This is a genomic window from Allorhizobium ampelinum S4, assembly GCF_000016285.1.
Classification (GTDB): Bacteria; Pseudomonadota; Alphaproteobacteria; order Rhizobiales; family Rhizobiaceae; genus Allorhizobium; species Allorhizobium ampelinum.
On sequence record NC_011989.1, the window covers coordinates 405,405 to 635,528 of the forward strand.

The 230,124-nt window shown below is 56.7% G+C and carries 208 protein-coding genes, 5 tRNA genes, 7 pseudogenes and 1 riboswitch (2 of these 221 running past the window's edge); of the genes and pseudogenes, 117 read left to right on the plus strand and 103 right to left on the minus strand.

Annotation, left to right across the window (positions count from 1 at the left end):
* Positions 1–426, plus strand: partial view of a glycerate kinase type-2 family protein gene (locus tag AVI_RS01945; RefSeq protein ID WP_417883313.1) — the end only. 855 nt of this gene lie to the left of the window's left edge; only the last 426 of its 1,281 coding nucleotides appear in the window; its start codon lies beyond the left edge, outside the window; the stop codon is at positions 424–426.
* Between the two features lie 11 nt (positions 427–437).
* On the opposite strand, the gene AVI_RS01950 is transcribed toward AVI_RS01945, so the two are convergent.
* The 3 genes from AVI_RS01950 to AVI_RS01960 form a co-directional block, all read right to left on the minus strand.
* Complete coding sequence (locus AVI_RS01950; protein WP_041696131.1) at positions 438–1,427, minus strand: Hsp33 family molecular chaperone; 990 nt, start codon at positions 1,425–1,427, stop codon at positions 438–440.
* A gap of 291 nt (positions 1,428–1,718) precedes the next feature.
* Entirely contained in the window at positions 1,719–2,636 is a 918-nt protein-coding gene (gene argF / locus AVI_RS01955) for an ornithine carbamoyltransferase (RefSeq protein ID WP_015914764.1), read from the minus strand.
* 15 nt (positions 2,637–2,651) lie between these two features.
* A complete protein-coding gene (locus AVI_RS01960) occupies positions 2,652–3,860 on the minus strand; it encodes an aspartate aminotransferase family protein (RefSeq protein ID WP_015914765.1) in 1,209 nt (402 codons plus the stop codon).
* A 429-nt stretch (positions 3,861–4,289) separates the two neighbouring features.
* On the opposite strand from AVI_RS01960, the gene AVI_RS01965 reads away from it, so the two are divergent.
* Positions 4,290–4,841, plus strand: a complete 552-nt coding sequence (locus tag AVI_RS01965) for a GcrA family cell cycle regulator (protein ID WP_015914767.1) — start codon at positions 4,290–4,292, stop codon at positions 4,839–4,841.
* Positions 4,842–4,945: 104 nt separating this feature from the next.
* On the opposite strand, the gene phoB is transcribed toward AVI_RS01965, so the two are convergent.
* From phoB to phoR, 7 genes are all read right to left on the minus strand, one after another.
* A complete protein-coding gene (gene phoB, locus AVI_RS01970) occupies positions 4,946–5,629 on the minus strand; it encodes a phosphate regulon transcriptional regulator PhoB (RefSeq protein WP_015914768.1) in 684 nt (227 codons plus the stop codon).
* Between the two features lie 360 nt (positions 5,630–5,989).
* Positions 5,990–6,697, minus strand: a complete 708-nt coding sequence (gene phoU, locus AVI_RS01975) for a phosphate signaling complex protein PhoU (RefSeq protein ID WP_015914769.1) — start codon at positions 6,695–6,697, stop codon at positions 5,990–5,992.
* 43 nt (positions 6,698–6,740) lie between these two features.
* Complete coding sequence (gene pstB, locus AVI_RS01980; RefSeq protein WP_015914770.1) at positions 6,741–7,556, minus strand: phosphate ABC transporter ATP-binding protein PstB; 816 nt, start codon at positions 7,554–7,556, stop codon at positions 6,741–6,743.
* Positions 7,557–7,654: 98 nt separating this feature from the next.
* Positions 7,655–8,992, minus strand: a complete 1,338-nt coding sequence (pstA, locus tag AVI_RS01985; protein ID WP_015914771.1) for a phosphate ABC transporter permease PstA — start codon at positions 8,990–8,992, stop codon at positions 7,655–7,657.
* Positions 8,989–10,476: a phosphate ABC transporter permease subunit PstC gene (gene pstC, locus AVI_RS01990; RefSeq protein WP_015914772.1), complete on the minus strand. Its 1,488-nt coding sequence runs from the start codon at positions 10,474–10,476 to the stop codon at positions 8,989–8,991. Before pstC ends, pstA begins: the two co-directional genes overlap by 4 nt.
* Positions 10,477–10,603: 127 nt before the next feature.
* Positions 10,604–11,629 (minus strand): substrate-binding domain-containing protein, encoded by a 1,026-nt coding sequence (locus AVI_RS01995; RefSeq protein WP_015914773.1) that lies wholly within the window; start codon positions 11,627–11,629, stop codon positions 10,604–10,606.
* Positions 11,630–11,822: 193 nt separating this feature from the next.
* Positions 11,823–13,040: a phosphate regulon sensor histidine kinase PhoR gene (gene phoR, locus AVI_RS02000; RefSeq protein WP_041697424.1), complete on the minus strand. Its 1,218-nt coding sequence runs from the start codon at positions 13,038–13,040 to the stop codon at positions 11,823–11,825.
* A 252-nt stretch (positions 13,041–13,292) separates the two neighbouring features.
* On the opposite strand from phoR, the gene ppk2 reads away from it, so the two are divergent.
* Positions 13,293–14,177, plus strand: coding sequence for a polyphosphate kinase 2 (gene ppk2, locus AVI_RS02005; protein ID WP_015914775.1), 885 nt, complete (start codon positions 13,293–13,295; stop codon positions 14,175–14,177).
* A gap of 106 nt (positions 14,178–14,283) precedes the next feature.
* Here the strand turns inward: ppk2 and AVI_RS02010 are convergent, their stop codons facing one another.
* Positions 14,284–15,552, minus strand: coding sequence for a hypothetical protein (locus AVI_RS02010; RefSeq protein WP_041697427.1), 1,269 nt, complete (start codon positions 15,550–15,552; stop codon positions 14,284–14,286).
* Between the two features lie 312 nt (positions 15,553–15,864).
* Here AVI_RS02010 and AVI_RS02015 point away from each other — a divergent pair, with 312 nt between their 5' ends.
* The 9 genes from AVI_RS02015 (at position 15,865) to AVI_RS02055 (ending at position 23,854) form a co-directional block, all read left to right on the plus strand.
* A complete protein-coding gene (locus tag AVI_RS02015) occupies positions 15,865–16,830 on the plus strand; it encodes an NAD(P)H-dependent flavin oxidoreductase (protein WP_015914777.1) in 966 nt (321 codons plus the stop codon).
* Positions 16,831–16,913: 83 nt separating this feature from the next.
* Positions 16,914–16,989 (plus strand) — tRNA-Thr (locus AVI_RS02020).
* A gap of 385 nt (positions 16,990–17,374) precedes the next feature.
* Complete coding sequence (locus AVI_RS02025; protein WP_015914778.1) at positions 17,375–18,487, plus strand: ABC transporter ATP-binding protein; 1,113 nt, start codon at positions 17,375–17,377, stop codon at positions 18,485–18,487.
* Positions 18,484–19,134 (plus strand): ABC transporter permease, encoded by a 651-nt coding sequence (locus AVI_RS02030; protein WP_015914779.1) that lies wholly within the window; start codon positions 18,484–18,486, stop codon positions 19,132–19,134. The genes AVI_RS02025 and AVI_RS02030 overlap by 4 nt, the downstream gene beginning before the upstream one ends.
* A complete protein-coding gene (locus AVI_RS02035) occupies positions 19,131–19,808 on the plus strand; it encodes an ABC transporter permease (RefSeq protein WP_015914780.1) in 678 nt (225 codons plus the stop codon). Before AVI_RS02030 ends, AVI_RS02035 begins: the two co-directional genes overlap by 4 nt.
* 63 nt (positions 19,809–19,871) lie before the next feature.
* Positions 19,872–20,786, plus strand: coding sequence for an ABC transporter substrate-binding protein (locus AVI_RS02040; protein ID WP_015914781.1), 915 nt, complete (start codon positions 19,872–19,874; stop codon positions 20,784–20,786).
* Positions 20,786–21,691 carry a histidine utilization repressor gene (gene hutC / locus AVI_RS02045; protein WP_015914782.1) on the plus strand — a complete coding sequence of 302 codons (906 nt, stop codon included), beginning with the start codon at positions 20,786–20,788 and terminating at the stop codon, positions 21,689–21,691. The genes AVI_RS02040 and hutC overlap by 1 nt, the downstream gene beginning before the upstream one ends.
* 128 nt (positions 21,692–21,819) lie before the next feature.
* Positions 21,820–23,307 carry an HAL/PAL/TAL family ammonia-lyase gene (locus AVI_RS02050; protein WP_015914783.1) on the plus strand — a complete coding sequence of 496 codons (1,488 nt, stop codon included), beginning with the start codon at positions 21,820–21,822 and terminating at the stop codon, positions 23,305–23,307.
* A gap of 229 nt (positions 23,308–23,536) precedes the next feature.
* Positions 23,537–23,854 carry a hypothetical protein gene (locus AVI_RS02055; RefSeq protein ID WP_015914784.1) on the plus strand — a complete coding sequence of 106 codons (318 nt, stop codon included), beginning with the start codon at positions 23,537–23,539 and terminating at the stop codon, positions 23,852–23,854.
* Positions 23,855–23,966: 112 nt separating this feature from the next.
* Here AVI_RS02055 and AVI_RS02060 read toward each other — a convergent pair whose 3' ends face one another.
* Genes AVI_RS02060 through AVI_RS02075 form a run of 4 tightly spaced genes read right to left on the minus strand, consistent with a single transcriptional unit; the run spans position 23,967 to position 28,009 of the window.
* Complete coding sequence (locus AVI_RS02060; RefSeq protein ID WP_015914785.1) at positions 23,967–25,199, minus strand: aspartate aminotransferase family protein; 1,233 nt, start codon at positions 25,197–25,199, stop codon at positions 23,967–23,969.
* Positions 25,200–25,201: 2 nt separating this feature from the next.
* The gene (locus AVI_RS02065) at positions 25,202–26,488 is read right to left on the minus strand and encodes a TRAP transporter large permease (RefSeq protein ID WP_015914786.1); all 1,287 of its coding nucleotides are present in this window, start codon (positions 26,486–26,488) and stop codon (positions 25,202–25,204) included.
* The gene (locus AVI_RS02070; protein ID WP_015914787.1) at positions 26,485–27,003 is read right to left on the minus strand and encodes a TRAP transporter small permease; all 519 of its coding nucleotides are present in this window, start codon (positions 27,001–27,003) and stop codon (positions 26,485–26,487) included. Before AVI_RS02070 ends, AVI_RS02065 begins: the two co-directional genes overlap by 4 nt.
* 10 nt (positions 27,004–27,013) lie before the next feature.
* Positions 27,014–28,009 (minus strand): TRAP transporter substrate-binding protein, encoded by a 996-nt coding sequence (locus tag AVI_RS02075; RefSeq protein ID WP_015914788.1) that lies wholly within the window; start codon positions 28,007–28,009, stop codon positions 27,014–27,016.
* 181 nt (positions 28,010–28,190) lie between these two features.
* Between AVI_RS02075 and AVI_RS02080 the strand changes: the two genes are divergently transcribed.
* The 15 genes from AVI_RS02080 (at position 28,191) to AVI_RS02150 (ending at position 45,759) form a co-directional block, all read left to right on the plus strand.
* Complete coding sequence (locus tag AVI_RS02080; RefSeq protein WP_015914789.1) at positions 28,191–29,054, plus strand: LysR family transcriptional regulator; 864 nt, start codon at positions 28,191–28,193, stop codon at positions 29,052–29,054.
* Positions 29,055–29,087: 33 nt separating this feature from the next.
* A complete protein-coding gene (locus AVI_RS02085) occupies positions 29,088–30,380 on the plus strand; it encodes an MFS transporter (protein ID WP_015914790.1) in 1,293 nt (430 codons plus the stop codon).
* Between the two features lie 137 nt (positions 30,381–30,517).
* Positions 30,518–30,988, plus strand: coding sequence for a hypothetical protein (locus AVI_RS02090; protein ID WP_015914791.1), 471 nt, complete (start codon positions 30,518–30,520; stop codon positions 30,986–30,988).
* Positions 30,989–31,370: 382 nt separating this feature from the next.
* Complete coding sequence (locus AVI_RS02095) at positions 31,371–32,861, plus strand: acetyl-CoA hydrolase/transferase family protein (protein ID WP_015914792.1); 1,491 nt, start codon at positions 31,371–31,373, stop codon at positions 32,859–32,861.
* A 215-nt stretch (positions 32,862–33,076) separates the two neighbouring features.
* Positions 33,077–34,330, plus strand: coding sequence for an alpha/beta hydrolase (locus AVI_RS02100; RefSeq protein ID WP_139192454.1), 1,254 nt, complete (start codon positions 33,077–33,079; stop codon positions 34,328–34,330).
* Between the two features lie 107 nt (positions 34,331–34,437).
* A complete protein-coding gene (locus AVI_RS02105) occupies positions 34,438–35,481 on the plus strand; it encodes a proline racemase family protein (protein WP_015914794.1) in 1,044 nt (347 codons plus the stop codon).
* A 336-nt stretch (positions 35,482–35,817) separates the two neighbouring features.
* Entirely contained in the window at positions 35,818–36,558 is a 741-nt protein-coding gene (locus AVI_RS02110; RefSeq protein ID WP_015914795.1) for a Crp/Fnr family transcriptional regulator, read from the plus strand.
* 324 nt (positions 36,559–36,882) lie between these two features.
* Entirely contained in the window at positions 36,883–37,284 is a 402-nt protein-coding gene (locus AVI_RS02115; RefSeq protein ID WP_015914796.1) for a response regulator, read from the plus strand.
* The gene (locus AVI_RS02120; protein ID WP_015914797.1) at positions 37,281–37,775 is read left to right on the plus strand and encodes a putative pterin-binding protein; all 495 of its coding nucleotides are present in this window, start codon (positions 37,281–37,283) and stop codon (positions 37,773–37,775) included. Before AVI_RS02115 ends, AVI_RS02120 begins: the two co-directional genes overlap by 4 nt.
* Positions 37,775–40,030, plus strand: a complete 2,256-nt coding sequence (locus AVI_RS02125; protein ID WP_015914798.1) for an ATP-binding protein — start codon at positions 37,775–37,777, stop codon at positions 40,028–40,030. The genes AVI_RS02120 and AVI_RS02125 overlap by 1 nt, the downstream gene beginning before the upstream one ends.
* A gap of 108 nt (positions 40,031–40,138) precedes the next feature.
* Positions 40,139–41,227 carry a response regulator gene (locus AVI_RS02130; protein WP_041696137.1) on the plus strand — a complete coding sequence of 363 codons (1,089 nt, stop codon included), beginning with the start codon at positions 40,139–40,141 and terminating at the stop codon, positions 41,225–41,227.
* 108 nt (positions 41,228–41,335) lie between these two features.
* Positions 41,336–42,388, plus strand: a complete 1,053-nt coding sequence (gene pyrC / locus AVI_RS02135) for a dihydroorotase (RefSeq protein ID WP_015914800.1) — start codon at positions 41,336–41,338, stop codon at positions 42,386–42,388.
* Positions 42,389–42,603: 215 nt separating this feature from the next.
* Positions 42,604–43,776, plus strand: a complete 1,173-nt coding sequence (locus tag AVI_RS02140) for a GGDEF domain-containing protein (protein WP_187152368.1) — start codon at positions 42,604–42,606, stop codon at positions 43,774–43,776.
* Positions 43,777–44,041: 265 nt separating this feature from the next.
* Positions 44,042–44,734 carry an orotate phosphoribosyltransferase gene (locus tag AVI_RS02145; protein ID WP_015914802.1) on the plus strand — a complete coding sequence of 231 codons (693 nt, stop codon included), beginning with the start codon at positions 44,042–44,044 and terminating at the stop codon, positions 44,732–44,734.
* Positions 44,735–44,832: 98 nt separating this feature from the next.
* Complete coding sequence (locus AVI_RS02150) at positions 44,833–45,759, plus strand: carbohydrate kinase family protein (RefSeq protein ID WP_015914803.1); 927 nt, start codon at positions 44,833–44,835, stop codon at positions 45,757–45,759.
* A 52-nt stretch (positions 45,760–45,811) separates the two neighbouring features.
* Here AVI_RS02150 and AVI_RS02155 read toward each other — a convergent pair whose 3' ends face one another.
* The 3 genes from AVI_RS02155 to AVI_RS02165 form a co-directional block, all read right to left on the minus strand.
* Positions 45,812–46,204, minus strand: a complete 393-nt coding sequence (locus AVI_RS02155) for a VOC family protein (RefSeq protein ID WP_015914804.1) — start codon at positions 46,202–46,204, stop codon at positions 45,812–45,814.
* Positions 46,205–46,206: 2 nt separating this feature from the next.
* The gene (pgi, locus tag AVI_RS02160; protein WP_015914805.1) at positions 46,207–47,832 is read right to left on the minus strand and encodes a glucose-6-phosphate isomerase; all 1,626 of its coding nucleotides are present in this window, start codon (positions 47,830–47,832) and stop codon (positions 46,207–46,209) included.
* A 179-nt stretch (positions 47,833–48,011) separates the two neighbouring features.
* On the minus strand, positions 48,012–49,712 hold the full coding sequence (locus AVI_RS02165; protein ID WP_015914806.1) for a long-chain-fatty-acid--CoA ligase: 1,701 nt from the start codon (positions 49,710–49,712) through the stop codon (positions 48,012–48,014).
* Positions 49,713–49,935: 223 nt separating this feature from the next.
* Between AVI_RS02165 and AVI_RS02170 the strand changes: the two genes are divergently transcribed.
* Entirely contained in the window at positions 49,936–50,301 is a 366-nt protein-coding gene (locus AVI_RS02170) for a BON domain-containing protein (protein ID WP_234617800.1), read from the plus strand.
* 100 nt (positions 50,302–50,401) lie between these two features.
* Here the strand turns inward: AVI_RS02170 and glgX are convergent, their stop codons facing one another.
* Positions 50,402–52,489, minus strand: coding sequence for a glycogen debranching protein GlgX (glgX, locus tag AVI_RS02175; protein ID WP_015914808.1), 2,088 nt, complete (start codon positions 52,487–52,489; stop codon positions 50,402–50,404).
* 193 nt (positions 52,490–52,682) lie between these two features.
* Between glgX and AVI_RS02180 the strand changes: the two genes are divergently transcribed.
* Together AVI_RS02180 and AVI_RS28930 are read left to right on the plus strand one after the other, a co-directional pair.
* Positions 52,683–53,480 carry an SDR family oxidoreductase gene (locus AVI_RS02180; protein ID WP_015914809.1) on the plus strand — a complete coding sequence of 266 codons (798 nt, stop codon included), beginning with the start codon at positions 52,683–52,685 and terminating at the stop codon, positions 53,478–53,480.
* 179 nt (positions 53,481–53,659) lie between these two features.
* Complete coding sequence (locus tag AVI_RS28930) at positions 53,660–54,043, plus strand: response regulator (RefSeq protein WP_015914810.1); 384 nt, start codon at positions 53,660–53,662, stop codon at positions 54,041–54,043.
* A 27-nt stretch (positions 54,044–54,070) separates the two neighbouring features.
* Here the strand turns inward: AVI_RS28930 and truA are convergent, their stop codons facing one another.
* The 5 genes from truA to AVI_RS02210 form a co-directional block, all read right to left on the minus strand.
* Positions 54,071–54,850 carry a tRNA pseudouridine(38-40) synthase TruA gene (truA, locus tag AVI_RS02190; RefSeq protein WP_015914811.1) on the minus strand — a complete coding sequence of 260 codons (780 nt, stop codon included), beginning with the start codon at positions 54,848–54,850 and terminating at the stop codon, positions 54,071–54,073.
* A complete protein-coding gene (gene fmt / locus AVI_RS02195; RefSeq protein ID WP_015914812.1) occupies positions 54,850–55,812 on the minus strand; it encodes a methionyl-tRNA formyltransferase in 963 nt (320 codons plus the stop codon). The genes truA and fmt overlap by 1 nt, the downstream gene beginning before the upstream one ends.
* 118 nt (positions 55,813–55,930) lie before the next feature.
* Positions 55,931–56,449, minus strand: a complete 519-nt coding sequence (gene def / locus AVI_RS02200) for a peptide deformylase (RefSeq protein WP_041696140.1) — start codon at positions 56,447–56,449, stop codon at positions 55,931–55,933.
* An 85-nt stretch (positions 56,450–56,534) separates the two neighbouring features.
* The gene (apaG, locus tag AVI_RS02205; RefSeq protein WP_015914814.1) at positions 56,535–56,927 is read right to left on the minus strand and encodes a Co2+/Mg2+ efflux protein ApaG; all 393 of its coding nucleotides are present in this window, start codon (positions 56,925–56,927) and stop codon (positions 56,535–56,537) included.
* Positions 56,928–57,330: 403 nt separating this feature from the next.
* Positions 57,331–58,515: an O-succinylhomoserine sulfhydrylase gene (locus AVI_RS02210; protein WP_015914815.1), complete on the minus strand. Its 1,185-nt coding sequence runs from the start codon at positions 58,513–58,515 to the stop codon at positions 57,331–57,333.
* A 50-nt stretch (positions 58,516–58,565) separates the two neighbouring features.
* Positions 58,566–58,644, minus strand: a riboswitch (SAM riboswitch).
* Between the two features lie 130 nt (positions 58,645–58,774).
* Between AVI_RS02210 and AVI_RS02215 the strand changes: the two genes are divergently transcribed.
* Both AVI_RS02215 and AVI_RS02220 read left to right on the plus strand, forming a co-directional pair.
* Positions 58,775–59,872 carry a 2'-deoxycytidine 5'-triphosphate deaminase gene (locus AVI_RS02215; RefSeq protein ID WP_041696142.1) on the plus strand — a complete coding sequence of 366 codons (1,098 nt, stop codon included), beginning with the start codon at positions 58,775–58,777 and terminating at the stop codon, positions 59,870–59,872.
* Between the two features lie 55 nt (positions 59,873–59,927).
* Positions 59,928–60,001, plus strand: a tRNA-Gly gene (locus AVI_RS02220).
* 142 nt (positions 60,002–60,143) lie between these two features.
* Here AVI_RS02220 and AVI_RS02225 read toward each other — a convergent pair.
* On the minus strand, positions 60,144–60,860 hold the full coding sequence (locus AVI_RS02225; protein ID WP_015914817.1) for an IS6 family transposase: 717 nt from the start codon (positions 60,858–60,860) through the stop codon (positions 60,144–60,146).
* Between the two features lie 96 nt (positions 60,861–60,956).
* Between AVI_RS02225 and AVI_RS02230 the strand changes: the two genes are divergently transcribed.
* On the plus strand, positions 60,957–61,307 hold the full coding sequence (locus AVI_RS02230; RefSeq protein ID WP_015914818.1) for an ArsR/SmtB family transcription factor: 351 nt from the start codon (positions 60,957–60,959) through the stop codon (positions 61,305–61,307).
* 180 nt (positions 61,308–61,487) lie between these two features.
* Here the strand turns inward: AVI_RS02230 and AVI_RS29435 are convergent.
* Positions 61,488–62,248 (minus strand): IS5 family transposase gene (locus AVI_RS29435; RefSeq protein WP_085946583.1). Its coding sequence is split into 2 segments (ribosomal slippage): positions 61,488–61,921 and positions 61,921–62,248, totalling 762 coding nucleotides; the frame shifts between segments, so codons are not numbered across the junction.
* 149 nt (positions 62,249–62,397) lie between these two features.
* Positions 62,398–63,099 carry a DsbA family oxidoreductase gene (locus tag AVI_RS02245; protein WP_015914821.1) on the minus strand — a complete coding sequence of 234 codons (702 nt, stop codon included), beginning with the start codon at positions 63,097–63,099 and terminating at the stop codon, positions 62,398–62,400.
* A gap of 117 nt (positions 63,100–63,216) precedes the next feature.
* On the opposite strand from AVI_RS02245, the gene AVI_RS02250 reads away from it, so the two are divergent.
* Positions 63,217–63,897 (plus strand): alpha/beta hydrolase, encoded by a 681-nt coding sequence (locus tag AVI_RS02250; RefSeq protein ID WP_015914822.1) that lies wholly within the window; start codon positions 63,217–63,219, stop codon positions 63,895–63,897.
* Positions 63,898–63,994: 97 nt separating this feature from the next.
* Here AVI_RS02250 and AVI_RS02255 read toward each other — a convergent pair whose 3' ends face one another.
* Together AVI_RS02255 and AVI_RS02260 are read right to left on the minus strand one after the other, a co-directional pair.
* On the minus strand, positions 63,995–64,888 hold the full coding sequence (locus AVI_RS02255) for a hypothetical protein (RefSeq protein ID WP_015914823.1): 894 nt from the start codon (positions 64,886–64,888) through the stop codon (positions 63,995–63,997).
* A 139-nt stretch (positions 64,889–65,027) separates the two neighbouring features.
* Positions 65,028–66,389, minus strand: coding sequence for a hypothetical protein (locus AVI_RS02260; protein ID WP_015914824.1), 1,362 nt, complete (start codon positions 66,387–66,389; stop codon positions 65,028–65,030).
* A gap of 363 nt (positions 66,390–66,752) precedes the next feature.
* Here AVI_RS02260 and AVI_RS02265 point away from each other — a divergent pair, with 363 nt between their 5' ends.
* The gene (locus tag AVI_RS02265) at positions 66,753–67,628 is read left to right on the plus strand and encodes a LysR family transcriptional regulator (protein ID WP_015914825.1); all 876 of its coding nucleotides are present in this window, start codon (positions 66,753–66,755) and stop codon (positions 67,626–67,628) included.
* Between the two features lie 240 nt (positions 67,629–67,868).
* On the opposite strand, the gene AVI_RS02270 is transcribed toward AVI_RS02265, so the two are convergent.
* Positions 67,869–68,750 (minus strand): LysR family transcriptional regulator, encoded by an 882-nt coding sequence (locus AVI_RS02270; protein WP_197436509.1) that lies wholly within the window; start codon positions 68,748–68,750, stop codon positions 67,869–67,871.
* A gap of 72 nt (positions 68,751–68,822) precedes the next feature.
* On the opposite strand from AVI_RS02270, the gene AVI_RS02275 reads away from it, so the two are divergent.
* Complete coding sequence (locus AVI_RS02275; protein ID WP_041696147.1) at positions 68,823–69,494, plus strand: glutathione binding-like protein; 672 nt, start codon at positions 68,823–68,825, stop codon at positions 69,492–69,494.
* 177 nt (positions 69,495–69,671) lie between these two features.
* Here AVI_RS02275 and AVI_RS29440 read toward each other — a convergent pair.
* A pseudogene (locus AVI_RS29440) lies at positions 69,672–69,800 on the minus strand (transposase); the annotation flags it as partial.
* 68 nt (positions 69,801–69,868) lie between these two features.
* On the opposite strand from AVI_RS29440, the gene AVI_RS31365 reads away from it, so the two are divergent.
* The 5 genes and pseudogenes from AVI_RS31365 (at position 69,869) to AVI_RS02295 (ending at position 72,783) form a co-directional block, all read left to right on the plus strand.
* Positions 69,869–70,081, plus strand: a complete 213-nt coding sequence (locus AVI_RS31365; RefSeq protein ID WP_234617801.1) for a hypothetical protein — start codon at positions 69,869–69,871, stop codon at positions 70,079–70,081.
* Positions 70,072–70,818: an IS5 family transposase gene (locus AVI_RS31370; RefSeq protein ID WP_234617802.1), complete on the plus strand. Its 747-nt coding sequence runs from the start codon at positions 70,072–70,074 to the stop codon at positions 70,816–70,818. The genes AVI_RS31365 and AVI_RS31370 overlap by 10 nt, the downstream gene beginning before the upstream one ends.
* On the plus strand, positions 70,728–71,429 hold the full coding sequence (locus tag AVI_RS02285) for an IS6 family transposase (protein WP_015914828.1): 702 nt from the start codon (positions 70,728–70,730) through the stop codon (positions 71,427–71,429). Before AVI_RS31370 ends, AVI_RS02285 begins: the two co-directional genes overlap by 91 nt.
* Before the next feature lie 405 nt (positions 71,430–71,834).
* Positions 71,835–72,038 (plus strand): annotated as a pseudogene (locus AVI_RS02290) (type II toxin-antitoxin system RelE/ParE family toxin); the annotation flags it as partial.
* A gap of 28 nt (positions 72,039–72,066) precedes the next feature.
* Entirely contained in the window at positions 72,067–72,783 is a 717-nt protein-coding gene (locus tag AVI_RS02295; protein WP_015914829.1) for an IS6 family transposase, read from the plus strand.
* Positions 72,784–73,065: 282 nt separating this feature from the next.
* On the opposite strand, the gene AVI_RS02300 is transcribed toward AVI_RS02295, so the two are convergent.
* The 10 genes and pseudogenes from AVI_RS02300 to AVI_RS02330 form a co-directional block, all read right to left on the minus strand.
* On the minus strand, positions 73,066–74,067 hold the full coding sequence (locus AVI_RS02300) for a pepsin/retropepsin-like aspartic protease family protein (RefSeq protein ID WP_015914830.1): 1,002 nt from the start codon (positions 74,065–74,067) through the stop codon (positions 73,066–73,068).
* Between the two features lie 26 nt (positions 74,068–74,093).
* Entirely contained in the window at positions 74,094–75,569 is a 1,476-nt protein-coding gene (locus AVI_RS02305) for an HlyD family type I secretion periplasmic adaptor subunit (protein WP_015914831.1), read from the minus strand.
* Entirely contained in the window at positions 75,566–77,719 is a 2,154-nt protein-coding gene (locus AVI_RS02310; RefSeq protein WP_015914832.1) for a type I secretion system permease/ATPase, read from the minus strand. Before AVI_RS02310 ends, AVI_RS02305 begins: the two co-directional genes overlap by 4 nt.
* Positions 77,720–77,812: 93 nt before the next feature.
* Entirely contained in the window at positions 77,813–84,838 is a 7,026-nt protein-coding gene (locus tag AVI_RS02315) for a hypothetical protein (protein WP_139192443.1), read from the minus strand.
* Positions 84,826–85,167, minus strand: a complete 342-nt coding sequence (locus tag AVI_RS30935; protein ID WP_187152369.1) for a hypothetical protein — start codon at positions 85,165–85,167, stop codon at positions 84,826–84,828. Before AVI_RS30935 ends, AVI_RS02315 begins: the two co-directional genes overlap by 13 nt.
* Before the next feature lie 378 nt (positions 85,168–85,545).
* Positions 85,546–85,668 (minus strand): hypothetical protein, encoded by a 123-nt coding sequence (locus AVI_RS31685; RefSeq protein ID WP_267972240.1) that lies wholly within the window; start codon positions 85,666–85,668, stop codon positions 85,546–85,548.
* 805 nt (positions 85,669–86,473) lie between these two features.
* Complete coding sequence (locus AVI_RS02325; RefSeq protein ID WP_015914834.1) at positions 86,474–87,520, minus strand: sulfotransferase domain-containing protein; 1,047 nt, start codon at positions 87,518–87,520, stop codon at positions 86,474–86,476.
* 1,052 nt (positions 87,521–88,572) lie between these two features.
* On the minus strand, positions 88,573–88,746 hold the full coding sequence (locus AVI_RS30940; protein WP_156553924.1) for a hypothetical protein: 174 nt from the start codon (positions 88,744–88,746) through the stop codon (positions 88,573–88,575).
* Positions 88,747–88,873: 127 nt separating this feature from the next.
* Positions 88,874–89,144 (minus strand): annotated as a pseudogene (locus tag AVI_RS31375) (IS481 family transposase); the annotation flags it as partial.
* Between the two features lie 56 nt (positions 89,145–89,200).
* On the minus strand, positions 89,201–89,440 hold the full coding sequence (locus tag AVI_RS02330) for a hypothetical protein (RefSeq protein ID WP_015914836.1): 240 nt from the start codon (positions 89,438–89,440) through the stop codon (positions 89,201–89,203).
* A gap of 432 nt (positions 89,441–89,872) precedes the next feature.
* On the opposite strand from AVI_RS02330, the gene AVI_RS02335 reads away from it, so the two are divergent.
* Positions 89,873–91,003 carry a heme-binding protein gene (locus AVI_RS02335; RefSeq protein ID WP_015914837.1) on the plus strand — a complete coding sequence of 377 codons (1,131 nt, stop codon included), beginning with the start codon at positions 89,873–89,875 and terminating at the stop codon, positions 91,001–91,003.
* Between the two features lie 238 nt (positions 91,004–91,241).
* Here AVI_RS02335 and AVI_RS02340 read toward each other — a convergent pair whose 3' ends face one another.
* Positions 91,242–93,071 (minus strand): glycosyltransferase family 2 protein, encoded by a 1,830-nt coding sequence (locus tag AVI_RS02340; protein ID WP_234617995.1) that lies wholly within the window; start codon positions 93,069–93,071, stop codon positions 91,242–91,244.
* Positions 93,072–93,259: 188 nt separating this feature from the next.
* Here AVI_RS02340 and AVI_RS02345 point away from each other — a divergent pair, with 188 nt between their 5' ends.
* On the plus strand, positions 93,260–94,174 hold the full coding sequence (locus AVI_RS02345) for a transporter substrate-binding domain-containing protein (protein ID WP_041696156.1): 915 nt from the start codon (positions 93,260–93,262) through the stop codon (positions 94,172–94,174).
* 19 nt (positions 94,175–94,193) lie between these two features.
* On the opposite strand, the gene AVI_RS02350 is transcribed toward AVI_RS02345, so the two are convergent.
* The gene (locus AVI_RS02350) at positions 94,194–94,607 is read right to left on the minus strand and encodes a tellurite resistance TerB family protein (RefSeq protein WP_015914840.1); all 414 of its coding nucleotides are present in this window, start codon (positions 94,605–94,607) and stop codon (positions 94,194–94,196) included.
* Here AVI_RS02350 and AVI_RS30945 point away from each other — a divergent pair.
* On the plus strand, positions 94,606–94,767 hold the full coding sequence (locus tag AVI_RS30945) for a hypothetical protein (RefSeq protein ID WP_156582660.1): 162 nt from the start codon (positions 94,606–94,608) through the stop codon (positions 94,765–94,767). The genes AVI_RS02350 and AVI_RS30945 overlap by 2 nt on opposite strands.
* A 14-nt stretch (positions 94,768–94,781) precedes the next feature.
* Here the strand turns inward: AVI_RS30945 and AVI_RS02355 are convergent, their stop codons facing one another.
* Together AVI_RS02355 and AVI_RS02360 are read right to left on the minus strand one after the other, a co-directional pair.
* On the minus strand, positions 94,782–95,456 hold the full coding sequence (locus AVI_RS02355) for a S24 family peptidase (protein WP_015914841.1): 675 nt from the start codon (positions 95,454–95,456) through the stop codon (positions 94,782–94,784).
* A 224-nt stretch (positions 95,457–95,680) separates the two neighbouring features.
* Positions 95,681–96,328, minus strand: coding sequence for a response regulator transcription factor (locus tag AVI_RS02360; protein ID WP_015914842.1), 648 nt, complete (start codon positions 96,326–96,328; stop codon positions 95,681–95,683).
* 447 nt (positions 96,329–96,775) lie between these two features.
* Here AVI_RS02360 and AVI_RS02365 point away from each other — a divergent pair, with 447 nt between their 5' ends.
* Complete coding sequence (locus AVI_RS02365) at positions 96,776–97,123, plus strand: DUF952 domain-containing protein (protein ID WP_085946605.1); 348 nt, start codon at positions 96,776–96,778, stop codon at positions 97,121–97,123.
* Positions 97,120–98,211 (plus strand): quinone-dependent dihydroorotate dehydrogenase, encoded by a 1,092-nt coding sequence (locus AVI_RS02370; RefSeq protein WP_015914844.1) that lies wholly within the window; start codon positions 97,120–97,122, stop codon positions 98,209–98,211. Before AVI_RS02365 ends, AVI_RS02370 begins: the two co-directional genes overlap by 4 nt.
* Here the strand turns inward: AVI_RS02370 and AVI_RS02375 are convergent.
* The 3 genes from AVI_RS02375 to AVI_RS02385 are packed head-to-tail and all read right to left on the minus strand — an operon-like array spanning position 98,187 to position 100,432.
* Entirely contained in the window at positions 98,187–99,530 is a 1,344-nt protein-coding gene (locus AVI_RS02375; protein WP_015914845.1) for an MATE family efflux transporter, read from the minus strand. The two genes, AVI_RS02370 and AVI_RS02375, sit on opposite strands and share 25 nt — an antisense overlap.
* Before the next feature lie 43 nt (positions 99,531–99,573).
* Entirely contained in the window at positions 99,574–100,164 is a 591-nt protein-coding gene (locus tag AVI_RS02380) for a CAP domain-containing protein (RefSeq protein ID WP_234617985.1), read from the minus strand.
* Between the two features lies 1 nt (position 100,165).
* Positions 100,166–100,432 (minus strand): DUF6460 domain-containing protein, encoded by a 267-nt coding sequence (locus tag AVI_RS02385; RefSeq protein WP_015914847.1) that lies wholly within the window; start codon positions 100,430–100,432, stop codon positions 100,166–100,168.
* A gap of 169 nt (positions 100,433–100,601) precedes the next feature.
* On the opposite strand from AVI_RS02385, the gene AVI_RS02390 reads away from it, so the two are divergent.
* The 4 genes from AVI_RS02390 to AVI_RS02405 all read left to right on the plus strand — a co-directional run bounded on the left by AVI_RS02390 (position 100,602) and on the right by AVI_RS02405 (position 104,427).
* Positions 100,602–101,582 carry a class I SAM-dependent DNA methyltransferase gene (locus AVI_RS02390; protein WP_015914848.1) on the plus strand — a complete coding sequence of 327 codons (981 nt, stop codon included), beginning with the start codon at positions 100,602–100,604 and terminating at the stop codon, positions 101,580–101,582.
* A 128-nt stretch (positions 101,583–101,710) separates the two neighbouring features.
* Positions 101,711–102,349: a DUF6198 family protein gene (locus AVI_RS02395; RefSeq protein ID WP_041697465.1), complete on the plus strand. Its 639-nt coding sequence runs from the start codon at positions 101,711–101,713 to the stop codon at positions 102,347–102,349.
* Between the two features lie 99 nt (positions 102,350–102,448).
* Positions 102,449–103,411, plus strand: coding sequence for an alpha/beta hydrolase family protein (locus AVI_RS02400; protein WP_015914850.1), 963 nt, complete (start codon positions 102,449–102,451; stop codon positions 103,409–103,411).
* Positions 103,412–103,875: 464 nt separating this feature from the next.
* A complete protein-coding gene (locus AVI_RS02405; RefSeq protein WP_015914851.1) occupies positions 103,876–104,427 on the plus strand; it encodes a YagU family protein in 552 nt (183 codons plus the stop codon).
* 62 nt (positions 104,428–104,489) lie between these two features.
* Here AVI_RS02405 and AVI_RS02410 read toward each other — a convergent pair whose 3' ends face one another.
* From AVI_RS02410 to AVI_RS02420, 3 genes are all read right to left on the minus strand, one after another.
* Positions 104,490–106,703, minus strand: coding sequence for an FAD-dependent oxidoreductase (locus AVI_RS02410; protein ID WP_015914852.1), 2,214 nt, complete (start codon positions 106,701–106,703; stop codon positions 104,490–104,492).
* Between the two features lie 15 nt (positions 106,704–106,718).
* A complete protein-coding gene (locus tag AVI_RS02415; protein ID WP_015914853.1) occupies positions 106,719–107,927 on the minus strand; it encodes an acetyl-CoA C-acetyltransferase in 1,209 nt (402 codons plus the stop codon).
* Positions 107,928–108,002: 75 nt separating this feature from the next.
* Complete coding sequence (locus AVI_RS02420; RefSeq protein WP_015914854.1) at positions 108,003–109,796, minus strand: acyl-CoA dehydrogenase C-terminal domain-containing protein; 1,794 nt, start codon at positions 109,794–109,796, stop codon at positions 108,003–108,005.
* 453 nt (positions 109,797–110,249) lie between these two features.
* On the opposite strand from AVI_RS02420, the gene AVI_RS02425 reads away from it, so the two are divergent.
* From AVI_RS02425 to AVI_RS02460, 8 genes are all read left to right on the plus strand, one after another.
* Positions 110,250–114,029 carry a peptidoglycan-binding protein gene (locus tag AVI_RS02425; protein WP_049777123.1) on the plus strand — a complete coding sequence of 1,260 codons (3,780 nt, stop codon included), beginning with the start codon at positions 110,250–110,252 and terminating at the stop codon, positions 114,027–114,029.
* Between the two features lie 388 nt (positions 114,030–114,417).
* The gene (locus tag AVI_RS02430) at positions 114,418–115,341 is read left to right on the plus strand and encodes a sulfite exporter TauE/SafE family protein (protein ID WP_015914856.1); all 924 of its coding nucleotides are present in this window, start codon (positions 114,418–114,420) and stop codon (positions 115,339–115,341) included.
* Complete coding sequence (locus AVI_RS02435; protein WP_041696158.1) at positions 115,338–116,156, plus strand: TIGR02186 family protein; 819 nt, start codon at positions 115,338–115,340, stop codon at positions 116,154–116,156. The genes AVI_RS02430 and AVI_RS02435 overlap by 4 nt, the downstream gene beginning before the upstream one ends.
* A gap of 105 nt (positions 116,157–116,261) precedes the next feature.
* Positions 116,262–118,016 (plus strand): alkaline phosphatase, encoded by a 1,755-nt coding sequence (locus tag AVI_RS02440; RefSeq protein ID WP_015914858.1) that lies wholly within the window; start codon positions 116,262–116,264, stop codon positions 118,014–118,016.
* Between the two features lie 155 nt (positions 118,017–118,171).
* Positions 118,172–118,639: a hypothetical protein gene (locus tag AVI_RS02445; protein ID WP_015914859.1), complete on the plus strand. Its 468-nt coding sequence runs from the start codon at positions 118,172–118,174 to the stop codon at positions 118,637–118,639.
* A 6-nt stretch (positions 118,640–118,645) separates the two neighbouring features.
* On the plus strand, positions 118,646–119,359 hold the full coding sequence (locus AVI_RS02450; protein WP_015914860.1) for an ABC transporter ATP-binding protein: 714 nt from the start codon (positions 118,646–118,648) through the stop codon (positions 119,357–119,359).
* Positions 119,356–120,633, plus strand: a complete 1,278-nt coding sequence (locus tag AVI_RS02455; protein ID WP_015914861.1) for an ABC transporter permease — start codon at positions 119,356–119,358, stop codon at positions 120,631–120,633. Before AVI_RS02450 ends, AVI_RS02455 begins: the two co-directional genes overlap by 4 nt.
* A 120-nt stretch (positions 120,634–120,753) precedes the next feature.
* A complete protein-coding gene (locus AVI_RS02460; RefSeq protein ID WP_015914862.1) occupies positions 120,754–122,139 on the plus strand; it encodes a histidine-type phosphatase in 1,386 nt (461 codons plus the stop codon).
* Positions 122,140–122,247: 108 nt separating this feature from the next.
* Here AVI_RS02460 and AVI_RS02465 read toward each other — a convergent pair whose 3' ends face one another.
* Positions 122,248–124,197, minus strand: a complete 1,950-nt coding sequence (locus AVI_RS02465; RefSeq protein WP_015914863.1) for a diguanylate cyclase — start codon at positions 124,195–124,197, stop codon at positions 122,248–122,250.
* 262 nt (positions 124,198–124,459) lie between these two features.
* Here AVI_RS02465 and AVI_RS02470 point away from each other — a divergent pair, with 262 nt between their 5' ends.
* The 4 genes from AVI_RS02470 to pdeM all read left to right on the plus strand — a co-directional run bounded on the left by AVI_RS02470 (position 124,460) and on the right by pdeM (position 129,315).
* Positions 124,460–125,107, plus strand: coding sequence for a YitT family protein (locus tag AVI_RS02470; protein ID WP_015914864.1), 648 nt, complete (start codon positions 124,460–124,462; stop codon positions 125,105–125,107).
* Positions 125,108–125,206: 99 nt separating this feature from the next.
* Positions 125,207–125,977 (plus strand): transporter substrate-binding domain-containing protein, encoded by a 771-nt coding sequence (locus AVI_RS02475; protein ID WP_015914865.1) that lies wholly within the window; start codon positions 125,207–125,209, stop codon positions 125,975–125,977.
* A 70-nt stretch (positions 125,978–126,047) separates the two neighbouring features.
* Positions 126,048–128,555 (plus strand): ligase-associated DNA damage response DEXH box helicase, encoded by a 2,508-nt coding sequence (locus tag AVI_RS02480; RefSeq protein WP_015914866.1) that lies wholly within the window; start codon positions 126,048–126,050, stop codon positions 128,553–128,555.
* Positions 128,556–128,613: 58 nt separating this feature from the next.
* Entirely contained in the window at positions 128,614–129,315 is a 702-nt protein-coding gene (pdeM, locus tag AVI_RS02485) for a ligase-associated DNA damage response endonuclease PdeM (protein WP_049777265.1), read from the plus strand.
* 21 nt (positions 129,316–129,336) lie between these two features.
* Here pdeM and AVI_RS02490 read toward each other — a convergent pair whose 3' ends face one another.
* The 4 genes from AVI_RS02490 to AVI_RS02505 form a co-directional block, all read right to left on the minus strand.
* Entirely contained in the window at positions 129,337–130,746 is a 1,410-nt protein-coding gene (locus tag AVI_RS02490; RefSeq protein WP_015914868.1) for a bifunctional serine/threonine-protein kinase/universal stress protein, read from the minus strand.
* Between the two features lies 1 nt (position 130,747).
* Positions 130,748–131,518 (minus strand): metallophosphoesterase family protein, encoded by a 771-nt coding sequence (locus AVI_RS02495; RefSeq protein WP_015914869.1) that lies wholly within the window; start codon positions 131,516–131,518, stop codon positions 130,748–130,750.
* A 290-nt stretch (positions 131,519–131,808) separates the two neighbouring features.
* Entirely contained in the window at positions 131,809–132,246 is a 438-nt protein-coding gene (locus tag AVI_RS02500) for an FKBP-type peptidyl-prolyl cis-trans isomerase (RefSeq protein WP_041696160.1), read from the minus strand.
* Between the two features lie 364 nt (positions 132,247–132,610).
* Positions 132,611–136,120: a PAS domain-containing hybrid sensor histidine kinase/response regulator gene (locus AVI_RS02505; protein ID WP_015914871.1), complete on the minus strand. Its 3,510-nt coding sequence runs from the start codon at positions 136,118–136,120 to the stop codon at positions 132,611–132,613.
* Positions 136,121–136,368: 248 nt separating this feature from the next.
* On the opposite strand from AVI_RS02505, the gene mscL reads away from it, so the two are divergent.
* From mscL to AVI_RS02540, 7 genes are all read left to right on the plus strand, one after another.
* The gene (gene mscL, locus AVI_RS02510; protein ID WP_085946607.1) at positions 136,369–136,845 is read left to right on the plus strand and encodes a large conductance mechanosensitive channel protein MscL; all 477 of its coding nucleotides are present in this window, start codon (positions 136,369–136,371) and stop codon (positions 136,843–136,845) included.
* Between the two features lie 222 nt (positions 136,846–137,067).
* Positions 137,068–138,255, plus strand: coding sequence for a pyridoxal phosphate-dependent aminotransferase (locus AVI_RS02515; protein WP_015914873.1), 1,188 nt, complete (start codon positions 137,068–137,070; stop codon positions 138,253–138,255).
* 644 nt (positions 138,256–138,899) lie between these two features.
* Positions 138,900–139,670: a glucose-1-phosphate cytidylyltransferase gene (gene rfbF, locus AVI_RS02520; RefSeq protein ID WP_015914874.1), complete on the plus strand. Its 771-nt coding sequence runs from the start codon at positions 138,900–138,902 to the stop codon at positions 139,668–139,670.
* A complete protein-coding gene (gene rfbG / locus AVI_RS02525; RefSeq protein ID WP_197522876.1) occupies positions 139,670–140,755 on the plus strand; it encodes a CDP-glucose 4,6-dehydratase in 1,086 nt (361 codons plus the stop codon). Before rfbF ends, rfbG begins: the two co-directional genes overlap by 1 nt.
* On the plus strand, positions 140,752–141,315 hold the full coding sequence (locus AVI_RS02530; RefSeq protein ID WP_015914876.1) for a dTDP-4-dehydrorhamnose 3,5-epimerase family protein: 564 nt from the start codon (positions 140,752–140,754) through the stop codon (positions 141,313–141,315). Before rfbG ends, AVI_RS02530 begins: the two co-directional genes overlap by 4 nt.
* Positions 141,312–142,541, plus strand: coding sequence for a class I SAM-dependent methyltransferase (locus tag AVI_RS02535; protein ID WP_015914877.1), 1,230 nt, complete (start codon positions 141,312–141,314; stop codon positions 142,539–142,541). The genes AVI_RS02530 and AVI_RS02535 overlap by 4 nt, the downstream gene beginning before the upstream one ends.
* Positions 142,542–142,665: 124 nt before the next feature.
* Positions 142,666–144,006, plus strand: a complete 1,341-nt coding sequence (locus AVI_RS02540; RefSeq protein ID WP_015914878.1) for a glycosyltransferase family 2 protein — start codon at positions 142,666–142,668, stop codon at positions 144,004–144,006.
* Between the two features lie 222 nt (positions 144,007–144,228).
* On the opposite strand, the gene AVI_RS02545 is transcribed toward AVI_RS02540, so the two are convergent.
* Positions 144,229–145,041 (minus strand): cephalosporin hydroxylase family protein, encoded by an 813-nt coding sequence (locus AVI_RS02545; RefSeq protein ID WP_015914879.1) that lies wholly within the window; start codon positions 145,039–145,041, stop codon positions 144,229–144,231.
* 223 nt (positions 145,042–145,264) lie between these two features.
* On the opposite strand from AVI_RS02545, the gene AVI_RS02550 reads away from it, so the two are divergent.
* Complete coding sequence (locus AVI_RS02550; RefSeq protein ID WP_015914880.1) at positions 145,265–146,137, plus strand: NAD-dependent epimerase/dehydratase family protein; 873 nt, start codon at positions 145,265–145,267, stop codon at positions 146,135–146,137.
* Positions 146,138–146,296: 159 nt separating this feature from the next.
* Here AVI_RS02550 and AVI_RS02555 read toward each other — a convergent pair whose 3' ends face one another.
* The 11 genes from AVI_RS02555 to AVI_RS02605 form a co-directional block, all read right to left on the minus strand.
* A complete protein-coding gene (locus AVI_RS02555; protein ID WP_139192446.1) occupies positions 146,297–147,424 on the minus strand; it encodes a hypothetical protein in 1,128 nt (375 codons plus the stop codon).
* Between the two features lie 151 nt (positions 147,425–147,575).
* A tRNA-Phe gene (locus AVI_RS02560) sits at positions 147,576–147,651 on the minus strand.
* A gap of 193 nt (positions 147,652–147,844) precedes the next feature.
* Positions 147,845–148,054 (minus strand): DNA gyrase inhibitor YacG, encoded by a 210-nt coding sequence (gene yacG / locus AVI_RS02565; protein WP_015914881.1) that lies wholly within the window; start codon positions 148,052–148,054, stop codon positions 147,845–147,847.
* A 56-nt stretch (positions 148,055–148,110) separates the two neighbouring features.
* Positions 148,111–148,731 carry a Maf-like protein gene (locus AVI_RS02570; protein WP_015914882.1) on the minus strand — a complete coding sequence of 207 codons (621 nt, stop codon included), beginning with the start codon at positions 148,729–148,731 and terminating at the stop codon, positions 148,111–148,113.
* 16 nt (positions 148,732–148,747) lie between these two features.
* A complete protein-coding gene (gene infA / locus AVI_RS02575; protein ID WP_004435948.1) occupies positions 148,748–148,966 on the minus strand; it encodes a translation initiation factor IF-1 in 219 nt (72 codons plus the stop codon).
* Positions 148,967–149,087: 121 nt separating this feature from the next.
* The gene (locus AVI_RS02580; protein WP_015914883.1) at positions 149,088–149,591 is read right to left on the minus strand and encodes an arsenate-mycothiol transferase ArsC; all 504 of its coding nucleotides are present in this window, start codon (positions 149,589–149,591) and stop codon (positions 149,088–149,090) included.
* 10 nt (positions 149,592–149,601) lie between these two features.
* Complete coding sequence (locus tag AVI_RS02585) at positions 149,602–150,075, minus strand: UPF0262 family protein (protein WP_015914884.1); 474 nt, start codon at positions 150,073–150,075, stop codon at positions 149,602–149,604.
* Positions 150,076–150,078: 3 nt separating this feature from the next.
* Positions 150,079–151,377: a histidinol dehydrogenase gene (hisD, locus tag AVI_RS02590; protein WP_015914885.1), complete on the minus strand. Its 1,299-nt coding sequence runs from the start codon at positions 151,375–151,377 to the stop codon at positions 150,079–150,081.
* Positions 151,378–151,411: 34 nt separating this feature from the next.
* Positions 151,412–151,867 carry a DUF2948 family protein gene (locus AVI_RS02595; RefSeq protein ID WP_015914886.1) on the minus strand — a complete coding sequence of 152 codons (456 nt, stop codon included), beginning with the start codon at positions 151,865–151,867 and terminating at the stop codon, positions 151,412–151,414.
* A gap of 99 nt (positions 151,868–151,966) precedes the next feature.
* Entirely contained in the window at positions 151,967–153,259 is a 1,293-nt protein-coding gene (gene murA / locus AVI_RS02600; protein ID WP_015914887.1) for a UDP-N-acetylglucosamine 1-carboxyvinyltransferase, read from the minus strand.
* A gap of 134 nt (positions 153,260–153,393) precedes the next feature.
* Positions 153,394–153,642 carry a hypothetical protein gene (locus AVI_RS02605; protein WP_015914888.1) on the minus strand — a complete coding sequence of 83 codons (249 nt, stop codon included), beginning with the start codon at positions 153,640–153,642 and terminating at the stop codon, positions 153,394–153,396.
* A gap of 150 nt (positions 153,643–153,792) precedes the next feature.
* On the opposite strand from AVI_RS02605, the gene AVI_RS02610 reads away from it, so the two are divergent.
* A tRNA-Thr gene (locus tag AVI_RS02610) sits at positions 153,793–153,867 on the plus strand.
* Here the strand turns inward: AVI_RS02610 and AVI_RS29450 are convergent.
* Positions 153,846–154,136 carry a hypothetical protein gene (locus AVI_RS29450; protein ID WP_080516948.1) on the minus strand — a complete coding sequence of 97 codons (291 nt, stop codon included), beginning with the start codon at positions 154,134–154,136 and terminating at the stop codon, positions 153,846–153,848. The two genes, AVI_RS02610 and AVI_RS29450, sit on opposite strands and share 22 nt — an antisense overlap.
* A 70-nt stretch (positions 154,137–154,206) precedes the next feature.
* Here AVI_RS29450 and AVI_RS28935 point away from each other — a divergent pair, with 70 nt between their 5' ends.
* Positions 154,207–154,959 carry a helix-turn-helix domain-containing protein gene (locus tag AVI_RS28935; RefSeq protein WP_139192447.1) on the plus strand — a complete coding sequence of 251 codons (753 nt, stop codon included), beginning with the start codon at positions 154,207–154,209 and terminating at the stop codon, positions 154,957–154,959.
* A gap of 60 nt (positions 154,960–155,019) precedes the next feature.
* Here the strand turns inward: AVI_RS28935 and AVI_RS02620 are convergent, their stop codons facing one another.
* A complete protein-coding gene (locus AVI_RS02620) occupies positions 155,020–156,117 on the minus strand; it encodes an IS630 family transposase (RefSeq protein WP_015914890.1) in 1,098 nt (365 codons plus the stop codon).
* Between the two features lie 158 nt (positions 156,118–156,275).
* Positions 156,276–156,620, minus strand: a complete 345-nt coding sequence (locus AVI_RS29455; protein ID WP_015917605.1) for an HNH endonuclease — start codon at positions 156,618–156,620, stop codon at positions 156,276–156,278.
* Positions 156,621–157,377: 757 nt separating this feature from the next.
* Between AVI_RS29455 and AVI_RS02625 the strand changes: the two genes are divergently transcribed.
* From AVI_RS02625 to AVI_RS02635, 3 genes are read left to right on the plus strand one after another with little or no spacing between them, the layout of a single operon-like run.
* Positions 157,378–158,580, plus strand: a complete 1,203-nt coding sequence (locus tag AVI_RS02625) for an SIR2 family NAD-dependent protein deacylase (protein ID WP_015914891.1) — start codon at positions 157,378–157,380, stop codon at positions 158,578–158,580.
* On the plus strand, positions 158,567–160,696 hold the full coding sequence (locus AVI_RS02630; RefSeq protein ID WP_015914892.1) for a helicase HerA domain-containing protein: 2,130 nt from the start codon (positions 158,567–158,569) through the stop codon (positions 160,694–160,696). The genes AVI_RS02625 and AVI_RS02630 overlap by 14 nt, the downstream gene beginning before the upstream one ends.
* A 1-nt stretch (position 160,697) precedes the next feature.
* On the plus strand, positions 160,698–161,735 hold the full coding sequence (locus tag AVI_RS02635) for a hypothetical protein (protein ID WP_041696167.1): 1,038 nt from the start codon (positions 160,698–160,700) through the stop codon (positions 161,733–161,735).
* A gap of 220 nt (positions 161,736–161,955) precedes the next feature.
* Here the strand turns inward: AVI_RS02635 and AVI_RS02640 are convergent, their stop codons facing one another.
* A complete protein-coding gene (locus AVI_RS02640; protein ID WP_015914893.1) occupies positions 161,956–162,546 on the minus strand; it encodes a TetR/AcrR family transcriptional regulator in 591 nt (196 codons plus the stop codon).
* Between the two features lie 120 nt (positions 162,547–162,666).
* Between AVI_RS02640 and AVI_RS02645 the strand changes: the two genes are divergently transcribed.
* From AVI_RS02645 to AVI_RS02670, 6 genes and pseudogenes are all read left to right on the plus strand, one after another.
* Positions 162,667–163,092: a tautomerase family protein gene (locus AVI_RS02645; RefSeq protein WP_015914894.1), complete on the plus strand. Its 426-nt coding sequence runs from the start codon at positions 162,667–162,669 to the stop codon at positions 163,090–163,092.
* 78 nt (positions 163,093–163,170) lie between these two features.
* A complete protein-coding gene (locus AVI_RS02650) occupies positions 163,171–163,566 on the plus strand; it encodes a VOC family protein (protein WP_015914895.1) in 396 nt (131 codons plus the stop codon).
* Positions 163,567–163,863: 297 nt separating this feature from the next.
* A complete protein-coding gene (locus AVI_RS02655) occupies positions 163,864–164,496 on the plus strand; it encodes a tyrosine-type recombinase/integrase (protein ID WP_015914896.1) in 633 nt (210 codons plus the stop codon).
* A gap of 416 nt (positions 164,497–164,912) precedes the next feature.
* Entirely contained in the window at positions 164,913–165,503 is a 591-nt protein-coding gene (locus AVI_RS02660; protein WP_015914897.1) for a TetR/AcrR family transcriptional regulator, read from the plus strand.
* A gap of 19 nt (positions 165,504–165,522) precedes the next feature.
* The gene (locus AVI_RS02665; protein ID WP_015914898.1) at positions 165,523–165,807 is read left to right on the plus strand and encodes a YciI family protein; all 285 of its coding nucleotides are present in this window, start codon (positions 165,523–165,525) and stop codon (positions 165,805–165,807) included.
* A gap of 3 nt (positions 165,808–165,810) precedes the next feature.
* Positions 165,811–166,418, plus strand: a pseudogene (locus tag AVI_RS02670) (DNA-3-methyladenine glycosylase I).
* Between the two features lie 216 nt (positions 166,419–166,634).
* On the opposite strand, the gene AVI_RS30950 reads toward AVI_RS02670, so the two are convergent.
* From AVI_RS30950 to AVI_RS02690, 4 genes are read right to left on the minus strand one after another with little or no spacing between them, the layout of a single operon-like run.
* Positions 166,635–166,982, minus strand: coding sequence for a hypothetical protein (locus tag AVI_RS30950; protein WP_187152370.1), 348 nt, complete (start codon positions 166,980–166,982; stop codon positions 166,635–166,637).
* A gap of 4 nt (positions 166,983–166,986) precedes the next feature.
* A complete protein-coding gene (locus tag AVI_RS02680; protein ID WP_041696171.1) occupies positions 166,987–167,826 on the minus strand; it encodes an MBL fold metallo-hydrolase in 840 nt (279 codons plus the stop codon).
* 21 nt (positions 167,827–167,847) lie between these two features.
* Complete coding sequence (locus tag AVI_RS02685) at positions 167,848–168,174, minus strand: hypothetical protein (RefSeq protein ID WP_015914901.1); 327 nt, start codon at positions 168,172–168,174, stop codon at positions 167,848–167,850.
* Between the two features lie 5 nt (positions 168,175–168,179).
* Positions 168,180–168,725: a hypothetical protein gene (locus tag AVI_RS02690; protein ID WP_015914902.1), complete on the minus strand. Its 546-nt coding sequence runs from the start codon at positions 168,723–168,725 to the stop codon at positions 168,180–168,182.
* Positions 168,726–168,893: 168 nt separating this feature from the next.
* On the opposite strand from AVI_RS02690, the gene AVI_RS02695 reads away from it, so the two are divergent.
* A complete protein-coding gene (locus tag AVI_RS02695; RefSeq protein ID WP_015914903.1) occupies positions 168,894–169,793 on the plus strand; it encodes a LysR substrate-binding domain-containing protein in 900 nt (299 codons plus the stop codon).
* Positions 169,794–170,782: 989 nt separating this feature from the next.
* On the opposite strand, the gene AVI_RS02705 is transcribed toward AVI_RS02695, so the two are convergent.
* Complete coding sequence (locus tag AVI_RS02705; RefSeq protein WP_041696175.1) at positions 170,783–171,415, minus strand: hypothetical protein; 633 nt, start codon at positions 171,413–171,415, stop codon at positions 170,783–170,785.
* A 73-nt stretch (positions 171,416–171,488) separates the two neighbouring features.
* On the opposite strand from AVI_RS02705, the gene AVI_RS02710 reads away from it, so the two are divergent.
* The 3 genes from AVI_RS02710 (at position 171,489) to AVI_RS02720 (ending at position 174,768) form a co-directional block, all read left to right on the plus strand.
* Entirely contained in the window at positions 171,489–172,391 is a 903-nt protein-coding gene (locus AVI_RS02710; RefSeq protein ID WP_015914905.1) for an AbiU2 domain-containing protein, read from the plus strand.
* Between the two features lie 42 nt (positions 172,392–172,433).
* The gene (locus tag AVI_RS02715) at positions 172,434–173,093 is read left to right on the plus strand and encodes a hypothetical protein (protein WP_015914906.1); all 660 of its coding nucleotides are present in this window, start codon (positions 172,434–172,436) and stop codon (positions 173,091–173,093) included.
* A gap of 328 nt (positions 173,094–173,421) precedes the next feature.
* On the plus strand, positions 173,422–174,768 hold the full coding sequence (locus AVI_RS02720) for an ATP-binding protein (protein ID WP_234895207.1): 1,347 nt from the start codon (positions 173,422–173,424) through the stop codon (positions 174,766–174,768).
* Between the two features lie 324 nt (positions 174,769–175,092).
* On the opposite strand, the gene AVI_RS02725 is transcribed toward AVI_RS02720, so the two are convergent.
* Positions 175,093–175,779 carry a hypothetical protein gene (locus tag AVI_RS02725; RefSeq protein ID WP_015914908.1) on the minus strand — a complete coding sequence of 229 codons (687 nt, stop codon included), beginning with the start codon at positions 175,777–175,779 and terminating at the stop codon, positions 175,093–175,095.
* Positions 175,780–175,913: 134 nt separating this feature from the next.
* On the opposite strand from AVI_RS02725, the gene AVI_RS02730 reads away from it, so the two are divergent.
* Positions 175,914–176,162 (plus strand): helix-turn-helix domain-containing protein, encoded by a 249-nt coding sequence (locus tag AVI_RS02730; RefSeq protein ID WP_041696179.1) that lies wholly within the window; start codon positions 175,914–175,916, stop codon positions 176,160–176,162.
* A gap of 85 nt (positions 176,163–176,247) precedes the next feature.
* Here the strand turns inward: AVI_RS02730 and AVI_RS02735 are convergent, their stop codons facing one another.
* Genes AVI_RS02735 through AVI_RS02745 form a run of 3 tightly spaced genes read right to left on the minus strand, consistent with a single transcriptional unit; the run spans position 176,248 to position 178,585 of the window.
* Positions 176,248–176,595 carry a hypothetical protein gene (locus AVI_RS02735; protein WP_015914909.1) on the minus strand — a complete coding sequence of 116 codons (348 nt, stop codon included), beginning with the start codon at positions 176,593–176,595 and terminating at the stop codon, positions 176,248–176,250.
* A complete protein-coding gene (locus AVI_RS02740) occupies positions 176,592–178,256 on the minus strand; it encodes a type IV secretory system conjugative DNA transfer family protein (protein ID WP_015914910.1) in 1,665 nt (554 codons plus the stop codon). Before AVI_RS02740 ends, AVI_RS02735 begins: the two co-directional genes overlap by 4 nt.
* Positions 178,253–178,585, minus strand: coding sequence for a hypothetical protein (locus tag AVI_RS02745; RefSeq protein WP_041696181.1), 333 nt, complete (start codon positions 178,583–178,585; stop codon positions 178,253–178,255). Before AVI_RS02745 ends, AVI_RS02740 begins: the two co-directional genes overlap by 4 nt.
* A 253-nt stretch (positions 178,586–178,838) precedes the next feature.
* Between AVI_RS02745 and traA the strand changes: the two genes are divergently transcribed.
* The 3 genes from traA (at position 178,839) to istB (ending at position 184,741) form a co-directional block, all read left to right on the plus strand.
* On the plus strand, positions 178,839–182,156 hold the full coding sequence (gene traA, locus AVI_RS02750; RefSeq protein ID WP_015914911.1) for a Ti-type conjugative transfer relaxase TraA: 3,318 nt from the start codon (positions 178,839–178,841) through the stop codon (positions 182,154–182,156).
* Between the two features lie 283 nt (positions 182,157–182,439).
* Positions 182,440–183,957: an IS21 family transposase gene (istA, locus tag AVI_RS02755; protein WP_015914912.1), complete on the plus strand. Its 1,518-nt coding sequence runs from the start codon at positions 182,440–182,442 to the stop codon at positions 183,955–183,957.
* Complete coding sequence (istB, locus tag AVI_RS02760; protein WP_015914913.1) at positions 183,947–184,741, plus strand: IS21-like element helper ATPase IstB; 795 nt, start codon at positions 183,947–183,949, stop codon at positions 184,739–184,741. The genes istA and istB overlap by 11 nt, the downstream gene beginning before the upstream one ends.
* A gap of 75 nt (positions 184,742–184,816) precedes the next feature.
* On the opposite strand, the pseudogene AVI_RS29465 reads toward istB, so the two are convergent.
* Positions 184,817–184,999, minus strand: a pseudogene (locus AVI_RS29465) (DUF6429 family protein); the annotation flags it as partial.
* A 61-nt stretch (positions 185,000–185,060) separates the two neighbouring features.
* On the opposite strand from AVI_RS29465, the pseudogene AVI_RS02765 reads away from it, so the two are divergent.
* The 4 genes and pseudogenes from AVI_RS02765 to tnpC (AVI_RS02780) form a co-directional block, all read left to right on the plus strand.
* A pseudogene (locus AVI_RS02765) lies at positions 185,061–185,186 on the plus strand (ATP-binding protein); the annotation flags it as partial.
* Positions 185,187–185,469: 283 nt separating this feature from the next.
* On the plus strand, positions 185,470–185,922 hold the full coding sequence (gene tnpA, locus AVI_RS02770; RefSeq protein WP_015914914.1) for an IS66-like element accessory protein TnpA: 453 nt from the start codon (positions 185,470–185,472) through the stop codon (positions 185,920–185,922).
* A complete protein-coding gene (gene tnpB, locus AVI_RS02775; RefSeq protein WP_012650519.1) occupies positions 185,919–186,272 on the plus strand; it encodes an IS66 family insertion sequence element accessory protein TnpB in 354 nt (117 codons plus the stop codon). Before tnpA ends, tnpB (AVI_RS02775) begins: the two co-directional genes overlap by 4 nt.
* Positions 186,273–186,317: 45 nt before the next feature.
* Positions 186,318–187,976: an IS66 family transposase gene (tnpC, locus tag AVI_RS02780; protein WP_015914915.1), complete on the plus strand. Its 1,659-nt coding sequence runs from the start codon at positions 186,318–186,320 to the stop codon at positions 187,974–187,976.
* On the opposite strand, the gene AVI_RS30955 is transcribed toward tnpC (AVI_RS02780), so the two are convergent.
* Complete coding sequence (locus tag AVI_RS30955) at positions 187,957–188,190, minus strand: DUF6429 family protein (RefSeq protein WP_012650518.1); 234 nt, start codon at positions 188,188–188,190, stop codon at positions 187,957–187,959. The genes tnpC (AVI_RS02780) and AVI_RS30955 overlap by 20 nt on opposite strands.
* A gap of 96 nt (positions 188,191–188,286) precedes the next feature.
* Here AVI_RS30955 and AVI_RS30960 point away from each other — a divergent pair, with 96 nt between their 5' ends.
* The 4 genes from AVI_RS30960 to AVI_RS02805 all read left to right on the plus strand — a co-directional run bounded on the left by AVI_RS30960 (position 188,287) and on the right by AVI_RS02805 (position 190,891).
* Complete coding sequence (locus tag AVI_RS30960; protein ID WP_156753168.1) at positions 188,287–188,529, plus strand: IS66 family insertion sequence element accessory protein TnpB; 243 nt, start codon at positions 188,287–188,289, stop codon at positions 188,527–188,529.
* Positions 188,526–188,879 carry an IS66 family insertion sequence element accessory protein TnpB gene (gene tnpB, locus AVI_RS30435; RefSeq protein ID WP_015914916.1) on the plus strand — a complete coding sequence of 118 codons (354 nt, stop codon included), beginning with the start codon at positions 188,526–188,528 and terminating at the stop codon, positions 188,877–188,879. The genes AVI_RS30960 and tnpB (AVI_RS30435) overlap by 4 nt, the downstream gene beginning before the upstream one ends.
* Positions 188,880–188,948: 69 nt before the next feature.
* Positions 188,949–190,562 (plus strand): IS66 family transposase, encoded by a 1,614-nt coding sequence (tnpC, locus tag AVI_RS02800; protein WP_015914917.1) that lies wholly within the window; start codon positions 188,949–188,951, stop codon positions 190,560–190,562.
* A 56-nt stretch (positions 190,563–190,618) separates the two neighbouring features.
* A complete protein-coding gene (locus AVI_RS02805; protein ID WP_041696190.1) occupies positions 190,619–190,891 on the plus strand; it encodes a hypothetical protein in 273 nt (90 codons plus the stop codon).
* A gap of 497 nt (positions 190,892–191,388) precedes the next feature.
* On the opposite strand, the gene AVI_RS02810 is transcribed toward AVI_RS02805, so the two are convergent.
* Positions 191,389–193,470 (minus strand): S8 family serine peptidase, encoded by a 2,082-nt coding sequence (locus AVI_RS02810; protein WP_015914920.1) that lies wholly within the window; start codon positions 193,468–193,470, stop codon positions 191,389–191,391.
* On the minus strand, positions 193,458–194,246 hold the full coding sequence (locus AVI_RS31790; protein WP_015917606.1) for a trypsin-like serine protease: 789 nt from the start codon (positions 194,244–194,246) through the stop codon (positions 193,458–193,460). The genes AVI_RS02810 and AVI_RS31790 overlap by 13 nt, the downstream gene beginning before the upstream one ends.
* Positions 194,247–194,550: 304 nt before the next feature.
* Between AVI_RS31790 and AVI_RS30440 the strand changes: the two genes are divergently transcribed.
* Entirely contained in the window at positions 194,551–194,832 is a 282-nt protein-coding gene (locus AVI_RS30440) for a hypothetical protein (protein WP_139192414.1), read from the plus strand.
* 127 nt (positions 194,833–194,959) lie between these two features.
* On the opposite strand, the gene AVI_RS02815 is transcribed toward AVI_RS30440, so the two are convergent.
* On the minus strand, positions 194,960–195,166 hold the full coding sequence (locus AVI_RS02815) for a hypothetical protein (protein WP_015914921.1): 207 nt from the start codon (positions 195,164–195,166) through the stop codon (positions 194,960–194,962).
* 94 nt (positions 195,167–195,260) lie between these two features.
* Here AVI_RS02815 and AVI_RS31795 point away from each other — a divergent pair, with 94 nt between their 5' ends.
* Entirely contained in the window at positions 195,261–195,677 is a 417-nt protein-coding gene (locus tag AVI_RS31795; protein ID WP_080516950.1) for a TetR-like C-terminal domain-containing protein, read from the plus strand.
* A 786-nt stretch (positions 195,678–196,463) separates the two neighbouring features.
* On the opposite strand, the pseudogene AVI_RS31380 reads toward AVI_RS31795, so the two are convergent.
* The 5 genes and pseudogenes from AVI_RS31380 to AVI_RS02840 form a co-directional block, all read right to left on the minus strand.
* Positions 196,464–196,541: pseudogene (locus AVI_RS31380) on the minus strand (exodeoxyribonuclease III); the annotation flags it as partial.
* A gap of 277 nt (positions 196,542–196,818) precedes the next feature.
* The gene (locus AVI_RS02825; protein WP_015914923.1) at positions 196,819–197,202 is read right to left on the minus strand and encodes a type II toxin-antitoxin system VapC family toxin; all 384 of its coding nucleotides are present in this window, start codon (positions 197,200–197,202) and stop codon (positions 196,819–196,821) included.
* Positions 197,199–197,399 carry a type II toxin-antitoxin system VapB family antitoxin gene (locus AVI_RS02830; protein WP_015914924.1) on the minus strand — a complete coding sequence of 67 codons (201 nt, stop codon included), beginning with the start codon at positions 197,397–197,399 and terminating at the stop codon, positions 197,199–197,201. The genes AVI_RS02825 and AVI_RS02830 overlap by 4 nt, the downstream gene beginning before the upstream one ends.
* Before the next feature lie 254 nt (positions 197,400–197,653).
* Positions 197,654–198,322, minus strand: a complete 669-nt coding sequence (locus AVI_RS02835; protein ID WP_139192415.1) for a hypothetical protein — start codon at positions 198,320–198,322, stop codon at positions 197,654–197,656.
* A 484-nt stretch (positions 198,323–198,806) separates the two neighbouring features.
* Entirely contained in the window at positions 198,807–202,022 is a 3,216-nt protein-coding gene (locus AVI_RS02840; protein ID WP_015914925.1) for a metallophosphoesterase, read from the minus strand.
* A gap of 428 nt (positions 202,023–202,450) precedes the next feature.
* On the opposite strand from AVI_RS02840, the gene AVI_RS02845 reads away from it, so the two are divergent.
* The 6 genes from AVI_RS02845 to AVI_RS30450 all read left to right on the plus strand — a co-directional run bounded on the left by AVI_RS02845 (position 202,451) and on the right by AVI_RS30450 (position 206,453).
* On the plus strand, positions 202,451–203,125 hold the full coding sequence (locus AVI_RS02845; RefSeq protein ID WP_015914926.1) for a ParA family protein: 675 nt from the start codon (positions 202,451–202,453) through the stop codon (positions 203,123–203,125).
* On the plus strand, positions 203,122–203,412 hold the full coding sequence (locus AVI_RS02850) for a hypothetical protein (protein ID WP_041696197.1): 291 nt from the start codon (positions 203,122–203,124) through the stop codon (positions 203,410–203,412). Before AVI_RS02845 ends, AVI_RS02850 begins: the two co-directional genes overlap by 4 nt.
* Before the next feature lie 486 nt (positions 203,413–203,898).
* A protein-coding gene (locus AVI_RS29485) for an IS5 family transposase (protein ID WP_085946585.1) occupies positions 203,899–204,662 on the plus strand; the annotation gives its coding sequence in 2 pieces (ribosomal slippage) (positions 203,899–204,226 and positions 204,226–204,662; 765 coding nt in all).
* 299 nt (positions 204,663–204,961) lie between these two features.
* Positions 204,962–205,192, plus strand: coding sequence for a hypothetical protein (locus AVI_RS02870; protein WP_139192416.1), 231 nt, complete (start codon positions 204,962–204,964; stop codon positions 205,190–205,192).
* A gap of 163 nt (positions 205,193–205,355) precedes the next feature.
* The gene (locus tag AVI_RS02875; protein WP_015914927.1) at positions 205,356–206,387 is read left to right on the plus strand and encodes a tyrosine-type recombinase/integrase; all 1,032 of its coding nucleotides are present in this window, start codon (positions 205,356–205,358) and stop codon (positions 206,385–206,387) included.
* A tRNA-Leu gene (locus AVI_RS30450) sits at positions 206,384–206,453 on the plus strand. The genes AVI_RS02875 and AVI_RS30450 overlap by 4 nt, the downstream gene beginning before the upstream one ends.
* Positions 206,454–206,688: 235 nt before the next feature.
* Here AVI_RS30450 and AVI_RS02885 read toward each other — a convergent pair.
* The 5 genes from AVI_RS02885 to AVI_RS02905 all read right to left on the minus strand — a co-directional run bounded on the left by AVI_RS02885 (position 206,689) and on the right by AVI_RS02905 (position 212,103).
* Positions 206,689–207,969, minus strand: a complete 1,281-nt coding sequence (locus AVI_RS02885) for a KpsE/RkpR family capsule polysaccharide export protein (protein ID WP_041696206.1) — start codon at positions 207,967–207,969, stop codon at positions 206,689–206,691.
* A 24-nt stretch (positions 207,970–207,993) separates the two neighbouring features.
* The gene (locus AVI_RS02890) at positions 207,994–208,647 is read right to left on the minus strand and encodes an ABC transporter ATP-binding protein (protein ID WP_015914929.1); all 654 of its coding nucleotides are present in this window, start codon (positions 208,645–208,647) and stop codon (positions 207,994–207,996) included.
* 2 nt (positions 208,648–208,649) lie between these two features.
* On the minus strand, positions 208,650–209,861 hold the full coding sequence (locus tag AVI_RS02895; RefSeq protein WP_139191280.1) for a KpsE/RkpR family capsule polysaccharide export protein: 1,212 nt from the start codon (positions 209,859–209,861) through the stop codon (positions 208,650–208,652).
* 215 nt (positions 209,862–210,076) lie between these two features.
* Positions 210,077–211,048 (minus strand): glycosyltransferase family 2 protein, encoded by a 972-nt coding sequence (locus tag AVI_RS02900; protein ID WP_041696208.1) that lies wholly within the window; start codon positions 211,046–211,048, stop codon positions 210,077–210,079.
* A complete protein-coding gene (locus AVI_RS02905; protein ID WP_187152373.1) occupies positions 211,045–212,103 on the minus strand; it encodes a glycosyltransferase family 4 protein in 1,059 nt (352 codons plus the stop codon). The genes AVI_RS02900 and AVI_RS02905 overlap by 4 nt, the downstream gene beginning before the upstream one ends.
* A gap of 479 nt (positions 212,104–212,582) precedes the next feature.
* Between AVI_RS02905 and AVI_RS02910 the strand changes: the two genes are divergently transcribed.
* The gene (locus AVI_RS02910) at positions 212,583–214,208 is read left to right on the plus strand and encodes an ABC-F family ATP-binding cassette domain-containing protein (RefSeq protein WP_015914931.1); all 1,626 of its coding nucleotides are present in this window, start codon (positions 212,583–212,585) and stop codon (positions 214,206–214,208) included.
* Between the two features lie 8 nt (positions 214,209–214,216).
* Here AVI_RS02910 and AVI_RS02915 read toward each other — a convergent pair whose 3' ends face one another.
* The gene (locus AVI_RS02915; RefSeq protein WP_015914932.1) at positions 214,217–215,113 is read right to left on the minus strand and encodes a MurR/RpiR family transcriptional regulator; all 897 of its coding nucleotides are present in this window, start codon (positions 215,111–215,113) and stop codon (positions 214,217–214,219) included.
* Positions 215,114–215,379: 266 nt separating this feature from the next.
* Between AVI_RS02915 and AVI_RS02920 the strand changes: the two genes are divergently transcribed.
* Together AVI_RS02920 and AVI_RS02925 are read left to right on the plus strand one after the other, a co-directional pair.
* A complete protein-coding gene (locus AVI_RS02920; RefSeq protein WP_015914933.1) occupies positions 215,380–217,554 on the plus strand; it encodes a TonB-dependent siderophore receptor in 2,175 nt (724 codons plus the stop codon).
* A 130-nt stretch (positions 217,555–217,684) separates the two neighbouring features.
* Entirely contained in the window at positions 217,685–218,563 is an 879-nt protein-coding gene (locus tag AVI_RS02925; protein ID WP_015914934.1) for a DUF6030 family protein, read from the plus strand.
* Between the two features lie 208 nt (positions 218,564–218,771).
* Here the strand turns inward: AVI_RS02925 and AVI_RS02930 are convergent, their stop codons facing one another.
* From AVI_RS02930 to motA, 6 genes are all read right to left on the minus strand, one after another.
* Positions 218,772–219,215, minus strand: coding sequence for a hypothetical protein (locus AVI_RS02930; RefSeq protein WP_015914935.1), 444 nt, complete (start codon positions 219,213–219,215; stop codon positions 218,772–218,774).
* Positions 219,216–219,220: 5 nt separating this feature from the next.
* Positions 219,221–220,306: a flagellar biosynthesis protein FlhB gene (gene flhB, locus AVI_RS02935; protein ID WP_015914936.1), complete on the minus strand. Its 1,086-nt coding sequence runs from the start codon at positions 220,304–220,306 to the stop codon at positions 219,221–219,223.
* 271 nt (positions 220,307–220,577) lie between these two features.
* Positions 220,578–221,621, minus strand: a complete 1,044-nt coding sequence (gene fliG / locus AVI_RS02940) for a flagellar motor switch protein FliG (protein WP_015914937.1) — start codon at positions 221,619–221,621, stop codon at positions 220,578–220,580.
* Between the two features lie 29 nt (positions 221,622–221,650).
* The gene (fliN, locus tag AVI_RS02945; RefSeq protein ID WP_015914938.1) at positions 221,651–222,313 is read right to left on the minus strand and encodes a flagellar motor switch protein FliN; all 663 of its coding nucleotides are present in this window, start codon (positions 222,311–222,313) and stop codon (positions 221,651–221,653) included.
* A gap of 63 nt (positions 222,314–222,376) precedes the next feature.
* A complete protein-coding gene (locus tag AVI_RS02950; RefSeq protein WP_015914939.1) occupies positions 222,377–223,336 on the minus strand; it encodes a FliM/FliN family flagellar motor switch protein in 960 nt (319 codons plus the stop codon).
* Positions 223,333–224,208 carry a flagellar motor stator protein MotA gene (motA, locus tag AVI_RS02955; protein WP_015914940.1) on the minus strand — a complete coding sequence of 292 codons (876 nt, stop codon included), beginning with the start codon at positions 224,206–224,208 and terminating at the stop codon, positions 223,333–223,335. Before motA ends, AVI_RS02950 begins: the two co-directional genes overlap by 4 nt.
* Before the next feature lie 325 nt (positions 224,209–224,533).
* On the opposite strand from motA, the gene flgF reads away from it, so the two are divergent.
* From flgF to AVI_RS03000, 9 genes are all read left to right on the plus strand, one after another.
* Positions 224,534–225,268: a flagellar basal-body rod protein FlgF gene (flgF, locus tag AVI_RS02960; protein ID WP_015914941.1), complete on the plus strand. Its 735-nt coding sequence runs from the start codon at positions 224,534–224,536 to the stop codon at positions 225,266–225,268.
* A 73-nt stretch (positions 225,269–225,341) separates the two neighbouring features.
* Positions 225,342–226,685 carry a flagellar protein export ATPase FliI gene (gene fliI, locus AVI_RS02965; RefSeq protein WP_233741248.1) on the plus strand — a complete coding sequence of 448 codons (1,344 nt, stop codon included), beginning with the start codon at positions 225,342–225,344 and terminating at the stop codon, positions 226,683–226,685.
* Complete coding sequence (locus AVI_RS02970) at positions 226,666–227,238, plus strand: flagellar protein (RefSeq protein ID WP_080516953.1); 573 nt, start codon at positions 226,666–226,668, stop codon at positions 227,236–227,238. The genes fliI and AVI_RS02970 overlap by 20 nt, the downstream gene beginning before the upstream one ends.
* Before the next feature lie 289 nt (positions 227,239–227,527).
* Positions 227,528–227,920: a flagellar basal body rod protein FlgB gene (flgB, locus tag AVI_RS02975; protein ID WP_015914944.1), complete on the plus strand. Its 393-nt coding sequence runs from the start codon at positions 227,528–227,530 to the stop codon at positions 227,918–227,920.
* Positions 227,921–227,923: 3 nt separating this feature from the next.
* Complete coding sequence (flgC, locus tag AVI_RS02980; RefSeq protein WP_015914945.1) at positions 227,924–228,361, plus strand: flagellar basal body rod protein FlgC; 438 nt, start codon at positions 227,924–227,926, stop codon at positions 228,359–228,361.
* Positions 228,358–228,732: a flagellar hook-basal body complex protein FliE gene (fliE, locus tag AVI_RS02985; RefSeq protein ID WP_015914946.1), complete on the plus strand. Its 375-nt coding sequence runs from the start codon at positions 228,358–228,360 to the stop codon at positions 228,730–228,732. Before flgC ends, fliE begins: the two co-directional genes overlap by 4 nt.
* Before the next feature lie 18 nt (positions 228,733–228,750).
* The gene (gene flgG / locus AVI_RS02990) at positions 228,751–229,542 is read left to right on the plus strand and encodes a flagellar basal-body rod protein FlgG (RefSeq protein WP_015914947.1); all 792 of its coding nucleotides are present in this window, start codon (positions 228,751–228,753) and stop codon (positions 229,540–229,542) included.
* A 17-nt stretch (positions 229,543–229,559) separates the two neighbouring features.
* A complete protein-coding gene (flgA, locus tag AVI_RS02995) occupies positions 229,560–230,039 on the plus strand; it encodes a flagellar basal body P-ring formation chaperone FlgA (RefSeq protein ID WP_015914948.1) in 480 nt (159 codons plus the stop codon).
* A protein-coding gene (locus AVI_RS03000) for a flagellar basal body P-ring protein FlgI (protein ID WP_015914949.1) crosses the window boundary here: on the plus strand, positions 230,036–230,124 show its beginning. 1,027 nt of this gene lie beyond the right edge of the window; 89 of the gene's 1,116 nt are visible here — the first part of the coding sequence; the start codon lies at positions 230,036–230,038; its stop codon lies beyond the right edge, outside the window. The genes flgA and AVI_RS03000 overlap by 4 nt, the downstream gene beginning before the upstream one ends.

Here is a 230,124-nt window from a genome sequence, read left to right on the forward strand (position 1 = left end):
CGTGATGTGGCTGGCGTTCATGCCGCGCTGGCCCGTGAAATCGCGGCTAAGGATCGGCCATTTCCCAAGCCGGTCGTCTTGCTGTCCGGCGGCGAAACCACGGTCACCATCAAAAACCAAGGAACGCAGGCCACAGGACGCGGTGGGCGCAACAGCGCTTTCGCGCTGGCCATGGCGCTGGGCATTGCTGGTCACGATATCGAGGTGCTTGCCGCCGATACCGATGGCATTGATGGCACGGAAAACAATGCCGGTGCCTTTGCCGATGGCACCAGCATTGTCAGGTTAAAACAACAGGGTCTGGATGGCGCGGCCCTGCTTGATGCCCATGACAGCTATAGCGCCTTTGAAGCGCTGGGCGACCTGTTTGAAACCGGCCCGACTGGCACCAATGTCAATGATTTCAGGGCAATCCTGATCCGTTGAGCGCTGGCAAATTATGCGGGCGTCACTTCATCGGCCTCGTATTTATACGTGGTCGAGCAGAATTCGCAGGTCACGGAAATCTCGCCCTCTTCTTCGCTGGCAGCGATTTCCTCGGCGGTAAAACCCTTCAGCACGCCCTTGATCTTGTCGCGGGAACAGCTGCACCGATCATGGACTGCTTGTGGTTCGTAAACGCGGACGCCGCGCTCGTGGAAAAGCCGGAACAGTAGCCGTTCGGTGCCGATCTGCGGATCGGTCAACTCGTCCCCATCGATGGTTTCCACCAGCATCCGGGCTTCCGCCCAATTGTCATCATCGGGACCGTCATACGCATTGTCGTCACCATCGCCGCCCGGCAGGTCGCCCTGATGCATACGCTCAGGGGCCTCCGGCAGGAATTGTGCGATCAACCCGCCAGCGCGCCAGCTGTGGCGCGGCTTGCCGGAACTGTCTCGATCAAACAGCTCGGCCACGGCCAGACGCACCCGCGTCGGGATCTGCTCCGACTGGCGAAAATAAAAACCGGCAATGTCTTCCAGCGAGGAACCATCCAGCGGCACGATGCCCTGATAGGGCTGCATGTAATTGCCCTGATCGATGGTGAAGGCCAGGATGCCCGCGCCAAGCAGGTCGGTCGGTGTCGATTTGCCGTCCGCCAGCGCCTGCGCCAACCGCTCTTCGTCAAAGCGGGCATAGGCACGGACATTTTCCGGCGTGGCGAAGTCGCAGACCAGCAAATCCACAGGACCATCGCTTTTGGTCTGGACGATGAACTTGCCCTCGAATTTCAGCGAGGTGCCGATAAGCACCGTCAGTGCAATCGCTTCGGCCAGCAGGCGGGCAACAGCCGGGGGATAGTCATGCCGATCCAGGATCGTGTTGAGCAAAGGCCCGAGTTGGACCGCACGGCCACGCACATCCAGACCATCGACCTGGAAGGGTACGACCCGGTCGTCACCGGCAAAGCCGAACTCGCCCAACGCGCTCAATTTGTCTGTCATGGCACAACTCCTGGCACGAATGCATCCCTGGATGAATGCAGGGCAACGCCATGCATCTACCGCACGGCGCTGCAATCTAAAATGACTGCATGACGATTATTTGGTCAAGGTAGGTTCACAGCGACCTGTCCGAACCGAGGAAAAGCCCATGCCTCGAAACAAGACGGACAAATGGTATCTTCCCGCCTCAAGATCAAGCGGTAAAATTGCGCATCAGCCATGCTCTCGCAATCTCAAAGCGCAGCACACCCTGTAACCCCGCTCTGCAAGGCTTTCAGTAGACTGAAACCATCATACTGCGCCAAGGCACCAGGCGAGAATGGACTTCTGGGCATGTAGCCGGTTTTCCGCCTCGTCGAACACAACTGATTGCGGCCCGTCGATCACTTCATCGGTCACTTCCTCACCGCGATGAGCGGGCAAGCAGTGCATGAACAGCGCATCGGGTTTTGCCTGTTTCATCAGGGCGGGATTGACCTGGAAAGGCTGGAATACGTTATGGCCGCGTGCCTTGTGCTCCAGGTTCATCGACACCCAGGTATCGGTGATGACGGCATCGGCACCGGTCACGGCGCGGTCGGCATCATGGCACAGCATGATCTCGCCGCCATTGTTGCGCGCCCAGTTGAGGATCTGGTCTTCCGGCTCAGAGCCCATTGGCACAGCCATGTTCATCCGGTAGCCGAAGCGGGCCGCCCCTTCGACCAGCGAATGCAGCACATTGTTGCCGTCGCCCGTCCAGGCCAGCGTCTTGCCCCGGATCGGACCGCGATGTTCCTCGATGGTCATGATATCAGCCATGATCTGGCAGGGATGGGTCAGGTCGGTCAACGCATTGATCACCGGAACGGTGGCGTGTTCGGCCAGTTCCAGCAGGCGGTTGTGATCAGTGGTGCGGATCATGATCGCATCGACATAGCGCGACAGAACCTTGGCCGTATCGCCAATCGTCTCGGCGCGGCCAAGCTGCATTTCCGTGCCGGACAAAAACAGCGTCTCGCCGCCCAGTTGACGCATGCCGACATCGAAGGAAACACGGGTGCGGGTCGATGGCTTTTCGAAGATCATCGCCAGCATCTTGCCGGCCAGCGGCTTGTCCGCTGTTCCGGCCCGGGTTCTGGTCTTGCGCTGATGGGCGTCGGACAGAATAGAGTGAAGGTCCTCGGACGTCATGGCCGAGAGATCGAGGAAGTGTTTCGGGGATGCCATGGTGTTACCTGTCGTTCATGCCTGAGCGATTTTGAGGGCGGCCTGCGCGGACAAAGCCTCGGCGGCCTGTTCGATGCGCTTGAGGCCTTCTCGGGCCTGTTCGGCAGTCAGCGTCAGAGGCGGAAGCAGGCGGATGACGTTATCGCCTGCCGGAACGCCCAGAATATGCTCGTGGCGCATCGCATGCAGCAGTTCGGAGGATGGCACTGCGGCCTTGATGCCGAGCATCAGGCCTTCGCCGCGCACGTCTTCGATCACGCCTGGAAAACGGTCTTTCAGACCAGCCAGACCCTGCCGGAAGATCAGCGCCACATCCCGGACATTTTGCAGGAAGTCATCGGCGAGAACCAGATCGAGAACGGCATTGCCGACCGCCATGGCCAGCGGGTTGCCGCCATAGGTCGTACCATGCACGCCAGCCGTCATGCCGGACGCAGCCTCTTCTGTGGCAAGGCAGGCACCGAACGGGAAGCCGCCGCCAATACCCTTGGCCACCGCCATGATGTCGGGGGTGAGGCCAGCCCATTCATGGGCAAAGAACTTGCCCGTCCGGCCCACGCCCGACTGTACTTCGTCGAGAATGAGCAGCAGGCCCTTCTCGTCGCAGATTGCCCGCAATTCGCGCAGGAACTCGCTCCCCACGACGCGAATACCGCCTTCGCCCTGGATAGGTTCGATCAGCAACGCAGCCGTGCTGTCGGTGATCGCCGCCTTCAATGCGTCGAGATCGCCGAACGGCACCTGGTCGAAGCCGGGCGCCTTGGGGCCGAAGCCTTCAAGATATTTCTCCTGGCCGCCAGCAGCGATGGTGGCGATGGTGCGGCCATGAAAGGCACCCTCGAAAGTGATGATGTGGAACTTCTCCGGATGGCCCTTGCTATAGTGATAGCGGCGAGCCGTCTTGATGGCGCATTCGAGCGCTTCGGCTCCGGAATTGGTGAAGAACACCTTGTCGGCAAATGTTGCCTCGACCAGCCTTGCGGCCAGGCGTTCCTGGCCGGGAACTTCATAGAGGTTCGAAAGATGCCAGACTTTTTCCGCCTGGCTTTTCAATGCCTCGACGAGATGCGGATGCGAGTGGCCGCAGGACGTCACGGCGACGCCGCCGGCAAAGTCGAGATATTGCTCACCTGTTTCAGTGTAAAGCCACGGGCCCTCGCCTCGCTCGAAACGCAGCGGCGCACGTGAAAACGTGTTGAACAGCGGCGTTGATGTCTGAGCCATGGCGGAAAATCCTTTCGAGCGGCTTTTTGAAGTCTCAATGAGTTTATAGGCTAACCACCGAAAAACCGGTGGAAAAAATCAAAAATGCCGCCTTTCGGCGGCATTTGCACTATTCCGGCTTCCGCCAGCGTTGTCAACAAAACATCGGGGCAAAGGCATTGCTCCGACATGTCCTTGCAAGCGCTGTTGAACAAACCGCCTCGATAAAAAATCGGTGGATAGCAAGTTGGGGAAAAGCCTGAAATTCGATTCACGATGATTCGGCGACTCTTGTCACGGAGTCAGGCTCACACTAGGTTAATAACGAATTACTACACTGCATGCGGCGGAAAAGTCACCAACAACACGAGGAAAGTTGGGTTCCGGAACCTTCCGGGACATGGATGATGGATTCCGCGTCAAGCGCGTGCACCAGGCGGAGATTGCGGCATGAACTGGACGGACGAGCGAGTTGAAAGACTCACGAAATTATGGGCCGAAGGCCTGAGCGCAAGTCAGATTGCGACGCAGCTTGGCGGCGTCAGCCGGAATGCCGTGATTGGCAAGGTGCATCGGTTGTGCCTTCCCGGACGCGCCAAGGCAGGCGGTCCCGCCGCGACACCAGCGCGCACACCCAAGCGGCCAGCGCCGTCCACGCCTCGTGCACCGAGTTTTGCCGCACGCACGCCTTCAAGCGCGCCGCGTCCTGCCGCGCGCACTGCTGCGGCGACCGCGCTGAACGAAGATCTCGACATGGATGTCACCGAGAACATGGCTGCTTTGCCGGTTCTCAACACCACCATTCTGCCAGCCTCGCGCCGTCTGTCGCTGACGGACCTGACCGAGCGGACCTGCAAATGGCCGGTTGGCGACCCGATGACCGACGAGTTTCACTTCTGTGGCTGCGACAGCCAGGACAATTCTCCCTATTGCAAATATCACGCGAAGCTCGCCTACCAGCCGGTAAACGAGCGGCGCCGGGCTGCTGCGAACGCGCGCTGATCTCTGCCCGTGATCTCCGATCGCATGTCATAAAAAAAGCGAGCCGCCCGGCTCGCTTTTTTCGTTCCACTGGGGTTTCGGTCCATAAAAACAGAGCAGCGATCTTATGCTTCCATCGAATAGCCGGCGCCGCGCACCGTGCGGATCACGTCCTGCATATTGGAAAAGTTGAGCGCCTTGCGCAGCCGTCCGACATGGACATCGACTGTGCGCTCGTCCACATAAATGTCATGGCCCCAGACGCCGTCCAGCAGTTGAGAGCGGGAAAACACCCGGCCGGGTGAGGTCATCAGGAACTCCAGCAGCCGGAATTCGGTGGGCCCGAGGCGCACTTCGCGGCTCTTGCGATGGACACGATGGGTTTCGCGATCAAGCTCGATATCGCCGCAACGCAGCAGGCTGGACAGAACTTCCGGCTTGGCGCGGCGCAGCATCGCCTTGACGCGGGCCATCAGTTCCGGCGTCGAGAACGGTTTGACGACATAATCGTCGGCACCGGTGGCAAGTCCGCGCACCCGTTCGCTCTCTTCGCCACGCGCGGTCAGCATGATGATCGGCAGGCGCTCGGTATCGGGCCGCATCCGCAGGCGACGACATAGCTCAATGCCGGAAACACCCGGCAACATCCAATCGAGGATCAGCAGATCCGGCACCCGCTCCTGCAGGCGAAGCTCGGCTTCGTCTCCCCGCAGAATGGTTTCGACCTCATAGCCTTCCGATTCCAGATTATAACGCAAAAGGACGCTCAGGGCTTCTTCGTCTTCAACGACGGCAATTTTCGGCAGCATTCGATCCCATACCTTCAATGAGAGAGTCTTCCCGCAAGCCTTTCCTTGTCCGCTCTGGCGAAAAAGAACACGGCAATACGAGAATTTCGATGTTTACAGCATGTTTGCGCTTCATGATGGCGCTCTACTGTGACTGGAAGGCTGGCCTGTCGCCACAGGTCGAACCTTCGGGTGAAGCCCCCACCCCATTTGGCGTCAGACGCTGAGCTGTCCGATGCCAATCTCCGTCATGGTTTCATACCGGCAGCCACAGATCATGGCTCTTGGTATGCTTTTCTTTGATATCTCAAGGTCTTGATGCCTTGAGATATCAACACGTCATGCAATGCGGGGATGGGTCAACATCCTCGCATTGTCATCTCAATCGGCGACCCCGAAAGCGGTCGTCGTGTCGTCCTTCGGGCGCTCACCCTCGGGCTGTGCGCCAGTGGCCATGTAATAGATGGTCTCGGCGATATTGGTGGCATGGTCGCCGATGCGCTCGATATTCTTGGCGCAGAACAGAAGGTGCGTGCAGGTGGTGATGTTGCGCGGATCTTCCATCATATAGGTCAGCAATTCGCGAAACAGCGAGGTGTAGATTGCATCGATCTCCTCATCGCGGTCGCGGATCGACTTGGCCTTTTCCGCCGAGCGGGTGGTGTAGACATCCAGCACTTCCTTGAGCTGGGTCATCGCCAGTTCCGAAAGATGCTCGATGCCGCGGGCCAGCTTGCGCGGCACGCCGGTGCCTTGCACGGCCATGACCCGCTTGGCATTGTTCTTACCGAGATCGCCGACGCGCTCCAGATCCGAGGCAATCCTGAGCGCACCGATGATTTCGCGCAGATCGGCGGCCATGGGCTGACGTTTTGCGATGGTGACGATCGCTTTGTCACCCACTTCGCGCTCGGCATTGTCCATGATCACGTCGTCGGAGATCACCTTCTGGGCGAGGGCGGCATCGGAATTGACCAGCGCGCGAACGGATTCACCCACCATCTGCTCGGCCAGACCGCCCATTTCCGAAATGCGGCGCATTAGATATTTCAGTTCCTCGTCAAAGGCGGTGTAGATATGCGCTGTCATGTTCTGATCCTTTAAAAAGATGCATTTTCAATCAACCGTCGGATCAGCCGAACCGGCCCATGATATAGTCCTGGGTCCGCTGGTCGTCCGGGTTGGTGAACATCTTGTCGGTATCGTTTTCCTCGACCAACTGGCCGAGATGGAACATTGCCGTGCGCTGGGACACACGAGCGGCCTGCTGCATCGAATGCGTGACGATGACGATGGTGAAATTGGCCCGCAATTCGTGGATCAGTTCTTCCACCTTGGCCGTCGCAATCGGGTCCAGGGCCGAGCAGGGCTCGTCCATCAGGATGACTTCCGGGCTGACGGCAATGGCGCGGGCAATGCACAGACGCTGCTGCTGTCCGCCGGAAAGGCCCGTTCCCGGCTCCTGTAGGCGATCCTTTGCTTCGTTCCAAAGACCGGCGCGCTGAAGGCTCTTTTCGACGATCTGGTCCATGTCTGCCTTGTTGCGGGCGAGACCATGGATGCGCGGGCCGTAGGCAATGTTTTCGTAGATCGACTTGGGGAACGGGTTCGGCTTCTGGAATACCATGCCGACGCGGGCGCGAAGCTCGACAACGTCGATAGATGGATCGTAGATATCCATGCCGTCGAGGGTGATAAGGCCGGTGACCCGGCAATGATCGATGGTGTCGTTCATGCGGTTCAGCGTCCGCAAGAACGTAGACTTGCCGCAACCCGAAGGACCGATCAGCGCCGTGACGGTATTTTCGCGGACATTCAGGTTCACGTCGAACAGGGCGCGCTTTTCACCGTAGTAAACGGACACATCCTTGCCGACCATCTTGGTGTTCACTTCGGTCATCTTCTGATCCAAGGCCTTTTCAACTGCTGATTCAGACATCATGTTCATATTCTTACTCCTCCGGCCTTTCTTTTCGCAATTGCTTGGCGAAAGCCGCGACGAACTTTCCTGGACGTTATCGCCCAGGACCGTGGTTCAGCTGGTTTCTACCACCGCCGCTCAAACCGCCTGCGCAGCAGGATGGCACCAACATTCATGATCAGCAGGAAAATCAGCAGAATGATGATGGCACCGGACGTCCGCTCCACGAAAGCGCGCTCGGCTTCATTGGCCCACATATAGATCTGTACCGGCAGGGCTGTCGACGGATCGAGCGGCGTACCCGGATAATCCGCCACGAAAGCCACCATGCCAATCAGCAACAGCGGTGCGGTCTCGCCCAGTGCATGGGCAAGTCCGATAATCGTGCCGGTCAACACGCCGGGCATGGCGAGCGGCAGGACGTGATGGAACACGGTCTGCATCTTGGACGCACCAAGACCCAGTGCCGCAGCGCGGATCGACGGCGGCACGGCCTTCAAGGCTGCGCGGGTGGCAATGATGATCGTCGGCAGGGTCATCAGGGTGAGCACCAGTCCGCCGACCAGCGAGGCCGAGCGCGGCAGACCGGCGAAGTTGATGAACACCGCCAGGCCCAGCAGGCCGAAGACGATAGAGGGAACGGCTGCGAGATTGTTGATATTGACCTCGATCAGGTCGGTCCAACGGTTCTTCGGGGCAAATTCCTCAAGATAGATCGAGGTTGCCACGCCGATGGGCAGAGCCAGGATCAACACGGTCAGCATCATATAGGCAGTACCGATCAAGGCCACGCCAACGCCTGCGGCTTCCGGGCGGCTGGATGCGCCGTTGACGAAAATACCGGTATTGAAGGACTTGGCCAGCGCGCCGCTTTCAGCCAGCGTATTCATCCAGCCGATCTGCTGGTCGGAAATTTTCCGGCTGCTCTCATCGACCGTCAGGTCGAATTGCCCCTTGAAGGCCGTATCGATTGTGGCACTGGCCAGGACCGAGACCGGAACCGTCTTGCCGACAAGCAACGGATCGGCAACGACCATATTGCGCAATTGGACGCGGACATTGTCGGACACCATCTCGGTCAATTGCTTCATTGCCGGACGATTGGATGTATCGATCTTCAGTTTTGCCGCCAGCGCATTGCGCACCAGAACCGGATAATTGGCCGCAACCAAAACATCGGGATTGGTGGCGCGCTGGTTGCTGGGATCGATCAGCTTCTCGCTAAACTCAACCGGAACGGTGATCGTTGTCTGCAAGAAGGCTGTGTAGCCTTTGGAAACCACCGACGTGAGCAGCAGCAGCAGGAACAACAAACCGAAGCTGATGGCGACAATGCCATAGGCCCGGAAACGGCGCTCAGCGGCGTAGCGACGCTTGATGCCGATATCCCGGCGAGGACGCGATACAGGGGCAAGGGCGCCAGCGCCGTGGCCTGCCGCAGCGGGGGAGAGGGTCTCGCTCATTCGTACTGCTCCCGGTATTTGCGCACGATGTAAAGCGCATAGATATTAAGGCAAAGCGTGATGGCAAAAAGGGTAATACCCAGTGCGAAGGCCACCAGCGTTTGCGGAGAGGTAAATTCAAGGTCGCCGGTCAGCTGGTTGACGATCTTAACGGTGACTGTTGTCATCGGCTCGAAAGGATTGAGCTGAATACGTGCCGCAACGCCTGCGGCCAGCACCACGATCATGGTTTCGCCGATAGCACGCGATGCCGTCATCAGCAGCGCGCCGACAATACCCGGAAGTGCTGCCGGCAGGATCACCCGCTTGACGGTTTCAGACCGTGTGGCACCCAGGCCAAGCGAACCATCCCGAAGCGAGCGCGGCACGGCAGTGATGATGTCGTCCGACAGGGAGGAGACATAGGGGATCAGCATGATCCCCATCACGAAGCCTGCCGTCAGCACGCTCTGTGCCTGGATGAAGCTGACGAAATCGCCGGTGGCGATGCCGTTGATCTTGGCGGAGATATCCCGCAGGAACGGACCGACCGAGGTCAGCGCGAAGAAGCCGTAGACGATGGTCGGAATACCGGCCAGCACTTCCAGCAGTGGCTTGGTGATCGAGCGCAGCCGTGGCGAGGCATATTCGGCCATGTAGATGGCAGCAAACAGACCGACGGGCACGGCAAACAGCATGGCGACCACGCCGATATAGAGTGTGCCGAGCAGAAGCGGGATCAATCCGAACTGGCCGCCGGTATCGGTGGCGCCAGCAGCGGCAAAGCGAGGATCCCAGACCGTGCCGAAGAAGAACCGCCAGGCCGGAACCTCCCGGAAGAAGTGGGTGGCTTCCGTCAGCATCGACATGATGATGCCGACTGTCGTCAAGATGGCGATGGAAGAGCAGATGACCAAGGCTGCCTGAATGGCTTGCTCCACCCGATTGCGGGCGCGAAAGCGTGGCGCGATCAACCGAAGCCCGAACAGGGCGCCTGCGAGCGAGGTGGCGATTACCACGATGGTCAGCGCCAGATCGTTGATGGCGCGCATGCCGTTCAAGGCCTCCGCCGCCACGATCATGTAGGGCTCAGGCTCGCCGGCCAGCGGTACGCCTTGTTCGGCCAGCATTGTGCGGGCAGTCGTGGCATCTGCGCTTTTCAACTTGGCCAATTGGTCGTCGTCAAGGCTTTTCAAGCCACGAGCGATTGCACCGATGGTGCCGTAATTGAGGTTCTGGGTGGCTCCTGCCTGCGCCTTGACCGCATCGGGCATCGCATCGCGTACACGCGTTTCGATCAGCGATGGCGCAATCGCCATCCAGAGGCCCAGCACCAGGAAGGCGGGTACAACTGCCAGAATAGAAACAAAACTGCCATGATAGCCATAGCGGGAATGCAGGGCAGACGCGCGGCCTTGCGCGAGCGACTGTGCCCGTGACGAGCCCAGCAGATAGCCGATGATCCCGATAGCTATGACGATAAAAATTAGGATTGACGTACTCATTCTACCATCCCCGGCCTCTCCACGCCCTGCCGCCAAGGGCTGGGCCGCATGTTACGTCATCAATAAACATCAACCGCAACATCATGATGAGGCTGGCGCGGACAGTGTTCGCGCCAGCCTCAAAGTCTTACTTGCCAGCGGTGAACTTGGCGCGGAACTCTTCGCGCTCCTTGTCGGGAGCCGGAACCAGGCCGTAATTGGCCAGCGGGCCGTCAGTGCCGATCATCTGCTCGGACAGGAAGAAGTCGACATATTCCTTCATGCCAGGGATAACGCCGAGATGGGCCTTCTTGACGTAGAAGAACAACGGACGCGAAACCGGGTATTTGCCAGTGGCAACGGTCTCAACCGAAGGCTTGACGCCGGAAACGGTGGCAACCTTCAGCTTGTCTGCATTGTTTTCATAGAAGGACAGGCCAAATACGCCAATGGCGGTCTTGTTGGCAGCGATGCGGGCCAGCGTTTCGCTGTAATCGCCGTCGATATCGACAGCCTTGCCATCCTTACGCACGGCGATGCACTTCTTAGGCGCATCCTTTTCGCCAACGGCAGCCTTGATGACGTCAAGAGCACCGGCGTCCTTGCAGCCCTGCTGGAGGACGTTGACTTCGAACACTTCGCGCGTGCCGTGCTTTTCGCCCGGAATGAACGCCATGATATCGGTGTCCGGCAGGCTCTTGTTGACTTCCGACCACTTCTTGTAGGGGTTGGCAACAAGCTTGCCGTCAACCACGACTTCAGCAGCCAGACCCTTGTAAAGGTCGGTCGGCACCAGGGCGAGGTCCTTGTTGGAGCTGTCGACGGCGAAAACGATGCCGTCATAGCCGAACTTGACTTCCTGGATGTCGGTCACGCCAGCAGCCTTACAGGCTTCGGCTTCGGACTTGTTGATCGGACGCGATGCATTGGCGATATCGATGGTTTCCGGACCAACGCCCTTGCAGAATTCCTTCAGGCCAGCGCCGGTGCCGCCGGATTCGACGACCGGGGTCTTGAACTTGGTAAAGGTCTCGCCAAAGGTTTCAGCAACGATCTTGGCATAGGGAAGAACGGTGGAGGAACCAGCGATCTGGACCTGATCACGCGCAGCGGCGGCGCCAGCAAAGGCGACTGAGGCGACCAGAGCCGCTACGGACAGTTTCAGCATATTCATTTATCTCTCCCGAGAATGAGCTTTCGTGTGGGATGCAAGCGTCTGTCGCTTACAATCGCCGTGCTCCGGCGGCTTGTTCTTAAGCCCCGACAGGCTTTGCTTTTATGTCAGTTAGGTGAAACATTTGTGACAGTTCAACCATTTGATATATCTATATAAATATTCCAAGAGTTAAAAAGAGACACGAAATCTGTCAAAATCGGACGGTAAAGTCGGTCCCCTGGCCAAGTTCCGAGCGGATGATCAGCCGCGCGCGGTGGCGGGTCAGGATATGCTTGACGATGGCAAGCCCCAGGCCGGTTCCTTTCTTGGAGCGGCTATCGGCAACACTGACACGGTAAAAGCGTTCCGTCAGGCGCGGCACATCCTCGGCAGGCACGCCCGGCCCCTTGTCCACCACGCTGACTTCCACGCCGCTTGTTTTCTGGCGTAGAAAGACGTCCACCTGCTTGCCTTCCTGGCCATATTTACAGGCATTTTCGATCAGGTTTTCGAAAACCTGGATCAGTTCGTCGCGGTCGCCCGTGACCTCGATGCTATCCTGTGGCAGATGCAGGCGCAGATCCACATCCAGCTCTGCGGCGAGTGGGGTCAGGCTGTCCCGCACATGGCTTAGAACGGGCTGGAGCGACACTTTCTGGTCAGGCGCCAGATGGGCTTTCAACTCCAGCCGCGATAGGGACAGCAGATCGTCCACCAGCCGGCTCATCCGGTTGGCCTGATCCAGCATGATGCCCAGAAAGCGCTCTTGCGCCTTCAGGTCGTTGCGGGCGGGGCCGAGCAGGGTCTCGATGAAACCGCGCAAGGAGGCAAGCGGCGTGCGCAGTTCGTGGCTGGCATTGGCGACGAAATCCGAACGCATTCTGTCGATCCGGCGCAGTTCCGAAATATCGCGAAACGTCATGACGAAAAGGGCAGAATCCCGCTTCAGTTGCGGTAGGGACAAGGGCGCGACCCGCACCGCGAAGACCCGCTCGGAGGGCAGCACCTCGGAATGTTCGATCTGGTTGGGCAAGCCATTGCCGACGGTCTCGCGCACCATATCGAGAATGCCGGGTGACCGCCAACGGGCGGAAATATGCATGCCGGTTTCCAGCTTGCCAAACGCCTTTTCGGCGGCGCCGTTCTGGAAGACCACGCCTCCATCCGAGCCGAAGACCACGCAGGGCAGGTCGATGGCCGTGATTGTCGCCTGCACAAGCCCCTCAACTTCCTCGCCGTGCGGCAAGACAGGCGAGGCTGCCACAGGGAAATGCACCGGCGGATCTTTGTCTTCTGCGCCCTTATAGAGCAGGATGACCATCAGCGAAAAGAGCAGCAAGACGACGCCGAACTCGCTATCGGCACCGGCCAACACCGACGAGCCGGAGACCAGGATCGCCAGGAGGATAAAATCCCAGCGGTCGCGCAATCGCTCGCCAAAGCGCCGCCAGGATGGAAATAACTGCTTCAATGAAAACCTCCGGCGGCGGTATGGGTGGGCTGGAGAGATACCCTATTCCTGTTGCATGACAGGTTTTTACCGCCTACGCACGAATGAATGTCAACGCACGGACGGGAACGAAGCGTCGCACTCCCACGTTTCAAACAGGTTGTTGAAGATTTTGACAGTTTCATGGTCAATATACTCAAATCAGACGGTCTTGGTGACAGGGAGAATGGAATGGATGACGAGCAGCAGGCAGGCAGTCGCGGCGTAACTTTGCGGATCAGGGGTGAATTGCGCGCCTTTGATATCGACGATCCGGTTCTGCCGGACTGGGTTGAAAAGGAAGCGCTGAGCTCTGGCGGTCATCCCTATGACAAGAAGTTGAAAAGAGAGGTCTATGAGGAGGAGTTGAAAAAACTCCAGATCGAACTGGTTAAGGTGCAGTATTGGCTGCAATCGACCCGCAAACGTGTGATGGCCCTGTTCGAGGGGCGAGATGCGGCTGGCAAAGGCGGCACGATCCACTCCATTCTCGAATATATGAATCCTCGATCGGTCCACAATGTCGCCTTGACCAAGCCATCAGAAACGGAACTCGGTCAATGGTATTTTCAGCGCTATATCACCCATTTTCCGGGCGGCGGCGACATGTCGTTGTTCGACCGTTCATGGTACAATCGAGCAGTTGTGGAGCCGGTCATGGGTTTTTGCACGCCCGACCAATACGAGCATTTCCTGGAACAGGCGCCACGGTTTGAAAAGCTGATCGGGCAGGAGGGCATTTACTTCTTCAAATTCTGGCTCGATATCGGCCAGGAAATGCAGATCAAGCGATTTCATGACCGCCGTCACGATCCGCTGAAGGTCTGGAAACTATCGCCCATGGACATTGCCGCCCTGGATAAATGGGGCGATTATACCGAAAAACGCGACCGGATGCTGAAGGAAACCCATACCAAGCACGCCCCATGGATTGTAGCCAAGGCCAATGACAAGCGCCGGGCTCACCTCAATGTCATAAGGCATATGCTGCTTTCCCTTGACTATGAAGGGCGCGACATAAAGGCGATCGGCGAGATTGACAAAAAGATCGTCGCAGAGGCGCCGGATATTCTCTGACGGCGGACGTTGTCCGCAGGGTGTTTTTCAAGTGGACATTCAGCAGTTTTGGCGTGCGGCAGTATCTTTTCGGGTTTCGTTCGAGATAACGATACTGCCACCGCCATCACTTGCCGGGAAGAACACGCACCGCGTAAAGATTGATGCCATTGCCCTGACCGCTGATATCGGCGTTGATCAGAAGCTGCCCAGGCGCGTTGGGAGCGATGCCGTTCGGCAGGGTCACTCGAAACAACAGGTCGGCTTTTTCCGGATTGGCTGTGAATCTGTGACGGGCGCAGTCGCCCAGACGATCGAATGCGCAACTCAGCGAGAACTGAACCGGTTTTTCACCAAAAGACTGTACAGTCAGGGCAATGGTCGAGGTTCCTCCAGCCATTTGCCGCAACAGGTCAGGCGCGATTTCGATGGCGGCCGTCCCATCCATGTCGGTGCTGCGTGAAACGATATGAACAGCCTGGCCATCGCTGGCGCCGACTACATCCGCCGTGGCATTTGGCCTTGCCTTGATTTTCGAGGCGTCGCCGGGCTGGAAGGCCTCTATCCAATCATTGGAAAAACCGCGTTGCGGATCGATTGTCTTTGGCTCGTTTGCCGCTTCGCCGCCGGATTGATCGGTGGGCTGGTCGCCATTGAAGTCTTCCGACGACACAGTCGGCGTCGGTGAGGGCGCGCCCGTCTGCCGCTGGTCAGGAGACAGCAACAGGCCGGTGGAATAGACCCACCAGGCCGCAATGCCGATGGAAGACAGAAGGGTGACGGAAATCAGCAAGCGCGACAGGACGCCCCGGCGACGGCGTGGCTTTGCAACGGGCTCCGCCCGCATGCCACGGACAGGCTCCTCGTCATACTCGTCTTCCGCGCTCTCTGGCTCTGCACTCTTTGGCCGGGCCGAAAACGAAGCAAAACTCGACATGCCTGCCGGATCCGCCCGGTCATGCCGTTCGGCCCGGACATCATCAAGGTCGAGGCTTGGTTCGGCAGGCCGCCCGTGATCCCGATCGACGCCGAAGGACAGCGAGGCTGAATCGTCGCCGGGAGCGTTCGCATCGGCTGAGACCGATGGCGCGGGACCTCTTGGCGGCGTTGATGTCGAGAGAGGTGGCGACGTGGGCGGCGGAACCGGAGCGCGTGACACAGGCTCAACGGCGGCTTCAGCTTTCAGCCGTGCCCGCTCCTGCTGCTCGATCGCATGAATGGTCGCTTCCAGCCGATGGCGCTGCTCGGCCACGGTCTCCGGATCATTGACATTCTGCTTCTTGAGGCCTGCTTCCAGAGCCTGGCGCGCAGACTGGTAAATTCTGGCCCGAACTTCAGCCCGCGATCGCTCCGACCGGTCGAGGGCGCTTCTGATGGCCGTTTCCAATCCGCTCACGCGAGACCTTTCCACATTCATGGCCCGCGACGAAATGTATCGGGCATTCTTCTTCCCTTGAATCGGTAATCGGAGACTAGGCAAACCGCAAGCCCGCAGCCCATCCCCCGACAGATCGATAGTGGAAAAACATCATTATAAAGCCTGGCGAGCGGCTTGCGATGGTTCTGGAGCCAGTGCGGCTGCCGCTGTTAGCCGGATCAACATCTAGGTCTTCTCAGCTTGGGGGACAAACTGCTCTGCTCTTTTCAACCGGCGACAGGTCTGCTAATCTTTTGACGTTTACGCGAACGTCAATTTTTCGAGGCCCAAATGGCTCTTCCAGATATCTTGTCTCGTCACCTCAGACTTCCGGTGATTGCATCGCCTTTGTTCATTATTTCGCATCCGCGTCTGACATTGGCGCAGTGCAAGGCGGGTGTGGTTGGCGCCTTTCCGGCGTTGAACGCCCGGCCGGAAGCGCAGTTGGACGAGTGGCTGGATGAGATTACCCAGGAGCTTGCCGCCCATGACCGCGCCCATCCCGAGCGTCCGGCTGCGCCGTTCGCCGTCAACCAGATCGTCCACGGCTCCAACAAACGGCTGGAGCACGACCTGGGCATGTGCGTCAAATACAAAGTGCCGATCGTCATCTCTTCGCTGGGCGCCGTGCCGGAGGTGAATGCTGCTATCCATTCTTACGGCGGTATCGTGTTGCATGACGTGATCAACAACCGCCATGCCCATTCGGCGATCCGCAAGGGCGCCGATGGCCTGATCGCGGTTGCCGCAGGGGCTGGTGGCCATGCGGGAACGCTGTCACCCTTTGCGCTCCTGCAGGAAATCCGGGAATGGTTCGATGGGCCGCTGCTGCTTGCCGGTTCGATCTCGACCGGCGGCGCCATTCTTGCCGCTCAAGCAGCCGGTGCCGACATGGCCTATATCGGTTCGCCCTTCATTGCCACGCAAGAGGCGCGGGCGCCGGATGCCTACAAGCAGGCTCTCGTTGAGGCCAGCGCCACCGATATCGTCTACTCTAACTATTTTACCGGTATTCACGGCAATTACCTGCGCTCATCCATTGTTGCCTCGGGCCTGGACCCGGACAAATTGCCGGAAGCCGATCCCAGCAAGATGGATTTCGGCAGCGCCGTCACCGGCGCCAAAGCGTGGAAAGACATCTGGGGCTGCGGGCAAGGCATCGGTGCCATCAAGGCCGTGGAACCCGTTGCCGCGCTGGTCGATCGATTGGACACGGAATATCGCGCCGCCCGAGACAGGATCTGCGGAAAAGTGTAACGGATACCAAAAGGCATCTTGAAATCTGCAATGTTTGCCTGTATCCACCCGCACACATCGCAGGCTGGTCTTCGGCCTCGCGTGCCGCTTTAGCTCAGGTGGTAGAGCACATCATTCGTAATGATGGGGTCGCAGGTTCGAGTCCTGCAAGCGGCACCACTTAAATCCCTTAAGTTTGCAGTCGAAAACGATAGATCATAAAGGTCTCCCAGAGTTTATGTCTGCTTGAATGTCTCTCGATTTCAATTGATTGAGGAGATTTCGACAGGCGGCGTTACCTCGGCAGTGTCTGCACCGAACCTGGGCGTCGGCACCATGACTCCAGGCGTGCTGGTCTACGCTACGCTCAGAAAAAGATTGCCGGGTGGAGGCGATTGGAGCTCAAGATCCTCTGATCTATGTCAGCAATCGCTACCTTAACGGTGTCCTAATAATATATTTTAGCCATCTTGTGAAAGTGATTTCCCCATGATTGTATAGACAACTTCATGACTGACCGCTTACGTCAGATGTGAATGCGCAGCCACTGACCGCAGGGGATTGCATGATAACATTCGATCAAGTCAGCAAGCATTACGGCGACGCAACAGCTGCCGTTAACAGTCTTTCGCTGGTGGCTCCCACTGGCAAGCTGACCATCCTGGTTGGCCCTTCCGGCTGCGGCAAGACAACGTCTTTGCGGATGATCAACAGGCTGATTACGCCGTCGTCCGGATCTATTCTGCTGGATGGCGAACAAACCGGTCGGATGGATGTTGCTTTGTTGCGGCGCCGAATTGGTTATGTCATCCAGCATGCCGGTCTCTTCCCCCATCGCACCGTTGTACAGAACATCGCGACCACCGCGCGTCTGAACGGTGCGCCGAAACAGCAGGCGCTTCGGACTGCACATGAGCTGTTGGAGCGCGTTGGCTTGACCAGCGCTTTTGCAGATCGCTATCCCTGGCAGCTTTCGGGCGGACAGCAGCAGCGTGTCGGCGTGGCTCGGGCGCTGGCCTCCGATCCCAAGTTCATGTTGATGGACGAACCGTTCAGCGCCGTCGATCCGGTCGTGCGCGGCCAGTTGCAGGATGAGTTTCTCCGTCTTCAGCGTGACATCGGCAAAACGATTATCATGGTCACCCATGACATCGACGAGGCCCTGAAGCTCGGGGATCAAGTGGCGGTGCTGCGCTCCGGGGGGACGCTTGCGCAGATCGCAACACCGCAGGAACTTCTGGCGCGACCGGCGGATGCCTTCGTGGCAGACTTCATTGGTCGGGACCGAGGCTACCGCTTCCTGAGTTTCGCCGAATTCGGCAGCACGGTCCCTCTTGGGGTTGAACCGACGGCCACATTTGGTGCGACGCCGGAAGCCCTTCGCCATGCTGCCACGGACCGTTGGGTTCTTGTGACCGATGCCGCGAACCGACCCATCGGCTGGGCCGATGCGCCGGGGCTTCAACAGCCTTTGCGCGAGGGTGATCTCAATCTCAGCGGGACGCTGGCACCCGAAGGCAGCAGTCTTCGCCATTTGCTCGATGCTGCGCTCAGTTCGCCTTCAGGCCGCGGCGTTGTTGTGAGTGCATCGGGCGAACTCGTCGGTACGGTCACGCTGTCTAATGTGGTTGCGGCCATTGAGGGGGCGCGTGCCGGCCAGTTTGGAATGCAGCCATGAGGTTCGATTGGCTCTATAATGAGTCCGGGCGGATCGCCGAGCTGTTCATCTGGCATCTCTCGCTTTCCGTCATCCCGGTTTTGATCGGCCTGCTTCTGGCTCTGCCGCTCGGCTGGTTTGCCCAGCGTGCCGGTGTGTTTCGCTCCACTCTGCTGGGTGCCGCCGGACTTCTCTATACAATTCCGTCGCTGGCGCTGTTCGTTCTGTTGCCGCTCGTGCTTGGCACGCGGATCCTCGATCCCCTGAATGTCGTCGTTGCGTTGACGGTGTATGCCTTGGCGCTTCTGGTGCGTACGGTCAGCGACGGCCTGGATTCAATTTCTCCTGATGTCCTTCAGGCCGCCAATGCCATGGGCTACCGCCGCGCGGCACGCCTTCTGACGGTGGAATTGCCGCTGGCCGTTCCTGTCATCGCGGCCGGATTGCGGGTTGCCGTGGTGTCGAATGTCAGCATCGTTTCCGTCGCCGCTCTGGTCGGCACGCCACAGCTGGGCCTTCTCTTTACGCAAGGCCTCCAGCTGCAATTCCTAACCCCGATTATCGCGGGCATCGTGCTTTGCGTGCTTTTGGCAGTGCTTCTGGATGGGCTTGTGCTGTTCATCGCGCATCGCCTGACGCCATGGCAGCCGGGGAGGATGCCGCGATGATCGACTGGTTTTCAAATCCCGCCCATTGGACCGGAGACGGTGGCGTTATTGCTCTGGTCATCCAGCATCTGGCCTATAGCGGCGCCGCACTTTTGCTGGCCTGCCTGATCGGCTTGCCCGTCGGGCTTTATGTCGGACATACCGGGCGCGGCGTGGTGTTCATCGCCGGTCTCGCCAATGCGTTGCGATCCCTTCCGAGCCTTGGCCTTATTGTTCTCCTGGTGATCCTGTTCGGCCCCGTCTTCTCGTCCGACATGGCGTTTATCGTGCCGAGCCTCATCGTGCTGGTGCTTCTGGCTGTACCGCCGATCATGACCGGCAGCTATGCCGGTATCGCGGCGGTGGACCCGGCGGCGGTCGATGCGGCGCGCGGCATGGGTAAGTGCCCGCTTGATATCCTGTTTGATGTCGAACTGCCTTGCGCGCTGCCGTTGATTTTTTCCGGCCTGCGCAGTGCAACGCTTCAGATCATCTCAACTGCAACGATTGCCGCTTATGTCTCCCTTGGCGGCTTGGGGCGTCTTATTATCGATGGCCGGGCGCAACACGATTATTACCAGATGGCGGCAGGCGCTGTTCTTGTCGGTGCGCTTGCGCTGACGGTCGATCTTTTGATCGGCGTCATATCGAGGTTCACGGTCTCGCCCGGACTGACGCGCCGCCTGAAACGGTAGCGCTGACGATGCAATAACGACTTTTCACCCTATGTCTCGATAAGCAACACAGGAGAAGCTCGCATGGCATTCAGGATCATCACCGCCGTCAGCGCTTTCGCGCTCATGACCCTTTCAGCCGCATCAGCGCTTGCTGCAGGCGATCCGCTGGCGGCTCCGCCTACTGAGAGATCCGATACCAAGACGATTATCATCGGTTCTGCGGATTTCCCCGAGAGCCAGCTTCTGGCGACACTCTACGCCAAGGCCTTGACCGCTAAGGGAGTTGCGGTTGAAACAAAATTGAATATCGGAAGCCGCGAGGTCTATATGCCAGCCTTGCTCGACGGATCAATCGATCTCCTGCCGGAATATGCGGGCGCGGCATTGAGCTATCTCGACAAGAAAGCCACAGCCCATACGCCAGACGATGTGGCGGCGGCCCTCAAGGCGGCCTTGCCGAAGGGCGTGTCGATGCTGACACCGTCAGCGGCGCAGGATTCGGACGGCGTTGCGGTGACACGCGCGACGGCCGAGAAATACAAACTGAAGACGATTGCCGATCTCGCCCCGGTTGCTTCCGAATTCGTGCTTGGCGGTCCCCCGGAATGGAAGACGCGCAAGGAAGGCATTATCGGCCTGAAGGAGGTCTATGGGCTGGAGTTCAAGTCGTTGAAGGCGCTTGATGTCGGTGGCCCGCTGACGTTGTCGGCACTCGTCAATGGTCAGATACAGGCCGCAAACCTGTTTTCGACCGATCCTGCCATCGCGACGAACGATCTGGTCATGCTGGAAGATGTCAAAAACCTCTTTCCTGCCCAGAATGTGGTTCCTGTGATCGCCACTGCGAAAGTCAGTGAGACCGTGGCAAAGACGCTCGATGCAGTATCAGCCGCCCTGACCACAAAGGATCTCGTTGTTATGAACGGCCGTCTGGGCAATCATGACAGTTTCGATGTGGTCGCCGGCGACTGGCTTGCGCAACACAAGCTGAACTGATGTGGGGTTGGCAGGCGAGCTGCATCCGCTGTTCGCCTGCCAACGCCCGGGGCCTACCAGCGACCGGGCGCCTGATATCCAGATATGTATGCCTATCGACGACTTCATGGTTATGGATCGTGACACAGAATTTTTCCGGGAACGTGATGCCTCTGGTCCAGAAAGATGCGGAGATCGGGCAGGAGGGCCACCCTCCTGCCACGTTGCTCTCCGCCACGCCGCTTTATGTCAAATTGAAAGACTATGTTCGCAGCCGTGTCGAAACCGGTGAGTGGAAGATCGGCCAGCGCGTTCCATCGGAAAACGAGTTGGTCGGCATTCTCGGGGTGAGCCGGATGACGGCCAATCGCGCCCTGCGGGAACTGGCGGACGAAGGGCTTGTGGTGCGTCTGCGCGGCAAAGGTTCCTTTGTGGCGACCAGGAAACGAACTTCGCAGTTTCAGAGCGTGCCCAACATTGCTGATGAGATCCGTCGCAACGGTGGCATTCATAGCGCAAGGGTGATCCTGCTTCAGATGGAAGCCTGTGGCGAGGAACTTGCCGAAGCTCTGGGCGTATCACCCGCAGACCCGGTGGCGCATTCGATTATCATGCATGCCGAAGATGGACTTCCGATGCAGATCGAGGATCGTTTCGTCAATCCCGGCTGCGCGCCTGATTATCTGTATCAGGATTTCAATGCCGTCACGCCAAATGGCTACCTGACGGAGGTCGCGCCGATCGTCAAGGCGGAGCAGCATATCGAATCGGTCAATGCGCAGGCCTGGGAATGCAAGCTTTTGGCGATCCCGAAATCCGAACCATGCCTGCTTGTGCGCCGCCGTACATGGTCGGTTGATGGCATCGTCTCTTCTGTCCGCTTGCTCTATCCCGGCAGCCGCTATCGTCTTTACAGCAGCACGTGAGGCCCTGCCTAAATGCTGAGCTCTGACTGATTTCAAGGCATCTTGGTTTCAAGGCCAGACGGTTCCAAGAATGGAGAAACGCCTTTGTCCATCGTTGCATCACGGCCCATGCCCTTCAGGAGAATTTCATGAGCGTTTTTCTTGATGACGGGCTGGATTGGCGCGCTGTTGCGCGTGTCGGCGAGGGGGAGGTACTTTCCCTCTCCGACAATGCCTATCGACGCATCGATCGGGCAAGCCAGATCCTGGATCGTATCGTGGAGAGCGGTGTCCGCGCCTATGGCATCACGACCGGTATCGGCGCCCTTTCGGATACGGTTGTCGATCGCGCAACGCAGGGCCGGCTGTCACGCGGGATTGTCCTCAGCCATGCCTGCGGCATCGGTCCGTTGCTGGATGCGCGTGAGGTGCGGGCTATCATGGCGGCTCAGATCGCCAATTTCGCCCACGGCCATTCCGGTGTCCGGCGCGATATCGTCTCGCATCTGTTGACGTTTTTAGAGCGGGATTGCATTCCCGATGTTCCGTCGCGGGGGTCTGCCGGTTATCTGACCCACAACGCCCATACCGGGCTTGTGCTGATCGGTGAGGGGCAAGCGCGCGTCGGTGGTCATCCTTTCAACGGGCGGGAGGCGTTGGCTCAGATCGGTCTTCAACCGCTGGTGCTGGGCGCCAAGGAAGGGTTGAGCCTCGTCAACGGCACAGCATGTGCAACCGGCCTGTCGAGTGTGGCGCTGGCCCGCGCCGCGCACCTGCTCGACTGGGCGGATGCTATCGCGGCGCTGACGCTTGAAGCGGCTGGGTGCCAGATGGATGCCTTCAATGAAGCCGTTCTCGCCCTGCGTCCTTCAAAGGGTATTGCGGCTGTCGGGGCAGCGCTTCGGGCCAGGCTCCAGGGCAGCGGACTGATTGCTGCCGCGCTCGGCAGGCGGACCCAGGATGCCCTAAGCTTGCGGGCCGTGCCACATGCCCACGGTGCCGCGCGTGACGTCTTCGATGCTTGCGCGGGGATCGTTGATCGTGAACTTGCCTCTGCCACGGATAATCCGGCGATCCTTGGCACGCCAGAACAGCCCATCGTTTCATCACAGGCCCATGCTGTCGCCTCGGCGCAGGGTCAGGCAGCCGATAGTCTGGCGATTGCCATTGCGCAGATCGCAGCCATGAGTGAACGTCGGATCGACCGGCTCGTCAATCCGTTGGTGAGTGGCTTACCGCCCTTCCTCGCCACCGATGCCGGAAGCCATTCCGGCTTGATGATCGCTCAATATACGGCGGCGGCTCTTGTCGGCGACAATCGCCGCCTTGCGGCCCCAGCTTCTACCGATGGCGGTTTGACCTCCGGTCTGCAGGAGGATTTCCTGGCCCATCCCACGGCAGCCGCCAACAAGCTGCTCGCGGTCCTCGACAATGCCGAGTATATTCTGGCGATTGAATGGATGGCGGGAGCGCAGGCCCATGATTTCCTCGCAGGTGCCGGGCAGCGAGCAGCGGGAACCAATGCGCTTTACAGTATGGTTCGCGAGCACCTCCCGCCCTATTCAGACGACCGGCCACTTTCGGGAGACATTGAAAAGGTTCGCGCCCTCTTGAGAGAGCAGGCTCCACCACATTGAGGCAAATGGCTTTTGCATTGCCGGATTTGTCCTGTGCTTGAAATCGGCAGTGAGTTTGAAAGACATAGCCATCCTTCCTCTGTTGCCACTCGGCCCGCCTGGTCTGCGACCAGTCCGCTCCAATCGCTCCGACGGGGATTTTGGCTGTTTGCGCTCATGTCGACATCATTTCGGAACTTTACGACCTCCAGCGCGGTTATTTTTTCAAATCAGCAAAAGGAGATGTTTCATGCCCCGTGGTGACAAATCCGCTTACACCGACAAGCAAAAACGCAAGGCCGAACATATCGAAGAAAGTTACGAAAATCGTGGCGTACCCGAAAAGGAAGCGCAAAGCCGCGCTTGGGCGACGGTGAACAAAGAAAGCGGTGGCGGCAACAAGTCAGGTTCAGGTCGGGGCCACCCCGAAAGCCATGCATCCTCGGAAAAGGGTGGACGTAAAGGCGGCAAGGCTTCTGCTGCAAGAAGCAAGGAGGAACGATCTGCCTCCGCAAAGAAGGCCGCAGCGACCCGTAAACATAATGAGCAGCATGCCCATTCTCATTGACCGTTACAGCGCCATGCGTTTCATGAGACGAACGGCGCTGCTACCATTTATATGTGTTGTCTAATTTATCCTTGAATCGAGTCTGATTTAAGGAGTTCTGCAACAGGGCCCGTCAGGCTGCGACCGATCTGGCGGCTTTTTCAAAAGCCTCGGCCCAGAGACCAAGTGCTTCCTCCTCATGCCGGGCGGAAAGATAATACCGTCCGAACTGGTTATACATCGACATCACGCCGTTGCGCCGCAGTTCGGTATGAAGTTTGGCGGTAAAATCCTTGTCAGCGAGCTGTGCCGCTTCCTGGTAGGTCGAGGGCGGTTTTTTGCCACGCCACAGTGTGAAGACAGTGCCATAGCCGCTCGCACAGATGTCGATGCCTGCTTTGCTGAAGACATGGATCGCATGCGTCTGCAGGTCGGTTCCCGCTTTTTCGAGTGCGCCGTAATCGACGGTATCGATAACGCTCATCGCCGCTTTCACGGCCGCGCAGGCGACCGGGTTGCCGTTATAGGTGCCAGCGCGGCTGACGCGGCGGTCCTCGAAGGCTGCCATGACCTCAGGCGTGCCCAGCAAAGCTGCAACAGCCACGCCGTTGCCAATTGCCTTGCCGACCGTGGCAAGATCCGGACGGATACCCATCAGATGACTTGCCAGGCCACCGTAGAGCCGAAAGCCCATCAGCACTTCGTCCATGATCACCAGCGCGCCATGCTGGTGCGCGATCGAGGCGACGTGTTGCAGATATCCTGGATCGGCGAGAATACATCCTGCATTGGCCATCATCGGCTCCAAGACGATGGCGGCGATATCATCGCATTCTTCAAACAGCAATTCGACATCCTGCCGGTCGTTGAAGCGCAGGAGTAACGTATTGCCGTTCGATGGCCGATCATTCGCGGCCATCGTCGCTTCGGGAGCACCAGCATTGCCGAAAGCCACGTCATCGAACCAGCCGTCATAACCGGCCGCCATCTTGACGATTTTTTGCCGACCGGTCAGCGCACGCGCCGTCCGGCACGCCAGATGCACGGCCTCGCTGCCCGAATTGAGAAAGATGACCTTGGTCAGATCCTGGCTATGGGCAGCAAGGGCTGCTGCCGCTTCCTCTTCAAGGGCGTGAGCATAGGCGGGCATCGAGCCTTTGCTCAAGGCTTCGCGGATGGCTTCGGTGACGACGGGATCGGTATGTCCGAGAAACGTCGCGCCGAAACCAAGGGCCGTATCGACATATCGCCGACCGTCTGCGTCCCAGACATACGGCCCCTGTGCATTGGCGACGAGAAATCTCTTCCCGTCCAGATCGGGAACTTCACGTCCGCCGCTGGATATACCGCAAACCAGATGTTGCATCATTAAACTCCAAACAGGCTTGGAAGCCATTCGGTCAGGATGGGGAAAGCGACAAGTGCTGCAACACAAACCACGCTGGCAATCCAATAGGGAACCAGCCACTTCGAGACCGACCACATGTCGATTTTCGCGACATTGCAGACGACGAAGATGTTCGTGCCGATCGGCGGGGTAAACAGGCCGATGCCGAGCGTCATGGTGAAGACAATACCGGTCTGATAAGGCGTCATGCCCGCTGCCAAGGCGATAGGAACCAGTATCGGCGCCAGAATGATCAGCGCTGGCCCAAGATCGAGCCAGAAGCCAACGACTTTCAACAACACCAGCACGAGGATGATGGTGACGAGCGGTGTCGTATGCAGCCCGGTAATCCAGGCGGCGGCATTGGCTGGCACCTGTTCGACCGTCAGAATCCATCCGAATGGTGTCGCGAGTGCCATGATCATCATGATCACGCCTGTCGTTGCCACGGCAGCCGACGCCGCCGAATAGAGCGACCGCAGCGGAAGCTCACGATAGACGAAAATTCCGATCAGGAATGAATAGACAACGGCGAGCGCCGAGGCTTCCGTGGCTGTGGCGATACCGCCGATGATCGAGCCCAGCACCAGCACGGGCATCAGCAGGGCAGGGAGGGCGCCAAGCGCATCCCTGCCAATTTCACCCCATTGCGCGGGTGTTTCATTGCGCGGAAAATTATGGCGTTTAGCGACGATGTAGGATGTGACCATGAATGTCACCGCGATGAACAGGCCTGGCAGCAGGGCTGCAACCAGCAGACCGCCGATGGAGGTGTTCGTCAGCACGCCATAGAGGATCAGAATGACACTCTGCGGACCGATAATGCCGAGGGTTCCCGACGCGGCGGTGACGGCGGCGGCAAAGGCTTTCGGATAGCCTCGCTCGGCCATGGCGGGGATCATGATCGATCCGACAGCGCCGGTATCGGCGGTCGCCGAGCCGCTGATGCCGCCATAGACGAGGGCCGTCGCAACATTGACGAGGCCAAGGCCGCCAGTAATGCGACCGAAGACATGTTCAGCGACCCGCATGATCCGGGCCGTCAGGCCGCCACGGTTCATCAATTCCCCGGCAAAGAGAAACAGAGGAATGGCCGCCAGGGTAATGGCATCGGCACCGCGGATCGTCTGCTGTGCAAACCAGGCGAAGGGCAGGCCGAGATGGCCGACATAGATTGTCAGCAGGCTGGCCACGCCCATGCACCATGCAATGGGAACGCCGATCAGCAGCAGAAACGAAAAGCTGAGGATAAGGACGGCAACGGTCATCGCAGTGATCCTTCCTGTGGCTTTCCGGGTAGGGGACGAACCCTGTGGGAAAGGCGGTAGAGCGCAATGCAGACGGCTGCGACGCCAAGAATGAGGATGGTCGCCGTGATCACGCCGGTCGGCATGCGCAAGACGGATGTCGGCACCTTCCAAGAACGCTGCCAGACCGCCCAGCCGCTGATGACGAAAGCCAGTCCCATGGTCAGCAGCGCCAGATTGGCGATGGCATCGAAGGCGGCCCGCAGACGGGGCGGGGCGCTGTGCTTGAAGGCTTCGAAAGCCACGTTTTCACCGCGCACTTCGGCATTGATCAACCCGATGAAGATGATCCAGATGAAAGCGATCCCTGCGACTTCGAAAGACCATTCGAACCCGCCCAAACCGAAATAGCGAGCAATCACGCCAAGCAGGGTTGATCCGAACATGATGATGAAGGCCAGCACACCCGCAAACTCGAAGATGCGCTTCAACCACCCCCACCCGCCGGGTGAGGGGTTTTCTGAAGAATGATCCATGGATGAAGCCTCAGTTCGCGCTGGCGGCTTGTTTCACTGCCGACACGAGATCACTGCCCCATTCTTTCGAGAACTGCTCGTAGACCGGCGAGACCAGAGCGACAAACGGTGCGGTATCGACTTTCGTCACCTTCACACCCTTGCCCTCGAGCTTCTTCTGGGTGTCGGCATAGGCCTTGTCCAAGGCGCTACGATACCAGACGACGGTGTCTGTCGCGGCCTTCTTCACGGCGGCCTGTTCGTCAGGTGTCAGCGAATCCAGCTTGTCCTTGTTCATGTACCACCAGTTGGCGGTCCAGATGTAATTGGAGATCGACAGGTCCTTGGCGACTTCATACCATTTGGAGTCCCAGTAATCGCGCATTTCAGGCTCGACGGCTGCAACGACATGCGATTGCAGCGCTGTATAGACCTGACCGAAAGGAATGGATTCCGCCAAGGCGCCAAGCTGCTTCATGGTGGCGAGAATGACCGGATTGGGAGGCGTGCGAATTTTTACGCCAGCCAGATCCGCAGGCTTTTCGATAGGTTTATTGGTCGCAAACTGGCGAAAGCCGGAGTCGAGCACGCCGAGCATCACATAGCCGCGTTCCTCGCCGAGGCGTTGGATCTTCTGGCCTTGTTCGCCATCGAGAAATGCGTGAACGTTTGATGCGTCCTTGAACAGGAACGGCAGCGACAGCACGTTGAGGCGCGGATCGATGGCATCGACCGCACCGCCAAGACCGATATCGATCGAACCCGCACCGACGCCATCGGCGATTGGGCCTTCGTCACCAAGCTGGGCATTCGGGAAGATCTGAACCTTGACCGAACCCTTGGTATTCTCCCCAACTTCTGTTGCGAATTTTTGAACTGCTTCGTTGATCAGGCTTTCAGGCGCCGAAGCATGCGCCAGCCGCAATGTTGTTTCCGCACTGGCGGTGCTGGACCAAAGGCTGGAAAGACCAAGTACGGTGCCGAGCATGATGGCCGGCAGCCGGCTGCTTTTGTTGAGAGTGAACATGAATTCCCCTTTACGTTCTTCTTGTGTTGACGCAGCATGAGAATAATTGTCATTGCGCGGCTGAAAATGACAATTTTATTATTGATGCATAAGCGCCGCTGATAGCAGCCGTTTTCTGAAACGGTTGCGCCTTGGGAGATAGGAAGCGTTTCGACGGTCGATTGGTCAATGGCGGAGCAGAATGCGCAATCTCGATAGCGACGCACTGGCAAGCTTTGTAGCTGTTGCCGAGACGGGCAGTTTCACGGCGGCGGCAGAACGGCTGGGACGCACGCAGGCCGCGGTCAGCATGGCGATCGGCAAATGGGAGGAGCGTCTTGATCTGCGATTGTTTGATCGCGGGCATCGCCGGGTGACATTGACGCCGATCGGGGAAAGATTGCTTGGCTACGCGCGGCGCATACGGGCAATCGAGGATGAAGCCCTGGCCACGCTGCTTGAAGGTCGCAATGAAAGCCGCGTTCGGCTCGGCATGCCCGATGACTACCTGACACTGTTCGGTACGGCGCTGATGCAGCGTTTTGCGCCACAGCATCCCAAGGTCAATCTGGACCTACAATATGATTTCTCTCACCATCTGGAAGGCATGGTTGAAAGCCGGGAGCTGGATATTGCCATCATCACGCAAAGTCCGGCAGAGCCTAAGGGGGAGTTGATCCGCCTGGAACGGCAGGTTTGGTGCGCGGCGCCAAACCGTTACCCGGAACACAGCAGTACCATTCAACTGGCGCTTTTTCCGGACGGCTGCCGGTCCCGGCCACAGGTTCTGGCAGCGCTCGACCGTGCGGATCGCCGTTGGCGGATTGTCTATTCGTCATCGGACATTGCTGGAATTCAGCTGGCGGTTCATTCAGGAGACTTGTTGACGGTTCTGCCTGAGACGGCAGTGCCTGCGAACTGGCGCAAGCTGGGGATGGATGATGGCCTGCCGGAACTGCCGATCCTGCGGCTGGCAATGGTTCTGCCCCAACAGCCGCGCCTGCCGGTCAGGCAATTGGCGACGTTCCTGCGTGCAGAATTCCAGCATTCTCTTTCTACCGCATAATGCCTTGAACCGCTATCACCTTGGAACAGCCCCATGATCTCCAATGCACTTGCCTCCATGCTGGCACGGCGTAACATCCATTATGGCTGGATCGTCGTCGCGGCAACCTTCCTCACCATGCTGGTCACGGCAGGTGCGATGGGCGCCCCAGGCGTACTCATCAAGCCGCTTCAGGATGAGTTTGGCTGGGAAACCTCGCAGATTTCTTCGGCACTTGCCGTGCGGCTGGTGCTGTTCGGCCTGATGGGGCCGTTCTCGGCGGCGTTCATGAATTATTTCGGCGTCCGGAAAGTCATCGTCTTCGCAATGATCCTGATTTCCAGCGGCTTCATTGGGTCCTTGTTCATGACGGAGATCTGGCAGCTTCTGGTGCTTTGGGGCGTGGTCGTCGGCCTCGGTACAGGCCTGACAGCCATGGTGCTCGCTGCCACCGTTTCGGCCCGCTGGTTTACCAGGCATCGCGGCCTTGTCGTCGGCATGCTCTCGGCAAGCTCGGCCACCGGTCAACTGGTTTTCCTGCCGCTGATGGCGCAACTGACGGAAAGTTACGGCTGGCGAATGACAGTGTTTTTCGTCTGTGGCATGATCCTGCTGGCTGCGCTCATCGTGCTTGCCGTTATGCGTGATCGCCCCTCCGATCTCAACCTTCCCTCTTTCGGCGAGGAACAGGTGATGCCGCCACCTCAGCAAGCCGGTGGCCTGCTGACAATGCTGGCAACACCCGTTTCCGTGCTCAGGGAGGTTTCAAAGACATCCACCTTCTGGATTCTCTTTGCGACATTCTTCATCTGCGGGCTTAGCACAAATGGCCTGATCCAGACGCATTTCGTCACGCTCTGCGGCGATTTCGGTATTCTTCCGGTGGCAGCCGCCAGCGTGCTTGCGGTGATGGGCATTTTCGACTTCTTTGGAACGATTGGCTCCGGCTGGCTCTCCGACCGCTTCGATAATCGCTGGCTGCTCTTCTGGTATTATGGCCTGCGCGGCTTGTCGCTGCTCTTCCTGCCGTTCAGCGATTTCAGCTTCTACGGGCTGTCGATCTTTGCTGTCTTCTACGGCCTGGACTGGATTGCCACCGTGCCCCCAACCGTGAAGATCGCCGCCGACCGCTTCGGTCGTGAAAAAGCAGGGATCGTTTTCGGCTGGGTCTTTACCGGTCACCAACTCGGCGCTGCGACCGCAGCCTATGGCGCCGGTCTGTCACGCACGCAGTTGCAGAGCTATTTACCCGCTTTCTTCATCGCCGGAGCTTTCTGCCTGCTGGCCTCTATCCTGGCGATTACCCTGGAGAAAACCGGACGCTCGGCGCTCTCGGCAGCCCGTTGAGACGAGGAGCCATTGTCAGGGAAAAGGAGAGGCTCTCCGTTTCAAATAGGTCGGTTGATAAAAATCGAATTATTGATTTAGCTGAATGCATACTTGGCCATGATAAATTCCTCCCGGATAGAGTGTGAGGATCAAGTATGATTGTTCAACTTAACACCTCGGTTCCTTCTGCGGGTGCGGCAAAAGAAGATACGGCCAGCCCATTGCAGGAAGGAGCCGTTTTGCCGGAGACCTTAAGTCTTGCCGAACGGGAGACCTATAATCTGGCCTTGGATGCGCAAAATGGTGACAATGTTCTGGATAAGGTCATTCTGAACGTTGTACGGCCTCCCGCTCTCGTGTTGTTTGCCCTTCTGGATGCGGGCCGGGTCTTCCCGGATGTGCCTCTGCCCCAGGCGCAGGATGCGTATGATCGCATGGCTGATACCACGGAGATCGAGGTGCCTGATGTCGGCGAAAGCTCGAAAAACCAACCGGGAACCAAATCCGCCAAGACTGACAGCGGCTTCGCCGACAGTGGAAGCAATGCAATCTCTTCGCCCATTGCTGCCGGAACATCGTCCGCATCATCGACTATCTCCACCTCCGCACCGTCGATTACCGCCTGATCCCAGAGGTCCAACTTAAGGCCCGTGCGCCCTAACGTTAAAGTGTCCCTTAAGAGTGTTTTCAGGTCTTGAACCTGTACGCTAAACGTCCGTTTGGACGCTCTCCAACTTGCATGGATGGCAGCGCTTGATAGCGCAAGCACCGCGCCGCGCGCAATTTACCGACTTGAGATATGTCAATGCCGACCATCCGGCAATCGCGTTTTATCGCGCCGACGTTACCCCAGTATTCACCGGTGAGTTTGGTGCCATGGGGGTAAATTATGAAAATAACATAAGATGTTACAATTGACGTGTTTATGCCTGACCGGGCGAAAAAGCGTTGGTGCGGGCCAAAGTATCCCTTCCGGGCAGGCCTGACGATAGAGGAGATGGATTTCCGATGTTGCGTGATCGTATTCGCTACAGGCCTCTGATGGACAAGCTGGTCACGGCCGACGAAGCCGCCGCCATGATAGAAGACGGCATGACCATCGGCATGAGCGGCTTTACCCGCGCCGGTGAAGCCAAGGCGGTGCCGATGGCGCTGGCGGAGCGGGCTCGCAAGCATCCTTTGAAGATCACACTGATGACCGGCGCGTCGCTGGGCAATGATCTCGACAAGACGCTTGTCGAGGCCCATGTCGTGTCGCGGCGCATGCCGTTTCAGGCGGATCCGGCGCTGCGCAAGGCAATCAATGCCGGCGAAGTGATGTTCATCGATCAGCATCTTTCGGAAACGGTGGAGCAATTGCGCACCGGTCAGATCGCGCCGGTCGATATTGCCATCATTGAGGCGGTGGCCATTACCGAGCATGGTGGCATTGTGCCGACCACATCGGTTGGCAATTCTGCCAGTTTTGCCATTCTCGCCAAGAAAGTGATCATCGAGCTGAACCTGTCGCAGCCGATCACGCTGGAAGGCCTGCATGACATCTATATCCCGTCGCGGCGCCCGGCCCGCATGCCGATCCCCGTTGTGACGCCGGAAAGCCGTGTCGGGCTGCCCTATATTTCCATAGCTCCTGAAAAAATTGTCGCCATTGTCGTCTCTGAAAAACATGACAGCTCGGCCCCCATTCAGCCGCCGGACGACGATACCAAGGCCATTGCAGGTCACCTGATCGAGCTTTTGCTCAACGAAGTACGCCAAGGTCGGATGGGCTACGATCTCCAGCCGTTGCAGGCCGGGATCGGCACCATTGCCAATGCTGTCCTGCATGGCTTTATCGATACACCGTTCCATGACTTGAAGATGTATTCGGAAGTTTTGCAGGATTCGACCTTTGAATTGATCGATGCTGGCAAGATGAGTTTTGCCTCCGCCTCGTCGATTACCCTGTCGGCGGAGATGTATCAGAAGGTCCTGCCAAAACTGGCTGAATACAAGCATCACCTCGTGCTACGCCCGCAGGAAATCAGCAATCATCCGGAAGTCATTCGGCGGCTGGGGCTGATCTGCATTAATACGGCGCTTGAATTCGACCTCTACGGCAATGTGAATTCCACCCATGTCGGCGGCACACAGATGATGAACGGCATCGGTGGTTCGGGCGATTTTGCCCGCAATGCCTATCTGTCGATTTTCGTCACCAAGTCGATTGCCAAGAATGGGGCGATTTCCTCTGTCGTTCCCATGGTCAGCCATGTCGATCACACCGAACACGACGTCGATATTCTCATCACTGAACAGGGGCTTGCCGATCTGCGGGGCCTGGCGCCGCGCGAAAGGGCGCAGCTGGTTCTCGACAATTGCGTGCATCCCGATTACCGCGACCAGCTTGCCGATTATTATCAGAGGGCGCTCGTGCGTGGCGGTCATACGCCTCACATTCTCGAAGAGGCGTTTTCATGGCATCAATCGATGCGTGAGACAGGAACCATGCGCCGATAAAAATTGACTGGTATCAAGCGTCTAATGACGATAAACCGGTTTCGACACCAGAGCCGGGCTGCATGATGCTGACCCGGGACGGATATAGACCGGACCCGACAATGATCAAGCCGCATGCCGACCGATCCGCCCCTTGTCTTTCTGAAAACCCGTCTCTTCCTGAAAAGCAGAACATCACAACTCTTCCCCGCCGCTCAAGGCGGCGTGGCCTCTCCATGTCCATGCGCTTGGCGGCCCGGCCACTCGCTATTATCATGCTCGGCGTGCTGTTGGCGGGCTGCGCGTCGCGGGCGGTGGGCGTGATGAAGCCGGTCGGCGCGGTTAAGGCCGCCAATGCCAGCGAGGTCAATCTCCTGGCTGCGACGACCCGCGCCCCCTCCGAAGATAAATCGATCCTGTTCAGCGGCGAGCGCGGAACGGGTCTGTTGATCGATGCCGTCACCATTTCGATTCCTCCCGCCGCAAACCGCAAGATCGGCGAGGTTCAATGGCCAAAGAAACTACCGCCCGATCCGCGCAAGGACTTCACGACCGTTGCCGTCCAGCCCATTCAGACCGACCAGCAGCGCCGGACCTGGCTGAACACTCACGCAAAGGGCAAGCACCGCGTGCTGCTATTCGTGCATGGGTTCAATAATACCTACGAGGATTCCGTCTATCGCTTTGCCCAGATCGTTCACGATTCAGGGACGGATGTGGTGCCAATGGTGTTTACCTGGCCGTCTCGCGCCAGTATTTTCGATTATAATTACGACAAGGAAAGCACCAATTATTCCCGCGATGCCCTGGAAGAGATGCTGACCCGCATGACCAGCGACCCGCAGGTCTCAGATGTGACCGTCATGGCCCATTCGATGGGATCGTGGCTTGCCGTTGAAGCGCTGCGGCAAATGGCTATCCGCCATGGCGGGGTCAATGCCAAGATTACCAATGTCATTCTTGCCTCTCCAGATCTGGATGTTGATGTGTTCGGCAAGCAGTTTCAGGCCTTGGGGCCAAAGCCGCCACATTTCACGCTGTTTGTCTCCCAGGATGACCGGGCGCTGAGTATTTCCCGGCGCATTTCCGGCAATGTCGACCGGCTGGGACAGATCAATCCGGCCAATGAACCGTATCGAAGCGTGCTCGAAAAGGCTGGTATCACCGTTCTCGATCTGACCAAGCTGAAAACGGGTGATAGGCTGAACCACGGCAAATTCGCGGAAAGCCCGGAAGTGGTGCGGCTGATTGGTGGACGGCTGATTGCCGGACAGACCGTCACGGATTCGCAGGTCGGTGTCGGCGAAGCCCTCGGGGCCGTCACTATCGGCGCCACCAACACGATCGGCCAGGCCGCCAGCACCGCAATCAGTGCGCCGATCATGATCTTCGACCCACGGACCCGCCGAAACTATGGTGACCAGCTGAAAAAGCTTGGCGAAAGCGCTGGCTCGACGGTTACCTCCGTCGGTGACACAGTGCCACGGTGATCTCTGCTCTATAATTACCACCTTGAATCGATTTCGGTTTCAGGAATTATGCAGTAGATCGCCTTTTGCTTGAGGGATTGATCAGCCACGAACCGGAGGATGCCGCGATGAGATGGAAGCGGATGATGCAATTGCTCGATGTGCATTGCGAAGGCGAAATCGGCAAGGTGGCGATTGGTGGGGTTCCGAAAATTCCCGGCGATACGGTGGCGGATCAGTTGCATTGGCTGAATACGGACCCGAAGGGCCGGGAGCTGCGGCATTTTCTGGTGTTGGAGCCACGCGGAGCGCCAATTGGCTCGGTCAATCTGCTGCTACCGGCCAAGGACAGCCGAGCGGATGCCGCCTTCATCATCCTTCAACCGGATCAGGCCCATGCCAGTTCCGGCTCCAATTCGATCTGCGTCACCACGGCCCTGCTTGAAAGCGGCATGATCGAGATGCAGGAACCGGAAACGGTGGTGATGCTGGAAACCGCCGCCGGACTGGTCAAGGCCGTGGCACAATGCAGGGACGGGCATTGCGACAGTGTCACCTTGACCATGGTGCCTTCCTTCGTTCACGAACTGGACGCGCAGATTGCCACGGAGAGTTGGGGCGAGATTCGTTTCGATCTCGCCTATGGCGGGGTTTTCTATGCGCTGGTGGATGTCCGCCAACTCGGGTTAACTATCGAGCCCGGCAATGCCCGCCGCCTGGTGGAGGCGGGCATGCTGTTAAAGGGCGAAATTAATCAGCGCATACAGGTCGTCCATCCGGATATTCCGGCCATTTCCGGCGTCGCCTATGTGATGTTTCGCGATGAGGACCCGGACGGCGCGGTGCGGACCTGCACCACCATGTGGCCGGGCCGGGTGGACCGCTCCCCCTGCGGCACCGGAAATTCGGCCAATCTCGCCACGTTGCATGCGCGTGGCCGGGTCAAGCCGGGTGATAGCTTTCTATCGCGTTCGATCATCGGTTCGCAGTTTACGGTCGGGTTACAAGGCCTGACCACCGTTGCCGGTCGCTCCGCGGTCATTCCCACCATTACCGGACGCGGCTTTACCTATGGCATCCACCAGGTTGCCCTGGATGCCTTCGATCCGCTGGGAGGTGGGTTCGTGTTGACGGATGTCTGGGGTGCTGCGGCCGAAACCATCAAGATTTAAGAGCTGTGATGGCGCCCGGCTGGGGTGCCTCCCGACATCGGGAATCTTAAAACGTGAGGGAGCGTCACAAACCCATCTATTCTTAAGGTTGTCAATTGCATTGAATACACCGTAATACAGTCTGTCAGCTTCATACGGAACTGGCTATCGTGCCATTTCTTATGTTTTCGTTTGTCTTTTCAGGAAAGCCGGGTTGCAATTTTCCTAAGGCAAGCTTTGTAAATCTAGGGTTTTCGGCAGAGCACCAGCAACCGGTTTTGGACACGATGCCACACCGTGGCAAAGCGAATTTCGGACGATTGGCAAAGCGCATGGTGCTTTCGGCAAGGGGACGCAATGACATCGCAAGATACTGCTGATACTGGCATGGCAGATATGGACATGACAGATACGGGCATGTTTCTGGCCAAGGCGGATATTTTCGCCAGCCTGACACCGGAAGAAGATAGGGCGTGGTCGCAGCTCTGCACCGTTGAGAGCGTTTCGGGTGGCACGATTGTCCTCGATTATGGCATCAGGCCCGAAATTGTGCTCGTCGTCCTGTCCGGCGCTCTGCGTGCCACGTTGCGTGTTTCAGCCGGAAAGGAGTTATTTCTGGATATGATCGGCCCCGGCGGCACTATGGCAGAAATGGATGCGATACGCGCTGAAGGCTATAATCTCTGTCTGATGGCCACCACCGATGCGACGCTGGTTCGAATGCCAGTGGACGTCTTCAATGACATTATCGCTCAAAAACACACCGTCTGTCTGAGCCTTCTGTCCGTATTGGTCCAGCGCATGCACGTCCTGCATGCCAGAATATGCGAGTTTTCCTATCTCGATGTCCGGCACCGCCTTTACACAACCTTGCTACGATTGTCGAAACCCTCTGAGGACAAGCCTCAGCAGCGCACGATCTCTCCGGTGATTATTCACGCGGCCTTAGCCGAACATGTTGGCGCACGCCGCGAAACCGTCTCACGCGAGATGTCGCGTCTGGTGCAGGATGGGGTGATCGAACGCAACCGTAATGCGATTGTCATCCGTCAGCCCCATGAGTTATTGCGGCGCCTGTCGCAATTCGATTTTGCATGAATTGTTATTTTTCCCAATGGTTTAGGTCGAAATTCAAGGCGACGGTCCCTCATCGATCTCGCCAATTGCCCTAAAACAAGAAAAACTAAAATTTTAGCTTATTGCTTTAGTCAATTTCAGTGTGCCCCTGCTACAAGCAAGGGTAATCGCTGAGACTTGGAGCGCTGACTTGGTTCTGCATGATGCAGACTGCTCCCCGCAAGGTCCAGCATGGAAACTGCAATCCTGACATGATGCTGCCCGAATGCGACAGTCCGCCCGACCGTTGCGGATGTGTTGTCATCAGGTCTGCTGTCCCAGCGAAAACCCTCAACGGAGGAAACCATGAGCATTCTGATCGTTGAAGACAATGCCACCAACGCGATGATCCTGAAACATCTGGCACGCAAGGTCGCCGATGATGAAATCATCGTGCAGGCCGATGCCAATGAGGCGCTGGTTCTGTGTCACCAAACGCTATTCGATCTGTTGATCGTCGATCAGATCCTGCCGGGTATGAGCGGTTTGCAATTTGTCACCACGCTCCGCCAGCTCGGCCGTTATGACCAGGTGCCGATCATTATGGTTACCGCCGACAATGAACCGGGACTGCGCCAGGCCGCCCGTCAGGTCGGCATTACCGACTTTTTGACCAAGCCGGTTGAAGCCCTGGCCTTCCGCCAGTTGATCGCCAATTACCGTGGCGGCAGCGTTGCGGGTGAAGCGCGGGGCGCTGTGGTCCGATGAAAGGATATGTCCTCGCCATCGCCCTGCTTTTTGCCTTGGCACCGCGCGCCGAGGCTCTCGACAAGCCCAAGGGTGCCGTCATCCTGACTGTCGAAGGCAAGCTTTCCCACTCCAATAGCGGCGACAAGGCCATTTTCGATCTCGCCATGCTGGACGCCTTGCCAGGACGGACCGTGACGCTTGAGACCCCATGGACGAAAAAGCCTGCCACCTATTCCGGCCCCTTGCTGCGCGCTGTTCTGGATGCCGCAGGCGCTGGACGGGGAGCTGTCACGGTACGGGCGCTCAATGACTATTCGGCAGTCATTCCGCCAGAGGATGTAACCGGGCTCAACATTATCCTTGCCACACGCATGGACGGCGAAACCATGCCGGTGCGCGACAAGGGCCCGATGATGGTGATCTATCCGTTCGACGAGGACAGCAGTCTCTATACGGAAACCTATTTCGCGCGCTCCGTTTGGCAGATCAAATCGCTCGAGGTTCGGTGATGCTGCTCGCTCCCGCCACGGCGCAAAAACGTCAAACGCAGCCAAAGACGACAATGATCCTGTTGATCCTGTCGGGTGTCTTGCTGCTGACATTTCTTCTGCTGTTCAAGGACGTATCGGATCGCTACCGCCTGCTGTTTGACGATATCCGGGAAAACGCAGTCTGGTCGATCTACCAATTGGACCGGGAAGCGCGCGCCCTCGATTATGTCCTGGTGGAAGCCAGCAACCAGGGTGCCAGCGACGAGAAGGCAATCGCGCAAGTGTCTATGCGCTACGATATCCTCCTGTCCCGGATCAACCTGGTCAATGACTCCAAATTCGGTAGCTATTTCAACAGTGACACGACGATATCAGGCCATTTGCAAAGCATCGGCGACATCATCCGGAAAATACAACCGGTTTTGGATGGATTTCAAACTGGCGTCGTACCGGACACTCAACAGATTGAAGAGGTGAAGCGGGACCTGGATGTCTTGTGCGCGCAAACCAACGACCTGTTGATCTACACCAATTCCTACGTTGGCAACCAACGCTCCACCATCCGCAGCGCCATGTTCGAGATGGAAAAGACCTCGGCCATTATGCTCGGTCTGTTGATGGCGTCGGTAATCTTTCTCGTCGTCACGTTACACCGCCAGCTCAAGTCGGTCCGCGAGACCAGTCGCCGCCTGGAAACCATGACCAGGGAACTATCGGATGCTTACGAGGCCGCCGATTCCGGCAATCGGGCCAAATCTCAGTTCATGGCCACCATGGGCCACGAAATTCGTACACCGCTCAACGCCATCCTGGGCATGGCCGAATTGCTGGAATATTCACAGCTGCCGTCTGATGCCCTGCAAAGCGTCAAGACCATCCGCTCGTCTGGCGAAGCGCTGCTGGAAGTGATCAACGAGATCCTGGATTACTCGAAGATCGAGCATGGCAAGCTGGAGCTGGAAGAACGCGCCGTCGATATTTCCAGCCTGGCTGAAAATACCATCAGCATCATGCAGGGCCGCTCCGACGATCAGGACAACCAGCTGGTGCTGGATATTCCGGTGTCTCTCGATGCGCTCTACGTGCGCACCGATCCCACCCGCCTGCGCCAGGTTCTACTCAATCTGCTCAGCAATGCCATCAAATTCACCCAGAACGGCGTGGTGACACTGCGGCTGCGCGAATTCTATCGCGGCAGCGCGTTGATGTTGCGGTTTGAGGTGGAAGATACCGGCATCGGCATCGACGAGACTGGGCTTGCCAAATTGTTCAAGCCATTTTCGCAGGTCGATGCCAGCATTAGCCGCAAATATGGTGGTACCGGGCTTGGGCTGACAATCTGCAAGCAGATTGTCGAGAAGCTTGGCGGCGAACTGGGCATGAGCAGCACGGTTGGGGTCGGCAGCATCTTCTGGTTTGAACTGCCGGTCATGGCAGCAGGAAAGGACGATGTCCGCCAGAATGCCCGCCACAGCAGCGCGGATTTGCCCCGTCTGAAGATCCTTCTGGTGGAGGATAACCGGGTCAACCAGCAGGTTGCCAGCCGTTTCCTGTCGAAACTCGGTCAGGATGTGGTTGTGGCTGGCGATGGTGCCCAGGCGGTCGCCCGCACCGAGCGGGAAGTCTTCGACATGATCCTGATGGATATGCAAATGCCGGTCATGGACGGTATCGAGGCAACCCGTCATATCATCGAGCGCGGCGGGGCTTCCGCCTTGACGCCGATTGTTGCCATGACCGCAAATGCTTCTGACGACGATCGCCGTCGGTGCCGCGCTGCCGGCATGGTGGGATTTGAATCCAAACCCGTGACCATGAACCGCCTGCGCGACCTCATTCTGAGTTTTGCACCGGTGGACCGCGAACAGGTCTCGGGTGAGGAGCCGGTTGAGACCAAGCCTCAGCAAGACAGTGTGTTGGACCATAGCCCACTGACGCTGCAACAGCATCTTGACGAGATTAACGGGCTTGATGAAGCCCGTCATGACGAACTGGTCGAGGCTCTGGGCGAAGAGATCTACCAGGAACTGATTGAATCGTTCTTTGACGATGCCGCCCAGCTGCTTGGCGAATTGCACAATGCCATGGCCCAGCGCAATCCCCGCGAAATCGATCGCGTGCTCCACACGATCAAGGGGGCTGCCGTCAATGTTGGTTTGAACGATATTGCAGGCTTTGCCCATGCGTTAAGAGTGCAGCAGCCAACGCCGGATGCCGTTCACAGGTTGACGCAAGAGGTGGATTTGATGAAGCTCAAACTGGTAGGAGCCTGAAACGGCGGAACCATTCCAACCCCTGAGGGAGCGCTTGGGGAAACCTACGGGGCGCATTGAACCCCGCAGACAATTGAAACAGGTGGCCTGACGGTCGCGGAGGCTATAATGCGCATATTGCTGGTTGATGATAACAATACCAATTTGAAACTGCTGACCCGCCTGGTCAAGAAAATCGACCACTGCGAGCCCGTGGCCTTTTCAACCCCGGAAGAGGTGCTCTCCGCGCTGCCGGAGCTGGATTTCGATGTTGCCATCATCGATTACCAGATGCCGGTATATAACGGCGTCGAGCTTTACACTGAGATCGTAAGGTTCGAGAAATATGCCCAGGTGCCGGTGGTATTCATCACCGCCGACAAGGATATGACAACGCGGATGGCCGCGTTGAATGCCGGGGCTATCGACTTCCTGACCAAGCCGGTTAACCCGATCGAATTCCAGGCCCGCATCCACAATATCGTCAGCCTGTCGATTGCCCGTCGTCAGCTGGCGGACCAGGCTGAATGGCTGCGACGCGAAGTGGACAGGGCCGTGGGCGAGTTGCGGCAGCGCGAACAGGAAATCATTGAACGCCTGACGCTGGCAGCCGGCTACAAGGACCCGGATACGTCGCGCCATACCTTGCGGGTCGCCGCCTATGCACAGGCCATCGCCCGTGAAATGGGATTGCCGGAGCAGTTCTGCACCGATCTGAAGCTGGCAGCGCCGATGCATGACATCGGCAAGGTCGCCATGCCCGACACGGTCTTGCTCAAGCAGGGCAGGTTGACCGAATCCGAATATCGCCAGATGCAATCCCACGCCCAGATCGGCAGTGACATTCTCGCCCAGTCTCATTCCTCGCTGCTCCAGCTTGCCGCTGAAATCGCCGCCAGCCACCATGAGCGCTGGGATGGGCAAGGCTATCCCAACCGCCTGGCAGGCGATGCCATTCCCCTGTCCGGCCGGATCGTTTGTATTGCCGACAATTTCGACGCCCTGACCACTGAGCGCCCCTATAAGCCTGCCTGGTCCTATGAACGGACTGTGGAGCATGTGTTGGCGCGGGCTGGAAGTCAGTTCGACCCGGCCTGCGTTGCCGCATTTGAACGGGCGCTACCGGCAATCCATGAGATTATTGAGGCCGACCGGCGTGAACAGGCCGAGGAAGCAGCCAGAAAGGCCGCTGCCCTGCCGTTGGACAAAATCGCCTGACGGCATTGCCGCGCTTGCCTCCAACGCTGAACATGGTATTTCCAGCATGGATATAGGGCGCAAGCAGTTTGCAGCGCCGCCAAGCCTGATACTCGCCGGAGATCCGCCATGCGCTCGCTTACCATTCGCCGCCCCGATGACTGGCATCTACATCTCCGCGACGGCGCCATGCTGGAAGGTGTGATCGGCGATACCAGCCGGCACTTCGCCCGCGCCATCATCATGCCCAATCTCGTGCCGCCGGTGGTGACGACAGCGGATGCAGAGGCTTATCGGCAGCGCATTCTGGCCGCCGTGCCGAAGGGCGATCGCTTCGAGCCACTGATGACCCTGTATCTGACCGAGCAGACCAGCCCTGATGATGTTGAGGAGGGCAAGACAACCGGACTGATCACCGCGGTGAAGCTCTATCCAGCCGGTGCCACCACCAATTCTCATGGCGGCGTGCGCGATCTCGACAAGGCGATGCCCGTTCTGGAGCGGATGGCGAAAATCGGATTGCCGCTCTGTGTCCATGGAGAAGTCACGACGCCGGAGGTGGATATTTTCGACCGTGAGGCGGTGTTCATCGACACGGTGCTGGACCCGTTGCGCCGCCGTCTACCGGAGTTGAAGGTGACGATGGAGCATGTCACCACATCCGACGGGATCGATTATATCCTCAGTGCCGATAGCAATCTGGCTGGCTCGATTACCACCCATCATCTGATCATCAACCGCAATGCCATTCTGGTTGGTGGCATCAGGCCGCATTATTATTGCCTGCCGGTTGCCAAGCGCGAAAGCCATCGCCTTGCCTTGCGCCGCGCTGCGACCTCGGGTGACAGCCGGTTTTTCCTTGGCACGGATTCAGCCCCGCATGTCGATCCTTTGAAGGAATGCGGTTGCGGCTGCGCGGGCATTTATACATCCATCAACACAATGAGCTGCCTTGCCCATGTGTTTGAAGAGGACGAGGCCCTGGAGCGGTTGGAAGCCTTTGTCTCGCTCAACGGTCCGGCCTGGTATGGGCTTCAACCAAACGACGAGATGATAACTCTGGTCAGACGTGACGCACCGGTCGCCTTTCCGGCAAAGATCGAAACGGGTGCGGGACCCGTCACCGTTTTCGACCCGATGTTTCCAATCCATTGGGACGTCGAGGCCGCAATACAGGCTTGACCCGATGCGGATCATCCATCAAGTTGACGGTCATGATGGAGTAAGGAAAACTGAAATTTATCCTCCGCGAAGCTTTTTAAGGCGAATATTGGCATAGAGACCTATTCCTGGACTCGGTCCGGGCAGAAACGCGATCTGGGGTATTTCATTTTTTCTCGGGGGGGCGCCGGGTTCCACCTTATCCCCCCATACTCACGCGTTTCAGGGTAGACATGATGGTGGATTTTAGTTCTTTACTTCTCGCCCTGGGCGTTTCCACCCTGTGTCTTCTTTTCACCTTTCTGGGAACATGGATGGCGCGGCGGGAAAACTCCTTTCTGCTCAGCTGGGTTATCGGGCTTGCCCTCACCATGGTCGGAATTCTGGCCTATGGCCTTTTCACTTCGACCCCTTCACGAGGTCTGGGCGCGCTGGCCATGTCCTCGATCATCACCGGTTTCTTCATCCTTTATGCCGCCGCCAGGCAGTTTCGCACAGGGATTATACCCTTCAAGACGCTGATCGTTGTCTCCTGCGTTGCTGTCATCGCGCTGAGTGCGGCCTTCCTGTCGGGATATGGCGGCATTGGCTTTATGCTGTTCAACACCGCTACCGCCATCGTGATGTTGGTAATTGCCCATCAATACTGGCTTGGACGGGCGGAATCGCCCGGCGTGCTTTCCGGCATGGCCGTGCTTTATGGCGCCACCAGCCTCTCTTTCCTCGCCTGCGCCCTGGCTTTGGTCCAGCGTGGTCAGTGGCAGCTGGAAGTTGCACCGAGCGGATGGGTGGAAGATATCAATATGGCAGTCTGCATTGCTGGCATGAGCGGTATCGGCGCCTTGTCTCTGACCCTGCATCAGACCCGGATCACTGCCCGGCACCGGCTAGAGGCAATGACCGATGCGTTGACAGGCCTTTGCAATCGTAGGGCGCTGTTCAATGCACACGGTACCAAAACCTTCCACGAGGATATGGCGATGTTGGTTTTTGACATCGACCGTTTCAAAGCGATCAATGACCGTTATGGCCATGCTGTGGGTGACGAGGTGATCCGTAATATTGCTGCGGAACTGAAAGCAGCCATTGGTCTTTCCAGCGTCACCCGCCTGGGAGGCGAAGAGTTTGCGGCTGTGCTGGAAAATGCTGCGCCAGGACGGGCCGAGTGGATCGGCGAGCGAATCCGGCGCCAGCTTCAGGATCGCGAAGTCGTGGTGGATGGAGACAGTTTCGTCGCAACGACCAGTGTCGGCATTGCCTATGGCACAGCATCCGGCCTGACCTTCGATGAGATCCTCAACCTGGCGGACAATGCGCTTTACAATGCCAAACGGCTCGGTCGCAACCGGGTAGAAACGGCAGTGGCAAACTGGGAGAGTGGCCTGTCAGTGGAAGCCGACAGCGCCTAAAGGATGTCCAGGAAAAGCAGAACCGGTTTCCCGAAACGACAAAAGACCGCCGAAAACAAAGGGCGGTTCGATTGTAAATGGCGCGCGCTTATCCCCGGATATATCCTCTGGCCTGCCTTCCAGCTTCCTGCTATGGGCATGGATGCGTTAAAGCCGCGCGGGTAAAGGCAAGGACATGTCTATTCCGCAGCAGCCTCGCCATGTGATTGCCGGAGCGACTGCGGTCATCCCGGCTGAGCCATTTGCGCAGAAGACAGGAGCACCGATGACCCAGACTTCCTTTTCCGATCCGGCCGTCATGGCGGAGTTGCTGGCGAAAATGCTCTGGGAAATCAAGGCGGTGCATTTCAATGCCGCTGAGCCTTACAAGCTGGCTTCCGGGATGCGCAGCCCCGTCTATATCGATTGCCGCAAGCTTCTGTCCTATCCGCGTGTCCGTTCTGCCGTGATGGATTTTGCGGTTGCCACGCTGCTGCGCAATGCCGGTTTCGAGCAATTCGACTGTATTGCCGGTGGCGAGACGGCGGGCATTCCCTTTGCCGCTCTGTTGGCCGATCGGCTGGCGCTGCCAATGATCTATGTGCGCAAGCAGCCCAAGGGCCATGGCCGCAACGCCCAGATCGAGGGTCATATGCCTGACGGTGCCAGGGTGCTTGTCATCGAAGACCTGACGACGGCAGGCGGCAGCATGTTTACCTTTATCGATGCCGTGCGGGCCGCTGGCGGTGTGGTTGATCACGGTATCGCTTTGTTCTTCTACGGAATCTTCCCGCAAGCCCATCAGCGTTTCGAAAACGGCAACGTCAAACTTCATTATATCGCCACCTGGCGCAATGTTCTGGCCGTGGCCCGCGACCAGAAACTGTTTGATGACAAAACCTTGTCGGAAGTGGAATCCTTCCTGGATGCCCCACTCGAATGGTCCGGTCGCAATGGCGGGGTCAGCACGCTGGGTTGAGGCTGCCTTGCGAAGATCCGCCAGAGTGGCTGGCATTTCTTCGCTTTCTGCTTTAAATCGATTGAAGTTTATCCGAAAGCCCGGTTTGGGAGGCCAGAATGATCCTGTGTTGCGGTGAAGCCCTGATTGACATGTTGCCACGCGAAACGACGTTGGGTGAAAAAGGCTTTTCGCCCTATGCGGGCGGCGCGGTCTTCAACACCGGCATTGCGCTTGGACGCCTGGGCGTTGCCTCCGGCTTCTTCACCGGCCTTTCCGATGACATGATGGGCGATATCCTGCGTGACACGCTGCGTGCCAGCCATGTAGATTTCAGCTATTGCGCCACCTTGTCGCGACCGACGACCATTGCCTTCGTCAAGCTGGTCGATGGCCATGCTACTTACGCCTTCTACGATGAAAACACTGCTGGACGGATGATTACCGAGGCGGACCTGCCAGCCCTGGGCGAAGACTGTGAAGCGCTGCATTTCGGCGCAATCAGCCTGATCCCCGAGCCCTGCGGCTCGACCTATGAAGCGCTGCTCAACCGCGAACACAAGACCCGGGTTATCTCGCTTGATCCCAATATCCGCCCCGGCTTCATCAAGGATAAGGCTGCCCATATGGCCCGTATCCGCCGCATGGCAGCGCTTTCCGACATCGTCAAGTTTTCCGATGAGGATCTCGCCTGGTTCGGCCTGGACGGCGACGAAGACACGCTTGCCCGCCACTGGCTGCATCACGGTGCCAAACTGGTTGTCGTCACCCGCGGTGCCGATGGCGCGGTCGGCTATACAGCCGACCACAAGGTCGAAGTGCCGAGCGAAAAGGTAACGGTGGTCGATACGGTCGGTGCAGGCGATACATTCGACGCTGGCGTTCTTGCATCGCTGAAAATGCAGAACCTGCTGACCAAGCAACAAGTGGCAAAATTGACAGAAGAGCAGATCGCCAAGGCCTTGGCGCTCGGCTCCAAAGCCGCAGCGGTGACGGTGTCGCGGGCAGGCGCCAATCCGCCGTTTGCGCATGAAATCGGGCTCTGATTTCCAAGGAGATTTCCAGGATTTGTCAGGTTCAATATGAACCTGACGGACTCTATAACGCCCATGCAGAATTCTGGAGAACGACCCGGTAACCATCCGGGTCTTCGAATGTCCGACCGAGGTTATCCCAATAGGGATTGTAGGATGTGACAGGTCGAAAACCGGCATCCCGCATTCGGTTGACAGCCGACTGCCACGCCTCCTCCTCCGGCAGATAAAAGACCAGCAGATTGTCCTGCGTCGGTGCCCGTCCGACTGAATGCCCGATATGATGGGTGAATTCCAGGTGATATGGCCAGCGCTTATGGCCGAACATCACGCCGTTAAAGCCATTATGGTCGCGGAATGAGGCAATTTCCTCAAAGCCGAGGCCGAATTGATAGAAGGGCCGAAGCCCTTCTATGCTGTCAGTCGGTCGTGCCACCCGCAAAATTGGGGCGGACATGATTATCGACCCAGATCGCTCAAGGCAGCCACCAGTCCTGCCGTCGACGCATCCTGCCCATCTGTCCCGGCCTTGCCCTGCACCACCGGCAGCAGGCCGGTTGCCAGTTCCTTGCCCAGTTCCACGCCCCATTGATCGAAGGAATTGATGCCGAACAGCACGCCTTCGACAAACACCCGGTGTTCGTAAAGCGCGATCAGCCGTCCGAGCGCAAAAGGGGTCAATTGTTCATAGACGAATGTGATCGACGGACGGTTGCCGGTAAAGACCCGGTGCGGGGCGATATGATCGGCCTTGGCCTGGTCCATACCGGATTTCAGCAGCTGGCCCTTGGCCTCATCCAGCGTGCGTCCCTTCATCAGGGCTGCCGATTGGGCCAGGCAATTGGCGATCAGCAAGTCGTGCTGATGGCGCAATTCCGGCTCGAAGCCCTTGGCAGCGATCATAAACTCGGCTGGGATCACGCTCGTACCCTGGTGGATCAGCTGGTAGAAAGCGTGCTGGCCATTGGTGCCGGGTTCGCCCCAGACCACCGGCCCGGAATTGCCCTTGACCGGGCTGCCATCGATGGTCACGCCCTTGCCGTTCGATTCCATGTCAAGCTGCTGGAGATAGGCCGGGAAGCGTGACAGGCGCTGATCGTAGGGCAGGATGGCTCGGGTTGGGTAATCCAGGACGTTGCGATGGTGATAGCCGATAGCGCCCAGCAGCATCGGCAGGTTTTCCCGAAAAGGCGCGGTGCGGAAATGCATATCCATGGCATGGGCGCCGGCCAGGAATTCCACGAAATTATCGGCGCCGACAGCAATCATCAGCGGCAGGCCGATGGCCGACCAGATGGAATAGCGTCCACCGACCCAATCCCAGAAGCCGAACACCCGATCGGAACCGATGCCGAAGGCCGCGACTTTTTCAAGCGCGGTCGAGACGGCGGCAAAGTGATCGCCGACGGCATCTTCACCCAGCGCCGAGGCAATGAAGGCCCGCGCCGTTGCGGCATTGGTCATGGTCTCGATGGTGGTGAAGGTCTTGGAGGCAACGATGAACAGCGTGGTTTCCGGCTCCAGCAGTTTCAGCGTATCGGCGATATGGGCGCCATCGACATTGGAGACGAAATGCAGGCGAGGGCCGTCGTGAAATGGTGCCAGCGCCAGCGTTGCCATGGCGGGGCCGAGATCCGAACCGCCAATGCCAATATTGACCACATCGGTGATCTGGAGGCCCGTCGAACCGGTGATCGTACCCTGACGCAAGCCTTCCGCGAAAGCCGACATGGCGTGCAACACGGCGTTGACATCGGGCATGACGTTCTTGCCATCGACTACGACAGGCGTGTTGGCCCGGTTGCGCAGTGCCGTATGCAAGACGGCGCGGCCTTCGGTAAAGTTGATGGCCTCACCGTTGAACATCGCTTCGCGCTTTTCAGCTACGCCAGCTTGCGTGCAGAGCGTCTCCAGCAGGGCCATGATCTCGTCATTGACGGCGCATTTGGAGTAATCCATCAGCAGGTCGTCAAAGCGACTGGAAAACCGCTCGAAACGTTTGGGATCGCTTGCAAAAGCGCCGCGAATATCAGTGGCGGCGGTGGCCGCGACGGTGGACTTCAGCTGTTCGACGATAGCGTGCATTCGCATACTCCAATCCAATCACGGACGGGAACCTACTGCATAATTCCCAAAACAGGAATGTTTTAAGGGGAAAAATAATCCGGCAGACTTAAGGGGTGACGGCCCTCTCTTCCCCGCAAGGCAGAGAAGACCGACGAGGGGGCCGAAAGCCCCATCTCGTCCCTGTCTGCCCGGTGTCTTTAAGGTCTCAGATCCTTGCGCAGAATCTTGCCGACGTTGGATTTCGGCAGCTCTTCAAGAAAGGCCACATGGCGGGGACGCTTGTAATTGGTCAGGTTTGTGGCGCAATGGTCCTTAACCTGCTGCTCCGTCAAGCTTGGGTCTTTGCGCACCACAAACAGTTTGACGGCTTCACCGGAATGCGGGTCCGGCACACCGATAGCCGCGGCCTCCAGCACGCCGGGATGCATGACCGCGACTTCCTCGATCTCGTTGGGATAGACATTGAAGCCGGAGACCAGGATCATATCCTTCTTGCGGTCGACAATCTTGGTATAGCCGCGCGCGTCCATGAAGCCCATGTCACCGGTGCGGAAAAACCCGTCCTCACTTATCGCCCGCGCCGTTTCTTCCGGTCGTTGCCAGTAGCCGGCCATGACCTGCGGTCCGCGAATGCAGATTTCCCCGACTTCTCCTAAAGCCAGGCTTTCGCCCTGTTCATCACGGATGTCGACATCGGTGGAGGAAATCGGCATGCCGATGCAGCCGCTGAAGTCCTTGTCGTTCATGCGATTGGCGGTTGCCACCGGCGATGTTTCAGACAGGCCGTAACCCTCGGTGATCGGGCAGCCGGTAATCTGATGCCACCGTTCGGCAATCGGCCGCTGCACCGACATGCCACCGGCAAAGGTCAGTTGCAGATGGGAAAAGTCCAGCTTGCGGAAGGCCTCATTGTTCATCAGAGCATTGAACAGCGTATTCAAGCCGATGATGACATTGAAATCATACCGGGACAGTTCCTTGGCAAAGCCTGGAATGTCACGCGGATTGGCGATCAGAATGTTGTGGCCGCCGCAGGCAATGCCCATCAGGGCGTTCACGGTCAGCGCAAAGATATGATAGAGCGGCAAAGCGCAGATGAAGGTCAGCGTTTCCGGTCTTGGGCGCGTATCGAAAGCGGACCCCAACCACAGCGACATCTGCATGGTATTGGCGATCAGGTTGCCGTGGGTCAGCACCGCCCCCTTGGAAACCCCTGTCGTACCGCCTGTATATTGCAGAAAGGCGATATCGTTGCGCGAAAGGGTTTCAGGCCGCAGTCGGGCTTTTCCACCTGCCGCGAGCACCGATGCGAAGCTTCGGGAATTGGCAATCGACCAGGCTGGCACGAGCTTCTTCACCTTGCGAACGATGAAATTCACCAGATGGCCCTTCAGGCCAAGCATGTCGCCCATGCTGGTAACGACCACGCGGCGTAGCGACACCTTGTCCATCACCGCCTGGACCGTGTGGGCAAAATTCTCCAGCACGAAAATGGCAACCGCGCCGGAATCCTTCAGCTGATGCGCCAGTTCGCGCGGAGTATAGAGCGGATTGACATTGACGACGATCATTCCAGCCTTGAGGATGCCAAACACAATAACCGGGTTTTGCAAGACATTGGGCATCATCACGGCGATCCGGTCGCCTTTGCTGAACCCTTCCGCTTGCAGCCAGGCGGCAATTTTCGTCGCCTGCTCGCCAAGCTCCTGGAAGGTCATGGAGCGGCCCATGCTGGTGAAGGCCTTGCGGGACGCGTAGGTCACGCAGTTTTCATCGAAGAGTTCAGGCAGCGATTCGTGATCAAGGGGCGGCAGTTCCGCAGGCACCGAGGCAGGATAGGATGCAAGCCAAATTCGGCGAGATGCAAAATTGCTTTCAGGCCTGGACAGAGTATTCATTCCTCACTCCCTTTTTCGACTTCCTGCCCCTCCCTCCTCAAGGTGATGACAGTGCGCCCGACCACGCACTCCAAATATGGAGCGTTGAGCTCCAGGAATGCAAGTCCAACGTTATAATAACTTTGACGTAAACGTCAATTAATCCCCAACGAAAATAATTTGGAATCATTTTGTTCCACGGCATCGAAGATGCTCACGCACTGGCGCCTTCGACAACAACCACATGGCGATCAGTTTCGCATTGAACCAACCTCCCGGTGATGCGTTAGCTCTTATGAGACTTCACGCAAACAAGGAGGAAAGTGTCATGGTCTTCAAACCGGCTAAAACTTTCGGGGAGACCCCTGGTATCGTTGAGGAAAATCCGCCTCTGGCGGAGTTGGAAACGGCAGTGGCCTCTCAGCTTGCTGGTTCCGACGGTATCGATGCCTCTGATATCGAGGTGATATCGATCGGCAATGAAATTTGTTTGCGAGGCCTTGTCTATTCCGAGAGCGAGGTCGACCGAGCCGTTGAAGTCGCTCTTTCAGTTCCCGGTGTTTTCAAGGTTTCCGTCGACCTGGAGATTGTCGAGCGCACGATCCATTGATGGGGATCACCATACGTGGCGTGTGGCACCACTCAATAAATATAAAGGCCCGGGAAAACCCCGGGCCTTTATCATTTCAGTTGTGGTGCGCTATCGCAGATCAGGTTTGAATCGTCCGCAAAAGCGCCATGCTGCGCGGCAGCAGTTTGAATGTTTCGCCTTGCTTGACCTTCTCGCCCTGACGCTCCGGATCGCCGGTGATCAGTTCGAGTACCCGTTCTCCGCCGCTTTCCTTGGGAATGGTGAAGGTGGTGTCTTCATCGAGTGGGTTGAACAGCATCATGATATCCGACCAGATGCCCTCTTCGGCCTGGAGGTCTTCACGATGTAGGCGTGTGATCAGCGCATTGCTGTTTTCCCAGTTTTCCGAGGTCTGACGGCCGCCGCTGACGCTGTACCAATCGATCATCATGCCATCGCGCCAGTTCTCCCGCCGCAGCAACGGCTGCTCCTTGCGAAGTGAGATGACCCGCTTCGTGAAATCACGCAGGGCATCAGCGCTGTCGGGCAGATTTTCCCAATGCAGCCAGCTGATTTCGCTATCCTGGCAATAGCCGTTGTTATTGCCCATCTGCGAACGACCGAATTCGTCACCGGCCAGCAGCATCGGCGTGCCGTGGGAAAACAGCAGAGTGGCCAGGAAATTGCGCTTCTGGCGCTCGCGCACCGCATTGGTGCCTTCGTCATCCGTCGGACCCTCGTGACCATAATTATGGCTGCGATTGTCGTTGTGACCGTCGTTATTATCCTCGCCATTGTCTTCGTTGTGCTTGCCATCGTAGGAGACGAGGTCGTTCAGCGTGAAGCCATCATGGGCGGTGATGAAATTGACGCTGGCCCAGGGGCGGCGGCCGCGCTGGTCGTAGAGATCGCCGGAGCCCAGCAGACGAGCCGCGAAATCTGGAGCGCAATTGTCACCGTTCAGCCAATATTCGCGGCAGCTGTCACGGTATTTGTCATTCCACTCCGCCCAGCCCGGTGGAAAGCCGCCAACCTGATAACCACCTGGACCGATGTCCCACGGCTCGCCGATCAGCTTGACGCCGGCAAGTGTCGGGTCCTGGGTAACCGCGTCGAAAAATCCGCCGCGCTCATCGAAGCCCTCGGGCTCGCGGCCCAGAATGGTGCCGAGATCGAAACGGAAGCCATCGACATGCATGTCATCGGCCCAGTAGCGCAGCGAGTCCATCACCATCTGCAGAACCCGCGGATGGGAGGTGTTCACTGTGTTGCCGGTGCCGGTATCATTGATGTAATAACGGTGATTATCCGGCAGGGTGCGGTAGTAGGAAAAGTTGTCGATGCCCTTGAAGGATAGGGTCGAGCCAAGTTCATTGCCTTCCGCCGTGTGATTGTAGACCACGTCGAGAATGACCTCGATACCACCATCATGGAAAGCGCGAACCATGTCGCGGAAGCCCTGGATGCCGTTTGCGCCGTAATAACGGTGCGCAGGGGCAAAAAAGCCGATGGTGTTATAACCCCAGTAATTCTTCAGGCCCTTGTCCAGCAACGGGCCGTCATCCGGGAAGGCGTGGATGGGCAGCAATTCGACAGAGGTAATGCCAAGGCTCTTGATATAATCAACCGCCGCCTTGTGACCGAGGCCTTCGAATGTGCCGCGCAGTTCTTGCGGAATGGCGGGATTGAGCTGTGTGAAACCCTTGACATGGGTTTCATAGACAATCGTATCGGCCCAGGAGACCTGAGGACGGCGATCATTGCCCCAATCGATCTGATTGGGATCGACGACCCGGCATTTGGGCATGAAAGCCGCGCTGTCGAGATCGTTGAAGGACAGATCCTTGTCAGGATCGTCGAAATGATAGCCGAACACTTCGGGCGACCACCGGATATCGCCCACCAGTTCGCGGGCATAAGGATCGAGCAGTAGCTTGTTATGATTGAAGCGATGGCCGTTTTCAGGCTCGAACGGTCCATGAACACGAAAGCCATAGAGCGCACCCGGTTTCAGGCCGGGTACAAACCCGTGCCAGATTTCATTGGTGTAATCAGGCAGATCCATCCGGGCGATCTCAATGCTGCCGCTGGGATCGTAGAGGCACAGCTCAACGCGATCAGCGTGGGCGGAAAACAGGGCAAAATTAACCCCTTCGCCAGTGTAGCGGGCACCCAGCCGTTGCCACTCGCCGGGAAGAATTTTGAAGTTGGTCGTTTGGATGTCCATGGTCGCTCTCAGGGCTTGTCGCTGCGGTGCAACAGTAATTCCCTCGCCATGGCTTTGTTCCCACGGCTTGCCCGTTAGGCGCCAGGAACATTTACCGGCTTTATCTGTTCGTCATTTCGGTGACGCCTGTCGGCTTCCCGGTGCGGTCAGTGAATGAGGCTGCCAATTGCCGCGCAATGACACAGAGGGTTGCATGCATCAGAATAAACTGGACGACAGTAAACGTGTGGCGCTGGTCACCGGCGCGGGTTCCGGCATTGGGCGAGCAGCTGCCCTGCGACTTGCCCAGGATGGCTGCGCCGTCGGGCTACTGGGGCGCACCAAACATGAGTTGGAACGGGTTGCCGAAGACATCCATAACGCGAATGGCGACGCCATGGTGCTTGTCGCAGATGTCGCTGACAGCTCTTCCATGCGGGCAGGGGTCGAAACATTGATCGCATGGGGTGGCCGGCTCGATATCGTGGTGGCCAATGCCGGGGTCAATGGTGTTTGGGCACCAATCGATGAATTGCAGCCGCAGGAATGGGACCAGACGATGGCCATCAATCTGCGTGGCACCTATTTGACGGTGCATCTGACAGTGCCGCATCTGCGCCGCAATGGCGGTGGCAGTATTGTCGTTGTCTCTTCTATCAACGGCACGCGCACCTTCACATCTCCTGGCGCCACGGCTTATAGCGCCACCAAGGCTGGGCAATTGGCCATGGTGCAGCAATTGGCGGTGGAATTGGGCCCCGACCGCATTCGTATCAATGCGGTTTGCCCAGGCGCCATCGAGACTGAGATCGATGACAATACAAACAAACGCTCTACTGAGCGGCTCGACATCCCACAGCCGCCGCCGCATCACGCGATTCCGTTGACGCGGGGTACGCCTGGCACAGCCCAGGAAGTGGCCGATCTGATTGGTTTTCTGGCGTCCGATGCGGCTTGCCATATCAGTGGTACACCCGTCTGGATCGATGGGGCGCAGAGTCTGATACGATAGAATACAACTGATTTATTTTGGTCTAAATAGTAAAGGGGGAGTTTAATGATGCAACTGTTTTAACTGTCGTTAAGTTTTGCGTATTTTAATTATTTGTTAAGCATGACTTACTCTTTTTGGCCCAAAGTTGAACAAAGACCGCTTTGGCGCGTTAGCGGCTCAGACAAGGAGACAATGTCATGAAGCCAGAGCCTGAAACGATCCTGATTGTGGAAGACGATGCATTCATTTCGATGGATGCGGCCGATTGCGTTGCCCATGCGGGGGCCAATGTGGTGACCACGGAAACGGTCAGCGATGCTCTTATCTGTCTCGAAGCCAACAGGATCACCGCCGCCATCCTGGACTTCCAGGTGTTGGACGGAAAGATAACGCCGGTGGTGGAAAGACTATGTCGCTCCGGCATTCCCTACCGGGTCGTGTCGGGTTCGCCGCTTCAGGAAATCGTGGCCTGTGGCATCCCCGCCGACCGGATTATCGCCAAACCGGCGGATTATGTGAATGTCATGGTCCAATTGGTGCGCGAGCGCCCGTGGTCGGCACTGAGAGCAACCAGCTATTAATATCGGTTTCCCGAACAAAAGCATAAGTCAGGTTTTCGAATACGGCCGCCAATTGCCATCGGTCGGGTAGTCGACCTGCAAAAAATACAGGCCCTGCGGCGGTGCCACCGGGCCGCAGGCCTTGCGGTCGCGGGCCTCCAGGGCGGCGCGAACATCCTCCGGCGTCATCTTGCCTTCTCCCGCCATTTTCAAGGTGCCAGCAAAAGATCTAATCTGGTTGTGCAGAAAACTCTGTGCGGAGGCGCGGATCTCGATGAGATCGCCGTTGCGGCTGACATCCAGCCGGTCCAGCGTGCGCACCGGGCTGATGGCCTGACAATGAACCGAGCGGAAGGTGGTAAAATCGTGATTGCCGACCAGCATTTGGGCGGCGGCATGCATGGCCTCGTGGTCCAGCGGTTTGGATACCCACCAGGCGCGATTGGCCTCCAGCGCCAGCCGGGACGGGCGTGACATGATCCGATAAAGATAATGCCGCTTCAGGGCGGAAAATCGCGCATCGAAGGCATCAGGGACAGCTTCGGCAGCCAGAATAGAAATTGCTTGCCCAGCCTGCGCCAGATGCGCGTTCAGCGCATTGCGCAGCTTGTAGGGTATCCATTGACGCAAAAGATCGACATGCGCCACCTGGCCGCTGGCATGGACGCCGGAATCGGTGCGGCCCGCACCCCGGATCGCCACCGTTTCCCCCGTCAGGCCAAGCACTGCCGCTTCGAGCGCGCCCTGCACGGAGGGACCATTGTCCTGCCGTTGCCAGCCGACATAGGGTGTGCCGTCATATTCCACGGTCAGCTTGTAGCGTGGCATCAGGTTCCGGCCTTTGCCGAGGCAAATACCGTGCCTGCACCTATGGGCGTGCCGCGCAGGAATTCCGCTGCATCCAGCGGCTTGCCACCGGCCTTTTGCAGCCGGACAAGGCGAACTGCGCCCAGGCCACAGGCGATGGTCAGGGCGTCGTCCAGCACGGTGCCCGGCACGTTTGCGGTGTCTGTGACCTCTGCCATCTGGCTGCTCAGAACCTTGATACGTTCCAGCTTGCCGTTGATGTCCGCCTCGAACCAGGCGCCTGGAAAAGGCGACAGGCCGCGAATATCGTTGTGAACCTGCGTGGCGGGCTTTGAAAAGTTGATGCGGGTTTCGGCCTTGTCGATCTTGGTGGCGTAAACGACACCATCTTCCGGCTGGGCCGTCAGCGGCAGGTCGCCCGCCTCCAGTTTGGCCATGGCCTCAACCATCGCCTCTGCGCCGATCTGGCTCAGGGCGTCGTGCAGTTCACCGGCGGTCATGTCGGGGGTAATGGTCACGCGGCGCGTCAGGGCGACGGGGCCGGTGTCCAGCCCCTTGTCCATCTTCATCACCATCATGCCGGTTTGCACATCTCCGGCCATGATGGCGCGCTGGATCGGCGCTGCACCCCGCCAGCGGGGCAGAAGCGAGGCGTGGCCGTTATAACAGCCCAGCCGCGTGCCGGTCAGGATGGCTTCCGGCAGCAACAGGCCATAGGCCACGACCACGGCGACATCGGCCTGATGGGCGGCGAAGGCATCGCGATCGTCTTGCGCCTTGAAATTTAGCGGCGTCAGAACCGGCAGTCCGAGCTTTTCGGCCTGCTGATGGACGGGAGATTTGGTCAGATCCAGCCCCCGGCGCCCAGCCGGGCGCGGCGGCTGGCTATAGACCGCAACGATCTGGTGGCCCGCGTCGAATAGCGCGTTCAGGATCGGCACCGAAAACTCCGGAGTGCCCATGAAAATCATGCGAAGAGCCATGGATCAAGACCGATCTTCTAGAGGTTATCGGGGAGGACGTGGAACCGGTTTTTCCCAAAACACGAGCCAGAACAACAAGGCCTGCAACCTGCCAGTTTCAGGATGAGCCCCGCTGACCCTAGACCGTCACCTTTGACTTCGCCGCCTTGGAGAATTTCTTGATCACCATTTCACGTTTCAGCCGCGAAATATGGTCGATGAACAGCGTGCCGTTTAGATGGTCGATTTCATGTTGCAGACAGGTGGCAAGCAGGCCATCGGCCTCGATCACCTGTTCCTTGCCGTGGCGATCCAGTGATTTTACCGTGACGGCGGCCGGGCGCTCCACCTCCGCATAGTAATCGGGAATGGAAAGGCAGCCTTCCTCATAGGTGGAGCGGGCCTGCGAACTGCCAATGATTTCCGGGTTGATAAAGACCAGCGGTTGCTTGTCTTCACCTTCCTTCGAGACATCGATGACCAGAAGGCGACGAGGCACGGCAATCTGAACGGCAGCGAGGCCGATACCGGGCGCATCATACATGGTCTCGAGCATGTCATCGATCAGCCGCTCAAGGTCGGCATCGATCCGCTCAATGGGTTGGGAGACCTCGCGCAGCAGCGGGTCAGGCAAAATGATAATCGGCTTTGTCGTCATGAATCTCCCCATAAACCATCCCGGTTTTCAAGGAAATCAAAAAAATGCGGTAAAAGCCATGCCTTTGACTGGAGCGCGTGGTTGATCAGTTCAGGACGCGGCGAAGATCCGGGGTGTCCAGAGAAAAGGCGGGAATGGCGACGTCGAATGTTTCGGCATCGTCAGTTTCCATTTCGTAGCGGCCGAACATGATACCGGATGGCGTGTCCAATGGACAGCCTGACGAATATTCAAAACTTTCACCCGGAGCCAGGCGTGGCTGTTCGCCGATCACGCCCGGACCGCTAACCTCGTCCACCTGGCCATTCTGATCCGTAATATGCCAGTAACGATTGATCAGCCGCACGGCCACATTCGACTGATTGACAATGACGACCCTGTAGCCCCAGACATAACGACTGTCTTCCGGGTCGGACTGTTCCGCCAGGTAAAATGGCTCGACTGTGACCTCTATATCCCGTGTCAGCGCGCGATACATGAAAGGAGACTTCTTGACGCTTTGGTAAGCATACATTAGCAAAAGCCGATAAGGTTAAGGTTTGCGGCAATGTCGTCGCAGGGAATAATCCTGCAACAATAAAGACCATTAATAGACTTAATTTCCAGTAAAAAATAAGGGTACTCAAAAATTTTTTAGAGTTTTAGAAATCCCTGGCGGCACACTTCAGCAAAGACTGGCGCCACTATATCAGGTTTCTCCATGAAGGATATGGGTGTTTCAGATGGGGCTACAGCGCCGCGCGTTCTATAGAATATAAAAAGGACGCGGTCGCATTTTATATATGCTGCACCTTCATGCGGTTCAGGAGGCGCGTCACGCCTCCTGAAATTTTACGGCTTGAGAGCGCCTCAAGCCTCTCCGGCCTTGGCATGTACGGCCATCAGGCGGAAACGGCATCCAGCGCCTGAGCGAAGTCCTCCACCAGGTCTTCGGCATCTTCAATACCGCAGGACAGGCGCAATGTGCCGCCGGACATGCCAAGCGTTGCACGGGCCTCGTCCGTCAGGTTCTTGTGGGTGGTGGTGGCCGGGTGAGTGATCAGGCTCTTGGCGTCGCCGAGATTGTTGGAGATCTTCACCACTTGTAGGGCGTTTTGCAGGGCAAAAGCCGCCGCCTTACCGCCCTTCATTTCAAAAGCCACCAGGGTGGAGCCGCCCTTCATCTGCTTGGCGACGATGTCGGCCTGCGGATGGTCGGCGCGGCCTGGATAGATAACGCGGGCAACCTTGTTATTGTCAGCCAGAAAATCGGCGATACGACCGGCATTTTCCGTCTGCTGCTTGACGCGCAGCGGCAGGGTTTCCACGCCTTTCAATAGGGTCCAGGCGTTGAAGGGAGACATGGCCGGACCGGTATGGCGGAAGTAATCCTGGAGCTTTTCCTCGATCCATTGCTTGGACGACAGCACGATGCCGCCCAGGCAGCGGCCCTGGCCGTCGATATGCTTGGTTGCCGAATAGACAACGACATGGGCGCCAAGTTCCAGCGGATTTTGAAAGAGCGGGGTGGCGAAAACATTGTCGACCACCACGGTCGCGCCGACCTGGTTGGCGAGCTTGGCGACGCCGGCAATATCCACCACTTCCAGGGTAGGATTGGTGGGGCTTTCCAGGAAAAACACCCTGGTATTCGGGCGGATGGCGTCTTCCCAATTTTTCAGGTCGCGGCCATCGACCAGGGTGAAATCCACGCCATATTTGGGTGCCAAGGTCTCGATCACCCAGCGGCAGGAGCCGAACAGGGCGCGGGCAGCGACAATATGATCGCCAGCCTGAACCTGGCAGAGAATGGAGGCCGCGACGGCGGCCATGCCGGAAGCCATGGCGCGGCCCTCTTCGGCACCTTCCAGCAGGCACATGCGCTTTTCGAACATGTCATTGGTCGGGCTGCCGTAGCGGGCGTAAATATAGCCTTCGGTCTCGCCCTTGAAACGGGCTTCTGCCGCTTCCGAGCTGTCGTAGACGAAGCCCTGGGTGAGATAGATGGCTTCGGATGTTTCGCCATAAGGTGAACGCAGCGTGCCGCCATGAACGAGTTTGGTTGCTGGGCGCCAGTTGTTTGCCATGCTGTATAAGCCTTTCGAACACAAAAAAACCGGTCGCGAAATACGGACCAGTTTGCACGTGTCCGATCTTTTTAGCCAATTGTTTAACGTGGCTGCAAGCCGACCGGCCAAATCACCACGGGATAAGATTTGCTTACGCCGTTCTTTTGCTTGCGTCAATTCCCGGAGTTTGGTTTTGTCATAGACTATATGCCGGTGTTTGACGGGGCTGCGGCATGTTGCGCGCTTTGTTCGGCGTCGGCGCTGCAAGGAAGACATAATGACACGGAATGCGGGCATATTGGCGGATCGCGCCATAGGCGAATTGTTCGGCTTGGCCTCGCTTTTGAGCGAAACCATGCTCGATCACGACCAGATCCAGCCGGCGAGTCTTGATCTGAGGTTGGGCTCCAAAGCGCTCAGGGTGCGCGCCAGCTTTATGCCGGGCCCCAACAGCACGGTGGCGGACAAGCTGCAACGGTTGACCCTGCATGAGATCGATCTGGAGCATGGCGCTGTCCTTGAAACCGGCTGTGTCTATATCGTGCCGCTGATGGAGAGCCTGGATTTGCCGGCGGATCTATCTGCCTCCACCAATCCGAAAAGCTCGACCGGCCGCCTCGACATCTTTACGCGGGTGATGGTCGATTACGCGCAGGAATTCGACAAGATTCCGGCAGGCTACAAGGGCCAGCTTTATCTGGAAATCAGTCCGCGGACGTTTCCCATCATCGTGCGGCGCGGCTCTCGCCTGTCGCAGATCCGCTTCCGGATCGGCCATGCGCTTCTGAGCGACAGCGAACTTCTGGATCTGCACAAGGCCGAAACGCTGGTGGCCAGCGAGACGCCCAATGTCTCGGGTGGCGGCATCGCGCTGTCCATCGATCTGAAGGGGACGGGACCGGACGGGCTGGTCGGTTATCGCGGCAAGCATCATACGGCGGTGATCGACGTCGATCGTAAGGCTGCCCATGATGTGCTGGACTTCTGGGAACCGCTCTACAGCCGTGGCCGTGACGAATTAATCCTCGATCCCGACGAGTTCTACATTCTCGTCTCACGCGAGGCCGTCCATGTCCCGCCGCTCTATGCGGCGGAAATGACTCCGTACGACCCGCTGGTCGGGGAGTTCCGCGTTCATTACGCCGGCTTTTTCGATCCGGGCTTCGGCCATGCCGGGGCTGGCGGTACCGGCAGCCGCGCTGTGCTGGAAGTGCGCAGCCACGAAGTACCCTATATTCTAGAGCACGGCCAGATCATCGGCCGCCTGGTCTATGAACATATGCTCGAACATCCCCAGGGTCTCTACGGCACAGGCCTCGGCTCCAATTACCAGGCTCAGGGACTGAAGCTCTCCAAGCATTTTCGCGCAGCCTGATCTGCGCTTTCATGCTTGACATCAACGCCCAAGTGTAGGAACTCTCGGGCATTAGGCGGGTGTAGCTCAATGGTAGAGCAGCAGCTTCCCAAGCTGAATACGAGGGTTCGATTCCCTTCACCCGCTCCAGTAAAATCAATAACTTACAGAATAATTGTGTCACTCGTGTCAGGGTGTGTCACTTGCGCTGTTCAGCACGTGCAGCGGATATTTTGCGACGGCACTGTAAACTTATCGCCTTGAACGCACCAACTTGGCGTGAGGAATTAGTTCATGCGGCGTGAAGGCGTGCGATTTGGTGCCATGCTTGCATGGCTTCGGTTCGCAGTTCGCGATGGTGGGCGGATGGGATATCGTGTCGGGGAACGTTAAAGAGGTTGGCGATGGGGTCATGGATGGAAACGAAACGCTGAAGATGTCGTGCTGACTTGAAGCGCTTCATGATCTTCTCGCGTCGTCGGACGGGCTGATGAGAGTTTTCCGCCCGATTGTTCAATCCCTTGTGAGAACGATGCTCAACGCCGGGCATGACCTCCCGCTTTGCTGCACCATAGGATAGTAGTTTGTCGTTAATCATCAAACACGGCGCACGGCCTTGGGCTTTCAGGAGCTTGCGCATCAAACGTTTTGCCGCCTTGGCATTGCGGCGGTTTTGCACCAGCACGTCGAGAACAAAGCCATCCTGATCAACGGCGCGCCAAAGCCAGTGTTTCCTTCCACCGATGGTGATGACAACCTCATCGAGATACCATTTATCACCGAGCCTGCCGGCAGATCGCTTGCGGATATCGTTGGCAAAGTGTCTGCCGAATTTCTCAGCCCAGAGCCGCACGGTTTGATGAGAGACGATGATGCCACGCACTGCCAGCAGATCCTCGACCATCCGCAGGCTAAGCGGAAACCGGAAATGCAGCCAAACTGCATGGGCAATCACTTCCGCTGGAAATCGGTGGCGACGATAAAGAGGATCACGGCTAGATCTGGTCATGCAGCCAGATTCCTCATTTTGATCGATGTCCGGTTAACGTTACGATGCCCTATTTACAATATGCACATCTCGACATGATACGATTGTTCTCGTATTATGTCGATTATGAAGACTTACCATCCAAAAAGAGAAGAGATTCGCCTGGACAGCGTTCTCACAGCACTTGGCAGCCCGGTGCGTCTGGCTGCGATTAAGGTGATTGCTGAAGTTGGTGAGCACCCGTGTTGTGGTATTCTTCCCCAAATCAGCAAATCAACGATGACGCATCATTTTCGCATTTTGCGCGAAAGCGGTGTTGTATGGCAGCAGCATATTGGCAGGGAATATCGTCTATCGCTGCGACGAGACGATCTTAACGCACGCTTTCCCGGACTGTTGGATGCCATTCTTTCACCGCTCCAAAACGAACCATGTCCAACAATGGCGCGCGAAAAGGGTCCGGCGTAGAGATTAGGATTTACCACCGGGCCGAGCATTATTTTTGTTGAAGAGATCGTTCTACAAAACCTTGTATTTATGACTTGTTGTTTAAAGTTTTTGAGGTTTATGGAATTACGAAATAAAAGCCTGGTGCTGGGGTCTGTCATGCTCCGATTGAACCAGACAGACCCTAGGAATTTTGGACAGTTATTTAAGCCACAATATTGTCGCTGCGAGAGCGACCATGGCTCGATAGTTCCGGGCCGTTTTCTCATATCTGGTGGCAATACGCCGAAATTGTTTGAGCTTTGAAAAGCAACACTCGACCAGATGGCGCTGCGCGTAGAGTTGCTTGTCGAGTGGATATTTCTTTGCGCGAGCGGGGGTGTTTGGAATGACGGCTTTCGCTCCCTTCTCGGCGATAGTTTTGCGCAGTCGGTCACCGTCGTAGGCGGTATCCGCCATGACGACCTCGGCGGGAAGCTCTTCAAGCAGAGCGTCGGCCTGTGGTGCATAACCTTTCTGGCCTGCTGTGAGAATGAAGCGCACGGGGCATCCAAGACCACGCACAGCCATATGAATTTTGGTGCTCAGGCCGCCGCGAGAACGGCCAAGGGCCTGATCTTCAGCCCCTTTTTTGCGCCAGATGCGTGCTGGTGAGCGCGGATGATGGTGCTATCGATGATCAGGTACTCGAAATCACGGTCATCGGACATCGCTTCGAAAACCCGCCACCAGACGCCCTTTTGGCTCCAGCGGCTGAAGCGCCGAAAGACACTGTTCCAGTCGCCGAAGACCTCCGGTAGGTCACGCCAAGGTGAGCCTGTGCGTGCGATCCAAAGTACCGCTTCCACGAACATGCTATTATCCCGCCCGGACGAGCCGCGGGTGCGAGCATCACCGATGATGTGTCGGGAAATCCGATCCCATTGGTCGTCTCGAAGAATCAAACGCTCCAGAACACTCATGACGGCCTCCAAAAGACAGTCTTGAATCCCATATCTAGATGTTTGGGAATCCTAAGAGTCCACACATCCTAGAGTTTGTCAGGGAAAAGTGGTTCCAACTTCTGAGTACAATGCGGTAAAAACAGCGTTGGACTTGACCGCTGTTATTTTCAACCCGCCAAAGGAACCGAGCACCCTTCTTCTCCACAAACCGGTGCACGGTCTTTCTCGGCAGAGTGGGCTTTGCTCCAGGTTGTTTTCAAAGCCTGGAGTAGGCTGGCCTTTGGTTGTGCGCCAGAAAGCCCAAGCCCCTCATCAAAGACAAAAAAGGGCACACCGTGAATACCCATGCCATGGGCCTGCGCTTCATCTGCACGCGATTGCTCGGCAAAAACATCGGACTGAAGCATGGCCTTGGTTTCATCATAATCAAGGCCAAGTTCAACGGCGATTTCCGCCAGCACGGCATGATTGGCAAGTTCACGGTTCTCGACGAAATAAGCAAGAAACAACCGCTCCGACATGGTATCGGCAAGCCCTTTGCTCTCAGCGAATTTTGCCAGTCGGTGGGCGTCGAATGTATTGGTATAGCGAACCGTGTCATAGCGCATGTCCAGCCCGACACGCTTGCCCAGCATCATGATCTGCTGGATCATATCGCGTGCCCCCTCTGGGCTCTTGCGGTATTTATATTCGATGCGCTGCTGGGTGGTATTGACCACAACCGGGCTTGCGGTTGGGTCAAGTTCGAATGCTTTGAACGTGATTTGGACATCTTTGGCATGTTCGAACTCAGCCAGCGCTTGATCAAGGAAGCGCTTGCCAATGTAGCAATAAGGGCATGCGTAGTCGGACCAAATTTCAAGTTGCACGATGAACCTCCTTGTCAAACATTTAATACGATAATACTCATACCATCGTACTAGTCAACCTCCGGCTGAATATGTGGCATGATCACGTCTCAGCGGTCTCGATGAGGAAATCTTGAAATGACGGCATCGCTCTTGCGGCCTGTAGCGCCTATTATCGTGGAAACAGGCCAAGTGCCGAACGCTACCATTCTCTTTATTCATGGCCTTGGAACGGACGGGAACACCTTCTTACCTGTCATCCAACGCCTCAATCTCGGACGTGTTGGGCCTGTCCGGTTTGTCTTGCCCAATGCGCCCAAGCAACCAGTCTCGATCTGCCAAGGGCAAACCATGTCGGCCTGGTTTGACCTTCTTGATCAGGATTTTGTCGCACGCGAGGACGAAGCCGGTTTGCGGACCGCAGCCGAGTATTTTAAAGCGCTGATCGAAGCAGAAATCAAAAGCGGTATTGCCCCGGAACGGATTGTGATTGCAGGCTTTTCTCAAGGCGGTGCTCTCTCCTTGCTGACAGGACTGCGCTTCAGACATCGGCTGGCGGGTATCGCCGCCCTATCTGGTTGGCTACCTCTTAGCGCAAGCCTTGGTGACGAACATTCGCAGGCATCGCTCGCAACGCCCGTCTTTTTGGGGCATGGGGCGATCGACAAGGTCACACCTTTGCGACAAATCAAAACAGCTCAAACCCGAATGGAGGCCTTAGGATATACAATCACGTCTCATACTTATCCTATCGGCCACACCATTACAGAAGCCGAATTGCATGACCTGAGTGTCTGGCTGGAGCATTGCCTCGGCTAACTGGATCTGGTGCTTTGTGCGGACCGGGTACGCGTCCCGATTCGCACCCACTTCATATATGTTTGCAAAAAACAGCCAAACAGAAGGAGGATGCGGCTCAACAGCAGGCGCAAACGATCGCTTCATCGATATATTCATTTCTCAAAATGACATTATTGTCCTCATCATGGACGAGGATGATATCGGAATGTTTCATATCAAACTCAGCCTTGTTGCTGCTGATCGATGCTCCCAAAAGCATGTAGTGAATGGTATAGGCATCCCCTTTAATGCTCTGATTTTGAAAAAGCAGCTCATTCAGATAGGAGAAGCTGTATTTCATGGCCTCAGAACCGAGTTGGCCATTGACACGCCATGCAGGCTTGCCATGACGCAAAATGGTGCAGGCAATCTCGGTCTTTGTCGGGATCGGGGCAAGAAACAAAAAACGCCCGAAAGAGGTGGTCGCGAGCTTGGAAAGATTGGCCAGGCTGGGCATTCGCCGCCGCATCTCGGCGTCGGAGAAATCATTGGCGATCGTGTAGCCGATATAAACCGGATCGCCCGCTGCGTTGATCATGAAGACGGCTGCATATTCAATTTCGATTCCACACCCATAAGAGTTAAGGTTGGAGATCAGCGGATGGTCTGTGCCAATCACTGTTGTTCCATTTCCCTTGTAGAACCAGTCCACGTCTTTTTGAGAGGATAGTGAATTATTGATGGTTTTATGGGTATTGCCAAAGGCACTGACGGTACAATTTCGGATGTCCTCTGGCTTTCCGGGCGGATTGTAAGCCAGTCCATCCGCCTCAGGCAAAATCGATGGCTTCCACTGGTTTTTTCGACTTTCGAGCACACGGCTCCAGTTACAATTCGCATCGACAAAGCTACGGATCAGATCATAGCTGCTGACATGATCAAACAGAATGCTCTGGTCTTGATCATCGCCCACACCATTCAGGGCCACATATCGTTTACCGTCCCTATTAAAATCACTCAGCGTTGCCATGGTTTTTCCCCAACTGAACGGCAGCCTGAGCGTGCCATGTCTGACACGCTGAGACTGGTTCGTTAAATATTTTCAGCGAATACGAGAGAGCCTGCCGAGATGACGGCCAACCGGCAGCACGTCGTGAGACAAGGCGATTTTACGATTTAGTTCTGGCAAAAATCGTATAGGCCTCACCCGCCAAGGTCAGATCGCTATCGGGCGTCAGAGAAAAACCATGCTCATCGGCGCCGGCTTGAGAAATATGATCCACCAAAGAGGTCGGAGCAATCAACTTGCCGGAGGTCCGAAGCACCCGCTTGATTTCATTCAGGAAGCCCACAGACAATTCATCGATGCCAAGGCAGCAAACAACCGTGTCATAGCCAATCGTCCGGCGATAATGCACGTCGCCACCGGTTGGGAATGGCAGTGTCCTGGTATTAAGGTCAGCCCTGAACCGCACGTCATATTTACCGTTATCCTGCGCCCATTGCAGAATGTAAGGGCTCATTTTACGGTTGTAATCAATAATATCGATTTTCTGGTGTTTGAAAGCCGAGACAACATTGAGCCCGCTCGGAGCGATCACCAGAACGCTTGCGCCTTTGCGCAGAATATCGGCGGGAAGTTCTGCCACAGTCTGAGCATCTGCTGGTGAAGAGCGATATGTTTCGAGCCAGGCCGTGTTGATGGCTGACCAATCCGTGATACGCAAAACATCGCGCAATGACGTGTCACTGTACTCAAGTGCATACGCCTTGAAAGGCATATATTGGATGATGCGTCCACGGTCACCAGTGATAGAATAATCGCCTACCCATGTGTTGACAAAGGCGCGCGTGGCGCAGACGCTGGCTTTGCCAAGATAATCTGCTCCCCAGCCAATCAGTGTTTCGCGCCCAACCCAGGCATATTCTTCCAGCGTAATCGGTGGCAGCTTGGTCATGGCAACGGTTCTTGAGCCAACGGACGGACGGCCATACGGGTCATGATCCTGACGCAGCAACTGGCTGCCAGGCGACAACCAGGCTCCATTCCCGATGGTCACGTCCCCACCGGCATTCACCGAGGCATTGCGACCAAATCGAACATATTGGCCAATTTTTATGCGAGGCAATTCATCCGCCCGCCAATCGAGTTGGTGATCGGCATGCGGATGGCTGAAGTAAGCGCCATTCTCGAAATGCGTCGGTGAGATCAGGTGCTCACCGCGCTCTTCGCGCACCAAAAGTGGCTCACCGGAAACGTCGATAGAGAAATGATCATCTGGCAGCTGCAGCTCCTTGGCCAAAGACAACAATCTCTCTTTAAAGGTATGTCCAAACTCAATTTCGTCCTTGTTGGTCTGAACAGACTGAACCTCCTTTCGAAGTCCGCGTAACGTTCTTGCATAAGCGGCAATCGGCGATGAACTTCTATCGCTATGAAGTTCAGATTCAAATCTCGTCAATAATTTATCAACTTTTGATATGTCAAGCGCATCTATGGTAATGGATGTATCGAAGTATTCTGTGATCATCGCTCTTCTCCATTTTTTATACTTTGATTTATTGTATTATATTTATAATTTTATTTTTATTTAAAAATTAAAATAAAATTAACGTGGCGATAACTATCAATTTCGTGATCGTGAAAATCGCGTTTTGATTGAAATACAGTCTATGATGCACTGCGATGTTGCGCTAATGATTAATTCCGATGGCATCATCGGCAGCACCGATGGCTTCATTGATCCTGGCTCTCAAGTATTGCAGCAGCAGGTTTGCCGACGCTTTGCACTGAGTTCAGGTGAGCCTTTATGCCTTGATTGGCGCACAGTGTCCTTTGTGCAAGGACTGTGCTGTCGTCGCTGACCACTAAGCTCGATTATGGAGAACCAACTATGGATCTTTTAGAGTTGAAGGCTTTTGTTTTTGCAGTACAAACCGGCAGTATCACTCAAGCCGCCTTCCAGCTTGGGCGTGTTCAATCGAGTGTCTCACTGCGTATCAAGCAATTGGAGACAGAGCTTGGCGTCGAATTGTTGAGCAGGGACAGAGGCGGCGTACGAACGACAGCAAGAGGCCAGATACTCTATGATTACGCCACGCGAATTCTGGCTCTTGCCCAGGAAGCCAAAGGCGAAGTGATGTCACCAAATACAGGCGAAATTGTTCGGCTTGGAACGATCGAAACAATTTCGCCCGATTGCATCGACTCGCTGGTCAGATTGCTGTCCGGCTTCGACGGCATGGGTGTGGATGTTTATGTAGATGGTGCTCTTTCACTTGTGGAAAGTCTTCGCGAAGGGCGCATTCATGCCGCCATTGTCGGCGCCGGGTTTGCCCCGCCTGAGTGCATACGTATCCCGCTTTATGGAGAGGCAATGGTGTTGATTTCATCGTTAAAATATCCGCGGATTGATCTCGTCAACCAGATCGCCAACGAGATTTTTCTCGTCTGCAAAAAGGAAAGCGCCTGTAGTCGGCATCTCGCCATGCTTTTCATGGAGGGGGGCTTCCAGCCAGCCCGTATTTCAGAATGCGGATCTTTCAGCATCCTGATGTCCAGCGTGGTGCGCGGTATGGGGATTGCGCTCGTACCACTGTCAGCAGTGCTGGGCTCCGCGCATGAGAAACAGGTCCTTATCCATCCACTCAGCGGGCATTTTTCCACATTTCAGGTCGAGTTCGTCTGCCCACAACCCAAAGGGCGCCCAATCCTGGAACGACTTATCGAGAAAATTTCCCAGGAGTTCGTGGGACAGAAACCAAATTAGCCCCGCACGGTTTTTACACGGGGCCTCTTCCACTTCTAGAGTCTGTCAGGTTCTGATTGAACCAGACACACTCTAGCTAAAGCGTGTTGCGGCTTATCAGCCTCAAGCAACACGCTTTAAGTTTTTGTTTTTACGCATGTCGTTACCGCAAAACCGCTGCACACTTTTGCGCGACATGCTCTAGTCTTGTTTTCGTTTGTCTTTTCGGGAAAACCGGATTCCACTCTTCCCTGACAAACTCTATTTGAAAGTTTCGATCAAATGATCCATTACGGCACGCACCGCCGGAGATTTTCGGATATCTGCGTGCACGGACAACCAGAGCTGGCGAGAGGGTGTTGCTCGACCCACCGCCACTCTGACAAGTCCCTCATCTGCATCTCCCAACAAACATGGCAGAAGTGCCAGGCCCAGACCCGCACGGGCTGCCTGATGCTGCGTCACGACGTCGTTTGTTCGCAGCGCAAAAGGCCGCGACCCGGCAACGTCTTCAAGCCAACGTTGCTGCTCAATATGGCCAAAGCTCTGTTCAAAGCCAATAAAACTTTGGTTCTCGATGGCCATATCAGCAAGAGAGCTTGCCGCATAAAGAGCGAGCGGCAAAAGTCCCATCTCGCGCACGATACGGCCTTCAGCCCGTGGCCTGACAAAGCCGAGAGACAAATCAGCCTCCCCCTTTTCGAGGGAGGCAACCGATGAGCTTGCCAAGAGGACGACTTGAAGATCGGGATGGTTTAATCGCAGCTGTGACAGGCTGGGTGCGATCACAAAGGCGCTGATCACTGGCAGCGCACTGACCACCACACTTCCCGACAGACCCGTGCTTTTGCCGCGCAAATGGCGATGAACCCCCTCTGCGCCGCGCTCCATCGCCTTAGCGGCCTCAGCCAGAGATTGACCATGCACGGTCAGACGCGTCGCACGTGGCAAACGGTCAATCAGCTTCAGCCCCGTGGTTGCTTCAAGATGCGCGATGCGTCTGCCAACCGTGGCATGGTCAACACCCAACACCCGGGCAGCGGCCGTCAGAGAACCGTGCTGCGCGACAGCGAGGAAATATCGAAGGTCTTGCCAATCCAACATTGGTGCATTCTTGCACGTTTCGCTTGCCGATTCACTCAATTTCTAAAACCGCCTGCAGAGGCAAAAATAGAACAGAATTGATATGACCAGACCGCGATTGGAGTGATCACTATGTTGACCTTGTTTTATGCCGCCGGTGCCAGTTCAATGGCTGCCCATATCCTGCTTCACGAATCTGGATTGCCCTTTAAAGCAGAAAGGGTGGATCTCATGACAAAGCAATGGTCAGGAGGAGATTACAACCTGATCAATCCAAAATCCTACGTTCCCGCCATGCGCTTGGACGATGGTGATATTCTGACAGAGGGCAATGTCATTCTCACCCACATCGCCGACCAGGTTCCCGAAAAGGGTTTGCTGGCGCGGCCGGGTGAAAGACAGCGCGAAAGGCAGATGGAATGGCTGAATTTCATTGCAGCTGAAATTCACAAGAATTTTATTACCCGTGAGCGCCACGGCGGCGTTGCCGCGAACTTCCTTTCCAAGACAGAGGAAGGACAGGCCGATACACGGGTGTTTGTCTCACCACGCCTTGCCTATGTTGATCAGTGGCTTGAGGGGCGCCGCTTCCTGCTTGGAGACAACCTATCCGCGCCGGATGCATACCTGTATGTGATGACAACCTGGGCTCGTCGGCTTGGATTTGATCTGAGTGTCTGGCCAAACCTTCAGGCCTTTTCCACCCGCGTTTCTCAAATCGACTCGGTTGTTCGCACAGCGGAGGTGGAAGGCCCACCACACTCGCTGCGCCCAGCCCTGCCGCAGGTGGCTGCTGCTGAATAAGTCTTGGCTTGATGACGACATCCTTTTTTTAATCTGATCTCATTGATAGCGTCAGTCCGAAAAATGGGAGCGTCATTCGAAGCTTTATTATTTAGAGTTTGTCAGGGAAAAGTGGAGCCCGGTTTTTCTGATCAGACAAACGAAAACAAAAGAATCTAGGCTGTAGTGACAAATTAATCATTTAATCAATAGCATTATGCTGGCGAGCTTAATGAACCCGAGAAAGTTGGCGGCGAGTTTTTCATATCGCGTGACGATGCGCCGCCACTGTTTGAGCTTGGCAAAGAAGTTCTCGATCCCCCACCTCGGCGTTGTTACATCAATCCCTAGGTTACTGATATCAGGCGACCATTTTGGGTCTCAGGATATTTCTGATGCCGCATAAGCACAATGAAGACCGTCGGCACAAGATACCCAAGCAGAAGTTTAAGGTTACAAACTGGGCGGTTTATAATGAAAGCCTTCGTCAGCGCGGTGATTTGACGGTCTGGATAAGCGTTGATGCGCAATCTCAATGGTCGCGCCGCGCCGGACATCTCGAGGCGGCCAGCCGAAATATTCAGATCTGGCGATTACGATGTGCCTGAGCTTACATGTGGTTTACGATCAGCCTTTACGTCAAACCCAAGACATGATGCGCAGTATCGTGAAACTGATGGGCGTTGACATTGCCGTGCCAGATTTCTCCACCTTGTCACGCCGAGGCAAGGGGCTAGTATTGCCCTCAAGAATGCCCACAACCAGGCCATCGGGGCCGGTTCATCTGGTGGTGGACAGCACCGGACTGAAGATTTTCGGTGAGGGCGAATGGCTGGAAAACAAGTACAAAATCAAAGGCAAATGCAGAAGATGGCGAAAGCTCCACATTGGGCTTGATCTTGTCAGTGGCGAGATCATCTGCTCCGAATTGACCACAGATGATGTCGGTGATCCCACAGCCTTGGCTGGTCTTCTTGACCAGATTGGCGGCCCGGTTGCCAGGTTTATCGCTGATGCTGTCTATGACGGATCGCCAACCCGCCACCTTCTATCGACACGCCTTGGTGAGGTTATCGAGGTCATTATTCCGCCTCCCAAGACTGCCGTTGCTAGCCCGCAATCGACGCTTGATCCATCGGCGCGAGACCATCATATCACCGAAATCGAGGCCAGGGGCCGCATGGCCTGGCAGGGTGTTGTCACGTTAACTGGCTTGCAGTTGCCTACGTTTTGGGTTGGGCGTAAATTTCGGCGATGCAGACACCCGATATCAGTTTCAAGCGTCACCGTTTTGCGCCGCAGATCGTTTCTCAAGCGGTTTGGCTTTACATGCGGTTCAACCTGAGCCTTCGTGAAGTTGAGGAAATGCTACTCGAGCGTGGGATAGATCTTTCATATGAGTCGATCCGCCGTTGGATCGCCAAGTTCGGACCCCATATCGCCCGCAACTTGCTCAGACGGCAGGCCCGCCCCGGCGATGTTTGGCATCTGGACGAGGTTGTTGTGAAGTGCGCTGGAGAGAAGTTCTGGCTCTGGCGCGCAGTCGATCAGCATGGCACCGTTCTCGAAGAAATAGTACAGAAGCGGCGTGACAAAAGGGCAGCCAAGCGCCTGCTCGTGGCGTCGATGAAGCGCTATGGCTTTGTTCCCAAGCGGATCATCACTGATAAGCTGTGCTCCTACGGTGCGGCAAAGGCGGATGTGGCTCCCGGCCTTAACCGTTGGTCGCACAAGGGGCTCAACAATCGGGCCGAGAACAGCCATCTGCCGTTTCGAAAACGAGAACGAACCATGCAGGGCCACCGATCGCCAGGAGCGTTGCAACGGTTCGTTGCCATGCACTCAGCCACCCGCAATTGCTTTTTTGTTCCCTCCCGCCGCCGCGCCGCACAAACAATTCGCTACCATCGCCTCGAAGCGTTTGATGCATGGAAAATTGCTGCCTGCATCGCTTAAAATTTCGAGCCGTCGGCCTTTCTCGAACGGGGCAACTTAACGTGACAACATCGTTCAGTCTCCATCGATAGCCTACTGGCTGGAAATTTGCAGCTTCTCTCACCATCGTCATCACACGTCCCGGCTACATCGAAAACCTTGGCCATTAACTTGGCCGGACCACAGGACAGGTACGTTCAGTGATCGACGCAGCGCATCTGCCACAATCAATGAAACATCATAATCCGCTACGATACGACAAATAAATTACATTAAAAGCAGTTTTTGCCACAGTATTCGACTCAACGTGGCGGCCGCTTGAGGTGCCAGTTCTCGGCAGTAGGCCCCGTAAACTGGCGAACGGCCGAGAAGCTTAAGAACCATCCGACATCTTCATTTGAATAGCACCCAGTGCTACATAGCGGTATGACCGATGTCGAGGAAACTGTGCGGGCTTTCAAAACCGCTTGGTTTGCCAAGGCGGCACGCAAAGCTCGCATCAAAGATAAAGACCTATGCGAAACGATTCAGGAAGTCGTCAAAAGCTAAGCTGATGATCTGGGTGGCGGAGTTTTCAAGAAACGACTGAATAAGAATATGCACCGGAGCGGCATCGTAACGTTAACCGGACATCGATCAAAATGAGGAATCTGGCTACATGACCAGATCTAGCCGTGATCCTCTTTATCGTCGCCACCGATTTGCCGCCGAGGTGATTGCCCATGCAGTTTGGCTGTATTTCCGGTTTCCGCTGAGCCTGCGTATGGTCGAGGATCTGCTGGCACTGCGTGGCATCATCGTCTCTCATCAAACCGTGCGGCTCTGGGCGGAGAAATTCGGTAGACATTTTGCCAACGATATCCGCAAGCGATCTGCCGGCAGGCTCGGGGACAAATGGTATCTCGATGAGGTTGTTATCACCATCGGTGGAAGGAAACACTGGCTTTGGCGCGCCGTTGATCAGGATGGTTTTGTTATCGACGTGCTGGTGCAAAGCCGCCGCAATGCCAAGGCGGCAAAACGTTTGATGCGCAAGCTCGTGAAAGCCCAAGGCCGCGCGCCGCGTGTGATGATCACCGATAAAATACGATCCTATGGTGCAGCAAAGCGGGAGGTCATGCCCGGCGTTGAGCATCGTTCTCACAAGGGATTGAACAATCGGGCGGAAAACTCTCATCAGCCCGTCCGACGACGGGAGAGGATCATGAAGCGCTTCAAGTCAACACGACATCTTCAGCGTTTCGTTTCCATCCATGACCCGATCACCAACCTTTTTCACATTCCCCGCCACGATATTCCATCCGTCCACCATCGCGAACTGCGAACAGCAGCCATGCAAGCATGGCACCAAATCGCACGCCTTCACGCCGCATGAACTAATTCCTCACGCCAAGATGGTGCGTTCAAGGCGATAAGTTTACAGTGCCCGTTTCGGCTATCCGCCAGATTTGGAGCAGGAGGCGGTGCAGATGGTCCTCGCTCAAGCAGAACTGCTATTAAAAGAAATGTCATTCAGCATGGGGAAGTGAGATGCGGAAATAACTATTAGGGCGGTAGCTCTTGGTCTTGCCTCCGGTTCACGGAGGAGAATTGATCTTTTGAAGCTCATTATGGCGTGGGCAAGTAGCCTCCGCGTATTGATAAGAGGCACGCCACTTTAGAGACGCTTTAAGCCAATCTGACCATTTTTATAATCGTAGAGTACGGAAAAGTGTTTGTAGACCTCCACTCCGACCAGAACTCTGGTGGGTGGCTGATGGAAATTGGGGAAAGGTCCAACAGCTAGTCGGGTGGAGTCTGTCATACCGTTGCCAACGCTGAAGCTGGCTTTCAGCGAAGGGTTGCTGCCGTCGTCAAAAGACATTGCTACCTTGGTGCCCGGGCGCCAGGCATGAAACTGTTCTGGGGCAATGACCAAGATTTGCGGGTTTCCAGTGTCGAGAACGATCGGTCCGCAATACTGTTTACGCGAGCTTTCAATGGTAAGGCAGCCTGGGAGCGGATTATCCCGCCCGCCGCCTTCGTTGGGGCCTTGTCCCGCAGGAAATCGTACGAATCCAGCGACTTCATCCGATGTCGGATTGATAATCAGTTCACCTTCGTTCTCGCCAGACCGTGGCAGCCTGATAATCCAAGCGTCCCCGAAGCTGATCAGCGGATTAGGAGCGGCTGCCTTGAATGAGAGGGAGGGCATGCTTGCGCCGATAATTGCCTGATAGTTTTCCTTGCCAAGAAGTTGGCCTGGGTCCTCAAGCCGTTTATCGAGCGGCATCAGGCACCGCTTGACGGTCTGGTTGCACGTGAGGTCTCTGATAATGTCAATCGGGATCGTCTTCGTCTCAGCGGTATCCGCAAAAGATACCTGGGCTGTCGCGACATCGCCAAGTATCGTCTGGCCGTTTGAATAGGAATATCGCATCTGCTGGCCCGTTGGGGCATAATCTTGATTAGAGACCGTTTCGCCGATGACGTGAAGTCCAGTCGAACCGGTGTCCAAGATCGCCTCGACTGTTTTTGCTCCGATTTTTACAGGTATCCAATAGCGCACGATATTGTGACGCTCTAACGCGTGGATCGGGACGACAATCCGCTCGCCGGCCGTGGCTTGTGAAACTTCAATGAACGAAATCCAGCTGAATAGCAGGATAAGCGTAAGCATTTTCTTTCCCATTGTAAGGCTTTCTATCAGCGTTCGTGCAGGGCCGAGCTTGTGACATCGACAAGGGGCGCGAAAAGATAATCGAGAATAGTCCTGTCACCTGTATTGATGTCGACTGACACCGACATGCCAGGCGACACGTAGGCGCTGCGCTCTGCGGTTCCGATGAAATTCTTGTCCAACTGGACGATGACGGGAAATACAAGCGTATCCGCGGATTGAGACGTGCTCCCTGATGCCGTCGTGGTCATTGTATAGGAGGAATCTGCGAGATCCGCTTGGGCTTGAGAGGTCGATACGGCATCCTTGCCAACCTGAAGGACAGTTCCACTGATCGTGCCGTACTGCGTATAAGGGAACGCAGTTACCTTGATGGTCGCTGCTTGTCCGACCTGAACGAACCCGATCTCATCATTGGTGATGTATGCTTGAATATCGAGATGGCTTCCCTCGGGAACAACGCGCAACACCTCTGATCCGCTGGTCAGCACCTGCCCGATCGATGTGAGTGTCGATGCTTCAATCGTACCATCGACCGGGCTACGCAACGTCATATCATCGAGTTGGGCCTTGGCTTCACGCAACTGCTGTGTCAGTTCCTGTACCTGTTCGTCCGCTGCTTCTAGCTTCTGGGCGTAATCGGCGATGAATGATTGGGTCGTCGATACGGCTTGTCGCTTGAGGACTGCGATGTTTGCGTCGGCATCAAGCTTTTCATTGATGTCGCTTTGCAAGGAAACCTGTTCCTTCTCTTCTTCTTGCAAAGCGTTCAGCCAATCCGCAGTCGACATGGCGTTGTTCTGAGACAGCGTCTCGCGCATAAATGTCAGCTTCTTTAGTGTTGAGATTAGGCTCTCCTGTGCCGAAACTGTCGCTCCGAACGCATCGGAATCGATCGTCTTCTGAGCGATTTGACTATCGATGAGTGAGAGTTGTGCGGACAGTTGCGCGACGTCGCTGTCAAGGACGCTTTGTTCCCGGCGTTGCAACGCAACCGATATTCCTTCGGGCCAGGCAACATTGATTTGTGTCGCTCCCCCAACCGGCCAGTTCCGTGACGAAACAGTCTCAATAGCGGCACTACGTCGAGCGACTTCGGCTCTGCTGGCGGCCAGTTGCTCCGACAAATCATCATACTGAGATGCAGCCGACGAGTCATCCAGACGCACGAGAACTTGGTCCTTGGAGACGTGGTCGCCATTTTGCACCAGAACGTCGGACACTTTACCGGTGGCCAGAGGTTGAACGATCTTTACCTTAAGCGTTGGCTCGATTTTGCCTTGAGCCGTTGCGACAATATCGATTTTACCAACCGCTGCCCAAGTGATGGCGACCGCAAACAAAGCGGCGATGATCACGACAAGCGCCATTCTCACAGGCGAGGGCGGGGTCTCCAAGATCTCGAGAGCCGGCGCAAGAAATTCCTGGTCCGTCCTGACTGGTTTATCGGTTCTGCGCAGCAGCGTGACTGCTCCTTGAGATCGCTTGAGCGAAACATTCATGACACACCTGCTGGATCGTTTTGCAGTGCCCAAAGCCTGGCATAGATGCCTTCAGGTTTTGCGAGCAGCTCAGAATGACTGCCTACTTCGGCAATCTTGCCGTCCCTCATCCCAACTATACGGTTGCATGGCCGCACCGCCGCCAGCCGGTGGGCGATGATCAGCACTGTTCTGCCTTGCGATATTTTGCTCATATTGTTTTGAATCACCCGCTCACTTTCGTAGTCCAACGCAGAGGTGGCTTCATCGAAAATAAGGATCGGTGGGTTCGTGGCGAGCGCTCTTGCAATTGCAATTCGCTGCCGTTGCCCACCAGATAGATTGGCTCCCCGTTCCTCAATCTGTGTGTCATAGCCCTGTGGCAGCTTCGATATGAACTCGTCAGCGCCGGCCAACGTGGCAATTGCGATCACTGTTGCGCGCGGCAGGGCCGGGTTTGCGAAAGCGATATTTTCGTGGATCGTTCTGTTGAACAGCAGGTTTTCTTGTAGGACGACGCCAATTTGTCCCCTCAGCCATGCTGGATCGAGCTGAGAAATATCAGTGCCATCCAGAAGAAGTTGGCCCTGCTCAGGGCTATAAAGACGTTGAACCAGTTTTGTCAGTGTGGACTTTCCGGAGCCAGACGAGCCGACGATACCTATGATTTCTCCTGGACGGACACTGAGACTGACGGATTTTAGGATTTCTGGCCCACCTGGACGATAACGGAAGGTCACGTCATGGATGTCGATGCCACCTCGGGGCCTGGCAAGCGTTAGTGCTGTTTTCGGCGCATATTCCGTGGGAAAATTCAGGATATCGCCCAGTCTGTCCATGGAGATCTGCACCTGCTGGAAGTCCTGCCAGACTTGCGACAGCCGCAGAATCGGCTGCGCGACCTGTCCAGCAATCATATTGAAGGCGATCAGGCCACCGACGGTCAGATCATTATCAATAACCGCCTTGGCGCCGAACAGAAGGATAAGAGCGGTAGAGATTTTACTGACATATTGAATTGCGTTCTGTCCGCCTGCACTTAGCATCGTCACATCGAAGCTGGTTCGAACATAGGCCGCCAATCGTTCGGCCCATTGCGCCTGCATGACAGGCTCCACCGCACCGGCCTTGACTGTGTGGATGCCGACGACAGCCTCAACTAAGAATTGTTGGCTTATGGCGCCGCGATTGAATTTTTCGTTGATCTTGCTGCGTAACGCCGGACGCACGAGAAGTGCGATCAACACGTAAAGGGGGATTGAAGCGACGACGATCAACGTCAGCCACACGGAGTAAACCGACAGAACGCCAATCGCGACAATGGTAAAGAACAGGTCGATGACTGAGAACAAAGCCTGCCCGGTCAAGAAATTGCGGATGGTTTCAAGCTCACGCACTCTTGCGACGGTATGTCCGGCCGGCCGCGTTTCGAAATAGCCGAGCGGCAGATGTAACAGATGGCGGAAGAGACGCTGACCGAGTTCGATGTCGATACGATTGGTGGTGTGCGACAGGGCATAGCTGCGCAGGTACTTCAGCACGACATCGAATAAGCCCACAATGACCAGGCCAACGACCAGAACAATGAGTGTCGAATAGCCCTTGTGCGTTAGAACTTTGTCAACCACGACTTGGAAAAAGAGCGGCGAGACGAGAGCGAAGATCTGAACGAAAAAAGAGGCGAGCAGGACGTGGATGATCGGCTTGCGATAGCGCCAGATAGACGGCAAAAACCAACTCAAGCCGAACTTTCTGGGGTCGGTACCTTGTCCTCCGACGCGCAGGCCGACCAGGACGAGTTTCCGTCCGAGTTCGGCCATCAGGGCATCGATTGTCAATTCGCGGGCGATTTTGGTTATTGGGTCAACTACACGATAGCCACCACTCGTCGTCTTGCCCGCGTAGACCTGGAAGCCACCATCGCTCATGCAGGCGATGGTTGGAACAGGGACGGTGTTCAGGCGCTTTTCGGTCAACCCAGTAACGGTGCGAGCTTTAAGACCAATCATGGCAGCTGCGCGTACCAGATCGTCTTCATCGGCAGCCCGCCCTGTCAGAGCTAGTTCTTTTTGTAAATGCCTGGGGTCCGCCGCGATCCTGAAGAAGGCGGCTATTCCGCAAAGAGCAGACAGACCGGAATCCACGGCTTCCGGAAAAACATCAACGTTCAAGGGTGCCTCCCACCAAGAACTGCTGAGCCGGCTTCGGTCAAATTCAATTTGACGGACATCCGGCCCAGCACTTTGTTTTGAATCAGTTCCGGCTCAGGAGAAGCTGAACTTGCTCTGCTGAAGGTTTGAAAGGGACGTATTCGTTAGCGTCAGTGTGTCATTGGTGTGAGAGGTAATGACCACATCTTGTCCGGACTGCTGTGCGTTGGAGAGAAGATCTGTCCAATCCGAGAAGGTCGTGTGATCAAAAGCAATCATATCGGCGCTGCTGCCTGAGGCCTGATAACCCGATATTACATCCTGGCCGAAGCCTGCATGGAAGATGAAGTTATCATTGGCCCCGAAGATTTCGAGCGTCGTATCCTGGCCCACGGTGATCGTATCCTGCTCACCGGTCAGGGAGAGCGATGCCCCGGCATCTAGCGTCACGCTCGATTGATCCACCGCTGTCAAGGCACCGGCGCCCTTGACCTCGACAGTGTCGTGCAGCCCGGTGCCATCGGCGGTGTCCATATCGCTACCGGAATTCAGAACCACGATGTTGTTATTGCCGTCGACCATCACCTCCCCGCCCTCGGCGATATTGATGGTTCCGTCCGATAGAACGGCATTGTTGCTGCTGCCGCTCACATTTAGAACGTCGTCGCTTCCTGTAACCGTGACATCGGCAGAGCCGCTCATGACAAGCGTTGCATTCGACGCGGTGATGCTGGTGCCGCGCCCTCCGATTGAGATCACGTTGTCGTTGCCCGAAACGGTCAGACTTGCCCGAATGTCCGCCTCGATGGCCAGATCGTCGCCCGTCATCGTGACGGCGGAGTCCGTGCCGATGGTGACGCTTGCATGGGACAATGCGGCTGTTTCATCCGTCCCCACAATGGTCACGGTGTCACCGCTCGCATTGCCGTTGATGCGGTTGTGATCGCCCCACACCGCGACGGACGCATCAGCGCGGTTGATCGTGATCGTATTATTCTCACCGTAGATGGTGGAAAAATCACCATCGACCTGAATGGTAGCCGCCGAGATCGAGGCGACTGTCGCATCTCCCTGAATATCCAGCCTGCCGCCAGAACCGCTGGCATCGAGCGAGGAACCATTCCCGGCAAGCGTGATGTCATCGCCATCTCCCGCCAGGGATAGGCTGGTGGCTTGCGTTGCCGTCCCTACATGAACGGTTCCGCCCGAAAGCGTGGCATTGTTGCTATTGCCTGAGACATTCAGCGTATCGCCACCCCCGGTGACAACGGCATCCGCCGAACCCGTCATGATGATCGTCGCATTCGAGGCCGTGGCGGTCGTGCCCCGTCCGTCGATGGAGATGGTGCTCCCGCTGCCCGAAAGGGTCAGGCTTGCATCGGTATATTCATCGATCGTCAAACCATTACCGGTCAGTGTCAGGCTGCTGTCGGTTTCCACGACAACGCTGGCATTCGAGGCCATCACCGTATTGTTTGTACCGAAGGCTGCGACAGTATTATCGGCGCCGCTGGCAATGGAGAACACGGCGTTTCCATAGAGAGCGATGGCGTTATCATCTCCCGTCACCGTTCCGGACGCATTCTCGCCCACGGAAATGGTCCAGCCGGAAATCGCCGCATTGACCCCCTGGCCGATAACATCGAGCTCATCACCACTCACCGTTCGGTCGGTATCAACAAGAACCGAACCGTTATGGGCAGCGAACTGATCGTCATCACCGCTAACGAGGACTGTTGCCCCATCGTCGATGGAGATTGTCGTACCGGAAGCGTCGAGCCTCGTGCCGTAGCCGGAGATTTCCACCGTATTGCCATCGCCGCTCCAGATCAGCACCTGACTGTTGCCGTGCAGAACAACGCTGTCGTTGCCTCCCGAAAGGATCAGCCCGCCACCATTATCGACGACAACGGACGCATTGGAAACCGTGGCGATATTGTTGCGCCCGCTGACCTCCAGGCGTTCATTGGCCCCATAGGCTGCAATGGTGGCGACCGTATTTCCGGTTTCATGAACGGTATTATCGTCCCCGACGAGGGCCACCTGATTGATGCCATTGCCAAGGATGATCTGGTTGGACTGACCTTCGACGTCGATGGCATCGTCGCTTCCGGAAAAGCTGCGGCTGCTGTTGTCGTCCGACACGGTTTGCGTGGTCGCTGACTGAAACGTGGACCGGCTGGTGCTGGTCTGGCCGGTGGCGCTGATGGTGGTGGTGGTCGATCCCGCCACGGAACCATCGTCATTGAGATCGCTAATGGTTTCGACTTCGCTACCATCCGCCCGCATGACGGCCTTGTCGATGTGGTCGATCATGCCGCTATTGCTGCTATCCTCATAGAGGATCGTCGTCAGACCATCGGCAGTGATGGTTTCCAGGCCGCGCGCAGCGATACCGCCATCGGCATCCATGTCGCTGATCGTAGCAATCTGCGATCCGTCGATGTTCCTCGTCCAGCTTTCTTGATGATCGTTGATGCCATCGCCGTCATAGTCCGACAACACAGTGCTGCTCATGCCCGTGGAGTCCGTGGTCTGGATGCTACTGGCAGCGACCTTCTCGTCTTGAGCGGCAAAGGCGGAATGCCAGAGCACAGTGCCGAGATGGCTTTGATAGCGTTGCGCGGCTGCATTGGCTTTGATTGTCATGGTCTTAGAACCGTCGGCATGCGCCACGCCCGTAACAACTTTGTCGACACTGCCATCGCCATTGACATCGGTCGTGGTAACCGTTGTACGGCCATCTGCACTTTCAGTCCGCAACACAGCCTTGATTAATACCGGTGCGATGGCGGATTTCACTCCCGATGCATCAGACTGACTTGTTCCGTAGGTCTGCTCCAGCAGCTTACTCGAACCATCGGCATTGTTGGTCGTCGTATCTACAACCTTCCTGTCCACCAATCCGTCGCCGTCAAGATCTTGGTTGGTGGTTGTCACCAAGCCGTCCGCGGTGGTGGTCGAGACAACTCGGCTTGCAGTTGAGCCATCTGTGTTGAAGTTGGTCTTCGTGGTTTGTGTGCTGCCATCCACATACTTCAGTGTATCGGCAATCTGATCAACCATACCATTGCCATCGGCATCCGTGCTGGTGATCTGGTGACGTCCGCTGAGACTGGTTTGGGTGACGATCGTGTCGAGCAAGATCCCCGAGGCATTACGGTCCGAAATAGCGACCGAGTTCGAGCCATCGGCACGCTGGGTGATTGTCTGACTCCTGATTTTTTCAGCAACGCCATCACCATCCTCGTCAATATCGGTGATTGAACTCAGTCCGTCCGCCGCCGTCGTCGTGGCTGAACTTGAAAGATCCGAACCGGTGACGGTGGAGGCATTAACTGTCACAACCGTGGAGCCATTGGCCTCGACAATCTTGGCCGAAGCCGACTGCTGTGCATAGGTTCCCGAACCTGTTGCATCCCAGGATGTTATTGTTTTAAGACCGTTGCCACTGGTGAGGATGGACTCCCTGCTGGCCAGGACACCATTGTCGACCATGCTGATGGTTTCGGTTGTCGAACCATCACTGCCAATGCTCTTCACATCGGCTTTGCTCTCGGCATAATCTCCCGAACCATCGAGATCCCACTTTGTCAGGCTATCCAGACCATTGGCGCTGGAGTTGATCTGGGTCCGATCGCTGATGGTGGCGCTGTAGCTTGGATTTGCCGAACTGGCATCACCGCCTGAGAACGTTTCGTCGAGTATCGTCGTGATGTGACTGCCGTCGGAATTGACGGTGGTAGTCGAGACTTGACCGGTCTGCGCCAATCCATCGCCATTTGCATCGTAGAGCACGGTTTTTGTCAGCCCGTCTGCGCTATCTGTTTCATAGCGGCCATCCTGCGACCCGAATGCCCGGCCAGAGGCTGTCTCCACTGTGCCATCCATCGCTGCGACTGTTCTAGATCCGTCTCCATTCGTGAGGCTCTGAACGGTTTGATCGACCGCGCCATCGCCGTTGACATCACGTGTCGTCGTTACGCTGTTCTTATCGGCGCTTGTGACCGTGATCGTCCGGTTGTGCAGCGAGTCATCACCATTGTAGCTGCTGCTCGTAACAGTCGTGGAGCCATCCGCATTGAGGACAGTGGTTTTGGATAGAGAGTAATCGACGACGCCATCACCGTTGTCATCCCACTGAGTAGCGGTCGAAAGGCCGTCGGCACTGGTCTGATCGCTCGTCTTGTCGGCAAGCGCACCTCCAGATCCGAAATCAGAAAAAGACTGCGCGGAAGAGCCATCGGCATTCAGGATTTCAACCGACGAGGTCGAGCGGCCGGCTGTTTGATCACCGCTAACGGTCAGCGTGCTCGATTGAGTTAGCCCATCGGCGCTGATGGTTTTGCTGAAAGAAGATGTGGCAACGCCATTTGGGTCGTAGGTCGACGTTACAGATGTGCTTGAGCCATCGGCATTAACGCTGAGCGTCTGGCTTTGATATGCAGTGGCACTGCCATTCAGATACGTGCTGGATGAACCTGCGGTCCCAGCAGAATTTGTCGTAGAAACGGATTTTGAGACCAGGGTATGATTTGCGTCGGAAACAGTCTTGGTTTCCGTTTTAGAACCATCTGCGTTGAGAACGGTTACGTCTGTAGTTATGGCATCAAACGTCCCGTCTCCATTGATGTCACTGCTCGTGGTAATGCTTAAGCCACTAGCGCTGGTTACAGTTTGCGCCCGGCCTAGAAGACGTGAACCGTCGCCGTTGTAGGTGGAAAGGGTTTCTGTCGTGGAGCCATCTGCGTTGAGCGTCTTTGAATCCACGCTCTCGCTGTCGAAGCTCCCATTACCATCGTCATCGGTTCGGGTGATCACCGACAAACCGTTGGCACTGCTTGTGGTCTGTGTCTCACCCACTTCATTTGCGGCACTCGTGCCGGAGCCGTGATCGCTGATTAGGGTCGTTACCATTGAACCGTCGGTTTCAAGCGCAGTCTGCGAAACGGAGGTCGCGTCGATAACACCGTCGCCATTGGCATCGCGGGTGGTTGTGAAGCTCAGGCCGTCAGCGCTGGTCGTCGTCACAGTACGTGACAGAAGCACGGAGCCGTCAGGGCTGTAATTCGAGGCCGTCTGAGTTTCGGAACCATCGGCATGGATGTCTGTCTCAGTCACGGACGTCGGTGACTGGCTGTTGTCGATGGTGGTCGAAACCGTCGTCGTCCGCTTGTCCTCGCTGACGACGGTGACAGTACGACTGACCTGAACCTGGCTTGTGCCGATCAACGTCGTCACAGTCTCCGTGGAGGATCCATCGGCGTTTGTCGCCTTCACATCCGTTGTTGCATAATCAGCTGTTGACTGACCATCGAGAAACTTTTGTATGGTAATGGAATGACCATTGGCGCTGGTCGTCGTGACCGTTCTGCCGGTTTCCACAGCATTGGCACCACTTTTGGCGATAACCGTTACTGTGGATGAACCATCACTGTTATGCACGGTCGCACTCGATTGCGCGGAATCGAAGCTGCCGTCTCCGTTGACATCGATCTGGCTGGTTTTGGTCAGGCCATCTGCGCTCGTGACCGTGAGTGTCTTCGAAACGAGAACTGATCCATTTGGACTGTAACTCGAGACCGTCTCGGTCGAACTGCCATCGCTCCCAATCGTTGTCACATCAATCCGGTCGAAATGACCATCGCCATCCCGATCGGTTTCTGAAGTCTTCGTCTTACCATCGGCGCTCCAGGACGACACTTGTTCCTGACGCAAGCTGCCGTTGGCGTTGTTCGTTGCCGTCGTATCGGAGCCTGACCCGTCACTATTCTGCACAACGGTTTCTATCGTGATCGTATCGAATACACCGTCGCCATCGATATCGACCTTGGTGGTCTTATTGATGCCATTGGCACTGAGGTCCGTCTCCGTGCGATCGCGAAGAGTGCCATCGCCATTCGATTCACTCTGTGTCGTCGTCGTGCTGCCATCAGCATTGAAGACAATCGAACTCGTGGAAACGAGATCTGTAGAGCCGTTGCCATCAAGATCTGTATTGGTGGTCTTGCTGTCGCCATTGGCGCTGGTGACGGTCGTCGACGTCCCGATTGTGTTTGCTTGCGCCGTGCCGGTACCAGCGTACTGAATAACGGTTTCCGTTCGCGTTGCGTCCGAGGCGACAGTAATAGTGTCGGTCTGGGTGGAATCGATCTGCCCGCTACCAGTCTTTTCCAGTTGAGCTGTCTTGCTCAGGCCATCGGCACTGGTGGTGACGATGGTACGATCCCGAAGCGAGCCATCGGCATTCATGTCACTGGCGGTCGTCGTCTCAGAGCCATCCAAGCCGAACGTGACGGTTTCCACCTCGTCGAAGAAGCCCCATCCATTCGTGTCGCGCAAAATCGTGCGCGTCTTGCCATCGGATGCGGTAATGAGCTGAAGCTCACTCGTCAACCTGGTGCCGCTGCTATCATAGTTGCGGATGGTTTCCGTCAGCGATCCATCAGAATTGGTGGTTTTCGTATCCGTCTGGGTACGGTTGAAGACTCCGTCGCCATTATCGTCGAATTTCCGGGTTACCGAATTCCCATCGGCGCTGTAGGTAGAGAGCGTTTCGCTGGCCAGCGTGCCATTTGCATTGAAGGATTTGCTGTCAAGGGTCGATGTGCCGTCGGCATTCTTTGTCCGGGTCTGCTTGACCAGATAACCATCAGGATCATAGGAGAAAACCGCGTCGGCAGCAGTGCCTGTCGACCCATCGCTCTTCGTGAACGTGGTTTCGCCAGATATCGCCGAGCCGTCTGGCAAGACTATGTCCTGGTGATTGCTCGTAAGATCAATCGATGTAATGCCGAGCTGTGCCAGCGTCTTCAAAGTGGTCGACCCGTCGGCATTGGTGACCATTACCTTAAAGTCGTTCCAATCGGCATCGCCGGCGTCGAGCTTCCCGTTGTGATTTGTATCGAAGACATCCCTGAGAGCCTGCATGTCGGAGGTCGCAGTGGGGTCCCAGGCTGTGAACTGTACCTGATCTTGCTGGGTAATCTTGCCCGACCCGTTGAGGTCTAGGACCAGCACGCCATCGCCCGCTCCAGCCCAAGCAGTCTTGTGCTGTTTGCCATCGCCCGCCATGTCGAAATACTTGTCCGACGCGTTCAACGCGGTGATCTGGATGCCATTGCCGTTCAGATCCAACACAATAGGCGAACCACCCGAGCCACCGCCCGAACCACCGCCGCCTGATCCTCCAGAACTGCCCGAGCCGCCGCCTGAGTTGCCGGTCCCGCCACCGCCCGTGCTACCGGTCCCGCCGCCGCCCGTGCTACCGGTCCCGCCGCCGCCCGTGCTACCGGTCCCGCCGCCGCCCGTGCTACCGGTCCCGCCGCCGCCCGTGCTACCGGTCCCGCCGCCGCCCGTGCTACCGGTCCCGCCGCCGCCTGTGCTACCAGTCCCGCCGCCGCCCGTGCTTCCGGTTCCACCGCCGCCCGTGCTTCCATCGTAAGATCCACCCGTGTAGGATCCACCACCGTAGTAACCAGACGACATAGCACCTGAACTACTGATTGCGGTGGAACCTCCGCCATATAGATTCGATGAACCTCCGGTGGATGCATATTCGCGCGTTACAGAGACGTCCGTATTGTAGCCAGTAGAGCCGTAAACGTCGGTTTGGTCTGTGGTTGGCGTGCCATCTACCCAGCCTGAAAATGAAAAAGGGTCACTCGAGTCGACCCTGCCTTCGTAACCAATGTTGCCATCGAGACTTGCAACTTCTATTTCGGAACCGAATGTATCGTTCATACTTGTCGGAACCGACTCAGTGTCGTTGAGAGGTGACAAGTTGTACATCACGGTCCCGCCGACAAATCCCAGATAATCACCGATAGCTGTTCCAAGAGGAACTGTTATGACTTCCGCGGGCGGGAAAAAACTGCCGGCAGCAGCACCAACGAAGGCGCCTGCAGCTCCGCCGAGTTCAGCGCCGGCGATACCGGCAGCTGATCGAGCTGCACCGTTGGAACCTTCATCGTACGTTCCTTTCGCTATACCAAAAACGCTAAATCCCTTGCCATATGCCTCTTCGGCTGTGGAGATAGCCTCTTTCGCCAGCGCACTGCTCTCGAGTCCTTCCACAAGACTAAAAATCCCACTCATTGTTGATTCAACAGTATGCTCTACAGAATCAAATTTATCCGGAGTTACACTCTTACTTTCTGACATTTCTTATTAACTCCCCGTCCGATTTAATTTTCAAAACTCTGCTGTAAACGTCTTCCACGCACTAACCACCAAAGCCAAATCGGTAAGACTAACGACAGAAAGAAAACGGATATGGAAAAAGCAACAGAGTTAGCCAAAAAAAACACAGTTGAGTAATTATCATGAAACAAACTCTGAAATCCCATCGTTATGAAGTGATAATATAAGTCGATTCTCGTCATTATGACAATTAATGCGATAATAGTAGCCTGAGATCCAGCCATTTTAATTATATATAAGCTGTCTTTATTTATTTTATATCTAAATAAATCAAATTTTTTTAAATTTAAAATGCATACACCAATATTTATAAATGAAATTGTGAGAAATATTATATTTATAGAGCTGGCTACAGTTGCGTCGCATGCGCTGTATTGATTTACTGGGTATCTATTAGAAATATATTTATATTGATTCTCAATAAAGCTTAGATACACGAATCTATCGGTGCATCTAAGATCATAATAAACTCGGAAAATTAAATAAATAAATATAAATATTAAAACGAATAAAAGTACAGAAAAAAATATAATAATTATTTTTTGAATAGGATCAATTTTTTTTATTAATATATTATTGGCCATTATTTCCCTCCTTTGAGGGCAACGAATATTTTATTGACCCTACGCCTCTTGGTGGCAGATATCCGACACGCTGCATAATCGGCGCACTAGAAGACAATACACGTTGAACCTGATTTTCTGATAGCAAGTCTTGCCACTGACCTGCACGCCCCTGCCGGAAGAATCGCTCCGCTTGTTTTGGCTTTTCTTTGAAGCCACGCTCAGTCTCCTGTTTTGCAAGTTCGGCGAAGGATGACTTCTCTATAGCACTTTCGAGCTGCTTTTTTGTCGGACGCAACCCAAGAAAAGCTGCAAGACCGCTAAACATGCGCTCGGGATAGTCCAGCATGTCTTCGTAGCGCATTATATGAACGGGCCGAGATGCGACCCCCATCCAGCTAGCAACGTTCTGGCTCCAACTCCCAAGTATCTCACCAACGTGTTTTTCGGTGGGAAGTGTTCGAAAGCCCGGCTGAGCCATGTCCGCGATAATAGCGTCTATTGAGCGGGAGCAGTGATGCGCATAGGAAATAGCCACATCCAGTGGATTGCGGACGATATAAATGGCGGCCAAAGTAACATCGAGATTTATGGTCGGCGTGCCATGGTCGGTTCCAAAGCAAAGATGTGTTTTGGTCAGGGACAGACCCTGCTGTTGCCTCGAAATCAAAGCTTGTGCCGCAGGTCTCGCCTTGGCCATCTCTTCGGCTGTCGCACGCGTTGGCGCCTTGCCGAGGATTTGGGTATAGTGAGGATAGCTGTGCTCCCAAATGGCATAGCGACCCAGGTCATTGATATCTTGTGAGCCCTGGGTTTCGCCGCGCAACTCCCTCAGGAGATTATGGACGAAAACACGGACCCAGGTATTTCCGGATTTTGGATAGGACGCGATCCAAATAATATTCTGCTTGTTTTTGATTGGCGACGCCGGTTCAACGGCGTCATTTTCGCGATCCGCTGACAATAGTCTATTCTCGTCGCCGAATTGTTCAACTCGGCGATCATCAGAAGAGATTTGTTCTGTCGTTGAATCTAACGGCGTGCTGCGTACATTCACAATACTCCTCCCACGAGTGTTGTAAAACGCTCATTTATAATTGAACAGAAATCTAGGCGAAGAAAAGGATGAAAACTATTCATCCTTCATGTATATTATAAAGTCTGGAAATGAGTTTTACGATGTGCCCCATCAACTCATAGTGTCACAATGTTTGCTTTTACAGACATTTGCAATGCCAGTTGCGACCGAGAAAAGTCACGATTTCGTGTGAAGATGAAGAACATCTATGACGTCTTATGCAATTTGGAATTGTGTAAAATATTATTATTAATTTTTTGATGTATTTCGAGGATTTATATTTTAATGTTCGATTTTTATTAAATAAAAAATCGGATAGAAAGATGAAATAAAGAAGGTAAGCCGTTCAATACTTATCGAATATTTTGATCATATTCTTTCGACTGCTTTTACCGAAAGGGGTTCCTTTTGATAGTGCGGCATTTTGGAGTGGGATCGGGTGGCCACATTACTCAGAGGATTTATTCCTCGTTTTAATGTTTCTGTCGGCATCCCTCACTTCACGTTTCCGGTGATGGTTCAGATTTTTTCTCAGCGCGTTCGTGAAGGCCTTAAGTGGCGTACGGTTTGCGATGCTGCGTCCCGGATAGCATCGTCGGTCTTGCGGCATCTGGTCGATACATTGAAAGACGCGCGGCGATCGCCTGTGTCGGCGTTCCGTCGTTGGCTGCGGCTATAACCGGTTATGCCGGTCGCTGCACAACACCCACCGTCCGTCGGTTCTGGTGAATTATCGTTGGAAACGGGGAAATGGACATCGCTTAAATGTTCTGCTGGCAAAATAGAACGATGCACGCCAGCGACTCTTTCACGAAGGGTTGAGACAGGGGCTTTGCCGAATTTCGTTTTACAGCCCTATTGAAATGATTACGGGATTTGTAATGGATGCAGGCAATGTTTTACAGGTAACGAATTGATTTACATGTCTTAGCTGGAGCTTCCCAAGCTGAATACGAGGGTTCGATTCCCTTCACCCGCTCCAGAAAATTCAATAACCTACAAGAAATCTGTGTCACTCGTGTCAGTCCGTGTCACTTGCGCTGTTCGGCGCGGGCAACGGACACTTTTCGACTCATTTCCAATCCGTCGCCTCTGGCGTAGCGTTTTGTCATCTTTGATGTGGTGTGTGTTGCCAGATTTTGGGCGGCCTCTATCGAGTCGGTGGCATCGATTGTTTCGGAAACTGCACCTGCTTGCGTTTCCATCGTCTACACGTTTGCAGGGGAGCTACTGCATAATTCCTTAAATCGGAATCGATTTAAGGTGAAAATTATGCAGCAGATATAAAGCGCGACAGCGAACCTTTTTGCGCCATATAGGGTGAGAGGCGCTGTCGATATTTCTGATGCGTGAGAGCCCGGCACGCTTCAGGACACGGCTGAGCGTTGCCGGTGACACGCCCGTTTCGATGGAGATCTGCTTGCTCCGGCCAGGCGTTGGCGGCGCAGCGTGATGATGCGGCTTGTCAGCGTCTGATCCGTCATCCTGGGGCTTGCATGCGGCCTGGACGAGCGATCCGCCATGGCCTCGCTGTCGTATGCCGGAAGCGATCCGTTCAGCGCCGGACGATCTTGGTACAGACACCAAAGATGCGGGCCGCCTGCCAGACTGCTATGCTATTAATGACAAGACGTGCCATTCCTTTTAGACGCGATTACGTCAGTCGGGCATAAGATCCGAGATCTGTCCGTGCGATACGAGCAAGCGGGGGTTCGTCATGCTTCCGTTTTCTTCATCGATAGTGACAGCATATGCGGCAACGCCAATGTAGCGATCGGCCATTGCGCCAGCTATTTTCTCCGCAGAAGCGACGCTTGATGCTGGACGCATATCGCCCGGTACGATGCCAGCACGGTTCTTTTTAAACTGAACGACGATGATTTTTTCGGCTTCAGACATATTAATGACCTCTCGTTTGTTCTTTTTATGTTCTATTTTTTGAGAGGAGTCAATGTCGCTTTTTTCGGGCGAGGAAGGATCGAATTCGCGTTTATACGCTTCTTATACCAAGTCTCTGACATGCCCCCGCATCCTCGCCTTGAAGGCATTGCAAATATCTCAAATGCTTGGCGCGGCTTGAGATGTTTGCAAAGGCAATACCAACAGGTTGTGCTTGCCTTGCAGGAGTGAATTATGATGGGATTTCCAGACGGTCTGGACCGTTGCAGCTCGGCCTAAGCATGACCATCTGGATAAACCTCACCACCACTTTTGGTGGAACTCAATTGCATGATAACAATTAATGCGTGTTTATGTCGTTGACACGTTCTGTTTCGATCAATACGACCGATGGTAGAGTTATTTATAATATTCAACCATAAGGATTTGTTGATGGAAGCCACGGTAGAAACTACGGCAAGGCGCATCGGTGGCGGGCAGCAGGGGCAGTTCGTCGATCCGCCACAGCCAGTCGTGCCGCCGACGCTCAGCCTACCGTTGATCAACGAGCCAGCCCAGGCCAACCCACCCGCCGAAACCATGTCGGTTGGCGCGCTCGAATATCTCATCGGCACCTGGACCAACCAAAATATTGGCGCCTCCGGCCGTGGCGGACCGGAAAATCCGTTCTCCTACAATCTGATGACGCTGCCACAGTCACCCACTGCCGATCCCAGTGATCCTACTCAATCGCCGTTCGGTTATATCCTGAAGAGCATGTCTTATTATGAGGAAATAACGTTCTCGGCAATTCACGGCACGGCGGCGAATCGCGGGGGTACAGGCAGCCAGATCTCCCACGCTCTGCTCTATGAGCAGCGGGTTTATATTTCGGACGGCCCGGCCAAGGACATGCTTGTGCATTTCGAAAACGGCATTTGGGGTTTTCTTACGCCGGCGGCGCAGGAACTCGGGCCTTACGGCGACGGCGACGGCGACGGCGACGGGGAAGCGGCGGGCCTGCAGACATTCGGCACGGTGCCACCCGAGTTGCCTTACAACATCTTCAAACAGATTTCCGTGCCGCACGGTAATTCTGTGCTCGCCTGCGGTACTGTCGGTGCGAGCCCGGTACAGCAGGGTGCCCCGATGATTGGCCCGCCGCCGCAGGTGCTGCCTGCCGGGAGTATTGATACCGGCGTCTACACACGCCAGTCGGTGCAGAACCTCAACCCGGTCTATGCGCAGAACCCCAATCAGCCGCTAATGGATGCGCTGGTCGTCTCCCTGCCGATTAAGCAATTCGTTCAACTCGACGTCAATTCGGATCAAGGTGGTGGTGCCGTCGCCAACATCAACTACGAACAGGAACGCGCTGATGTGACGCAATATTACGCGACCTACTGGATCGAAGATACCGGTAACGGCCAGTTCGATCAGCTGCAATATTCTCAGACCATCATGCTAAAGATCCCGATCGTCCTGAAACCTGGTGACGCGCCGACCGAGATCACCTTTCCGCACATCACCACAAATACACTGACCAAGGTGCCGGGCAGCGGCGTGTTGGTGGGCAAAAATTAAGTGCGCTGTTTTCGTTGCGTCAATGAAGTGATTGAATATGACACTTGGTATAATACCAAGTCTCTGACATGCTGACGCATCCTCGCCTTGAAGACATTGAAAATATCTCAAATGCTTGCACGGCTTGAGATATTTTCAAAAGGAATACGAAGGGCCATCTTCCATCACTCTTCGTATACGTTTTTGTTTACGCATCGGATTCATCCGAAAACCGGTTTTTAACCTTCGGTTCGATGCTCTAAACAATACCCTTGTTCGGCTGTGCTTTTCGGTTTCGTTCGTTGCCTCTCGGCGCATGGGGGGTCTTGTTCCAGAAAAATGGCTTGGTTTTCAGCTCGATCATCGCCCGCCAGGCGGCAATGGATGTCATCAGCCAATAGAGCGGAATGAACAGGTAGCGTCTGCCGATGCGGCGGCGTTCGAATTCGGTCATGGCGGCACGGCCGAGGGCCAGGAAAATAAGATAGCTGCCGAGAATATTCACCAGGTCGATCCAGAACACCGTCAGGTCGCGCAGGGGAATGCCATCGGCGGGCGGGTTGGCCATGCTATAGACGGTCATGGTCAGGAATAGCAGAAGGGCGGGATGGCTCAGCGATGATAGCAGCATGCCGCCAATCATCAGATGAAAGACGGCAAAGGCCGATCCCCCCATTTCCTTGCAGGCGACGCGTGGTTCGCGCATGACGATCAGCCATGTCTGTAGCCAGCCCTTGAACCATCGGCTGCGCTGGCCCATCCAGATGCGGCTGCTGACGGGTGCATCTTCAAGGGTTTGCCGGGTGATCGTTTCACAGCGGTAGCCGGCCCGGAACAGTCTCAGCCCGAGATCGGCATCCTCTGTAACATTATAAGGGTCCCAGGCACCGACATCCTTCAAGGCCTCGATACGGAAATGGTTGGACGTCCCGCCGAGCGGCAAGGGCATGCCATGATAGGCAAGCATTGGCAGGGTGCCTCGAAACAAAGCCGCGTATTCGAGCGCAAACAAAGCACTAATCCAGCTTTCATCGCCATTGGCGATGATCAGCGGCGCTTGCAGGCAGGCCACTTCAGGTGGGCGGGACAGGAAATGGGCATAGGCCTCCTTGAGTTGGGCGGGATGCGGACGATCCTCTGCATCATAGAGGACCAGGAAATCACCACGTGCGCCTGAGAGCGCATAACTGAGTGCCTTCGGCTTGGTCCGCGGCCCAATCGGCGGGGTTGGGACGATCTCGATATGGGCTGGTATGTCGGCTTCTGCCAGCGCGCCCAGCGTGTCCAGGTCGTCGGCTTCGCAGACAAGCTTGATATCCAGCCTGGAAACCGGCCAGTCCAGCCGCCGCAGCCCGTCTATCAATTGCGGGATCATGCTGCTTTCCCGATAAAGCGCCACAAGAACGGTATAGACCGGAAGCTCCACCGAGGCGGGCAAGGCGGGCGGGGGGGCTGCCGCTCCGATTCTATAGGCCAGGGTCGCGGCCCGAAAGGCGAGCATGCAAAGATAAAGCAGCGATGTCAGAATATGCATCACCGCCAGCGCATCATAGCCAAAGGTGGAACAGGCGGCGAGTGTCGCCGTCAGCAGAGATCCTAGCCAGAAACCTTGTTTGCCCGTCAAGACCATGCGCGCCGAGGACAGTGGTGCCGTATCGAACAGATGTGCCGTGGCTTTTTCCACGCGGTGTCGGGCGCCAGCCTGCCAGATAGCGCCAGAAAGGGCTCTCGGCGTGGTGATGGCAAGCGATGCTCGCAAATCCGGAGCATGCGCGAGCCGCTCCTTCAAGACATGGAATTGCCGTGCCTCGGGAACGATGACGGTGATCGGCGCGCGGACTTTGTCATGCAGCCGCAATAGGCCCGGCTTACGCAATTGGCTGTCCATGTGGTCGGAATAGAGAACTTGCTCCACCGGAAGCACAGGCAGAAAGGGCAGGTCGAGATGCCGGGCGAGGGCGGCGTAATAGTCCTGCGCCTCCATGTCGCCAGTGGCCAGAAATTCCTGCTCTATCGATGTGCCATGGGCAAGCGCCTGCTGAATGAGACGCGACAGGAGCGGCTTTGGAAGCCCAAGCTGCTTCAGCACGAGCACTTCCTCGCCGAACTGGTCGACCAGATCGACGGAGGATCGCAGCAGGGGCGGTTCAGGCGCGGAAAGGGAAAATGAAAAAGAGGATATATGTGAAAATGGCGCGGCGCGTTTCCTCGCCGCGATTCCTTTGCTAAACAATAACCGTACCTCACACCCCATTTGCCTGCCCGAAAGCGATGATAATGAGCCGGTTGAAAGTTACATCCCTGAAAACCAAGGGGCGCATGAAGGCAATCACTGTATTGGCTGCTTTGACCTGTGGTGTGCTGCCTTTTCTATCCCTAGGTCTCGCACCCTTGCCTGTTCAGGCACAGGCGCTTCCGTCCCAGCAATCGGTGCCGGTCCTGTTCGATGCGCGGGCGCGGTTGCCGAAGCCGGATCTATCGGTGCTGCTGCGATTGCGGTTTCTCACAACGGTGGATTTTCCACCCTTCAGTTTTCTCGATCAGACCGGCCATTTGACCGGCTATAATATTGACCTGGTGCGGGAGATCTGCCGCGAACTGGATGTCGAGGCGAAATGCGAGGTTCAGGCCGTGCCCTTTTCCGATATGGAAATCGCGTTGCTGAGCAAGCATGGCGATGCTGCGGTGGCGGGCATGGCGGTGACGGCAGGGTTGCGGCGGGATTTTGCCTTTTCCAGACCTTATCTGATGTTGCCGGCCCGTTTCGTTGTGCCGCGTGACAATCTCGGCAAGGCCGATACGCCTGCGGCATTGGCCGGAAAGCCGGTTGGTATCGTCACGGGCACGGCGCAGGAGGCCATGCTGAAAGCATTTTTCCCGGCGATCACGCCGGTGGGTTTTGCCGATCAGGCCGCCTTGATGGATGCGCTGAAACAGAAAAAAATCCAGGCGGCCTTCGCCGATGGATTGCAGCTCTCGTTTTGGCTGGCCAGTGCCTCATCCGCCCAATGCTGCGCTTTCCTGGGAGGCCCTTTTCTATCGCAGCAGTTTCTCGGCGAAGGCATGACCATCATGGTGCGCAAGGAAGACGGCTTTCTGGCCGCCGCCTTTGACTATGCGCTGGTCTCCCTGTCGCGCAAGGGCAGGCTGGACGAATTGTCCCGCCGGTATTTTGCCGAGGGATTTTACTGAAATATCTCAAGCAGGTGTTTTATGGCTTGCGATAGCGCGCAATGGCGCTGCGCTCGATGGCCGCGCAGGTCAGCTTGTCCAGGCCAAGACGATCCCGCAGCAATTGCAGCAGGCGGATTTCCTCTGGCAGGACGGTATGATCGACAGCGGCGACTTCGACGGCCAGCGCATAGGCCGTATCGTAAAGCCGTTCCGGCAGCGCGTCGCGGATGGTTTCCAGGGTGATGTCCAGTCCTTCCGGCCCAGCCAGCATGGCACCGCAGCGTCTGGCCACATCCAATACGGTGCTTTTATCGAAGCCTTCAAAGACCGGCGTGCTGGAGACCAGATTGCCGATCCGCTCAAGTTCCCGGTCATCCATGGCATTGTCGACGGCCGAGGTCATCACCATTGCGAAAATCAGGGCATCCTGAAGGGTCACCTGGGGGGTCATGGAAATTCTGTTCCTGTCATTTGCTTTATCGTCTTGGGCTTATCTTATGGGCCATCTGGATATGGCCGAAGACCGGTTCGCCTTGAAGAATGGCGATTGCCATCTGCCGTTTCAAGAGGCTGGCATTCTGCCTCAGCAGGCCCCTGCAAAAAATCGATGAATGGCAAATAATTCCTACTGGCTGACCCAGATGATTCGGGCGATCCATTCGACGTCCTGCATATCCAATACCCGGTTCGGATGGTCGGGATTGATCGAAATGAGATCAACGGTCCGCGCCGTCTGGCGGCCCAGTACCTTGGCCATGACCTCGCCATCGCAGGTTTTGACGACGACCCGGTCGCCCCGGCGCACAGGCGCACCTGGCTCAACGATCAGAATATCGCCATCGCGATAAAGTGGCTTCATACTGTCGCCCTGAATTTCCAGGGCATAGACGCCTGGCTTGGCGGAGGTCGGTAAATCCACCAGATCCCAGCCTTGTCCGGCTGGAAAACCGCCATCGTCAAAAAAACCGCCCGAGCCCGCCTGGGCCAAGCCAAGCAGCGGTATAGTGCCGATCTGCGGCGGAAAATTGCCATCCGGCAATGTCTCGTGAACGGCATTGACCTGATGGTTGTCATTGCTGATCAGCGTGACGAATTGATCGATCCGCGCACCTGTCGCTTCCAGCACCTTAGCGATGGATTCGGTCGATGGCCAGCGCATGCGTCCATCCGGCCCGACCCGCTTGGACTTGTTGAACGAGGTTGGATCAAGGCCGGCCTTTCGGGCCAGCCCGGACGGCGTCAGATGATACTGCTCGGCAAGCCGGTCAATCGCATTCCAGATTGTCTCGTGTGAAAGCATATCCCGCCAAACCCCGGCATTTATCAGCCGTCGACAAACGGCTTCGACCCACCTCGCCATATATCGGCCAAATGCGGTCGAGAGTAAAGATCTTGGAGGAATAAAATCCTCGATTGTTCCTGTTTCTGCGCACAAAGCCCAACTCGCCTCATGCCACGACGATGCGGACTGAGGAGAGCGGGCAGATCGGCATCAGGCGAGGAAGATGAAAGCCAGTCCTGCCCTCAAGCGACCATGGCCATATTGAGCCGCCCCAGTTGGATGACCGCCTGGGTTCGGCTATCGACCTTGAGCTTGAGCAGAATGGCGGAGACATGCGCCTTGATCGTGGCTTCCGAAACGCTGAGTTCATAGGCGATCTGCTTGTTCAGCAAGCCTTCGCACAACATGCCGAGCACCCGGTTCTGCTGAGGGGTCAGTGTGCGCAGCCGTGCCATGATATCGGCCAGCTCAGGGTCCTGTTCCTGATCCTCGACATAGGATGAAGGCGTGAAGATATCGCCGTTCAGCACGGTCTGGATCGCGGAGCGAATGTCATCGATGCCAGAGGATTTGGAAATGAAACCGGAAGCGCCAAGCTCCAGCGAGCGGCGGATCGTGGCGCAATCGTCGGTGGCCGAACAGATAATGATCGGCAGGCTGGAAAACTCCGCACGCAAGGCCATCAGGCCGGAAAAGCCGCTGACGCCTGGCATGGCCAGATCAAGCAGCAGGACATCGGCATCCGGATGCTGATCCGCCGCCAGTCGGGCCGCCTCGAAATCGCCAGCTTCGACAATGTCCTGCCTGCCATCCATGCCGCTCACGGCTTGCCGGAGCGCGCCGCGAAACAAGGGATGATCGTCCGCGATAATGATTGTTTGCTCAGCCATCGTCTGCCCCCTCCCAAGAGCTTTCGTTGTGCAGCACCGCCCGCGTCTGTCGCGTCGGGATGTTAGTTTAACGTTTGTTCTGCTGTTTGTGCAAGCGGGAACACCGAGGCCGGCGTCCGATCGCCCAATTCCCGGCTCTAATCCTGTGCTGAAGGGATGCAAGATAGCATTCTATTCATAGGGTTGGGTCAGGAATTAAATAATACCATAGATTGCTTTAGGTGAACAATACATCAAGCCGAAAGTGGCGGTTACGAAAATGATCATGCCTGGAGTGTGCTTTGATATATTGATGCCAGTCACTCCAGGGCTATGTGATGGCCAGCGCCATAGGGGACGAATTCGGTTCATTTCCGCCGTCCGATGCTGTCTGGCGTGGACAAGTCGTTGCTGTTGGGGCAAACCGGCGCAACGCTCGTGTCCCAAGATCGCGATAAGGATGACATCATGGCAAATGCACTCTACAAGATCGTGCCAGACGCCCTCTGGCAAAAGGCCCGTGCCGATGGTGTGTTTGCCGGTGCGCCAATCGATCTCCAGGACGGTTTCATCCATTTTTCCACTGCGATCCAGGCGAAGGAAACCGCAAGGCTGCATTTTGCCGGACAACAAGACCTGTTGCTGGTCGCGGTCGATGGGGAGGCACTGGGAGCGGCCCTGATATTTGAACCCTCACGCGGCGGCGCGCTGTTTCCGCATCTTTATGCGCCCTTGCCGCTCTCCGCTGTTTTGTGGGAAAAGCCACTGCCGCTTGGAAAAGACGGCCTGCACCAGTTTCCGGAGGAGATGGCATGATCGATCCGTTCAAGCGTTTCGCTCGCCCAGGCCTGTTTCTGTTCGATGCCGAAACCGCCCATGGCCTGTCGATTGCCGGGTTGAAAACCAGCCTGATGCCGAAATGCCACTTGCCGGACGATCCCAGGTTGGCGCAGACTGTTGCTGGTCTGCATTTTCCCAACCCACTCGGCATGGCGGCAGGCTATGACAAAAACGCTGAAGTGCCGGACGAATTGCTGGGTCTCGGCTTCGGCTTTGCAGAAGTGGGAACGCTGACGCCAAAGCCGCAGGGCGGTAATCCCAAGCCCCGGATTTTCCGGTTGGTCCGCGATGAGGCCGTCATCAATCGTCTCGGATTTAATAATCAAGGTCATGAGGCTGCCTTTGCCAGGCTGTCGGCGCGAGCAAGCCGGCCGGGCGTGGTCGGCATCAATATCGGTGCCAATAAGGATGCCGAGGACCGGATTGCCGATTATGTCACGGGCATTCGTCGCTTTTATCCGCTGGCCAGCTATTTCACCGCCAATATTTCCTCGCCCAACACGCCGGGCCTGCGCGATTTGCAGGCAAAGGATAGTCTCGGTCATCTGCTGGACGCGGTGCTTGCCGCCCGCGCCGATGAAGCGGCCAAGGCGGGCCGTCGGGTGCCGGTCTTCCTGAAAATCGCCCCTGATCTGACCGAGGAAGGCATGGATGACATTGCCGAAGTGGTTCTGGCCCGCGATCTGGATGGGTTGATCGTCTCCAACACCACGCTGTCGCGCGATGGCCTGACGGATACAAGGCAGGCGGGCGAGGCGGGCGGATTGTCGGGCAAGCCCTTGTTCGAGAAATCGACGGCGGTGCTGGCGCGTATGCGCCACCGGGTTGGCTCGGCCCTGCCGATCATTGGCGTCGGCGGTGTTTCCTCGGCGCAGACGGCGCTGGAGAAAATCAAGGCCGGTGCCGATCTGGTGCAGCTCTATTCCTGCATGGTGTATGAAGGGCCGGGCCTGCCCGCCGCCATCGTCAAGGGCCTGTCACAGGCGCTGGACCGCGATGGTATTGCCTCGATTGCGCAACTGCGTGACAGCAGGGTTGATTACTGGCGGGCGCTGAAGGTCTGATCGCGGCGGCTTTTGAGCCGCAGCGCCAGGAAAAGGCCGCGAAACGCCAGAAACAGGTTGAGCGCCAGCCATAGGCCGTGATTGCCTAGCAGCGGCACGAACAGCGCCAGCGCAATAAGATAACCGGCAAAGGCCGCCAGCATCATATTGCGCATATCGCTAGACCAGGCGGCCCCGATGAAGACCCCGTCCATCTGGAAGGCCAGCGCCCCGGTCATCGCGGTCATGGCGGCCCAGGGCAGAAACTCGCGTGCCACGCGGCGAACCTCTTCAGCCGTCGTCATCATGTCGATGATCGCTCCACCTGCGCCCAGGAAAAACAGCAGGCTGGTGAGCGCCAGTCCGAAGGACCAGAGGCTGGTGAGCCTGACGGCCTGGTCGAAAGCGGGGCGGTAGCGGGCACCGACAGCCCGGCCAACGATCTGTTCGGCAGCATTGGCAATGCCATCCAGATAGAAGGAGGCAATCATGAAGAAATTCATCAGCAGCGCATTGGCGGCAAGGGTCACGGCCCCAAAGCCGGTGCCGATCCGGGTCAATACCGTGAAGGCCGCCAGCAGCACGAAGCTACGGATCAGGATATCGCGGTTGAGGGCAAACAATTGGGCGAGCTTGTTGCGATCCAGCAATTCGGCCAGGGACGGAAACAGTGCCTTGTCGGTGCGGGCCAGAATGATCGCCAACCCCGCAAGCGTGGCGGTGGCTTCCCCGGCCACGGCCCCCCAGGCGACGCCGGATACGCCCCAGCCAAGATGAAGACCAAGGTAGATTGAAAGCAGAATATTGACGCCGTTCAGCGCAATTTGCAGGCCAAGCGCCAGCGCGCCTTTGCCGCGCCCCAGGATGAAGCCCATGATGGTGAAGTTGGCGAGCGTCAACGGCCCGGCCAGGATGCGGGTGGAAAAATAGATCGACGTCACCTCCGCCACCCGTCCCTGTGGCCCCATCAGCGCCAGCCCGGCCTTCAGCAGCAGGGGAGACAGCAGCAGCAACAGCAGCCCAATGCCCACCGACAATATCATGGAGCGACAGAACACCGCCACCTGATCGCGTGCATCCTGACGGCCATGCGCTTGCGCCACCAGCGCCGTGGTAGAGGCGCGCAGGAAATTGAGGCTGGCAAACACCAGATCGAACAGCACGGCACCAATTGCCAGGCCCGCAAGCGCTGCGGCTTCGCCGGTTCGACCAATGACGGCGGTATCGGTAATGCCCAGAAGCGGTGTGGTGATATAGCCAATGGTCATCGGAATGGCGATGGCCAGCACGCCGCGATGGGTCACACGAAAAGCGCGGTCGGGGGGATTGGCGATGGTCATGAAAGGCTCCAGCAGGCGAGGAACGGCGCGCCGAAGCCCTTTATCACCCGATTCTTAAGCGAATGCCAGTTGGCGGCGGTCCCATTTCGCTCTCTGGACGTGGCGTGCCGGACAGAACCATGGCCCAATACGGCTTGTTGCCGCGTGACGGTATGCGCGCCACGGCCACACCCAGCCCGTGATAGGGGCCGAGCATGTTTTCCAGATGATGGGACGAGTTGATCCAGGCCTGCATGGCGGCATCTGCCGTCTGCTGCAACATGGCGACATTTTCAGCCGCTGGAAGCTGGACATTTCCTGAGCGCATCCGCGCCCCGAAACTGTCGCCTACACCAATCAGATGTGCCATTTTCTCAGCCTGGGCCATGCGATTGGCCTGGAACATCGCGGCCTTGGCGGCCTGCGGATCGCTAACCAGCACCGGCTTGCCGTTCTTCTGGCGTAATGCGTTGACCATCGGCAGAAAGGCAGCGGTCTCGTCCTCAACATCTGACGGGGCGGAAGGCTTGAGCGCAGGCGTGGCGCAACCGCTCAGCAGGGCTGCAAGCCCAAGGCCGCCCAGCGCCAAAAGCTCGCGGCGGCCAGCCTTTGGCGTTGAGACGGCCTGGGGCATCAAGAGGGATTTGGATCGCATGTTATTTCCGCAGATTGAGAAGCCGGATCAGGATGAAAACCGGAATGACGATACTGGCGCCCAGCAACAGATAGTCTCCGAACTGGCCGAGTGCCGCAAACCCCTTGTGCCAGACATCCAGGATGAAATGCCGGATACCCTCAATAATGTCATAGGGGTAAATGCCGAATATCCGCATGACAAAGCCGACGATCACCGAAACGACGAGCAGTTTGATGATCGTTCGGCCAATCGAATCGCCCAGAAATCTGTTCACGCCATCGGTCATGGCCTAGTCTCCTGTTTCCCGCTCCGTTGAGCATAGGCCCACATAAGCATTGGATTATGGCGGTGCAAGCGCGATGAGGGCTGTTGTTGGTGGTGACAAGATTCCGCTTGCGTTTTTCAAGGCTTGCTCCATTGCTCCGCAATCGTATTTTGAGGATCGTTCGACATCCATGCACGGCATTCAGCCCGCCTTTGGCCCTCTCTCTCCTGGACAACGCTCTTCCGGCGATATCACTGCTGACCGCCGCGCTGATTATGCCCGGATGCTCTCGGAAAGCGGCGATCACGCCGCTGCCGCAGAGCTGATGGAACAGGCGCTGGAACTCGCCCCGGCCTGGGTGGCGGGGTGGTTTCTGCTGGGGGAATACCGGGCCAAAGCGGGCTTGATCGAGACGGCAGCGGATGCCTATCGGCAGGTGCTGACACTCGACCCCGAGGATATTTTTGCCGCTGGGCTGAAACTGGTGCTGATCGGTGCGCAAGCCATGCCGGAAAAGCCGCCGAGCCGCTATGTGGCAGCGCTGTTTGACGATTATGCCGACCGCTTCGACACAGCCCTCGTGGACAAGCTGGACTACCGGGTGCCGAAAAAGCTGGCGGCGATGATTTCACGGATTGGTGGTGCGGACCGACGCTATCGCCGCACTGTGGATTTCGGCTGTGGCACCGGCTTGCTGGGCATGGAACTGCGGCCATGGGTCGATCACCTTGAGGGCTACGATCTATCCTCGGCCATGCTGACCAAGGCACGGGAAAAACAGATCTACGATGATCTGGCGATCGCGGATTTGTCGCTTGATGCGGAGGCCTGCGGTCTGTTTGGTCCCGCAAAGGGCGAGGGAAGAGGGCGGGCGGATCTGGTCACGGCAGCCGATGTGCTGATGTATCTCGGCGCATTGTCCGGCGTCTTTTCGCTTGCTGCGGATCTTCTGGAACGGGGCGGCTATTTCGCCTTTTCCGTCGAAAAACAGCGGGGAGAGGAGAGTTTCAGCCTGGCGCAATCGCTGCGCTACCAGCATAGCGAGGCCTATGTGGTCTGCGAACTGGAAGCCAAAGGCTTTACCCTGCTCGAAAGCCAGCAGGAGGTCATTCGCATGGATGGCGGAAAACCCATCCAAGGCATTCTGTTTGTTGCGGCCAAGACGGGCTGAAAGACCGAATATTGCGATCTTGCCGATAGGTCAGTCTTGCTGACGCAACCCGCTTGAAACCTGCCGGATTTCAGGCATCCTGATAGATAAAGCTGCGGAAAATCCGCCTGTCCAGATGGAGAATGGTGATGGCATTGATGAGCAATCTGTTCGGCATCTGGAACGATAATCCCACCCGTCACAACCGGGCCGAGGATATCCAGGGCATTATCTGCGGAACAATGATTTCGGCGCTCGGCCTCTATCTGATTGCCAAGATTGGTCTCGTCACCAGCGGCATCGCGGGTCTTGCCTTCGTCATCCATTACTGGACGGGCTGGAGCTTCGGTCTGGTGTTCTTCCTGCTCAACATGCCTTTCTACATTCTCTCCATCAAACGGGTCGGCTGGGACTTTACCCTCAAAACCTTCGTGGCCGTGGCGCTGACCTCGTTTCTCGTCGAAATCGAAAGCCGTTTCATCGTCATCGAGAGCATCAACCCAGTCTGGGGCGCTATCCTCGCGGGTCTCCTGCTCGGCTTCGGCCTGCTGGCTCTCTACCGCCACCGCGCCAGCCTCGGCGGCATCGGCATCCTCGCGGTCTTCGTCCAGGACCGTTTCGGCATCCAGGCGGGATTGGTGCAATTGGCCTTTGATGTCGTGGTCATGGCCCTCGCATTTACCGTGGTCAGCCCGTGGGTGGTTGGCTGCTCGATTATCGGGGCAGTGGTGCTGAATGTGTTCGTGCTGATCAACCATCGGTCGGATCGGTATATTGCGTTGCGGTGATTAAAAATCACGATGCGGTCTTCCGCCTTCCGTCTTGACCTCAACCTTTAAATGTCGTGACTACCAGTCCAGGGTTGTAGGTCTCGCTGGAGGGGTGCCATGAAGGTTGGAAGGTGTCTCCTTGCTGCGGTGCTTATTTTGACCGCTGGGCAGGCGAATAGTGCGGGATTGAAGTCCTTCGACATTCCTGCCGATGCGCAAGGCCCCCTGCTGAAAGCTGTGGAGTGGTCGCCCTGTGCAAAGCCAGATGGAGAGATCAAGGCTGGCCCCTTTATTCTTCCGGGAGTTCGAGACTGTCCGGTTGAGGGAGAAAATCGACCACTGATTGTGATTTCCCATGGCTTTGGCGGCACCAATCTCAGCCATCATGACACAGCAGAGGCATTGGCGGACGCAGGATTTGTCGTTGTGGCGATCAATCACCCTGACGATACCGCTGCAAATAAAGAGAGACAGCATAATCTCAAGGCTTTGATCAGTCGCCCGGTAGACGTGAAGCGGGTCATCGACTTCATGCTCGGTTCTTCCCCGGATGCGGCCAGGATTGATCCTCAGTCTATCGGCTTTTTCGGATTTTCCCGAGGCGGATATACTGGGCTTGTTCTGGCAGGGGCGAACCCTGATTTTCGAAGCTTGCCTTCGCAGTGCCAAGATCAGAATGCAGCATCCTGTGATCACGCAAACCAGAATTCATTGCCAAAACAGGCCTTGCAACATGATCCGCGTATCAAAGCTTTTGTGATCGCCGATCCACTCAGCAGTTTTTTTTCTGCGCCAAGCAGCGTGCAGAATGTCACTGCACCCATCCAGATGTGGGGCTCTCAATATGGCGGAGATGGTGTGTCGCCAGAAAACCTTCTGACTGTTGCTAGCAATTTGCCTGACAAACCTGACTTTCATACCGTGCCAAACTCTGAACATTTTGCATTTTTGACCATCTGCCCCGCAGAACTGATTAGAAATCTGCCGGAGCTTTGCACCGATAGACAGGGCTTTGATCGGGCTGCATTTCATCAAGAGTTTAATAGGCAGGTCATCGCATTTTTTAAGGCGCATCTATAGAATGTTAGTGGCGCTCCTGACATTTCAGTCCGCGCCGTTTTTGAAGTTACTTTGTTTCAAACTGCCGTCTTCACAACTCCATAGAAATTAAACCGCCCATAGAAGGTCTTGTCCTTGTACGCCATCGCTTGCAAGATCGGCGTTGGTAGAGAACAAAGCCGATGCCGGGCACGGGACGCCAACAAATTTAAAGTGCCACAGCATTTTGCGCCTTCTATAAATCCATTTGCATCTTAAAATCGAAGTCTCCACTCTCCGGCATCACTGAAATCCAGGCCAGCCTTGATCAGGATCAAGGGTGATGGACGTGTTTTCTCCCATGATCCAGACAACGGCAGTCATAATGGATACACGCATATTCCTGTTGTAATTCATGAGGATAAGTCACGATTTGACGCTCGTGCCGTTGCATTTTTTGCAAAAGCCCCTGGTATTTAGGGGTATCCGCCAGAAGGATATTTATAATGTTGGAAAACAAGGTCAATCGACAGGTTATTGTCTGGACCACCCTTGTCGGTGGTTTCATCAGTTCACTGGTCAAATGGGGATCTGAGGTCAATATGCCGCCGCGCGTGCCGGGCGAAGTGTCACCTCCGGGGGCTCATATCGATGCATGGCTTGGAGGATTTGGCTTCAATTCGCATTCGCTCGATTACATCTATCAGGGCGTCACCGTGCCTGGAGCTGTCACGCTGTATCACTGGCTGTTCAGTTTCGCCTTTGCCCTGGTCTATGTCTTTGCTTCCGCCTATTGGCCGAAGATCAGGCTCTGGTACGGCGCTTTTTATGGATTGATCATCACCGTGGTGATGCATGGATTTCTTATCCCGTTGCTCGGCTTTCGAAATCCGGTTTATGCCAATGGCGCCACAGGATGGCTGTGGAACCTCAACGCCTTTGAGCTTTGGAGCGAGATCCTCGGCCATATCTATTGGTCGGTCTCGATTGAAATTTGCATGATTGCGGTTCTTGCCTATTTCGCCAGGCCTATTCAGGGCGATTGGGTCAAGGCTTAAACCCTATGACCACATAAAAGCGGGGAGGCATTTCTGCCTCCCCGTTCTATTTTGCTTGGCAATCAGGCCGCCTGCTTGGCTGCCCCATAGGGATCAAACCGCCCGTAGAAGGTCTCGCCCTTCTGCGCCATCTCCTTGAGCAGCGGCGTTGGTGCAAAATGCGGGCCGTAGTCCTTGGCCAACCGTTCGCAGAGTGCCACGAATGTCTTCACGCCCATGCCGTCGATGTAGGACAGCGCACCGCCGGTATAGGGGGCAAAGCCGAAGCCAAGGATAGAGCCGACATCGGCTTCGCGGGGGTCAACCACGATGCCTTCTTCCATGGTGCGGGCCGCTTCCAGGGCGATGGTCGCCAGGAAACGCTCTTGCAGGGTCTTGACGTTGACGTCATCCGGCTTTTGCTGCGGATAAAAGTCCTTCAGGCCCGGCCAGACATGCTTTTTGGCAGGCTTGGCGGGGTAGTCGTAAAAGCCCTTGCCATTCTTGCGGCCAAAGCGTTCTTCCTTCTCGACCATGCGGGCCACCAGTTCCATATGGCGCGGGTCCACGGCCTTTTCACCGAGATCGGCAATGGTCGCCTTGAGGATCTTGTAGGACAGATCGATTGCCACTTCATCGTTGAGGGACAGCGGACCAACCGGCATGCCGGCGAATTTCGCGGCATTTTCGATCATCACCGGCGGCACGCCTTCCAGCAGCATGTCGTAGCTTTCCGCCATGTAGCGCAGTACGCAGCGATTGACGAAGAAACCACGGGTATCATTGACGACAATCGGCGTCTTCTTGATGGCCGCCACATAGTCGAGAGCCACCGCCAGCGCCTTGTCGCCGGTCTCCTTGCCGAGGATGACTTCCGTCAGCATCATCTTTTCGACCGGCGAGAAGAAATGCACGCCGATGAAATCAGCAGGACGCTTGGAGTTCTTGGCAAGACCGGTGATCGGCAGGGTCGAGGTGTTGGAGGCAAAAATTGCCCCTTCCGGCAGCACGGCCTCAACCTTTTCGATCACGGCCTTCTTGACGTCGCGGTCTTCAAACACCGCTTCGATCACCAGATCAGCATCCGACAGCGATGAATAATCGTCGCTGGGGGTGATCAGAGACAGCAGCTTTTCGCCGTCTTCCTTGCTCATCTTGCCCTTGCCGATTGCACCCGACACCAGGCCTTCAGCCACGGACCTGCCCTTGTTGGCAGCCTCCATGTCGCGGTCGATCAGCACTACGGGCAGACCGGCGGCGGCAGTGACATAGGCAATCGATGCGCCCATGAAACCAGCGCCAACCACGCCAACCTTCTTGAGGGTGCTTTTCGGCTGGCCTGCCGGGCGGCGCGCGCCCTTGCCAAGCTCCTGAAGCGAGATGAACAGCGAGCGGATCATCGAGAAGGCTTCGGTGGTCTGGACGATTTCGGTGAAATAGCGCTGTTCGATGCGAAGGCCGGTGTCGAACGGCACCTGCAAGCCCTCATAGACGCATTTCAGGATCGCCAGAGCGGCCGGATAATTGCCGGAGGTTTCACGGCGCAGCACAGCCGGTGCCGCTGGCCAAAGCTGGGCCGATGCCGGTGTCCAGATGCCGCCGCCGGGAGCCTTGAAGCCCTTTTCATCCCAGGGAGCAACCGGCTTCAAGCCATCCTTGATCATCTGCTTTGCAGCCGAAATGAGCTGATCCGGCTCCACCACCTGATGCACGAGGTTCATGGCCTTGGCGCGCTGCGGCGTCAGGGTCTGGCCGGTGGTCATCATTTGCAGGGCGTCCTGGGCATTGGCCAGACGCGGCACACGCTGGGTGCCGCCAGCGCCGGGGAAGATGCCAACCTTGACTTCCGGCAGCGCCAGCTTCACCGATTTGCCGTTGGAGACCACGCGGCCATGGCAGGAGAGCGACAGCTCAAACGCGCCGCCCATGCAGGTGCCGTTGATGGCGGAGACCCAGGGCTTGCCATTGGTCTCGATCTTGCGCCACAGCCAGCTCATCCGGCCAGCGGAGTCGAACAGTTTTTGCACGGCATTGGCCGGGTCCTTGGCGCGCTCTTCCTCCACCATGGAAAACATGCCGCGGATCATGCTGAGATCGGCACCGCCGGAGAAGGCGGATTTGCCTGATGTGAAGACCACGCCCTTGACGGCGGCATCCGCGACGGTGGCATCCACAATCGCTTCGATTTCGTCCATCACTTCCATGGTGAAGACATTCATGCTCTTGTCGGGCATGTCCCAGGTGACAAGGGCAATGCCGTCTGCATCGGTCTCAACGGTGAAATTCTTATAGGTCATTGTCATCCCTCCCGATCAGACTCGTTCAATAACGGTAGCGGTGCCCATGCCAGCCCCGATGCAGAGCGTCACCAGTGCGGTGTTCAGGTCGCGCCGCTCCAGCTCATCCAGCACGGTGCCGAGGATCATCGCGCCGGTAGCACCCAGCGGGTGGCCCATGGCAATCGCGCCGCCATTGACGTTCATGACATCATGGGACACGTCAAAATGCTGCATGAAGCGCAGAACCACGGCGGCAAAGGCTTCGTTCAGCTCGAACAGATCGATGTCGGCCAGCGTCATGCCGGTTTTCTTCAACAGCTTTTCCGTCACATCGACAGGGCCGGTCAGCATCAAGGCCGGATCGGAGCCGATATTGGCAAAGGCGCGAATGCGGGCGCGGGGCTTCAATCCCATGCTCTCGCCGCCGGTCTTGGAGCCGAGCAGCACAACGCCGGAGCCATCCACAATACCGGACGAATTGCCCGCATGGTGGACGTAATTGATTTTCTCAATCTCGGGATGCGCCTGAATGCCGACGGCTTCAAAGCCGCCCATTTCACCGGGCATCTGGAAGGAAGGGTTGAGACCCGCCAGCGACTGCATGTCAGTACCGGGGCGCATATGTTCGTCGCGGTCCAGAATGGTCAGGCCGTTCTGGTCCTTCACGGCGACGACCGATTTGTCGAAATAGCCATTTGCCCAGGAATTGGCGGAGCGTTTCTGGCTTTCCACCGCATAGGCATCCACATCATCGCGGGAAAAGCCATACTTTGTGGCGATCAGATCGGCGGACACGCCCTGCGGCATGAAAAAAGCCGGGAAGTTGACGGATGGGTCCATGAACCACGCCCCACCCGACATGCCAAGGCCAACACGTGACATGCTCTCCACGCCACCGGCAATGACGATATCATCCGCACCCGTGGCAATCTTGCCTGCGGCCAGATTGATGGCATCAAGACCAGACGCGCAGAAACGCGAGATCTGTATGCCCGGAGCCTTGGTGGAATAACCGGCCTCAAAGGCCGCAGCCTTGGGGATCACCGCGCCAGCATCCATGACAGGATCGACGCAACCCATGATGATGTCATCGACGGTGGATGTGTCGAGACCGTTGCGGTCGCGGATGGCTTCCAGCGCCTTGGCGGCCAGGCGCACGGATGGCACTTCATGCAGTGCGCCATCCTTCTTGCCGCGGCCGCGCGGCGTGCGCACGTGGTCGTAAACATAGACTTCAGTCATCGTCTCTCTCCCCGGAGCGCATAGCTCCTGAATTTTTTCAATGGTTTATCCCCTCCAGGGACACGCCAAATTCAATCAAAATGCTTCGGCGGCCATCGCCATCACGCTGTCAGCACCCGCTTCGATGCGCGACTTGCGCAAGGCGGTTTCCGGCATGATCTTTTCCATGAAGAAGCGACCGGTCAACAGCTTGTTGTTGTAGTAATCAGCATCACTAGGGCCACTTTCAAGTGCCTCATGGGCGGCCTTGGCCATTTTGGCCCACATATAGCCCAGCACAACCAGACCGAAGAGATGCATGTAATCGGTCGAGCCAGCACCGGCATTGTCGGGCTTGGCCATGGCGTTTTGCATGAACCACATGGTGGATGCCTGAGCATCGTTCAGCCCCTTCTTCAGCTGCTTGGTGAAGAAGGACAGCTTTTCATTCTCGCGGTTTTCCTCGCAGAAGGCACCGATTTCGTTGAACAGCGCCATCACGGCGCGGCCACCGTTCAAGCCCAGCTTGCGGCCGACCAGATCCAGCGCCTGAATGCCGTTCGCCCCTTCATAAATCATCGCGATGCGGGCATCGCGTACATACTGGCTCATGCCCCATTCTTCGATATAGCCATGGCCGCCATAGACCTGCTGGGCCATGACCGCATGGTCAAAGCCCTTGTCGGTCAACACACCCTTGAGGATCGGCGTCATCAGGCCGAGAATGTCATCGGCGGTCTGCTTTTCAGCCGCATCACCGGCGCGGTGGGCAATGTCGGATTTCAGCGCGGTCCAGAGCGTGAAGGCGCGGCCTGCTTCGTTGAAGGCCTTGATGGTCATCAGGGCGCGGCGAATATCGGGGTGAACGATGATCGGGTCGGCCGTTTTATCCGGCGCCTTTGCGCCAGACAGCGAGCGGCCCTGAATACGCTCCCGCGCATAGGTCACGGCGTTCTGATAGGCGATTTCGGCAATCGACAGGCCTTGCAGGCCGACGCCCAGACGGGCCTCGTTCATCATCACGAACATCGCCGACAGGCCCTTGTTCTCCGCGCCGATCAGATAGCCGGTGGCCTCGTCATAGTTCATCACGCACGTGGCATTGCCGTGAATGCCCATTTTGTGTTCGATGGCACCGCAGGACACACCATTTTTGGCACCCAGCGCCCCGTCTTCACCGACGATGACTTTGGGGACGATGAACAGCGAAATGCCCTTGGTACCCTCAGGCGCGCCTTCGATACGGGCGAGAACCAGATGGATGATATTCTCGCTCATCCCGTGTTCACCAGCCGAGATGAAGATTTTCTGGCCGGAGATTTTATAGGTGCCGTCACCATTGGGAACGGCCTTGGTGCGCAGCAGGCCAAGGTCCGTGCCGCAATGGGGCTCAGTCAGGTTCATGGTGCCGGACCATGTGCCCTCGACCATTTTCGGCAGATAGGTCTGCTTTTGTTGGTCGGTGCCATGCGCCAAAATGGCGGCAATCGCCCCTTGTGTCAGGCCCGGATACATCATCAAGGCCATGTTGGCCGACGACATATATTCCCCAACGGCGGCATGCAGCACGTAAGGCAGGCCCTGGCCGCCATATTCCGGTGGGACGGCAAGGCCGCTCCAGCCACCGGCGCAATAGGCGTCATAGGCTTCCTTGAAACCCTTCGGCACGGCCACGGAGCCATCCGCATTGCGGGTACAGCCTTCCTGGTCGCCGGAAAGATTGAGCGGAAACAGTTGCTCTTCGGCAAGCTTGGCAGCTTCGCCGACAATCGCCTCGATCATGTCGGGCGTCGCGTCTTCAAAACCGGGCAGGTTGTTGTAGCGCTCCAGGCCCAGCACTGTGTTCAGAATGAAAAGCGTGTCCGCGACAGGTGCCTTATAGACGGGCATGGTCAATGTCCTCCAGATTGCGGCCGGCGTCCTCCCCGGCGATGTTCTGTCTTACAAAATATTGACGTGCGCGTAAACGTCAATACGCAAAAATGTGAATTTGAAGAATGCGCCCTGCCAATGGGTAGGCCAGATCGACAAGGAATTTTTGCAGTGGACACCAAAGGGGCGATGACCGTCGCGCATATATCACGCTGGATATCTCGTTTGGCGACACAATAGGAGGCTCACACCGAAAAGGTTAAAAATCTCAGCCATTCTTAACGGGTTGTTTACCACGTTTCCCCGATTCTGCTGCGGAATGATTTGCGCCGCCTCAAGATGAGAATTGCAACCTCCAATCCCGGGTTTGGGGGAGGGGAGCAGGTCTTGGGGCAGGCCCGAAACGCGAAGCGAGTTTGGAATATGAACGGACAGCGGTCTCCATCGCAGAGCTATAGAGCTCCCGGCCAGATGCCGCCTCACCAGGTGGAGACGCGTCAGGCTGACCCTCGCCCCGTCGGTGCCTCGTCGCTGGATGCCCTGAGCCGCACGATCGAGGGGCTGGAGGCGCGGATCGAAGGTCTGATGAATGGCATCTCCGGCGGCGTCTCCAGAGATGTTCGCTCGGCAACCAGTGCTTTTTCCGATAAGCCATTGCAGGCTTCGGCAGAGATGCCGCCTGCTGCGACCTCTTCTGTTCCTGCCGACCGGCTCGATCCGTTGGCCGAAATCCGCGCCCGGCAACGGGCGTTGGAAGCGGCACGCCCACCCGCTCCGGGACGGGCGTCGCTGCGCGACAGCGATCCGAAATATCAAGCGCCTGAGAGTGTTTCAGTGCGCCCGCCCCAGGTGCTGGAATTGGCCCCGCAACTGATGGCTGGCAGTAGTGCCGCGCCCTTGCCGGATTTCTATAAGGCCCTGTCTACCCTGCGCGCTGACCTGCGCCAGGATATCAGCGAGAGCCTTGCTGGCGAAATCGGTGCTTTGCGCTCCGATATCCAGGATATCAGGGTTATGGCTGAAGAAAGCCGTGAAGCCGCTGGCCTGCGTGAGGATTTCATGCGCATGGCCGACAGCCTGGAGCGGATCGGCCATCCCGCCGCGCCCGAAACCGAAGCATTGCGGGCCGATTTCGAGGAATTGCGCTCGTTGATGGACGGACTTGCCCGCGATAGCGGCACACAGACCATGGAAACCCGTTGGAGCGCGCTTGAAGCCCGGCTCGACACCATCGCGCCTGAGCGCATCCAGCAGGACCTGTTGCAGCTTGCCTACCGGCTGGATGAGATCAAGCAGCAATTGGGCACGATCGGTGATGTGCGCTCCGTGCGGCTCCTGGAAGACAAGCTGGTTGCCATTGCCAAGGCGCTTGAACATATCGGCCAGCATCTGGAGCCCAACAGCCAGGCGATGCTGGAGCAGTTCGGCCAGCTCGATCACCGTCTGGACGAGATTTCTCGCGCCATTTCCGTTGCCGGACGTCATGGTGGGCAAGCCACCGACCCGCGTCTGATCGAGCGTCTGGAAGACCGGATCGCCACGATTGCCCATCATCTGGAACTGATTTCCGAGCAGACCGCTGGGTTTCCGGCTGGCGATCTTGACCGCCGTCTCGAAGCGCTGTCGCTGAAAATTGAGGATCTGGCGCACCAACAGGCCGCCCAGCGGCTGGAAGAGCGGCTGGACGATCTGACCCGCATGCTGGAAATGTCGCAGCGTGAAAGCCTGCAACCCGAACTGACCGGCTATCTCTCCGATATCTCCCGCAAGATCGACGCGCTGGACCATGCTTCGCTGAGCGACAAGCTGGCCGAGCAGATTGCCGTGATCGGTAGGCGAATCGATCAGATCGATGCTCAGCCGACGGTATCATCGGTGGATGAAAACCTGCTGCGCAGCCTGGACGACCGGCTTTACTCCATCGCTGCCCGTCTGGATGAGACGAGTGCCTCGCCATCCGGTGATGGCTCCGCCATTGCCGGGTTGGAACAGCAGATCGCCCATCTCTCGGCGCTGATCAGCGCCTCGCCCTTGACGGACAATGGCCAGGGTGAGCGTATCGAAGGCCGGATGGCGGCCCTTGAGGATTATCTGGCGACCAGCGACGAGTATATCGTCGAGGCGGCCCGCCAGGCCGCCGAAGCTGTGATGGACAATTATGCCCGCCAAAGCCCGGCCTCCGTTCAGGTGGCGGGACAGGACCAGATTGCCGAAACACTGGGCGTTCTGGCCGATCACCTGCGCCACCTGGAAGAAATCAGCCGGGGCGGGGAGGAACGCAGCCACCGTACCGTCGAGGCTTTGCACCAGACCCTGGTGCAGATTGCTGAAAAACTCGACCAGATGGACCGCCGGACTGCCACCGCCAACAGTGAGGAAGATCGCGCCGATAAGTCGGTTGCGGCTGCGCAGCGGACCGCGTCCGTTGAGACCGACGTGGAACCGGTTGTTGACCTTCTTCAGGCTGAAGACACTATCGATGCGCCCGCTCATGCCGAGGCTCGTCCGCAGAGCGATGATGGGAAGGCCGCGAAACCCAGCCTGATCGCCGGTTTGAGCCGGCGCCTGAAGCCGAAGATCAAGAAAGCGCAGACCGAGACCGCGACTCCGGCAAAGGCCGCCGCTCCGCAGCCGCGTCAGATGATCGAGGATGCGCCTTCCATCGATCCCGTTGATATCCTCCCCCCGGAAGAGGCCAATGAATTGCTGGAACCTGGTTCCGGCAAGCCGGATGTGCGCAAGATCCTGGAAAAGGTCCGGGCGCGTCAGCAGGCCGGTTCTGCACCGGCTGAACCTGCGCTTGGTGCGGCAGGTGTAAAACCGGCATCAGCGGATGACCGGATGGATTTCATTGCCGCAGCGCGCCGCGCCGCACAGGCGGCAGCCCAGGAAACCGATCGGGCCAGCCGCCCTAGCCGGACAGCCCTTGCTGACGAAGTCGCTGGCGGCTCGGCCTTTTCCAGATATCGTCGCCCGATCCTGATGGCGGTCGGCGCGCTTTTGCTGGCGGCCCTTGCCGTCTCGGCAGTAAAGACGCTTGGCGGCGGCAATGCTCCGGCTCCGGCCGCGCAAGCGCCTGCCACACCGGCACCTGCCAAACTGGCACCCTCTGCGGCCATTGAGGCACCTTCGATCCAGCAGGCACCTCAACAACCAGTTCGGGCGGTCGAGATCAAGGCCGAAGCGCCGCAATCCCAGCCCGCGGTGGAAAGCACCGAGGCCGAGCTATCTTCCGCGCCGGTCATTCCGGTGACGTCACCGACAGGACAGGCCAGCCTTTCCTCCACCCCGATGGATGGCAGCCAGACGGTCGCCGGTCTCTCGGCTCAACCGCCGATGCCGGATGCGGCCCAGGCCGGATTTACCGCCCCGAAGACTGAGGCGGTCAAGCCGCTGTTTGAGGTGCCCGCCGATCTGTCTCCCGCTTCCCTGGTGACGGCTGCCAAGGCGGGCGAGCCAGCTGCCCTATTCGAAATCGGTTCGCGCTATATGGAAGCACGCGGCCTGCCCGGTGATGTCTCACAGGCTGCGGTCTGGTTCCAGCGCGCCGCCGATCTGGGGCTGGCGCCTGCTCAATATCGCCTTGCCGGGCTTTATGAAAAAGGCACTGGCGTTCAGCGCGACCTGACACGGGCGAAAGGGCTTTACAGCCAGGCCGCTGACGCGGGCAATGCCAGCGCCATGCATAACCTCGCCGTGCTCTACGCCTCCGGTGGCGATGGCAAGCCGGATATGGATGCGGCGGCCAAGTGGTTTGCCAGGGCCGCCGACCTCGGCGTGACGGACAGCCAGTTTAATCTCGCGGTGCTCTATGCGCGCGGTACGGGTGTGAAGCCGGATCTGGAAGCCTCCTATAAATGGTTCGCGCTGGCCGCCAGCCAGGGCGACAAGGATGCCGCTGCCAAGCAGGAAGAAGTGGCAAGATCGATGCAGCCTGCTGCACTTGCTCGTGCCAAGGCGAGCGTCCAGCAATGGCAGACAATGCCAATGAATGCCGATGCCAACACGGTCAACCTGCCGGATGAATGGGTCGGCAAGAGCCTGAAGACCGGCAGCGTCGATATGGAAAAGGCGGTCCGCAACATCCAGGCCATCCTCAACAAGAACGGCTTCAATGCCGGTGAGCCGGATGGCAAGCTCGGTGCCCGCACCGTTGCCGCTATCAAGGCCTTCCAGACCTCGGTGGGCCAGGAGCCAAGCGGCAAGGTTTCCAATGAGTTGGTCAAGGCGTTGCTGGCCCACAACGGGTGATGCGGGGGCGCGGCTGGTGGTGTTTGGTCGTCAGTGTCGATGCGACTGGAAACTGTGAAGTTCAGATTGACCCGGACAAACTCAACTTTCGCTGAGGCAAACTCAGGCGAGAGAGCGCGCCGAAAGATTTTGCGTCTGCCGTTTTGCCTTGCAGGCGAACGAAATCCTCTTACAATCGCCTAAACACACCTACGGGACTGATCAATATTGCCGGATGCCGGGCGAGCGTCAGGATTTTAGAATACGTGACGCTTGAGGTTTTTTGGGTAAGATCCCCTAAATCTACCGGGATTTAAGGAATGATATCGTAAGGATTGACGGGCATCGTCATGGGCATTCCGGTCGTGACGGCGGAATTTGGCATTTCGGGCGCATTTCGAGGACAGCCGTGACACTTTACCTGCCGATTGCGGAACTGTCGGTGAATATTTTCATCATCCTCGGCATGGGCGCGGCTGTTGGCTTTCTCTCGGGCATGTTTGGTGTCGGCGGCGGGTTCCTGATTACCCCCTTGCTGATCTTCTATAATATTCCGCCCGTCGTTGCCGTTGCCACCGGCGCCAATCAGGTGGTGGCCTCTTCGGTTTCCGGCGCCATGAGCCATTTTCGGCGTGGCTCGCTGGATTTGAAGCTTGGCGGCGTGCTGCTGGTTGGCGGGTTGTTCGGCGCGTCGCTCGGCATGTGGATCTTTGTCGCTCTGCGTAAGCTCGGCCAGATCGACCTGTTCATTTCCATCCTCTATGTCGTGCTGCTGGGCTCCATCGGCACGCTGATGCTCTGGGAAAGCATCGGTGCGCTGCGCCGTGCGGCCCGCAAGCAGCCAGCGCCCGTGCGCCGCCCCGGTCATCATAATTGGGTGCATCGGCTGCCCTTCAAGATGCGCTTCAAGAAATCGAAGATCTATCTCAGCGCCATCCCCATTCTGGTGCTGGGTTTCCTCGTCGGCGTGCTGACGCCGATGGGCATCGGCGGCGGCTTCATTCTGGTGCCAGCGATGATCTATCTGTTGCGCATCCCCACCAATGTCGTGGTCGGCACCTCGCTGTTCCAGATCATCTTCGTCAGCGCCTTCACCACCATTGCCCAGGCCAAGGCCAATTATTCGGTCGATATCGTTCTGGCCTTCATGCTGATGATCGCTGGCGTGATCGGCGCGCAATATGGGGTGCGGGTCGGCCAGAAACTGCGCGGCGAACAATTGCGTGCTCTGCTGGGCCTGCTGGTGATGGCCGTTGGCCTGCGCCTTGCCATCGAACTGGTGATGACCCCTGACGATGCCTATTCGATCGTGGTGGGGAGTACGGGCCGATGATCCTGTGCCGGTTCCTCCTTATCGCGCTGATCGCACTTTCTGGCGCAATCCCGTTTGCGAGCGCGGCGAGCGCCCAGATCCCCTTTCTGACCCCTGATAGTACCGGTAAGGAAACGCTGGAAATCGGCACGTCCACCAATGAAATCGCCATTACCTCGGATTTTCGCGGTGCGGATCTCACTGTGTTTGGTGCGCTGAACAATGTCGATCAATTGCTGCTGGCCATCGGCCAATATGATGTCGTGGTGACGCTGGAAGGCCCGAGGGAAGCGGCGACCGTGCGGCGCAAGGAGCGGTTCCTTGGCATCTGGGTCAACCGTCAATCCCTGACCTTCGAGCGGGTGCCGACCTCGTATTCGGTTGCCAGCACCAGGCCGGTGCAGGCGATTGCCCCACGCGAGGTTCTGAACGATCTGGGGCTTGGCGTCGACTATCTGCCATTGACGCCGACTGGCCATTTCGTTGGCGACATCAATATGGGCGAGTTCCGGGCTGCCTATCGCCGCCTGCAACAGACGAGCGGCCTTTATCAGGAGGGCGATACCGGTATTCGCTTCGTCAGCACCAATCTGTTTCGCGCCAGCCTGCGGCTGCCCGCCAGTATTCCCGATGGCGTGCATGTCGTGCATGCCTATCTGTTCAAGAGCGGCGTCTTCCTGGCCCAGAAGGATCTGCGCCTGCGCGTGGTGAAGACCGGTGTCGAACAGGCAATCACCGATGCTGCCCATAACCAGCCCTTGTCCTACGGTATCTTCGCCGTGCTGGTGGCTGTCATCACCGGGTGGACGGCCAGCATTGTCTTCCGCAAGGATTGAGAGGCATTTAGACAATCGGCACGCAATCGGGCGTTGTCATCTGCCTGTCATCTCTGCGCCCTAAGACCGCCCTGCAATCATCTGGCACATATTGGGGGAAACATTATGCGCACCATTCTCGCAGCTCTTTTTACCACGACGGTTCTGGCAGGTGGCGCTCAAGCCGCCACGGTCTATCCGCTTGATCGCGCCACGATCCTCACCGGTTCTCCCTTTGATTTCAAGGTCGAGCTGAAATCTGTCGTCAAGCCGGAAGACGTAAAAATCACCGTTAACGGCCAGGACTACAAGGCCGTGTTCGGCAGCCAGGCACAGTTCACCGCCGAAGAAAAAGGCAAGGAAGGCAAGGTTCTGGGTTCGGCCCTGATCCTGCGTGATGTCAAGCTTCCGGCAGGCTCCTACAAGGTCGAGGTTTCGGCTGGCGACGAAAAGAAATCCGTCACCTGGGATGTCTATGCGACCCAGCAAAAGCCTGTTGCCAAGAATATCATTTTCTTCCTCGGCGACGGTCTGTCGGTTGCCCACCGCACCGGCGCCCGCATCATGTCCAAGGGCATGACCGAAGGCAAGGCTAACGGCCACCTCAACATGGATAGCCTCGACCGGATGGCCTTTATCGGCACGTCCTCGACCAATGCCATCGCCACCGATAGCGCCAACACCATGTCGGCCTATATGACCGGCCACAAGACCGCCGTGAACGCGCTTGGCGTTTATGCCGACCGCACCCCGAACACCCTTGATGACCCGAAGGTCGAAACCATTGCCGAGGCGCTGCGCCGCACCACCAAAAAGTCGATTGGTATTGTTTCTCCGGCTGAAATCGAAGATGCAACGCCCGCTGCCGTGGTCTCCCATACCCGCGCCCGCGCCGACAAGGCCGAAATTGTCGGCATGATGTTCAACGTCAAGCCGGATGTCATCCTGGGTGGCGGTTCGGCCTATTTCCTGTCCAAGTCCATCCCCGGCTCGAAGCGCAAGGACGACAAGGACTATATCGCCGAGTTCAAGAATGCGGGCTATACGCTGGCGACCTCAAAGACCGAACTGGACGCTGCTGCTGGCACCAATAGCGGCAAGCTGCTCGGTCTGTTTCATACCGGCAACATGGATACGCTTCTGGATCGCAAGTTCCTGAAGAAGGGGACCGTCGACAAATTCCCCGATCAGCCGGGCCTGGTCGATATGACCAAGGTTGCCCTTGATCAGCTCTCCAAGAACCAGGACGGCTTCTTCCTGATGGTCGAAGGCGCTTCCATCGATAAAATGTCCCATCCGATGGATTGGGATCGGGCTATGTATGAAACCATCGAATTCGATCAGGCGATTGGGCTTGGCCTCGAATTCCTGAAGACTCATCCGGATACGCTGATCGTCGTCACCGGCGACCACACCCATGGCGTTTCCATCATCGGAACCATTGACGACGACAAGCCCGGCACCGAGATGCGCGAAAAGGTTGGCGTCTATGCCGATGCCGGCTTCCCGAACTATGAAGACAAGGACGGCGACGGCTTCCCGGACAAGGTCGATGTATCGCGTCGCCTGGCGGTGTTTTCGTCCAACTTCCCGGACTATTACGAGACCTTCCGCCCTAAGATGGACGGTCCGTTCGAACCCGCCATCCAGAACGAGAAGAAGCAATACGTCGCCAACGAGGCCTATAAGTCGGTGCCGGGTGCGGTTTTCCGCGAAGGCAATCTGCCACGCTCCGCCGACACCGCCGTCCACGCTGTTGACGATGTCGTGCTTCAGGCCACGGGTGCCGGTTCGGAAGGCTTCAAGGGCTATTTGGAAGAAAGCGACGTCTACAAGGTATTGGCCGACGCTTTTGCCCTTGGTGCGCCAAAGGCCAACTAAGCCTGCTATGATACTCGGCTCCGGGTGCGGATATCGCATCCGGAGCCTGTTCTATTGAGACTTCCACCATTTGTTTTTACGCATTTCCTGGAAATGCTCTATTTTTGAGGGTGCATGGCGTGGTGCGATGCCGTGTTCAGTGCCGAGGCGTTACGATGAAAGATCTCAGCAGGGTTGCTTTTCGGCGGCGAGACAGTTTGGCCCTTTTCGGGTGTGCCGCCCTTGGGCTGTTCTCAAAACCGGCAAAGGCAGCACCGCAGCTGATCGATTTTGACCAGCTCTATGGCAAGGTTGGCGTGCTCGGGCTGGAATTTTCCGACATGGTCAAACAGGCTGCCGGAAAGCCGGTGGCGATGCGCGGTTTTATGGCGCCGCCGCTGAAGGCGGAAGCGGCGTTTTTCGTGCTGACGGAAATTCCGATGGCGCTCTGCCCGTTCTGTTCCTCGGACGCGGACTGGCCGGACAATATCGTCGTGGTCTACCTGGATAGAAAGCAGACATTCGTGCAGCCGGGAACCCGCATCGAAGTGGCTGGAACCCTGGAAATGGGGTCCTGGACCGACCCTGAAACGGGTTTCGTTAGTCTGTTGCGGCTGAGAAATGCCACTTATGGCACGGTGTGATCACCCATGATGTCGCTTGCTCTCGAGGATGTCGCGGTCCGCTATATTGGTTTGCCGAAGCCGGTTTTAAACATTGGTCGGCTTGAGGTTGCCGCCGGGGCTCAACTGGCGATCACCGGCGGTTCCGGTTCGGGCAAAAGCACGCTTGTTAATGTGATGACGGGGTTGGAGCGCCTGCGCCAAGGCCAAGCCCGCTGGAACGGCACCGACCTGTCGGGTCTGTCAGAGGGCGCGCGCGACCGGTTCCGCGCGGCGCATATCGGTCTTGTCATGCAGGAATTTCATTTGTTCTCCGGCCTGTCGGCCATCGACAATATCCTGCTGCCAGCCCGGCTGGCGCGGGTGGGGACGCCTGCTTGCGTCAAGCGCGCCCACGACTTGATGCAGCGTTTCGGCCTTGGGCGTCCTGATCAGGCTATTGAAACCATGTCGCGTGGCGAAATGCAGCGGGTGGCGGTGGCCCGGGCGCTGTTGAGAAAACCCGGCGTGATCATTGCCGACGAGCCGACCGCAAGCCTCGACGCCGAGGCGGGGGCTGCGGTTGCCGATCTTCTTCTGGATCTTGCGAAAAGTGAGGGCAGCACCTTGATCGTCGTTTCCCACGATGCCCGTCTGGTGGAGCGCCTGCCCCGCAGGATCGAATTGAAAAACGGCGAAATCGTCCATGACACAGGTGACTTTGTTGGGCATCAGGCCGGCCCTCGGGAAGGTGACGCATGATCCGTTTCATCCTTGCCGATCTGCGCCGCCTCTGGGCCGGTGCGCTGGTTGTCTGCCTGCTGGTGGCGCTCTCGACCGCGCTTGGCGTGACGGTGACCTTGCAGGAACGGGCCTTGCGGCTGGGCAGTGCCCGGGCTGCGGATAAATTTGATCTGGTGATCGGTGCAGCCGGGTCGGAAACCCAGTTGGTCCTGTCCTCAGTGTTTTTGCAGCCTTCGCCCTTGCCGCTGGTGCCGGGTGGGGTTCTGGCGACATTGCAGGCCGATCCCCGTGTGGAGTGGGCAGCACCTGTGGCGTTTGGCGATAGTTTTTCCGGCTATCCGATTGTCGGTACGACGACACGGCTGATTACTGCGACCACGCCGGGCTTTGCCGAGGGGCAGCTGTTTCAGCGCGAAGGCGAGGCGGTGGTCGGTGCCGATGTGAAACTGAAGACCGGCGATACGGTCAAGCCGATGCATGGCACGGCTGCCGAAGGCGGCCATACCCATGGCGAACTGGCCTATCATGTCGTTGGCAGGCTGAAAGCCACCGGCACGGCCTGGGATCGCGCTATCCTCGTTCCGGTTCAGGCCGTCTGGCATATTCACGGTCTCGGTGAAGAGCATGAGGATCACGATGCGGAGGAGGCAGCAGCGGACAAGGGCGAGGCCGGTCACGATGAGGATCATGACGAGCACGATCATCATGGTCATATCGACCCCGATGCAGCTCTCTTAGAGCAGTTCTCAGCCGCAGACCCTGGCGTACCGGCCATTCTGGTTAAGCCGAAAACCATTGCCGCCGCCTATAAGCTGCGGCAGGACTATCGCAACGACCGGACACTCGGCGTTTTCCCTGGTGAGGTTCTGACCAGACTTTACGCGACGCTGGGTGATGCGAAACTGGTTTTGTCCTTCGTGGCAATCGGCGCGCAGGCGCTGGTGGCGGGCGCGCTATTGCTGGTGACGGTCGTTCATATCGGCCAACGCCGCAAGCAGATTGGCGCCCTCAGAGCCTTTGGCGCCCCCAGATCTTCGGTCTTCCTGATCGTCTGGTGCGAGCTTTTCAGCCTGTTCCTGGGCGGTATCGGGTTTGGTGTGGCTATGGGATATGCGGCGGCAAGGGTCATTTCGCAAACCGTCAAGACCAGCAATGGCTTTAACCTGCCGGTGGAATTCGCAAGCCAGGATGGCTGGCAGATTTGTGCCATGCTGGTCTTTGCCGGGCTGCTTTCGGCGCTGCCGGCTTGGCTTGCCTATCGCCAATCGCCAGTGGCTGCGCTGCGCTCCTGACGGATCACGGCATGGCCTGCTTTATGTTCTGTCATATAACGGTCACCCGCCAAAGGTAAGTGAGCCGCCACAGTCCTTGTTCCATTTTCGGTTCAAGACTGGTGCTTCGGGAGCATGGCGATGGGTATATCGGTTCGAACATTGGTTTTCTCAGCGCTCGGCTTGGCTATGGTGGGCTTTTCCGCACCGGGTTTTACCCCACTGGCCTTTGCCGATAGCGGCATGGTGCTGGATAAGTATGTGGTGTTGATGCGCCATGGCGTGCGCCCGCAAACCAGCGCCAAGGAAATCGCCCCGCTATCGTCCAAGCCCTGGCTGCAATGGGATACCGCCGATGGTCAATTGACGCCGCACGGCGCTGAAGCAACAGTGCAATTGGCACGGTGGGAGGGCGCTATGCTCCGGGGCCGGGGGCTTTTGCCGCAAGACGGCTGCCCTGCGACCGGCACGGTGTTCGGCTGGGCGAATGGTTCGGTGAAGCGCACCATCGATACCGGTAATGTCATGCTTTCCACCCTGTTTCCCGGCTGCGGCCTGACAGTTGGCTTCAACAATACCGAGGCCACGGATGGCGTCGATGTGCTCTATGCCCCTTCCGATACCAGGCTTGGCGCTGTCGATCCCGACAAGGCCAAGGCCGCTATTTTAGAGGCAGCGGGTGGCGATCTTGAAAAGCCCCGGGCACGCGCTGCCAGCCTGATGACGGAACTCGACGGTATTCTCGACTGCTGCGCGGCCTCGCTTTGCGAAAAGGCCGAGGCGTCGGCTGCCTGTACGTTGTCCGACCGTCCCTGGTCTATCAAGGTCAAGCAGGCCAAGGGGGAAAAGCCTGCCAGCGTCGAAGTGGTCGGCCCGTTGAAGGATGCTGGCACCGTCGTACAGGTCTTCCTGCTGCAATATGCCAATGGGTTTCCTGCCGATCAGGTGGGATTTGGCAAGACGCCGACAGAAGCGGACATTATCCGCCTGTCGCAGCTGCGCCAGATCAAATATGATCTCGGCAATCGTGTTCCTTATCTTGCCGCCCGCGATGGTTCCAATCTTCTCAATCAGCTCTTGCTGGCGGTTGCCGCCGAACCAGCAACAGGTCTGGCCAACAATAGTGCGCCCAGCGATGGTCCGCCAAATGCGAAATATTTGCTCTTTGCCGGTTCCGACACGCAGCAGGCGGAAATTGGCGCCATGCTCGGCCTGCATTGGCATATCCCGCCTTATCTCGATGATGAGACCCCACCCACCGGCACCATGGCGTTCGAGCGCCTGCACGATGCCACGGGCAAGGTGTTCGTGCGCATGCAGTTCATCGCGCCGTCGCTGGAGCAGATCCGCAATGCATCGGTTCTGGATGACAAAAACCCGCCACTCCAGGCGACCATCACCCTGCCAGGCTGCGAGCAACAACAGGTTGATGGCGCCTGTCCGCTGGACCGCTTCCTCGCCATCGCCCGCCCCAAGCTGGACATGACGGCGGTAGCGCCGCAAATCTATCTGGCCAGTGGGCATTGAGAGTCGGTCAGGTTCAAACTGAACCTGACATCCGCCATGACGTTCATTCGAAACGCTATGCAGAATGGCGCCTCGGCTTTTCACCGGGGTGCGGAGATGCATTGTCGATTACTTTAAGGCATTGCCGATTGCCAAAACCAGTTTGCGGTTTTGCTGGACCGTGTCCAGGGCGGGACCATGGCTGGCGGTGACATACTGGTCGCGGCCGCTGTGTTTTGCCTGGTAAAGTGCAGCGTCGGCGCTCGCCACCAGATCGTCGCTGGACTGTATATCGTCGGACGGGGCAGCTGCCACGCCGATACTGACGGTGACGATACCCTTTTCGCTATCGCCATGGGGAATGTGCAGGTCGCGAACTGCCTGGCAATAGTATTCCGCCACAGTCGAGCCTCCGGCAAGATCGGTATCGGAGAGAATGAGCGCCATTTCCTCGCCGCCATAGCGGGCAGCGATATCGGTGCTGCGTTTTGCGACCGAACGCAAAGTCGCGGCGATCTGGCGCAGGCATTGGTCCCCGGCCTGGTGTCCGTAGCGATCGTTAAACAGTTTGAAATGGTCGATATCGATCATCAAAAGGCTGACGCCCGACCCGGTGCGGTGGGAGCGTGCAAATTCTTGCCGGAGTTGCACATCAAAGGCGCGCCGGTTGTAAAGGCCGGTAAGCCCATCGGTAAAGGCCGCTTTTTCCAGGGCGCGATTGGTATGGCGCAGTAAACCCTCCGCCTGTTTTGCCCTGGTAATATCCGTAAAGACGATCAGCGAACCGCCTCCGCCGACACTTCTTGTCTGCGCTTCGAGGCTTCGTCCGTCCCAGAGGGTGATTTCGCGCTTGCCCGGCACCAGCGGTAAAACAGGCAGACTGTCGAAGACTTGTTCTGGCAGGATGGGGTCGCTGTCGCGAGGTGTCATCTCTTCGCCACGTGCGCGCGAAGCGGCGATGATGTCGTGCAGATCAGCGCCAGGCACCCTGATATCCGCGGTTTTGGAAAACATGGAGCGATAGCGTTCATTGCAATAGACCAGCTTTCCCTGTCGATCGAACATCACAAGCCCATCGGCCATATTGGCCAGGGCATCGGCCAATTGCTGGCGGCTCTCAGCCAATTGCTGCTCCAGTTCCTTCTGCTTGCTGATGTCGCGGCTATGGGTGGCAAGAGCGATGATCTCTCCGGTCCTCTGGTCGTGGATCGGATATTTCAGGGTCGAATACCAGCCCTTGGCGCCGGCAGGCGTTTCATAGCTCTGCTCGATATGGACAGGTTTGCCCTCGGCAAAGACAGCCTCTTCGCCAGCACGGTAGCGGGCTGCAAGCTCGGGGGAATGAAAATCCGCATCGGTCTTGCCAATCATCTGCGCGGGGTCGTTCAGGCCCAGGGCCGTGGCCGAGGCGAGATTGGTCAGGATGAAGCGGCCATCTCGATCCTTGGCCGTCAGGGTTTCCGGCATGCTCTCAATCACGGTCCGGTAAAGTTTTGCCTCCTGTAATCGAGCGCGTTGCAATGTCTCGCTTCTGATCACAGTCGCTGCAAGCAGAGCAGCTAGGGATTGCATTGGCAAAAGCAGTGGCAAGACGGCAAACACCGCTGGCCAGGTTTCAGACGGAATGACCAAGAGCGTTACCTGTGGCAGAATGATGAGACCAAGGCCCATGGCCGCGATGCGCCGTAGGCTCAAGATTGCCTGTTCATCGCGCCAGCCTGCCCAAACACCCGCGCCTGCAGCCAGTAAAATAGAAAGAGCTCCGGCTCCAGCGCCGATCCCACCTTCCAGAACACGCCAGGTTATAGCAATCCCCGCTGCAAAAATGGCACAAACCGGGCCGCCCATCAGTGCGCAGACCGCAATGGCACTGCTGCGAAGATCCATGAAAAGACCCGGTACGATCGTTATCGGAAATTGCATGGCGACGATGGCCGTGACGCCGCCGGCAATACCAAGCCCGATTGGCCTATAGGCAGGGTTCTGCTGTTCCAGCCATCCGGCCAGCCTGCTCGAAACGATGGAAAACAGCGTGACAAGGGCACTATTGACCAGAATAAGCGTCATGGTCGTGTTCATCTGTTCCGGCGTCTCCTCCATGGCCCGTCAATGCATTGCAGGAAAAGCAAGAAATCTCGCCGAGCCTGTTTCATGGGCCAGAGAGTAGAAGATGATCGTTAATTTGTAATTTCGAAGATATGTATATTGCTGCATCTATCTGGGGCGCGGTCTCCGGCGACCGGGGATAACCGTGGCGATATTGCGCCTCGGCGCTTGAGGACCCCGGCCCGCAGGTCTACGGATGAACATCCCCAGGTGGTGGCAAAGGCAGGACAGATTCATGGCGGCAACAGACAAACAGGCAGGCAAGTCCCGCAAGCCCATCGCCTCAAGTCCTGAACAGCATTCCCTGCTGGACGATGTGCAGGGTTTGCTGGCGGGCAGCATGCTGGCGGCGCTGGGCGTCGTCTTGTTGTCCAATGCCAAATTGCTTTCCGGCGGCACAGCGGGGGTCGCCTTTCTGCTGCATTATGTGTCGGCTGTGGGGTTTGGCCCGATCTTCTTTGCCATCAACCTGCCCTTCTACTATTTCGCTTTCCGGCGGATGGGTCTGGCCTTCACGGCTAAAACCTTCATCGCGGTGCTGCTGACCTCCGTGCTGAGCGCCATCCTGCCGAAATTCATCGGCTTTTCCCTGCTGGACCCTTTGGTGGCGGCCATCTTCGGCGGGCTGCTGGTGGGAACTGGCATGCTGGTGCTGTTTCGCCACCAGGCAAGCCTTGGCGGCTTCGGTATCTTGGCGCTGTATCTCCAGGATCGCTACGGCTGGCGGGCCGGACTTGTGCAGCTTTGCTTTGACGGCATGGTGCTGATCGGCTCGTTCTTCGTGGCGACGCCCGGCATCATTGCCTGCTCGATCATCGGCGCTGTTGTCGTCAACCTGACGCTGGCGATCAATCACCGCAAGGATCGCTATATCGCCATGTAGACGGGAGCGCCTTGTCATTTGGAATGAAACTTGCTGCCCAGATGCCAAAGGGCCGAATTTGGCCCTCGCCCTGATTGATGCTCAAGAAAGAGACAGATAATGACGTTTTTCCGCACCGCTCTGGTCACAGCCCTGCTGTTGACGTCCTCTCTTGCCCATGCCGAGGATGGCACACTGGCAACCATCAAGCAGGCGGGCGTGATCCGCATCGGCACGACAGGGGATTACAAACCCTTCAGCTACAAGGGTGGCGATGGCGAATTGGTCGGAGCCGATATTTCCATGGGCAAGGCGCTGGCCACCGATCTCGGCGTCAAGCCGGAGTTTGTGATGACCTCCTGGAAAACCATGCTGGAGGATTTCAAGGCCGGAAAGTTCGACATGGTTCTGGGCGGCATTACCGTCAATCCGGCCCGGGCCGAGGTCGGTGATTTCTCGCTTTCGAATGTCAAGGATGGCAAACGGCCAATCGTCCGCTGCGAGGACAAGGACAGGCTGGTGACGCTGGAGGCGATCGATCAGCCCTCGGTGCGCGTTATCGTCAATCCCGGCGGCACCAACGACAAATTTGCCCATGAGCATTTCACCAAGGCGCCTATCGAGGTTTTTCCCGATAATAAGGTGATTTTCGATCAGATTGCCGCCAACAAGGCGGATGTAATGGTGACCGACGGCGTGGAAGTGGACCTGCAATCCAAGCTGCATCCCGGCGTGCTTTGCCCTTCTGCCGTCAAGGAACCCTTCACCCATTTTGAAAACGCCTATCTGCTGCGCAAGGACCCGGCCTTCAAGGCTGCGGTGGACGGTTTCATGGCAAAGGCGCTGGAAAACGGTGACTGGAAGGCCAAGCTGGACGCTGCGATGCAGTAAAGCTCCTGCTGTAACCGCAAAATGGTCAGGAGTGGCTTCTCTTTAATTCGGTTTCGCCTATCTTATCTCCGTGTCTGAGCCGGAATCCACGCTTTCCATATTGCCTCCCCCCTTCGAGCGTTGGTTTGCGCAGAAGGGATGGCAGCCGCGTGCGCATCAGTTGGAGCTGCTGGCGCGGGCCGGGCAGGGGGAAAGCACGCTTCTGATTGCCCCGACCGGGGCTGGCAAGACCCTTGCCGGGTTTCTGCCCTCGCTGGTCGATCTGACCCGGCGCGGGCGAAAGCGACCGGGTGAGGCTTTTACCGGCATTCATACGCTTTACATCTCGCCGTTGAAGGCGCTGGCGGTTGATATTGAGCGCAATCTGGTCAAGCCGGTCGAGGAAATCGGCCTGCCTGTCAGCATTGAGACCCGCACCGGTGATACGCCGCAGGCCAAGCGGGCGCGCCAGAAGCTCAATCCGCCGGATATTCTGCTGACCACGCCGGAACAGCTGGCTTTGCTGATCGCCAATGGCGAAGCCCCCCGCTTTTTCCGGGATCTGCGCTATGTGATCTTCGACGAATTGCATTCTCTCGTCACCTCCAAGCGTGGCCATCTTCTGGCGCTGGGGCTGGCCCGGCTGCGGATCTTGGCACCTGGACTTCAAACCATCGGACTGTCTGCCACCGTTGCCGATCCGCCGGAGCTGCAACGCTGGCTCGTGGCCCAAAGGCCGGGGGAAGTGGCCTTGGCCGGGCTGGTGACAGTGGCGGGCGGGGCAAGGCCCAATATCACCATTTTGAAGACGCAGGAGCGCATTCCCTGGTCCGGCCATTCGGCCCGCTATGCCATTCCTGACATTTATGCCGTGCTGAAAGAGTTTGCGATGACGATCATTTTCGTCAACACCCGCTCCCAGGCGGAAATGCTGTTTCAGGAATTGTGGACGGTCAATGATGACAGCCTGCCGATTGCCCTGCATCACGGCTCGCTGGATGTCGGGCAGCGCCGCAAGGTGGAAGAGGCGATGGCCGCCAACCGGCTGCGTGCCGTGGTCGCCACCTCGACGCTGGATCTCGGCATCGACTGGGGCGAGGTCGATCTCGTCATCCATGTCGGCGCGCCGAAGGGCGCCAGCCGATTGGCCCAGCGGATTGGCCGGGCCAATCACCGCATGGATGAGCCGAGCCGCGCCATTCTGGTTCCCGCCAACCGCTTCGAGGTGATGGAATGCCAGGCGGCGCTGGATGCCAACTACCTCGGTGCGCAGGACACTCAAGCCGTGGGTGAGGGGCCGCTGGATGTTCTTGCCCAGCATGTGCTGGGCATGGCCTGTGCCGCACCCTTCGACACGGAGGCACTTTACAATGAAGTAACGTCAGCCATGCCTTACGTTTCACTGTCGCGAGACACGTTCGGGCGGATTGTCGATTTTGTCGCCACAGGCGGTTATGCGCTGAAGACCTATGATCGCTATGCCCGCATTCGCAAGACGGCAGAAGGGCGCTGGCGGATTTCCAATCCGGCGGTGGCGCAGCAATACCGGCTCAATCTCGGCACCATTGTCGAGGAGCCGATGCTGAATGTCCGGCTCGTCAAGCGCAATCATCTCGGCTCCATCGGGCGAGGCGGCATGAGCCTTGGCAAGGTGGAGGAGTATTTCGTCGAGCAATTGGCGCAAGGCGATACATTCCTGTTTTCCGGCAAGGTCTTGCGGTTCGAAGGCCTGCGTGAAAGCGAATGCCTGGTGTCCAATGCTTTTTCGCAGGACCCGAAAATTCCCGCCTATGCGGGCGGAAAATTTCCGCTCTCGACCTATCTTGCCGATCAGGTGCGGGCCATGCTGGACGATCCCGCCCGCCGCGCCAGCCTGCCGGATCAGGTGCGTGACTGGCTGGAAATCCAGAAGGCCAAATCCGTGCTGCCGAAGCGTGGCGACTTGCTGGTCGAGACTTTCCCGCGCGGCAAGCGCTTCTACATGGTGCTTTATCCGTTCGAGGGACGGCTGGCCCATCAGACGCTGGGCATGCTGCTGACGCGGCGGCTGGAGCGGTGGCGGGCCAAGCCGCTTGGCTTTGTGGCGACGGATTACGCCCTGGCGATCTGGGGGCTGGAGGATCTCAGCTGGATGGTGTCCACGAATAAGCTTTCGCTGGCTGACCTGTTTGAGGAAGACATGCTGGGCGACGATCTGGAGGCATGGCTGGACTCCTCTTATATGCTGAAGCGCACCTTTCGCACCTGCGCGGTGATTGCCGGGCTGATTGAAAAACGCCATCCCGGCAAGGAAAAATCCGGCAGGCAGGTGACGGTCTCCGCGGACCTGATCTATGATGTGCTGCGCGCCCATGAGCCTGATCATATCCTGTTGCAGGCCACCCGTGCCGATGCGGCAAACGGTCTTTTGGACATTGCCCGGCTTGGCGATATGCTAAAGCGAATCAAAGGCCATATTCTCCATAAGGCACTGGACCATGTCTCGCCGCTGGCCGTGCCGGTCATGCTGGAGATCGGCCGGGAAACGGTGGTCGGCGAAGCGCAAGAAGATGTGCTGGCGGAAGCAGCGGAAGATCTCATCGCCGAAGCGATGGGATAAGATGGAATGGTCAGGACATGACGGGCCGGATATGACGGGATTGACGACAGCTTCTATAATGCGCCCGGAGAAGACGGACCTCACCGCCGAGATCGAGATCTGCGGTGTCGAGGCCATCTGTGACCTGTCCGGCACGCTGTATCTGCCAGCATTGCGATTGCTCGTCGTCTCCGACCTGCATCTGGAAAAGGGGGCTGCCTTTGCGCGGCGTGGCCAGCTTCTGCCCCCCTATGATACCCTTGCGACATTGAAAAAACTGCAAGCGGTGATTGCCCGTTTCGATCCGGCCATCGTCGTCAGTCTGGGTGACACATTTCATGACCGGTTGGGGTCTGCCCTGATGCCGGAACCCTTCCGGCAGACACTTGAGCAGATGTCACGAGGCCGCGAGTGGATATGGATTACCGGCAACCATGATCCTGATGGGGTCGAGAACCTGGCGGGCATGGTGGCCGATGAAATTTCCTATGGCGGATTGGTGTTTCGCCATGAACCGCAAATCGGTGAAAGCGCCAGAGGCGAGATTGCCGGCCATCTTCATCCGTCAGCCACCGTACGCCGGCGGGAGAAATCCGTGCGTCGCGCCTGTTTCGCCGCCGATGGCGACCGGCTGATCATGCCGGCTTTCGGGGTGACGACGGGCGGGCTGGATTTGAAGCATAAGGCGTTCGCAGGGCTTTTCGCAAGGGAGACGCTGGTCGCGCATCTTCTGGGCCGCGAACGGATCTATTCGGTGCGCTTCAGCGGCCTGTTCGCCTGAAAGCGGAGTTAATGTAAGTTTTTACTTACTTTGATGTGCCATCTCCCGCACGCGCACCACCGTGACCGTACACGGCGCTTTCGAGGCGACTTCCGCCGATACGCTGCCGAGCAGGGCGCGCTTTGGTGAATTGGCGCGGGCGCCCATGACGATATGGTCGACACTGTTGTCGCGGGCATAATCCAGGATGGCATTGGCGGGTGAGGTGCTTTCCAGCACATGGCAGGTAATCTGCGGCTGGTCCTTCAACGGCGCTGCCCATTGCCGCAGCTTGCCAAGGCGGGCGACATGCTTGTTATTGCCCTCATCGTCCAGGTCGTTGTCGAGGTTGAGCCGGGCGATTTTCAAAATATTCAGGCAGGCAAGCCGCGCGCCGGGCGAGCGCGCCATGATGCGCGACACCGTCAGCCGCATGGCTTCCGTCAGTTCCGTCGAGGTTTCGCCAAGGTCGAGGGCAACGACGATGATCGGTGCATTGGCCAGGGCCGCCGTGGCGGTTTGTGGTTTCAGCAATTCGATCGGGTCGGGGTTGAAGCGGCGTTTCAAAACCGCCGCCAGTCCGTCCTGCTTCAGCTTGTCAGCCCGCGCCGTCAGGGCAACGGCAGGCAGGTCCTTGAGGTCCAGCGCCAGTTGGGCTGCGGTCGGCGTCCGTCTTGCCGGGTTCACCTCCAGGCAGCGCAGGATGACTTCCTGAAATGCTGGAGAGATCGCCGGGTTCAGCGCTCGTGGCGGCACCGGATCGCGCCATAGCCGGCGTTTCAATCCCTTCAGCCGCTGCGGATCGCCAAAGGGGCGTTTTCCTGTGGCAAAGAAATACATCAGCACACCCAGTGCAAACAGATCGGAGCGAAAATCCGAGCGAATGCCCAGGATTTGTTCAGGCGCCATATAGGGTGCGGTGCCATAGGGCAGGCGAAATTCCTCGTTCACCAGATCAGGCAGGTCCAAATGGCGCGCCAGGCCGAAATCCACCAGTACCGCCTCGCCGCTGTCACGAAACAGGATATTCGAGGGCTTGATGTCCAGATGCACCACATGCTGGCGATGCAGGTCGGCAAGCGCCGTGGCAATCCGCTCGCCCATCCGTGCCACCTCCTCTGTGGCGAGCGGCAGGCTGTCCAGCAGCGGATAGAGCGATTTGCCCGGCAGCCTTTCAAACACCATGTAAGGCAGATGGGTGAAATCGCCATTGGCAACAAAGCGGGGCACATGCGGGCCGGAAATGCGCGGCAGGATCATCTGCTCCATTTCAAAGCCGACGATCATCGCCGGGTCGATACCACCGCCCATTTCCGGTACTTTCATCAACAGCGGAAAGAAATAATCCGGATGGGTCACGGCATAAAGCCGCGCCATGCCGCCCTTATGCGCCTGCTCCACCACGGTAAAACCATCGATCACGCTGCCGGGTTCAAGGCGGTTGCGGGCCATGTCATCGTCCCCTGTAGAGCCGTGTGGCAAGCGTCTCAGTCAGGCCCGCCGCACGGATGGCCGCTGCCGCGCCGTCGATGTCGTAGTTGACCCTGATGAAGGTAAGCGTGTTCTTTATCGTGTCGAGCAGGCCAAAGGCCGCCGCCGGATCGCCATCACGTGGCTGGCCAACCGAGCCGATCACGCCGAGCCAGCGCCGCTGCGCCAGAAGCGGAATGTCCGTTTGCGAATGGGGAACAAAGGTGGTGATCTTGCCCTGAGGTGGAGGGCCATCGGTGGTTTGACCATAGGAAGCGAGCGCATAAAGCGTCGGTCGATGGACATGGCCGCAAAAACTGAGCCGCGCCGTGCAGGCGGCAAAATGCTGCGCTGCCGTGCCGCTGTCGGTCACATAATGAAAGGCCGAGGGGGAGGTGGCTTCGGCATGGACATAGAGCCGGTCTTCATCCCGCAGCATCATTGGTAGATTGGCCAAAAAGGTCCGCTGTTCTTCGCTCAGGACCTGCCGCGTCCAGTGAATGGCGGCGCGGGCCGTGTCATTGAGGGAAATGGCGGGATCGCTTACCGCCTGGTCGTGATTGCCTCGCACCACCAGGGCACCTTGCTGCTGCAAAGCGCGGACCTTGTCGACGCAGCGAACGGGATCGCCACCATAGCCGACGATATCGCCGAGAATGACGATGCGTTCTGCACCGGCCTGCGCCGTCGCCTGCAAAACCGCGTCAAGCGCCTGGGCATTGCCGTGGATGTCGGACAAAAGAGCAATGCGCATCGACCCTCCCCTGGCATTGCATCAGCACGGCCAACCATAGGCTGTTTAACGAGGCCGCGCTATTGGACTGAAGGTGAGGGGGCATGAAAAATCCCCTCTGGCACGATGCGCAGAGGGGATGATTTGGTAAGCCTGCCCGCAGGTCGATTACAGTCTGTTCAAGAATTGCTGCTGGCCTGGCGAAAATGGTGATTTCGAGAACCGGAACGGAGCGTACTTAATGTACGTGAGTACCGGAAGCGGAGAAATTGCCATTTGCAGACGGCCAGCGGCGATTATTGGATAGACTGTTAGGCAGCGCGAACGATATCGATTAATTCGACCTCGAAAATCAGATCCTGCCCGGCCAGTGGGTGGTTGGCATCGATTGTCACTACATCGCCAGCCACATCGGTCACGGTGACAATCAGAGGTGTACCATTGCCACTCTGGGCTTGAAGCCTTGTGCCGGGCGCCACATTGACATTGGCGGGGATCAGGTCGCGCGCCACCTGCTGAATTTTCTGCGGATCATGCGCGCCATAGGCTTCTTCCGCAGGCACCGTCACCCGCTGGCTTCGCCCGACTTCCATGCCATCCACCTGTCGTTCAAGCCCCGAAATGATCTGGCCAGAGCCGATTTCGAACTGGAGCGGATCGCGGTCGCGCGAGGTATCGAATTGCGTGCCATCCGGCAGCAGGCCGGTGTAGTGGATGCGTACGGTATCGCCGTTTTTCGCTTGCGTCATGGTAATGTCCTTTCGTCTCAAGGGAGGCACGGGTGCAATGGGCACAGCATTGCCTCCTTGAAGCTTCCTTTTTGCCAGGCCATTCCTGGGACGTCCCGGATGGCCGTAGCGGAAGCGATTCAGCCGACACACGGAAAATTCGTGAGTTGCATGACGACTATCGGAGTGTTCACACCCAAAGGTGCAAGCCTTAACAGAGGTAGGCCTGAAACGCGGCAGATCAACGGCAGCACGGTAAAAACTGGGAAAACTACAGCCCTGTGCGCCATGGATGACGCACGAAAGTTATATTTAAATATTTGTATATAATAGATAATTCCTTAAATTGATTCCGCTTTGAGGAATTATCCCGGAACGGGATTTTCTATTCCGCAGCGCTGCGGCGCGGGCTGGAGACCTGGGTAATATAGGCCCGCAAAGCCGCTGGACGGACGGGCTTATGCTGTACGGCAATGCCCTGCCGTTCAGCCTCCGCCCGCACGTCGGCGGTGCGGTCAGCGGTGATCAGCAGGCCGGGTACCGGCTGACCGTAGAGCGCGCGTAGGCGCAGAATCGCGCCGATGCCGCTGCCATCTCCCAGATGATAATCGGCGATGATAACGTCCGGTGCCACGGGATTGTCGCTGAAGGTCGTGTCGAGATCGGTGACCGAGCCTGCGGTCATCACCGCACAGCCCCAGCCGCTGATCAGCAGCCGCATGCCTTCCAGAATATCCGGCTCATTGTCGATGCACAGGATGCGCAGGCCGTTAAGACTGCTCCGCAGCGCGGTCGCGGTCGCCAAATCCTCAACGGGCAACGGCGCCTTGGCGCTCTTTTCGAACGGCATGGTGACGCGAAAGCTGGTGCCTCGGCCCGGCCGGGATTCCAGCGCTACCGTCGCTTTGAGGACCCGGGCGATACGATCGACAATCGACAGGCCCAGCCCAAGCCCGCTGGCGGTTTTGATGCCTTCATCCAGCCGGGCAAATTCCTTGAACACAGTGCGGAATTTCGATGTCGGAATGCCGATGCCCGAATCCGTCACCTGAATGATCACCTGGCCGCCACGGCGGCGCGCACCAACCAGGACCTTGCCGGAGGGTGTATATTTGATGGCGTTGGAGACCAGATTCTGCACCAGCCGACGCAGAAGGTTGGCATCGGAGCGGACGCTGAGCGTGGTCGGCAGCACCACCAGTTTCAGGTTTTTCTCCAGCGCCATCGGCTCGAAATCGGTCCTGATCCGCTCCAGCAGGCCTTGCAGGGGGACGGTGGCAAAACGCGGCTTCATTGCGCCTGTATCCAAGCGGGACAGGTCCAGCACCGCGCCAAGAATCTGTTCGACCGATTCCAGTGCCGAATCGATATTGCGGACCAGTCCGGCATTTTCCGACTGGCCCAACCGCTCCACCAGCGCCGAGGAATAGAGCCTTGCGGCATTGAGCGGCTGGAGAATGTCGTGACCGGCGGCGGCAAAGAACCGGGTCTTGCCGATATTGGCCTCGTCTGCACTGGCGCGAGCCTCTGCAAGTGCTGTATTGACCCGCATCAGTTCTGCCGTGCGCTCGCCCACCCGCTGTTCCAGCGTTTCATTGGCCTGTTTCAAAGCCCGGTCCGCTGCCACCTGCGGGGTAATGTCGGTGAAGGTTGCCACCAACCCCTTGTCGGGCAGGGCGTTGCAGCGCACTTCGATGATCTGGGCACCCTCGCTCAACACCAGCTGGAAGGGTTCATCGAGATGGTGGAAATTGGCAAGAACGCCCGCTTCCTCCTTGGCCGCAATGGCGCCGCGCTCGGTCAGCCGATGGACTATCGTGCTGAGTGGCACGCCGACCTGACCCATTTCGTCGGGCAGATCGAGAAGGCTTCGAAACCGCCGGTTCCAGATCGTCAATCGGCTACTGCTGTCGAAGACCGCAATGCCTTGATCCATCTGCGAAAGCGCGGTTTGCAGCATATCCTGGTTATAGTGCAGAGCCTCGCTTGCTTGATCGAGCAGCCAGGCGGTGTCGGCGGACGTATCCTCGGCCTTTTGCAGCACCAGCGACAGGACCAGCCGGGCCGAGGCCGAGCCGATGGCGCTACCCAGCAATTGCTCGGTGAAATGGATGAAAGCCATGTCGGCGGGACTATCGTCTTCCAACCGGCGTCCGGCATCGCGCTCATAGCTTTTCAGTGAGCGTTCCATCCGTTCCTGGCCGAGATAACGGGCAATCGCTGTCTTCAGGTCGCCGATGCTGACCCGGGTTTTCCAGCCCCTGGTGGCAAATTGCGAACGTTGGTGCCGACGCACGAATATGCCCGACTGGATGCGCTCGACCGGGCGTGGGTTGCGGCTGAGGCTGCCAAGCACAAAGGCCAATAGGTTGATCAGCAGGGACAGTACGGTCGCCGTCAGCAGCGGATCGGCCCCGGCCCGGCTGAAGGCATCAACACCCGGAAACAGGAAGGACAGGATATCCGGGGCCAGATCCTTATGGGCATCAAGCCCGAAGCTCGGCAAAAGCAGCGTATAGATCCAGGTGAGAAAGCCAAGCGACAGGCCAAGGATTGCGCCCCGCGCATTGGCCCTGCGCCAGATAAGCCCGCCCAGTAGGCAAGGGGCAATCTGGGCAATGGCGGCAAAGGCCAGCAGACCGATGGAGGCAAGGCCCCTGTCATCGCTGGCCAGCCGGAAATAGGCATAGCCGAGCAGCAACACCCCGAAAATCGCCAGGCGGCGAATGAGAAGCACGGTCTTGGCCAGACTTTGTGAGGCCTCAGGCCCATGCCGGAACCCGCGTCGCAGCAGAACCGGCAGGACGATGTCGTTGGAAATCATGATGGCCAGCGCCACCGTTTCGACGATCACCATGGCAGTGGCGGCGGAAAAACCGCCGATGAAGGTGACCAGCGTGACAAATGGCAGATCATGGGTCAGCGGCAGGGAAAGCACATAGAGATCGGCATTGCCGGTGCCTTTGAAAGCCAGAAGCCCGCCAATGGCAGCTGGCAGCACGAAGAGATTGATGGCGATCAGATAAAGCGGCAGCAGCAGTCCGGCCCGGCGCAGTTCCCGATCCGTGCGGTTTTCGACCACGCTGACATGGAACTGGCGCGGCAGCATCAATATGGCGAAGGCCGAAAGCGCAATCAACAGCAGCCAGCGGCTAAGGGGTGTCTCATAGGCCAGCGCCTCCATCACCCTCGGGCTTTCGGTGGCCGCGCGCCAGAGATCCGCCGGTCCATCGAACAAGAAGAACACCACCGTGATGCCCAGCGTGCAAAAGGCCAGCAGCTTGACCACCGATTCCATCGAGATCGCCAGGATCAACCCATCCTGATGCTCAGTGGCGTCCGTATGGCGCGTGCCGAAAATCGCGGAAAAACAGGCAAGCGTCAGGGCAACGATCAGCGCCAGATCGACGAAATAGAGATTGCCGGTGCCGATGCCATAGCTGGCCGGATCGACCATGACGCTGACCGAATTGGAGACGGCCTTCAGTTGAAGAGCGATATAGGGAATGGAGCCTGCCAGCGAAATCACCGTTACCAGCATGCCGACAATTGGGTTCTTGCCATAGCGGGCAGCAACGAAATCAGCGCCGGAGGTCAGCTTTTCGACCTTGGCGATCTCGATCATCCGGCGGATCAGCGGCAGGCCCAATGTCAGCATCAGGATCGGGCCGATATAGATGCCCATGAATTCGAGGCCGCGGTCCGCAGCCAGGCCGACGCCGCCGAAATAGGTCCATGAGGTGCAATAGACCGCCAGCGACAGCCCATAGACAAGCGGACGCCCACCGGCGGGCACGCCATTGCGGCGGCTTCGCCTGTCGCCATAGCTTGCCACCGCAAACAGCAGCAGCAGATAGGCAATCGATGCCGTGATGATCAGCCATGCCGGAAGCATCGCTTGCCCCTCCCATTCACGTGCCTCTTATAAAGCACTGTTACTTTAAGCCATGCCGTCGCCTTTTAAAATCGGGGGGCTTGTTGGCAATAAGTCGAAACCGAAACGGAATTTGCGCGTTAAAAAGACTGTTGGATTTTGGCATTCCTGCTGAAACCGGCAATTTGGGCTTCTAAGGCACGTCTTTATGAGGCATCTATGAAATCATCCAGTTGAATGGAGGCAGGCAAATCATGAAGGGGACAGGTGTGTTCAAAGAATTCAAGTCGTTCATTGCCAGGGGCAATGTCATGGATCTGGCCGTCGGTGTCATCATTGGTGGCGCCTTCGGTTTGATCGTTACCTCGTTGGTCAATGATATCGTCATGCCGGTGGTTGGCGTGGTGTTCGGCGGGTTCGATTTTTCCAATTATTTCCTGCCGCTCAGCGACAAGGTCACGGCCCAGACCCTGGCCGAAGCGCGCAAACAGGGCGCAGTATTCGCCTATGGCAACTTCCTGACCGTCGCCATCAATTTCGTCATTCTGGCCTGGATCATTTTCCTGATGGTCAAGGGAGTCAACGTCCTGCGCAAACAGCTGGAACATGATGAAAAACAGGGCAAACCCACACCGCCACCACCGGCAGACGTCGTGCTGCTGACAGAGATCCGCGATTTGCTGAAGGCACAGCAGAGCAACGAACCCGAAGCGTCTTCAGGACATATTGAGCCAGGCAAGCCTTGATGGTTCGCTGTCTGCTGTGCTGACAGAAAATGAGGCTGACCGAAAAGCAGTGAAACTGATAGATCCTGTTGCATTTGCAATGAGGTAGAGATGGCCTCGGCCCTTGGTGCAAGGGTTTCCACGGGCCGAGGCCATCACCAGAATCGATTGGTCAGCCACTCTTTCTCATGGGATTTTCTCTGGAGCTTCGGTTATGAACGACATAACTAAAGGAGCTTGTCCATGTCTTTGCCTGCCGGTCCATCCCTGATTTCCAGCCTTAGCCACCGTGCCACGTCCGCGCCCGAAAGCGGTATTGTCGAGATTATCAACTATGCGCGTGGGCGCGATAATCTCCTACCGCTCTGGGCCGGGGAAGGCGACCTGCCGAGCCCGGATTTCATCAATCGGGCCGCAAGCGACGCGCTTCTGGGTGGCGAGACATTCTATACCTGGCAACGTGGCATTCCCGAACTGCGTCAGGCGCTTTCTGATTACTACCGGCGGCATTTCGCCGTCAGCCTGCCAAGCGAGCATTTCTATGTAACCGGCTCCGGCATGCAGGCCATCCAGCTTGCCGTGCAGGCGATGACCGGGCCGGGCGACGAGATGATCTACCTTTCCCCCTGCTGGCCCAATATCGTCGCCGCCATCGAAATCAGTGGCGCAAAGGCTGTCGGTGTGGAAATCGGCTATAATCATGGTGCCTGGCAGCTGGATCTCGGGCAGATCGAAAAGGCGATTACGCCCAAAACCAAGGCGCTGTTCATCAACACGCCGTCCAACCCGACCGGCTGGACGGCCAGCCTCGATGATCTGCGCGCCATTCTGGCGCTGGCCCGCAAGCATGGTCTTTGGATTCTGGCGGATGAAATTTACTCGCTTTACTATTTTGCTGGTCCCTCCCGTGCTCCGTCCTTTCTGGATGTGATGGAAGAGGGCGACCGGGTGATGTTTGGCAATTCCTTTTCCAAGAATTGGTCGATGACCGGTTGGCGGGTCGGCTGGCTGGTGGCGCCACCGGAAATCGGTCAGGTGCTGGAAAACCTCATTCAATATTCCACCTCTGGCGTGGCGCAGTTCATGCAGCGCGGTGCGGTGGCGGCCTTGGACCACGGCGATCAATTCGTCGCCGAAAACATCCAGCGGGCGAGTACCTCGCGCGATATCCTGCTGGATGCGCTGATTGCCACCAACCGGGTCCGTTCCGTTAAGCCGGATGGCGCGCTTTATGCTTTCATGGAAATCGATGGCGTGACTGACAGCCGGGCGGCGGCCATGGATATCGTTGATAAAACCGGCGTGGCGCTGGCGCCCGGGTCGGCGTTCGGGGCAGGTGGCAGCTCGTTCCTGCGCGCCTGTTTCCTGCGCGATCCACGCCAGATCGAGGATGCGGCTGCACGGTTGAGCGATTACATTGCCCGGCTTTGAGGGCTTCTCATTCAATACTATAGGGGCTGCGTTGCACCAGATGCGATTGCACGCATCTCTCTCGAATGGGAAAGAGCAGTTGATTGACAAACCTCGATTTCGGCATTTCGTCACCCTCGGGCTTGTCCCGAGGGTCTGCTGCCGCTGAATAAGCCATTGATGGTGTTGGATTAAATGAACGTGCTTAGATGCTCGGCACAAGGCCGAGCATGACGTCGCGGATGAATACGGGGTTTGTCAGCAGTCTGGAGGCTGCCTTAGAGTTTGTCAGGGAAAAGTGGAAACCGGTTTTCCCGAAAAGACAAACGAAAACAAGAGAAGCTAGAGTCTGTCTGGTTCAACCTGAACCTGACAGACTCTAGCCACCGCGCAATGCCGCTCAAAGACTTGCCGGAGGTTTTTAGCCGGAACGTCGACCCCCAATTAGTAGACATCCTCCAGTTTGACGACAGCTTGCCTCGCTAGGGTTGTCCGGCAGGGAGAGGTTGCCGGGTTGTGCATGATCGGTTGCCCTCCAGTTTGCGCATCTTGCCCGCCTGCGCGGGCATTTTGCGTCTGAGAAAAGGTATCCGGCGGCAATTGGATTGAAACCGGACAGGCTGTGAAGTGGGCAGGTAGGCAATGGTCGGCATGGAGATTGGGCGATGAAGGCGGTTATCCTGGCTGGCGGTCTCGGCACGCGGATTTCCGAAGAGACCCATTTACGGCCAAAGCCGATGATCGAGATCGGCGGGCGGCCGATCCTCTGGCACATCATGAAGCTCTATTACGCTCATGGCATCCGTGAATTCATCATCTGCTGCGGGTTCAAGGGCTATATCATCAAGGAATATTTCGCCAATTACGGTCTGCATATGTCGGATATCACCTTTGATCTCTCCGATAACCGGCTGGAATTTCACCGCAAGAGCGCCGAAAACTGGCGCGTGACCCTGATCGATACCGGTGAAAGCTCGATGACCGGGGGACGGCTGAAGCGGGTTGCTTCCTATCTGAAAGACGAGGAAGCGTTCTGCTTTACCTATGGCGACGGCCTCTCCGATCTGGATATTTCCGCCACGCTGCGGTTTCACAAGGAACATGGCAAGCTGGCCACGGTCACCGCCGTGCAGCCGCCCGCCCGCTACGGCGCCCTGAAAATGGACGGACCGATGGTGCGTGGCTTCGTGGAAAAGCCGGTGGGCGAGGCGGGCTATATCAATGGTGGTTTCTTCGTGCTGTCGCCCAAATGCATCGACCGGATCGCCGGTGACGACATGCCTTGGGAAGCCGAACCACTGACCAGCCTTGCCGAAGACGGCGAGCTTTGCGCCTATCTGCATAACGGTTTCTGGCAGCCGATGGATACGCTGCGTGACAAGAACCATCTGGAAGATCTGTGGGCCGGTGGTAGCCCGCCATGGAAGAGCTGGTGATGATGATCGACCGACAGTTCTGGGCCGGAAAACGGGTGCTGCTGACCGGCCATACCGGCTTCAAGGGCAGCTGGCTGGCGCTTTGGCTGACGCAAATGGGCGCCCAGGTCAGCGGTCTGGCGCTTGCGCCACAGACTACACCCAACCTGTGCGGCCTGTTGACCGGTCATGATAATCACGCCGAGGGCGGCATTTGCGATCTGCGTGACCGTATTGCGGTGGCGGCCCTCGTTGCCCGGATAAAGCCGCAGATCGTCTTCCATCTGGCCGCCCAGCCGCTGGTGCGGCTTGGCTACCGCGATCCCGTGGCGACCTTTGAGACCAATGTGCAAGGCACGGTGCATGTGCTGGAAGCGCTTCGGATTTCCCCGGATGTGAAGTCCATCGTCGTCATCACCACCGACAAGGTCTATGAGAATGCCGAGACCGGCAAGGCCTTTGTCGAGACCGATCCGCTCGGCGGTCATGATCCCTATAGCGCCAGCAAGGCGGCGGCAGAGATCGTCGTCTCCAGCTACCGGTCGTCGTTTTTTGCCGCACGCGGCGTCGGTCTTGCCACGGCGCGGGCCGGCAATGTCATCGGCGGTGGCGATTGGGCTGAGGACCGGTTGATCCCGGATGCGGTGCGCGCCTGGAGCCTCGGTGCGCCGCTCGACGTGCGCCGCCCGAACGCGGTCCGCCCCTGGCAGCATGTGCTGGAGCCCTTGGCAGGTTACATCGCCATGGCGCACCATCTGTGGCATGATCCGGCTTCGCTGACAGCGTTAAATTTTGGTCCTGACCACGCCAGTGCGGCCTGCGTTGCGGATGTTCTGGCTCTGGCCGTCAGGCATTTCGGCAGCGGTGAGGTGGTGCTGGGCGATGGCCGCGATGGTCCCCATGAAGCTGGCTATCTGATGCTCGACAGCTCCAAAGCTTGCATGACACTCGGCTACAGGCCGCTCTGGTCGCTGGAGGAAACGGTGGCGCGGACCATGAACTGGTATCGACGGCTCGCCGCTGGCGCATCGGCAAGAGACCTGTGCCTTGCCGATATCGCCGATTATGCCCATGGTCTTGGCATGGATGTGAGGCGGGCGGGATGAGCCAACGTTTCCAGCCCGAAGACACCGCGATTCCCGGCCTGACGCTGCTGACCCGCAGCCGGTTTGGCGACGAGCGTGGTTTTCTCAGTCGGTTGTTTTGCGGTGAAGAACTTGCAGCTTTTGGCTGGCCGGGGCCGGTCTTGCAGGTCAACGAAACCGGCACGGTGCAAAAAGGCACCGTGCGCGGCCTGCATTTTCAGCACGCCCCTTTTGGCGAGTGGAAACTGGTGACCTGCGTCGAAGGCACAATCCTCGACGTGGCCTTGGATCTGCGCAAGGGCTCGTCGAGCTTTCTCCAGCATGTCTGTGTCGAGCTGTCGGGCGACAATTGCCGCTCGCTGCTGATCCCGCCGGGTTTTGCCCATGGCTTTCAGGCACTGAGCGACACCGTGCGGATGATTTATACCCATTCCGCGCCTTACCGTGCTGAGGCTGAAGGCGGGCTTCACCCGCAGGATGCAAGGATCGGCATCACCTGGCCTTTGCCGGTTGAGCGGCTGTCAGCCCGAGACCAGAGCCATCCGCTGATCCAGCCCGATTTTGAAGGACTGATTGCATGAATTGCCGCCATTGCGGATCGCTTCGAATGCGACCCTTTCTCGATCTTGGCACCGCGCCGCCCTCCAATTCCTATGTGAAGGCCGAGGATTTGGCAAAGCCGGAGCTTTGGTATCCGCTGGTCATCCGGGTCTGCGAGGACTGCCTTTTGGTGCAGACCGAGGATTTCGCCGCCCGCGAAACCTTCTTCTCCCATGATTATGCTTATTTTTCCTCGTTTTCCTCGTCCTGGCTGGCGCATGCCAAATCCTATGTCGAGGTTATGAGCAAACGGTTCGGGCTTAACGACGGCGCGAAGGTCGTGGAAGTGGCCGCCAATGACGGCTACCTGCTGCAATATGTGCGTGAGCGCGGCATCGCCTGCCTGGGTGTCGAACCGACGGCCAGCACGGCCCGCGCCGCGCGCGACAAGGGTATTGATATCGTTGAAGAGTTTTTCGGCGTGGCGCTGGCGAAAAAGCTGGTGGCCGACGGCTGGGCCGCCGATCTGACCGCCGCCAACAATGTGCTGGCGCATGTGCCTGACATCAACGATTTCGTCGCAGGCTTTGCCCAATTGCTGAAACCGGAGGGCGTTGCCACCTTCGAATTTCCGCATCTGATGAACATGATCGCCGAGCGCCAGTTCGATACGGCCTATCACGAGCATTATTCCTATCTGTCGCTGCTGGCCGTCGATCGGATTTTCGCCGCTAACGGCCTGATGGTGTTCGATGTGGAAACCACGCCCTGGCATGGCGGTAGCCTGCGGGTGCTGGCCTGCCGGGCCGACAGCAAGGCGCATGTCCGCACACCGGCTGTTGCGGCGATGCTGGCGCGTGAAAGTGCGGCCGGTCTTGATGCCGTGACCGGCTATGACGGTTTCCAGACTGAGGCCGAAGCCGTGCGCGACGATTTCCTGTCCTTCCTGATCGACTGCAATCGGAAAGGCCTGTCTGTTGCCGCCTACGGTGCAGCGGCCAAGGGCAATACGCTGTTGAACTTCGCCGGCCTCAAAGCCGGTCAGATTGCTTTCGTCGTCGACAAGAACCCGGCCAAGCAAGGCATGTTCCTTCCCGGAAGCCGCGTGCCGATTGTTTCGGAAGAGGTTCTGAAAACCCGTAAACCTGACAGACTGGTGATCCTCCCATGGAATCTGACGGCAGAAATCAAACAACAGCTTTCCTATATCGCCGATTGGGGTGGGAAATTCGTGACCGCGGTGCCGAACCTGACAGTCCATCCATAACGGCGGACGCCACCATAACGCAGGAGAGCCAGCCGATCCTGCCGAGAGACACGCTGCCACGTCCCGGCGATGCAATCAGCGCCAAATAGTGGCTGGCACAAAGCGTAGATCCAGGAGACCCTCGATGACCGACAAGCCAACCCTTTCGATTTGCGTGCCTTCGCGCAACCGGCAAATCTATTTCCAAAAGACCATTGCGGGACTGTTGCGCAACACGCGTACCGATGTCGAGTTCATTTTTACCGACAATTCCGACGATCCCACCGTGATGAACGATTTCATGGCGAACCTCGCGACGGATAAGCGTATTGTCTATCTTCCTACAACCGATCGTGTCCTGTCGATGATGGACAATTGGGAGCGGACGATTCATGCCAGCCGAGGCGAGTGGGTGGTGTTCATCGGCGACGACGATTTCATCGAGCCTGACGTCGCCGGACTGATCCTGCGGATTGTCGAGATTAATCCGGCTATGGAGGCATTAACCTGGGGGATTTTGAATTATTCCTGGCCGGTTGAAGGAGAAGCGGTCTGTACCGTGGTTGTGCCGTTTGATCGAAGCGTCATGCGTGTACCCAGGGCGGAACCGATGCGCCGGATGTTTGGCTGGCACGAGTCGACATCCGTTCCAACGTCGGGCTTTTCCATTTACCATTCCGCTATCAGGCGAAGGCTGCTGGATCGGATCTATGCCAAATATCATCACCGTTACTTTGAGCATCCCGTTGTTGACTACGATATTGCGATGAAAGTGATCTGCGAAGCGCAGGACTTCGTGGTGTGCCAACGGCCATTCTCAATGCTCGGAGCCTGCCCCCAGAGCAATTCTTTTTCCATCGGTCGCTTGGAAGACACCAAGATGCGGGCCAAAATTTTCATGGACGAATTCGGCAAGAATTTTGAAGAAGACCCGACGCTGCGGGATTTCCCATTCAGCTCCTTTCTGGGCTGTACGGCGACCATTGGCGTCACCCAGCAATGGTTCCGGAAGACTTATAATGTCAACTATACGGGGTGGGAAAAGGGCTATGCAATCGCCTGCGCACTCAATACCGAAACCTATCGAGACAGGGAGGCCTTTGACATCATTCGCGCAGGTTACGAGACGGCCTTCCGCAATTGGCAGGGGGGAAGGTTTCTGTCACATTACCAACCGGTGTGGCGCGGCGACATACCCGTGACGCCCATGAGCGGTGCGACCTCTGCCGGGGTGATGGTGCTTGCCGATATCGCTGGGGCAACGTCCCCTGCCGAGCTTTGGGATGTCGTTTCGGCGATGATTGTGGCTCCCGACGATATTCTCGTCCGTCCGACAGGCTTGCGTCTGCAGAGCGAAGAGGAGTTTGCCACGAATGAACTTATGCGGCTCGAAGGAAATATGCGTGTTGGCAGTTCTGAAAAGGCAGTTCCCGGCAAGCCGGTCGCCATGCGCAATGACCGACATACCAGAGGCCGGCGGCGCTGAACTTAATCGCCTTCCTGTCTTCAAAGATCGACCAAGTTACCTACCGTAGTGCGTCACCGTCGTGGTGGCTTTTCAGCCGTCCTGACGGTGAGGCAATTTATTGCTCGTTTCCTTAAATCGGCATCGATTTTGGGAGAAATTATGCAGCAAATATAGAAAGCGACAACGCCATGCGTTTTATAAAACGCATGGCGTTGTCGCTTATCAAAGATCTTCCAGCCGTCACACCCGCCGCAGAAATCCATCGCGTGAAACGGTGATGGCGATTTTGTGCTCCAGCGCGTGGTCGTATTCAAGGTGCAGCGGCGTGCCATCGGCAGCCGTACGGCCTTCCTGCTCCAGGCCTCGCATATATTCCCAGACCGCGGTTCTGGGGTTGTCGCCTGGACCCCAGGGCCGTTCAGGATACATGCTTTCCGGCATGTCCTCCACTAGCGTATCCCAGACCGCGCAATAGGAGCCCTTGGAGACAAGCGGCGCGTAAAGCTCCAGTTCCTGCAAGACATGCGCATGGGTATGGTTGGAATCGAGGAAAACCATGACCTTTTCGTAGTCCTTGGCGATATCCGTGACCTGAGCAATGATATCAGGCGCGACGGACGAGCCCTCTATCATGCTGATCTTGTGGCTCATCGGATGGGCCTCGATGGCGGCACGGTTATGGGCGCGGATGTCGATATCGATGCCGAGCACCTTGCGGCGGCTGGACTTGGGGTCCAGCATTTCGCCTTTTTCTACAGCCTCGCAATAATCGATCATCGCCAGCATGGAGGCGCTCATCACCAGCGAGCCGCCATGGGCTATGCCGGTTTCGATCACCAGATCCGGTTTGACCGACCAGATCATCTCCTGGATGGCATAGCTGTCCTGCGGGATCTGGATGATGGGCCGGCCCAGCCAGCTGAAATTATACATATAGCCCAGCGGTATGCATGATTCGATCCAGCGATTGGACAAATCGAGGAATTCCTTGCTCTCGCCGATCGACTGGATATTACGGCTTACCAAAGCCTTGAAATCTTCGACAGTAGTCATTGCGGGTCCGTTCAGTTATTGCCTGCCTGCGCAGACGCTAGGCTGCCTTACCTGCGTGAGCCTGACGTGTCTGCGTATAATCATGGTTGAATAAGCCAGGCTGTCCCTTGAAGACGTAAATCGGTTGGCGTCATATGGCGCGCAATGCGTTGTATCGGCGGGATCGATCTGAAATCTCCTTGGTCTGGGGTTTGCCGCAGATAAAAGATTGGAGTGGCAAGGGATGGGCAAGACTATTCTGTTGACGGGAGCGACGGGCTTTGTTGGGAGACAGATCCACCGTGCTCTGCTGGACGCCGGTCATAGCGTGGTGGCTGTCGTCCGGCGTTCTACCGCAAGCATTCTTGCGGTAGAACGCCGTGCCGCGAGAGTGATCGAGACGGAGGATGTTTTTGCACAATCGGCCGATTGGTGGGCGGCCCAGTGCCAGGGCTGCGACGCGGTCATCCACGCCGCCTGGTATGTGGAGGCGGGGAAATACCTGGATTCGCCGCTGAATTTTCACTGCGTTACCGGCAGTTTGGCCCTGGCGCAAGGGGCTGCACGCGCTGGCATTTCCCATTTCATCGGCCTTGGCACCTGTGTCGAATATCGCTTGCCGTCGAACCACTTGACCGTGAATTCACCCCTTGAGCCGAAGACGCTTTATGCCGCTGCCAAGCTTTCCACCTACCAGATGTTGGACCGGTATTTTGCAGGCCTTGGCCTGGGGTTTTCCTGGTGCCGGATCTTTTATCTCTATGGGGAAGGCGAACATCCGGCCCGTCTTGTGCCTTATCTGAGGCAACAACTTTCGCAAGGGCTCGCTGCCAAGCTTTCCAAAGGCACGCAATGGCGCGATTTTCTGGATGTGAAAGAGGCCGGAAAAATGATTGCTGGCGTTGTCGATACCGGACAGACCGGCGCGGTCAATATCTGCTCCGGCAAGGCGGTCACCATTCGGGCGCTGGCCGAACGCATTGCCGATGACTATGGCCGCCGCGACCTGCTGGAATTCGGCACGGCAGAGATCCATCCTACCGATCCCCTGGCGGTGGTCGGCGTGTGCAATGTTGCGGCGTTCAAGCCTGCCTCAGGAGTAATGGCTGCCGGTTGATACTTTCAGCCCTCGTTTGTCAGGGAAAAGTGGAATTCGGGTTTCCCGAAAAGGCAAATGAAAACAAGAAAAACGAGAGTCTGTCTGGTTCAATCAGAACCTGACAGACTCTCGTTTATCGCAACGCATTGAAGACGCCAATGTATCCGGACCTTGGCGTCAGGCACTTGCGCGGGCGTTTGGCTCCGCGATGACCCTGATTGGCGTCATCATGCTGCGCGCCACGGCGTAGAACTGCTGGGCGTTGACGGCATTGCCAATGAAGCGGTCTACCAACAGAACCTTGCCATGCAGGCCCTGCTGTCTGTCTTCATGGGGTGTGGCGGAAAAGGGCGGTGCGAAGGCCCGGACCCATGCCTGCCCCCCCGGCATGGACAGGAACGCTCGGGAATAGGCTTCGTATTTTGTCCGAAACGGGCCAGTGGAATGTTCGAAAGCGCAATCATACATGCAGGCGCGGACGAAATCCTCCCCAAAGCCTGCCCATTCGCTGCCAAGCTCCATCAGCACTCGGGCCTGAACTTCGGCAATGGCAGCCGTCAGGCCTATTCCGGCATGCAACGGAAAATCCTTGAGTGCGGATGGCACGGGACGTGGCTGGAACGGGTGTGCATGCACGGCGGACAGCGGGCGATTGCAAAAGGCCAGTGCATTGGCAAACAGCAGCACGCGGGCCGCCCACTCATATTGCGGCACCAGGGTTAGCCAACTCAGTGCGCCGCAAGCCGAAAGGACACTGTCGATCAGGCTTCGCTTGATGGCCCCATGATAAAGACCGAAAGGCATGCGCGGCACTTGCCTTGCCTCTTTCCAGTGAAAGAAAGCCTCGAGCATCGGAGCCTTCTCAAATTCGGTAATATTATGCAGCACCGGGATCGCCACATTGGTCTTGATATGGCGCGGTGCATCCGCAGAGATCTGAAATGCACTCCATCCCAACGCATCCACATGGGGATGTTTATTTTCCAGAGAGGAGAGCAGCTCGGGAAGATCGGGCTCGATCATGTCTTCGGGATGGACAAGCGACACCCAATCGCCCTCAGCCGCAGCCAAGGTGCCGATCCAGAGCTGGGCTGCCGAAAGGGTTTCCGGTGCAGGTGGCAGAAGGCGCAAACGACTATCGCGTGCCGATATATCCGCAAATGGTCCATAGCGATGCACGGTGTCACCAAAGCCGGAGAGAATGATTTCCAGATCAGCGGTCGCATTCTTCAGGAGTTCCTGGACCAGATTGACTGGCAGGATATGGCCCGGTTCTACCGGAATACAGACAGAAAGCTTCGGCATTGGCATCTCACGATCTTTGGCACCATTTTCGGCAAAACTGGTTTCCACGTTTCCTGGAAATGCTCTAGGAGAACAAACTGGTGCGAGCCTTGGTGCAGCCCGTTCATGGACACACAAATCAAAGAATACCAGCGATTTTTATTTGGAAAAATGGTGCCCGGAGGCGGATTTGAACCACCGACACGCGGATTTTCAATCCGCTGCTCTACCAACTGAGCTATCCGGGCATCCTGGCCAAACAAGCGCTATTTGAGGGCTGTTTGCCGTTAGGGGAAAAATTTCCCCCGGAAGCAGCGCGGTTATAGCATCTAAATTCTTCATGTCCAGCGCCAAAAGACACTTTTTTGACGATGGATGTAAAAAGATTGAAAGCCATTTTAAAACAGAAACTTACGCTGAAATTGCAATGGCTGTCTCGGTTCAGAATCGACCGTCGTCATCCGGGTTGGATTCGTCTTCGGCCACGGGAATGGCATAGGAGCCTTTCAGCCAGCGCGACAGATCCTGGGTGCGGCAGCGGTCGGAGCAGAAGGGATAGTGTTCGCGGTGAGATGGATGGCCGCATTCCGGGCAGGGCAGGGGTTTGCGCAAGGGTTCTACCTTGGCAGTATGTTCTGGCTCGTCACTCATGTGTCATCCTTTGCTTGGCATCAGCCTTCACTCGCTGGCTCTTGCCTGCTGGGCTGCTACCCTTCCGACCAGCGGGCCTGCACATCCATGCCTTCGCCTGCCAGCAATTGCACGGTTTCATACAAGGGCAGGCCGACGACGTTGGAATAAGAGCCGACCAGTTTTTGCACAAAGCTGCCGGCAATGCCCTGGATGGCATAGGCACCAGCCTTACCGCGCCATTCACCGGACAGGATATAGGCATTGATGTCCGCTTCCGACAAACGCTTGAAACGCACCTTGCTTTCCACCACCTTCTGGCGGATCTTGCGATCCGGGGTAATCAGGCAGACACCGGTAAAAACCCAATGATTGCGGCCGGAAACGAGATTGAGCGCGGCGATGGCTTCATCGCTATATTCGGTTTTCGGCAGCACCCGACGGCCAACGGCAACCACCGTATCGGCCGCCAGGATGAACGCGCCCTTCCAATCCGCCTCGTCAGCACTCGCCTCCAGGGCGGCTTTGGCCTTGTCGGTTGCCAAGCGGCGCGCCAGCGAGCGTGGCTGCTCGTTTTTCAAGGGGCTTTCGTCGAGATCCATCGGCATCAGCCGATCAGCTTCCAGGCCCACCTGCCGCAGCAGTTCGACGCGGCGGGGGGAGCCTGAGGCCAGGATCAGCTTGCGTTTGCCGGCCATAGGCGGCTCCTCGCCGTTACTTGAAGCGATAGGTGATACGGCCCTTGGTCAGGTCGTAGGGTGTCATTTCCACCAGGACCTTGTCGCCAGCCAGCACGCGGATGCGGTTCTTGCGCATACGGCCAGCCGTATGGGCGATAATTTCATGTTCGTTTTCGAGCTTCACCCGGAATGTGGCGTTCGGCAGCAGTTCCGTAACGACACCGGGGAATTCGAGGACTTCTTCTTTAGCCATTGATGCCTTGTCTTTCTGTGTGTTTCGTCGGAGCGGTGACCGCCCCGGTCAAAATGTGGCCGGAACCTACACAATCACTGGGCTTTTGTGAACCTTGTAGATCGGGCTTTTCGAATTTGTTTCAAACGCCGCCAAGCGGGCTTGTTCCAGGCCGTTTGAAGCGCTGCTCGATCAGCACCGCCAGCCGGTCTCGCACCTCGCGATAGGCGGCCAGTTGCTGGTCGCGGGTATCGGCCTCGATGGTTGGGTCATGCATCGGCCAATACACCACCTCAACGGAAGAGGAGCGAGTCAGTTCCAGGGCGGCATGATGCGCTTCGGGAGCCAGAGTGACAACGAGGTCAAAAAAGTCGTCCTCCAGCTCGTCCAGGGTCTGCGGCTGACGCTTGCCCAGCGAAAGCCCGATTTCATCCAGCACCACATCAACGAAAGGATCGCGCTCGCCATGCCGCACGCCCGCCGAGGCAACATAGACACCTGACGGCAGCAACCTCTTGGCAAGGGCCTCGGCCATGGGCGAGCGCACGGCATTCATACCGCAAAGGAACAGCACGGAGTGGGGTATGGCCCTCTCTTGGCTGTGATCGGCGCCGATGCCGGTGGGATCTTTGGTCGGTTCGCTCATGCCGGACGCCTCAGCCGCGCCAATACAGCACGCAGACCAGCGTGAAGAGCCGCCGGGCACTGTCGAAATCGAGATTGATCTTGTCTTTCAGTCGGTCTTTCAAAGTTTGCGAGCCATCGTTGTGAATGCCGCGCCGCCCCATGTCGATTGCTTCGATCTGGCTGGGCGTGGACGAGCGGATCGCCTCGTAATAGCTTTCGCAGATCATGAAATAGTCTTTGATGATCCGCCTGAGCGGCGTCAGCGACAGGATATGGGTGGCGACAGCCTCGCCATCCTGCGTGGTGATGGTGAAGACCAGCCGGGCATTCACCAGGGACAGGCTGAGGCGATAAGGGCCACCTGGATGACCGACCGGCTCGAAAGAGTTTTCCTCGATCAGATCGAAAATCGCCACGGCCCGCTCATGCTCGACATCCGGCGTCGAGCGCCCGATCGTTTCATCGAGAACGACATCGAAAAGCTTGAAGTCGCCCTTGGCCATCAGCTATTCCTCAAGATTGAGTCGGATGGCGACGGATCGTGCATGGGCATCCAGCCCCTCGCTCTTGGCCAAAGCAATTGCTGCCGGCGCCAATTGCCTAAGCTGTTGCGGGCCGAGCCGTAATATCGATGTGCGCTTGACGAAATCCAGCACCGACAGGCCTGACGAAAACCGCGCCGAACGGGCCGTGGGCAGGACGTGGTTGGAGCCGCCAACATAGTCGCCGATCACTTCCGGCGTATGGCGACCGATGAAGATCGCGCCAGCATTGCGAATGCCCGCCATCAGCGCATCGGGATCGGCGACGGCGAGTTCCAGATGCTCGGCGGCAATGCGGTTGGCAAGCGGCACGGCAGCGGTAAGGTTCGGGACAATGACCAGCGCGCCAAAATCCTGCCAGCTGGCGCTGGCAGTTTCGCTGCGGCTCAATGTTTTCAATTGCCGCTCGACGGCAGCCTCAACGGCCTTGGCAAAGTCCGGACTGTCAGTGATCAGGATCGATTGAGCGCCCCGGTCGTGTTCCGCCTGCGCCAGCAGATCGGCGGCAATCCAGTCTGGGTCATTATCCTTGTCGGCGATAACAAGCACTTCCGAAGGGCCAGCGATCATATCGATGCCAACAGTGCCGAACACATGGCGCTTGGCAGCGGCCACATAGGCATTGCCGGGGCCGACGATCTTGGCGACCGGTTCGATGGTTTGCGTGCCGTAAGCGAGTGCGGCGACAGCCTGAGCGCCACCGATCCGGTAGATTTCCGTCACGCCAGCAATTTTTGCCGCAGCCAGCACCGTGGGATTGATGGCACCGCCGGAGGCCGGCACGACCATGACGACGCGCGGCACCCCAGCAACCCTGGCCGGAACGGCATTCATCAGCACGGAACTGGGATAGCTTGCCGTGCCGCCCGGCACATAGAGACCAACCGCATCGATGGCGGTCCAGCGGGAGCCGAGGCCGACGCCGATGGCGTCTTCGTAGATATCGTCCTTGGGCATCTGGCGCGCGTGGTGGCGCTCAATGCGCTCTGCGGCAAGGTGCAACGCATCGATCAGCTCAGGCGAGACCTCGGCAAAGGCCGCATCGATTTCAGCTTCGGTGACGCGCATGGGCGTCACTGTGAAATCCAGCCCATCGAACCGATGCGAATACTCCGCCAAGGCGGCATCGCCGCGCGCCCGCACATCGTCGATAATGGTTCTGACGACTGCGTTTACATCCTCGGACACTTCCCGCTTGGTGGTGAGAAATGCGGAAAACCGCGCCTCAAAATCATCCGATGCCTGCTCAAGCCAAACTGCCACTGCGCCTAATTCCTTCTTCCGGCCCGCCTATTCCTCAGGCTCCGGGATGCCGGGGCCTTGATGTGGTTTCCCACGCGCCGCCGGTATCTGCAAGCTGTACTTCTATGCATTCAACATCCAAAGCAATGGTGGCACCCGCCGCGCATACCAGCTCCACCCGGCCTTCCGGGCCATGTTCTTTGGCGGTGAAGGTCACAGCCAGCAGGTTCATCACCTGATCCTTGTCCGTCTGGCTTATGCCGATGGAGCGCACCGCCTGTACCCGCTTGATGGTGAGTAAGGCCCGGCGGCGCTCAAAGCTCTTGGTGCGGCGAAAAATTCCGCCGCCTTTCCCGGCTTTTTCCCAGACGAAACGGTTGACGGCGACGGAAAACACCCCGGACTTTGCCGCATAATCCACATCGGCTGGCTTGAATACCGCATCCTGCATATGGGCAGACAGAATGGCGAGATCTTCCTCGTCCAGCGATAGAAGCTTGAGATCAGTCATGCGCATGGCCCCGCTATTGCAATTGCTCTTGCAGATAGGTTGCCCGCCGTCATTAAGCAACGGGCAGCCTTGCTTGAAGAGCTTGAAATATAGGCGTGCTCAGTCGCTGATTCGTTCCACGATCGCGCCGCAGCGGGTCAGCTTTTCTTCCAACCGCTCGAAGCCGCGGTCCAGATGGTAGACACGGTTGACCAAAGTTTCGCCCTCGGCGGCAAGCCCGGCGATGACCAGCGAGACGGAGGCGCGCAGGTCGGTTGCCATCACTGGCGCGCCGCGCAGTCGCTGTACGCCCTCGATACGGGCTGTCTGGCCACTCAGGGTGATCTTGGCGCCAAGTCGCGCCAGTTCCTGCACATGCATGAAGCGGTTTTCGAAAATTGTTTCCGTCACATGGGCCACGCCCTGGGCGCGGGTCATCAGGCCCATGAACTGCGCCTGCAAGTCGGTCGGGAAACCTGGAAACGGCTCGGTGACGATATCGACCGGGCGAATGGCATCGCCATGGCCGATGACACGAATACCGTCCTCGATGGCGGAAACCTCGGCCCCAGCCCGGCGCAGCGCCTCGACAGCGGTGTCGAGCAGGGTGATATCGGTGCCTTCCAGCGTCACGTCACCGCCGGTCATGGCGACGGCCATGGCATAGGTGCCGGTCTCGATCCGGTCCGGCAGAACCCGGTGGCGGGCACCGGACAGGCTGGTGACACCCTCAATGGTGATGGTGGCTGTACCTTGGCCGGTAATTTTCGCGCCCATGGCGTTCAGGCAATTGGCAAGATCTACCACTTCCGGCTCGCGTGCGGCATTGTGGATCACCGTTGTGCCGCGTGCCAGCGATGCTGCCATCAGCATGACGTGGGTGGCGCCAACGGAAACCTTGGGGAATGTATAGCTCGCGCCAATCAAGCCGCCCTTCGGGGCTGTGGCTTCGATATAGCCACTGTCGATCTCCAGAGTGGCACCCAGCGCGCGCAGACCGTCGATGAATAGATCGACCGGGCGGGTGCCGATGGCGCAGCCGCCGGGCAACGAGACGCGGGCTTTGCCCTCACGAGCGAGAAGCGGGCCGATCACCCAGAAGCTGGCGCGCATTTTGGAAACCAGCTCATAGGGCGCATTGGTATCGACAATGGTGCGGCACGTGAAATGGATGGTGCGGGAATAGCTACCAGACTGGCGCTCGCGCCGCCCATTGACGGCAATATCGACGCCATGATTGCCCAGAATGCGCAATAGCAGTTCAACATCGGCCAGATGCGGCACATTTTCCAGCGTCAGCGTGTCGCTGGTCAGGAGCGAGGCGATCATCAAGGGCAGGGCGGCGTTTTTGGCGCCGGAGATTGGAATGATGCCGTTAAGGGCGTTGCCGCCGACAATCCTGATACGATCCATAAAGAGTGATCAGGGGGCAAGGCCTGCCCCCGCCTTTCTTGGTTTGAAGAGTGTGTCGCGCCATGACAGCAATGAGTGGCACTGCAATGCACGCGGTGTTTAGAGGAAAACCGCCAGCCGTTCAATTCGCTGTGTCAGGTTTCGCTGTTTGAGGTTTCAGTGTCATCCGGTTGGGGCAAATGTGCGGCGGGCAGTCCATCTGTTTCATCGGCGCCGCCAGCCCGGCGCGCCCGCGCCTGGCTTTTGCGGCGCATTAGGTTTTCTCGCAATTTCTGAGCCGCCCGCTCACGCCGGCGCTCGGCCTGCGCCTGGGTGTTCAGCGCTGCAATCCGCTTGGCTTCTGCCACGCGCTCGGCCTTGGATGTATCGGTCTCGTCTGTCATGGCGGCGTCATAGCGCAAATGTGGATAAATCGGAAGATAGGCAAGGTTTTGCTATTTTATTCGCCCAACGACGTTTTGCTGCTTGCGCGCCCCGTCATCCTGTGGCAATAGCCCACTCGTTCCGCAGCGGCACACACCGCTTCGCCAGATGCTGCTATAGCTCAGGGGTAGAGCACTCCCTTGGTAAGGGAGAGGCCGAGAGTTCAAATCTCTCTAGCAGCACCATTCATACCATTGAATGGGATATATTTTTTCGCGTAAGCACTCCGCTTCCCCTGAAAAATAAATGCAGAACAAATCATGTTTCCCCAGATCAATACGGGGAAAATCCGGGAAGTCCGTTCTCTCCATGTTCTGACGAAAATCGAATTCCCGACACTTGTCTCTGGATAAGCCAAAATTCTGATTCGTGCGGCACTCATCTTATCTCCACATTGAAAGAGAAGTTCGGCCTCGGCAATTTTAAGGCCACCGCCGCCGCATTGCGCACCCATGCTCTCCAGTTCCGGAGGGCGCAATAATGGTGATCTGCGACCTCCTTGAGTGTAGGGAGGCGCGCAACAAGTGACCTCCACCATTCCTATTTCAAATGCTCTGCTTCGGATTGTGTCTGAGCGGAACCCGCAAAATATTGCCTTAGCGCGGGCCTATGAAGCCGGAGTTATGCCGACGCACCCGGCAAGCCAGCAGGCAATCCGTCCCAACGTCCTTAGCTGTATGCAGCGTCTGGTTGGCCGCAAATGGCAACGGTCCCCGGATCGTGCTGCGTCGGTGGCTCGAAAGCGCAAGTTGGGCGGATCAAGCGGGATGCCTGACACCATCCGGCATCACTACACAGAAGGCGAACGCGCCGTGCTGACAGTCATTGCAGGCGAGGTGAAGCACCACGGCCTTTGTGATCTGGCGCTTGATCGTATCGCCGCTGTTGCTGGCGTGAGCCGTACCACCGTGCAGAACGCTATTCGGGAAGCCCGCGCCCTTGGCCACCTCTCCGTGGAAGGCAGGCCGCGCAAGGGGCAGAAGAGCCTCACCAACCTTGTGCGGATTGTCTCAGCTGAATGGATGAACTGGCTCAAGCTAGGGCCTTCGCTGGCCAGACAGATAGGGTTCAAAGATTTCCACCCCACGAAGACCCAAGATAAAATCGGTAGCCTTAGCCAAGGCAAGAGCCTACCGAAAAACGCATACCGCGACCACTGCCTGGGTTTGGGAGAAAGCAACCCTATTGCTGGCAGCAACGAACTGAGAGGGCGCGGTTGGACGTGTCGAGATCGACGACATCAGCGTCGAGCGGACCACCCGGCAGATTGCCCTTAATTGCAAGAACGCACTCTTTGCGGGGCATGACGCGCGAGTTGAGAATTGAGCGACCAGCGCCTAGTCACCTGAATCTGAAGTTCGGCTCATTGTTTTGTGGCAGAAGCGCTTGACCGAGGCGAGGATTTGGTCGGCGGATTTCACCCATTTGTATGGCCTTGGCTTCTCGTTGTGTGTTGTAATGAACGCGTCGATGTCGGCTTCCAGTTCCGCAGTGGAACGATGGACGCCGCGTTGCAACTGCTTGCGCGTCAGCTCTGCAAACCACCGCTCGACTTGATTGATCCAGGAGGCTGAAGTTGGTGTGAAGTGAACATGCCAGTGCGGACGGCGTGCGAGCCAGGCTTTGATCCTCGGCGTCTTATGGGTCGCATAGTTGTCCATCACCAGATGCACGTCCGGTCCCTTGGGCATCTCGGCGTCTATCCGCTTCAGGAAGTCGAGGAATTCGGTCGCCCGGTGACGTTTGTAGCACTGGCCGATCACCGCACCAGTGGCAATGTCGAGCGCGGCGAACAGAGAAGTCGTGCCGTTGCGGACATAGGTATGAGTGCGCCGCTCGGCGATGCCCGGTGCCATGGGTAGAGCCGGCTGCTCTCGATCCAGTGCCTGGATTTGCGATTTCTCATCCACGCATAGCACGACTGCCCGGTCCGGTGGCGACATATAAAGGCCGACTATGTCTTGCACCTTATCGACGAACAGCGGATCGGAAGAGAGCTTGAATGTCTCGGCACGATGCGGCTGCAAACCAAATGCGGTCCATATTCGACGGATGGTGGTGTGCGACAGCCCGCTGTCGGCTGCCATCGAACGGATAGACCAGTGCGTGGCATCCTTCGGGGTGGTGTTCAATGTCCTTTCGACAACCTCTGCTACCTGGGCGTCAGAGACGGTTCGTGGCCGACCTGCGCGATATTCGTCGGTCAGCCCGTCAATGCCATCCTGCACGAACCGGCGGCGCCACTTGCCAACCGTGTGCTCGTGGACGCCAAGGCGTTCGGCAACATCTTTGCTCTGCAGGCCCTGCGCGCACAGCAAAACCATTCGGCATCGATCCGACAACGAGCGCGGTGCCTTGTGCCGACGCATCTGAGATTCAAGAAAATTCCTATCCTCGTCGCTCAGAGCGACAAGGTCCGCTTGCCTGCCTACCATCAATCACACTCCTGCCGTTGCTACAGAAGTACAATAAAATGATGCCTACTTTAGTTCCAGGTGACTAGCTCGTTGAGGCATCTAAGCTCAATTCTATCGATCCGTTGACCTATCTGACCGCGGCACTCGCGGCCAACCCGAACCCTCGCTTGTTACGGTTAGCGGCCTCGATGGAATGACTGCCGTGATTCCTTTGCAGTATCCGAAAACCCTGGAGGCTTGTTTCTGACCCAGGTGACGAATGTCTGCACCGCTGGGTGTTCTAGGATGGCCTCGATCGTGGAAAACTTCTTGGCGAGTTGGGCATCGGTGAAGATCGAATGTATCTGTTCGTGGCAGATACGGTGCAGGCAGACGGTATTCTTTCCACCCTTGCTTTTGGGAACGAGATGATGCTCGTCCCTCTGATCCTCCGGGATGACGCGTTCGCACATCGGACAGATCACGGGCTCTGGCTTGGGCTCGTCCCATGAAGCCAGCTCATCTCTATTCTTGCGGGCCAACGCTTTATCTTTCCTGGTGTAGACCCCGGATGCTGTTCCCGAGGATCGGTGCTAGTGTCAACACATGGACGCCAGTAGCACGAAACCATCAAAACCGCATGGCTTCTTTTGCCCCTTTGCAGTCATTGGCGTCCGCGAGAAGACAGGCAGCTTTGCGCCCCCAAATCGGTCACTCGGATGATCGCAAGCGGATCCCGAAAGCAGTCATTTGCTCATCGTAATTCTCCGGGGCCGCGACATGCCAAACCTGGGGACCCTTTTGCCCTAACAGATCTTGTAAGCCTCGGAGTAGATGAGATTCGTTCGTGATAAGCGGAAGAAGGGGATGAACATCCGAACGACACTACTGATCAGAAGCCCTGTAATGATGGCGATTGCGAAATTGGGGGGGGCGGTGGCTGCACTGGCAACTCCAAAGGCTCAGAGGATAGATCACGGGTACGGGCGGAATACTTTTTTTGATAACAAGCAATCGGCGGCTAACTGATCTGAACAATTTTCAAAATAATAAATTTTCCCCTTGTATTGCATTACAAATTGGCGATGAAGTATTGGTGCAGACGCGGGGTTGTTGCGGAATATCCAAACTTATTGGCAAAAGAAGGCAAGCGACGTCATTATCGCGGCGATAATGGGAGATCACGCAAGCGGATTGTGACGTTCACCTTCGGGCCATCCGACATGCCTGGCCTGTTCGGGTAGAAGGTTATGGACTAATGATTTCGGACCAGGGAGGGAATGCTGGCTAGGGGGCAAGATGCACAAACATGATCCGGTTCGACAGATCAGCTTCATTCAGCAGGCGCTGTCGCAGAACCGTAAACCTATCGGCTTCTTCCTCGGCGCGGGCTGCCCGCTGTCGATCCGTGTCAATGAGCGCGTGGAAGATGGAACGACTATCACCGACCCGCTGATCTGGGACGTAGCTGGACTGACGAAGGTGATAGCAAAGACCCTGTCCAGCGGGGACCCCGCAAACCCCACAAGCTGGGATAAAATCGTTCAGATCGTGAACGAGGATGGCGGCAACAGCGGCAATATCGAACTCATCCTCAGCCGCATCCGCGTGTTCGCGAGCGTAGCCGGCATCGGAAATGTTCGCGGCCTCACGGCAGCAGAGCTCAAAGTGCTCGATGCCGAGGTCTGTAAGGTGATCTCCGATGAGGTCACCCGTACGCTTCCGGAAAAGGATAGCCCTTATCACAATCTTGCGATCTGGAGTCGGTCGATCCGTCGTGAGCGGCCCGTCCATCTCTTTACGACCAATTACGACCTGCTGATGGAGCAGGCGCTCGAGGAAAGTTCAGCGCCCTATTTCGATGGCTTCATCGGTGCCCGGAAGGCTTTCTTCGACCTCGGCGCCGTTGAGGACGAGGGCTTGTTGCCGCCACGGTGGACCCGGCTATGGAAAATCCATGGCTCCTTGAACTGGCGCCTAGAGAATGAGACGGACGTCGTTCGATCCGATGAAAAGACCGATAAGCAGAGCTATCTAATCTACCCGTCCCATCTCAAATATGACCAGAGCCGCAAGATGCCCTATCTTGCGATGCTCGATCGGCTGAAGGCCTTCCTGCTCACGCCGTCTTCGCTCCTTTTTATCTGTGGCTATTCCTTCGCAGACGAACATATCAACGACGTCATATGCCGTAGCCTCGAGGCGAACCCGACCGCGCATGTCTTTGCTTTTCTCTACGGTGATCTAGACACAGATAGCTACAAGCTAGCGCGCCAGTGTGCGCTAGCGACCCCGAATTTGAGCCTGTTGGGTTTCAACAAGGCTATCGTCGGCCGCACACCGGGTGACTGGACAGGCGACGGGGCGGATGACCTTGTGCTGCCGCCCAGTATCCTCGTGAGGGACGGCGACAAGGTCGCCGTTCGGCTCGGCGACTTTGCAGCGCTAGGCGCGATGTTGCGTGGTCTCTCCGGCGAGAGGATGAGCGATGATCCAGCCTGAACTCGCCAACCGGGCAACCGTCATCGGCACTGTTCAAGACGTCAGCGGCACGTCGGTCAGCGTCACCTTGACGTCGGACCGCTTCTCCGGCCTGAGCTTTGTCCACGGCCAGGGCCACAAAATCGGTCAGATCGGCAGCTTTGTTAAAATCCCGATCGGTTATATTGACCTCTATGGGATCGTGTCGCAGGTGGGCGCCAGTGCGGTTCCCGAAAAGGCCGCACTTTCGATGCCCAACGGCTTGCGCTGGATGACGGTCCAACTGATTGGCGAGGGTTACAGGACGGGTCGGTTCCAGCGTGGCATCTCGCAATATCCAACCTTCGAGGACGAAGTCCATCTGGTCTCTGAGGCAGATCTCCAAGCGATCTATGGGCGGTCGGACAAGCAGAATCATCTGGTCCGGGTCGGTCATGTTGCAGGGAGCGAGTCGATCGACGCACTTGTCGATGTGAACAAGCTCGTGACGCGCCACAGCGCTGTTGTCGGGACCACCGGCTCAGGCAAGTCGACGACAGTCGCGGGGCTGTTGAACGTCCTGTCAGATGAAAGCCGCTTCCCGTCGGCGCGAATCGTCGTCCTCGACCTTCACGGAGAATATGCCAAGGCGCTTAGCGACCGTGCGAATATCTTCAAGATCAGCCCGGATGTCCGCAACATCAACGAGCACCGGCTGTGCATCCCGTTCTGGGCGCTGAGCTTCGATGAGCTCATGCGGGTGACATTCGGAAGCCTCCCGCCCGATGGAAAAGCGCGCAACGTCATCCTCGAGCAGATACTCGAGGCCAAGGTCGCAAGCCTGACGGCGCAGCCGATCGCCGGTGTCGATCCCTCCAGTATCACAGCCGATAGCCCGGTGCCTTTCTCGCTGAACAAGCTCTGGCATGACCTCTATTGCCGCGAGTTCGGAACCTATCTCAGCGCCGGCGGCGCGAACCCGTCAGATCAGGCGACCTGGGCCTATGAATGCGATCCTTTGGGCGCGAAGATCGTGGGGGATGCGCAGTCCGCAGTCCCACCGCGCTTTCGCAAGGTCAAGAATGTCGCCTCTGATCCGGAAAAGATCAATTGGCTTCCGGACGTCCTCAACATCCGCGGGCCGCTTGAGGCGCTCGGAGCCCGGCTTCGCGTCGCGCGCTACGACTTCTTGCTGAAGGCCGGCGACTGGCATCCCGAGCTCGACGGCACGACGACCAAGACGCTCGCCGAGCTCGTCGGTCAATGGCTCGGCAGTGACAAGCCGATCACGATCCTCGACCTGTCAGGCATTCCCTCGACGGTGACGAACGATATCATCGGCAACATCTTGCGCGTCCTTTACGATGGTCTCTTCTGGGCGCGTAACTTCTCGGAGGGCGGACGCGAACGCCCGCTGCTGGTCGTGATGGAGGAAGCGCACAGCTATCTTGGCGACAATGGCAGCAGCGCCGCCTCCATCGCGACCCAACGCATCGTCAAGGAAGGGCGCAAGTATGGGATCGGCGCGATGATTGTCAGCCAGCGCCCGGCCGAGATCAATCCCACGATCTTGTCACAATGTGGAACCTTCTTTGCGATGCGCTTGAGCAACGCCACCGATCGCTCACATGTGACCAGCGCGCTCTCCGACAACCTTGAAGGTTTGACCAGTATGTTGCCGGTGCTACGCACCGGTGAGGCTATCATTCTCGGCGAAGCGGTGAGGCTACCAATGCGGACAATGATCCAGGCACCACCGCGCGATCGCCGCCCCGACAGTCAGGATCCACTGATCTGTGACGAAGCCGCGCCTGAGGATTCGATGACGCCAGGCGGTTGGAACCTGAAAATGCACATCGCCGCGGACTATCGATATTTTGTCGAGACCTGGCTCCAGCAAAACCCGGTCCCCACCCCGCACCAAGAAGGAATAACACATATGGCCTGGCAGGATTTCGCCCCCTTCACCTCGTCAAACATCGCCGCTATCCGCTACGATGAAGATCAGTTGCTGCTCGAGGTCGAGTTTCTCAACAGCACCCGTTATCATTATTATGATGTGCCGCCGCAGATTGCGCAGGCCTTCGATCAGGCCGGATCGAAGGGGACTTTCCTCGCGTCGACCATCAAGGGTCATTATCGCTACAGCCGGGTCTAATATGCCACTTGTCAGCCTCGATCAGAAAAATAGCCGCGTTCAGTTCAGTGCCTTTGAGGTAGAGAACAAGATCTTGTTCGAGTTCTTTAACAAGGTCGCTGCCGCCGATCGCGACGAACAGCTCCACAAGGCGCTCTATATCGGCGTCCTGGCACTCATGGAGGACCGACTTTCCAGCTTCCTTTCGCGGACAGCCAACGAGTTAGGGACAGAGCTCGAAAGCCTGAAGCTCATCTTCGATATGAAGAAGGAGCTTTTCTACCGGTCGGCGGTGAAGGGCGTGCTCGCTGAAGCCGATATCGCCGACTTCCTGTCGGAGTTTTTTGCTCGCCAGAAGCTCGCCGACCGGATCGAGTTGACCGGCGACCGCGCCGGTGCAATACGTCGAAACAAGACTGGCGACATCGTTTGCCATCTTGCCGGCGACAGTGGCAAACGGATCGCGATCGAATGCAAGTTCGACAAGAGCATCCGACTCGGTGACATCCAGACCAAAGATGTCTTCACAAGAAAGGCGGATACGGCCTGGAGCCAGCTACTCGAAGCGCAGGCCAATCGCGACGGGCAGGCTGGAATTATCGTCTTCGATGCATCACTCATCGACAACAGCATCCTCGCCGCCGTCCAGGACCTGAAGTTCCTCCCCGGTATCGGCCTGATCGCAATTATCGACTCCCAGAAGGGCGATTATCGCAATCTCGCCATCGCTTACATGCTGGCACGCGACATCGCGCTCAACGCGCAGACGCTCGATCTCGACACCGACGTCCTCAAGATCATCGTGAACCGGCTGATCAAGGATGCGCGCGACATGGCGCTGGTGAAGCATCTCGTCACCGCGAATATCGACAATATGAAACAGATCCTCGCACAAATCGAGAAAGGCATCCTTCTTGCGGAATTTAATCAGCGCTACCTCATCAAGTTTCTCGCCGAGGGGACCCTCACAAAGGAAGACATGCTCGCTTTCTATGCGGGGGAAGAGGTTAAGGAGCGTTTCCGGCTTGTCGAACGCGAGATCGGCGACCTTTGCTCATGAGATGTCGTAATGTCGCCCCTGCAGGTCGCCTTCCTTGAGGTTTGCGCTTTGAACCGGCCAGTCCGCTCACGGCCCCTTAATGGTTACCAGGCGCTTACAGCGGAAATGATTTCCGCTTTGCGCCCCCGTTTCGGTCATAGACCTCGGCCTAGCGCCGCCGCGACAGCGGACATTCGGCGAATAGGTGAGGCGGAACGTTTTGCCAAATATATGTCCGCGGCTAATTCTGCGAAGGCGATCCATTGCGCAGCGCCTCAGCGGTCACAAGTCGGGCTATTCTTTCGGATAGAGCCTCGTCGGATACTGCGCGCCCCAGGGTCGCACCACCGGCGAATAGTGCAAGCAACAGCAATGCTCGGTCTTCCGTTGAGTACTGCGAGCCGTCATCCTCCAAGCCGGAGGCGATTTCAGTCACCAATCGCCACAGTTCTTCAGTGTAGCAACGCCGCGTCTCGTCATCCGCTCGCATGACATCGGGGGAGAGGGTTGGCAAGGCGCAACTCTCTCCAAGTTCGCAAGTGCGCTTGTATCCGAGATAGTAGCCAGCGAAGGCTTTGAGCCAGCTACGCGGTTGTTCCAGTTTCAATGCTGCAATTCCCTGACGGAGTTCTTCCATTCCAGCAACAACCGCGGCACGGAAAGCTTCTCCTTTGGATTTGAAGTGGCCGTAGAATGCGCCGTTAGTAACGCCTGCCGCTTTCGTCAACGCATCGATACCAGCTCCGCCATAGCCTTCTTTTCGAAATGCCTGTCCGGCGGCAAGAACGACCTTTGCTCGCGTCTGCTCTTTGTGCTCGGTGCTATAGCGCATGCTGAAATCCTTATTGAGAGTGATTACTCTTTATGTCTTGCATAGAGAGCAATCGATGTGTATCGATAGAGAGCATTCAGTATATATGATTTGCACTCATCATCAAACAAGGAGAGAACCATGCCCATCACACTTACGATCCCGGAAGGCCTGCTGTCGGACGAAGCCCAGGCAGACGCGTTTGCCGGACTGACTGACGCACTTCTTGAGGTTTCGGGACTGACCGGAAATCCGTTTATGACCGCCAATGTGGTCGGCTCGATCCATAATTTGCCGAAAGGACACGTGCTTGCGGCTGGCAAGCCGGTCGATGCCGCATTCATTGAGCTGAAATTGCCGATGGTCGCTTTAACAACGCCGGAGGCAAAGCGCGCCTTCTTGGAAAAGGCGACTGACATCATCGAAAAAGCTGCTGGAGGACGGCTCAAGCGCGAGCATATATGGTCGAACATTGTTTATGCGCCAGAGGGAGGTTGGGGCATTGCAGGTGAGAGCTATAGCAATGCAGATCTTGGTCAAGCGATTGCAGCCAGCGCCGCTGCATAAGGCAGACGTGCTAGCAAAAACGCGGAAAATCCGGGGCCGGACGCGGAATCTGCCCGGTCCAGAGAAGAGGGCTACTCCATGCAACTTGCCAATTATCTATTCTTCACCACCGAATGCGAGGCCGCACTTTCCTTTTATACCGACTGTGGCCTTGGCCGGGTAACAACGTTGATGCGCCACGGAGACCATGGCATTCCAGTCGTGAACGAAGGCATGATTGGGAAGGTGATGCACGCACGCTTCGAAGGTCCAGGCGTCCTGTTCTTCGCCTCGGACAATCATGACGCGGAACCCATGCGCGGCTCGTCCCACATTCTCATTATGGACGATCGTCGCAAAACTAAAAGTATGTTTGGGAAGTTGTCTCGGGCTGGCAGCGTGACCACGCCTCTGGCGATTCAGCCATGGGGCACATATTACGGCAAGCTGACCGACAAATTCGGCGTTCAATGGATGCTCGACTGTTTGGAATAAGACAAAGCCGCCGTCGCCCGTATCCATGTCCGGCACTCCGCCAAAAGGGCACTGGAACCGGGCGGACGGTGCGTGGCCGCATCGAGTCTGAAAGGCGAAAGTCGTAGCGATACGTAAAGGACAGCGTGAAAAAACGGGGCAAGGTAACTCGAAAGCTACCCCATAGACCCCACACATCTTTGAACGCCAGTTTACGTCACTTAGCCTCTGAAAGCCGACAGTCCCCTCCCGGCCCCGTCATAGAGCCGAAAGCTGTGCATTCTCCCTCTGGCCAATGGTGGCCATAGGAGAACTGAAATGGGTATCTCACAATATGATCCTGCTGCACTGGGTCGACCGGCTTGGAACGCAGGCAAACAAGTTGGCGTCAAGAAGCCGCTGAAGCAGCGCCAGATCTGGGCAGTGCGTTTCTTTCTCGACCGGGAAGGAAGGATGAGAGATCGTGCGCTTTTCGATCTTGCCATCGACAGCAAGCTCCGCGGCTGCGATTTGGTAAAAATAAAAATCGGGGCTCTCGTCACGGGTCACGAAATTCGAACTCGTGCGATGGTCGTCCAGCAAAAGACTGGACGCCCTGTGCAGTTCGAGATTACGACCGAGGTCCGGGCTAGTCTGCTTGCTTGGCTTCAGCGAAGGGGAGGAACAGTCGATGACTATGCCTTTCCTAGTCGCGTCGACCACACCGATCATCTCAGCACTCGGCAGTACGCCCGACTTGTCGATGAGTGGGTGACGGCGATTGGGCTGCGTCGGGAGGATTACGGCACGCATTCCCTGCGGCGAACGAAGGCTGCCATGATCTATAAGGCCACCGGCAACCTTCGAGCGATCCAGATCCTGCTTGGCCATACCAAGATCGAGAACACCGTCAGGTATCTCGGCGTCGACATTGAGGATACACTGGAACTGGCCGAGCGGACCGAGATCTGATGGGGAGCGGCCCTACACGTTGTGGGGCCGCGCCCTTTCGCTCGGGGAGCCTCTCCGAGAATTCGATCTGCTTTGCGCCCCCATTCCACCCATTCACGATAAATCTTGAGCTTCCCGAAAGCCGACATTGCTTATGTCGCAGCCTAGCGCCAAGCGATTATTTCGGAGTACATCTTCGAATCCCCGGCGGCCCGCCATTTTCAAAAAAAATGGCCAATCGCGCGAACGATTTACCACCGATCGCCGCCGTTTTCCCTCCATGGTACGCTTTTCCACCTCGCCGGTCGTGGCACCGCGCGATGTCCCATCGGCCGCTATTGACACCGTAGGACGTTTGCCCTAATAATTATAGGTCAAATGTCCTACGGTGTGGTTCACGGCTTTTGCCTTCCACGCCATGATCGTGGAGGCCAGCTATGGGTGCCAGCGAAACCCGCCAGCAGATCGTGGATGTCGCCGACCGGCTCTTCTACGAGTCTGGCTTCGAAGCGACATCGTTTGCCGATATCGCCAAGGATGTGGGCCTCTCTCGCGGCAATTTTTACTACCACTTCAAGACCAAGGACGAGATTCTCGACGCGGTTATCACGCAGCGCATGGCAAATACCCGCGCCATGCTGGAGGCCTGGGAGCACGCTGCGGCTTTCCCCACAGACTGCATTCGCAACTTCGTCCATATCCTCATCACGAACCGAGCCAAGATCATGGCCTATGGCTGCCCGGTCGGCACGCTCTGCAACGAGCTGGCGAAGCTGGATCACCTAGCGAAGGACGATGCTACCGGTCTGTTCACCTTGTTCCGCGACTGGCTCCGCCGGCAGTTCACTAGGCTCGGGCGCGAAGCGGATGCCGATGCGCTGGCCCTCCACGTTCTGATGGGCAGCCAGGGCGTCGCGACGCTCGCCACCGCCTTCAGGGACGAAGAGTTTATCCGCCGCGAAGTCGCGGACATGGAGGCGTGGCTGCTCGTCCAATGTCCGGTCGGTTCAGCCCCCAATGTCCATTAACCCGCCTGATGGAGAGACCATGTTCGTCATCACCCTTCGCTTTGCTGACAAGACCAAAGCGCCCCTATTCATGGATGGGCACAACGCCTGGATCAAACGCGGCTTCGACGACGGCGTTTTCCTGCTGACCGGCAGCCTTCAGCCGAGCGCAGGCGGTGCGATCCTCGCGCACAATGCGTCTCCTGAAGAGATCGAGGCTCGGGTGCAACATGACCCCTTCGTCGCCGAGGGGATCGTCAGCGCTGAAATCCTCACCATCACACCGGGCCGTACCGACGAACGGCTCTCATTTCTGAAGGGCTGAGTGATGAGCGCGACGATCCCCGGTCCAGACGGACGCCCGCGTTGCCGCTGGTGCGCGGCCGCGCCCGAATTCCTCGCTTACCACGACACCGAATGGGGTTTTCCCGTCGATGATGACCGTCGCCTGTTCGAGAAGCTGTGCCTCGAAGGATTTCAGTCGGGCTTGAGCTGGCGGACCATCCTTGCGAAGCGAGAAAACTTCCGCACCGCTTTCCATGGTTTCGATTTCAACCGGATCGCCGACTTCACTGATGCATATCTGGAGCGGTTGCTGAAGGACGAAGGCATTGTTCGTCATCGCGGCAAGATTGCCGCTGTCATCAACAATGCCACGCGAGCGCAGGAGTTGGTCAGGCAGGAGGGATCGCTCGCGGCTTATGTCTGGTGCTTCGAACCGAGGCCGGAGGAATTGGCAGCACCGCAGACCGTATCAACATCCTCGTCATCCATTGCGCTGTCGAAAGATCTGAAGAAGCGTGGCTGGTCCTTCATCGGCCCGACGACGGTTTACGCTTTCATGCAGGCCATGGGCCTCTCAACGATCATGCCGAGGGATGCGTCGTTCGGGAGCACGCGGCCGACGCCAGAAAGACCTTCACACTGCCGAGATAGCTCGCAAAGGTGGATAGATGCCCGCAAAACATCCGATATCACCACCGCTAGCTACGCAAACGCCGCCGAAGACCGCCGATCGCCGTACAGGCTGAATAATACTCTTCAGGATCATGGGCTTATTACGATCTCGTAGTGCTCATCATCATCGGGCGCGGCCCGCCACACCCGCCGATTCTACGCGATGGCGCGATAGCCTGCGCGATGGCTACGCAATCACCACCGATTGCCGCATGGGCGACCAACGCAGATTTTGCCGGGAACATTGCCAGCTCGGTGATGGAAGCAGCTGTCCTGGATCAGGTAAAGTGGGCTGCAGGTGTCGTCCAATCCTTTGCGCCGGGCGCTGACGCTCGATTGGGGTGTTCCAAGAACATTTGCCGCGTGGTGAAAGTTCAGCACGTCGACGACAACGACTGCTTGGCGTAATGTACGAGTGGAATGCCACGAATAAACGGGTGCCACTTCCATCATGGCCCTCGACAGCAGCGAAAGGCCGGGGGCCAGCACCGCCATAGCGGAATGCTCTGTGGCTTTGAACGCGGATCGCGCGAACAGCGGCACGCGCTCATTCCTCATATGCGACACCGTAGGCCAACTTTTTTCGCTCGATCCGTGCGAAGCCGGGTTCACCGAGGTGCATGCCCGCGATCAGCAGTTGCTCTGCGGCCACGCAGTCCAGAAGCCTCGATCGCGTGTCGGCGGCGAGATGCGCATCCTGATCGAACGCGATCGACACGTCCGGGCGCGGGACTTGAATTTGCGGGAAATGAACGATGTCGCCCCAGACCAGCAGGCTCTTGTTACCTGAATCGAGCCGATAGCCGGTGTGTCCGGCTGTGTGTCCCGGCAGCGGCATCGCCGTGATGCCGGGCAGCACCTCGCCGCCCTCAAAGGTGCGCAGCCGGTCACGATAACCCTCGAACGCTTGGCGCGCCACCAGGAAGTTACCACGGGCGCGCTCGGGCGCGCGGCTTAGATTGCCGTCATCCTGCCAGAACGCGACTTCTCGATGGTGGGCGACAAGTTCGGCGTTCGGGAAGACGGCTGTTCCTGACGCGTCCATCAGCCCCCCGACATGATCGGGATGGGCGTGCGTCAACAGGATCGCGTCGATCTCGGAAGGCTGGATGCCAGCGAGTAGCAGATTGGTTTTCAATCGACCGCCCCACTGCTTGAAACCACCAGCGCCTGCATCGATCAGGATCGTGCGACCGCCTCCACGGACAAGGTAGCAGTTGATATGGATCGAGGTATGATCCGTTATCCCCGTATTTTCCTGCATACGGGCGGCATCGGCCGGGTCGATATTCGCGAGAAAATCGAAACTGGCGTGGAGGTAGCCATCGCTGACGGCGGTGATTGTTAAATCACCGATCTGTTGGCTGGGTAATGCGAAACTCGACATTGGTTTTCTCCTGGCATCCGCTCAATTTCGCGTGTGAATGCTCGACGCTTCATAGCCAAAGCAACGGATGCGCGCGGTGAGGCCGGTATTGCGCTTGATGGCATCGTCCAGCTCTTCCATGAACCGATCCATGACTGGCGGCGTCCGAAAAGGCTCAAGACGATATTGGATTTCTGCGAAAGCGGGGTGCCCCCGGCCATGCCGAACAGCGACATAGACAATATGCACGTTCGCCAATGCGGCCCGGAGAATGCTCGTGCAGAGTTCGGTGCATTGCTCCGTGAGGTCTGCGAGCGCCTCGTCCGGCACCATCTTGTCCGCCGGAATGTAGATCGTGACATTCGGCATCGGTGCTACCGCGCCTTCCCGACAACGGCGTCACCGTTGCTCGTCAACTGCGCCGTCATCGGCACATAGACATGAACGCCTTCTGGAAGATGCTCGATGTCAGGCACGTTGCCGCGGCCCACCTTGGCGAGCCAGCGGTGTTCCGGGAACTTCTCCATCGCGACCGCCTGCATCGCATATGGGGTGAGGCCAAGCCCGATCAGAGGCTCGGGGCCTGCTGCGCTCAACGCCAGATATTCGCCCTCACCAATGCCCGGCGCGCGGTCGATGCCGCCATAGAGGTTCCGGTGCCAGTTGGTGATGTGCTGTTGCCAGCGCGCGAAATTGCCGCCGCCCTTCTGGCGGTATTCCTCACCCGTCAGGATGTCGAGGCGATCTATCGAATGAAGGGCGAGATAGACCGGGCAGCAGCCGCTCAATGCCTTGAAACGCTGCGAGGTGTGGAAGCCGGTCACCGAAATCAGGGCTGGCAACTTGTCCAGGCTGTAAAAGTCGTTCCATTCCGCTTCGCTGCCGGGATCGGCAAAGCTGCATTCCACCGTATAGATCATTATTCCACCTTCAACCGGAAGATTGTCCTTCCAGTCTTGTCTTTCGTTGATATTTTATCATGATAGACCACCAATGCATGGCTATATATCGATAATGGATCATGCTTCAGTGATCTAATATCAAGGTGGCGGCGGATCGAAGGCCGAACCATCCCATCAGGAACCATCATGCGCCGCAAGATTCCCAGCAATTCCGCACTCATGGCGTTCGAGGCGTCGGCGCGCCATGGCAGCTTCGCTCGCGCGGCCGACGAACTGGCCCTGACCGAAGGGGCGATCAGTCGGCAGATAGGCCGGTTGGAAGCCTTCCTCGGCGTCACGCTGTTCGAGCGCGTCGGCAATCGCGTCCGGCTTTTGCCGAATGGAGAACGTTATGCGGTTCAGGTCCGCGAGGCACTCGACCGGCTGGAGCGCGACAGCCAATATCTGATGGGGCAGCCGAGCGATGGCGCGAGCCTCGACATTGCAATCCTGCCGACGTTCGCCACCCGCTGGCTCATCCCGCGTCTGAAGTCGTTCCAGGAGCGGCATCCGCATATCACCCTGCATCTTGCGGAACGGATGGAGCCATTCGTTCTCACCGGCAGCGGATTCGACGCCGCCATCCATTTTGAACATCCTGCCTGGACGGGAATGCGGACGCACCGCTTGCTGCATGAGGTGCTGGTTCCAGTTTGCCATCCGGGGCTGATCAGGGGCCGAGACCCTGCCACAGCCCTCGATGCGCTGCCGCGGCTCCATCGCCGCCAGAACCCGGAGGCCTGGCAACGCTATGCCGAAGAGGCCGGGGTCGTGCTGACCAATCCTACGATAGGTCCACGCTATGATCTTCACTCCATGCAAATCGAAGCTGCGTTGGCCGGTCTCGGCGTTGCGCTCGTGCCGCGCCTCTATATCGAAAGCGAACTGGCGGAAGGTCGCTTGGTCGCGCCTTGGCCTGATGGGGAGTCGATCTCCAAGACCTTCTGCCTCATCCTGCCGGAGCCGATCCGATTGAGCGACGCTCCAATACAGGTGTTCGCAAATTGGCTTCTCAAGGAGGTGCAACCGTCAAATCCAGCCTCTTGACGTCAGCCTGTATCCTTGGCCCACAGCTCAGTCCCGACAAACTGAGACAACGGGTCCCTCCGAGCGGGGAGCTGTCGTTCGCTGCATCGTAGACAAACGGTAGCAATGCGCAGAGAGCTGCGGGTCGGTGTGCCGCCCTGGTAGTGAAGGACAGCGCAGGGAGCAGGCTTTGCTCCTGAAACAGACGGTAGCACCTCAATCAACGTGACCGGCCGAGGCTGACGCCAATCCTGGCGGACAGCAGGCGCTCAGGAACTTCGTCCATACGGAATAACCCGATCGCCCTCACCGCCGCTGACAGGGACAGTGAGGCAAAGTGCCTCCGGCCTGGGCTGCCGATTTTCATGGGGTGTTGCTACTGTATGAATATCCATTGGGTCTTGACTTCAGCCAGAACTAGTGTGGACTGTTACAGAGTATTGCTGTGTCCTAAGCCCCCGTCAGAAGGTACGCGCAGGCTTATTTTCTTAAATCAGAAAAGGAGAGCATTCATGGCACTTAAACCAGGACCAAAGCCGATAGCGAAATCCACAGGGAAACCGGATCAGCGCCGCCGTGATAACAAAAGCACACCTGGGAATACACCGTCCCTCAAACCTAGCAAATCTAGCAAGCCCACCAAATAAGGCACATAAAAGAGGGCTCTCGCTGATTTGCACTTCTACCCCGGTATTCGATTGAACCTGCGCGAAATGCCGCGCGGACTGCGTGCCTGTCGGATGTTGGATGTCAGCTTTCTCGAATTCCCCGCCGATACCGGTCAGACCACTTCCGGCCCCAAATCAGACACTCGCAATTTCAAAGCTGATGACCGCTGTTGGCGCATTCCGGTCAAACTGTCGCTGTGCCAACTGAATTTTAGTCTGTTTTACACAGCGATTAGCCTTTAGGAATAACGACTTCCCGAGCCAAAAATTCAAGAGGGTTCAATTGGGACAGCCGCCGCTTGCGCTCGCAGTGTCATTTCGCCCTCAGCCTGAACCGACCCCTTATTCCGTTTCCGCGCGCGGCTTGTAACGTCGGTTGATGATCTCGATTACATCTGGAAACTCTCCATGTCGAGCAGCCCAAACTGGAAGCGACACGGCAGACTTCAGGCTGTCGATCAAATCTTCGCGGCAAAGATTTTTTGGACCGGCATCTTCCTTTTCGTTTCGCGCGTAATTGAAGAGACGATTGACATGGGCTTGAAGCAAAGCCGCGTCGAAAAGCTGCTCTGCCGTATCGTGAGCGTTACGGTTCGTTGTGTTGATGAATCGTGCATGCTGAACTTGATACCACGATTCGAGCTGAAATGTCTTTTCAGCATATTCTGTATCGATGTGCTCGATCACGGTTTTGAGCGTGGTTAGGGCCGAGACAGGCGCACCCGGAATTTCGCTCCCGTTAACAAGGTGGGCTGTGGCGTCGCGAATATATGAACTCATCTCGCTCAAAGCATCAGGCATTTGCGCCCTGGCGGCCATATTCTTACGGCTCAACTCGCCTTTATGGCGCTTTTCGTCACCTCGCGCCTGTTTGCGTATTTCCCTCACGGTCAAAAGGGCCGCGACAAGAGCAAGAACGGAGCCAATTAGCGTTTGCCAATCCATCAAAAATTTATAGACGAATGCGAAATTCATTGAAACACTACCCTTAAAGTTGCTTGACCAGCAAATACATGCGGACAGGGATATGCGGAGCGCAAGCGAATAGATGGGCATTCAAGCTGATAAACAAATGAAGCTTCGCATTCAGACATGGCGCGAAGCATTTCGCGATGAAACAACCGGCATTCTCAAAACGGTAGATGACCTCATTTGGAACTACGCAGCTTTCCGAACGGCTATCCGGGTCGTATACCTCGCAAATCAGAGAGATCGAGAGCGACCACCCATTAATCAGATGCTGTTCAATCTGATTTCAAATGGATACTGGTCTAGCCTCTTGCTAGGCGTGCGTCGGCTTCTCGACAAAGGTGCTATTAAAGGCGGGCAGGGTGTCTATTCCATCAGAGCCGTGCTTGAAGACATTAAAGCTTGTCGAGCGAAATTGCCTCGACGGGTCTATGTCGAGGTGTTGCGGGATTGTCGATACGATCTTGCCAAGCTCGAAGAGGAGCATTGGGAGACCCTGAAGGCAGCAAACGGAAAACCCGTTTGGGGCGATCCTGCCCTGAGCCTAAGTCAAATGGCTCACCAGCATTTCGACATCCTAAGCGGAATTTCGGCCGATAACCGCGGCCCTAACGATCTAATCAGTGGCGATATTTTTGACCGGCTGGAAAATCGATTGGCTGCGCTCGACAGAATCAATGATCATGTCAGCTCGCATCTGGCTCATGCCGGGAATCGAGAAAGCAGACAGGGAAAACTCCTTGACGAGTTTGATATTCGTGACTCTCGGGAAACCCTGAAGGAGCTTGTGCAGGCTGCCCACCTTGTCGGCGTCTGGTTCGCCAACGAAGGTGGGGCAGGGCTTGCAACATATATCGGGGACCAGTTTGAAGGGTTGGACACCGCATTGGTTTTCCCGGAAGATATGTCCGACCTGAAAAAAAATTGGGAAGCAATCCGCCATGATGTGGACAGCTGGCACATAGAAGTCGATGACTTATGATTGAAACCTTGGGGCAACACCACCAAGAAAGGCAACTGACGAATGGAAAGCTCAGAACTTGATGAAATAGCTGAGAACGTTCGTGCGGCGTCCGAGCGCTGTGGCTCGATGATCCTTGAGACAGTTCCGGCGCATGACGCTCTTCCATCCGTAGTGATCGACGCCAACCGCTTCCCGGCGCTGATAGAGCATCTGAAGCCACGTTTAGTCTATATGATACTGACAACCTTCGACGGCCGCGAAGATGTTGCCGCAGCATTGGACGTTGACGCGGAGGAATTGGACCGAGATGAAAAGAAGCTGGCGGATAAATGGACCAAGCACAACGGGCAAACTTCGTGCCTCGGTTTAGGTGTCATGCATGACGGCATTGTCCATGCTGTCATCGTGAAGCCCGACTGGTTCGAAGAGTTTGAAGAAGAAACTGAAGTATTTCGCTCCGCTCGGCATGACGCGATAAATGCAGCGTTCGCTCGCCATCAGGAGAAAGAAAGAGCACAGCGGGAAGCTGACGAGAAAAACCGCTTGGGACCTGTAGTAAAAAAACTGGTCGCTGACCCTCGATTCAATGCACCAAAGATAAGTGCTGCGAAACGTCTGGCCCTTGCGGAGACAATTTTTCCAGATTTGGACAAAGCGTCGGCCAAGAAAGCAGTTGATCGCGCTGCAAATGAGCTTTGGTTGGCGGAGTCGGGGAAATAAACAATGAGTTGCATGCGAATAATAAGATTTATTTTCAAATAGATACCTACATAATTATCTAAAAAATTTGAAATTCCTTCATAGCAATGATGGATCAATATTTTCGAACTCTTGTATAGACAGAGCAGCTGTGTTGGCGAAACTCTGGAACGACCGTGCAATGCCGCAATCTCGGGAAGGTTAAAGGGTTGGCGTTATCGTTGACGACACTGTTGGCGGAAGCCACATTGCAAAGGACGCCGTGTATGGCCGATTTGGCTTTTTTAACTTCTCCAATGCCTACTGACAGTTTCGCCAGGATGCTGTTGACGGTTTCACCGGACAACTATTGACACTTTCCCCTCATGCCTATTACAACTTTCCCCATCTTTCGTTGTTGAAAAATGAAGTGTCTATCATGGATGAGAGTCTCCTCCCGCGTCATCTGCAGCCCGAATTAAGGGCTGCACTTACGTCAGCGCGCGTGGTTAACATTATTGGACCGCGCCAAGTCGGAAAGACGACATTGGTGCGCGACCTATTGAGCGTCGGAAAATTCATAACCTTAGATGACGAGTCTGTGCTCGCAGCCATTGAGGCCGATCCAAAAGGACAGCTGGATGCCCTGTTGGCTGAGACAAAAGCGGGCCCCCTCATTATCGACGAAGCCCAGCGATCAACGAAATTAGCCTTGGCGTTGAAGAGAATCGTCGATGAGAACCGAGCAATGGGTCAGTTCATCCTGACAGGCTCGTCCAACGTTTTCATTTCCGCGGACGTGGCAGACTCGTTGGCGGGTCGTGTCCATACGATGACGATGCTTCCAATGAGTGTCGCCGAAACAAAGCGCATGGGGCCTGCGAAAATTCTGGACTGGGCATCGGCGCATGACCGTCCCGATCCACTAGATCTGCCTAAAGCAGAAACGTTGTCCCGGACACAATACATCGACTTGATAGTCGCAGGCGGTTTCCCCGAGATACGAACTCTGGAAGAGCGCTGGCGGCAAAATCGATACAGAGACTACGTTGACAGTGTGGTCGAACGCGACGTTGCATACATCTTAAAAATAAGAAAATCAGATGCCATGAGGCGAATGATCGATCAATTAGCTACGCGTGTCGGGAACGAACTGAACATAGATGAACTGTGTTCCAACATCAGTTTACAAAGGAATACCACCGACACCTACCTCGATATTCTAACCAAGCTCTCTCTATTGCGGCGATTGCCTGCGTGGACCTCTGGTGAGTCCGGACGCGACATACGCCAACCAAAAATCCATCTTGTGGATACTGGGATCGTCGCGGCTTTGAGGAGTATGAACGCCCAGAGCTTCAATATAGGCGCGAATCCCACAGCGCTTGGCGGCATGTTCGAGAATTTCGTTTTCAATGAAATGTGGAAATCCCTTCCCCATCAGATACGTCAGTGGCGACTTTATCATTGGAGGCACCAACGAGGACGCGAGATAGACATCCTTGCCGAAACAGACAGAACGATAATCGGCTTTGAGATGAAGACATCGACTACTGTTGAGGCAAAGGACTTTCAACATCTGCGGTGGTTTCGAGACGAAGGCCCAGGCAAAAGCCGTCCCTTCGTTGGCATCGTCATCTATATGGGAGAACGCATACTCAGTTTTGGCGATAATATATTTGCGCTTCCTCTGTCTATATTTTGGTCATTCAAATAATTTTATCCTTAATGATCACTTGTCGATAGTTGACTTAATGCCGGTATCTTTTTTGTCTATTTAAAGATTGACTTATAATGTCGAGATGTCAACTTTTAGATTTACAATATGGCAGTCATGCCTTTAGCGATGATAGGACATAAGAACCCGCAAAGGCCGATTTCACAATCGCCCCAAACGAAGTTCGTTATTGGCCCCAAAAACAGCGTTGGCGGCATTGCCAGTTTCCTTCGCTTACCTATCTCAGAACCAAAAACGCTATTTGATTAGTTGGTTGCGGTAAGGTGTCGTTGGTTGCAGTTCATCCAAGCCGGAACAGGTTTCCTACGGAGTCCGCAATTCCATGCGGATAAGATCTTTCAACATCCTCCGCAGTTGCGGCCAAGGATCATCTTCATGCTGGAGCCTTGGATCGAGTGTGACGATCAAGCAATGAAGTTTTGCTGTAACTTCAATAAGGGAGGAAGGCGGTGTTATCCACATCACGCGCGCCGAGATTCCCGTTCTTTGGATGAGGTCTTGTTCCGAAGAAACAGTAGCGCTGTATCCCAAGCGCTCATCCGCCCTTTTCCATTGCTTCTTGCGTTTTTGAAGCTCAGCCCTTGCCTGAGACAATTGATCACCATCCAGTCGGAAGGCGAGCTGATTGATCTCAGCGAAAGAGTGGATGACGATGGGCTGTGGCTCACCGTTGACTGACAACGTAACGGATGGAGGCCCGCCAGCCTCTTGCAGCAATGTGGCTTCGAGCTTTTGCCGCGACCGTGTGGCGCGAGTGCATTGCTGATGCAGAGCATACCATCTCGGCCACATTTCTCTGACGGGTGCGGGGCCTGGCTCTCTTTTTGGAGCGTCAGGGTCGATGATGCGTGAGTCCAAAAAGCGCGAAGCGACCGCGAGAAGATTTCGGCGGTCGATAACGGGCGGAACGGTGTCACGCTTTCCGGTGGGTGACTTCATTTTTCTGCGGGTAAAAGTAGGCAAAGTTCTGCTATTCTCAGAATCAGCCATGATCCAAGCTCCAGATAGCTAGGTTGTGGTTAGGCTGACCTTGGTGCTGCGAACACTAGGGTCGGCCGATTGCAGCTAAGGAGGGTACAATTACCTATGCGAATGAGCAAGGAAAATCACAACAGGGTTGTGAAATGAATGCTGTTCAGTGTAAGCTTGCTCGTGTCGCGTTAGGGTGGGGAGTGCGAGATCTCGCGCAAGCGGCAAATGTTTCAACACAGACAATAAGCCGTTTAGAGAAGGGGGAAGACCTTCGAGCCGCGACTCTTGAAGGCATAAAACGTGTGCTTGAAGAAGCGGGTATAGAGTTCATCCCAGAGAGCGACGATGGCTACGGAATTCGGATCAAAAAGCCGCAACCTCCAAATTCATCGACCAATTAAGCCTGAACTGAACTCTCGTCGAATACGAAGGGCCGACCTTTGGCACTTTAGTCAGGCCCCGCGTCGGGCCAGCCTCTCTAACGTGTCAATGAACCGTTGGCTCTGGTCGTGGCAATAGCTTGACGACCTTTTGGACGACGTCATGGAGTTCACGCCAGTCGTAAAGGTTTTGCTCACTCACGCGTTGCTGGATCGACATGAGCATCCAGCCAACGCAGGCTATGTCGTTTTCGACTTGGCAGACGTCGAATTTCTCAAAGCAAGCGGTGATGCGAGACCGTGCATCTTCATTGTTAAGCGGGATGTGATCGACCAGCTCTTGCGCTTCATGGTAAGCCAGTGCGATGCGGTGTCGATCCTTCGGGCCGCTGTGTAAAACCAAGCAGCTCGCCCAGATCAGAGTTTCCGAAATATCCAAGAATTCGCTTCTCATGCGGGATCAAAGGCTCCTGTGAACTCGGGATCGGCATAATAGGCGAGCTTTTTGGCCAAGATCGGGCGCTGGCCTGCGAGAAACAGCAATTCAATCTGTTCTGGCAGGTTGCGAACTTCGTCCGGCGTGAGCAGAGGGCGGGCCGTGTGTTGTTCACTATAGGAGATCCCGGATTTCTCGGAATCGAGTGCGCGCGCCATGGTCTGAAACACCACGGTTTCTTGTCCAAGCAGATCAGAGATGAGACGGGCGCTGTCATGATCATTGACCCCGAACACCTGAAGAACGCCTGCGTTTGAGAGGAATGTTCCAGCGCGTTGACCATAGGTGGCGCGGAGTTGGTGAACGTCTTGCAGGATCGGCCAGAGTTGAACGCCGTAACCTGCCATCAGGCCCATGGCGCGCTCTACTGGGGCCAGATGACCAAGGGCTGCGAACTCATCAAGGAGGTAGAGAATAGGGGATGCGGGTTTCTCAGATGTGCGGGCCATGTCGAGCAGGCTTTGGGTGATGAGCAGGCGCAGCCATCTCGAATAGCTGGACAACCGATCCGGCGGCAGGACGAGGAAGATCGTCATGGTTTTGCGCTTGAGATCGGCAAAGGAGAAATAGCTCTCGTCGAGAACGCGCTGCATTCTGGGACTGTCGAGGAAATGGGTATGGCGCTGGGCGGATGATAGCACGCCAGCGGCCTCGCGGTCTGATTTGCCAAGGTGGCGATTGGCGGCACGCGCAATCAGGCCATTCACATCGTCCGTGTCTTGCATTCGTTTGAGAAGTGCAGCGAAGGCCTCGGGCGAGAGTGTCAGATATTCGCGCAGCGTTGCGAGGTTGCGGCGCTCAACCCTCTCATGGGTGATAACCCTGAGGATCAAGCCAGCGATCAATGCCTTGGCTTCCTCGTTCCAATGGGCTTCGCCTGCCATGCCCGGCTCATCAAAGACGAGGGCATCGGCAAGGGTACTGGCGTCCTCCGCGACGTCGAGACTATCGGAGTTGAGACCATCAAGGGGATTGAAGGCGGCTGAGCGCATCTCCGTGATGCCAAAGGGATCGAGAACATAGACCGGCCCGAAGGCTTCGCGGGCCCGACTAGCGATCCGGACATTCTCCCCTTTGGGATCAATGCAGATGACGGACCGATTGGCGGTCAATAGGTTTGGAATGATGGTGCCAACGCCCTTGCCGGTTCTGGTGGGTGCCATCGTCAGCAGATGGGCCGGACCATCATATCGGAGTAATGTCCCAGTCTTACTGTTGCGGCCAATCAGCAGGCCGCTGTCATTGCGGGTGAGGGGTGCTGTCTCACTGTTTGTGGCAAAGCGAGCCGAACCATGCGTATCGCCATTTCTGTTTCCAAAATGGTGGATCATTGGATTGGTGATGAGGCGAAACACCATCGCGATGAGCAGGATGGGAAAAACAACACTCATCATCATCATTGGAATGCTGCCTTTGCCGTAGCCGATTGCCTCCAGCAACCGTGATCCGCCAATGCCGATGATGAGGGTGACGAGCACTAACAGCACGATCGCCTGCCCTATTGGCCTGATGGCACGAAACGGTGCCAATGCCAGCGCTGTCATTGCCCAGACAGGATCATCGGCGGCCATGCGTATCATGGTCTTGAAAGCGGCCCATGCCAGCTTTGCCTGTTTCATCCGCGTGCTCCTGAATCACTCGAGTCTGATATCGTGCCTTGCACTGTGATTCCTGTCGACATTTGATTGGGTGCTTTCAACAAATCGGCAAAAAGCGCCTTGTCGTTATCGCGGGTGAGAAAGCCCGGCAGTTCGCGACGCAGCCAATCGCCGAGACGCTTGGTGAACTCGGGGTCATTGGCATGTTCCAATCGATGCAGAACAAGGGCACCCAATAGAATTTTACGCCGTGTATCGCGCGCACGCTCTTGTTTGCCAAGGCGCGCTACAAGCGATTTCTTCCGCTCTTCAAGTTCTGCGATTTGCTGCATGATCGGTTTGCGCACCATCTTTATCGTTTCCGTGCGAAGAGGGCCTTGATGTCTGCTGAAGACTACGTCTCCGATCACGGTCTGCAATATGCAGATCTGCACACGCGGTTGGCGATTTTGGCGCATCCCGCACGTAGAGAGCAAAGCGAAAGAAGTGTATAAGGGCGCACTTACGAGTTGCTGCGCAACTCAAGTGGCCGATGTACACATCGGAAAAGGCGGATCAGCAAAGACAGATCAATTAGGGCAAATCAACGAAGGCAGACCGGCGATGGCGATATACCATCTCAGTTCAAAGCCCATAGCCCGCAGCGGCGGCCGCAGTGCGGTGGCGGCAATCGCCTATCGCACAGCAACGATGCTGCTGAACGAGCTTGATGGTCTGGTGCATGACTTCACCCGAAAGCAGGGGGTGGAGCATGCGGAAATCGTGCTTCCGGAAGGAATAGACGCGGCGTGGGCACTTGATCGGTCCGCCTTGTGGAATGCGGTTGAGCATTCGGAAAAGCGCAAGGATGCGCGTCTAGCGCGGGAATTTGAGATTGCACTTCCCCATGAGCTCAGTTCATTGGAGCGGCTCTTGATGACCCGGGATTTTGCGCGTGATCTGGCAAATCGCTATGGTGCTGCGGTGGATTTTGCCATTCATCAGCCGCATGAGGAGGGTGATGTTCGCAACGTTCATGCCCATGTGACGATGACAACCCGAACCGTGGGGCTGGATGGCCTTGGTGAAAAGACGCTGATCGAGCGGGAGAACAAGTGGTTGCTCAACCATGATCATCCCACATCGCATATGCAGCTTCGTGACATTCGTCAGGATTGGGAGAGGCTGGCCAACCGCTATCTGGTGCGGGCCGGGTTGGATGTTCGCATCGATCATCGTTCCAATCTGGAGCGCGGGCTTGAGATTGAGCCGACCGAGCATATGGGCGTTCATGCGTCGCAGATGGATCGGCGTGGACTTCAGGTGTCACGTACTCGGATGGATGCTAAGGCAGCGAAAAGAAACGCTGCGCTGATCAGAGAGAAGCCCGAGCAGGTTCTATCGATCCTGACTGGCGAAAAGAGCGTGTTTGACCGGCATGATGTGGCACGCGCGTTGCACCGTTATATTGATGACCATCAGGCTTTCCAGAATGCGTTTGCGGCTGTGATGGCATCGCCTGCATTGGTCGAGTTGCGGCCGGAGCAGAATGGCGAGCTTGCACGCTATTCTACGCGAGAGATGCTGGAAATCGAGCACGCGATGGCCGCAAGTGCTGACCGTATGAGCCAGTCTCCGCACCATGGCGTTCGTCGACATCATGTCGATCAGGCACTGGCATTCCAGAACGCTGCTATCAAATCCATGACGGCATCGTCGCTATCTTTAAAAGTTGAACGGGGGGAATTGCGCCCCGTTGATCGGGAACGAGCGATTGAGCGTTCCGGGTTGAGTGATGAGCAACGTTTGGCTGTTGCGCATATCACCGGACATGCGCAGATCGCAGCCGTGATTGGCTTTGCCGGAGCCGGCAAGTCCACCATGCTGGCGGCGGCGCGTGACGCCTGGGAACGTCAGGGGTATCGGGTTCATGGTGCAGCACTTGCTGGCAAGGCGGCAGAAGGACTGGAGGAATCGTCCGGAATTGCCTCGCGGACATTGGCGTCCTGGGAGTATGGCTGGCAGGCCGGAAAAGGCCAACTTGGAAAGGGTGATGTTCTTGTCATCGACGAGGCTGGCATGGTGGGAAGTCGTCAGCTTGCGCGGGTTGTCATGGAGGCCGAAGCACGCGGCGCGAAGCTCGTTCTTGTTGGTGACCATGAACAGCTTCAGGCGATCGGAGCGGGGTCACCGTTCCGCGCGATAGTTGATCATGTTGGCGCTGTCGAGCTTTCCGAAATCCGCAGGCAGAGTGAGGTTTGGCAGCGGCAGGCGTCGATTGCATTTGCAACTCATCGGACGGGAGACGGACTTGCGATTTATGCCGATTGTGGGGCGGTCCACTTCTCGGAGAGCCGGGACGAAGTGCGGGCGGCTTTGGTGCAGGATTATCTCGAAGATCTGGAGCAACGTTCAGTCGGATCCAGGATTGCACTGGCTCATCGCCGTGTCGATGTCCGGGCGATCAATGCTGATATCCGTGCATCACTTCAGCAACGTGGTCAGTTGACGCGGGGCGAGGGGGAGCAGGGGACGCTTGGTCGAGAATTGGTCTATCAGACCAATGATGGGATACGATCTTTTGCACCGGGTGACCGGATCGTGCTGTTGGAAAACAACCGTGACCTTAATGTGAAAAACGGCATGTTGGGAACGGTGCAGGCCGTCGAGCCGGACGCACTACAGATACGGCTCGACGGCGCAGGACAGAACAATGCCCGTGTGGTTTCCATACCTGTGAATAGTTACCAATCCTTTGATCATGGCTATGCGACGACCATTCATAAATCTCAAGGCGCGACAGTCGATCGTGCCTTTGTCATGGCATCCCGCACCATGGACCGGCATCTGACCTATGTGGCGATGACCCGTCATCGTCATAATGTGAAACTCTATGCCAGTCGTGATGAGCTGAAGGACATGAAGGCGCTTAGCGCCAGCATGAGCCGGTCTGGCGTTAAGGAAACAACACTGGACTATACCGGGGTCTTTGCCGCCCGGCGAGGTCTGGCGGAAGAGCTTGGGGTCCACAGTGAGATTGCCGTCAACCGATCGTCCGAACGGGCAGCGGAACGACCTTTAGCTCGTGACAGCATAATTGACGGGCACGCTTTCCCTCCGGCGACCGTTCAGTCCTCCGCCAGAGTCAAGGGACCGCTGGGTGAAAAAGGTTTGGAGATTCCAACCGAGAAGGTCGCGCCACTTGTGCCAGCACTCCTATCACATTCCCGCAGCATCGAGGACGTTGCCCTCGAAAAGGCGACGCCCCACTTGGAGCGAGCCATGGAGGCGGTGCACTCTGTTGGTCGCCACGTTTATGCCAATCCAGACAGTGTCGCTGCCAAGCTCATTACCGCCATCATCAGAAATGATATCAGCCGCCAGGAATTGGCGACAGCGGTTGCGGAGTACCCAGAGCAGTTCGGGGCGTTGCGCGGCAAGGCCGGGTTCCTGGGTGAGAACAAAGAACGCAGGGCTGCACGGTCTTATGCCAAGAGCTTGAGCCGCCATGTCGCCTTTGCCGGCGAGACCTGGGAGCGTCGGCTCGAGATGGAGCGCCGATCGGAGGCATGGCTTCGTGAAAAGCGTGATATCATTGAGGTCCCGGGGCTCACGCACCGTAGTGAGGCCCTTCTGAAGCAGTTCGATGCTTTGCCGCAGTCCGAGAAGCCGAAGTTTCTGGAGGAGCTATCCCAAACGTCAGAAGGTCGTCGTGCGCTTGAGGAGGCGAAGACCATCACCGCTGCGCTCGAGCTACGGTTTGGCAGTGCCGATCCTCGGAACTGGAAGCGGGATCGTTTGCGGCTTGGGCCGGAGGTTTCCGTCAAACTTGATCAGATCAAGGACATTGCCCGCATAGCTGATCGCGTGCAGCGGGCCGAACTTACTCTGCAGTATGAGTTGAAGCGCACCTTGAACAACGGGTTGGGGTTGGAATGGTGACAATAGTGGGACTACCGCATTGGATCAGTTAATACGCCACATCTTGAGATAGCTCAGTTTGCCTGAAGAGTTTGGCCCTATATTCAATTTTGCACGGTAGTCCAAGGCAAATCAAACCTATATATTTGGTTTAACCAAGCATATGAGTGGGATACGTTCGGTGGCCAAGCCTGTTGGTTTCCACGCAGAACTGAGCCGGTTAGGCGGATAATTTCCATTGAGAATTGAGCCATGTGAACCTTCCCCCAACGCGGTGAGCGACGGGGGCAACGGAGTGATCCACATGGGACTTTTAAACATCATCCGTCGGATGGCGCTGCGTGAGAAGCAGTCGATCCGCGAGATCAGCCGGCGTACTGGGCTGTCACGTAACACGATCGCAAAGTATTTGAACGCTGGCACGATCGAGCCGACGTTTACGGTACCGGAGCGACCGAGCAAGCTTGATCCTTTCGCCGACAAACTTTCTGGCTGGCTGAAGACCGAGGCAGGGCGGTCGCGCAAGCAGCGCCGAACGCTGAAGCAGCTTCATGCCGATCTTGTGGCTCTCGGCTTTACCGGCTCTTATGGCCGGGTCGCCGCGTTCGCCCGTGAGTGGCAGGCTGAGCAGCAGACGGCGGGCCGCGGCATATTCGTACCGTTATCATTCCGCCCAGGTGAAGCATTCCAATTCGATTGGAGTGAAGATTATGCCGTGATCGCTGGCGAGCGTGTGAAGCTTCAGGTCGCACATATCAAGCTATCGCACAGTCGGGCCTTTCTGGTCAGGGCTTACCTGCTGCAAACGCACGAGATGCTCTTCGATGCTCACTGGCACGGCTTCCGGGTCTTCGGCGGTGTGCCTGCGCGAGGGATTTATGACAATATGCGCACAGCCGTTGATCGGGTCGGCCGTGGCAAGGAGCGGCAGGTCAATATCCGTTTCCTGGCGATGACGAACCACTACGTCTTTGCGCCCGAATTCTGCAATCCAGCGGCCGGTTGGGAAAAGGGTCAGGTCGAGAAGAACGTCCAGGATGCCCGACCACGCTTGTGGCAACAGATGCCAGACTTTCCAAATCTGATGGCGTTGAATGACTGGCTGGAGCAACATTGCCAGGAGCTGTGGCGGGAGACGCTGCATGGCACCTTGTCAGGCACGATCGCGGATGTTTGGGCCGATGAGCGGGCAGCATTGATGGCGCTCCCTGCCATGTTTGACGGCTTCGTCGAGCAGAGCAAGCGCGTCTCACCAACATGCCTGATCACCTTCGAGCGTAATCGTTACAGCGTGCCAGCATCATTTGCGAACCGGCCCGTCAGCCTGCGGATATACCCAGACCGACTGGTTGTTGCGGCCGAGGGAAACATTCTGTGTGAACACGCGCGGATTATTGAGCGCAGCCACAAGCTACCGCGAACGATCTACGACTGGCGGCATTACCTTGCCGTCATCCAACGCAAGCCCGGAGCCCTACGCAATGGCGCACCGTTTTTAGAATTACCGTCTGCCTTTCGACAACTACAGGAGCAGATGCTTCGTCGTCCTGGCGGTGATCGTGAGATGGCCGATATCCTTGCCCTTGTCCTTCATCACGACGAACAGGCCGTACTCCGTGCTGTGGAGTTGGCTCTGGATGCGGGCGTGGCGACCAAGACGCATGTAATGAACCTGCTGCATCGGTTGATTGACGGCAAGACCACCGATGGTCCCGATATCGACACGCCACAGGCGCTAACCTTGTTGCGTGAACCCAAGGCCAATGTCGAACGCTATGACGGTTTACGTGTCCGCATCGTGGGAGGTCGCCATGCGTCATGATCCTGCCAGTGCTGCCGTCGTCATCATGCTGCGTAGTCTGAAGATGTATGGCATGGCCCAGGCCGTCACGGACCTGATCGAGCAAGGTGCTCCGGCTTTCGACGCTGCCGTGCCGATCCTGTCCCAGTTACTGAAAGCCGAGGTGGCCGAGCGTGAGATCCGCTCCATCGCCTATCATATGAAGGTCGCCCGCTTTCCTGCCTACAAGGACCTCTCCGGCTTCGACTTCGCCACCAGCGAAATCGTTGAGGCGACGGTGCGCCAACTGCGCCGATGCGACTTCATGGACGGAGCACAGAACATTGTCCTCGTTGGCGGGCCGGGCACAGGCAAAACACACGTCGCGACCGCGCTTGGTGTCCAGGCCATCGAACATCACCGCCGAAAGGTCCGCTTCTTCTCGACCATCGAACTGGTCAATGCGCTTGAGCAGGAGAAAGCAAAGGGCAAGGCAGGTCAGATCGCCGAGACCTTGGTTCGCCTCGATCTGCTGATCCTCGATGAACTCGGATACCTTCCGTTCAGCGCCTCAGGTGGAGCGCTGCTGTTCCACCTGTTGAGCAAGCTTTATGAGCGCACCAGCGTCATCATCACCACCAACCTCAGCTTCAGCGAATGGGCGACCGTCTTCGGCGACGCCAAAATGACGACCGCGTTGCTCGACCGCCTGACCCACCGTTGCCATATCCTGGAAACAGGAAACGACAGCTTCCGCTTCAAGGCCAGTTCGGCCGCAGCAGCACAGAAGAGAGGAGAAAAGACCAGCACCTTGACTAAAGCCTGAGCAGAAAACCATACTCAGAGGTGGCTCACTTCTCGGTGGAAAAACCGGCTCAGTTCCGCGTGGAAACCAACACTCCAAGCCTTCATCGGTCAGGATCAACGACTTTGACGTGTTAACCGGGTCGCCGATCATGCCCTTCTTATGAAGTCGATCCGTCGTTGCCCAGTCGAAGCCTTTCCACGCACAACCCTCGTTATGCAGCGTCAGCCATAGCAGTGCCAAAACCGCGTCATCGATCTTGTCCTCATCAATCTCCATGGACCCACATTATCACGCGCGGCGAGCAAAATCCCGCGGTTCTGCTCGGATGGATACACTCATCCGCAACGGAACGCGCGGGCGCTTCTACAATGTCGTCGATCTGGTCAACCGCCTGGAAACGGAAACACGCAACGGCAAGCAAGGTCGGATGGCTGATTACCTCACGCGCCTCGACTTCATCGTAACCGCTGTTCCACTCCCACGTTGCCCTTCTCTGTCTGATCTGTGATCGACTTTTCATGGATAAAGAACGGGAGTTTCTCGATGGAGACCTCATTTGAGTTTCTCACAACTGGTAAGGCTGGACGTGGGGTTCAGCGACATTGGCCTGCTGAGGTCAAGGCGAAGATTGTTTCGGAAAGTTTGAGGCCTGGCGCGTACGTATCCGAGGAAGGCCGTCTTGTGGTTATGAGTGAAGGTGAAGATTCTGTTTGTCGCGATTAACAGCGAGAGACAAGGAGCGTCACGTGAGTTCTCACAGGATCGATTTACCGCGTAAGGCGGCAGGCACCCGACACTGGCCTGCGGCGTTAAAAGAAGAGATTGTTCTGGCAACGCTTGAGGCTGGCGCGACGGTGGCATCGGTGGCGCGGGGATACGATCTGGACCCATCTCAGATTTATCAGTGGCGCAAGGCTCTGAAGGTTTCGCGGCTCTCATCTCAGGAGGTTGCAACGTCACCGGAATTTCTGCCCGTGCAGATTTGGGCAGCAGCTGATGGTGAGCAAGCGTCGGTCCAGGAACATGCAGGCCAAGAACAGGCGGAAGCTCTGTCTTGCCCTGAGCGTGGGTCAGTGACATCTTCGATTTCGGGAGCGATCGAAATTCAGGTTGGACCGCTGCACCGGGTTCGGGTTTGCAATGATTTTGCCTCCGACACGCTGGAGCGCGTGCTTGATGTTTTGCGGCGGCAACAATGATCGCGCTTCCGTCTGGCCAGGATGTGCGTGTCTGGATAGCGACAGGTTATACGGACATGCGGTGTGGATTTCCATCGTTAGCGCTTCGGGTGCAGGAGGTGCTGAAGCATGAACCGCTCAGTGGACATTTGTTTTGCTTCAGGGGTCGGCGCGGCGACCTGATCAAGTTGATCTGGCATGATGGCCAGGGCAGTTGCCTGTTCACAAAAAGGCTTGAGCGGGGCAAGTTCATCTGGCCTTCTGCGGACGGTGGCGCGGTGGCGATCTCGCCTGCGCAACTGTCTTATCTGCTGTCTGGGATTGACTGGCGAAATCCGCAACAAACATGGCGTCCAACAAAGGTTGGATAGCAATATTCAATTGAAAATGCAGGGAAAATCTGATCGAATAGTGTCATGGCTTTGAAACCTGACGCTCTTCCCGAAGACCTTGCCAGCGCCTATTTGGCGCTACTGGCCAATCACGATGTCGTCGTCAACGAGCGGAACATTGCAGTCGCGGAGGCTGCCAATGCGCAAGCCATGCTATCTGATCGCGATGCGCGGATCGCCAGTCTTGAATTGCGGATCGACAAGCTCAAGCGCGAACTACACGGCCAGAGCAGTGAACGCTCAGCGCGGCTGATTGATCAGTTGGAATTGCAGCTCGAAGAGCTGGTGACGGCAGCGAGCGAAGATGAAGTTGCAGCGCAGGCAGCGGCGGCCAAAACGGCAAACGTGCGTCCGTTTGTGCGCAAGCGTCCAGTTCGCAAGCCTTGGCCGGACGATGTCGAGCGCGAGCGCGTGGTCATTGCCCCTCCGAGCACCTGCGCGTGTTGCGGCGGGTCGCGCCTGTCGAAACTGGGTGAGGACGTTACCGAGACGCTGGAAGAAATTCCGCGCCGCTTCAAGGTCATCGAGACGGTGCGCGAGAAGTTCACCTGCCGTGACTGTGAGGCCATCAGCCAGTCGCCAGCCCCTTTCCATGCCACCCCGCGTGGCTTCATAGGACCCCAACTGCTGGCGACGATCCTGTTCGACAAGTTCGGCATGCATAGCCCGCTCAATCGGCAGAGTACCCGGTTCAAATGCGAGGGGATCGATCTGTCGACCTCAACGCTTGGCGATCAGGTCGGGCTTGGAACATCGGCTCTCATGCCACTGTTCGATCTCATCGAGGCCCAGGTCTTTGCGGCTGAGCGCCTCCACGGTGACGACACCACCATTCCCATCTGGGGCAAAAGCAAATGCACAACTGGGCGCATTTGGACCTATGTGCGTGATGATCTGCCCTTCAAGGGGGATGCACCCCCGGCTGCGGTTTATTACGCCTCGAGCAACCGCCGAGGCGAGCATCCGCAAAGACATCTGGCCAGATATGGCGGCATTCTGCAGACGGATTGTTACAACGGGTTCGAGCCGATATCGATTGCCGCACAGAAAGACGTGCCGATCACGTTTGCTTTTTGCCATGCGCATGCACGACGAAAATTCTTTGAGTTGGCCGATCTCGAAAAAAGTGCGCGCGACAGCAAGCGCAATGGCAGGCCGATCTCCCCGATCGCGCTTGAGGCCGTCAAACGCTTCGACGCGCTGTTTGACATCGAGCGGCAGATCAATGGGCTGAGCGCTGAAGAGCGATTGGCGGTGCGACAGCACAAAAGCAGGCCGCTGTTCGACGACATGCATGCGTGGCTGCAACGCGAGCGCGCCACGCTCAGCAGATCATCCGACCTCGTCAAAGCCATGGACTATATGCTCAAGCGCTGGGACGGCTTTGCGCTATTCCTGGAAGACGGCCGAATTTGCCTCACAAATAATGCCGCCGAGCGCGCTTTAAGAGGTATTGCATTGGGACGCCGCAACTGGACCTTCGCCGGGTCCCAGCGTGGGGCCGAGCGCACTGCCGTCATGCTCACACTCATCACAACCTGCCGTCTTAATGATGTCGACCCAAAGGCATGGCTTGCCGATGTGTTCACCCGCATCGCCGATCTCCCCGTCACCCGCCTGCACGAACTGCTGCCTTGGCAATGGAAGTTGCGCAAAGGGATAGCTATAGCGCCGGTCGGGTGAACAACTCTCGGAACAACGCCTCCGAACGCTCCAAGCCTTCATCGGTCAGGATCAACGACTTTGACGTGTTAACCGGGTCGCCGATCATGCCCTTCTTATGAAGTCGATCCGTCGTTGCCCAGTCGAAGCCTTTCCACGCACAACCCTCGTTATGCAGCGTCAGCCATAGCAGTGCCAAAACCGCGTCATCGATCTTGTCCTCATCAATCTCCATGGACCCACATTATCACGCGCGGCGAGCAAAATCCCGCGGTTCTGCTCGGATGGATACCCTGGCGCTGCGGTCAATGAAGTTGCGCAGCGCTATGGCTTGCGAGCCAATAGCCTTTCCACCTGGCGGACGATGGCGCGGCAGGGCAAGCTGATCCTGCCAGCACCGGAGGATGCAGTAGAGTTCGCGGCGGTGATCGTCGATCCGCCTGTCTCAGAACCGCCGCCGAACACGGTTAGTCGCCCCGAGATCGTTCTTGGCCCAGTGACGATCCGTCTTGAGGAAGGCGCGTCTGTGGCCAGGATTGCTGCCATCGCTCGTGCACTGACGGCGACGACATGATCTTTCCATCGAACCGCGTGCGGATCATGGTGGCCACCAAACCGGTAGATTTCCGGAAAGGGCATGACGGCTTAGCGGCGCTGGTGAAGAACGAGCTGCACAAGGACCCGTTCACCGGAACGATCTTCGTGTTCAGGTCACGCAAGGCGGACCGACTGAAGCTGATCTACTGGGATGGGAGCGGGATCGTGCTGGCGTATAAGAGGCTGGAAGAGCACACGTTCACTTGGCCTGGCATCAAGGATGGCCTGATGACGCTGAGCCATGCCCAGTTTGAAGCCCTGTTTGCTGGCCTGGATTGGCGGCGGGTTCATGCCGTGCAGACGAGAACGCCAGAGACCGTCGAATAGCTGCGGCATGATGACTCAGCATAGCACATTCCAAAGGCCAATCGGCGCGGCATTTGGTATATTCCGGCCATGCTGGATACCACTGATCTTCCCGATGATATTGCCACCCTGAAGGCGATGCTGATTGCAGCAAAGGCGCGCGAAACAGGCAAAGATGCCCAGATAGCCAGACAGAACGCCCAGATAGCCAGTAAGGACGAGCATATCGCCCGCAAAGACGAGCGGATCGAACGGCTTGAGAAGCTGGTCGCAGCCTTCAAGCAGGCAGCCTTTGGACGCAAATCCGAGAAGACCGATCCCGATCAGTTTGATTTGGCGCTGGAAGACCTGGAAACGGCGATGGCCGTGATCCATGCCGAGGACGAGGCGGACGCTCCTGCTGGAACCAGGACCACCAAGCCACGCGCGACCAATCGCGGCTCCCTTCCAAAACATCTTCCCCGTATCGAAGAGGTCATCGAGCCGGAAAGCCTGGTGTGCGCCTGCGGCGGTTGCCTGCATTGCATTGGCGAGGATGTCTGTGAGCGTCTGGATGTGGTCCCGGCGCAGTTCCGCGTCATTGTCACGCGTCGTCCCAAATACGCATGCCGTGTCTGCACCGACGGCGTCGTTCAAGCCCCGGCACCCGTACGACTGATCCAGGCAGGGCTGCCGACAGAAGCGACCGTCGCCCATGTTCTGGTTTCCAAATATGCCGATCATCTGCCGCTGTATCGGCAGGCCCAGATTATGAGCCGTCAGGGCATTGACCTCGACCGCTCCACGCTGGCAGACTGGGTTGGTCGGGCAGCCTATGAGCTGCGTCCCGTCTTCGATGCACTGATTGTGGACCTGAAGCACTCGACCAAGTTGTTCATGGACGAGACCCGTGCTCCGGTTCTCGATCCCGGATCGCGCAAAACCAAGACCGGATACTTCTGGGCGCTGGCGCGGGATGATCGTCCTTGGAATGGCGGAGCTCCGCCAGGTGTGGCCTTCACCTATGCTCCCGGTCGCGGAGGAATTCATGCGGAACGGATATTGCAGGGGTTCGAAGGCATTCTGCAGGTGGATGGCTATGCCGGATACAACAGGCTGATCGGACCCGACCGCATAGGCCGGAACATTCAGCTCGCCTATTGCTGGGCGCACGTGCGGCGCAAGCTGGTGGAGATCACGCGCAACGCAACAGCACCCATTGCTGAGGACGGCGTCAAACGGATCGGTGAACTGTATCGCATCGAGGCCGAATTGCGAGGGCTTGATCCCGAGGCTCGTCTCGCAGGTCGGCGCGAACGATCTGCGCCGCTCGTCGATGACATGCAGGTCTGGCTTGTCCATCACCGTGCCCGTATTGCGACCAAGTCGCCGCTCGGCGAAGCCCTGGCCTACATCGCCAAATACTGGGATGGCCTGAAGCTCTTTCTGACTGACGGTCGCATCGAGATTGACAACAACAGTGTTGAGCGAACCATCAGGCCGATAGCGCTTAATCGCAAGAACGCACTCTTTGCAGGCCATGACGCGGGAGCTGAGAACTGGGCGACCATCGCCTCGCTTATCGAGAGCTGCAAGCTCAATGCCGTTGATCCGTTGGCCTATCTGAGCAGCACGCTCACCGCCATCGTCAACGGCCACAAACAGAGCAAGATCGATGAACTGCTGCCTTGGGCCTTCAAAAAGATCGTCAAGCCCGCCGCTTGACGGGTTCAGCTCCACTGGCATACTCGTCGTCGTTATACAGAAGCTGGAAGTGCGACATGATCGAAGACGACGAACCCAATCTGGTGACCTCTGGCAAAAGCAAGAGGATCGTCGTCGATGGCTATCCCTTCTCCATCGACATCTTCCGACTGGAAGCTGATACGACATGGACGCTTGAGGTAATTGACCACCAAAACACCAGTTACGTCTGGGACGAGCAATTTGAGTCCGACGCAGAGGCCCGCGACGTCGCGGTGAAAACCATCGAGGCAGAGGGTGCCCTCGCGTTCATGCGCGGCAACAACGTCATTCCATTCCGTCAAGCGTAAAACGACGTGCCCTCAAAACGGCGCTTACACTTCATCAAGCGCTGATCGCCTACAGGGGGGGGGTAGCCGCTATCCTCGGATGATTTGCGATCTGCTGTGTGCGGGCCGGGGTCGAACTGCACCTGACCATCCGACGCTTCGTCTGTGGTGCTAACCAATGCCGCCGGAAGATTTTCGCCGAGCGCTTCGGTGATGACATAATCCGACCTATGGCCCGCAGGACAGCACGTCTGGACACCTTGGTGCACCCATCTGGCTTTGGCATTGGGCAATCGCCCGGCAGCGCGGTTCGCAGATCGTCTCGGGTTTCCGGTTAGCAATGACACGCTGCTTCCAACCATTCGGCGATATGATCGCTCACCACTACCGCTGCCAAGCGTTACCGGCATTGATGATTGGGCGTGGCGTGGTGGAAATGTCGGCACCTCTCAGTGGAAAGACCATCCGCATATCTAAGACACTTTCGATCGCTTATCGAGCACGAAAACGATACACAATCAGTTGGCTGCTGCTGCGGCCGGAAAAATGGACGCGGGAATGAAATCTTGAAATTCATCCCACGATAAAGTCTTCGGATTCCCGTCCGAGTCAGAGATTGTCAGTACCGCATCGCCTGGAACGCACTCCTGTTGACTGAGTTGCCCGTCAGCGTCGCTAAAAAGCACGCGAATGTGCCGATCGCCACCAAGAATGTAGGATGTAACCTTCCGGATCGATCCAAGGTCGACTGGAAGTTCATCGCCACAAAACTGCATGGGTCCGACATTAACTGGACTTACTTCACGCAGAGTACCATCTTCCAACTGCAATATGTTTTTCCGCACTCCGAGTGCTTTAACAATGTTGAGGCGTCCGCCATCCAAGACAAATCGGGCAAGCTTAGGGTCATAGTCAACCGACATCATCAGACGATCCTTGACAGCACGAGGGGACGACAATCCTAATGAGCGCAATAAACCCGAAGTAAAACTGACCAATGGAGCTGCAAAAGAAGTTCCGGATACGCTAATGTCGCCGGAGCTACTATGGTAGGGCAGCGCACAGCCCGGTGCGACAATGTCTACGTACCGTTTCGAAAAGTCCGAAAAGTGTGCCAGACCTCCCCGGCCGTCACTTGCCCCAACCGTGATCAGCTGGTCTCGTAAAGCTCCGAACCCACCATAATTCGCGGGGTAGTTTGGCGCTGCCTCAAGAGCTTGCGGATTGTTTCCAGCGGCAGCCACGACCAAAAGGTTGGAGTGCCTAAGAATGACTTCAGAGAAGGATGGCAGCGGTTGGGGCGTACCTATACTGATGTTCAGGATGTCGCCGGATAAAGCGGCATATACAGCCCCTTCATTCAGCGCACTTTCCGGAATCTGAAAGCTCTTATCAGCGATATTTTGGTGCACAGCCTTTACGAATTTCAACCGCAAAAACTTTCGTACGGTATGATCCAGCTCCGCCTTACCCAACACCCCAACAGCCAGTTTCGCAACTTCCGTCCCATGCTCGGCATCCTCATACGTGTTGTAAGGAGCCAGGTCATTCCCTACCAGCGAGGTGTCGATGCCATAGACATCATCGACAAATTGGTTATGATCATCATCTTTGTAGTTGCCAGGGACTTCTTGCGTGTTTGCTTTTGAGACGCGTTTGAGAAATTTGAATCCATCCGCTGTTATACCAGTGTCTAGGACAACAATTGTAGATTGGGTCTCGGCGTCACCCGATTGTTCGTCCATGTTCGCTTTTAACGTAGCGGTGATCTGAGCGGCGTCGAACGGCCATTTACCACCTATCTGGCCTGCGTCGCTGCACCCCGGCGTGTCCACTAAAGGGCTTTTTGCGTCCAGGGCGTGGATAAGATCGATCCCTTCGACTGCTGCGCGATTGACGATAATAGGTGCGAATTCGCCAGCGTTGTTCTGAGCCGCGTCAATAGCCGCACCCGTAAGCCTATTGATCTCAGCCGCAGCGTCACTCGGCGACACCTTCGAGGCCGCACTAATGGTTACGGTGGTCCATTGGGTCGTGATTGGGAGCGTCAAGACGGTCCCCGTTTTCAAAACTCCGCCGAGACCAATGCCAGGATTTGCCTTCGCAACAATGTCCATTAGCGAATTGTTGCAGCGTGACGATTGCTCGGCGGCGTCGCAAGGCTTTAAAATTGCCCCAGAGGGGCGGCCGATAGCGCGGATCAACACATCGTCCAACGTTTCGCCTTCAGACGTAAGTACTTTCGCGTTACGCGACCATTTCAGGCAAGCGGGAAGCTGTACCAAACGCGGCTTGGCAGCCGGAGCGAGCACGACCATACTTGGGTTTAGGTGCTGAAGCTTGTCGATGTAAGTATTGGTCAGGACACCGCATATCCCAGCTAAGAAGGTTTCAGGTCGAACACCTGGAGGCATCAATGCTGGCTGCGGTTCCGAGATGTCTGCGATGTAGGAGATCACACTGTCAGGCACTGCTGAAGTGGCCCGCAGAAGGAGTTGGGAGCCGTTGTCCGCGCGAGCTTGGTGGCTAGTTCCCAACGCCGAAACCACGAATAACAAAATCCAGGTGAGAGGTCGCCCGAAAGCTATTAATTTCGACATCCTTGCACCGCTCCCAAGCCGCATATTTGAGCCGATTTTTCCTTGCTCCAACTTTGGAAAAAAGCCCGGCCGTCCGGGGAAAACGTGGCCGATAGATAGGACGTGAGCTTACTCATGTCTACGCGCGAGTTCACTCCTACAATTGCTCGATAGGTCCCCGCAGCTGTGGGGGTTTCCAGGAATGCTCCTCCCCCGCTATCTCCAGGACATATAGCAGCTCCTTGCGTAACGACTGAATTGCGATCGAAGACATAGGTTTTGTCTGGGACGTTCGGCATCCTGACAACCGGTGCGTAACCGATTCGAAATGTACCCGCTCCATTTTGATACTGATCACTGCAGCCATACCCAGCCAAGGTGATTTTTACGCCCAAAGCAACTGCCTTCGGGTTAAAAGATATCATTTCATAGACGACTGGAATTGCGTCGCCGTCAGTCGAGCAGAGTGCGTAGTCGTCGCTTGGATCATTTGGCCATCCATCGGGTTTCGTGCACGTGGCGTGGTAGGCTATTTGGTGCACAATTGCGGTGAATTTCCCCGACGGAGGTAAACAATGAGCGGCTGTCAGTATTACATGCGGACCAACAATTGTGGCAGTGCAGTGGCTGTGATCGTCGACGTTCGCGTAGAGGGTCGCTGGCCAATCGGTCGTCCTAGCTGGCACTGTTCCGTGGATGACTTGCCCTTCAAGCCCTGACTGGTTCAGGGTTTCTACAGACTGATAGACAGCATCTTCTGCCCAAGCGCTTGAGAGCGAGGTATCCATCAAAAGCATCACAACCGCGGCACAAAGTAGTTTTGGGCATGCCACTTGCACCTCCTACAGGGTTCTAGACAGTGACAGCTGTTTGAAACCGGCTACGGCTCCATTTTGATCCCGTACAATCGAGAATATGCCCGAGCAAGCGAGCTGTACTTTCGGTTTTTTCGCTCCATCGGTCTCCTTGGCCGGAACTAGCCCACCAGGCACTGCTGCTTTTAGAAGTCCAGCCACGGCCGTAATGTTGTCACTCGTCTTGGAGTCGGCTTGTGCGCTGAGGCTATCCAGGCGCCAACCATCATGAAGCGTAGGAGATACATTGACAGTGCCCACTCCTGGCGAGAAGGTCAAAGCATACTCTTCTGATGAAGGCACTGTTATAGTTGTAACGTTGCAGGTTGACGAACCCTTACCGTCTGACGTTTCTTGCAACGCTAGTAAAACCTCCGGTTTTGAAAAGCGAATTCCCTCTTGCGTTGCGGATGTCACTGGTCGTACATTTATTCCTGCGCACGATGCCAATGAAACTGATAAAATAACAAGTAATAATGATGATTTCCGGCGAGACATCGATCGCAAAGCCCCCATTTTATTTAGTTAAAATTGAGTTAATTTTTATCGAGAGTCAACTATGAATGTTACTCTTGACGAAGATTGACAACCTGATCGATGCCATCCTCTGGTGTCAGTAGACGAGATGGGGTAGGCGCCCAGCCCGCCGACGAATTTCACTCGCCTTTCGATGCTGGGAGTTCGTCGGTCAACAGGCTCGATTTGATCCAGCTGGCGTGACGGTCCCACGAGGGCAGGCCGTTCCAGACTTGCTCCTGCCGCTCATAGTCGTCGGACACCGTGAAGGCGGATAGCTGCTCGAAGGTCATCTTGTCGTCGCGATAGAGGTCCAGCAGCTTCGGCGACACATGGCAATGTTCCATGAGAGGATTGCCGTTCCGGTAACAAATCCCGCGTCCGCCGCCACTGCGGAGGAGGCGCTTCGGACCACGATGCGTGGTTTGATCACTGGTCTTAATGGCCTCTTTTGGCAAGGTCGTGGCTGATTTGATCGCGGAGGGCCAGAGCGATCCCGCCCTTCAGCGGGATCTATTTGAAGATCATATCAGGGTTCGACAGGTGGCAGATATCGCCGAGATCGAGCGCGCTCAAAAGACAGGCGAATTTGCGGCCGCGGTCGATCCGGCGCAGCTCATAGAGATGCTTTTTGGGTCGCTGTTTCACAGGCGGCTGCTGAGTTTGCCTCTAACTGAACAATATGGGGACGCGCATCATAGATGCGGCTTTTTGTCTTCAGGACCATCCGTTCCCATTCTCGGCTTTCCTCGGTGGCGTCTTCGCTTATCAATGATATCTGTTGCATGCGATGGTGAGAGGATCTTCTGTTGGCGTATGATGTCGCGTTGGAATTCCGGACGGTGCATCCGATCTTGACGGATGAGCCAACGAGAACGTTCGATTGGGCCACGATCGGCCAGGTCACGTTGACAGATGGTGGCGCGGCATTCCCGTACGGCCACAAAGTGACTGCGACGATGCGCGGCTTCCAGACCGCGGATAGTGCGCAATCCAAAGGGAATGCCTTGAAAAGGTTGCTGATCCTCTCCGGGGCGGCGGGTCCCGTGGCTATCGATGTGACCTCCAATCCAAAGATTATCGACACCACGCCTCAATCAGGAATGTTGCCCGGTCTTCTCATCAGTGCGACTGCCACCACACGGTGGCGCGCCGAGACGTTCAGATCCAAGATATCAGCGATGGAACACTTTGCCGCCATCGCCACCGATCACCAGATGACCTGCGCATCTCTGATCAACGACTCTTTTTTCGTTGCTGGCGCCGAGAGCCAGTTCATCCTGCGTATTTCGGCGGTGGAAGCGCTTTGCGAGCAGCCGACGAAAAGCCCACGTATCTTGCAAGCGATCGCCGCTCTCCAAGCACGTCTGAAAGACTGCGACTTGGAGTCCGATGAGCGCGCCGCATTGGCAAGTATGCTTCAAGGTGCAACCCGAAGGTCTGTAGGCCAATCTTACAAAGAGAAATTCAGGGAATGCGACATGGTCGAACACGTCAAGGAGTTCGACGATTTATATGACAGAAGGAGCCGTCTGCTTCACGACGGAATAGGCCTAGGTGATCTTGGTGAAGCCAATGACAAGGCTCTCAACATCGCAGCCACCCTGCTGGCAGGTGATGTGAAACGCGAATTTCACAAGCAACCGACGCTTCTTCAAGCCAGCGCACCAGAACGTCAAGGCGGCCGTTGATGGCGTTGACATTGTAAGTGGCGAGCTTCACCGCCTTTACCGGCGCTTGTGGTCGCCCTGGCCGGCAGACCGCGCCAAGATCTGCAGCCTGAATTCTTCGATATCGGACCGATGAATGAATATGCTCAGCTCCTTTCTGCTTAAGAAGTCGGATTTCAAAAGGACATTCTGCCCGAAATTCAAGTTCGATAGCCTCCCGTGCGCCACAGCGACGTCTTTTCAGCGGCTTAGCTAACCGAATTGAGAGGTCGACGGTTCGAATTGGTTCAAGGCGTTTAAGAGCGCTGAAAAGCTTATTTGCCGAGTTTCTAGTGAGGGCTGTTCGCCGATGCATGAACCGTGGCACCAACCTTTTGAGCCGCGGCTGCTAACCGTTTATCTCTCGTCCACAAGCTTACGCGCCGGTCAAGGAGTGTTGAAGTCAGAAGGTGTGCATCAGTGTAACCAATTCCCATACTGAATATGGAATAGCGATCAATGACCGTCATGACTTCAGCATGGGTCGCAATAGCTGCTTCGCGTTGAGCTGCCAAAAATCCTATGACAGCCTCTCGTTCTCTCAGGCTTCCGAGAGCCAGTTCGCCGATAACGAAAGGGTGGCAGAGCAGTCGATCATCCTCGATGATTTTGCATAGCTCTACGTCGCCATGTCGAAAATGATCGATCCAGATTGATGTATCGACAAGGATCACTTGGTCACTTCGCTCCGGCGGCGAGGGGCTGCCTCGGCGTCGGACATGGATCCGCCAAGAGCGATAAGACGCTTGCCAGATTCAACTCGCACCAGCGTCTCCAGCGCTTGGCGAACAAGAGCAGCGGTTTCCTTCGTGCCCGTCAGTGACTTGGCCCGTTCCATTAGGTTGTCGTCGAGATTAATGGTAGACCGCATATCGAGCTCCCGTGAATTGACGCTTTTTTAGCACCATTTGGTGCGAAAATCTACGACCGATTGGATTGGGGCAATCTCATCAGATTGCGTTGCTGGTCTCAGGGTCGTGCCTATTCAAGAGCACGGGATTGCCTTACCGTCGATCTCGTAATCCATACTAACCTGCCCGAATTTTTGAGCAGGCCACCGTATGTGGTGATGGTTCAGATATCGAAGCTTCCGGGACTTTGGATCTGACCTATTCGGACGAGGAGTTAATGGTTCAACAAAAAGTTCTTTAAATGCACATCAACCGGCGGCAAAGGCAAAGGTGCGTTGGGGGTTTGTACATCGATGATCTGCGATGTCGAGATAGGTAGGCTGATTGTGAAGGCATTTTTAAACTGCGTGTTTGAACGTCCACCGAGTGTCAACGTGTTATCGTAATGCGCGCTAACGACCTTAGGATTGTGGATCATTAAATCTCCTATGGCCGACCTAGCGTATGGATCGTCATTCGCCCAAGCCCTTTCCGCGTATTCCAAACCTACTTCCCCAAAGACCGCTCGGATAGTGTTGCGCGAGAGATCTGGATCACCAGAGCCCAGGATGGTATATAGGAAGTCCTTTCCATCGATTGCCACTCCTTCGATATCGTTATCGAACTCTATAATGATAGGTGTATTATCGTCCGCATTCTTGTTGTGCTGCCAAGCGTAATATGAAGCGCCTTCGATCGTGCCACAGGCGCAAGCTGCGGCTACACCGGACCCGTGAGGGCGGGTGTCAGCGCGCGTCAGGTCGTGTTTCACAATAATTGCAGGATCAGGCCTGTGGTGTTTGGTCTTCCAACGCCAAGTATTGGTTATTCCATCTCGGCGGATATCTTCTATAATTGCAGTAGCGTTATCGGAAGGTACAGATATCCCTCTAAAGAAACGCATTATATCGGCTCCTAATCTAACAATAAATTTTTAAGTTCGACGTTTAATTTTGCAAATTTCTGGTAGGTTCGGTGTATTTTTTCATGAAATTATTATTTTTTGTTTAAAAAAATTCTACAATTTGGATGGAAGCGAAATTGTTATTATCGGTCATACGCTCAGTTGAGTGGAGTGCGCGCTATATCTTTAGTTCTGAGCCGACCTGCGGCCGTTTCCGCGTATCTCTGCTACTATCGTTTCCCCAGCGGGCGCTTTCTCCCAAGGTTCAAGGTGCGTTCCAGGCCACTTTAGTGCTATTTGCCTTTTTCTGTCGTGAGAAAGCTGATGTCGCTGTTGCGATGAAACCGGCTCTCTCCGAGACAAACCTCGATGTCCTCACGGTGGAACCGACTGTTAGTGATTGCGCAGACGATTGCGAGCGAGGACGAGGTCCGTGATGACGGAGGGAGAACGAATTGTCGAACGATCTCTCCTCCTGCAAGTTTCATGCGTCGTCCTTCTGACGTTGCATCTTTAGCAATATGCCTTCCCTTTTATACTGTTCGATTTGACGGCTCTTATCCTTGGATTCGTCGCCGCCGTTGAGGCGGACGATAGTGCCCGATAGGTCAGCTTGAACAGCTTCGAAATGATGCTGAGATATCTGATCCATCCGCCGCAGCTCTCCTAGCTTCCAAGCAAGCGCCTCTAGGAGATAATCGCTTTTCGCCAGCCGCTTCAGAGCATTTCTGACCGTGCTGGGGGTAACGCTCAAACCCAATTCCGCGATTAGGCACGATCGGAAGAACTCATACACGAGTGGATCGTCAGCATCCTCCAGTGTTGGTTCCGTCAGTTGTAGCTGTAGTTTTTCCGTCCCCATTGAGACCGCGATGAACCTAGTAATGTTCGTAGGCATATTGATCGCGATCCGGCGACCAAGCTCTTCGTTCGTCATCGACCGAGGGGCGTGTATCTCGTACAAGACCCCGTTTATGCGCATCTGTCGTTTCTTGGCCAGTTCTTCAACCATCGCGAGCGATGCGCTAAGAAGCATAGCCCAACCTTTCCAAGCGAGTCTGAGGTGTTTACTCTTATCTGTAGCGCTGATCTGCTCCATGTTTTTAATGATGCCAGAGAACAGAAACAGACCTACCAGTAGACGATGTCCGGGATGCTCAATCCTTGGACGGAAAACAGTTTGACGTTCTTCCACGTCACGAGGGATGTCCGCATCAAGAGCCGCGTCTTTCTCTTCCTTCGTAAGGGGTTGCCCTAGGACATGTGACGAAAGTTGTGCAAGGGATTCACTACTGCCCTTCCGAGGTAGCTTTACGGTTTCGATGTCTGAGGGGTCGAACGGCGCTAGTTCCTGATTGTCGTCTAATATTGCGTTGAACCGTTCATGAAGTAGGTTAGCAATCCGGGCGTCGTTCCTGACAAGGCCTGCGTAATAGTGCAGTTCGTTGATGTAAGTTAGGTAACGGGTCTCATCCAATACCCAATCTTTGAAATCGGCGTCTTTTATAATCTGAGTGGCGATGAAGTATTCCAAGACCGCGCGATACCGAAACGATACTCTGTTATCCGGCATCTTCCGCATTATCTTCGCTGCGAAGAATTCGGCCATAATTTCATCAAGAGGGGCCACAAGACCGATGTTGGAAACAAAAGCCTTCATCTCTTCTCGCAGCGCTTCCTGGGCGGGTTCGTAGCAATTTTGCTTTGCCATCCAGCCCGCTATGTGCGCGAGCAGCGATGTCTTGTTGGAGTAGTCAAACGTTTCGCGTCGCGTTTGTTCCGCAGCACTCTTGCGCAAAGTTGCATCTACGAATTGTTCAATCATTACGGATCGATTAATTGGCTGAAAATTGCTGTTTTGCTCGTAGATCGTCATTAAGATCGTGCCATTGGCAGCGGTGAAGGGCAGATTGATCTCTGATATCTCCGAGTGAAGGCGGTCGAGGATGACTTCCACCGCAGCGGCATCTTGTACCTTGAGGCGGATGAGTTCTCGCATCTCCCTCCGTTTGAGTTCGCAGAGTTCCACAAATTCGAAACGGATCGGCGTTTCCGGAACGACATGAGCGCCGTAGGGGGCTGCCGATGTCTTCAGACTGGTGAAAACGTATCGGCATTGGGGATAGGCTGAGATAAATGCCCGTAAAATTCCCATGCGTTTGTGGTCGTCAAAGACGACGTCATCAATAAGCAAACAGACCAGACCCAACTTCAACAGGCTCTCGGTGCCGAATGCCTGTGGGTCCATAAGAGACCGACTTCGTACAAGCCTTTCTAGATTGGCTGGATTTTGGCTGATCTGATCGAAGCCGATCATGATTGGAAGACGTGGCTGCTCGATTGTATGCGAAGTGGCGAGCAACTCGTATTGGATTTCGCGAAGAATCGTTGTGCGGCCATATTCCTGAGGACTATACAGGATAATGTTACCCGCGTCGGCGGTGAGTGATTTGAATGGAAGCAGTGTGTCTAGGCGGGTGCGCGTTTCCTTGGGTGCCGTCGTGTCGATCTTGTGGAGGCGCGGCGCTACGAAGTGCTGGCGTCCAGCTTGATTGATTAGCGACAACTCCGACCACTCCTTGATCAGGTCTTCAAAGACCTGACCGGACAATTGCTTGCGGAAGGCGTTGTCATCAACGGGGTTCGACAGCGCTCGCCAATACTGTCTCGCCTCCTGCGAGTTATAGAAGCGACCGTCTGCCACACGATCGATTGCATCATCGAACTTGGAGCGTTCGGGGAAATAGCTCTTCAGTATTGTCTCGTGGTACCCTTTGGCTCGATCCACGCAAAGCAATGCATACCCGATATACCAGTCAGTGCGGTGCGTGAAGACCGCGCCTGCTTGGTTCGTTATTACGGTCCCGTCGAAGCCTACGACCTGTGCTCCCGACGGATCATGCATATGGCCAAACAGGTGAATATTGGCATTTCGTTGTATCTCCTTCGAGAGGTAGCTGGCACCAGTCTCCGTGAAAGCGTTCAGCGGGTGATGGGTGGTGAAGATCCGAAACGTTCCAGGCTTCAAATAAGATAGCGCGTCGCGAATTGCGTATTCCGGTATCGTCAGCAGCCCTTCGTCACGATCATCCTTATCGAGACCGCCAGTCGAGAGAACTGACGAGTTGAAAACAATGATGTCAGTGTTCAGCGCGTCAATATGGTAGACCGAGCAAAAAATGTTCGCGAACACGGTGCTGCTCTTCGCCATGTAGTCTTCGAGATCAAGGTAGTTGGCGAACTTTGCGCGATATGCCGGTTCGAACTCACCACTCTCGAACGCGGTATTCATGGCGGCCATGTCGTTCGAAGTCGATCGCCATTTGATATGTTCAGGTAGGAACTTAGCGACGGCGTCTCGCTCGACATCGTGATTGCCCGCAACGATGAACATCCTCTCGCTCGAGACGTTTGTCGCCTTCTGTAGTGGTTCCAGAAGAAAATCGTATGCTTCTGCATGGGTGTCGCCAGGCGGCCCCTGTGTAAGATCGCCGCTGAAAATAATGACGTCGGGTTTTCTATGGCCGATGCAGAGTTTGGAAATGTCGTCAAGCAACGCCTTAACTACGATTTCCTGTTCACGCTTTTTGCGCACGTTGAAATGGAAATCACTGACATGGAGAATGGTAATTCTGTCTGGAGCGGTCACGATTTGTCCGTCGAATAATTCGAGTTGCGATATATGCGCGAGCTTTTCCATTTCAGTGGCATCCTGTCCGGAATCTGCGTCTCGTGTAATTGAGCCTATATGGTAGGCCGCCTGCAAGTAGAAGGTGCCGATACAGACACCTAGCCGAGAGTTATCCTACGTTTTATGCCTTAAAACATGGACACGAATGCCATTATCTAATCAGGTGTTCTCCTAAAAACGGATCGTGGAGCTTCGAGATTGAAAAGCGAACGAAATTCTGTGCGGGCAGACTTACTCTTGGGTTTTTCGAGGGATATCCCAGAGCTTTTCCGTGGCATCTTGCTGCTCCTGCTATTCGATGAATTCGCTAACCACACAAAATGCGCATTATAGCTGACGCACGTTAACGCGAACGCATTGTGATGCGTTATGAAGGATGTTAACGATTTTTGACGCAACATAATGCGTCGTGAGAAACCTCAGAGCAGAGATCAAAGATGCCTGTCATCACTGTAGCAAATCCAAAGGGCGGGGCAGGGAAGTCGACAGCGACTTTGGTGCTTGCTACTTGCCTGGCGCAGCAGGGCGCAAGCGTGATTATTCTTGATTGCGACCCGAACAGAGCAATCAACGGCTGGAAGGCAGGAGACTCGAAGAATCCAGTCGTCGTTGATGGCGCAGTTACCGAGAGCACGATCACAAGCAAACTCGATGAGTACCGCAAGAAGTTTCAGTTCGTGTTTGTCGACCTCGAAGGAACCGCCAGCCGACTGATGTCACGGGCCCTTGCCAGGGCGCAGTTGGTTGTCATTCCCATTCAGGCCAGCCCGACAGATGCTGAGCTGGCGGCGCGGGCGATCCATCTCATTCAGGAGGAAGAGCAGGCATTCGAGAAGACCATTCCATATCGAATTCTGTTTACCCGTACGTCCCCGGCTATTGCCACAAAGCTGGAAAGACATATCACCTCGCAGTTGAAGGTCAGCGATGTGCCGATGTTTCAAAATCATCTGAACGAGCGCTCAGCCTATAAGGCGATGTTCTTTTACCAGCGGGATTTGGAAGAGCTTGATCCAGGTGAGGTGAATGGATTGCCGGCGGCACGAGACAACGCATTCCGGCTTGCGGAAGAGCTCGTAAATCTTGTTATCGACGCGAGGGCAGCAGCATGAGCGGAAAGAATCTGGGTTTCGGCGGTAAGCTCGCAAACATCACACCTGATAAAGAAGATGCCCCCAAGATTTCGGATGCCAGGATAGACGAGGTGGGTGAACGCCATGGGTTTGTGGCGCGGGAACCGGTTCAGAAGCTGACGCGACGCAAGCCATCGGAGCCGTCCGCTAATCTCAATATTCGTCCACCGATCACGACCTTCAATCGTTTTCTCGTGTTCTGCGAGAAAAACCGGATGTCATATCCTGAGGCCCTAAAGGAGCTTATGGATCGAGCGGGGGTTTAAGGCAGCTCCAAAGCCGCAGTCAATCATGTCAATCTACGCCTAATGGTGCTCCCGTATAGATAAAGACTGTTTAGTCTATATGAAACTGGTCGCCCGTGGATGCTTTCATGCGCAGAGCGCCGCCTATTTCCTGCACGGTCTGCAATGTCCTGCGGAAACCGACCAAGGAGCCGCAGCGTAAGTGGTGGTTCCGCGCGGGATTTCAGGACAATCGCACCCGCTAAAGGCCGGCGCTGGTGGGAAAGTGGTTTGAAAATCATGTAAAATAGTCAGTATGGCTGAGCGAAACGCACCACATTTAAACCGACTTGCGAAACGAGAGGCTGGTCGTGGATGCGGCTTAGCGGGAAGTGCGCGGCATCGCCACTAATATGCGCCACTACCGAAAGAACAGCTGGTTAGAACTGGGCTGTAGTGACAAATTAATGATTTGGGATTCCCTTTGAGGCGCAAATCAGATTCAACGCTAACTTTTGGAGGTTAGCGATGGATGGTGAGGTTCTTCGAGATGACCAGTGGGAGCGTTTGAAACCGTTTGTTCCTGGCGGTCGTAAAGGTAAGCGCGGTCCTCGCAGCGACGGTCGGCGGTTCTTTGATGCTATTTTGTGGCTTGCCCGCTCTGGTGCCCGCTGGCGGGACATGCCCGAAGACCGCTTCGGTTCTTATCAAGCAGTCAAACGGCGTTATTACCGCTGGATCGAGCAGGGTATTTTCGACCAGATTTTCGAGGCCGTCGCTGCGGACCCGGATATGGAATGGCTGTCCATCGACGCAACGGTGATCCGGGCTCAGGCGCAAGCCGCTGGCGGACGCCGAAAAAGGGGGGACCGCAAGCCCAGGCTCTCGGTCGCTCCAGAGGTGGATTTGGCTGCAAAATCCATGCGGTCGTCGATGCGCTAGGGTTGCCGGTACGCTTTCAGCTCGGACCCGGACAGCAAAATGACATGGCTCCAGCCTGCGACCTCGTTCGGGGACTGCCGGCTCAAAAGGTGCTTGCAGACCGCGCCTATGATGCCGATCATCTGCACGATGTCATTCTCGAACAAGGCGGCGAACCAGTCATTCCGCCGCGGCGGCATCGCAAGTACCAGCATGCCTATGATCGCATTGCTTACAGGCAGAGATGGGGCATTGAGAGCTTTTTTGCCAAGCTCAAGCAATGGCGGCGTATCGCCACCCGATATGACAAACTCGCCGCCAACTTTCTCGGTTTCATTAAGCTCGCAAGCATAATGCTATGGATCAAATAATTAATTTGTCACTACAGCCTGGTGCGTAGCGTCTATAAAAAGGTCGCGTAGTAGGCTTATGGCAGCGCGTCTCGATATCGCTCCAGACCCTGCGCCGTTCCATTTATTCCAGCACGCGGGCTTCGTTGGATGGGCAAAATTGCAGATTTGCAGTTGGACCGACTCGCATTTTTAATGGTTTATTGCATTTCAGGCCCTTACCCCGATCATATCCGTCAAATTGAATTGAGACTTTTGGCTTGATGAAAGCCTGTTTAAGACGGAGGTTAAATTTCGTTTCCAGAATTGGGAGCAAGATGATGGCAAATGCAATGCTGAACATGCACGTCATTCAACTTCGAATGATGTCGGTCAAGCAGGCGGCGGATTATGCCAGCCTGCCCTTTAGACGATTTCTCAGGATTTACAGCGTTAGGCCGGTCGCTTTACCGGATAGCAAGCCGTGCTGCGATGTTTGTGGTGTCGATGGGTGGCTTGACCAGATCAAAGCGGGCGACGCTGATACCGTTGCGGAAAAGGGGAGGCTCTGATGGCGCTGCCCCAATTATATACTGAAAAGTGCGTGGCTGACGCGCTGCACATTTCTACTCGGTCGCTTCGGGAAGTCTTGAAGGAGCGGCCTTTTTACAGACTGGTAGGGCGGCGCAAGGTATTCACTGACGCCGATGTTAAAGCACTTGTGGAGTCTCTTGCATGTCCCTCAAACTCATTAAGCGACACGGCGGTAAAAATTGGTATATCCGCGGTACCATCCGAGGCGTCTCAGTGGACGAAACTACAGGAACTGACGACAAGAAAAGGGCGGAAGAAATCCGTATCCGACGCGAAACGGAAATCCTCGACCGTCGTATCCATGGAATCAGAAAAACAGCGACGTTCCTTGAAGCCAGTGTGATGTATCTAGAAGAGGGCGGCGCAAGCCGGTTTGTGGATGTTGTTGCCCGTTACTTTGGCACCACGCCACTCTCCGAGATCGACCAACCGGCAATAGATCGGGCGGCACGGGTTCTCTATCCTGATGCCAAAGCATCCACCAGAAACCGGCAGGTCTTCACGCCGGTTTCTGCCGTCCTCAACTTTGCCGCAAAAAAGAAGATGTGTGACAAGCCTATCATTGAACGGCCTGCCCAACCCAAAGGGCGAATTCGATGGATTACCATCGAAGAAGCGCAGTCGTTGATTGACGCCTGTGCACCGCACCTCAAGCCTCTTGTGACGTTTCTGTTTTATACGGGCGCGCGGCTATCCGAGGCGCTTTATCTCGACTGGCGAGACGTGGACCTTTCACGGTCGCACGTTGCCTTCTTGGATACCAAGACGGGCGACGATAGAGGTGTTCCGCTCCACTCTGGCGTGGTCGCAATGCTGGCGAACTTGCCGCACCGTGAAGGTGCGGTTTTTCGTCGGCATGATGGCAAGCCTTACGAAGTGAAGGAAGACGGCGGCGGGCAGATCAAGACCGGGTTCAAGGGCGCTTGCCGTAGAGCCGGGATTTCCGACTTCCACCCCCACGATTGCCGCCACACATGGGCGACCTGGCACTATGCCGCAAACCGCGACCTTATCACCTTGATGAGACTCGGCGGCTGGAAATCTGAGCGCATGGTTTTGAGGTATGCGCACATCAACGTCGATGATCTTGCAAGCTCGATAGAATCCATTCCTTGGGGAAAATCCGGGGATGTGAACAGCGGTCAAAAGAAAAACGTAAGGAAAACAAAGTGATGAAAGTATGTAAGAACATACTTGGTAAGGGAGAGGCCGAGAGTTCAAATCTCTCTAGCAGCACCATTACATCCCATTGAAATTATTAGAGCCATTTCGTTGCAGGTATGATTAGATACCCCAGTCCGTAATTTAAAAAGCGGCTGCGGATGTCTCTCATGATGACAGCGTGCATCACGTCTATTTTCTGTTTCAGCGCCGCCTGAGCAGGGTTCACTGAATTTGTCGCAATCTCCCTGCGCACGATAGGTGTGTAATCGATGCTGTCCTGTGCTTCACGATATCGCGGCAAAACCTAAATTCAGTCGAGCTTCTTGCGAACAAGCAGCACTGTTCCGCACGCTGCGCCACAGATAGCGCCAAAGGCCAGCAAACTCAGGAACAGGTTCAGACCGGTACTTGGATATTTGTTGGTGTCAGGCAGTGTTGAATCGGTAAAACTGTCAAGATAGACAAGTTGCAGAGAGCTGACCAGCTTCACTTTTTCGAAGTCGCTGATTGCCGATTTCATGCGGCTTTCTGCCATTTTCAGATCAAGGTTAAGCTTGTTGAACAGGCTTGAATAATCGGCGAGATTGCCATCGGCACCTGTCGAAAGGCCCGCAGTTTTAGCCTGCATGCTTTTGGATTGTTCCTCGAGTGCTGCGATGCGCCTGTCGATATCGGCCACCTGCGGAGAACTCGCGCTAACGCTCTGGCTGAGAGCCATGCGGCGGCTTTTCAGGTCGGCAATACTCGATTCGATATTGGTCAACACGGTAATGATGCTGGTGGCCGACAGATCTACATCGAAAACGCCTGTTTGATTCTGCGTATCGCGAAGCTTCCCACGCAGCTCACTGACTTCCTTCGTCGCATTGTCCACATCCCGCTGCGTCGAGACCAGAAGGTCATCCCACATTCCCGAACTCAGTTGGTTGATCTGCTGCTCGGAAAGCTTCAGGACCAATTTTGACAGGTCATGCGCTTCTTGTGGGGTAAAAGCGGTGACCTCCAGCTCCACAATGCCGCTTTTCGCGTTTACCGAGGCACTATATCGCTTTTTCCAGTATTTGAGGATGTCGTCCTGGGTGGCGTCTTTTCGAAGACGAGAAAACCAATCAATGTCGTCTCGACCATAGATTTTGTGAAGATCGACAGATTTTTGCAAATCCTGGATGACCGCCGGGCTGCTGAGATAGTTCAGGAGGATGGCGGTGTCCTGGACAATTTTCATCTTTGGCTCGACCGCATCACTCGAATACCGGTCGCGCGACAGATAAGGAACGGAGGAACGCACGATGAACCGTACTTCCGAAGCATATCCGGGGCTTGCAAGAAAAGCATAGTAGAGGATACTGCCACTCATCGGCAAAACGAATGTCACACCGATAAAGATCATCAAGATGACGGCAAAAACCCGGTCGCGTGTCCGGGGCGCTAGACCTGCAAGCCGGTAGAGATTGCGGCGGCTTCGGTTTTCAAACGTCAGGGCACGTGCATAGGAACTCAGCGCGGACGCCAGTTTTTGGCTGCGCGCAAGCACGGGAGGCAGGTCCGCCTCCAGCATTTTCTTGTCGTCCGTCACTGTTTTCTCTGACACGTCGTCCACTTTTCCTGACAAACTCTAGCGATTCAGTCTCATGTATGTGGCGATACCCTCTTCGACACTATCGAATTGCACCATATGACCGTCAATTAAAACAAGAGCGACATCGCAATAATCTTTAATCGTGTCCATGTCGTGAGAAATCATGATGACATCGGATTTTGTACGTCTTGCCCTGAAGGCTTCCCGGCAGCGTCGCTGAAAATTCGAGTCACCGACAGCGGTGATTTCGTCGACGAGATAACAATCGAACTCGATGGCCATGGAAAGGCCGAATGCAAAGCGTGCCATCATCCCGGACGAATAGGTGCGCAACGGTTCATTCAGATAGCTGCCAATTTCGGCAAATTCGGCAACAAAGCGCAGCACCCGGTGAAAATCCTCGCCATAGGCCCTGGCGACGAATTTCAGATTTTCCTTTCCGCTCAACATGTGGTTCAGGCCATTGGCAAAGCCGAGCGGCCAGGAAACCCGTACCTGTCGGTGAATACGCCCCTTGTTGGGCAGTTCTGCGCCCGAGATCAGCCGCATGGTTGTCGACTTCCCGGCGCCATTCACCCCAAGCAGTCCATAGGACCGCCCGGCAACAAACTGCATGCTCTGATTGCGCAAGATAAACCGGCGATGCGCCGCTGTCTTGTAATATTTCGTTACGTTCTCAAGGGTGATCATCGTCAGGCCTTATGATCCTCGATCGACATCCAGACCAGGGTTGCTGTCATCCAAAGCGTGAAGAGGCCAGCAGAGAGAATGAGCCATGCGGAAAAACGTTCAGGGTATTTTGACTTTTCCGGCGCGTGCGAATCCGAGAAAATAGAAACGAATGTGGTTCGTTTCAGTGCTGTGGATTTTGCCGTGTCGAGATTTTTGACTGTCGCTTCGTAAAGCGCCTGGGTCACGATCCGCCGTGTCTCCAGCCTGGAAAACTCGATCATGCTGGTCGAAAGCTGAGTTGGATCGTTGGTATCCTTGCCCGCCAGGCTGTTCTGGCGCAATTGTATCTGATCGTCGATCGCTTGGATCGACCGGCGAAGCTCTCTTCCACGCGCCGTATTGTCCGCTTTGGCGGCTTCGAGGGATTTCAGATCGACTGTCAGGTTCAATTTCTGCTCAGTCAGCTTCGAAATGATCGTGCTGACCATTTTTGCGGACGAAACCGGATCGAGAATACCTGTCTTGTTCTGATATTCCCGCAGATCGTCCAGCGCCTTGCGATAGTCTTCAAGGCTGCCGATCAAGTCGTGTTCGACCCGGTCAACCAGGTCGCTCTTGGCCTTGTCGGAAATCTTGCTGATCATTTCATCGGCAGCAGCGAGGGCCGCCTTGGATATGCTGACCGAATCCTCTGGCGAGAAGGCTCGAACGGTAAAAATGATAATGCCGGACGGGCCGTCGACATAAGTATCGACATGCTGCATCCAATATTTATGAAGGTCCTCGGATGTGGGGTCGCTGGACAGGCGTGATAGCGGGTCGATACCGTCTTTCAAGAAAAAATTGCGTAGCCCGATTTCGGTGTCCAGCTTCCTGACGATTTGAGGCGATTTCAGATAATTGGCGACGATATAGGAATCCTGCGTCAACGAATCGCCGCCGATGATTGAGCGGCCTTCTCGTTGCTCAGACGTGTCGAAACGTTCGCTGACGCCGATGGTGCGAACAACCATACGGGTCTCGGAAATATACTGGCCGCTGGCAATCAGGGAATAATAGATCGCAGCAAAGACACTCGGCACCAGCACGAAAGCAATAAGAGAATTTTTCTTGGTAAAAAACAGGCCAAGCAGCGTCCCGACAATACCTTTTTTAGACAGGCTGGGGGTGCCAGTTTGTCCTCGATTGGTCTTTTGGGCATCATGAACGGGAAAACCGACTTCAAGGCTCATATTGCGTTCCTGTTGGCGCAAGCGATGCGGAAACATCCTTTGTCCGTAACGGTCATACCCTTTTGCTCATATATTCTCAATTGCCTCGTCTCAACAGGCAACAGCCATGGCCGCGCATAAGCCAATTCCATCATGTTTTGGTGATATCATAGGTAGATATGGCGTTAACGTGGCGTGACAGAAATTGTTATCTCACATTTGCGTTTCGTGCTGATTTAGGACTTGAACAGCCTGTTATCAAGCGACAGGCGATCCGTTAGAAAAACAGGCAGCTTTTCGTGATTGGCGCCAAGACAATGCCCTGCGACCAGGGCGATGCGCTGCGTGGCCCGTTTCAACCTGTCCCTAAAGGTAATTGCTCCATAGGCCGGATCGATCTTCTGGCGAAAAGCCTGGACGGTAAACTTGCCCATCCCGGCCAGAGCCTGGCCCAGGTTCGGTGATAACCGATAGCCAAAATACCGGGTGAAGTTGCGGGATTCGTCGAAAGCTCGGCGAAGCTGTTCGATGAAACTGTAGTCATGGGAATGATAGACCACCGCATCCGGCGCATAGGCTTTCCAAAAGCCAGCCTCGATAATGCTTTTCGCCCATAATTGATCCTCGGCAAACTCCACATCGGGGTAGGGAAAGCGGTCCCATACGGACTTGCGCATCAGGGAATTATTGTCAGAGTAAAAATGCAGCACTTGCCGCCAGCCTTCATCGGCCTGATAGCGGGCCGGATCAAGGTCCTTATGAACGATCAGCGGATGATGCAGGAAGCCTCGGAAATGTTGGTCGAGATCGCTTTTGGTAAAAGGTGACGCGGTATCGTAGGCGATATGGCGGCCGAACACACCGGCGATCCGGGTATCCTGTTCTGCTGCCGCGACCATGCGCGCCAGCCAATGCTCATCGACAGGCTCCGAGTCATGGGTGAGAAAGGCCACGAACTGCGCATCTGCGGTCTGAATGCCGAGATTGCGGGTCTTGCCATGGCCGAAGTCACGCGGATCGATTTCGATCAGGTTTACCCGCTCCAGGCTCCGCAGATAGTCTTTCGTACCATCGCGAGAGCCTGAATCGATAACGATGATCTCATAGGGCCAGGGTGTTTGCTGGCGAAGCACCTTTTCCATCACCTTCGGCAGGACTGCCATGGCATTCTTGGTCGGAATAACCACGGCGCAATGGTATTTCGTCATGATTGCGCTCCCTGCTGCGCACCATGGGTTACCCGTTCCCGGATTGCCGCCTCAACGAGTCGTGCTGATTTCTCCCAGGACAGGTCCTTCACGTAATCGAGGCCGCCTTGCCTTAGACGCTCACGCTCCTCAGGCTGTTTGAGCAGGCGCTCCATCTGATCGGCGATGCCATCAGGTGTCGGCTCGGCGAAGGCCATGGCATTGTCGGGAAAGATCGAGCGGACGGTATCGAGATCGAGATCGATGACGGGAAGTCCGCAGGCCATCATTTCTTTGTTCACCAGCGAATGATTGGTGGCTGAAAATACCACGCCAACCGTTGCCTCGCGATAAAGCTCCGCCAATTGCTCACCCTTGAGAATGCCAAGATCGCGATAGGGAAAGTCGACGCTGAGCTTGCCCAGGGGCCAGCCGAAGAAATCGACTTCAAAATCGACATTACGCTTTCTCAAGATGTCGAGGGCCATGAAGGCAAGCTCGACAGCGCGGCGTGGCGTGACATAGCGGGCATAAAGGGCAATGCGTTTGCTGCGGCGCTCTTTCGTGCCGGTGCCGAGATTGTAGATACCTGCATCATAGGCAAGCGGCCATGACATAGACCATCGTCCATATTGCTGCGACATGCGCTTATGCAGCCAATCGCCGGCGCAAAGACAATCGAAATCGAAACGGTAGGTTGCTTCGGTGAGCAGCGCTTCCGTCCCCGACGGATAGAAGGACGGTTCGTAATCCTGCACGAAATAGAATTTGCGGGTAAAGCCCTGCATGGCGTTGACCGGGTAGCAGGTAAAGCGGTCTGTTGCGATCAGGGCATCGCCCTCAGCCTGCGGCGTTGCACCCTTGAACAGATCGAGGGATCCGGAAAACGGCTGAAAATGGGTGTTGATCGTTTCCAGAGCGGCTGCGGCGGTTTTATGAACCTTCGGATTCTGTACCAGGAAGCGAACGTCATGACCGAAGCGTTCAAGATAGCTTGCGATCCGGAAAATCGTCATATGGCCGCCCGCTCCCGGCATGAAATCCGGAATGACCCAGGTGATGCGCAACCGGGACATATCCAGAGTGTCCAGAGGAGGGTGTCCACCGGAAGGCTCGTAGCTCACGAATGACTTGAGATGATCGATTTGACGCTCGATCAATGTTTTCTTTGATGTCTTCAACCCGAGGAAAGACAATAGATGCCGGGCTGCGGATGCAAAATGCACGAGGGCCATCTCCTTTAGCTTTTCCGCCAGTCACGGAAAAGCGTGTCGCGTCGAAGCATAGTGAATGCCAGCTTTTTCGTCGCCAGCCCTCCAAAGTCAAGCATGAGTTCTACCTGTGCCGTTATATCGGGTTTTTGCAGGAGGCTTTCCTGCGAGTGACATGGCAAATACGCGATAATTCAGGCATTTGGCGGATTTGAGACAATCGCTGGCCCTGTAAGGTCCGCTATGCCTCGGCCATTCCGAAGCATCGGATGGAGAAATGGGCGCGACAGGACGCGCAAGCCGTGCCATAAGGCGCGAAAACCACCATTTCCAGGCCTTGTGACATGATCCGTATTGAAAATATCTCCAAGCAGAACAGCCATCGCCTGTTGTTCATCGAGGCCTCCGCCGCCCTGAACAAGGGGGAGAAGATCGGCCTGGTCGGGCCAAATGGCGCTGGAAAGACCACGCTGTTTCGGATGATCACCGGCGAGGAATTGCCGGACGAAGGCCAGGTCGCGACCGAAAAAGGTGTGACCATCGGCTATTTCAACCAGGATGTCGGCGAAATGTCCGGGCGTTCGGCGGTCGCCGAGGTCATGGACGGGGCAGGGCCGGTCAGCACGGTGGCGGCAGAATTGCGCGAGCTGGAAGGTGCCATGTCGGACCCCGACCGGATGGATGAGATGGATGCGATCATCGAGCGCTATGGCGAGGTGCAGGCGCGCTATGAAGAGCTGGATGGATACGCTCTGGAAGGCCGCGCGCGCGAGGTGCTGGATGGGCTGAGCTTTTCCCAGGAGATGATGGATGGCGACGTCGGCAAGCTGTCGGGTGGCTGGAAGATGCGCGTGGCACTGGCGCGTATTCTATTGATGCGGCCCGATGTGATGCTGCTTGACGAACCGAGCAACCATCTCGACCTCGAAAGCCTGATCTGGCTGGAAAGCTTCCTGAAGAATTATGATGGTGCCTTGTTGATGACCTCGCATGACCGCGAGTTCATGAACCGGATCGTCACCAAGATCATCGAGATCGATGGCGGTTCGCTGACCAGCTATTCCGGTGACTATGGCTTTTACGAGGGCCAGCGCGCCCAGAACGAGAAGCAGCAGCAGGCGCAATTCGAGCGTCAGCAGGCAATGCTGGCCAAGGAAATCAAGTTCATCGAGCGGTTCAAGGCGCGTGCCTCCCATGCGGCCCAGGTGCAGAGCCGGGTGAAGAAACTCGACAAGATCGACCGGGTCGAGCCGCCGCGCCGCCGCCAGACGGTGGCGTTCGACTTCCTGCCCGCGCCGCGCTCCGGCGATGACGTCATCAATATCAAGAATGTCCATAAGGCCTATGGCAGCCGGACGATTTATCAGGGGCTGGATTTCATGGTCCGCCGGCGCGAACGCTGGTGCATCATGGGTATCAATGGCGCTGGAAAATCGACGCTGCTGAAGCTGGTTGCTGGCACGACCGAGCCGGATCAAGGCACGGTCAGCATCGGCGCCAGCGTCAAGCTCGGCTATTTCGCCCAGCATGCCATGGATGTGCTGGATGGCGACAGCACTGTGCTGCAATGGCTGGAGGAAAGCTTTCCGAAGGCAGGGCAGGCCCCGCTCCGGGCATTGGCCGGTTGCTTCGGCTTTTCCGGCGACGATGTCGAAAAGCGCTGCCGGGTGCTGTCAGGCGGCGAGAAAGCGCGGTTGGTGATGGCGGCCATGCTGTTCGACCCACCAAATCTGCTGGTTCTGGACGAGCCGACCAACCATCTGGATCTCGACACCAAGGAAATGTTGATCAAGGCGCTGTCGGCCTATGAAGGCACCATGCTGTTCGTCAGCCATGACCGGCATTTTCTGGCCGCCTTGTCTAACCGCGTCCTGGAACTGACGCCGGATGGCATCCATCAATATGGCGGCGGTTATACCGAATATGTGGAGCGCACCGGCCAGGAAGCGCCCGGCCTGCATGCAGCATAATCGAGTCGTTATCCGCGCTTGTCGGGGCGAATGGCGCTGCGCAGCTCCACCAGCCGGTTCAGCGTTTCCAGCGTCCGTTCCGGTTTGAGAGCGGAGAGTGCCAGCGCCAGGGTTTCGATCACCACCAGTGAGGGCGCATGCAGCGCCACCTGCTCGCTTTTGGCGCGCGGAACGACGAGGCTGACGCTGGCATGCTGGCGCAGCACGCTTTCCGCCTGCCCCAGCACCAGGATCAGCGGCACGTCCAGCCGTTTGGCCTCGGAAATCACTGTCATGGCTTCGCGATGCGGACGGCCATGCAGCAGCATGACCAGCACATGGCCGGTGCCAAGCCCAAGCAATTGTTCGGCCAGCGAAATTCCTGTGGTGTTGAGCGCATAGGAGGGAAAGCCGGAGCGCGAAAACAGCCTTGCGCCGTAACTGGCGATAATGCCGGATGCGCCGATGCCGAAAACCCCGATAGCGCGGGCCTCGGCCATCAGCAGGGCTGCCTTGGAAAGGGCGGCGCGGTTTTCCGGGCTTGCCAGCGCCGCCAGCGCAGTCTGCTGGTTTTCCAGCACGAAATCCACGGCGGCATCGCTATTGCCGCTGATGTCATCGGTGGTGGCGGCCATTTTCTCAATAGGGGAATCGGTCTCGCCCAAATAGGCTTTCAGCGTTTCCTTCAGATCGATCAGGCCACGAAAGCCCAGTGCCTGAATGGCGCGGATCACCGTTGCGTCAGATGTGCCGGTCTCAAAGGCGATTTCCAGCGCCGATTTGCTCAACACCGCATGGCGATGGCCATCGATATAATCGGCGACGGTCAACAGACCAGGCGACAACTGATCGCGGCGCTTTTTCAGCCGCTCGCCATAACGGTCGATGCGCCGTGATTTGCCGGTTCGTTCGCCTTGCCTGCCCATTCCTTGGCTATGCTCCTGATCCTGTAGTAGTCGCCCGCATTCATTGTCCAGATAGGGCATTTCTCCACCAAAACCTTTGAATACCTGCCGCAAAGGGCAGGCTGCCCATCCGGTTTTCCGTGTATACGCCGCTTTAGCGGCCTTTTTACCCGGCTACCACGTGGTTTTAAAGTTGACTACTACATTCATCAATTAGAAAAGCCCAGAGAACAAGCGGATGACAATGAAATTTCGGGGGTAAAGCGGTGGGGCGAACGGTGGGACTGATGCGTGGCACCAGACTGATGCGTGACAACGGCAAAAGCCGTGGTCGGATGATAGCGGCGCTGTTGCTGGCATCCGTCGCTTTGCCAGCCAATGCCGAAGATGTGTCCGGTCAGACCGGGGATACGGCTGGTACGACGGAGCTTCAGACCATTACCGTGACGGGCAAAAAATCGACGCGCGGTTATCAGCCCCTGTCCACCAGCACCGCAACCCGCACGGATACGCCGCTGCTGGATGTGCCGCAGGCGGTCAATGTGGTGAGCGGTGAGGCATTGAAGGACCAGGGCGCCCGCTCGCTGGACGATGCGCTTGCCAATATCAGCGGCATTACCCAGGCCAATACATTGGGCGGCACGCAGGACGCGGTAATCCGCCGTGGCTTTGGCGACAATCGCGACGGTTCTATCCTGACTGACGGGATGAAAACCGCGCTGCCATTTTCCTTCAACGCCACGACGGACCGGGTCGAGGTGCTGAAAGGCCCGGCTTCGACGCTTTACGGCATTCTCGATCCCGGCGGCATGGTCAATGTCGTCACCAAGAAGCCGGAGGACGTGTTTTCCGGCGAGGTCTATAGCAGTGTAACCGGATATGGCGCTGGCAAATATGGCTCGACCTCCGGTCTGGATGTGACCGGCCCGATTGCCGGCACCGACTTTTCCTACCGTTTCATCGCAGAAGGCCAGAAGAGCGATTACTGGCGCAATTTCGGTGAGACCAAGAAATGGATGGTTGCACCATCCTTGAGTTGGAGTGGCGAGGATACTGAGGTTACCGTCTCCTATATGCATGAGGATTACAGCGTGCCCTTCGACCGCGGCACGATTTTCGATCTGAACACCGGCCATGCAGTGGACCTCAGCCGCCGCACCCGGCTGGACGAGACATATAACATTACCGATGGCACATCGGATCTGGCCAAGGTGTCGATTGACCGACAGTTGAGTGACGACTGGAAACTGTCCCTGAACTACGCCTATAGCCGCAACGAATATTCCGATAATCAGGCCCGCGTCACCGGCTATAATTCCACAACCGGTGCCGTGACGCGCCGCGCCGATGCCACGCAATATTCCACCAGCTACAATCATGCAGTCAGGGCCGACCTGACCGGCGAAGTCGAGATCGGCGGCTTACAGAACGACTTGTTGTTTGGCGTTTCCTACGATTACAGCGATACGCTGCGTACCGACATGCTGCGTTGCGCCAATTCCAGCAATTTCAACATCAACAATCCGGTTTACGGCAATCTGGCGCAATGCAACACGGTTTCTGCTTCCGATAGCGATCAAACGGAGCAATTGTCGACGGCCTCGGTCTATATGCAGGACAGCCTGCACCTGACCGAGCAATGGATATTGGTCGGCGGTCTGCGCTACCAATATTACGATCTCTATGCGGGTAAGGGGCGGCCCTTCAATGCCAATACTGATAGCAATGGCGATGCGCTCATTCCCAATGGCGGTGTCGTCTACAAGCTGACGCCGCAGATATCGCTCTACGCCAATGCGGCCCGGACTTTCCGCCCGCAATCGTCGATCTCAAGCTATTATGGCAATCTCGACCCGGAAGAGGGGACATCCTACGAGATTGGCAGCAAATTCGAGCTTCTGGACGGCTTGAGCGCCAATGTCGCGCTGTTTTCCGCTCGTAAGAAAAATGTCGCCTATTCCGAGACTATCGGTGGTGAAAGCGTGGTCAAGACGGCGGGACTGGTGCGCTCGCAGGGCCTTGAGGTCGATGTGGCCGGCCAGTTGACCGACCATTGGCAGGCCATTGTCAGCTATGGCTATACCGATGCCAAGGTGCTGGAGGACCCGGATTATGCCGGCAAGCAATTGCCCAATGTCGCCCGCCATACCGGCAGCCTGTCCGTGGCCTATGATGTCGGTGACATCGGCGGCGATGGCAACAGCTTGAAGGTTGGTGGCGGCATCCGCGCCGTGGGCAAGCGGGCAGGCATCAACAGCAATAGTTATTTCCTGCCCGGCTATGCGGTCGTCGATCTGTTTGCCGCCTATACATTCAATTTCGAGCGGCCACTGACGCTTCAGGTGAATTTGAAGAATATTTTCGACAAGACCTATTATACCTCATCAATCGGCTCGACCAATTACGCCAACCAGGTTGGGGAACCCTTCAATGTCACGGTGAGGGCCAGTGTCAAATTCTAGAATTTGATAGGGAAAAAGGGGGACCGGTTTTCCGCGAGTAAAATCTTCCTGTGATCGCTCGCGTCATCATATAGTTCTTTGCAAGGAATTTTGTGGCATAAGCCTATTGTGAAGAAGACCGGACCTATGGATGCAGCAGCGCGACCTCCCTTCGGGCCATAAAAGGCCGGACGGAAGCCTGGAAGCCCACCGCATGCGGCGGCGAGGGCTGAGGCTGTTCGCCGTGATTTTCCTGTTATTTTGTTGCAGCATCGCTATCGCGGTGTTGACGGCAGACGATCAGCGCCGGCTCAATCAACTGATCGAGAGCGTCAAAGATGTCCTGCCCTGGCAAAGCCGAGAGGAGCCGGAGCCGATCGTGTTGCGGGGAAAACGCCTCGCGTCCGCGCAGATGCCCTCCGAGCAGGTGATGGTACCCGCCCGATTTTTCGACATGCCGCCGCTGCTCGACATTGCAGCGCCGGTGCGCAAGTTTCGCGTCTCCGGCAAGACGCTTTGTGAGCAGATCAAGGCGGCCGGGCTGGGGACTGCCGATTGGGTGCAGAACCCTTTCTCGCCCGGGATTTTCAATTGTATCGCTGAAACCAGTCTGCCCGCCACAAAGCCTGATGGTGACGCCCCCTCATTCTTCATGGTGGTGCGGGGGACACCGGATGGCCAGATCACCCAGATCCGGATCAAGGTCATCGAGGTCAAATCCAGTCAGCAGATCTGGCAGCGTTATGATGCTGCCCTCGATCTCATTCTCAACGCCAGTCGCTGGCCGGATTTTGCCGGTGATTTCGACCGGATGCGCTCGCTTGAACCCTTCGAGGCCAACCACTTCGGCATATCTTTGAAATTCACCAAGGAATTCATGGGGCCGGAGCGCTATAACATTATCTTCATGCCTGAGGATGATGGAGAGCTGGAGCGGCGCACGAGAGCCGCGCTGAATGCGCAGCCAAGCCTGAAGACGGCGCCTCTGACTGCCAATTTCTGGCCCAGACAGGTCTTGGGAGGGAGATAAGCTTTGGAAACCGGGAAAAGTTTGGGTGCAAGGGCTGACAGCGCGTTGAGCCGGGATGAGATAATGCCTGGCTCAGTTCCGTGCGCCATATAAGGCGCACGGAACTGTGTAATTTCGAATATCTTACAGCCTGTTCAAGGCCCCAGGGGTTTAGATATTGATATATAGAATACCCAGGGTCATCAGCGATGACTCTGGGTATAATCCCTTACATGACAAAACTGGGTGCCGGGAGATTGGGCACGAAGCGGGCTTCGTTCATGCATTGCGCCAGAAGGGCGGTGTTTTCATGCGGGTCGGCCGATGGGTTCTTGAAGGAGATGTGGTTGATCTCCAACCCGGCATGGTCGTGGCTCAACGTCAGTTGGGCATAGATGGTGATGTCGCGCGGTTTGATTTCGAGGTCCAAAACCACTTCAGGCGTCTCGCCCCAGTCCAGCTTGTATTCGCCTGCGGCACCGAAATTGACCGTGCCGGGATGAAAGTAAAGCTCAGCGGCAGAAGACACGAGATCAGCAATATTACCGAAAAACTCCAGACGGATCAGCGATATCAGATCCGCCGCATCCAGTAACCGTAGTTCTGAGGCGACGGGGCTAATAGCTTGTGCAACTATTTTTTCGCGTTCAGTCGTATATTTGCATTTTTTCATGTTCTTTAGCGTAACCGCCTCTTGTTCTTGCTGTCGGCAGCGTATAGTCTTTGTACTATCTCAGCGACGGCCTTGTAAAATATCGGTGGGATGACACTATCCACCGAGACTTGCGCAAACATGGAGCGGGCGAGCGGCGGATCCTCGAAAATCGGGATATTATTTTCCTCGGCGATTTCGCGAATCTTCAATGCAATCAGATCCTGACCCTTGGCAAGCACGATCGGTGCTTCCATTTCGGTGCGCACATAGCGCAGGGCCACGGCGAAATGGGTGGGATTGGTGATGATCATCGTGGCGCGCGGCACGTTGTTCATCATCCGCCTGCGGGCCTGGTCGCGCTGGGCGGAACGTTGGCGTGCCTTGACGACCGGGTCGCCCTGGGATTGCTTGTGTTCGTCCTTCACTTCCTGCCGGGTCATGCGCAGTTTCTGATACCAGTTGTATCGCTGCCACCCGAGGTCCATCACCGTCAGCAGGCCGGTGGCAAATAGCACGATAATCAGCATTTCCTGGACGATATCGGAAAGCTTGACGAAAATGATCTGCGGATCGGACAGCATTGCATCCAAAGTGCCGAAATACTGGCCGCGCATCGAAACGAACATAATGATCGCGACGACGATGATCTTAAACAGCGACTTGCCGAATTCCACAAAGCCCATGACCGAAAACATCCGCCCTATTCCGCCGATGAGCGATAACCGTTCCATCTTGGGGGTAATGCGATCAAGAACGAAGCTTGGCAAATGCTGGGCAAAGGACTGGGTGAGGCCAAACAGCATGAACAGTAACAGGGCCGGACCAAGCATGGCGGCCATCGACCAACCCAGATGCACGAACAGGGAAATCACGTCTGTTCCGGTACCGATGATCCACTGATCCGGTTTTTCCATCAGGTCGCGCAGGGTTTGATAAAGTGTGGAGACGCCCTGTGGCATGAAAAATACAAAATAGATGTAGAAGGCCAGCGTCGTTGCAAATAACGGCGCCTCGCGCGAGATCGGCAAATTGCCTTGTTCTGCCGCGTCCCGCATTTTTTTCTCGGACGGGCTCTCGGTTTTACTTTCCTGGTCCTCATCATCTGCCATGTCGGGACCTCGGTCGGTTGATTACAGCGTCAAGCACCTTATGCGATGCATCAAGGAATTATAATGGGAGCCTGCATACCAGTTTCCTGCGCTTTAGCGACTCGTGTTTTATAAAACGCACAAAGGCCGGAGCAGAAAGCTTAACGCTCTCTATTCCGGCCTTCAACTCTTTCAGTCCATTCGGACCGCTGGGTCGCGGTATTGTCAACAGTGGCGTCCAGGCTGCGCCATGAAACATGGTCACGCCGCCTCCATGCCAGCCTGTGCAGCGTCAGGCGGCAGCCGTATCCTTGTCGCCTTCCGGTTCCTTGAGCTGGATCTGGCCGGAATTGGCAAGACGGATAGCTTCCTGCGCGACAGCACGTCTGGCGATAGCGATTTCCCGCGGATTGATTCCGACCGTTCCGGCTTGCAGATCCGATTCGATCATGCGGCGCGAGCGCGGGCTGATGGCCGAGAGCACACATTCGCGGATCTCGTTCGAGGCGCCGCGCAACGCCATGGTGAGAATGTCGCCGGAAATATCGTTGAGCAACATGACCCTGCTGCGCTGTGGCATGACCAGCAGATCCTCGAACAGGAAGATCTTCGGACGGACCTTGGTGGCGGATTCCTTGCTGATCGATTCGAGCGATTCCAGCAGGGTGTCGACCTGCGGCTTTTCCAACTCGTTCATCAGTTCGGCCACCTTGGCGGTGCCCACCGAATTGCGTTCCGCGTCGATCTCGCTGATCAGTTCCACCACCCGATTCTCAATGATCTGAGCGGCCTGCGGGCTGACATTCTTCAGGTTGACCGTACGGTTCATGATGTCGGCGCGGCGGCTGTCCGGCAACTTGATCAGCACCTTGGCGCCGAAGGAGGAGGGCAGCATGGACAGGATATAGGCAACCGTCTGCGGATGCTCGCGCAAGAGGAACTGAGCAATGAAATCGGGGTCTGCATCCTGCAAACGGTCCCAGATCGAGGTCTCGAACGCCTGGAAGGCTGTGCGCCGGCCAAGCAAGCCGTCAACTTCTTCCGGCGTCAGGCCTTCCTCGAGGATTTCCTCGATGGCCTTGGCGTTGTCCATCAGGCCTGCGCCTTCGGTGAACAGGTCCTCGAATTCGCCAACCAGCTCGGCCAGTTCGTCCGGTGGAATGGTTCTAAGCGTCTGGGCCGAATTGATGATCATCTGCAGTTCGGCCTGCGTGAAATATTTCAGCAGCTTTCCTGCCACGCCCTTGCCCATGGCCAACAACACGGCGGCTGCCTTGTCGGCCTGGCTCAGTGGCTTGCCCGCTACCGGTCCGCCGAAATCGTCAAAGTCCATCATGGTCTTTCCTCTCTGGCCCGTTCATGGGGTCAGGACGTCTTGGTGCTCATAACTTCGATCAATTTCACACCGAATCGCGTATCGTCATTCTCAAGAACTGTAATCTCTCCGCGGGCAATCCGTCGACCGTTAACCATGATCTCCACAGGTTCACCGATCTTTTTATCTAACGCTATGATTGCGCCCTCTTCAAGATTCATCAAGCCCGAAACCGGCATGCGGCTGGAACCCAGCACGATTTGAACATCGATCGGGATGTCCATGATCAGGTCGAGATTGGAGTCCAGAGCACTGCCCGGCGCCTGATGGGCCGGTGCGGCATCGAAGCTGCCCCCGCCACCGAAGTCGCCGCCACCCAAGTCGCTCCCGCCAAAATCGCCGCCACCGAAATCGCCACCGCCGAGATCGCTGCCGCCAAAGTCGCTGGTGCCGAAATCACTGGCACCTGTGGCTGCGCCGCCGCCGAAATCGCTTTCGAAATCGGAAAGGCCGCCAGCGGCATCGCCGAAGTCGCTGGCGCCAGCGGCTGCGAAATCCGTTCCCCCGAAGTCGGCGCCGATATCCGGCAGACCGCCATCGCTGTCGCTTTTCAAGACCCCGCGCAGGTCATCGATTGCCTGATCGAGATCGGCATCGCCCAATGGCATCGCCAGGGCATCATCATCTTTTACGGGTGTTTTTTTCGTAGCCATGCAAATACTATTCCCTTTGAAACTTGCCTCAACCTGCTGCCATGGATGCAGCAGGGAAAATCGTCATCTCATGAGATGACGTAAAAGCTCACTATCTGTACTGTGCATCGACTTCACCCGGACGGTGTAGTGATCGCCGGCGCGTCCGAATTCGCAGGTATAAAGGTCGCGCCCGTTGGCGCTGACATCGACTGTCACATCGCCCTTTTCGAGAAAGGGAATCACATCGCCAGCCGCAAGCTTGGAAACCGTCAACAGGCTCAGCGATTGCAGGCTGATGCGGCCTTCCAGAGTGACCTGGCTCTTGCGCACCTGTTCCGCCAGCTGCTCGGCCCATTCCTTGCGGGCTTTGGAGACCTGGTTTTTCGATTTTGGCGCCGTGACATTGGTCTTCAAAAGGGTCTTCTGCGGAATGATCAGGGCGAAATCGGAGGTGATCTTGCCCAGCTTGATGCTCATATGCACCAGGGCGCCGAACTCCTCGATCTGTTCGCCATCTTGCCTCAGACGGTTTTCCCAATTGTGCGGCCGCTCGAAAATCGGTTCAAAGCCCCCGGTCGCATTGACGCCGGAGCGCAGCACATTGGCGATCCGTTCAAAGACCATCACCGCCAGGTCGAGTTCGATATTCGACAGCGGCCTTTTGATCGGCTCGCCAATGAATTCCTGCATGCCGCCGAGCAGGGTTTCCATCAAGGTGATGACAAAACCGTTGCCGCAGGCCATGACGAAATTTTGTGACCAGTTGCGCAGAGAGGTATTGGCCAGCACGAAATTATCACCGAGGCTGGCGATCAGATCACGCATCAGGCCGCTTTTAAAGCCGAGATAACCGACTTCGATGGTCAGGTTGGTTTCGCTGTGAAAAACGTCAGGCAGGAACTCGCTATAGAGTTGACCGAAATCCTGGCAAAGTTTTTCGACGGATTTCATATCGCCAAGGCCGCCGGTAAGACGAGCAAGCAAGGCGTGATCCATTGGTTTTGGCAGGGATTGGGGCTGGGCGGTCTCACTCATGGTCATGCAGCCTTCTCGTTACCGCCGCCTGGATTCATCATTTCCTGCTCTACGGCATCGATGGACGGACGCTCATAGGAGGAAATGGTCTTGCGGCCATATTCAAGGGCAACCTGCGGAACCGAACCGTTCATATAGGCAAGCAGTGTCTGCTTGACGATGATATACAGGCGGTGCTGCTTGGTGCGGACGATCTTGATTTGCGAGGTCAGCGGGTTGCAGACCGAGTAGGACAAGAAGATACCCAACATCGTGCCCACCAGGGCAGCGCCGATCAGGCCGCCCAGAACTTCGGGCGATTCGTTGATCTTGCCCATGGCCTTGATAACCCCGAGAACCGCCGCCACGATACCAATGGCCGGAAAGCTGTCCCCCATCGCGGTGATGGCGTGGTAGGGTTTCATCTTATCATGCAGGATGGTGTTGATTTCCTCGTCCATCAAGGCCTCGATCTCATGGCTGCGGGCATTGCCGATGATGATCAGACGGACATAGTCGCAGATGAAGGATGTGAGTTCCTTGTTTTTCAAAAGATTGGGCGCGGTCTGGAAGATCGAGGATTCCTCAGGATTATCGATATGGGCCTCAATCTCGTTACGTGACTTGGTGCGCAGGTCGCGCATCAGCGAGTAGAGAACACCGAGAACATCCAGATAGGCCCGCTCCTTGGGGACGGCGTGCTTGAACGCTTCACCCAGCGCCTTGCCGGAATCCTTGACGATTTTCATCGGGTTGGCCATCACGAAACCACCCAGGCCGGCGCCGCCGATGATCAGCAATTCGAAAGGCTGTATCAGCACGTTAAGATGGCCGCCCATGGCCATGAAGCCGCCAAGGATACAGCCGACTGTGATGACGAATCCGATGATAATATTCATGTAGCGCCTGCATTTCGCACGTTTCTCTTGCATACCACCGATAGGCAGCCTGCCTTGCGTGAGGCTGATGAAGGAGACAGGGGCCGCCACAGTCGTCCTGAATTCCAGCCCGGGACTGGCAGACAGTTTCGCGCAAGCATTTGCGCGCATGAATAGGGTGAATGAACGGTAAACCACGTTCCATGATGGAAGGCGAGCAACCGTGACGGACCGCAAAAAACACGCTGTAGCCCGAAGCAGAATGATCCTGCGTGACGGAACAATGGCGGTGGACGTCAGGCCTGCTGGTCTTGGTTACGAACTCAAGGCTTGGAGGTAACTCTTAATGCAATCCGGCATGTATGTATCCCTGTCGTCGCAACGGGCGCTCGACAAACGTCTCACCACCATCGCCGACAATATGGCGAACGTGAATACGGTCGGCTTTCGCGGCACCGAGGTGAAATTTGACGAAGTGGTCAGCCGCACCGGCAACGATCAGAATGCCAAGATCGCATTTGTGTCGCAGGGCAACGATTATCTGAATACCCAATCCGGCGAAATGCTGCAAACCGGCGGTACCCTGGATTTTGCCGTCAAGGGCGACGCCTGGTTCAGCATCGATACGCCGGCCGGCCCGGCCCTGACCCGTGACGGTCGTTTTACCATGACATCCACCGGTCAGTTGGTCTCGGTGCGCGGCTATTCTGTTCTGGATGCCGGTGGCGGACCTATTCAGCTCGATCCCAATGGCGGTGAGCCGCATGTTGGCGCCGACGGCACGATTAACCAGAACGGCCGCCAGATCAGCCAGATCGGCCTGTTCACGGCGGATATTTCCAAGGGCTATCTGCGCACCGAAAATAGTGGCGTTATCACCACCGACCGACCGCAGGCCGTCGTCGATGACGCGACAATCGGCGTCATGCAGGGTTATGTCGAGCAATCCAACGTCAATGGCATCAGCCAGATGACGCAACTTATCCAGGTCAGCCGCGCTTTCGAAAGCATTTCGGCATCGATGAGCCAGACTGAAAACAGCATGAGCGAAACGATCAAGACGCTGGGCGGTAGCAAATGACCGGCGACTGGATCGTCTTCCCATGACCGTTGAATTCACCCCTCGGATCGACAGGAATACCCAGCTGGATGCCATGGCAGCCATTGCCAAGCGCTATGCCACGTCGGACTATTCCGTTGCCCATGGCGGGCATGTCCGCACCATTGCCGCTGGCCATTACACGGTTACGGGTCTGTCGCGCCATTTGCATCTGGGTGATTTTGTTGCTCATCGCAGTCCAACCGGCATTCACCTGGGCGAAGTGGTGCGGGTCGAGCCCGATCTCGCCTATGTTTGCCCCATCGAGCCGGGCGAGCCGATTGCCATTGGCGACACGGTGATCCGCAAGGGCGCCTTCCGGGTCGCCGCCCAGGATAGCTGGTGTGGCCGCACGCTCAATGCGCTGGGTGACCCGATCGACGGGCTGGGGCCGGTGATGCCCGGCCTGGTGCGCCGCTCTATTGCCAATACGGCACCCTCTTCCATGGGGCGCAAGCGGGTAGAGACCGGTTTTCGTACCGGCGTGAAGGCGGTCGATATTTTCTCGCCGCTTTGCCTTGGCCAGCGGCTTGGGATTTTCGCCGGTTCCGGCGTCGGTAAATCGACGCTGTTGTCCATGCTGGCCAAGGCCGACGCCTTTGACAAAGTGGTGATTGCGCTGGTCGGCGAACGTGGCCGCGAAGTGCGCGAATTCATCGAGGATACGCTGGGCGACAACATGGCGAAGACCGTGGCGATCGTGGCGACCAGCGACGAGAGCCCGATGCTGCGCAAGATGGCGCCTTTGACAGCGATTACCGTTGCCGAGCATTTTCGCGACCAGGGCGACAATGTCCTGTTCATCGCCGACAGCATTACCCGTTTCGCCCATGCGATCCGCGAAGTGGCGACGGCAGCCGGCGAACCGCCGATTGCCCGTGGATTTCCCGCCTCTGTCTTCACCGAGCTGCCCAAGCTTTTGGAACGCGCCGGTCCCGGCGAAGAGGGAACAGGCACGATCACGGCGATCATTTCGATCCTCGTCGATGGTGACAATCACAACGACCCGATTGCCGACTGTACCCGCGGCATTCTCGATGGCCACATCGTGCTGGACCGCAGCCTGGCCGAAGAAGGACGCTATCCGCCGATCAATCCACTGGCCTCGATTTCGCGTTTGGCGCGCAAGGCCTGGACACCTGATCAGGAGAAGCTCGTGTCGCGCTTGAAGACGCTGATCCACCGTTTCGAGGAAACGCGCGACTTGCGGTTGATCGGCGGTTATCGCGCCGGCAGCGATCCCGATCTCGATATGGCGATCAAGCAGGTTCCGATCCTTTACGAAGTGCTGAAGCAAACCCCCTCCGACAGGGCTGTCGTCGATGCCTATGCCGACCTCGCCCATGCCCTGAAGGCGGCCAATAATTCTGGAAACAGCAATGCAAGATCAAGAGCATGATCCATTAGACAGCGATGCCGACGAGGTGGTTCGGCCTCGTGCGTCCCGCCGGTCGGGCGCATCATCGATGGATAGGATGTTGGCGGCGGTTGGCGTCGTGCTGGCGTGCAGCGCGGCGATGTTTCCGTGGTATGTGTTTTTCAATCCCGATAAATTCGGCATTCATGTCGAGCCGATGGACCGGACCCGCGACTTGCCGCAGGTCGATGCGCGCAATGTATTCAGCGTGTCTCCCATGGCGCTGGTGTCGCGTGAAGACCGTGAACAGAAAATTCCTGATAATCTCGACCCGCTGACCACGGCGACGGCCTCCGATATTGGGCGGAAAGATCCCGATGGTGAGCCGGTGAAGATCGAACAGCCCTTTCCCGGTGGCGGTTTCCGGCTGCTGCATGTCTCCAACGGTCGCGCCATGATCGAGGATGCCTCCGGCATGTTCATGGTCAAAATCGGCTCTGTCCTGCCCGACAATAGCCGCGTGGCGACACTGGAACAACGCAATGGAAAATGGGTGATCATCACCAGCACCGGCGCGATCTACGAAAACCAGTAGCCCGGCCTTGCGCGTGCGGACGGGGATCGGGCACAAGCCTTGGCCGACCGTCGCTTTCATCCCACATCCAGTGTGTTTTTCAAAGCCGCCTATGGGCGGCTTTTTGCATTGGCGGCCAGGGTTGAAATTGTGCTCGTCCGGCGATCATTCCTCGATAAATATACAATTGTTTCAAAATCTTAAATTGGATCTTAGGAAAAGTTAACGATTGTAGAAAAGGCCGGTTTTGCGGTCAGTCCCACGCAAGATTACCGGCCTAATCTCCAGGGTGTAAATTGGAGAAAACTCTATGGAACCGATAAAGCTTTTTGATGTGGCATCACGGCAGGCCGAGTGGCTTTCCCTGCGCCAGGAAGTGATCGCCGGCAACATAGCCAATGCCAATACACCGAAATTCATGGCGAAGGACATCACACCCTTCAATGCCATCCTGGACGTGCGTCAATTTGGTATGGCGCGGACCAATTCGAAGCATATGGCCTCGAGCGATCTGAACACCGATCTGGATGTCGATATCCGCGAGGCGCCTTTGAATGGCGAAATCGGCGTTCAGGTTTCGGGAAATTCGGTCGCGCTGGCCGATGAGATGACCAAGATGGGCGAGATCCAGCGGCAGCACTCGCTCAACACTAACCTCGTCAGTAGTTTTAATCGCATGATGCTGATGACTGTAAAGGGGTAAACCATGGATTCCGTCACCGCGACAGATCCTCTCACCTCGGCCCTGAAAATTGCCGGCAGCGGACTGGATGTACAGTCCACCCGGCTCAGGATCGTTTCGGAAAATATTGCCAACGCCCAGAGCACCGGCGACACGCCCGGCGCCAATCCCTACCGTCGCAAGACGATCACCTTCGGGTCCGAAATGGACCGCGCCACAGGCACGGAAATCGTCAAGGTCAAGAAGCTTGGCTTCGACAAGTCGAATTTCACGGAAGAATACGATCCCAGCAATCCGGCTGCCGATGCCAAGGGCTACGTGAAAATGCCGAACGTAAACGTGCTGATCGAAATGGCCGACATGCGCGAAGCCAACCGCACCTATGAAGCCAATCTTCAGTCCGTCAAGCAGACACGTGACCTGATTACCTCGACCCTCGACCTGCTGAAGAGCTCACAATGATCGATTCTATTAGCAAAATTGGCTCTCTCGTTCCATCGGGCATGACTGAGGGCACCGACGCAACAAGCACGGCCTCGCTCGGTGGTACACATTCGCTCTTCAGCACGCAGACGGGCGTCGCGGCGCAGAATGCGACACCGGGTACCGCAACAGGCATGAGCTTCAGCGATGTTGTCGGCGGCGTGATGAACGATGCGATGCAGAACCTGAAGACCGCTGAAAGCAACTCCCTCGACGGCATGCTCGGCAAGGTCAGCACCCGCGAAGTGGTTGATTCCGTCATGTCTGCGCAGAAATCGCTGCAAACGGCGATTGCGCTGCGCGACAAGCTGGTTTCGGCCTTCCTCGACATCACAAAAATGCAGATTTAACCTCAGGGATAGCAGCACATGAGAGCTCTCGCAATTGCCTCCACCGGCATGAATGCCCAGCAGACCAACCTCGAGGTCATTTCCAACAATATCGCCAATATCAATACGACCGGTTTCAAGAAGTCGCGCGCTGAGTTTTCGGACCTTCTTTATCAAACCGAAAAGGCTGTGGGCGTCGCAAACCGCGCCAACCAATCGACGGTGCCGGAAGGTGCCAATATCGGTCTCGGTGTGCAGACGGCAGCTGTGCGGACGATGAACGAGCAGGGCGAATTGTCGGAGACCTCGAACGAACTGGACGTTGCCATCGTTGGACGCGGTTACCTCCAGGTGCAGAGCCCGGACGGTGCTACCACGTTCTACACCCGCGCCGGCGCTCTCAACAAGGATTCCGACGGCAACCTGGTGACGACCGAAGGCTATAAGATCATTCCAAATATCACCATCCCAACGGATGCGACCGAAGTGAAGATCAGCGAATCCGGTGAGGTCTCGGTTTTGCAAGGCGATTCCTCCACCTATACAACGCTTGGTCAGCTGGAAACATCGGCTTTCGTCAATCCGGCTGGTTTGAAGGCTATCGGCGATAATCTGTTCCAGGAAACGGCTTCCTCCGGTAATCCGATCAACGGCGTGCCCGGCGACGCGGGCTATGGCTATCTGAAGCAGGGCTATCTGGAGTCCTCGAACGTCGACTCGGTCACGGAAATCACCAGCCTGATTTCGGCCCAGCGCGCCTACGAGATGAATTCCAAGGTCATCACCACCGCCGACGAAATGGCGCAGATCGTCAGCAAGAACCTAAAGTAAACATCAAAGGGGCAAACATGATGTTTCGCCATATGAAGAGAATGTTCAGGTTGACCGGGGTGGCCGTCATGGTCTTGGTGGCTTTCGCCGCCGCCCCGTCAGCGGCGCGGGATCGTTATGCGATCGTTCCGACGGACACCATCTATCCAGGCGAAGCGATTTCGTCCAACAAACTGGATCGGGTTCAGGTGACCAATCCCAATCTTGCAGGCGGCTTTGCCTCTGACATGGCGGATGTGGTCGGCATGCTCTCGACCAAGACACTGCTGCCCGGTCGCACTATTCCGTTGGCGACGCTGAAACGCCCCTATGCGGTGATCCGCGGATCGCAGCTGCGGCTGATCTTCAATATCGGCAACCTTACCATTTCTGCGTCGGGCAGCCCGATGGACGATGCCAATATCGGCGACGTCATCCGCGTCCGTAATCTCGATTCCGGCCAGATCGTCAGCGGAACGGTCATGGGCGATGGCACTGTGCAGGTGATGGCAAAATGAGTATCCGGGTTCTGCTTTTCTCGATTTTCACCGGCTTCCTTCTGGCGGCTGCCGGTCCTGCGCTGGCGCAGGGCTCGCGCATCAA

What these genes read in the sequence shown, in the direction of transcription:
- AVI_RS01950 (WP_041696131.1), bottom strand. Translation starts at nt 1,427, where the DNA reads ATGACAGACAAATTGAGCGCGTTGGGCGAGTTCGGCTTTGCCGGTGAC.
- argF (WP_015914764.1), bottom strand. Translation starts at nt 2,636, where the DNA reads ATGGCATCCCCGAAACACTTCCTCGATCTCTCGGCCATGACGTCCGAG.
- AVI_RS01960 (WP_015914765.1), bottom strand. Translation starts at nt 3,860, where the DNA reads ATGGCTCAGACATCAACGCCGCTGTTCAACACGTTTTCACGTGCGCCG.
- AVI_RS01965 (WP_015914767.1), top strand. Translation starts at nt 4,290, where the DNA reads ATGAACTGGACGGACGAGCGAGTTGAAAGACTCACGAAATTATGGGCC.
- phoB (WP_015914768.1), bottom strand. Translation starts at nt 5,629, where the DNA reads ATGCTGCCGAAAATTGCCGTCGTTGAAGACGAAGAAGCCCTGAGCGTC.
- phoU (WP_015914769.1), bottom strand. Translation starts at nt 6,697, where the DNA reads ATGACAGCGCATATCTACACCGCCTTTGACGAGGAACTGAAATATCTA.
- pstB (WP_015914770.1), bottom strand. Translation starts at nt 7,556, where the DNA reads ATGAACATGATGTCTGAATCAGCAGTTGAAAAGGCCTTGGATCAGAAG.
- pstA (WP_015914771.1), bottom strand. Translation starts at nt 8,992, where the DNA reads ATGAGCGAGACCCTCTCCCCCGCTGCGGCAGGCCACGGCGCTGGCGCC.
- pstC (WP_015914772.1), bottom strand. Translation starts at nt 10,476, where the DNA reads ATGAGTACGTCAATCCTAATTTTTATCGTCATAGCTATCGGGATCATC.
- AVI_RS01995 (WP_015914773.1), bottom strand. Translation starts at nt 11,629, where the DNA reads ATGAATATGCTGAAACTGTCCGTAGCGGCTCTGGTCGCCTCAGTCGCC.
- ppk2 (WP_015914775.1), top strand. Translation starts at nt 13,293, where the DNA reads ATGGATGACGAGCAGCAGGCAGGCAGTCGCGGCGTAACTTTGCGGATC.
- AVI_RS02015 (WP_015914777.1), top strand. Translation starts at nt 15,865, where the DNA reads ATGGCTCTTCCAGATATCTTGTCTCGTCACCTCAGACTTCCGGTGATT.
- AVI_RS02025 (WP_015914778.1), top strand. Translation starts at nt 17,375, where the DNA reads ATGATAACATTCGATCAAGTCAGCAAGCATTACGGCGACGCAACAGCT.
- AVI_RS02030 (WP_015914779.1), top strand. Translation starts at nt 18,484, where the DNA reads ATGAGGTTCGATTGGCTCTATAATGAGTCCGGGCGGATCGCCGAGCTG.
- AVI_RS02035 (WP_015914780.1), top strand. Translation starts at nt 19,131, where the DNA reads ATGATCGACTGGTTTTCAAATCCCGCCCATTGGACCGGAGACGGTGGC.
- AVI_RS02040 (WP_015914781.1), top strand. Translation starts at nt 19,872, where the DNA reads ATGGCATTCAGGATCATCACCGCCGTCAGCGCTTTCGCGCTCATGACC.
- hutC (WP_015914782.1), top strand. Translation starts at nt 20,786, where the DNA reads ATGTGGGGTTGGCAGGCGAGCTGCATCCGCTGTTCGCCTGCCAACGCC.
- AVI_RS02050 (WP_015914783.1), top strand. Translation starts at nt 21,820, where the DNA reads ATGAGCGTTTTTCTTGATGACGGGCTGGATTGGCGCGCTGTTGCGCGT.
- AVI_RS02055 (WP_015914784.1), top strand. Translation starts at nt 23,537, where the DNA reads ATGCCCCGTGGTGACAAATCCGCTTACACCGACAAGCAAAAACGCAAG.
- AVI_RS02060 (WP_015914785.1), bottom strand. Translation starts at nt 25,199, where the DNA reads ATGCAACATCTGGTTTGCGGTATATCCAGCGGCGGACGTGAAGTTCCC.
- AVI_RS02065 (WP_015914786.1), bottom strand. Translation starts at nt 26,488, where the DNA reads ATGACCGTTGCCGTCCTTATCCTCAGCTTTTCGTTTCTGCTGCTGATC.
- AVI_RS02070 (WP_015914787.1), bottom strand. Translation starts at nt 27,003, where the DNA reads ATGGATCATTCTTCAGAAAACCCCTCACCCGGCGGGTGGGGGTGGTTG.
- AVI_RS02075 (WP_015914788.1), bottom strand. Translation starts at nt 28,009, where the DNA reads ATGTTCACTCTCAACAAAAGCAGCCGGCTGCCGGCCATCATGCTCGGC.
- AVI_RS02080 (WP_015914789.1), top strand. Translation starts at nt 28,191, where the DNA reads ATGCGCAATCTCGATAGCGACGCACTGGCAAGCTTTGTAGCTGTTGCC.
- AVI_RS02085 (WP_015914790.1), top strand. Translation starts at nt 29,088, where the DNA reads ATGATCTCCAATGCACTTGCCTCCATGCTGGCACGGCGTAACATCCAT.
- AVI_RS02090 (WP_015914791.1), top strand. Translation starts at nt 30,518, where the DNA reads ATGATTGTTCAACTTAACACCTCGGTTCCTTCTGCGGGTGCGGCAAAA.
- AVI_RS02095 (WP_015914792.1), top strand. Translation starts at nt 31,371, where the DNA reads ATGTTGCGTGATCGTATTCGCTACAGGCCTCTGATGGACAAGCTGGTC.
- AVI_RS02100 (WP_139192454.1), top strand. Translation starts at nt 33,077, where the DNA reads ATGTCCATGCGCTTGGCGGCCCGGCCACTCGCTATTATCATGCTCGGC.
- AVI_RS02105 (WP_015914794.1), top strand. Translation starts at nt 34,438, where the DNA reads ATGAGATGGAAGCGGATGATGCAATTGCTCGATGTGCATTGCGAAGGC.
- AVI_RS02110 (WP_015914795.1), top strand. Translation starts at nt 35,818, where the DNA reads ATGACATCGCAAGATACTGCTGATACTGGCATGGCAGATATGGACATG.
- AVI_RS02115 (WP_015914796.1), top strand. Translation starts at nt 36,883, where the DNA reads ATGAGCATTCTGATCGTTGAAGACAATGCCACCAACGCGATGATCCTG.
- AVI_RS02120 (WP_015914797.1), top strand. Translation starts at nt 37,281, where the DNA reads ATGAAAGGATATGTCCTCGCCATCGCCCTGCTTTTTGCCTTGGCACCG.
- AVI_RS02125 (WP_015914798.1), top strand. Translation starts at nt 37,775, where the DNA reads ATGCTGCTCGCTCCCGCCACGGCGCAAAAACGTCAAACGCAGCCAAAG.
- AVI_RS02130 (WP_041696137.1), top strand. Translation starts at nt 40,139, where the DNA reads ATGCGCATATTGCTGGTTGATGATAACAATACCAATTTGAAACTGCTG.
- pyrC (WP_015914800.1), top strand. Translation starts at nt 41,336, where the DNA reads ATGCGCTCGCTTACCATTCGCCGCCCCGATGACTGGCATCTACATCTC.
- AVI_RS02140 (WP_187152368.1), top strand. Translation starts at nt 42,604, where the DNA reads ATGGTGGATTTTAGTTCTTTACTTCTCGCCCTGGGCGTTTCCACCCTG.
- AVI_RS02145 (WP_015914802.1), top strand. Translation starts at nt 44,042, where the DNA reads ATGACCCAGACTTCCTTTTCCGATCCGGCCGTCATGGCGGAGTTGCTG.
- AVI_RS02150 (WP_015914803.1), top strand. Translation starts at nt 44,833, where the DNA reads ATGATCCTGTGTTGCGGTGAAGCCCTGATTGACATGTTGCCACGCGAA.
- AVI_RS02155 (WP_015914804.1), bottom strand. Translation starts at nt 46,204, where the DNA reads ATGTCCGCCCCAATTTTGCGGGTGGCACGACCGACTGACAGCATAGAA.
- pgi (WP_015914805.1), bottom strand. Translation starts at nt 47,832, where the DNA reads ATGCACGCTATCGTCGAACAGCTGAAGTCCACCGTCGCGGCCACCGCC.
- AVI_RS02165 (WP_015914806.1), bottom strand. Translation starts at nt 49,712, where the DNA reads ATGAATACTCTGTCCAGGCCTGAAAGCAATTTTGCATCTCGCCGAATT.
- AVI_RS02170 (WP_234617800.1), top strand. Translation starts at nt 49,936, where the DNA reads ATGGCGATCAGTTTCGCATTGAACCAACCTCCCGGTGATGCGTTAGCT.
- glgX (WP_015914808.1), bottom strand. Translation starts at nt 52,489, where the DNA reads ATGGACATCCAAACGACCAACTTCAAAATTCTTCCCGGCGAGTGGCAA.
- AVI_RS02180 (WP_015914809.1), top strand. Translation starts at nt 52,683, where the DNA reads ATGCATCAGAATAAACTGGACGACAGTAAACGTGTGGCGCTGGTCACC.
- AVI_RS28930 (WP_015914810.1), top strand. Translation starts at nt 53,660, where the DNA reads ATGAAGCCAGAGCCTGAAACGATCCTGATTGTGGAAGACGATGCATTC.
- truA (WP_015914811.1), bottom strand. Translation starts at nt 54,850, where the DNA reads ATGCCACGCTACAAGCTGACCGTGGAATATGACGGCACACCCTATGTC.
- fmt (WP_015914812.1), bottom strand. Translation starts at nt 55,812, where the DNA reads ATGGCTCTTCGCATGATTTTCATGGGCACTCCGGAGTTTTCGGTGCCG.
- def (WP_041696140.1), bottom strand. Translation starts at nt 56,449, where the DNA reads ATGACGACAAAGCCGATTATCATTTTGCCTGACCCGCTGCTGCGCGAG.
- apaG (WP_015914814.1), bottom strand. Translation starts at nt 56,927, where the DNA reads ATGTATCGCGCGCTGACACGGGATATAGAGGTCACAGTCGAGCCATTT.
- AVI_RS02210 (WP_015914815.1), bottom strand. Translation starts at nt 58,515, where the DNA reads ATGGCAAACAACTGGCGCCCAGCAACCAAACTCGTTCATGGCGGCACG.
- AVI_RS02215 (WP_041696142.1), top strand. Translation starts at nt 58,775, where the DNA reads ATGACACGGAATGCGGGCATATTGGCGGATCGCGCCATAGGCGAATTG.
- AVI_RS02225 (WP_015914817.1), bottom strand. Translation starts at nt 60,860, where the DNA reads ATGACCAGATCTAGCCGTGATCCTCTTTATCGTCGCCACCGATTTCCA.
- AVI_RS02230 (WP_015914818.1), top strand. Translation starts at nt 60,957, where the DNA reads ATGTCGATTATGAAGACTTACCATCCAAAAAGAGAAGAGATTCGCCTG.
- AVI_RS02250 (WP_015914822.1), top strand. Translation starts at nt 63,217, where the DNA reads ATGACGGCATCGCTCTTGCGGCCTGTAGCGCCTATTATCGTGGAAACA.
- AVI_RS02255 (WP_015914823.1), bottom strand. Translation starts at nt 64,888, where the DNA reads ATGGCAACGCTGAGTGATTTTAATAGGGACGGTAAACGATATGTGGCC.
- AVI_RS02260 (WP_015914824.1), bottom strand. Translation starts at nt 66,389, where the DNA reads ATGATCACAGAATACTTCGATACATCCATTACCATAGATGCGCTTGAC.
- AVI_RS02265 (WP_015914825.1), top strand. Translation starts at nt 66,753, where the DNA reads ATGGATCTTTTAGAGTTGAAGGCTTTTGTTTTTGCAGTACAAACCGGC.
- AVI_RS02275 (WP_041696147.1), top strand. Translation starts at nt 68,823, where the DNA reads ATGTTGACCTTGTTTTATGCCGCCGGTGCCAGTTCAATGGCTGCCCAT.
- AVI_RS31365 (WP_234617801.1), top strand. Translation starts at nt 69,869, where the DNA reads ATGCCGCATAAGCACAATGAAGACCGTCGGCACAAGATACCCAAGCAG.
- AVI_RS31370 (WP_234617802.1), top strand. Translation starts at nt 70,072, where the DNA reads ATGTGCCTGAGCTTACATGTGGTTTACGATCAGCCTTTACGTCAAACC.
- AVI_RS02285 (WP_015914828.1), top strand. Translation starts at nt 70,728, where the DNA reads ATGCAGACACCCGATATCAGTTTCAAGCGTCACCGTTTTGCGCCGCAG.
- AVI_RS02295 (WP_015914829.1), top strand. Translation starts at nt 72,067, where the DNA reads ATGACCAGATCTAGCCGTGATCCTCTTTATCGTCGCCACCGATTTGCC.
- AVI_RS02300 (WP_015914830.1), bottom strand. Translation starts at nt 74,067, where the DNA reads ATGCTTACGCTTATCCTGCTATTCAGCTGGATTTCGTTCATTGAAGTT.
- AVI_RS02305 (WP_015914831.1), bottom strand. Translation starts at nt 75,569, where the DNA reads ATGAATGTTTCGCTCAAGCGATCTCAAGGAGCAGTCACGCTGCTGCGC.
- AVI_RS31685 (WP_267972240.1), bottom strand. Translation starts at nt 85,668, where the DNA reads ATGAAGGTTCCAACGGTGCAGCTCGATCAGCTGCCGGTATCGCCGGCG.
- AVI_RS30940 (WP_156553924.1), bottom strand. Translation starts at nt 88,746, where the DNA reads ATGGAAACGCAAGCAGGTGCAGTTTCCGAAACAATCGATGCCACCGAC.
- AVI_RS02330 (WP_015914836.1), bottom strand. Translation starts at nt 89,440, where the DNA reads ATGTCTGAAGCCGAAAAAATCATCGTCGTTCAGTTTAAAAAGAACCGT.
- AVI_RS02335 (WP_015914837.1), top strand. Translation starts at nt 89,873, where the DNA reads ATGGAAGCCACGGTAGAAACTACGGCAAGGCGCATCGGTGGCGGGCAG.
- AVI_RS02345 (WP_041696156.1), top strand. Translation starts at nt 93,260, where the DNA reads ATGAGCCGGTTGAAAGTTACATCCCTGAAAACCAAGGGGCGCATGAAG.
- AVI_RS30945 (WP_156582660.1), top strand. Translation starts at nt 94,606, where the DNA reads ATGGAAATTCTGTTCCTGTCATTTGCTTTATCGTCTTGGGCTTATCTT.
- AVI_RS02350 (WP_015914840.1), bottom strand. Translation starts at nt 94,607, where the DNA reads ATGACCCCCCAGGTGACCCTTCAGGATGCCCTGATTTTCGCAATGGTG.
- AVI_RS02355 (WP_015914841.1), bottom strand. Translation starts at nt 95,456, where the DNA reads ATGCTTTCACACGAGACAATCTGGAATGCGATTGACCGGCTTGCCGAG.
- AVI_RS02360 (WP_015914842.1), bottom strand. Translation starts at nt 96,328, where the DNA reads ATGGCTGAGCAAACAATCATTATCGCGGACGATCATCCCTTGTTTCGC.
- AVI_RS02365 (WP_085946605.1), top strand. Translation starts at nt 96,776, where the DNA reads ATGGCAAATGCACTCTACAAGATCGTGCCAGACGCCCTCTGGCAAAAG.
- AVI_RS02370 (WP_015914844.1), top strand. Translation starts at nt 97,120, where the DNA reads ATGATCGATCCGTTCAAGCGTTTCGCTCGCCCAGGCCTGTTTCTGTTC.
- AVI_RS02375 (WP_015914845.1), bottom strand. Translation starts at nt 99,530, where the DNA reads ATGACCATCGCCAATCCCCCCGACCGCGCTTTTCGTGTGACCCATCGC.
- AVI_RS02380 (WP_234617985.1), bottom strand. Translation starts at nt 100,164, where the DNA reads ATGCGATCCAAATCCCTCTTGATGCCCCAGGCCGTCTCAACGCCAAAG.
- AVI_RS02385 (WP_015914847.1), bottom strand. Translation starts at nt 100,432, where the DNA reads ATGACCGATGGCGTGAACAGATTTCTGGGCGATTCGATTGGCCGAACG.
- AVI_RS02390 (WP_015914848.1), top strand. Translation starts at nt 100,602, where the DNA reads ATGCACGGCATTCAGCCCGCCTTTGGCCCTCTCTCTCCTGGACAACGC.
- AVI_RS02395 (WP_041697465.1), top strand. Translation starts at nt 101,711, where the DNA reads ATGGCATTGATGAGCAATCTGTTCGGCATCTGGAACGATAATCCCACC.
- AVI_RS02400 (WP_015914850.1), top strand. Translation starts at nt 102,449, where the DNA reads ATGAAGGTTGGAAGGTGTCTCCTTGCTGCGGTGCTTATTTTGACCGCT.
- AVI_RS02405 (WP_015914851.1), top strand. Translation starts at nt 103,876, where the DNA reads ATGTTGGAAAACAAGGTCAATCGACAGGTTATTGTCTGGACCACCCTT.
- AVI_RS02410 (WP_015914852.1), bottom strand. Translation starts at nt 106,703, where the DNA reads ATGACCTATAAGAATTTCACCGTTGAGACCGATGCAGACGGCATTGCC.
- AVI_RS02415 (WP_015914853.1), bottom strand. Translation starts at nt 107,927, where the DNA reads ATGACTGAAGTCTATGTTTACGACCACGTGCGCACGCCGCGCGGCCGC.
- AVI_RS02420 (WP_015914854.1), bottom strand. Translation starts at nt 109,796, where the DNA reads ATGCCCGTCTATAAGGCACCTGTCGCGGACACGCTTTTCATTCTGAAC.
- AVI_RS02425 (WP_049777123.1), top strand. Translation starts at nt 110,250, where the DNA reads ATGCCGCCTCACCAGGTGGAGACGCGTCAGGCTGACCCTCGCCCCGTC.
- AVI_RS02435 (WP_041696158.1), top strand. Translation starts at nt 115,338, where the DNA reads ATGATCCTGTGCCGGTTCCTCCTTATCGCGCTGATCGCACTTTCTGGC.
- AVI_RS02440 (WP_015914858.1), top strand. Translation starts at nt 116,262, where the DNA reads ATGCGCACCATTCTCGCAGCTCTTTTTACCACGACGGTTCTGGCAGGT.
- AVI_RS02445 (WP_015914859.1), top strand. Translation starts at nt 118,172, where the DNA reads ATGAAAGATCTCAGCAGGGTTGCTTTTCGGCGGCGAGACAGTTTGGCC.
- AVI_RS02450 (WP_015914860.1), top strand. Translation starts at nt 118,646, where the DNA reads ATGATGTCGCTTGCTCTCGAGGATGTCGCGGTCCGCTATATTGGTTTG.
- AVI_RS02455 (WP_015914861.1), top strand. Translation starts at nt 119,356, where the DNA reads ATGATCCGTTTCATCCTTGCCGATCTGCGCCGCCTCTGGGCCGGTGCG.
- AVI_RS02460 (WP_015914862.1), top strand. Translation starts at nt 120,754, where the DNA reads ATGGGTATATCGGTTCGAACATTGGTTTTCTCAGCGCTCGGCTTGGCT.
- AVI_RS02465 (WP_015914863.1), bottom strand. Translation starts at nt 124,197, where the DNA reads ATGAACACGACCATGACGCTTATTCTGGTCAATAGTGCCCTTGTCACG.
- AVI_RS02470 (WP_015914864.1), top strand. Translation starts at nt 124,460, where the DNA reads ATGGCGGCAACAGACAAACAGGCAGGCAAGTCCCGCAAGCCCATCGCC.
- AVI_RS02475 (WP_015914865.1), top strand. Translation starts at nt 125,207, where the DNA reads ATGACGTTTTTCCGCACCGCTCTGGTCACAGCCCTGCTGTTGACGTCC.
- pdeM (WP_049777265.1), top strand. Translation starts at nt 128,614, where the DNA reads ATGCGCCCGGAGAAGACGGACCTCACCGCCGAGATCGAGATCTGCGGT.
- AVI_RS02490 (WP_015914868.1), bottom strand. Translation starts at nt 130,746, where the DNA reads ATGGCCCGCAACCGCCTTGAACCCGGCAGCGTGATCGATGGTTTTACC.
- AVI_RS02495 (WP_015914869.1), bottom strand. Translation starts at nt 131,518, where the DNA reads ATGCGCATTGCTCTTTTGTCCGACATCCACGGCAATGCCCAGGCGCTT.
- AVI_RS02500 (WP_041696160.1), bottom strand. Translation starts at nt 132,246, where the DNA reads ATGACGCAAGCGAAAAACGGCGATACCGTACGCATCCACTACACCGGC.
- AVI_RS02505 (WP_015914871.1), bottom strand. Translation starts at nt 136,120, where the DNA reads ATGCTTCCGGCATGGCTGATCATCACGGCATCGATTGCCTATCTGCTG.
- AVI_RS02515 (WP_015914873.1), top strand. Translation starts at nt 137,068, where the DNA reads ATGTCTTTGCCTGCCGGTCCATCCCTGATTTCCAGCCTTAGCCACCGT.
- rfbF (WP_015914874.1), top strand. Translation starts at nt 138,900, where the DNA reads ATGAAGGCGGTTATCCTGGCTGGCGGTCTCGGCACGCGGATTTCCGAA.
- rfbG (WP_197522876.1), top strand. Translation starts at nt 139,670, where the DNA reads ATGATGATCGACCGACAGTTCTGGGCCGGAAAACGGGTGCTGCTGACC.
- AVI_RS02530 (WP_015914876.1), top strand. Translation starts at nt 140,752, where the DNA reads ATGAGCCAACGTTTCCAGCCCGAAGACACCGCGATTCCCGGCCTGACG.
- AVI_RS02535 (WP_015914877.1), top strand. Translation starts at nt 141,312, where the DNA reads ATGAATTGCCGCCATTGCGGATCGCTTCGAATGCGACCCTTTCTCGAT.
- AVI_RS02540 (WP_015914878.1), top strand. Translation starts at nt 142,666, where the DNA reads ATGACCGACAAGCCAACCCTTTCGATTTGCGTGCCTTCGCGCAACCGG.
- AVI_RS02545 (WP_015914879.1), bottom strand. Translation starts at nt 145,041, where the DNA reads ATGACTACTGTCGAAGATTTCAAGGCTTTGGTAAGCCGTAATATCCAG.
- AVI_RS02550 (WP_015914880.1), top strand. Translation starts at nt 145,265, where the DNA reads ATGGGCAAGACTATTCTGTTGACGGGAGCGACGGGCTTTGTTGGGAGA.
- AVI_RS02555 (WP_139192446.1), bottom strand. Translation starts at nt 147,424, where the DNA reads ATGCCGAAGCTTTCTGTCTGTATTCCGGTAGAACCGGGCCATATCCTG.
- yacG (WP_015914881.1), bottom strand. Translation starts at nt 148,054, where the DNA reads ATGAGTGACGAGCCAGAACATACTGCCAAGGTAGAACCCTTGCGCAAA.
- AVI_RS02570 (WP_015914882.1), bottom strand. Translation starts at nt 148,731, where the DNA reads ATGGCCGGCAAACGCAAGCTGATCCTGGCCTCAGGCTCCCCCCGCCGC.
- infA (WP_004435948.1), bottom strand. Translation starts at nt 148,966, where the DNA reads ATGGCTAAAGAAGAAGTCCTCGAATTCCCCGGTGTCGTTACGGAACTG.
- AVI_RS02580 (WP_015914883.1), bottom strand. Translation starts at nt 149,591, where the DNA reads ATGAGCGAACCGACCAAAGATCCCACCGGCATCGGCGCCGATCACAGC.
- AVI_RS02585 (WP_015914884.1), bottom strand. Translation starts at nt 150,075, where the DNA reads ATGGCCAAGGGCGACTTCAAGCTTTTCGATGTCGTTCTCGATGAAACG.
- AVI_RS02595 (WP_015914886.1), bottom strand. Translation starts at nt 151,867, where the DNA reads ATGACTGATCTCAAGCTTCTATCGCTGGACGAGGAAGATCTCGCCATT.
- murA (WP_015914887.1), bottom strand. Translation starts at nt 153,259, where the DNA reads ATGGATCGTATCAGGATTGTCGGCGGCAACGCCCTTAACGGCATCATT.
- AVI_RS02605 (WP_015914888.1), bottom strand. Translation starts at nt 153,642, where the DNA reads ATGACAGACGAGACCGATACATCCAAGGCCGAGCGCGTGGCAGAAGCC.
- AVI_RS29450 (WP_080516948.1), bottom strand. Translation starts at nt 154,136, where the DNA reads ATGGGTGCGCAATGCGGCGGCGGTGGCCTTAAAATTGCCGAGGCCGAA.
- AVI_RS02620 (WP_015914890.1), bottom strand. Translation starts at nt 156,117, where the DNA reads ATGGTAGGCAGGCAAGCGGACCTTGTCGCTCTGAGCGACGAGGATAGG.
- AVI_RS02625 (WP_015914891.1), top strand. Translation starts at nt 157,378, where the DNA reads ATGCACAAACATGATCCGGTTCGACAGATCAGCTTCATTCAGCAGGCG.
- AVI_RS02630 (WP_015914892.1), top strand. Translation starts at nt 158,567, where the DNA reads ATGATCCAGCCTGAACTCGCCAACCGGGCAACCGTCATCGGCACTGTT.
- AVI_RS02635 (WP_041696167.1), top strand. Translation starts at nt 160,698, where the DNA reads ATGCCACTTGTCAGCCTCGATCAGAAAAATAGCCGCGTTCAGTTCAGT.
- AVI_RS02640 (WP_015914893.1), bottom strand. Translation starts at nt 162,546, where the DNA reads ATGCGCTATAGCACCGAGCACAAAGAGCAGACGCGAGCAAAGGTCGTT.
- AVI_RS02645 (WP_015914894.1), top strand. Translation starts at nt 162,667, where the DNA reads ATGCCCATCACACTTACGATCCCGGAAGGCCTGCTGTCGGACGAAGCC.
- AVI_RS02650 (WP_015914895.1), top strand. Translation starts at nt 163,171, where the DNA reads ATGCAACTTGCCAATTATCTATTCTTCACCACCGAATGCGAGGCCGCA.
- AVI_RS02655 (WP_015914896.1), top strand. Translation starts at nt 163,864, where the DNA reads ATGGGTATCTCACAATATGATCCTGCTGCACTGGGTCGACCGGCTTGG.
- AVI_RS02660 (WP_015914897.1), top strand. Translation starts at nt 164,913, where the DNA reads ATGGGTGCCAGCGAAACCCGCCAGCAGATCGTGGATGTCGCCGACCGG.
- AVI_RS02665 (WP_015914898.1), top strand. Translation starts at nt 165,523, where the DNA reads ATGTTCGTCATCACCCTTCGCTTTGCTGACAAGACCAAAGCGCCCCTA.
- AVI_RS02680 (WP_041696171.1), bottom strand. Translation starts at nt 167,826, where the DNA reads ATGTCGAGTTTCGCATTACCCAGCCAACAGATCGGTGATTTAACAATC.
- AVI_RS02685 (WP_015914901.1), bottom strand. Translation starts at nt 168,174, where the DNA reads ATGCCGAATGTCACGATCTACATTCCGGCGGACAAGATGGTGCCGGAC.
- AVI_RS02690 (WP_015914902.1), bottom strand. Translation starts at nt 168,725, where the DNA reads ATGATCTATACGGTGGAATGCAGCTTTGCCGATCCCGGCAGCGAAGCG.
- AVI_RS02695 (WP_015914903.1), top strand. Translation starts at nt 168,894, where the DNA reads ATGCGCCGCAAGATTCCCAGCAATTCCGCACTCATGGCGTTCGAGGCG.
- AVI_RS02705 (WP_041696175.1), bottom strand. Translation starts at nt 171,415, where the DNA reads ATGAATTTCGCATTCGTCTATAAATTTTTGATGGATTGGCAAACGCTA.
- AVI_RS02710 (WP_015914905.1), top strand. Translation starts at nt 171,489, where the DNA reads ATGGGCATTCAAGCTGATAAACAAATGAAGCTTCGCATTCAGACATGG.
- AVI_RS02715 (WP_015914906.1), top strand. Translation starts at nt 172,434, where the DNA reads ATGGAAAGCTCAGAACTTGATGAAATAGCTGAGAACGTTCGTGCGGCG.
- AVI_RS02725 (WP_015914908.1), bottom strand. Translation starts at nt 175,779, where the DNA reads ATGGCTGATTCTGAGAATAGCAGAACTTTGCCTACTTTTACCCGCAGA.
- AVI_RS02730 (WP_041696179.1), top strand. Translation starts at nt 175,914, where the DNA reads ATGAATGCTGTTCAGTGTAAGCTTGCTCGTGTCGCGTTAGGGTGGGGA.
- AVI_RS02735 (WP_015914909.1), bottom strand. Translation starts at nt 176,595, where the DNA reads ATGAGAAGCGAATTCTTGGATATTTCGGAAACTCTGATCTGGGCGAGC.
- AVI_RS02740 (WP_015914910.1), bottom strand. Translation starts at nt 178,256, where the DNA reads ATGAAACAGGCAAAGCTGGCATGGGCCGCTTTCAAGACCATGATACGC.
- AVI_RS02745 (WP_041696181.1), bottom strand. Translation starts at nt 178,585, where the DNA reads ATGGTGCGCAAACCGATCATGCAGCAAATCGCAGAACTTGAAGAGCGG.
- traA (WP_015914911.1), top strand. Translation starts at nt 178,839, where the DNA reads ATGGCGATATACCATCTCAGTTCAAAGCCCATAGCCCGCAGCGGCGGC.
- istA (WP_015914912.1), top strand. Translation starts at nt 182,440, where the DNA reads ATGGGACTTTTAAACATCATCCGTCGGATGGCGCTGCGTGAGAAGCAG.
- istB (WP_015914913.1), top strand. Translation starts at nt 183,947, where the DNA reads ATGCGTCATGATCCTGCCAGTGCTGCCGTCGTCATCATGCTGCGTAGT.
- tnpB (WP_012650519.1), top strand. Translation starts at nt 185,919, where the DNA reads ATGATCGCGCTTCCGTCTGGCCAGGATGTGCGTGTCTGGATAGCGACA.
- tnpC (WP_015914915.1), top strand. Translation starts at nt 186,318, where the DNA reads ATGGCTTTGAAACCTGACGCTCTTCCCGAAGACCTTGCCAGCGCCTAT.
- AVI_RS30955 (WP_012650518.1), bottom strand. Translation starts at nt 188,190, where the DNA reads ATGGAGATTGATGAGGACAAGATCGATGACGCGGTTTTGGCACTGCTA.
- tnpB (WP_015914916.1), top strand. Translation starts at nt 188,526, where the DNA reads ATGATCTTTCCATCGAACCGCGTGCGGATCATGGTGGCCACCAAACCG.
- tnpC (WP_015914917.1), top strand. Translation starts at nt 188,949, where the DNA reads ATGCTGGATACCACTGATCTTCCCGATGATATTGCCACCCTGAAGGCG.
- AVI_RS02805 (WP_041696190.1), top strand. Translation starts at nt 190,619, where the DNA reads ATGATCGAAGACGACGAACCCAATCTGGTGACCTCTGGCAAAAGCAAG.
- AVI_RS02810 (WP_015914920.1), bottom strand. Translation starts at nt 193,470, where the DNA reads ATGTCGAAATTAATAGCTTTCGGGCGACCTCTCACCTGGATTTTGTTA.
- AVI_RS31790 (WP_015917606.1), bottom strand. Translation starts at nt 194,246, where the DNA reads ATGCTTTTGATGGATACCTCGCTCTCAAGCGCTTGGGCAGAAGATGCT.
- AVI_RS02815 (WP_015914921.1), bottom strand. Translation starts at nt 195,166, where the DNA reads ATGGAACATTGCCATGTGTCGCCGAAGCTGCTGGACCTCTATCGCGAC.
- AVI_RS31795 (WP_080516950.1), top strand. Translation starts at nt 195,261, where the DNA reads ATGGCCTCTTTTGGCAAGGTCGTGGCTGATTTGATCGCGGAGGGCCAG.
- AVI_RS02830 (WP_015914924.1), bottom strand. Translation starts at nt 197,399, where the DNA reads ATGCGGTCTACCATTAATCTCGACGACAACCTAATGGAACGGGCCAAG.
- AVI_RS02835 (WP_139192415.1), bottom strand. Translation starts at nt 198,322, where the DNA reads ATGCGTTTCTTTAGAGGGATATCTGTACCTTCCGATAACGCTACTGCA.
- AVI_RS02840 (WP_015914925.1), bottom strand. Translation starts at nt 202,022, where the DNA reads ATGGAAAAGCTCGCGCATATATCGCAACTCGAATTATTCGACGGACAA.
- AVI_RS02845 (WP_015914926.1), top strand. Translation starts at nt 202,451, where the DNA reads ATGCCTGTCATCACTGTAGCAAATCCAAAGGGCGGGGCAGGGAAGTCG.
- AVI_RS02850 (WP_041696197.1), top strand. Translation starts at nt 203,122, where the DNA reads ATGAGCGGAAAGAATCTGGGTTTCGGCGGTAAGCTCGCAAACATCACA.
- AVI_RS02870 (WP_139192416.1), top strand. Translation starts at nt 204,962, where the DNA reads ATGGCAAATGCAATGCTGAACATGCACGTCATTCAACTTCGAATGATG.
- AVI_RS02875 (WP_015914927.1), top strand. Translation starts at nt 205,356, where the DNA reads ATGTCCCTCAAACTCATTAAGCGACACGGCGGTAAAAATTGGTATATC.
- AVI_RS02890 (WP_015914929.1), bottom strand. Translation starts at nt 208,647, where the DNA reads ATGATCACCCTTGAGAACGTAACGAAATATTACAAGACAGCGGCGCAT.
- AVI_RS02895 (WP_139191280.1), bottom strand. Translation starts at nt 209,861, where the DNA reads ATGAGCCTTGAAGTCGGTTTTCCCGTTCATGATGCCCAAAAGACCAAT.
- AVI_RS02900 (WP_041696208.1), bottom strand. Translation starts at nt 211,048, where the DNA reads ATGACGAAATACCATTGCGCCGTGGTTATTCCGACCAAGAATGCCATG.
- AVI_RS02905 (WP_187152373.1), bottom strand. Translation starts at nt 212,103, where the DNA reads ATGTCCCGGTTGCGCATCACCTGGGTCATTCCGGATTTCATGCCGGGA.
- AVI_RS02910 (WP_015914931.1), top strand. Translation starts at nt 212,583, where the DNA reads ATGATCCGTATTGAAAATATCTCCAAGCAGAACAGCCATCGCCTGTTG.
- AVI_RS02915 (WP_015914932.1), bottom strand. Translation starts at nt 215,113, where the DNA reads ATGGGCAGGCAAGGCGAACGAACCGGCAAATCACGGCGCATCGACCGT.
- AVI_RS02920 (WP_015914933.1), top strand. Translation starts at nt 215,380, where the DNA reads ATGCGTGGCACCAGACTGATGCGTGACAACGGCAAAAGCCGTGGTCGG.
- AVI_RS02925 (WP_015914934.1), top strand. Translation starts at nt 217,685, where the DNA reads ATGCAGCAGCGCGACCTCCCTTCGGGCCATAAAAGGCCGGACGGAAGC.
- AVI_RS02930 (WP_015914935.1), bottom strand. Translation starts at nt 219,215, where the DNA reads ATGAAAAAATGCAAATATACGACTGAACGCGAAAAAATAGTTGCACAA.
- flhB (WP_015914936.1), bottom strand. Translation starts at nt 220,306, where the DNA reads ATGGCAGATGATGAGGACCAGGAAAGTAAAACCGAGAGCCCGTCCGAG.
- fliG (WP_015914937.1), bottom strand. Translation starts at nt 221,621, where the DNA reads ATGATGGACTTTGACGATTTCGGCGGACCGGTAGCGGGCAAGCCACTG.
- fliN (WP_015914938.1), bottom strand. Translation starts at nt 222,313, where the DNA reads ATGGCTACGAAAAAAACACCCGTAAAAGATGATGATGCCCTGGCGATG.
- AVI_RS02950 (WP_015914939.1), bottom strand. Translation starts at nt 223,336, where the DNA reads ATGACCATGAGTGAGACCGCCCAGCCCCAATCCCTGCCAAAACCAATG.
- motA (WP_015914940.1), bottom strand. Translation starts at nt 224,208, where the DNA reads ATGAATATTATCATCGGATTCGTCATCACAGTCGGCTGTATCCTTGGC.
- flgF (WP_015914941.1), top strand. Translation starts at nt 224,534, where the DNA reads ATGCAATCCGGCATGTATGTATCCCTGTCGTCGCAACGGGCGCTCGAC.
- fliI (WP_233741248.1), top strand. Translation starts at nt 225,342, where the DNA reads ATGGCAGCCATTGCCAAGCGCTATGCCACGTCGGACTATTCCGTTGCC.
- AVI_RS02970 (WP_080516953.1), top strand. Translation starts at nt 226,666, where the DNA reads ATGCAAGATCAAGAGCATGATCCATTAGACAGCGATGCCGACGAGGTG.
- flgB (WP_015914944.1), top strand. Translation starts at nt 227,528, where the DNA reads ATGGAACCGATAAAGCTTTTTGATGTGGCATCACGGCAGGCCGAGTGG.
- flgC (WP_015914945.1), top strand. Translation starts at nt 227,924, where the DNA reads ATGGATTCCGTCACCGCGACAGATCCTCTCACCTCGGCCCTGAAAATT.
- fliE (WP_015914946.1), top strand. Translation starts at nt 228,358, where the DNA reads ATGATCGATTCTATTAGCAAAATTGGCTCTCTCGTTCCATCGGGCATG.
- flgG (WP_015914947.1), top strand. Translation starts at nt 228,751, where the DNA reads ATGAGAGCTCTCGCAATTGCCTCCACCGGCATGAATGCCCAGCAGACC.
- flgA (WP_015914948.1), top strand. Translation starts at nt 229,560, where the DNA reads ATGATGTTTCGCCATATGAAGAGAATGTTCAGGTTGACCGGGGTGGCC.